Raw genomic sequence first — 230,686 nt, 5'->3', positions numbered from 1 at the left:
GGCACCAGTCGGAGCCGACACAGGTCTTCACTGTGCGCAGGCCCTTGGCATAGGCCTGGCCCGAAACGAAACCGGCCTTGCCGAGATCGGCCCAGACGGCGGGCAGGTCCTCCTTCTCGATGCCGAGCAGATCGATGCGCTGGCCGCCCGTCACCTTGACCAGCGGGATCTCGAACTTGTCGACCACGTCGGCGATAGCGCGCAGTTCGCCCGCATTGGTGACCCCGCCCCACATGCGCGGCACGACGGAATAGGTGCCGTCCTTCTGGATGTTGGCGTGCACGCGCTCGTTGATGAAGCGCGACTGGTAGTCGTCGGCATATTCGTCCGGCCAGTCGCAGACGAGGTAGTAGTTGAGGGCCGGCCGGCATTTGGCGCAGCCGCAGGACGTTTTCCATTCCAGTTCCTGCATGACGGCAGGAATGGTCTTCAGCCCTTTCGCCTTGATCAGGCGGCGCACGTCGTCATGGCCGAGATCGGTGCAGCCGCACATCGGCTGGACGGCCGCAGGGTTGTAGCTTTCCCCAAGCGTCAGCGTCATCAGTTGCTCGACGAGGCCGGTGCAGGAGCCGCAGGAGGCGGATGCCTTGGTGTGGGCGCGCACGTCGTCGAGCGACGTCAGGCCCTTGTCCGTTATGGTCGAGACGATCCTGCCCTTGCAGACGCCGTTGCAGCCGCAGATTTCCGCATCATCCGGCAAGGCTGCAACGGCCGCCATAGGGTCCAGCGGTGCGCCCCCCTGATAGGCCTGGCCGAAGATCAACGTCTCGCGCATCTCTGCGATGTCGACGGCCTTTTTCTTGAGATCGTTGAACCAGGCGCCATCCGAGGTTTCCCCGTAAAGCACCGTGCCGATGATGCGGTTTTCCTTCAGCACCAGCCGCTTGTAGACGCCGGCCGAGGCATCGCGCAGCACGATCTCCTCGCGGTCGTCACCGTCGGCGAAATCCCCGAGCGAGAACAACTCGATGCCGGTGACCTTGAGTTTCGTCGGCGTATCGGAGTGAACAAAGGCTGCACTGCGCTCGCCGGCGAGGTGGGACGCAGCGACACGAGCCATTTCATAGAGCGGCGCAACAAGGCCGTAGACCTGGCCCGCCACTTCGGCACATTCGCCGAGCGCCAGAATGCTGCCGTCGGAGGTCTGCATGCCGTTATCGACGACGATGCCGCGGTTGACGGCGAGGCCCGCTTCCTTGGCGAGCCCGACGCTCGGGCGGATGCCGACGGCCATGACGACGAGCGTCGCGGGGATGATGCGGCCATCGTCCAGTTCGATGCCCTCGACCCTGCCATTGCCGACGATTGCCTTGGTGTTGGCCTTGCAGATGATCTTGATGCCGCGCCCTTCCAGCTCCTTCTGCAGGAGATAACCGGCGGCGGGGTCGAGCTGGCGGTCCATCAGCGTCGGCATGACATGGAGAACTGTCACATCCATGCCGCGACCGGCAAGACCGGCGGCGGCTTCGAGGCCGAGCAGGCCGCCGCCGATGACAACGGCCTTTTCGCGTGACTGGGCGGCTAGCAGCATGGCCTGCACGTCATCAAGGTCGCGATAGGTGATGACGCCGGGCAGCGTGTTGCCGGGCACCGGGATGATGAACGGCACGGATCCGGTGGCGATCACCAGCTTGTCGTAGCTCTCCGTCACGCCGTGATCGGACGTCACGGTCTTGGCATCGCGGTCGATGGCGACGATCCGGTGGCCCTTGTAGAGCGTGATGCCGTGTTTGATGTACCAGCCGTCACCGTGGATGATGATCTGCTCGTAGTCCTTCTCGCCGGAAAGCACCGGCGAAAGCATGATGCGGTCGTAGTTGACGCGCGGCTCGGCGTTGAAGATGGTCACCTGATAGTGCTCGGGCGCCTTCTCCAGCAGATGCTCCAGCATGCGCCCCGGCGCCATGCCATTGCCGATGATGACGAGTTTCTCGGTCATGGTGTTTCCTTCGATTACGCGGCGACGGCAGAGACGGAGGGCGTGCGGCGCTCCATCTGGCGGATCGACAGATGCATCCAGATCAGCGAGACGACGACGACGGCGAAGAGCAGGATGAAACAGCTCGACCAGAGGCCGGTCGCATCCTTCAGAAGGCCGAAGGCGATGGGCAGCACGAAACCGCCAAGCCCGCCGACCATGCCGACGACGCCGCCGACCGCACCGACCCCATCCGGGTAGTAGACCGGGATATGCTTGTAGACGGCGGCCTTGCCGAGGCTCATGACGAAACCCAGCACGAAGACGACGACGATGAAGACTGCGGGAGACACACCCGCCGGGAGCGACAGGATCAGCGTCGCGGCGGCCGAAATGCCGAACATCCAGTACATGACGCTTCGTGCGCCCTTGCGATCCGACAGCATGCCGCCGAAGGCGCGAAAGATGCTGCCGGGGATCGAGTAGGCCGCAGCGATCATGCCGGCGGTGGCGATGTCGAAGCCGTAGACGCCGACGAGATAACGCGGCAGCCAGAGCGACAGGGCGACGAAGCCGCCGAAGGCAAAGAAGTAGTAGAGCGAAAAGCGCCAGACCCGGGTGTCCTTCAGCGGTGCGAACTCCTGGCGGAGGCTGCGCTGCGAGACCTTGCCTTCGCGGCGGCTGCGGAAGGCCGGGTCATCGGTCGTCGTGAACCAGAAGACAAAGGCGGCCATGATCAGCGCAGCCGCCCAGAGCTGCGCGACCATCTGCCAGCCGGCAGCGACCAGCACGAAGGGTGCAACGAACTTGGTGAGGGCCGCGCCGACATTGCCGGCGCCGAAAATACCGAGCACCGTGCCCTGCTTTTCCGGCGGAAAAAACGGCGAGACATAGGCGATGCCGACGGCGAAGGACCCGCCGGCCAGCCCGATTCCGAGGCCGGCAAGCAGCATCTGCGGATAGGTCGTGGCATGGGAGAGCAAGAGGGTGGAGAGTGCTGCCGCCAGCATGGTCAGCGTGTAGACGAGGCGGCCGCCATAGCGGGTCGTCCAGACGCCGAGCACGATGCGCACCAGCGAGCCGGTGAGGATGGGGGTTCCGACGAGGAGGCCGAACTGGGCTTCGCTGAGCCCCAGGTCTTCCTTGATGCGGATGCCGATGATCGCGAAGATCGTCCAGACGGCAAAACAGATGGTGAAGGCGAAGGTGGACATCCACAGGGCGATGGCGGGTTCGCTCGAGGATAGAGGAGGCTGCTTGGTCTCAGACATGGCTTCTCCGTGGCCCGACAAGGTCGTGCCGCTCCAACTTGGGGGTGAAAAACAAAAAGCCGCTGATGAGGATGCGTGCGAAACGGACGGTCCGTGGTCGCAGGATTCCTGATCAGCGGCTTTGCTGGAGGCGCCCGTCGTTGGACGCCGATATCGTGACCCGAAGGCCTATGCCAAGAAAAGCAATCGGCGTGCCAGTTTCAGCAAGCCATTGATTTCATGCGATAGATGAACACCCGCTGTCGGTCGGAGACCAGTGGCAGGATAGAGCAGGTGCAGTGCGATGCCATTTTTTGTGCAGTGCGCATAAATTAGGCGCTTCGCATTTCAGGTCGCTCAACCGATCCTTTGTGCCTGGATATAGGCATCTACGTCGTCCGGATCGAACCGTCCCCCGTCGAAGAAGCCGTCCGGCCCCAGCGTCAACGCGCCGGACGAGCCGACGGGCGTCTCCACGGCCAGCGCGCCCTCGACCTTGGAGCTGGCTGACGGCATGGCAAGCCCAAGCGTCTTCAACGCCGCGCGATACATGTCCGGCCGGTAGGTTTCGGCAGCGACCTGCTGGTGCTCGGCCGTGTGGCTGATCTGCCGCCAGCGAACCATCTGGGTGTAGAACCAGAGCGCATGGCTCTTCCAGGGAAAGGTCGCCGCCTTGGCATTCGGAACGAAGAAGTCGCCGATATTTTGCACAACGCCACCGCCGACCGGCAGGTTGCCGTTCAGAGCTGGCAGCAGAAGCTCGGCATCGCGCCCGACATAGCCGGGCTGCGCCAGGAGATGCGCCAGTTCTTCACGGTTGCCCAACTTTCCGCACCAGACAGATGCCGCATGAAGCGCAACAAGCAGCGCCGCCAGGGCCTTAGGATGGGTTTCGGCCCAGCGGGCATTGACGCCGAGCACCTTTTCCGGGCTCGATCGCCAGATGGCGGCCTTGACGGTGGCCAAATGCCCGCCGCGCTTCAGCACGCCAAACGTATTCCATGGCTCGCCGGCGCAGTAACCGTCGATCAGTCCCTGCGCCAGCGCATCCCCCATATCGGGCGGCGGCAGCACGACGATCTCGATGTCCCGCTCCGGATCGATGCCGCTTGCCGCCAGCCAGTAGCGCAGTTCGTAATTATGCCCCGAATAGGGATGCACGACGCCGAACCGCAACGGCTCGCCCTTGTGGCCCGCGATCACCCTGCGCAAAGCTACGCCGTTCTCGCGCGCATCAAGATCATCCGTCGCCCCCTCACCCGCCATCGCCTGCCAGAGCGCGGTGGACACGGTAACGGCATTGCCGCCGAGGCCCAGCGCCATCGGCACGATCATTTTCGGCGCCGGCGCGGAAAGACCGAGATTGCAGGCGATCGGCATGGGGCCGAGAATATGCGCGACGTCGAAATGACGGACCGCCAGCCGGTCGCGTATGCTGGCCCAGGACCGTTCGCGCACGAGGGTCAGATCGATCGACTGCGCCGCGGCAAAGCCCTTCTCCTTGGCGACGACAAGCAGGGCGCTGTCGAGCAACGGCACAAAACCGGCGGTGATGGCGTGGGACATCGTCATTCCTTCGCTCCCGGATCGAGCAGGCTTGCCGCCGTGACGAGGCTCTGGGCGATCTCGACGATCTTGCGGTTCTGGTTCATCGCCGTGCGGCGCAGAAGCGCGTAGGCTTCCTCTTCCGAAAGACCGCGCGAGCGCATCAGCAGACCTTTGGCCCGGTCGATCACCTTGCGGTTCTCCAGTTCGCTGCGTGTCTCTTCCAGCTCACGGTTAAGCCGGGAAAAGGCGTTGAAGCGGCTGATCGCCATCTTCAGGATCGGCCGGACCCGCTCCTGCTTGAGCCCGTCGACGATATAGGCGGACACGCCAGCCTCCACCGCGGCTTCGATGGACGCCTCGTCCGACTTGTCGACAAACATGGCAATCGGGCGCTGGATGACCCGCGAAAGCTGGAAGATGCTCTCGAGTTCATCGCGGTTCGGATTTTCGAGGTCGATGACGATCACGTCGGGATTGAGCTCGGTGATGCGCCGCGCCAGCCCGTGCATCTGGTCTATGACGGTGACCTGGCCATAGCCAGCGTCACGCAGCCCCTCTTCGATGATGGCGGCGCGGATCCGGTTTTCGTCGATGACCAGTACATTCAACTCGTTCGGCTTCATCCCGCAACCGTACTCTCTTGCTGCCTGGAGCGGCGCGTCTGCATTTTGACATGCGGCATGACCGGGTCGAAATCAAGCGGGGCCAAAGAACATAGCCCCGACCTTTCGAGGCGGCTTTTATGAGAGAACAATAAACAATTGACAGAGGCAGTTTTTCTGATAGCGTTGCTTAAACGTTTAATCAGACTCGTGAGCTTCTCTTGAAACCGCCTCGCCCCAACCTTTCGGAACTGGCGCGCCACCTCGGGGTGTCGATCGCGACGGTGTCGAATGCGCTGTCCGGCAAGGGGCGCCTGTCGCCGGAGCTCGCCAAGCGTATCCGCGATGCGGCAGACCGGATGGGCTACGTGCCGAGCCAGGCCGGCCGGGCGCTGCGCACCGGGCGCAGCGGGGTTCTGGGGCTGGTGCTCCCCGATATCGGCAATCCGCTCTATCCGGAAATCGCCCAGGAGATCGAGCGCGTCGCGACGAATGCCGGTTACGGCGTGCTGATCGCCAATTCGCGCGACGAGATCGCCGCGCAGGACAAGGCGATCTTCCAGCTCATCGAGCGCGGCGTCGACGGCATCGTCATCGTTCCCCGGCGCGGCACCACAGTGCCGGAAACCGCCTGCCCCATTGCCATCATCGACACGCCGACGACACCGAGGAACACGGTCTCGGCCGATCATTTCGAGGGCGGCGCGCAGGTCGCGCGCCACTTGCGGGCGCTTGGCCACGAAAAGATCCTGCTGATCGGCGACGACCCCAGCTCGAACGTCCAGAATGCCCGCGTCAACGGCATGCGGTCGCAACTCGCAGAAGCCCGGGAAGTCGAGACGATCTGGATCGTCGAGATCGAGGCAAAGGGCGGCAAGAGCTGCGCGCTCGGTCTTGCCGCGTGGCGCGCACGCGGGTTTTCCGCCTTTGCCTGTGTGTCCGACCCCCATGCCCTGCGGGCACTCACCGAACTTCAGTCGGCCGGCATCGCCATTCCGGCGAAAGCGACGATCACGGGCTTCGACAACCTGCAATGGTCGTCCTTCATCTCACCGCCGCTCACCACCGTGAAAATGAACATGCCGGAAATCGCCACCCTCGCGCTCGACGCGCTGGTTGAGGCAATCCAGGCCCGCGACGCCTCGGACGATACACCGAGCCCGCCCGTCACCGCTCGCAAGGCCGCCGTGCCGATGGAGCTTGTCATCCGCCGTTCCAGTGGCCCGGCTCCGAAGGAGCAGCCGGCGGCCGGCATTTCTCAGGAGGAGATCAAACATGCATAAGACGCTTCTTGCCGCCAGCGTGTTCTGGCTTGCGGGCAGCACGCTCGCGGCCGCTCAGGAACAGACGCTCACCATCTCTGTCTACGGCTTCGCCCAGGACGAATTCTCCGAAGCGCTCTACAAGCCCTTCGAGGCGGAATGCGGCTGCAAGCTGGTCGTCGAGACCGGCAACAGCATCGAGCGCCTCGCCAAGCTCGACGCCAACAAGGATGCCCCGGTCGTCGACATGGCCGTCTTCTCACTCGCCGACGCGCTGGCCGCATCCCGCAAGGGCCTGACCGAGAAGCTCGATACCGCCAAGCTTTCAAACTACGGCAAGCTCTACGACTTCGCCAAGGACCCGAACGGCGACGGCATGAGCGTCGGCTATACCTTCTACAAGACCGGCATCGCCTATCGCACCGACAAGATGAAGGTCGAATCCTGGGCCGATCTCCTGAAGGACGAGTATGTCGGCCATGTTGCGCTACCGAACATCACCACCAACCAGGGTGGTCCGGTGCTCTCGATGATCGGCAAGGCGCTCGGCAAGGATACGCCTGATCTCAAGGACGCCATGGCCGCCGTCGGCGAGAAGCGCGACGAGTTCGTCACCTTCTATGTGAAAAGCTCGCAGCTCGTGCAGCTGATGCAGCAGGAAGAAATCTGGGCCGCACCCATGGGCCACTTCTCCTGGGCCGGCATTTCCAAGCTCGACCTGCCGGTCGGCTGGGCAACAACGAAGGAAGGCGATGCCGGCGACATGAATGCCATGGTGCTGGTCAAGGGTACGAAGAACCAGGACCTCGCGCTGAAGTTCATGGATTTCTGGCTCTCCGTGCCGATCCAGACCAAGATCGCCGAAATGCTGATCGACAGCCCGGCGAACAAGGAAGTCGTGCTCGCGCCGGAAATCGCCGAAAAGCTCACCTACGGTGCCGACGTTGCCAACAAGCTGACCTTCCTGCCGGCCGCCACCACGCTCGACTACCGCGAGAAGTGGCTTGCCGAATGGAACACCACGATCGCGCAGTAAAAAGCCCGTCTCCTCGATCCACACGCCTGCGGCGGAGGGTGCCTGAACGCGCCCTCGCCACCGGCAAACGCTGCCCTCTTTCGGCAGGAGCACAGCATGTTTCAAAATCGCGCTGAAGCCTTGGCGCTGGCTTTGCCGGCCGCCGTCTTCGCGGCCATCGTCTTCCTGGTGCCGGTCGTCATCGTGCTGGCCGAGGGCTTTCGCAGCCCGACCGGCTGGACCTTCTCGGCCTATATCGATTTCTTCTCGGAGCCGCTCAACCGGCTGGTGCTGGTGCGCACCTTCAAGCTGGGTCTCGCCGTGACGGTCGCCTCGGCGGTGATCGGCTACGCCGCAGCCTTCGCCATCGTCAATCTCAGCGCGTCGGGCAAGGGCCGCATGATCGGCCTCATCTCGCTGCCGTTGATGATTTCGCCGGTCGCGCGCACCTATGCCTGGATCGTCATCCTCGGCCGCACCGGCATCGTCAACCAGGCGCTCCAGGCCGTCGGCCTCAGCGACGAGCCGATCCGCCTGCTCTTCACCGAGACGGCGGTCTTCATCGGCCTGCTGCAACTCTTCCTGCCGCTGATGATCCTCTCGCTGATCAGCGCGCTGGAAAACATGCCGAAGGATGCGATCCTCGCCGCAAGGGTGCTCGGCGCCAACTGGTTCCAGGTGTTCTGGAAGGTCATCCTGCCCCTCACGCGCGAGGGCCTCGTCGTTGGCGGCACGCTGGTCTTCACCGGGTCGCTCACCGCCTATATCACGCCCGCCATCCTCGGCGGCTCGAAGGTCCTGATGCTCGAGACCTTGCTCTTCCAGCGCGTCACCGTCGCCAACGATTTCGTCTCGGCAAGCGTGATCGCCTTCATTCTCATTGCCATGTGTTTTGCCGCGAACCTGCTCCTGAAGCGGCTCGCGACCGCGAGGAACAAGCGATGAACCGCACGCTTTCCACACTCATTCTCGCCGCGCTGCTCATCTTCCTGATCGGCCCCTTCATCATCATCGTGGCAGCCTCTCTTTCGGCCGGCGACACACTTGTCTTCCCGCCGCAGGGCCTGTCCCTGAAATGGGTCGCCAAGGTCTTCACCGTCGAAAGCTTCCGCGACAGCTTCATCATGTCGATGATCCTCGCCGTCGGCGGCACCTTCGTCGCACTGCTGCTCGGCGTGCCGGCCGCCTATGCGCTGTCGCGCTACAAGCTGCCCTTCGGCGAGGTCGTCAACACGATCGTCACGCTGCCGATCATCGTGCCGGGCATCATCGTCGGCCTGGCCCTGCTACGCTATCTCGTTGTGCCGTTCAGTTTCTCGATCGGCGTCGCGCTGTTCCTCGCCCATACCGCACTCGTGCTGCCCTATACGGTGCGCGTCGTCTCCTCCAGCTTCAACAACCTGCGCTCCGACATGGAAGAGGCGGCGGTGCTGCTTGGCGCGACGCGCCTTGGCGCCTTCTTCAAGGTGGTGCTGCCGAACATCCAGAGCGGCATCCTCGCCGCCTTCATCCTCGGCTTCGTGACGAGCTTCAACCAGGTGCCGGTCTCGCTGTTCCTCTCCGGCCCCGGCGTGCGCACGCTGCCCATCGACATGCTCTCCTACATGGAAACCACCTACGATCCCTCCGTTGCTGCGCTGTCGGCCCTGCTCGCCCTGATGTCGATCGGTATCGTCTTCCTCGCAGAACGCTTCCTTGGATTCTCCCGTTATGTCTGATCGCGCCTTTCTCTCCCTCGAAAACCTGACGCTTTCCTATGGCAATTCGATTGCCGTGGACAAATTCAACCTTTCGATCCGCAAGGGTGAACTCGTCGCCTTCCTCGGCCCGTCCGGCTGCGGCAAGACGACGACCATGCGCTCGATTGCCGGCCTGCTTGCGCCCACCTTCGGCCGCATCACGCTCGACGGCACCGACATTACCCGCGTTTCCGCCAACAAGCGCAATGTCGGCCTGGTCTTCCAGTCCTACGCACTCTTCCCGCATCTGACGGTCTTCGAAAACGTCGCCTTCGGTCTCAGGTTGAAGCGCATGGCAGCCGCCGATATCGATGCGCGGGTCACCGCCGGCATCAAGTCGGTCGGCCTTTCCGCGCTTTCCGGCCGCAAACCGACCGAGCTTTCCGGTGGACAGCAGCAGCGCGTGGCGCTTGCCCGCTCCATGGTGATGGAGCCGAAGGTGCTGCTGCTCGACGAGCCACTTTCCAATCTCGATGCACGCCTGCGCGTCGAAATGCGCGCCGAACTGCAGCGCGTGCAGAAGGAAACCGGCGTCACCATGATCTTCGTCACCCACGACCAGGCAGAAGCCCTGTCGCTCGCCGACCGCATCGTCGTGATGCGTGAAGGCCTGATCGAGCAGGTCGGCACGCCTGAGGAGATCTACAACAACCCCGCCTCCGCGTTCGTTGCGGATTTCGTTGGCTTCGAGAATGTTTTCGCCCTTCGCGGCGGCAAGCTGGCAACTCCGGGCGGTGCGATCGCGCTTGCCGAAGCGCTGCCGGGCAATGCTGCCGGCTTCGCCTGGCGTCCCTCCGGCGTGACGCTCGAAGCCGGGCCGTTCAAGGGCACGGTGAAAAGCGTCTCCTTTACCGGGAACCTGCGCGAATACCTGCTCGATACGCCCCTCGGCCCGATTACCGCGGAGGTCAGCGCGGCACTTCCGGTCCACGCGCTTGGCGCGGAACTGGCCTTCGACCTGCCGCTCACGGCAGCCGCCCCCCTCCAGCGTTTCGCGTGAGCGCCATGGGTGTGTGGATCGACACCGACATGGGCTTCGACGACATCGCCGCCATCCTCGTGGTGGCGCGGGGCGCCGAGCCGATCGACGGCATCTCGCTGGTCTTCGGCAATTCCGGCTTCCGCCAAGTGCGGCAGAACGCAGCCTCGGCCGCCGCTGCCTTCGGCTGGACCTTCCCAATCCACGACGGCCGCGCCCTGCCGGTGCTCGGCCGGCTGGAAACCGCGGAAAACATCCTGAGCGAAGCCGGCATGCTGACCGCCGGCCGCAGCCTGCCGCCGGCTCCGCTGCCGCCGGAAAGCGACGCCTTCACCGCCCTCTGCCACTGGCTGGAGGCTGCCACGGAGCCGCGCCGCATCCTCGCTCTCGGCCCGCTGACCAACATTGCGGCCCTGGCGCTCGCCCGGCCGGATCTGACCGAGAAGATCGCCGACCTCACCTGGATGGGCGGCGGCGTCACCGCCGGCAACCACACGGCCTCGGCCGAATTCAACGCCTTTGCCGACCCCGAAGCGCTGGCGATCGTGCTCGCCCATGGCCTGCCGCTGCGGATGGTCGATCTCGACCTCTGCCGCAAGATCATCGCCTTTCCGGACGACACTACGCCCGTTCGCGATGCGGGCGGCAGGAATGCAGCACTTCTCGCCGACCTCTTCGCCGGCTACATTTCCATTGGAGCCAGCCGTGGCCGGGCCGGCATGGCGGTCTACGATCCCTGCGCCGCCGTCGCCTTCGTGTGCTCGCAGGCCGTGACCTTCACCGAGGCCCGCATCGACGTGGAACTGTCCGGCCTGCTGACGCGTGGTCGAACGGTAGTGGATGTGCGTGCGCCGCAGGAGAAACGCAACGCCGTCTTCGCCACAGACATCGATGTCGTGGCCGCCCGCAGCCTCATTCTCGGCGCACTGACCGAGGAGGCGCGACAGTGACCGGCAAGACCGATACTCGCGATCTCGACGACGAAACCCTGCGTGAAGCCGCCGTTGCGGCCGCGCGCGGAGACCGCCCCTTCGACATGCTGATCCGCGGTGGAACGCTGATCGACATGGTGACCGGCGAGCGCCGCGCCGTCGATATCGGCCTCGTCGGCCCACTGATCGCTAGCGTGCACCCGCAGGATGCCCGTCTCGACGCCCACGAGACGATCGACGCCAGCGGCCTGATCCTCTCGCCCGGCCTCATCGACACGCACATGCACGTCGAGAGCTCGATGATCACCCCGGCCGCCTATGCCGCGGCCACCCTGCCGCGCGGCGTGACGACGCTCGTCTGGGACCCGCATGAGCTGGGCAATGTGCATGGCATAACCGGCATCGACTGGGCGGCCGAGGCCGCCCGCGCCCTGCCGCAGCGCCATGTGTTGCTCGCCCCCTCCTGCGTGCCCTCCGCGCCGGGTCTTGAAGTCGCCGGCGCCGATTTTTCCGCCGAGACCATCGCAACGCTGCTCGCCCGGCCGGAAATCGGCGGTATCGCCGAGGTCATGGACATGCGCGCCGTCATTGAAGGCCGCGCGCGGATGAACGCCATTCTTGCCGCCGGCCGCCACGCGGGCAAGCCGATCCACGGCCACGCCCGCAGCATCGCGGGGCCGGAGCTTGAGGCCTTCATTACTGCCGGCATCAGCTCCGACCACGAGATCGTCTCCGGCGAGGACCTGCTCGCAAAACTGCGCGCCGGTCTCACCATCGAGCTGCGCGGCTCGCATGATCACCTGCTGCCCGAATGCGTCGCCGCCCTCAACACGCTGCCGCAGTTGCCCCAGACCCTGACGCTCTGCACCGACGATGTCTTCCCGGACGATCTTTTCGAGGCCGGCGGTCTCGACGACGTGGTGCGCCGCCTCGTCCGCTACGGAATGACGCCCGAACGGGCCTTGCAGGCCGCAACACTCAACGCCGCACGGCGGATCGGGCGCAACGACCTCGGCCTCATCGCCCCCGGCCGTCGCGCCGATATCGTGCTCTTCGAGGACCTGACGGAGTTCCGGGCGAAACTGGTCTTGAGCAGCGGCCGGATCGTTGCGCGGGACGGCGCACTTACCGAACCCGCCCACGAAATCGACGCGGCACCGCTGCAAGGCTCCATGCATCTCGCCCCATTGCGCGAAGAGGATTTCCGCATTCCGTGTGCGGGAACCGAGGCGACTGTCGCTCTTATCGCCGAGCCCCGCTTCACCGAATGGGCCGAGGCGGTCGCGACCGTTTCGGACGGCTTCATCGTGCCGCCCGACGGCACGACGCTGATTGCCGTCGCCCACCGCCATGGGCGGGCGGATGCGCGCCCGCGCGTTGGCCTGCTCTCCGGCTGGGGCACATGGCGCGGAGCGCTTGCGACCACCGTCTCGCACGACAGCCACAACCTCACCGTCTTCGGCGGCAATCCGGGCGACATGGCCGTCGCCGCGAACGCAGTGATCGCGGCAGGTGGCGGCATGGCCGTCGCGCTAGACGGCAAGGTGCTTGCCGTGCTCGAACTGCCGCTTTCAGGCCTTCTCTCCGATGCGCCGCTTGAGGACGTCGCCCGCGCCTTCGCCGCCGTGCGAACCGCGGCGGACAGCATCGTCGACTGGCAACCACCCTACCTGGTGTTCAAGGCCGTCTTCGGCGCGACGCTCGCCTGCAATGCCGGCCCCCACCAGACCGACCGCGGCATTGCCGACGGCACGACCGGCGCCCTGTTGGAAACGCCGATCCTCAGCGTAAGGCATGGGGCGTGAGCGTGTCCGCCGCAGCCGCACCCATGCGCAACGACCTGCTCCTGCCCGCGATCTTCGTGCCGCTCTGGTCGAGCGGCTTCGTTTTGGCGCGGCTTGTTGCGCCGCATGCCGAACCTCTCACTTTCCTTGCCGTGCGCTTTGCGCTGGCGCTGCTGGCGCTTGCCGCCATCGCGCTCTGGAAGGGCGCCGCCTGGCCCGGCACGGCACGGGAATGGGGGCAGGCTTTGCTTGCCGGCGTCCTGATCCACGGCCTCTATCTCGGCTGGGTCTTCTGGTCCGTGGCCAATGGCCTGCCAACGGCAATCTCGGCACTGATGGCCGGCATGCAGCCGCTGCTCGTGACACTCCTTGCCGGCCGAGTGCTCGGAGAGCGCATGTCGCGGCGCGGTGCCATCGGCATTCTCGTCGGGGCCTTCGGCACGCTCGTCACGCTGGCACCGAAGCTCGGCGCAACGGAGGCCGGCGGCATTCCGCTCCTCCCGCTCGCCATCTGCCTTGGCGGCGTTCTGTCCCTCACGCTCGGCTCGATCTTCGTGAAGCGCACGGCGATTGCCGCCGATCCGCTCACCAACACCGCCGCGCAATATGTCGGCGCCCTCGTGCCGACGGCGCTCGTCCTGCCTTTCGTCGGCGGGCCGGCCTTCGACACCACGGCGCTGCCGCTGTGGATTGGCCTCGCCTGGTCGGTCTTCGGCATGTCGCTCGGAGCGGTCCTGCTGCTCCTGCACATGATCCGGAAGGGCGCTCTGTCAAAAGTGTCCTCGCTGTTCTTCCTCGTGCCCGGCGTCTCGGCCCTGATGGCCTGGATCGGCTTTGGCGAAAGCCTCACCGTGATACAGATCGCCGGCCTTTCCATCGCGACGGTCGGCGTCTCGCTCGCCAGCCGCGGCTAACCCAGATAGAGAATGCCCATGACCCTTGCCGAGATGATCGCCGCCAGCAATGCGCCCGCCGTGCTCGTTCGCCGCGACCTGCACCGCTACCCGGAAACCGCTTTCCTGGAATACCGCACCGCCTCGCGCATCGCCGCCTATCTTGATCACCTGGGCTTTGCCGTGCGCACCGGCCGCGAAGTGATGGACGCCGAGATCGTCATCGATCCGCCGTCACGCGAACAGGTTGAAGACGCCAAGCGCCTGGCGCTCGCCGCAGGCGGCGATGCAGCATGGATGGAGCGCATGCCCGACGGCCTGACCGGCATCGTCGCCGACTACCGCTTTGGAGACGGTCCCACTGTCGCCTTCCGCTTCGACATGGACGCCCTGCCGGTCAGCGAAACCGAGGCGGAAGCCCATCAGCCGAATGCCGAGGACTATCGCTCGCGCTTTGCCGGCCGCATGCATGCCTGCGGCCATGACGGCCATGTTGGTATCGGTCTCGCCCTTGCCCGGCGGCTCGCGCAGGAAAAGGGCCTCGACGGAACCCTGCGCCTGATCTTCCAGCCGGCCGAGGAAAGTGCGCGCGGCGCAGCACCCATGGTGGCAGGCGGAGCGGTCGAGGGCGTGGATCATCTGTTCGTCGGCCACCTCGGCTGCCTGCTGCCCTCCGGCAAGATCGCCGCGAGCGCTGTCGGCTTCCTCTTCTCCAGCCGTTTCGCCGTCACCTTCCGCGGTGCCGTCGCGCATGCGGCGATGGGTCCGCAGGAGGGCCGCAACGCGCTCCTCGCCGGTGCATCGGCAGCACTCGGGCTGCACGGCATTTCCCGTTTTTCCGGCGCGGAGACATTCGTCAATGTCGGCGTGCTGCGCGCGGGCACCGCCTTCAACATCATCGCCGATACCTGCGAGATGCTGGTGGAGGTGCGCGCCAACAGTCACGCCGCCCACGACTATATGGTCGAACGGCTTCATGCGGTGATCGAAGGCGCCGCCGCCATGCATCAATGCGCGGTCGACACCGTGCGCAAGAGCCACATGCCTGGCAACGAAAACAGCCCGGAGGCCGTTGCCTTGATTGCCGACGTCGCGACCGGCCTGCCCGGCGTCACCGAGGTCCTGCCGGAATGGTCGATCGGCGGCGGCGACGATGCTTGCCTGATGATCCGCCGCGTGCGCGAAACCGGCGGCACCGCCGCCTACTGTATCATCGGTAGCGACATCCCCGCCGTGCACCATGCCGCCGATTTCGACATCGACGAAAACGCACTCGAAACCGGCGTCGCGCTGTTTGCCGGCGTCGCACAACGGCTCCTTCGGCCCCGCGGGTGAGCCCTTGGCGAACAGATTTTGAACCGCTCTTGCTCTGCCTCTGGATGAGACACGCATAGGCCCCTACCGTCTGGCTGACGCGCTTGCTGAGTCGCATCGGCAAAGCCCTTAGCCAGACAGGAGCCAGGCATGCTTATCGGGATTACAGTTCTTCTCGTCTTTCAGTTGATCGGCGAGGTTACCGCCTATTTTCTGAACGGATATGTGCCGGGACCTGTCATCGGCATGGCAATGGCCGCCGTGGCCCTCACCCTCACCGGTGGCGTCAAAATCCTGCGGCCGGCCCATCAACAGACCATCGACACATCCAAGGTGGTGCTTGCCAATCTCGGCATCCTTTTCGTGCCGGCCGGGGTGGGCATCATCCAGCATCTCGATCTCATCCGTAACAGCGGCTTTGAACTCCTCGCCATCGTCATCCTGTCCACGGTCATCACGCTCACCGTCACGGTCTGGGTTTTCATCCTGGTGAAGCGGCTTTCCGGAGGCTACGCCAATGACTGAAGGGCTCTGGGTCTATCTTGCGACGTCGCCCCTCCTCTGGCTGGTCACGACGCTCGTCGTCTGGCTGGCCGCCACCGCCATCGCCGGCCTCAGCCCCGGCAATCCGCTGCTCAACCCGATCATGCTGTCGATTGCGGTCATCGCCGCCATTCTCTGCATCGCCAGGATTGACTACGACGCCTACTTCAAGGGCGCGCAGTTCATCCATTTCCTGCTCGGGCCGGCCACTGTGGCACTCGGCATCCCGCTTTACGAGAAACTCTCGCTTGTGAAGAGTAACCTCGTTCCCATGCTTTGCTCCCTCGTCGTCGGTAGCCTCACGGCGGTAGGGTCGACGGTGTTCCTGAGCCAGCTGTTCGGCTTCTCGCCCGATGTCGTCGCCTCGCTCGCGCCGAAATCCACGACGGCGGCCGTTGCCATGGCCATCTCCTCCGGGTTGAGCGGCGATCCGGCGCTGACCGCAGCCGTGGTCGTTCTCACCGGCATTTGCGGTGCGATCGTCGTCACGCCGATGATGAACGCCATGCGCATCAAGGACTTCAGCGCCCGCGGTTTTGCGGTCGGTCTCGCTTCGCACGGGATCGGCACGGCACGCGCCTATTCAGTCGATCCGGTCGCGGGGTTGTTTTCGGGGATCGCCATGGGGTTCAATGCCGTCCTGACATCCCTCATCGTCCATATCTTCCTATGACTACCGGCGTCACAAAGGGCGATGATGTCGATTTTTCTGCACGGATGTCGGCGAACGCATCCATCATTCGTCCTTGAAGACGACAGATAGGGAGGATCACATCGTATGAAATTGTATTTCAGCCGCAATCCCAATCCACGCTTGGCCGTCGCCGTTGCGCGGTTTCTCCATGCGGAGGTCGCCTTCGAGTTTGCGACGCCCCGGGCGTCCGGCCAGGCGGCCCGCTACCTGCCACTCAACCCGAACCTGCTGCTGCCGATACTGGAGCTTCCCAATCGTTCGCTTTGGGAAAGCGACGCGATCGCCTGCTGGTTTTCCCGCAATGCCGGCTCCAACTTCTGGCGAACGGACGATGACGAACCGGACATGATCCGCTGGATCAGCTGGAGCAAGGATAACTTCGTCAAGGCTTGCGACATGGTGCATTGGGAGCGTGGCACCAAGCAGCGATATGGTATCTGCCCCTGCGACGACCAGCTGGTCGATGAGGGGCTGCGGGAGTTTCACAAGGCGGCCGCCATCCTTGAGAACGCACTGTCGGATCGCCTCTGGCTGGTCGGAGACACCATCTCCTTTGCCGATTTTCGCATGGGGACATTTTTGCCGTTCAACGATGCCGCGCGGCTGCCGATCGATGATTATCCCGCGATACGACGCTGGTCCGAGCAGCTTGAAAAGCTCGACGCGTGGCGTGAACCGTTCAAGGGCCTCGCCGCCCCCGATCTGCCGCCTCTTCCGGTCGAAAGCGCGGTCGGCGCAAACAGCCCGCAGTAATTGCGTGGCCAAGGCCTGTGATAGGGGTGCGTCTTAGAATCCCGTCGTGCCATGCGCGCTAGCAACGGCCTCGCGAAGGTCGCCGATCGCATCGTTCGACGCGGCGGACAATTCCTTGCCTTCAAGCTCCCTTGGCATCTTCCAGCCGGGCTCGACCCCTTCCATGTTCGGCAGCTCGTGCGCAATGCCCTTGTGGCAGTCGATACAGGTCGCCTTGCCGGGCAAGAGATACTTGGAATGAATGTCGGCGGCGCGCTGGGTTTGTTTGGTGAAGTCCATCGCGACAGCGGAGTGGCAGTTGCGGCATTCCAGACTGTCGTTTGCCTTCAGGCGCGCCCATTCGTGCTTCGCCAGTTCCAGCCGGTGGTTCAGGAATTTTTCGCGCGTGTTGATCGTGCCGAAGATTTTTCCCCAAACCTCCTTCGAAGCCTGCATCTTGCGGGCAATCTTGTCGGTCCATTCGTGCGGCACATGACAATCCGGGCAGGAGGCACGCACGCCGGAGCGGTTGGTGAAGTGCACCGTTCTCGTCAGCTCCTGGTAGACGTTGTCCTTCATCTCATGGCACGAGGTGCAGAACTTTTCGGTGTTGGTCAGTTCCAGCGCGGTGTTGAAGGCGCCCCAGAACATCACCCCGCCGACGAAGCCGCCGAGAGTCAGGAAAGCGAGGCTGAGCGTCGCCGCCGGCGTTGTCGACACGGTCCAGACCCAGAGAAGTATTGCCTTGATGCGCGCCACCATCACTCACTTCCCGCCCCGGTGACACCGAGTTCGCTCATATCCTTGAACGTGTTGCCGACGAGCGGCTTCTTGTCCGCCTGCGGCACATGGCATGCGGTGCAAAAGTAGCGGCGCGGCGAAACGTCGGCGAGCATCTGGCCCTCGCGCGTCATGTAATGGGTGATGCTGATCATCGGCGCGCCGGCATCCTGCGAGAACTCGCGCTTGTGGCAGGAAAGACAGCGATTGGCATTGACCGAAAGCTGGTAGCCGTCGATCGAATGCGGGATGATCGGCGGCTGCTCGGGATAGGCACGCATGCGCCTTATGTCGTCGACGATCCACTTCGGCAGCGGATCGGCCGGCAGCGTCTGCATCGCGTCGCCTTGAGGGCCGGACAGCTGCGGCACCATCTGTGCCATGGCGCTTGTGGCGATGACGGCTGCGCTGAGTGCAGCCAGGACCCATCCTTTGCCGAGGGTCAGACGGCCCGTTCGATCTTGACTGCGCATTTTTTGAAATCCGTCTGTTTCGAGATGGGATCGGTAGCGTCGAGCGTGACCTTGTTGATGAGCTGGCTGGCATCGAACCACGGCACGAAGATCACACCCGGCGGCACGCGGTTGCGGCCGCGCGTCTCGACGCGCGAGCGGATTTCGCCGCGCCGCGAGATGATGCGGATTTCTGCCCCCTGGTTGAGGCCGCGCTTACGGGCGTCGTCGGCATTCATGAAGCAGAGGGCGCCGGGGAATGCCTTGAACAGCTCGGGAACACGCATGGTCATCGAGCCGGAATGCCAGTGCTCCAGCACCCGGCCGGTGACCAGCCAGGTGTCGAACTCGGCGTCCGGTGATTCCGCCGGTGGCTCATAGGGCACGGCGATGATCGCCGCCTTGCCATCCGAGTTGCCGTAGAATTTCACCCCTTCGCCCGGTTTCACATAGGGGTCGTAGCCCTCGCGGTATCGCCAGAGCGTTTCCTTGCCGTCGACGACGGGCCAGCGCAGGCCGCGCACCTCATGATAGGTGTCGTAGGGCGCCAGATCATGGCCGTGGCCGCGGCCGAAGGTGGCATATTCCTCGAACAACCCCTTCTGCAGGTAAAAGCCGAAATGCTGCGCCTCGTTGTTGGCGTGCTCAGGCTTGACCTCGCTGATCGGGAACTTTGCCACGTCGCTTTCGGCAAACAGCACCTGGTAGAGCGTCTTGCCCTTGTAGTCGGGATTGGCGGCAAGCAGCTCCCCCGGCCAGACCTCGTCCGTGGTGAAGCGCTTGGAAAACTCCACCATCTGCCAGAGGTCGGAGCGCGCCTCACCCGGCGCCTGCACGAGCTGGTGCCAGACATGGGTGCGCCGCTCGGCATTGCCGTAGGCCCCCTCCTTCTCCACCCACATGGCGGCCGGCAGGATGAGGTCCGCGCTCATCGCCGTGATCGTCGGATAGGGGTCGGAGACGACGATGAAGTTTTCCGGGTTGCGGTAGCCCTGGTAGGTCTCGTTCGACGTGTTCGGCGCGGCCTGCACGTTGTTGTTGACCTGCACCCAGTAGAAATTGAGTTTGCCGTCCTTCAGCATGCGATCCTGCTGGACCGCGTGGTAACCCGGCTTTTCCGGGATGATGCCGTGCGGAATGCGCCAGATCTCTTCCGCATGCTTGCGGTGTTCGGGATTGGTCACCGTCATGTCGGCCGGCAGACGATGGGCGAAGGTGCCGACCTCGCGCGCCGTGCCGCAGGCGGACGGCTGGCCGGTCAGTGAAAACGGGCTGTTGCCGGGCTCGGAGATTTTTCCGGTCAGGAGATGGAGGTTGTAGACCATCTGGTTTGCCCAGACGCCGCGCACATGCTGGTTGAAGCCCATGGTCCAGAGCGACATGACCTTGCGGTTCGGGTCAGCGTAAAGCTCGGCGAGCTGCTTCAAGAAACCGGCTTCGACGCCGGTCATCTCCACGGCCTTTTCCAATGTGTATTCGGAAACGAAGGCCTTGAACGCCTCGAAGTCGATCGCCTCGGTCTTGCCGGGATCGGCGGAGTTGGCGGCATTGACCTCGACCGGATTGTCGGGCCGCAGCCCATAGCCGATATCCGTGACGCCGCGCACGAACTTCGTGTGGTTGCGTACGAAATCCTCGTTCACCCGGCCGGTCTGGATGATGTGATTGGCGATGTAGTTCAGGATCACCAGGTCCGTGCCCGGCTTGAAGACCATCGGGATGTCGGCGAGGTCCATGCTGCGGTGGGTGAAGGTGGAGAGCACCGCGACCCGCACATGCTCGTTGCCGAGCCGCCGGTCGGCGATGCGCGTCCACAGGATCGGATGCATCTCCGCCATGTTCGAGCCCCACAGCACGAAGGCGTCGGCATGTTCGAAATCGTCGTAGCAACCCATCGGCTCGTCCATGCCGAAGGTTCGCATGAAGGCGTAGGCGGCGGACGCCATACAGTGGCGGGCATTCGGATCAAGATTATTCGAGCGGAAGCCTGCGCGCATCAGCTTGGTCGCGGCATAGCCCTCGAAGATCGTCCATTGGCCGGAACCGAACATGCCCACGGCCGTCGGCCCCTTCTCCTTCAGCACCTTCTTGCACTGCTCGGCCATCACGTCGAAGGCCTCTTCCCAGGTGACGGGCTCGAACTCGCCGTCCTTGGCGTAGACACCGTTTCGCTTGCGCAGCAGCGGCGCCGTCAGGCGGTCCGCGCCATACATGATCTTCGACAGGAAGTAGCCCTTGATACAGTTGAGGCCGCGATTGACCTCCGCCTGCATGTCGCCATGCGTGGCGACGACCTTGCCCTCCTTGACGCCCACCATCACGCCGCAGCCCGTGCCGCAGAACCGGCAGGGCGCCTTGTCCCACTTGATTTCCAGTGCACTCACCCCGCCCGGCACGGGCTGGGCGGCGGCCGGCAGTGCTATGCCGGCCGCCGCCGCAGCGACGCCCGCCGCCTGGGCCTTCAGGATGTCACGCCGCGTCAGTTCGCTGCCCATGCACCTCTTCCTCTTCCATTTCGACATGTTCGAAAACCATGTTTGCCGCGATCACGCCGTCGAGAAGGGAGATGCGCATCAGCGTATCCCCGAGCACGCCGGTCGACGGCCCCTCGATGACGATGACGATCTTGCCCTTGTCAGCGCCGTGCACCTCGACATTGTCGAAATAGACAAGCGCGGCGCGCACGTCGTCGAGGCAACCGGGCTTGGCAAGAATGACCGCGCTGGAAATGTGATGGCGCCGCGTCTCAGGCATAAGTGGCCTCCGTGCTCAACGGCGCGGTTGTCACCGCGCCAACGGGACAGATGGCAATGCAGGCACCGCAGCCGGTACAGGCTTCGGCCAGCAACTCCGGCACGAAAGGCCCACCGCGCACCGGGCGAAAGCGGATCGCCGCGGTGGGACAGGCGTCCCGACAGGCCTGGCAGTCGACACGCTGGAATGGCAGGCATGCGTCCGAGATGGCAACGATGTGATCGAAGCGGCTGGCCGCCTCGACGAAAACCGGCTCGGGACAGCTTGCAGCGCAGGCGCCGCAGAATGTGCATTCACCAACCGTGAAGTCGAGTGCCGGCAGTCCATCCACGAGGCTGATGATCTTTGCAGGACAGTGCTCGACGCAGGCGCCGCAGCCGGTGCAGGCCGCAAGTGTTGCATCTTCAACCCCCGGCGGTCGGATGCGGATGCTGGCGTCCTGCCTGCCACCCCTCAGGAAATCCCGTCTCGACAACGCCCCCTGCCGCTCCATGGCCACGCCCCTAATGGACAGGGGGGCCGGGCGGCCCGTAGATAATTTGAAGCATCCAGACGAAAAAGCCGTATCCGCCGACGACGCCGACGGCGACAATGGGCCAGATACCAAAAGCCAGAACGAGGAAGGTAATCAGCTCGCGTCGCCGGCTGGGTTTCGGCGTCTGGGGCGGCAGATGCTCTGTCAAGGCTTCGGACAAGGCTGGCTTCCTCCGACGACTAGATCGCAGGCCGGATAGTAGCATCGCCACGACAGAAAGAAAGTATAATATACTATACTTTTCCACTCATAATATTATTTGAGAAATATCAATTCTCGTTATATCTAACAAAATATAGCGATTGAAGGAACTCTATTATAAATATTTACTAAAACTGCAAGGAACAACAGTACAGACCAAGCCTGCTTTAGAACCTGCGCATCTTGCAGGTCATGGAAATTCGCCGATGCGCCATCTCAATCCCGTACCCCGTCTGCCAGTGCGGAAAGGCCGGCGATGTCGCAGATCAAAAGCTTCTGTCGTCCGCCCTCGACGAGGCCGCGCGATTCCCAGGCACTCAGGATGCGCGAGACGGTGTGCAATGTCGTACCGGTCATTTCGGCTATGTCCTGGCGCGAGATCGGAAAGTCGATGCGGATGCCACCGCCTTCCTTGCGCCCCGCCTGCTGGGACAGGCGCAGCACGGCATGCGCCACCCGGCGCTCCACTTCCTGCGTGGACATTTCGCGGATCCTCGTATGCGCCTCTTCCAGCCGCTGGCCGATCGTCTGCATGGCGCTGACGGCAAGACGCGGGTTCTGCTCGACGAAGTGCGGCCAGAGATCAGTCGGCCAGCCGAGGATCACGCTTTCCGTCGCCGCGCGCGCGGTGCCGGGATAGTCGGAACGCTGGAGCGCCTTGGCAAAACCGAAGAGGTCACCGGGATGCACGACGCGCACGATGATCTGCTGGCCGTCCTCCGTAACCTGCGTCACTTTCAGCCGGCCGTGCAGCAGGAGAAAGAAACTTGTCGCCTGCTGGCCCTGCTCGAAGACGGCGTCGCCCTGCGCCACGCGCCGCGCTGCCGCGTGGGCAAGCAGTCTGTCGAGGTCCTCGTCGCTCATCTTGTCGAACAGGGCGAGCGAGCGAACGACGGTCCGGTCGATTTTCACAATCAATTTCCTCTCGCGTGAAAGCTACCGGCTTCTATCACGCCACCCCGGCCCCCGAAAGTTTGCGCCGAGCGGTCAGAGTGGAAATCCCCTGTCCCTGAGGGCCACGAGCAAGGGTGCGTACCACCGCGTGTCCTTGATGAGCCGGAAGCCGACATTGTCCGGCGGCACGCCCACCGCACAGCCGCCCCCCTTGGGATTGCGCACGAACGAACTCAGCGCCGCCCGGTGCTTGCCGCTCGCAACATAGATGCCGCAGGACGACACGTCGTTCACCACCCGGCCGCCCTTGTCCAGGTTGACACGGCGGTTGCAGGTCGTGGTCCATTCCCAGATATTGCCGGCGAAATCGGCAAGACCGTGCTCATTCTCCCCGAAGCGACCGAGCGGTTGCGGCACCGGATCGCGCGAGGCCTTGCGCGCCGCCTCGCGGCGATAGTCCGCCAGCCAGCGGTCTGCGGGATTGGTGCTGTCTATATCGACGCCCAGCGCGTCGTCGGGAAAACGCGATCCAGCAGCAAAAGCAAGATCCCGATCGGTCGGCAGCGTCCAGACTTCGCCGGTGCGCGCACTCAGCCATCCGGCATAGGCGATGGTGTCGTCATAACTGACGCCGGTCACCGGCGTATCGGCGGGATCGGCCGGCACGAAGCCGGGCTCGGCGGGTGCACAGGCATCATCGGCAACGCACCGCGCATAGTCGGCGGCGGTGACCTGATATTTCATGATGGTGAGCGGTCGGCGTACCGTCACGGTTTTCACCGGACCATCAACGGCAAAGCCGTTGCGGAAGAATTCGCCACTGTCGCGGTACTGGAAGCTGCGCGGCGCGATCTCCACCGTCCGCGGTTCGGCAAGCATAGGGCCGGTCGGGCTGGGGTCGACGAGATCGACCTTCATCGCCAACGCGCCGGCCAGCGCAGCGAACAGGAGAGCGGGAAGAGCAAGCGACGCCCACGACGGGCCGGGTCTCGATGTTACCGTAGCCATGACGGCCTCCTCGCGCCTTGCCCGGACGATGCGTTGACGGCCGGGCAAGGCGCCGGTTTGAGAGCAGACGCGCCCGCCGCAGGACGGACGCGGCAATATCACGCGAGCGTCAGACGCCGCTCGGAGGCATGACCGAGGTCATCAGGTCGTCGTTCCATTCACCGGTAACCACGAAGTGGCCGGCAGCCCCTAGCTCGAAGGCTTCGATCAGGTTGTGGTTGACATAGGCGTAGATGCCGGGTTGCTCGAAAGTATAGAAGGCAGCGCCTGCCGTACCGCCCGGAATGAACCAGGTTTCCTGGTCGACATCCGGCATATTGTGAAACTTGCCGGTCGCCCAGACATAGTCGCCATGCCCGCCGATGAGGTGCGGACGGGTGTCGCGGTTGGCCTGCGAATGCACAATCAGCACTTTCTCGCCCACCTTGGCCTTCAGTGCATTGTCACCGGTCAGCGCGCCGACGGCGCCGTTGAAGACGATATGGCTCGGGGTCAGCGTGCGCATGACCTCCAGCGTGTCGGTATAGGCCTCGCCGACGCTGGGATATTTCTTGTAGTTTCCCTGTGCGTCACGCGGCACGTAAAAATCCTGCTCCCCGACATAGTAGACGTGGTCATAGGTCAGCTCCTTGCCGTGCCCATCGGTCAGGCCTTCGCGCGGCAGCACCATGATCGCGCCGTTCATGCCCGAGGTGACGTGCCACGGCACCATGCCGGGAGGTGCACAGTGGTAGACGAAGACGCCGGCCTTGGTGGCCTTGAAGCGCAGCACCGTGCGCTCACCGGGATTGACCACGGTCAGCGCACCGCCGCCAAGCGCACCCGTCGCCGAATGGAAATCGATATTGTGCTGCAGCTCATTGGTATCGGGGTTGATCAGCGTCAGTTCGACATAGTCGCCCTGGTGCACGACCATCAGCGGGCCGGGAACCGAACCGTTGAAGGTCATGGCGTGCACTTCCGTACCTTTGTCGTCGAGGATCATCTTCTTCTCCTCGATCGTCATGGTGAATTCGTAGACCTTCGGTCCGCCCTCGGCTTTCTGGCTGTGGGCGTGCACGAAGGGCGGCTTTACCAGTTCGATCTTCACCTTTTCGAGCTTGGCGACGTCGGCTGCGGTCGCGACCGCATTGGTCTCGATCGCGCCGCCTTCCGCTCGCGCCATCGACGCCGCAATGATCGGCGTCAGGACGCCGGCAAAGGCGGCTCCGCCGAGAATGGTGCGGCGTGTCATCTGAAACTGCTCGGTCATTGCTGTTCTCCTTTTTGAAAGAACGGAGCGGTGTTTCGCCCGGTCCTCTCTGTTCTAGGAGCATTCGCGCCGACCTGTTTGTGATGGGACAAACAGGCCTTCCCGGCCGATGCGGCATTTTGGCAGAGGCTGATTTGCTCTTTGCCATCTCGCAAAGAAGGCGCCGCGCATCTGTCCTAGAACAAGCTGACAATTGCAAAGGAACGAGACGATCATGACTGCCAGTCAACCCGCAGCGCGCGTCAGCCGCGCCGTCCCGCGCGGCCTTTCCCGCACCGGCCCGGTTCTGTTTTCCTACGGCTTCCGGCCGTTCTTTCTCGGCGGCGGCGTCTGGGCCATCGTGGCGATGGCGCTCTGGATTACCGCGCTCACCGGCCGCATGGATCTTGCCGGCGAATATGGCGCGCCCAACTGGCACGCACACGAAATGCTTTTCGGCTTCGCCTCCGCAGTGCTCGCCGGCTTTCTGTTGACGGCCGTGCCGAACTGGACGGGACGCCTGCCGGTATCTGGCTGGCCGCTTGGCGGGCTTTTCGCCCTGTGGTGCGCCGGCCGCGCCGCCCTGCTTGCCACCGAGCAGATCGGCGTGGTGCCGGCGGCGGTCATCGACGGCCTCTTCCTGCCCGCACTCCTTGCCATCTGCACGCGCGAGATCGTGGCGGGGCGCAAGTGGAAGGACCTGAAGGTGCTTGCCGGCCTGCTGGCGCTGTCACTCGCAAACGGCCTCTTCCACGTGGCAGCCATCGATGGCGAGCATGACCACCTTGCGATCCGCCTTGCGGTCTCCGCCTATGTCATGCTGGTGATGATCGTTGGTGGCCGCATCCTGCCGAGCTTCACGCGCAACTGGCTGAACAAGTCCGGCCGCACGGATTTTCCCATGCCCTACAATCACTTCGACAGCGTCGCGATCATCGGCGGCATCTGCGCCCTCGCCGCCTGGACGGTCGCACCCGAGCACCCGGCGACGGCGGGGCTCGGCCTTGCAGTCGCCGCCCTGCACTGCATCCGCCTCCACCGCTGGCGCGGCTGGACGACGAGGCCGGAAAAACTGATCGCCGTTCTCCACGTCGCCTATGCCTTCGTGCCGCTCGGCTTCGCGGCCATCGGCGTCAGCGCCCTCGGCTACCTGGAAGAACGATCCGTGCTGCACCTCCTTTCGGTCGGTGCTATCGCCGGCATGATGCTGGCGGTGATGACGCGGGCGAGCCTCGGCCATACCGGTCGTGCGCTGACCGCCTCGCGCCTCACCGTCACCTCCTATGCCGCCCTGATCCTGTGCGCGCTGGTGCGCCCGCTTGGAGAAATCTTGCCTGCTGCCAGCCCGCAGATCTACGCCGCCGCCGGCCTCCTCTGGATCGCGGCCTTCAGCCTGTTCTGCCTGGAATATGCGCCGATCCTCGCCCGCAAGCGCCGTACGCCGCTCTGAATCAAACGGCCCGGAGTTTTCCTCTCCGGGCCGTTCTCTTCAAAATGCTTCCGTCATCATCTCCGGCGTCCAGGGCGGCTCGTAGGTCATGTGCACCTCGGCATATTCGACGCCCGGCACGTACCAGACGCAGTTGCCGACCGCCTCCTTGAGATAATCGCCGGCCGGGCAGCCACGTGTCGTCGTGGTCATGGTGACGCGAGCAATGCCGCCATCCTCCACATCCACCGCATAGATCAGCCCGAGATCGACGATGTTACGGCCGATCTCGGGGTCGATGATCATGCGCAGGGCATCGCGGATATCGTCCGCAAGCCTTGCTTTCTCTCCGTCGCCCATCGCTTCAGCCCTTCCGCACGAGGATGCGGTAGGCCGAGCCCGTTTCGTCGAAATTGCCGGCCCACTGGTGGCCGCGCTTCGTCAGTTCCGGGAAAAGGAACAACGGCTCGCGGGACAGCAGTGCGAAGAGCACCTCTCCCGGCGCCAGCTCTTCCGCGACCGCCAGGATGCGCACCATGGGCTCCGGCGGGTCGAGATCGGTAAGATCGAGGTGCCGGACCGGGTCCGGCCAGGTCTCGGGCCGTTCGGCATCAGCGGAGATTTCGACCGGTGCCGTATCCGTCTGCGGCGTGAACAGCACCTCCCAGTCGCCGTCCTCGACCTCGCGGACCTGATGATCGAAGCCCCGGCTCGCCATGACGCGAAACAGCGGCTGCGGCCGAAACGTGGCGAGGAGTTTCAGGCCCTGCCCGGGACGAAGCTCCTGCACCGCCTCCATGATCGCCTGGAACGGCTCTCCGCCGCTGCGCAGGATCGGCCGCACGTCGAGCACATTCGGCGCGATCTCGGTTGAAATGTCGGGCATGGTCATCTCCTTGAAGCGGATAGGGGCAGAAAGAGGTGTGGCCGTATCATGCCGGGCGGTGCACGGAGCGCCAGCGGAACGACAGAAAGCCGACGGGCGCGGATGAACTCGCGCATCAACGCCAGCGTGGCGGCAAGCTGCAGGCAGACGGCACCGCGAAAAAGAACGGGCGTGTCCGCGAAAAGCGCAAGCGTCGCCGCCGCCACCGCGCTGTAATAGATCCAGAACACAATACGCGCGCGGGTCTCGTCGACGAGGTCCTGCACACGTGGCACCGGCGCCCGGCCGAGCACCGGGCCATAGGCTTCCAGCCAGGTGAAGAAAGCGACGATCTTGTAGAGTTGAGCAAGCCCGAGGCCGGTCAGCCAGCCGAAAACGAAGAGATAGGACAGCGCCATCACCACCTCGCCGGTGCGAATTGCGGGTACGTTGACGAGGGCAATTGCGACGGCAAGCGCGACGAAGGCGGGAAAAGCCGCGCGGATGTTCAGTTCGGCCTGCCTGCGTTTGCGTGCGCGATAGATGCCGAGGACATCCCCGCCGTAGAGCAACGCAGCCACCAATGTCAGCAGCAGCACGGCCGCAAACAGCAGGTTCGCGCCGGAAAGCGCAAACAGCACAAGCGGGACACAGGCGGCGGCGAGCCCGATCGCAACGCTCGCCAGCCACCAGACGGCACGGCTTGTCCGCCGCTCAATCTCGGGCGCCAGCAGGAACATGGCAAGCAGACGATAGCTGACGCCGGCCGCAGTGACGCTGAGCCAGCCCCCAAGACCGAGCACCGCATGCAATTCCACACCGTCGGCGACCAGCCGGGCCAGCAGCGCATTTTCGCTGGAGCCCGACAGCACCAGGGTAAAGCTGGCACCGAGCAGGATTGTGCCGACGAGAGAAACGAGCCCCGTCGCGACGAAGCGGGCCGGCAGCGGCAGGGGACGCGCGGCACAAAGCGTCACGGCAATAATGCCGGCGACAAGCCCAAAACCACCGAAAAGCACACTGCCGCCAAGCGGCAAAAGAAAGAGCGGCAGGGCCAGCGTATCGGAAAGCGCAACAAACCCGCCGACAAGAAACGCAAGGCCACCTACAAGCAGAACCAGCGCCGGCGCGGCAAACCGCCCGCCAACGAGGGGGCGGACGATGAGAACCGGTACGAATTGCAGCAGCGCGCCCGCCATCAACAGGCTCAGCCAACCGATCGCAATGACATGGACGACCACCAGCGTCTCCGGCGCACCGACAGCGGCATCCGGATAGCCGTAGCCGGTAACCATCAGGCCCTGCCCCGCGACCAGCATCAGACAGGCGGCGGCGAAATAGGACATGGTCCAGCGAGAGAGCGTGGCGCCCGGCATGTCGTTTCTCCCTCGCCGCGTCCAGTTCTAATGGTCCGCACCGCAGCAGCAGTCGCAGCCGCCGTCTTCCAACCGATCGATCTCGACGCGCCAGACGACCGGACCCTCTTCCAGATAATCCCAGCCGAACTGTCCGGGAAAATTCGTTTCGAGCTGGTAATGCAGCGGGCGTGGGTCATGGTCGCTGGTGATCAGCATGGATTTGCCGGGCAGCAATGCGCCGAGCATGCCGAAGATGCGCGAATGTCGCTCGCGCGGCGGAACAGTACGGACGTCGATGGCGGGTTTTTCCTGGTGGTCTGACATGGTCTGGTGTTTCCGTCCCGGCCGCTCCGATCCTGTTCCGGAAGGCACGGCCCGACCCGACCGGAACCGCCTGACGCTAACCGCACGACCTTCCCGTCACTTTGATCAACCGCAAACAAAACCGGAAATGCGGACCACAGCACCTGGTGCTTGGCTTTGCGCAAAGAAGCCCCTTCATCCCGGCCCTAGGTTTTCCTCAATCGACCATCCAGACAGAGGAAAGCCCATGCGACAGGATCTGATCGAGAAATACGGCGAAGCGCGGCTGCCGCGCTATACGAGCTATCCGACAGCGCCCGGTTTCTCGCCCACCGTCGGCGCCGGCACCTACGGCGACTGGCTCTCCGCCATCAAGCCGGGCACGAACGCCTCGCTCTACCTTCACATCCCCTTCTGCCGGTCCATGTGCTGGTATTGCGGCTGTCACACCACCATCGCCCAACGAGACGCGCCGATTCTCGACTACATCGACATGCTGCGCAAAGAGATCGGCCTCGTCGCGGAGAGGGTCGGCCATCGCCCGAGAATCCGTCATGTGCATTTTGGCGGTGGCACGCCGACGATCATGCAGCCGGAAGAATTCCGCGACCTGATCGGCCTTCTGCGCGCCCGCTTCACCTTCACCGCCGGCATGGAAATCGCCGTCGAGATCGATCCGCGTACCCTGACGCCCGAGATGGCCGATGCACTTGGCGCGACGGGCGTCACCCGCGCCAGCCTCGGCGTACAGAGTTTCGACCCGGTCGTGCAGAAGGCGATCAATCGCATCCAGAGCGAGGCGCAGACGGCCGAGGCCGTGGCGCGGCTGCACATGGCCGGCATCAAGGGCATCAATTTCGACCTCATCTATGGCCTGCCGCACCAGACGGTGGCCTCCTGCATCGAGACGGCAAAGGCGGCCGTCCTGATGCGGCCGGAACGTTTCGCCGTCTTCGGCTATGCCCATATCCCCTCCTTCAAGAAACACCAGCGACTGATCGACGAACGCGCCCTGCCGGATGCGGCACTGCGCGCGGAGCAGGCCGAGGTGATCGCCGACACGCTCGCCGCAGCCGGCTATGTCCGTATCGGCCTCGATCACTATGCGCTGGAGGATGACAGCCTCGCACTGGCCGCACGACGTGGACGCCTGCATCGCAACTTCCAGGGTTACACCACGGACGCCTGCACCACGCTTATCGGCTTCGGGGCATCGGCCATCGGCCGTACACCGGAGGGCTACATCCAGAACGAGGTGCCGCCCGGCCTCTATGCCCAGCGCATCGCCTCCGGCCGGCTCGCCACCGTCAAGGGTTACCGACTGACGGCGGAAGACCGGCTACGCGCCGAGATCATTGAGCGTCTGATGTGCGATTTCCGTGTCGACGTCACCACGCTTGCCGCCCGGCACGGTTTCGACGGGGCACCACTTCTCGACGGCAATGCCCGGCTGGCCGCGCTCAAGGAGGACGGCGGGATCGACATTCGCGGCGGCACGGTCACCGTGCGGCAGGACCACCGCTTCATCGTCCGCGCCGTTGCTGCGGCCTTCGACGCCTATATCGACCAGTCGGCGCGCACGCACAGCAAAGCCGCCTGAACGGAAAAGGCCCGGCATGGTGCCGCATGCCGGGCCTTTCTCGCGGTATCGTGCGCCTCTATCCCACAAGACCGCGATAGATCGCCGGCAGCGCCGCAGGCAGCCGAGCGATATTGCTGACGATGGCGTAACCATTCCTCCCAAAGATCGCCGGCACATAGGCCTGCGCCTCCCGGTCGACCGTCACGCCGAACACGCTGAGGCCTGAGCGCCGTGTCTCGTTGACGGCGCGACGGCTATCCTCCAGCGCGAAACGTCCCTCATAATGGTCGACATCGTTCGGCTTGCCATCGGTGAGCAGGAGGAGAAGCTTGCGGCGGTTCGGCTGTTCCCGCAGCTTTGCCGCCGCATGGCGGATCGCCGGGCCGATGCGGGTGTAAAAACCCGGCTTCAGCGCTGCGATGCGCGCCTCCACGCCATGCCCCATCGGCTCGCCGAAATCCTTCACCGTCTCGATACGCACCCAGGTGCGGCGGCGCGAGGTGAAGGTCAGGATCGAATGGCTGTCGCCGCAGGCGGCAAGCCCGTGCGCCAGCACGAGCAACGCCTCCTTCTCCACGTCGAGCACCCGGCGGTCGTCGAACCAGGCATCCGTCGAAAGCGACACATCAACGAGAATGGTGACGGCGAGGTCGTGCACCTGCGGCCGGCTCATCAGGTGGATCCGGTCGCTGCCCTGTCCGCCGGCGGCAAGGTCGCTGCGCGCCCTGACCACGGCGTCGAGATCGAGCTCGGCACCGTCGAGCTGCGCGCGCAGCATTTCATGGCGCGGCCGCAGCACCTCGAACTGCCGGCGCACGCGGCCGATCAGGCTTTTGGTATCGGCGTCAGGTTCCGGCACCGCCGCCATATCCGGTGCCGGCGACGCAAGGACGCGGCAATGATCCGGCAAGTAGGCGGCGGTGCGATAGTCCCATTCGGGATAGGTAAATTCGCCAGTGAGGCGCTTGCGGTCGAGCGCCTCGGGCGGCAGGTCGAGATCGAAGCGGAAGCGTGCGGCGGGGCGGCCCTTGCGCTCGCCGAGCGTCATGTCGTCCAGCTCGTCGGCCGCAGACGCGTCGTGGTCGTCGCTATCGTCGCCGGGGCGATCGACATTGACCATTTCCGCCATGGCCAGGATCTTCTCGAAGCGGTTGAGGATGAAGGGGCTGCGCTCGCTCTTGCGGGCCTCCGCCTTTTCGCGCTGCGCAATATGCCGACCGGTCTCCCCCGCCTGCGGCGTGTCGTCGCTTGTCGGCTGGTCCTCTTCTGCCCTCCCCTCCCCATCCGCGCGCAGCAATGCCTCCGGCCAGAGCGGCACCGGCAACATCGGCAGATATCGAGGCGGCGCACGGTGGGGGAGGATGACCGGTGGCGTATCATCGGCAAGCCCCGCACCCGTCCTCAGCAGGCTGAGAATGCGGTTCTCGATATGGCCCTCGACGGAGGGCAGCGGCCGGACTTTGCGCGCCGCGAGCGTCGCGGCACAAAGCCGTTGGTATCGCCGGGCAAGGCCGGGAAAGGCAACAAGCACGGCTTTCGCTGTCGCCTCCGCCCGCTGGAGGATGGCGAGGTCGCGCTGCAGTGGATCATCGTGGGTGACCTGGTCGAGCGGCATCACGGCCATCCCGGCGGCAAGCCAGGTATAGAGGTCGCGGTTGAGGCCGCGCTCGGGGAAGAGGCTGATCTCGCCGGGCAGCATGAGCGTTGCATGGTCACGGCCGGGCTGCACCAGCTTCTCCTCGCCGAGGCCCATGCGCTGGCGAAGCCGCAGGCGGTGCGTCGATGTGCGGCCACGCGCCGGCGCGATCTGCACCGCGCCCTCCCCGCCGAACCCGCGGAAGCAGATGGCGAGCACCGGCCGGATCTCCTCCAGACGGACGGCATGGTCAGGATGGCTCGCCCAGCTGCCGGTCTTGCCGACGAGCCGATGCCAGGCCCGGCCAACGGTTTCCTCAAGTTCCAGAAAATCCAGCATGATGCCCCTCAGCGGATCATCGCATCGGCGATTTCGAGAAGAGCGGCGCGGACGTCCGGCTCGTCGGTGAGCGGCTCGATCATTGCGGCGCGCACGGCCTCGCGTACTGCCACACCGCTGTCGATGAGGCAGGCGCAATAGACGAGAAGGCGCGTGGAGACACCCTCTTCAAGATCATGGCCCTTGAGGGCCCGCAAGCGATGCGCGAGATCGACGAGTGGTGCGACGCGGGCTTCGTCCAGGCCGCTTTCGGTCGCAACGACGGCGATCTCCTCCGCCTTCGGCAAGAAATCAAACGCGATGGCGACGAAACGCTGGCGGGTGGAGGGTTTTAATGCCTTCAGGAGGTTCTGGTAGCCGGGATTGTAGGAGACGACGAGCATGAAGCCGGGCGGCGCTTCCAGCACCTCGCCGGTGCGCTCCAGCGGCAGGATGCGCCGGTCGTCGGTGAGCGGATGCAGCACGACGGCGACGTCCTTGCGGGCTTCCACGATCTCATCGAGATAGCAGACCCCGCCTTCGCGCACCGCCCGCGTCAGCGGCCCGTCGACCCAGACCGTGTCGCCGCCCTTCAGCAGGTAGCGGCCGGTGAGGTCGGCAGCCGAGAGATCGTCGTGGCAGGAGACGGTCGACAGCGGCAGGCCGAGCCTTGCGGCCATATGGCTGACGAAGCGGGTCTTGCCGCAGCCCGTCGGGCCTTTCAACAAGAGCGGCAGCTGGCGCACCCACGCCTTTTCGAAGAGGGCACATTCGTTCCCCGAAGGGCTGTAGGCGGGAATGTCGGCACGCGCCGTCTTGAGCATGACGTTCATTTCGATCTCCGTAATGTCAAAAGGATGTGCCGGCCCCGCGGGATGACGGGGCCGGCCAGCACTCACTCGGCCGGCTGGACCAGCCGGGTGAGGCTGTCGCGACGCTCCCGGCCGGGCACCAACACCGCCCAGATGAACATCAGCGCCGAGACGAGTACGACGACGCCCGAGCCGAGGCGCACCCAGTAGAACAGCGCAAGCTGGTCCTGCACGTCCATGAAGCCTTCGCCGAGCACGCGCTGGAGGTGAACCTGCACGACGCCGGCAAAGGTGAGCGCGAAGGTCATCACCGACATGGCGGTGCACATGAGCCAGAAGCTGGCGATCGAGAGCCACTGGTTGAACGGCGCGCGGCCGCGAATTTCCGGAATGGCATAGGCCATCATGGCGAGGTTCAGCATCACATAGGCGCCGAAGAAGGCGAGATGGCCGTGCGCGGCGGTAACCTGCGTGCCATGGGTATAGTAGTTCACCGACGACAGCGTGTGCAGGAAGCCCCAGACCCCGGCGCCGAAGAAGGCCATGACCGAGCAGCCAATCGACCACAGCAGCGCCGCCTTGTTCGGATGGTTGCGGCCGGCCTTCCAGGTCATCACGAAGGTGAAGATGACCATGGTGAAGAACGGCGCCACTTCCAGTGTCGAAAACAGCGAACCGATCCACTGCCAGTAACCCGGCGCGCCGATCCAGTAATAGTGGTGGCCGGTGCCGAGAATGCCCGAGAAGAGTGCCAAGCCGACGATGACATAGAGCCACTTTTCCACGACCTCGCGGTCGATGCCGTTGAGCTTGATCATCAGAAAGGCCAGCACGGAGGCCATGATCAGCTCCCAGACGCCCTCGACCCAGAGGTGGATGACGTACCACCAATACATCTTGTCGAGCGCCAGGTTGATGGGGTTGTAGAAGGCGAACAGGAAGAAGAGCGCGAGGCCCCAAAGACCGAAGAGCAGGATGTTGATGACCGTGGTCTTGCGGCCCTTCAGCGCCGTCATGGTGATGTTGAACAGGAACATCAGCACCACTACGACGATGCCGACCTTGGCAATGAAGGTCTGTTCGAGGAATTCACGGCCCTCATGGATGCGGAACATGTAGCCGACGACCGTCAGGCCGGCCGCGATGAAGAACATCCAGAACTGCAGGACGGCGAGCTTCGGGCTGTAAAGCTCCGTCTCGGTCTCCTCCGGGATCATGTAGTAGGTCGCGCCCATGAAGCCCATGAGCAGCCAGACGACGAGCGCATTGGTGTGGATCATGCGCACGATGTTGAAGGGCAGAAGCTCGGACAGCACATTCGGCAGCACGTAGATCGTGCCGGCGAGAACCCCGAAAAGCACCTGGGCGAGGAACAGGCCGAGCGCGCCGTAAAAATACAGCATCGCGACCTTTTGCGTTTGATATTTCATGTCTTTCTCCTGGGCGCTTGTCGGTCAGCCGGCATCGTTCGGCGGCCAGTTCTGGGTCAGGATCCGGCTCGTCCATTCGAGGAAATCGGCCAGATCGTTGAGTTCCTGTTCGGTAAGGTTGAACTGCGGCATCTGCCGCCGGCCTTCCGCCCCGCTCGGCTGGGCAGCCATCCAGGCCTTCAAGGCCTCGCGCGCGCCTTCCGGGTCATCGACGCCGCCATAGCGCTTCCACACATTGCCGAGCTCGGGCGCGAAATAGGCCCCTTCGCCAAGCAACGTGTGGCAGTTGATACAGGCGTTCTTTTCCCAGACATGTTTTCCGCGTGCGACGCTGTCGCTCAGCGTGGTCTCGTCGGTGGAGGTGGTGCGTATGTAGTAGTGAGAGTGGGCCGTAAGCCCCACGAAGATCGCGAAGAAGAAGATGGACCCGCCATAGAAGACATTGCGGGCCCCGGTCTTGGTTAGGCGCTCTGCCATCCCCTGATCCTTTCCTTGCCGAGGCCCTGCGAGCCCGGCGCCAAACCCGCCGACTGGCTTGCCGGCGAGCCCCTCGCCGGCAGTGCGGGACGTCTTGGGTTCTAGCGCCAGGAAGAAAGCCTTCTTTGCGCATTGGCAAAGAACGGGACGGTTCGTCAGCCGATGAGCGTGACGACGACCGCGCGTGCGAGAGCAAGCAGCAAACAGCACGCAGCTCCATGAAATCGAGGGTGGCGCTTGCCGAAGATACCCTGCGCGGGACTAGGATCACTGGGGGAAGCTGCGGAGAGGTTCGGCTATCGCCTTGCAAGGGCCTTCAGCCGCAAGTTGGGCTACCCACCGAGCGAATTCGCACGAAACATCGCGGCATAGCCGTTTCGGCTAGAACGTCGGTGGGGTGTTGATCCAGATCAGCACCGTCTCGCCGTCGTGGCGGTTGCGCCAGGCGTGGCGGCGGCAGCTTTCGAAGTACAGGCTGTCACCGGGGCCGAGGTCGTGGAACTCGTGGCCGTCCAGCACCATTTCGATGTGGCCCGAGAGCACGTGTACGAATTCCTCGCCCTCATGCTTGTAGGCCCCGTCGGAGGAGGCGCCGGGGGCGAGCACGAAGCGATGGCAATCCATCATGTTTCGTCCGTCCGCCAAAACCTGTACGGTGACGCCCGGAGAGGTTTCCGGCCAGAACTTCCATTCCCCTGCCCTGACAACCGAACGGTTGTCGTTTTCTTCTTCGCCCGAGAGTTTCGAGACGGTCGTATCGTAATAGGCTGCGAGGTCGTGCAGCACGCGGAAGGTCACGCCCTGCGAGGTGCGTTCGAAGGTGGAAAGCACCGATGTGGCGATACCGATATCGCCGGCGACCTGTTCCAGGGTCTTACCCGTCGCATGGCGCAGGCTTCGCAGCTTTCGCCCGACGCCTTGCGGCGCTTCGCCGTCGGGGGAATGCGCTTCAGCACTGGGCTCTTCGGCTTCCAGCGCCTCGCGAATGGCGGCCGGGTTGAGGCCGCGTTCCGTCCTAAACCAGGCGATGCGCTTCAGCCGCGCGACGTCGTCGCCGCTATATTGGCGGTGGCCGGTCTCCGAGCGGCCCGGCACGACGAGGCCCTGCGTTTCCCAAAGCCTGAGCGTCGACGCCGAAACGCCGGCGAGCCGTGCGGCTTCCGCCACCTTGTAGTGCACCGGCTCCTCGGAACCCATCGCGCCAAATCCCTGATTCTGTAGTAGTGTCTTTTATAGCATTCCCGGCGGACTGCGCTCGATTTCGAGTATGGGTCTGCCGCCGCAAAATCCGTCATAGTGCGGGCTTAAAATGTCCATTGCATTCTTGCAGAAAAAATGTAGGAATTCCACAAGAAGCTTGCAGAAAAAATGTAAGTTATTGAACGAAGCCTCCAGATTCAGGATAGCGCCATGACCGCCACGCCCCTTACAGACCGCAAGAACGCCGCCATTTCGCGTGGCGTCGGCATGACCACGCAGATCTACGCTGACCGTGCGGAGAATGCGGAAATCTGGGACAAGGAAGGCAACCGCTACATCGATTTTGCGGCCGGCATCGCCGTCGTCAACACCGGCCATCGCCATCCGCGCGTCATCGAAGCCGTCAAGAAGCAGCTCGACCGTTTCACGCACACCTGCCACCAGGTCGTGCCCTATGAGAACTATGTCGAGCTTGCCGAGCGCCTGAACACCATCACCCCCGGCAACTTCACCAAGAAGACGATCTTCGTCACCACCGGCGCCGAGGCTGTCGAAAACGCCGTGAAGATCGCCCGCGCAGCCACCGGCCGCCAGGCCGTCATCGCCTTTTCCGGCGGCTTCCACGGCCGCACCTTCATGGGCATGGCGCTGACCGGCAAGGTCGTGCCTTACAAGGTTGGTTTCGGCGCCATGCCGGCCGACGTCTTCCATGCGCCCTTCCCGGTCGAAATGCACGGCACCACCACCGAGCAGTCGCTCGGCGTGCTGAAGAAGCTTTTTGCCGCCGACGTCGATCCGAACCGCGTTGCGACGATCATCATCGAACCGGTACAGGGCGAAGGCGGCTTCTACCCGGTCCCGGTCGCCTTCATGAAGGCGCTGCGCGAAATCTGCGACCAGCACGGCATCCTGCTCATCGCCGACGAAGTGCAGACCGGATTTGCACGCACCGGCAAGCTCTTCGCCATGGAGCACTACGGCATCGCGGCCGACATCACGACCATGGCCAAGGGCCTCGGCGGCGGTTTCCCGATCGCTGCCGTCACCGGCCGCGCTGAAATCATGGATGCGCCCGGCCCGGGCGGCCTCGGCGGCACCTATGCCGGCAGCCCGATCGGCGTTGCGGCGGCCCATGCCGTGCTTGATGTCATCAAGGACGAAGACCTCTGCAACCGCGCCGAAAATCTCGGCGCGCGCCTCAAGCAGCGCCTTGCCTCTCTGCAGGACAAGGTTCCGGAAATCGTCGATATCCGCGGACCGGGCTTCATGAACGCCGTCGAGTTCAACGACGTTTCGACGAAGCTGCCGAGCGCCGACTTCGCCAACAAGGTGCGCCTGAAAGCCCTCGAAAAGGGCCTGATCCTGCTCACCTGCGGCGTGCATGGCAACGTCATCCGCTTCCTGGCGCCGATCACCATCCAGGACGCGGTTTTCGCCGAGGCGCTCGATATCCTCGAAGCCGCGATGATCGAAGCCCGCGCCGCCTGATCGGCAACGCGCAAGACTGAACCACATCCTCCCAAGGCAACACCCGGGGCATACGCTCCGGGTGAACGCCCTTTCTTTTCCGCAAGGAGCGACATCATGGCCTTCTACGATGCTCTCACCAAGCACCTAAAGTCGACCGAATTCCTGCGCGATGCAGGTTACGTCAACGGCAACTGGATCGGCGGCAACGGTGCCGAGACCTTTGACGTCTTCAACCCCGCGACCGGCGAGAAACTCGCGACGCTGCCGGAAATGGGCGCCGACGAAACCGCCGCCGCCATCGACGCTGCCTACAAGGTGCAGCCGGCCTGGGCTGCCCGCCCGGCCAAGGACCGTAGCGTGCTGCTGCGCAAGTGGTTCGATCTCATCGTCGCCAATGCCGATGAACTGGCCGCGATCCTGACAGCCGAAATGGGCAAGCCGCTGGCCGAAGCCAAGGGCGAAATCCTCTACGCAGCGTCCTATGTTGAATGGTATGCGGAAGAAGCCAAGCGCATCAACGGCGAGACGATCCCTGCCCCGTCCGTCGACAAGCGCATGCTCGTCATCAAGCAGCCGGTCGGCGTCGTCGGCACGATCACGCCCTGGAATTTTCCGGCCGCGATGATCGCCCGCAAGGTCGCCCCCGCACTCGCCGTCGGCTGCACGGTGGTGTCGAAGCCCGCCGAGCAGACGCCGCTTTCGGCAATCGCCCTCGCAGTGCTCGCCGAAAAGGCCGGCATCCCGGCCGGCGCCTTCAATGTCATTCTCGGCACCGACGGCCCGGCGATCGGCAAGGAGCTCTGCTTCAATCCGAAGGTCCGGAAAATCTCGTTCACAGGTTCGACCGAGGTCGGCCGCATCCTGATGCGCCAGTGCTCCGACCAAATCAAGAAGGTCAGCCTAGAGCTCGGCGGCAACGCGCCCTTCATCGTCTTCGACGACGCGAATATCGACGCGGCCGTGGAAGGCGCTATGGCCTCCAAGTACCGTAACGCTGGCCAGACCTGCGTCTGCGCCAACCGGCTCTATGTGCAGTCGAACGTCTATGATGCCTTCGCCGAAAAGCTGGCAAAGAAGGTCGCCGAACTGTCCGTCGGCAGCGGTTTCGACAAGGGTACGACGATCGGTCCGCTGATCGAGGAAGCAGCAATCGAAAAGGTCGAGGCGCATATTGCGGACGCCGTTTCGAAGGGCGCTACGGTGGTGGCCGGCGGCAAGCGCGTCGAAGGCAACGGCACCTTCTTCGAGCCGACCGTTCTGAAGGGCGTTGCGCGCGGCATGACGGTTGCGCGGGAAGAAACCTTCGGCCCCGTCGCGCCGCTCTTCCGCTTCGACACGGTCGAGGATGTGATCGAACAGGCGAACGATACAGAGTTCGGCCTTGCCGCGTATTTCTACGCCGGTGACCTGAAGAAGGTCTGGAAGGTCGCGGAAGCGCTGGAATACGGCATGGTCGGCGTGAATACGGGCATCATTTCCTCCGAAGCCGCACCCTTCGGCGGCATCAAGCAGTCCGGCCTCGGCCGTGAAGGCTCCGCCCATGGTGCGGATGACTACCTGGAAATGAAATATGTCTGCATGGGCGAAGTCGCCTGATGTTTTCGGATCGCCCCGCCTCGTGCGGGGCGATTCTTATGCGGCATCGATATCCGTCTGCGAAAAGTCGTCGCCCTTGTAGAGCAACGGCATGCCGAGTTGCCGCGCGCAGGCATAGGCGAAACAGTCGCCGAAATTGAGCGCAGCCGGATGCCGGCCCTTGCCGAAGCGCTGATGAGCGCCAACGGCCATTTCGCCAATCTCCAGATTGACGGGTTCGACTGTGACGAAGAGCAGCTTCATGAAATCCGTGACGAGTTTGAGAGCATCCATAGGCGCAAGCTGGCGCTGGCGCCCGAGTGCCAGTGAGGTCTCCCAAACGGCCATGGGGGACGTATACCGGATCTCGGCTCGCTGCAGGCGCGCCAAAAGCTCCTCCGCCCCTTCCTCATAGGCTAGGATCGCAACGAAGGCCGACGCATCGACGAACATCAGTCGTCCTCATAGAGCCTATCGATGAAGGCCTTGTCGGCGGGCGGGCCTTTTTTGGGGTATTTGGCATCGAGTTCGCGAACAAAAGCCAGAGCCTTTTCCACCAGTGTCGGCTCGCCCTCCACCCGCTCCAATTCATGCGCAAGCGCCTGCCGCACCGCCTCGGTCTTGCTGACCTTGCGTAGCGTGGACAGTCTCTCGGCGAGCCGGTCGACCTCCTGGTCCTTGACATAGAGCGGCATGGTATATCCTTCCCTTGCTGAGGATATATATAACATGCCGCGTCCCGTTCCAAAAGATCAGGCCGGTTTCACCGCCTGCGGATGCGCCGCCAGGAAGGCCGGGAGCGCCAGGCAGGTTTCCGCAATGCGCCGTATTTTGGTGAGGCCGGCAATGTCGACGCCCCAGCGCTCCGCATTGTAGACCTGCGGCACAAGGCAGAAATCGGCCATGGTGGGCGTGTCGCCGTGGCAGAAGGTGCCGGTTGCCGGATTGTCGAGCAACGCTTCGACGGCCACAAGGCCCTCGCCGATGAATTTCTTCATCCAGCCGACGCGAGCCTCTTCCCCTCCCCCGGTGATCTCCAGGACGTGGTTGATGACGCCCGTGTTGCAGACGGCATGGATTTCCATGGCGATGGCGCAGGAGAGTGTACGTACTCGCTGCCGGCCGAGCGGATCGGCCGGCAGGAAACGCGCCTCCGGGCGCGTTTCGCAGAGGTATTCGATGATTGCGAGGGATTGCGTCAACGTCTGCCCATCGATCACCAGGGCCGGAACAAGGCCCTGGGGGTTTCGAGCGCGATGCTCCGGCGCACGCTGCTCTCCCGCGAGCAGATCAACCGAAATCCGCCGATAGGGTAAGCCGAGGCTTTCGAGCGCGATGCGCACACGATAGCTGGCGGAGGAGCGCCAGTAGTCGAAGAGCACGATGTCGTCGTTCACTCTTTAGCCCTTCTCGTATTGCTGTACGGTCTGCTCGATCGCGCCGAAGATCGAATGACCCGTCTTGTCCTTCATCTCGATGCGCACGGTGTCGCCGAATTTCAGGAAAGGCGTTTTCGGAGCGCCGTTGACAATCGTCTCGATAGTGCGGATTTCCGCGATGCAGGAATAGCCAGCACCACCCTCCGAGACCGGCTTGCCGGGCCCGCCGTCGAGCTTGTTGGAAACGGTGCCGGAGCCGATGATCGAACCGGCGACGAGCGGCCGGGTCTTTGCCGCATGGGCGACGAGCTGGCCGAAATCGAAGGTCATGTCGATGCCGGTATTGGCCTTGCCGAAGGCTTGGTCGTTGATCGAGACAAGCAGCGGCAGGTGCAGCTGGCCGCCGTCCCAGGCGTCGCCCAGCTCATCGGGCGTCACGGCGACGGGGGAAAAGGTGGAGGACGGTTTCGACTGGAAGAAGCCGAAGCCCTTGGCGAGTTCAGCCGGGATGAGGCCGCGCAGCGAGACATCGTTGACGAGCATGACCAGCTTGATCGCCGCGCGCGCTTCCTCCACGCTGGCCCCCATCGGCACATCGCCGACGATCACGGCGACTTCGCCTTCCATGTCGATGCCCCAAGCCTCGTCGGCGGCGAGAATGGGGTCACGCGGTCCCAGAAAACTGTCGGAGCCGCCCTGGTACATCAGCGGGTCCGTCCAGAAACTATCCGGCATCTCGGCATTGCGGGCCTTGCGCACCAATTCGACGTGATTGACGTACGCGGAGCCGTCTGCCCACTGGTAGGCGCGCGGCAGGGGAGAAGCGGCGTCGTGCTCATGGAAACGGGCGGTCGGCTGCGAGCCGGTTTCCAGCCCCTCGGCGACACGCCCCAGCCGCGGCGCGACATGGTCCCAGTCGTCCAGCGCATCCTGCAAGGTGCGGGCGATATGGCCCACTTCCGAGCAGCGCGTCAGATCGCGCGAGACGACCACCAACCGGCCATCACGGGTGGAATTCTTCAGCGTCGCAAGTTTCATGCGTGTCTCTCCCGATCTTGTTTGCAGCCGTCAAACTGTGTCATCTTCCGGCGCCTGTCTCCACCCTCGTGCGCCGCTCCCACGGCGCATCGCATTCTCAAGGAATCCCGCTTGAACCGCTCGGTCCGAAATTCCCTGCTGATCGTCCTCGGCTTCACCGCCGCGACGGCCATCATCCTTTATACGATGGGTCAGCAGCTGATCTGCAAGTGCGGATATGTCAAACTCTGGCATGGTGTCGTTTTTTCTTCGGAAAACTCGCAACATCTGTCCGATTGGTACACGCCGAGCCATATCATCCACGGCATTCTGTTCTTCGGCTTCTTCACACTGATCTTGCCCAAGGCGAGCATCAATGTGCGCCTCGTGCTCGCGCTCATCGTGGAATGCGCCTGGGAAATCCTCGAAAACACCGACATGATCATCAACCGTTACCGTGAATCGACGATCTCGCTCGATTATTTCGGCGATAGCGTGATCAATTCGAGCGCGGACATCCTCGCCATGGTCATTGGCTTCTTCCTTGCCGCGCGCCTGCCGGTCTGGGCGAGCGTCGCGCTGATCGTCATCTTCGAGGCGACGACGATCTATCTCATCCGTGACGGACTGGCGCTGAACATCCTGATGCTCGTCTGGCCGATGGAAGCGGTAAAGGCCTGGCAGGGCGGCTAACTTCATTTGATGCCCGGCGTGCCGTCAAATTTGCGCTCCAGGCCATCCCAGCAGTCGAGGTAATTGTCCTGCAACGTCTCCAGTTCGGCTGCGAACTTAGTGAGCTGCTGCGGATAACGGGTCTCGAACATGAAGGCCATCGTGTGGTCGAGCTTGACGGGCTTCAACTCGCTGTTGGAGGCTTTTTCGAAGCCTGTCGTGTCCGGCCCGTGCGGCAGCATCATGTTGTGCAGGCTCATGCCGCCGGGCACGAAACCCTCTTCCTTGGCGTCGTACTGGCCGTGGATCAGCCCCATGAACTCGCTCATGATATTACGGTGATACCACGGCGGGCGGAAGGTGTGCTCGGCCACCAGCCAGCGCGGCGGGAAGATGACGAAGTCGATATTCGCCGTGCCGGCCTCCTCCGTCGGCGCCGTCAGCACGGTGAAAATCGACGGGTCGGGATGGTCGAAGAGGATCGCCCCGACCGGTGAATAGGTGCGCAGGTCATATTTGAACGGCGTGTAGTTGCCGTGCCAGGCAACGACGTCGAGCGGCGAATGGCCAATGTCCGTGACGTAGAACTTCCCGCACCATTTCACATGCACCCGGCACGGCGTTTCCTTGTCCTCGTAGGCGGCGACCGGGGTCTTGAAGTCGCGCGGGTTGGCAAGGCAATTCGCGCCGATCGGCCCGCGGTCCGGCAAGGTGAATTTCGCGCCATAGTTCTCGCAGACGTAACCGCGCCAGGTGTCTCCTTCACCGATGCGGGAGACCTTGAACATCATGCCGCGTGGGATGAGGCAGATTTCCAGCGGTTCGACATCCATGATGCCCATTTCGGTGAAGACGCGGATGGCACCCAACTGGGGCACGACCAGCAATTCGCCGTCGGCATTGAAGAAATAGTCGTCCACCATATCGGCATTGAACGTGTAGGCATGCGCGGCCATGCCGACCTGGGTCAACACGTCGCCGGCGGTCGTCATCGTCCGCATGCCGTCGAGAAAACTCTGCGTCTCCTTCGTCGTCGGCAACGGGTTCCAGCGCAGCTGGCCGAGCGGCAGGGAATGATCGTCGAGGCAGGGCGCCGTTTTCCAATGCGGATAACTCGCGTTCGAAAAACGACGCGTGTGGCGCACGCTCGGGCGGATGCGGTAGAGCCATGAGCGTTCGTTGGTGCCGCGCGGGGCCGTGAAGGGCGAGCCGGAAAGCTGCTCGGCATAAAGCCCGTAATTGCATTTCTGCGGGCTGTTCTGGCCCTGCGGCAGGGCACCGGGCAGGGATTCCGTCTCGAAATCATTGCCGAAGCCCGGCATGTATTTCAGGCTGTTGGACGTCTCCGTCGCATGATCCGGCATGGTTTGCCCTCCTCGCAAAGCGTGCGTATAGTCATATGGTTACAGATGTAACTGTCTATTTTGTAACCATCAAGGCGCGTGTCGTGGACTTCAAGCTCGAGAGTTTCCTGCCCTACAGGCTCAACCAGGCGGCCGAGCGCGTAAGCCAGCGCTTTGCCGCGCAATACCGCTCACGCTACCACATGACCCGGCCGGAATGGCGCGCACTCGCGGCAATCGGGACCTACGGCCGCATGACGGCGACCGAGATCGGGGCCAATTCCAGCATGCACAAGACGAAGGTATCCCGCGCCGTGCGGGCGCTGGAGGAGAAGCGCTGGCTGAAGCGCAGCGAGCATGCCGAAGACCGGCGCGTCGAACATCTGGAGCTGACGCCCGCCGGCAAGCGCATCTACGGAGAGATGATTGAGCTTGCCAAAGCCTATGAGCAGGAGCTGGCGATGCTTCTCGGCGCAAGTGGCATGCAACAACTGGAAGCCGGTCTCGCAGCGATCGAGGTAAAAATGGCCTCCGAAACAGGCCGTCGCGGCCCGAAGGACTGATGCACATGAAACGATCGAAGCGGATCGGTTCGAACCTTTCATGGGACGCGGTCCCGGATTTCGCCACATCGGCGCGAACGTTACTAGATCGCTGACTGGCGACGCCGTTTCGCCCGACCCGTTAACCATTATTGCCTTGCCCTTGAATCGGAATTGATTCTAGATGCGATTCAAACCCTCACATGGGCTGCAAATCGCATTTTGAGGTTATGGACATGAATATGGCCACAACAGTCGGGCAGGCAATTTCCGACATCGACCAGTTGATCATCGGCCAGGCGCACGAACTGTCTGACAAGCTTAAGCAGCATCGTCTGGAGATGTTTCCTCCCGTCGCGCAAAAATCCCTCCGCCAGTTTCAATTGAGCGAAGCCGCCCATTTCCTCGGCGTTACGAGCGGGTATCTGCGCAATCTCTCGCTGGAATCCAAGGGGCCATTGCCACAGGCCACACCGTCCGGCCGCCGGTCCTATTCGGCCGGGCAGTTGCAGGAGATGCGGGAATATTTGGACCAGAACGGTCGTGGCGGACAGCGCTATGTGCCGCGACGGCGGTCGAGCGAGCATCTTCAGGTGATCGCGGTCGTGAACTTCAAGGGCGGCTCTGGCAAGACCACAACGACAGCGCATCTCGCGCAGCATCTGGCCCTGACCGGGCACCGCGTGCTGGCCGTCGATCTCGACCCGCAGGCAAGCCTTTCGGCGCTGCACGGGTTCCAGCCGGAATTCGACGTCGACGAAAACGAGACGTTATACGCAGCGATCCGCTACGACGAGCACAGGCGGCCGCTCAAGGACATCATCAGGAAGACCAATTTTCCCGGCCTCGACATCGTGCCCGGCAATCTCGAACTCATGGAGTTCGAACACGACACGCCACGTATTCTGGCGCAGGGCAACAAGGACGACTACGGCCGGATTTTCTTCGCGCGGCTGGACGAGGCGCTCTCCTCCGTCGCCGACGACTATGATGTGGTGGTGATCGATTGCCCGCCGCAACTCGGTTTTCTGACGATGAGCGCGATCTGCGGGGCGACGGCGGTGCTGATCACCGTGCATCCGCAGATGCTCGACGTCATGTCCATGTGCCAGTTCCTGCAGATGCTGGGCGAGGTCCTGAACACCCTGAAGAGCGCCGGCGGCAACATGAACCTCGACTGGCTCCGCTATCTCGTCACGCGCTACGACCCGGCCGACGGACCGCAGACCCAGATGGTTGCGTTCATGCGCTCCATGTTCAAGCAACATGTCCTGACCAATTCGATGGTCAGAAGTGTCGCCATTGCCGACGCCGCACTCACCAACCAGACCCTGTACGAGGTCGACCGAAGCCAGTTCACCCGTGCAACCTATGACCGCGCCTTTGAATCCATGGAAGCGGTCAATGCGGAGATCGTTGAAATGATTCACAAAGCTTGGGGGCGTTGAGATGGCGCGCAAGAACGTTCTTTCGAACCTGATGGCACCGGCATCGGACAAGGTGACATCGACAAATCCTTCCCATGAAGAGCCCGCGCGTCAGCATGTTAGCTACAAGGGTCTCGGCGCACTGGGTGCCGTAACGCGCAGCATCGACGCACTTGCCGCCAAGGCGGATGCGGCCAAGGAAATGGAAGCCAAGCTGACGGCCGGTGAGATCGTTATCGAACTCGAAGCTGACCAAATCGAAGACTCCTTCATCTCGGACCGGCTGGTGCATTCGGACGAGCTATTCCAGGAACTCGTCGAAGCGATGCGCATCCGCGGACAGGATTCGCCCATCCTCGTGCGCCCGCACCCCGAGAAGAACGGCGTTTACCAGATCGCCTTCGGCCACCGGCGCGCAAAAGCGGCCCGGTTGCTCGGCCGGCCCGTTCGTGCCGTCGTCAAGCTGCTTACCGATCGCGACCACGTCATCGCGCAAGGCCAGGAAAACAGTGCGCGCGCAGACCTTTCCTTCCTTGAACGGGCAACCTTTGCCGGTGAACTCGAGGCACGCGGATTTGATCGCGAAACGATCATGGCCGCACTCAGCGCAGACAAGACGACCGTGTCGAAAATGCTCTCGGTGGTGAACCGCATTCCGAAGTCGGTCAGGGCCGGCATCGGTCCAGCGCTGGCCATTGGCCGCGACCGATGGCACGAATTGGCGACGCGGTTCGACGAGTCGACCAACGAAGACAGGGCAATCGAGTTTCTGGGCCGCGAGCGGGTGCAAGGCCGAACGCCGGAAGACCGGTTCAATCTTGTCAGCAATCACCTGACCCAAAAAGAGGCACCGGAAACGGGCAAACCCGCGGCCAAGGAATGGTCGCGCAAGGATGGCGCCGTTCGCGCCAGCATCAAGACCAATGGCCGCCAATACACGATCGCGCTGAAGGCTGCAGAAGCGGCCGCGTTCGGCCTCTACATCACCCAGAATCTGGACCGTCTTTACGAAGCGTTCCGCACGGAAGCCAAACAAGAATCGGACGATTGATCCGCGGCGAATTCTCACCTGGTTCGATATCGATGCTGATGGCGCTCGGGCGGACGCTGGGGCGCCGCTAAAGCGGGCGGGCCGATATGGAGCACGTTGATACCGCAAATTGCGGCCTAGAAACCGCATGTTAACCATGGGCTTATTAACTATGAGGGAGAAGATAAGGAACTCGATTCTATGCCCTCACCTGCCCCGGTCCAGCCACGCCGCCCTTCGATTGCCGCCGAAACCAGACCGGTCGTTCCATTTCCCGCTGAACGCCGGACGGCTCATGTCCGTCGCTGCGCCGGAGAACTGGGCGAGCTGAACGGAGAGGAAGCACGTCGCTATTGGCAGAAGGTTTGCCGCGAACTTGCGGACGAAATGCGCAAGTTCGGCTCGTGCGAAAACCAGGCACGCGAGGCCGTGTTCGCTTTCCAGGACGAAGTCCAGCAGGAACTCCAGCGCAAGCATGCTGCAGGAGGCGTTTGATTTTTCTGGAGCAGGAAGCACGCGCTTGTTGAGCCGAGCTGATGCGTGGCGCCTGGGCGGACTTTGCCATTCCCGTGCGCCGCACCATCCATGGTGATTGCGGCAGGCTTTGGTTCCATCGATCATAGATCAGCCGCTTGACGCCAATTCGACATCCGTAAAAACACCCAAGGCATCCCTTCCCCATCCCAGAAAAGGATGGTGGGCAAGCCGTCGCGCACAAAGGATGATCTCCGCTCGCCGCCGCCCAACTCTTCCCCTTCTCGAAAAGGGTCGCTAAGGATCAATAGCGATGATCAAAGGGGGACGGCTATGACGGAGACGGTTGCACAGGATATCCAGCGGCTTGAAGAACAGGAGCGGCTTCTCCGCTTCATCCGCTTCAGCCCGAACGACGCATGGGCGCTGGGCAATCAGCTGCGCGAAACGGCCCTGTCTATCGGTGCGGGTGTAGCGATCGACATTTCGCTGCGGGACCGTGTGCTGTTCCATTGCGCACTCCCCGGCACCAACACAGACAATGTTGAATGGATAAGACGCAAGCGGAACACCGTGTTTCGGCTTTGGCATTCATCCTATCTCGTCGGACGGCGTCTGGCGCTTTCCGGGCGCGGACAGGAAGAAGCGCATAACCTTCCGTTGACGGACTTTGCGGTGCATGGCGGCGGCTTCCCGCTTTTTGTCGCGGACCTCGGTTGTGTCGGCGCCGTCACGGTTTCCGGCGTACCGCAACGCGTCGACCATGCGATCGTCACAGATGCGATCGCTGCTTTCCTGAAGGTCGACCTCGGCGACAGCCGGCTGCCAGACTGAGCCCCTCCCCTAGGAAAGAAGCGAGCCGCTCACTAGAATAGGTCACCGGCCTCTGGTCGGTGACGAACGGAAGAGGAGCCGTCTTTCTGTGAAGCTGCGTCATGCTCTGGCCTTCGCGGTCTTGCCGATCGTTATCCTCCTTGCCGTGTTGCAGGGGGGGGCGCTGCTCACGCGCAGCTACATGGATGAAGCGTCGTCACAGGCCGGTTCCGCATTGCGCCTGGCGGTGGCAGCGCTTGCCGGCCATCTCAGCCGATACGAGCCGTTGCCCGCCCTGATCGCCGATCACGACGATATCGAGGCGCTGCTCCAGTCGCCGGAGAGCCCTGCCCTACGGCAAACGGCAAACGAATATCTCAAGGAAATCAATCGACTGCTGGAGTCGTCCGATATCTATGTCATGACGCCGGACGGCAATACCGTCGCTGCCAGCAACTATGGCATGCCCGGAACCTTCGTCGGGCAGAACTTCAACTACCGCCCCTATTTCCAGGATGCGATTGCGGGTCGGCAGGCACGGTTCTACGCGCTCGGCACGACATCCCTGAAGCGGGGTTACTATTTTTCCTCCCCGGTAGAAGTGGCGGGAAAGATCCTTGGCGTCATCGTCTTCAAGGTCGATATCGATTCAATCGAGAGTTCCTGGCGTGGCGGTGAGTACAAGATCTTCGTCGCCGATCCCGAAGGCATCATCTTCATGACCGGCAGTCCGGAATGGCTCTATTCCGGCATCCTGCCTCTGGATGCACCGCGCCTCGCCCGCACGCAGACATCCCGACGTTATGCCGAGGCGGAGTTGAAGCCTTTGCCCGCGACGGAATCCGTTTACTACGGTCAACATTTGATGCAGATCCCCGGAAATGGAACGACCCGGGAATACCTGCGCCTGTCTCACTACATGCCGGAAGCCGACTGGACCGTGAACGTTCTTCTCGACACCGCATCGGTCAGAACGCAGGCGCGCACCGCGTTGATCGCGATCCTCTTGTTCATCTGCCTCGCCGCGCTGGGTGTCGCGGTGCTCTGGCAGCGCCGTTCCCGCGTGGAGGAACGGTTGCGATTGCAAGAAGAGACCCGGAACGAGCTGGAGCGACGAGTCGAGGAACGCACGGCGGACCTCGCGCGGGTCAATGAGCAGATCGAGCTTGAAATCGCCGAACGGCGGCTGACCGAGCAGGAACTGCGCAAGACGCAAGGCGACCTGATCCAGGCCGGCAAACTTGCTGGCCTTGGCCAGATGTCGGCAGCGCTTTCGCATGAATTCAACCAACCGCTTGCTGCCGCCAAAAGCTACGCAGACAGTGCCGCGCTCCTCATCGACCGTGGCCGCGTGCCGGAGGCGCAGGACAATGTGCGCCGCATCTCCAGCCTTATCGACCGCATGGCATCGATAAGCCGCCACTTACGGAACTTCGCGCGCAAACCGAATGAGAAGCTCGGCCCGGTTCCCCTCCCCGACGTGATTGCGGATACGCTGGAGATTGTCGCGCCACGGCTCAAGTCGGCGGATGCCGAACTTGTTGTCGAACTGTCGGGCACGGATCTCACCGTTAAAGCCGGCCCCGTACGGCTCCAGCAGGTCCTGCTGAACATCGTCAGCAATGCTGCGGATGCGGTCGAGGGGTTGGAAAATCGCAAGATTGTTCTCTCGGCATTTCGATCGGAAAACGGTGTTGTCGTCGAAGTGCGCGACCGCGGCGCCGGTGTGCCGGCGGCCATTGCCGAACGCATCTTCGACCCCTTCTTCACGACAAAGGGCGTTGGCAAGGGACTGGGGCTCGGCCTCTCAATTTCGTATAACATTATCAAGGATTTCGGTGGAAACCTGACCGTCCGGAACCACCCGGATGGCGGTGCTGTCTTCTCCATTGTTCTCGAGGCTTCGGCACCATCGCGGGAGGCGGCAGAATGAGTGGTTCGCGTATTCTTCTGATCGATGACGAAGAGGAAATGCGCCGATCCTCGGCCCAGGCATTGGAGCTTTACGGGTTGGAGGTTGATACGTTTTCCAGTGCAGAACGGGTGCTGGAACTGGTCGGTTACGCTTTCGACGGCGTCGTGGTCAGTGATATCCGCATGCCCGGCATGGATGGAATGACATTGCTCCAGCGCATTCGCGAGGTCGATCCAGAGGTGCCGGTCATTCTCGTGACGGGCCATGCCGATGTGCAACTGGCGGTCAGCGCCATGCGGGCAGGCGTCTATGACTTCCTTGAAAAGCCGTTCACCGCACAGCATCTGGCCGGCATCATTCGCCGCGCCATGGACCGCCGGAGCCTTGTGCTGGAAAACCGCCGCCTGCGGGCGGTCGCCGGCAAGCGGGACGATATCGAAGCTCGCCTGCCCGGTCGCACGCAGGTCATGGTCGATTTGCGCTATAGGGTGCGGGCAATCGGCGCGACGGATGCCGATACGCTGATCATCGGGGAGACGGGGGCCGGCAAGGAAGTGGTGGCCCGTGCCCTTCATGATATCAGCGCACGCGCCGACCGCCCGTTCATTGCCATCAATTGCGCAGCCCTTCCCGAAAATCTGATCGAGAGTGAGCTCTTCGGCCATGAAGCTGGGGCCTTTCCGGGCGCCTTGCGCCCGCGTTACGGCAAGTTCGAGCACGGCCGCGGCGGCACGATCCTTCTCGACGAGATCGGCTCCATGCCGTTCGACCTGCAGGCAAAATTCCTGCGTGTCCTGCAGGAGCGGGTCATTACGCGGCTGGGCTCGAACGAGCCCGTGCCGCTTGATGTGCGCTTTATCGCGACAAGCAAGGTGAACCTGGAAGCCGAGGTGGCCGCCGGCCGGTTCCGGGCGGACCTGCTTTATCGTTTGAACGTTGCGACGATGCATGTTCCATCGCTGGCGCAGCGGCGGGACGATATCCCCCTGCTCTTCCTCCAGCTCGTGCGTGAGGCGGCGGCGCGCTATGTGCGAAACGACGTCGATGTGCCGGCCGAACTGATGACCGAAATTGCCGGGCGCAGCTGGCCCGGCAATGTGCGTGAGCTTCGCAATGCCGCTGATCGGCTTGTGCTGGGGCTGGATGCCGGGGTGGAAAATGCGCCTACTGGCATCGGTCCGCAGCGCCTCTCGGACAAAGTGGCAGCCTTTGAACGCGGGCTGATTGCCAGTGCTTTGGCGGCCCATGGTGGCAGTCTGAAGCCGGTTTACGAGCAATTGGGCGTTTCGCGAAAGACGCTTTACGAGAAGATGCAGAAATACGGACTCGACAAGAACATCAACATGGCGGCGTTCCAGGACGATATGTGACGCCCCGATGGGTGGAAATCCACCCAAGCTGAAGCCGCTTTGTTCCCAAACCTACCCACCAAGGCAGTTTACTGCGGTAAATTCGGGCCGGTGAATGCGGCGGTCGCTTGCTCTTGAGGCCGACAAAGCCCCTGTTGAGACATCCAGGACCGGCGCGGGAGGAGCCACGCCGGCTGGCCAATTCATCGGGAGGATTTGATGAAGACCATGAAAACCCTGTTTGGTATTTCCGCTGCGTTTGCCGTATCGCTGCTCGCCACCTCTGCCCTTGCCCAGACCTATCCGGAACGCACCATCACCATGGTGGTCCCCTTCTCTGCCGGCGGCCCGACCGATACCGTGACCCGCCTCGTCGCCGAAGCCATGTCGAAGGATCTTGGCCAGCAGATCGTCGTAGAGAATGTCGGCGGCGCTGGTGGCACGCTGGGTGCCGGTCGTGTGGCGAGCGCCGACGCGGATGGCTACACCCTGCTACTGCACCATATCGGCATGGCGACGAGCGCCACGCTCTATCGCAAGCTTGCCTATGACACGCTGAACGCCTTCGAGTATGTCGGCCTCGTCACCGACGTGCCGATGGCAATCGTCGCCCGCAAGGACCTCGAGCCCACCGATCTCAAGGGCCTGATCGATTACATGAAGGCCAACAAGGACACCGTGACGGTAGCAAATGCCGGCATCGGCGCAGCCTCGCATCTGTGCGGCATGATGCTGATGAGCGCGCTCCAGACACAGTTCGTCACCGTACCTTACAAGGGCACAGGCCCGGCCATGACCGATCTCCTTGGCGGCCAGGTCGATGTCATGTGCGACCAGACGACGAACACGACGAAGCAGATCCAGGGCGGAACCATCAAGGCCTATGCCGTGACCTCCCCCGCGCGTCTCGGCAACCTGCCGGACATTCCGACGGCCGAAGAGGCAGGCCTGCCCGGGTTCCAGGTTGGTATCTGGCACGGCATCTACGCGCCCAAGGGCACGCCGACCGAAGTGACGGAGCGGCTTTCCAAGTCCTTGCAGCTCGCGCTGAAGGACCCGAACGTTGTCGCCCGGTTTGCCGAGCTTGGCACCGTTCCCTCGGCGGAAGCAGACGCAACGCCGGCCGCCCTCAAGGCGAAGCTGGAGGGTGAAATTGCCCGTTGGAAGCCGGTCATCGAGGCGGCCGGGCAGTTCGCCGACTAAGACAATCCCGGGTGAATGCAAGACGACTTTCCGCCCGGAATTTGCGGAGACAAGGCTTGCATGGATCAGACCGTGGCGGTGTTGACCGCCGTCACGGTCTTTGAGGTCTGCGCGGCCCATCCGGTCGCTGGAGGAGGGGATCCCATGAAACAACTAGAGTTCGACAGCACCAACGCGATCTGCGGCCTGACCTTTATCGCGCTTGGCGGCTTCTTCGTTTACCAATGCCTCAACCTGGAGCTTGGCACTGCATTCCGCATGGGGCCTGGCTTCTTCCCGCTGATCCTTGCGGTGATCCTGACCGGTCTCGGCGCGATCGTGCTGGTGCAGGCAACGCGCGTGAAGGGCGAGCCGATCGGGCCGATGGCCTTGCGCGGGATGCTTTTCATTCTGCCCGCACCGATCTTCTTCGGGCTTACGGTGCGCGGTCTCGGCTTCGTCCCGTCACTGTTCTTCACGGCGCTTATTGCAGCCTTCGCTTCGACGCGGATGAAACCGCTCATGGCGCTTCTGCTTGCAATCGGCATCACGGTCTTCTCGGTCGCGGTGTTCAGCTACGGACTCGGCCTGCCGTTCGAGCGGTTCGGCCCGTGGACGCGGCTCTAGGAGGCTCTCATGGATCTCATCAGCAACCTGGCGCTTGGCTTCTCCACCGCCGCCTCACCGGCCAACCTGGCCTTCTGCCTGATCGGCGTTCTGCTCGGCACGCTGATCGGCGTTCTGCCCGGCATCGGCGCAACGGCGACCATCGCCATGCTCCTGCCGATCACCTTCCAGCTGGAGCCGGTCTCCTCGCTGATCATGCTCGCCGGCATCTATTACGGCGCGCAGTACGGTGGCTCCACCACCGCCATCCTGATCAACATGCCGGGCGAATCCTCGTCCGCCGTGACGGCCATCGACGGCTACCAGATGGCGCGCAAGGGCCGGGCAGGGGCCGCACTTTCCATCGCTGCACTCGGCTCCTTCTTCGCCGGCACGGTATCGACCTTCCTTGTCGCTATCTTCGCCATACCGCTGACCGGCATCGCGCTGAAATTCGGCGCGGCCGAATACTTTTCCCTGATGGTCGTCGGCCTCGTGTCGTCGATTGCTCTGGCGCACGGCTCCATCGTCAAGGCGCTTGCCATGGTGGCGCTGGGCCTTTTGCTCGGCCTTGTCGGTACGGACATCTATACGGGCACGCCACGCTTTACCCTGGGCATCCGGGAGTACGCCGACGGGCTTAACTTCGTGGCCGTTGCGGTGGGTGTCTTCGGTATCGCGGAAATCCTGCGCAACCTCGAAGGCGAGAAGACCCGCACGGTCCTGATGGCAAAGGTCAGCGAGCTCTGGCCGACAAAGGATGATTTCAAGCGGATGGTCGGCCCCGTTCTGCGCGGCACGGCGATCGGCTCGGCGCTTGGCATCCTGCCGGGGGGCGGGGCGATCCTCGCGGCATTCGCCTCCTACACGGTCGAGAAGCGCATTTCCGACCGGCCGGAGGAGTTCGGCCAGGGCGCGATCGCCGGCGTTGCCGGGCCGGAATCGGCCAACAATGCCGGTGCACAGACGTCCTTCATCCCCCTGTTGACGCTCGGCATTCCCGCCAACCCGGTCATGGCGCTGATGGTTGGCGCGATGATCATCCAGGGCATCGTTCCCGGCCCGAACGTCGCCGTCGAGCAGCCGACCCTGTTCTGGGGCATCATCGCCTCGATGTGGATCGGCAACCTGATGCTGGTGGTACTGAACCTGCCGCTGATCGGCCTTTGGGTGAAGCTGCTGACGGTGCCCTACTACGTGCTGTTCCCCATCATCATGGCGTTCTGCTCGATCGGCGTCTACAGCGTGAACTCGAACGTCTTCGACCTCTATGCGGTCGCATTCTTCGGGCTCGGCGGCTACCTACTGGTCAAGCTGCGCTGCGAACCGGCGCCGCTGCTGCTTGGCTTCGTGCTCGGCCCGCTGCTGGAAGAGAACCTGCGCCGCGCCATGATCCTGTCGCGTGGCGACCCGACGACCTTCGTGACGCGCCCGATCAGCGCCATCCTGTTGGTGATTGCCCTAGCGGTCCTGGTTGTCGTCTTCCTGCCGTCGGTCAAGGCGAAGCGCGAACAGGTTTTCCAAGAAGAAGACTAAGAAGAAGAACCTGCGGGGAAGGGAAGGGGCGGTGTCAAACCGCCCCTTCTCGCATTTTAGCGATATTGCATTGCCGCGAAATTCCCGCTAGAAAACTTGATAAAATTAGGAAGGAATAGTTCGCCGGATGACGTTCCAGCCGCGCATGCAGAACAGGATCGAAGGCTTTTCCGTGGTCGGCGACCTCAATCGCCGGCACTGGAACGGTATCGTCGCCGATGTCTGGGATGTGGAATGCGCGGACTATGCCGGCGGCTATTATGTCGGCCGGGACCCGCGTCTCTTCATCCTGCTGGACAAACGTGGCCCGGGTGCGTCCCGCATCCGCCTGTCACAGGAGGGGCCGGAAAGCGCCGCGGATTGGCAGCGCTGCCCGATAGCCTATATCCCCGCCGACTTCGAGATGTGGGCGGACCTTACCGATCATCGGTTCCTGCGTCATCTCGACCTGCATTTCGACGTGGAAACGATCAGCAAGCGCCTCGCCGAAGACCTCGATCCGGAGCGTCTGGCGACGCCGCAACTCTTCTTCTCCGACCCTCACCTTCTCTCGCTTGCGCAGTTCATTGCGGCCGAATGCACCAATCCGCAGCCGCTGCATGACCTCTACGGCGACGGCCTGGCGCTTGCGCTGATCATCGATGTCATGAAGCTCGCCAAGGCGCCGGGCCGCAAGCGCAGCCGGCTTGCCGGCTGGCAGCTGCGCCGCGCCACCGATTTCATTGAAGAAAACTGCCTGCGCAACATCAGGCTCGAAGAACTCGCCAACCTAATCGGGCTGTCGCAATCCCATTTCAGCCACGCCTTCAAGGCCTCGACCGGCGTGGCCCCACATCAATGGCAGGTCAATGCCCGGCTGCGCCGTGCCAAGGACTTGCTTTTGCAGGGCGAACAACCACTGACCGCAATCGCCGCCGAATCCGGTTTTGCCGACCAGGCGCATTTCACCCGCGTCTTCCGCAAGAATTTCGGCACGACGCCTGCCCATTGGCAGAAGACGCAGCTTGCCTGAATGAAGGCGGACGGGCGGATGTTCAGCGCCCGGAAAATTGCCCAAGAACGTTCAATTTTCGGCGAATGCGACAATCCCGACAATTAAATTTGAGTTAACCACTCATCTTATCGTTATCGGGGTGCCTGCGACGGGGCAGGCGTGAGTGGGGTATGCGTAAAATGAAGACAAAGCCGAAGAGAGAACGGCAGTTCAGGCTGGCGCTGGCGTGCGGTACGGCCACCATCGCCTTGCTGGCGCCGTTTGCCGCGATCGCCCAGGATGCGAGCAAGCCGACCGTGCTGCAGGAAATCCGCGTCGAAGGGGCTGACTCGAACACCGGCGTCGAACCGGTGCGCGGCGTAGTGGCGAAATCCACGCGGACCGGCAGCAAGACCGCGACGGCTCTCAATGAGATCCCCCAGTCGGTGACGGTTGTCGTTCGCCAGCAGATCGACGATCAGAGCCCACAGAAGATCGACGAGGCCCTGCGTTATGTTGCAGGCGTGAACCCGTCGACCTACGGCACGGATTCCGACACCGATTGGCTCTTCATCCGTGGCTTCCAGGCCGACCAGACCGGTATGTTCCTTGATGGGCTCTCCTTGTTCCAGACAGGCTTCGGCACGTTCCTGGTCGATCCCTTCTTCCTCGAGCGGATCGAGGTCATCAAGGGCCCGAGCTCAGCGCTCTATGGCGGCGCCAGCCCAGGTGGCTTCGTCAATTTTGTCAGCAAGCGGCCGACGGACGAGCCGCTACGCTACGTCGAGACCGGCATCAACAGCTTCGGCAACGGCTATCTTGGGCTGGATTTCGGAGACAAGCTCGGCGACAACGATGCCGTGAACTATCGACTGACCGGAAAGATTTCCGGTGGCGGCTGGGAAACCGACAAGTCGGACGATTTCCGCGGCACGATCGCGCCCAGCATTACATGGAAGCCGGACGAGGACACAAGCCTTACCATTCTCAGCTCGTATCAGAACGTCGACCTGACGCATACCAGCACGGGCTTCCTGCCGTATGAAGGTACGGTCGTAGACAGGGATGGCGTCGGCCGCATCCCACGTGATCTGTTCTATGGTGACGAGAGCCGTGACGTCTACGAGCGTCAACAGGCGATGATCGGCTACGAGTTCGAACATACGTTCGACAACAACTGGACGGTTCGCCAGAACCTGCGTTACGCGAGCGTCTCTCTCAAGGAAGATGCTCTGTACGCTAACGGGTGGTCGTCAACCGACCCGACGAAGCTAGCGCGCTACCGGTTTGCGCATGATACTGACGTCGGCATCTTCACAGTCGACAATCAGCTTGAAGGTGAATTTGCCACCGGGCCTCTTGATCACACTCTGCTGCTTGGATTGGACTATCGCCATTATTCACTCGATCACACACAGGCTGTTGGATTTAGGACGGACGATGGTTTGGACCTAGACCCCCTTAACCCGGTTTACGGAGGGGTTGACATACCGGGGCTCAACAACCCCTACCTTGACCAGGATTTGAAGCGGGATCAGCTTGGGATTTATGCGCAGGATCAGATCAAGTTTGGCGATGGGTGGATTGCCACTCTGAATGCTCGCTATGATTACGTTTCGACGGATCTTGACGATCGCATTCCACCGATTCCACCGATTACAAAGTCAAACTCGGCTGACAGCGAAGAAGGTGAGTTTACGTGGCGAGCGGCGCTTGCATACGAATTTGCAAACGGCCTAACCCCTTACGCCAGCTATTCAACGTCTTACAACCCGACCACGACGACGGACCCGGACGACGGTCTGCTTCCGTCTGAAACCGGAAAGCAATGGGAAATCGGTGTCAAATACGAGCCCGGCTTCATGGATGCCCTTATAACCGCCGCCTATTTTGACATAACGCGAGAAAATGTCGCGAACACCGAGTGGGATGGTAAAGTTACCCAAGCATATGCCGTGGGCGAGGTAACGTCCCGTGGCTTTGAGACTGCGATACAGGCAAATATTGCGAGTGGTTGGAAGGCCATCGGTTCGTTGACTTATCTCGACATGGAGATCACGGACGACCACAATAAAGCTCTCATCGGCAAGACGCCGATTCAGGTGCCGGATCTGACTACATCCCTGTGGTTGAATTATTCATTCCAAGACGGCACCCTGGAAGGTTTGAGCGTGGCTGCCGGTGTCCGTCACGTTGGCAAATCCTGGGCGGACGACGCCAACACCTTCAGAGTGCCTGCCGCGACGCTTGTGGACGCCGCGATCAGCTTCAAGAAGGACAACTGGGCTGTCGCGCTGAACGCGTCGAACCTCTTCGACAAGGACTACGTCGCGAGCTGCAAGGGCGCCAACGCTTGCGCCTATGGCGCAGGACGCACCTTCATGCTCAAGGCAAGTACCTCTTGGTAACATCTTCGACGGCCGAAATGTCGGGCATCACTGAACATTAGACATAAAGAAGCGCCAGGCTCTCTGGCGCGTCTTTTTGTTTTCAAAGAGCCATAGAATAGACGTCTAGCGCCACCCCAGGGCCGGTGCGACATGCTTCAGGATCGCCTCGATCACGTGGGCGTTGTATTCGACGCCCAGCTGGTTCGGTACGGTGAGCAGGAGCGTGTCCGCTTCCTTGATCGCCTCATCCTCGGCAAGCTGCTTGATGAGTTCTTCCGGTTCGCCTGCATAGGCGCGGCCGAAGATCGCCCGGGTCTTATCGTCGATGAAGCCGACCGAATCCTCTTCCTTCCCGCCGCGGCCGAAATAGGCGCGGTCCCGGTCGTCGACGAGCGCGAAAATGCTGCGGCTCACGGAAACACGCGGCGTGCGGCTGTGGCCAGCTTCCTTCCAGGCCTCGCGATAAGCGCGGATCTGCGCCGCCTGCTGGACGTGGAAGGGTTCGCCCGTCTCATCGTTCTTCAAGGTCGAACTTTGCAGGTTCATGCCGTGTTTTGCCGCCCAGACGGCGGTGGCGTTTGAGCTTGCACCCCACCAGATGCGCTCACGCAGGCCTTCCGAATGGGGCTCGAGGCGCAAAAGGCCGGGCGGATTGGGAAACATCGGCCGCGGGTTCGGTTGCGCAAAACCTTCGCCCTTCAGGATATCGAGAAACACTTCGGCGTGGCGGCGGCCCATGTCGGCGTCGCTCATGCCGTCCTGCGGCTCAAAACCGAAATAGCGCCAACCATCGATGACCTGCTCGGGCGAGCCGCGGCTGACGCCAAGCTGTAGACGTCCGCCGGAGATGAGATCGGCGGCACCGGCGTCCTCTGCCATGTAGAGCGGGTTTTCATAGCGCATGTCGATAACGGCCGTGCCGATCTCGATCCTCTTCGTCCTGGCGCCTATGGCTGCCAGCAACGGAAACGGGGAAGCGAGCTGGTGCGCAAAGTGGTGTACCCGGAAGTAGGCCCCGTCAGCGCCAAGCTCTTCCGCCGCGACGGCAAGGTCGATCGACTGCAGCAAGGTGTCACCCGCCGAGCGGGTTTGCGATTGAGGGGAGGGGGTCCAGTGTCCGAAGGACAGGAAGCCGATTTTCTTCATGAATGTCTGCCTCGACGCATGGCGTCCGTAGGAGTGTGATGGCCGGAAGATGGGATATCGAAGCCGGCTTGAAAAGGCGCGCTCCGCGAACGCAGTGTTCACCGATCGATGCTGAACGGGCGATCCGGTGCAAAGCCTTCCCGCGATTGCCGATTTCGATTTGCGCTTCGACCGGCACCGTTGAAGAGCAAAACCGGACGTTCTATCATCATAACCTGGGCGTTTAGGACCGGTCGAGGTGATGGATGAGGCGCGGCGATCGCACGCCATTTCCATCTAGCGGACATTAACTATGATATAGTGTCCGTTTGACAATTCGTTTACCATGAATTCAATGCGTTATGATCTTTCAAAATTGCCGCTGCACAGCCTGTTACCCCGCATCTGCGGCGCGACGGCTGCATTGGCGCGCCTCGACGAGCGCCTCGCCCATTCGCCGGTTGGCGAGGGCTGGATCGAGCGCATGCATTTCACCGATGCCTGTGCCTCGCTATGGATAGACGGTGAACTTGTTCATCTCGAGGATCTTGTGCTGCACGATGACGGCCACGATATCCGCACGCCGACCCACGAACTCACAATCGCCCGCGATGTATTACGCACACGCCGGCGCATTGTCTTGCAGCCGCCGGATTGGGCGCTCGGCATCGAAAGCATACGCAGCCTGCGCGGCTTAGGTGGTGCTGACCCGATAGGGGATAGGCAGAAGGCATCTGCGCCTCTTGCCGGCGATGAACCCGTGGCTCGGGCGAAGGAAGGGGAACCGGACATGTCCGATCCCCTGGCGAGGGAACTCGCGGCGATCGATGCAGTGCTGGCACGATCAGAGGCCGTCTTGTCGGGCGCCAGCGTTCCGCCGCGACGGGGTGGCCGGGAAAAGGACCCTCTCGTCTACGATCTTGATTGGGACGAGGATGCACGGCTGGAGGAATGGCGCGTTGCCGTCGATGAAAGCAGGGAATTGCCCCCGGCCCTGCGCGCCGTATTGCTGCTCGATGCCTGGAATACCCTGCAGGTCCTGCAGCATGCTCCATGGCTGGGGCGCCTTCTCGCGGCAGCCTGCCTGCGCGAAGCGGGGCTCACAACGGGGGCGAATCTTGCAGCCCTCAATCTCGGCCTGAAGACCATCCGGCGCGAACAGCGTGTGCACCGCGACCGGGATACCCGCCTTGCCGCTTATCTCGATGGGGTGACGGCCGCGGTGACTATCGGCATGAAAGAGCATGATCGCCTGATCCTCGCGCGTCAGATGATGGAGCGTCGCCTTGTTGATCGTCGGACATCCTCACGGTTGCCGGACCTGATCGATCTCGTACTTTCCCGCCCGATGGTGTCGACAGGCATGGTCGCGAGGGCGCTCGGCGTGACACCACGGGCAGCGCTGCGGATTGTGGAGGAACTCAAGCTGCGGGAGTTGACGGGCAGAGGGCGTTTTCGCGCGTGGGGCGTCTTGTAAGGGATGAGGTTCCGGCCGTCGGCGGAACGCTCCAGGTGGCAGACGGCAAGTGGTGCGCCCTATGCATAGCTGCATTGCACAATAAATGTTTTCCAAACGGTCAAAAAACGAGCATAGTGCCCTCAGTTGATGCACATGGCGGTCTCCTCCCAGTCCGCTGCATCAGCTGTTCCCCTCTGGAGGTTTAAATATCTCCACACTTCATGGGCCTCGGTTTTCCGGTGGCCCATTTTTTTTGGCCTGAGCAGGACCCGGTTACGCTCCTGTTCGGCAGGCCGCGGCGGCGATCGCGATCGCGATCGCCCGCACGCGCCTCTAGTTCACCATGAAGCGCGAACTGAACGGCAGGCTTGCTGCCCCGATCGCCTTTGGCGCGGCGGATGTCTTGCCGACCACCGCATCGATGGTGGGGATTTCCCGGTGGATGAGATCGCAGAGCGCTTCGCAGGCCGCGACGGGAATGAACGAGGAGAGCACGACGGTCTTCAATTCGATGAAATGCAGAAGCGACCGGACCGATCGGACGAGGCTTTGCGCGCAGGCCTGCTGCCAGGCGTCAAAGGCTGGTCCCATCGGCGGCCAGGCCTGGGATGGCGTCCAAAGCTTTTCCACCGCCGCATCGCCGGCTGGCAGGGTGCGTTCGAGCGCGAGCATGCCGACATCTTCGCTCAGCGGCGAATTGCCGTTGTAGATCTGGTGATTGAGCACGAGGCGGCTGTGCAGGCGGGCGCCGAGATAGAAGAACAGGAAATCCTGCAACTGCCGCGCGGCACCGAACAGGCTTTCGCCGCCGGCTGCGGCGGTGATGTCGTTCTGCACGAAGACCGGAAGGCCAAGCTCGGCCTCCATAAACCGGTGCAGGATAGCGTGGTCCGGGCCGGCCTCGAGCGGTGGTGTCGGCAGCGCCAGCCCGATGCCCGCAATGCGTCCCCGCCGGCTGTCTGAAAGGCTGGCAATGGCATTGCGGATTTCCAGTGCCAGTCCCTCCGACGCGTCGAAGACGCCGGCGGCCCTGTGCGGCATCACATGCTGGTGTTGTACATTGCCGATGAAGTCGACGACGACGATATGGCTGTTGCGATAGCCAACGCTGACGCCGACGGAGTAGGCCCCCTCCGGGTTGAGCATGATGGGCGTCGTCGGCGGCCCGACGCGGCCCTTCTGCGCCTCGCCACGCATGACGAGCCCTTCCTGTTCGAGCGAGCGCACGATCACCGAAATCGTCTGGGCCGAAAGGCCGGTCTTCTCGCCGATTTCAAGTCGCGTCGTCGCCTCGTTCTGCAGAAGCAGCGAGAGCACAAGACGCTCGTTGTAGCTGCGCACGCTCAGCGAATTGAGGCCGCTCGCGCGGTCGGCGATGCGAAGCGGATTGGGGGGCGCAAATCGCATGTCAGGCAAGGGGGCGATCCTTCCCGCAAAGGGCGGCATCGTTCCGGTTGAAGGTGCGCCTATGCATCTGGCCACCCGATTGCCAGCACTTCCTGCGCCAGCGCCTCGCCGAGACGACGGTGCGCCTCCCCGTCGATATGGAAACCATCCGCCGGCGAGCATTGGCAGGCTGTGCCCGCATCGAAGAAATGCACCTCCAACGAATCCGCCATGATTTCGAATTCGAGCGCCAGCTTGCGGGATTTTTCCTGCGCGCCGGAGAAGATCGCCTCCCATTCCCGCAGGTCGTCGAGCATCGGCGGCGGCGCCACGATCATGATCTCGGGATCATGGCCGGCCGGCCCGGGCGAAAGCTCCCGGATATCGTGCACGAGGCAGCCGATCCCCATGGCGACCTCCGAGGGCGGCATGTTGAACCGCCGCTTCAGGTCGTTGGTTCCCAGCATGATGATGATCAGATCGAGCGGCGCATGGCTTTGCAGGCAGGGGCGCAGATAGGTCCGGCCGTTCTTCAGTGCCCCTTCGATCGGGTCGTCATGCACCGTCGTGCGGCCGCTGAGACCCTCTTCGATGATCTGCCAGCCGGCACCGAGCGTGCCTTCCAGCACGCCGGCCCAGCGCTCTTCGCGGCGATAACGCTCAAGCGGCCCGCGACCTGGAATCTGGCCGTAGGTGTTCGAGTCCCCGAAGCATAGAACGGTCCGTCTCACTGTCTCCTCCACCGCGCCGGCTGATCGTATCTGGGCGCAGACTTCGCATCCGGACGGGCGATTTGCAAGGATCGCTAATTATTCATTCAGTCTGAATAACTATTGACAGCACAAAGCGGCGGTGATTTTGTGTCGGTCGGAGGAGAGCTTCAGGTCGTTTCAGGCTGCGAGCGAGTGCGTGACAAAGGTCACGGGCTGCCGATACCGCATGCCTTTTCGCCCGCCTTCCTTTCGTTTGACGCCTGCTTTTGGAGGAAAAGTATGAGCAGCATCATCAGGAAAATCGGTATCACGGCCCTATTGGCCGGCGTGGTCTTTGCCCATGGCAGTCTGGCGCAGGAAGTGCCCCTGCTCGACGGCGTGACGACGCGGGCAGAAAACAACCCAAGCGTCGAAGAGGGCAAATACAAAAAGGATGCCCCCTGGGTCATCGGCATGAGCAGCTTCGGCGTCAATGCAAATACCTGGACGGTGCAGGTGGCGCACGAAGCGCAGGCCGCAGCCGACCGCGACAAGCGTATCACCAAGTTCGTTCTGCTCGATGCCGGCTTCGATCAGAAGAAGCAGGTCGCCGATATCGAGGACCTGATCGCCCAGAAGGTGGATGCGATCATCGTCCAGCCGGTCACCTCAACCTCGGCCAATGCCAGCATCGAGAAGGCCGTAGAGGCGGGCATTCCGGTCGTGCTTCACACCGGCCGCATCGAATCCGACGCCTACACGACGGAAATCCAGGGCGGCGCCGAGCATTTCGGCAAGGTGATGGGTGACTTCCTCGTCAAGGAACTCGGCGGACAGGGGAATATCTGGGTGCTGCGCGGCCTGGCAGGCCACCCGGAAGACACCAACCGCTACAACGGCCTCAAGCAATCGCTCGAAGGCACCGGGATCAAGATCACCGCCGAGGAACATGGCGACTGGCAATACGACAAGGCCAAGAAGGTCTGCGAGACGCTCTATCTCAACGATCCGAATGTCGCCGGCATCTGGTCGTCCGGCGCGGACATGACGCGCGCCTGCGTCGACGTGTTCAAGCAGTTCGGCGCCACGATCCCGCCGATTTCCGGCGAGGGCAACAACGGTTTCTTCGGCCAGTGGATCGCCGACAATTTCAAGTCGATCTCGTCGGAATACAGCCCTGCCCAGGGAGCCGCGGGCATCCGCGCCGCCGTCGCACTGCTGGAAGGCAAGGCCCTCAAGAAGCACTACGACTACAACCCGCCGGGCTGGGACCTCGAAAAGGTCAAGAAATACTACCGCGACGATCTTTCGGCCAATGTCTGGTGGCCGTCGGAACTCTCCGAAGAGCAGCTCAAGCAGTTCTACGCCAAGCAGTAGCGTGGACTGCAGGGAGGCAGGCGGATCGCCTGCCTCCGGTCGCGGTTGGGAGGGGCCAGTGACGCATCTCATTGAAATGTCCGGAATATCCAAGGCGTTCGGCGGAAGTGCTGCGCTCAGGAACGTGTCGCTGGCGCTCGCACCCGGCACGGTGCATGCCCTGATGGGCGAGAACGGCGCCGGGAAATCGACGCTAATGAAAATTCTTGCCGGCGTGCACCAGCCGGACAGTGGCGAAATCCGGCGCGCCGGCCGAACGGTCAGTTTCGCCAATCCGCGCGCAGCCCTAGCCGCCGGCATATCCACGGTGTTTCAGGAACTCTCGCTGCTGCCCAACATGACGATTGCGGAAAACCTGTTTCTCGGCCGCGAGCCCATTGGCCGTTTCGGCGGCATCGACCGGCGGCGGATGCGCGAGGAGACGAAGGGAGCGCTTGCCCGCCTCGGCCTCACCCTCGATCCGGATACATTGGTGTCGGAACTTTCCATCGCCGAACGGCAGTTCGTCGAGATCGCCCACGGCATCGATGCGGACGCCGACATCTTCATCCTCGACGAACCGACCGCCGCGCTCAACGCGGCGGATGTCGAGGTGCTCAACCGCCACATCCGTGCGCTGCGCGACGAAGGCAAGGCCGTGGTCTACATCTCCCACCGCATGGACGAGATTTTTGCGATCTGCGACGTGGTGACGGTGCTGAAGGACGGCCAGCTGGTCGGCACGCGACCGCTCACGGACATCACACCATCCGCCTTGATCGCGATGATGGTCGGGCGTGAACTGGAAGCCCTTTTCCCCGAACGCAGCGATGCGGCCGGAGAACCGGCCCTGTCGATTTCGGGGTTACGGCTGGAGCCGGATGCAAGGCCGTTTTCGCTTGTCGTTCGCAAGGGCGAGATCGTCGGGCTCGCGGGGCTCGAAGGGCAGGGGCAGCAAAAGGCGCTGCGTGCGCTGGTCGGGCAATTCGCGCCGGTCGAAGGGACATTTTCCCGTCGGGGCGAAACCATGCGCCTTCCGGTGCCGAAGGAAAGCGGCGTGCGGCGATGGCAGGCTCGCGGCGGCGCCTTCGTGCCGGAGGATCGCAAGGACGAAGGATTGTTCCTCGGTCATTCGGTCGGCCAGAACATTGCCATGGCGCTCCATGGCGGACGATCCGCAATACGGCCGGCGAAGCGCTATCGTGATGTGATCGTGCAGACGATGCAGCGATTGGGCGTAAAGGCAACGGGTCCGGCCGCGATAGTCGGTGCGCTCTCCGGCGGCAACCAGCAGAAAGTGCTGCTCGGCCGCTATCTTGCGACCGACGCCGATCTCCTCCTCATCGAGGAGCCGACGCGCGGCGTGGATGTTGGCGCCAAGGCGGAAATCTACCGCATCCTGCGGGATTTCGCCAAGGCGGGCGGCGCGGTGCTGGTGCTCTCCCGCGAGACGCTGGAGCTGATCGGCCTTTGCGACCGCCTCTATGTCATCCACGGCAACACCATCGTGTCCGAAATGCAGGCCGGCGAAGCGACCGAGCACGGCATTCTTGACGCAGCTCTCAGCACATGACGGAACGGAATCCCCAATGACACCTTCCCCTTCCGCCACTCTGGGCAAACTTCTCACCGGCCGCGGCAGCCGGCAGGGCCTTTGGCTACTGCCGCTTCTCATCACCGTCGCCATGATCCTCTGGCTGGCGGCAACGACCAGCCAGTTCAGCCAATGGAGCAATCTTGCCAACCTCGTTGCCCAGGGCATGCCGCTCCTCATCACGGCGGTCGGGCAGATGTTCGTCGTGCTGGTTGGCGGGCTGGATCTCTCCATCGGCTCCGTCGTCAGCTTCACGACGGCCATTCTGGCGCTCGACCTGCCGACCGGCATCACCATTCCCGGCGTCTTCATCTTCGCCGCGCTGATCGGCGCCACCAACGGCTACTGCGTCACGCGGCTCAATGTGCATCCGATCGTCGCGACGCTTGCCACGCAATATGTCGTGCTAGGCATCACCCGCGTGCTGCGGCCGGTATCGGGCGGGTCCGTGCCGGAGGTCGTGCGCTGGGCGGTGGACGGCTCGGTGGCTGGCATTCCATTTCCGGTCTTCTGGGGTATTGTGACGATCCTGATCGCCTGGAAGCTGCTCTACGGTTCGCGCTACGGGTTGCATCTCTTTGCCATCGGCGGCGGCGTTGCATCCGGTTCGACCGATGCCGCGCGCAATTTCGGCATCCCCGCCAGCCGCAACATTCTCCTGGCCTATGTGGTCTGCTCGTTGTTTGCCGCGCTGGCCGGCGTCTTCCTGGCCGGGCGCATCGTCTCGGGCGATCCGAATGTCGGCCTGTTCATGGAACTCGATGCGATCACGGCGGTGGCGATCGGCGGCACGCAACTGTCCGGCGGCGTCGGCAGCCTGCATGGCACGATCGTCGGGGTTGCGGTGCTGGCGCTCCTCTCCAACGGCATGAACCTGCTCAACATTACGCCTTTCGTGCAAACGGCAATCAAGGGCATTCTGCTGATGGCCGTCGTGGCGCTTCAGTCGCGCAAGAAGATCGGACTCTGACCCATGTCGGCCCTCGTCAACTCTCCCCTCCTGCGCCGGATTTCCAAGGTCCCGCCATCCTACTACCTGCTCGTCATTCTGCTCGGGATTCTGTTCGTCGCGCGTCCGCAGATGCTCAATGCCAATGTGCTCGGCGTCTTCGTGCGTCAGGTCGTTCCGCTCGGTATCCTCGTGCTCGGCCAGTTGCTGGTCATGCGGGTGAAGTCGATCGATCTGTCCGGCGGCGGCGTCATCCTGCTGATCAACTATTGCATCTCGTCCGGCATTTTCCCGGGCGCCTCGCTCGGCTTCCATGTCGGGCTTGCGCTTGCGATCGGTCTCTCGATCGGCCTCTTCAACGGCGTGATGGTGGCACGACGCCGCGTTTCGGCGGTCATCGTCACGCTTGCGCTGAGCATCGTGCTCGTGGGCTTCGTGCAATATCTTTCGAGCGGCAAGCCGCCGGGCGATGTCCCGACCGTTTTCAACGATCTGTTCAACACACGCTTTCTCGGGTTGCCGAGCCCCGTGATCTTCTGGATCGGCCTCACGGCGCTGATGGCGCTGCTTCTCTCGCAGACGGTCTTCGGACGTTTCGTCACCGCCGTTGGCGAGAGCATGCCGGCCGCCCACTTTTCCGGTGTGCCGGTGGAGCGCACGGTGATCCTCGCCCATACGCTCGCCGGCCTGATGGCGGCCATTGCTGCCCTCGTCCAGACCGCATCCATCGCCGTCGGCAGTGTGCGTGTCGGGCTCGACCTGCCGATCCTCTCGGTCGCCGCCACCATTCTGGGCGGCGTCGTCTTCGGGCGTGGCGAGGGAGGTGTCTGGGGGCCATTTTTCGGCGTGCTGTGCTTCGCCTTCCTCTTCGTCGTCATGACGATGTTCGGCGTCGGCGACGCCGGCAAGCTTGTCGCCCAGGGGCTGATCATCCTGCTTGCAGCGATTTTCTACGGCCTGCGCGCCGAAAAATAACAATCAACCAGCCATTCAAGGAGGTCGTTAATGGCGGAGAAACGTTCAATCCTGTGCTTCGGGGATTCACTGACATGGGGCTGGATCCCGGTGAAAGAATCCGCGCCGACCCTGCGCTATCCCTATGAGCAGCGGTGGACCGGCGCCATGGCAGCACGGCTCGGCACGGACTATCATATCATCGAGGAGGGGCTCAGCGCCCGCACCACCAGTCTCGACGATCCGAATGACGCAAGGCTCAACGGCAGCGCCTATCTGCCGGCGGCACTCGCCAGCCACCTGCCGCTGGATCTTGTCATCCTCATGCTGGGCACCAACGACACGAAATCTTATTTCCACCGTACGCCCTACGAGATCGCCAACGGCATGGGCAAGCTCGTCGGCCAGGCGCTGACTTCTACCGGCGGTGTCGGTACGCCCTATCCCGCGCCGCGCGTGCTCGTCGTTGCCCCGCCGCCGCTGGCGCCGATGCCCGATCCCTGGTTCGAAGGCATGTTCGGTGGCGGATATGAAAAGTCGAAGGAGTTGGCCGGGCTCTACAAGGCGCTCGCCGCTTTCATGAAGGTCGAGTTCCTGGCCGCTGGCGAGCACGTCTCAACCGATGGCGTCGATGGCATCCATTTTTCTGCGGAAACCAACATCCGGCTCGGAAACGCGATCGCGGCGAAGGTCGAGACGCTGTTCTGAGATAAGCCACTCCGGCGCCTCCGTTGTCGGAGTGGCTTTATGCTTTGCCTGCGGCTATGCCAATCAAGGCATCCGGATCACGGCGATCCAGGAAAAGCCGCGATGGAGCCTTTTCGCTTCGCTGCGTCCGGCATGGGCGTCGGCCAGTTCGGCGGCAAAGTCGAACAGGTCGGCGCGCGGCGTCACATGGTGCCAACCGAGCCAGGTGGTCACGGCGCGCTTGAACCAGCCGGGCAAGCCCTGCATGTCGCCGAAATCGGCGATGTGCAGCTCCCCGCCCGGGGCGAGGCGGGCAGTGGCCTCCGTGACGACCTTCTGCCATTGCGGGATCATCGATACGGCGTAGGAAATGAAGATACGATCGTAGCTGCCCTGGCCGAAAGCCACCTGCGGGTCGAAAGCGGCGGCGTCCGCTCTGGCGAGGCGTATCCTGCCGTCGAGGCCAGCGCCCGCGACGGCTTTTTCCGCTGCCGTGAGCATTTCCTGGGAGATGTCGATGCCGTGAAACCGGGCCTCGGGATAAAGCCCAGCGGCTTTCACGAGATTGCGCCCGGTGCCGCAGCCGATCTCCAGCACCGCGCCGCCCGGTGCTGGGCGGAGGCCGGCAAGCAAGGGGTCTCGGCCGAGCAAGTAGTATTTTCGCGTGGCATCATAGATGCCGAACCGCCGCTGCCAGCGGTAGATGCGGTCCATGAGCAGCGCATGGTCGGATAGCGCGTTCATCGACGCTCACCCCTTGAATTCATAGAGGTGGAAACCGCCGTAGATCGACGAGCGATCCTTGTCGTGCAACGCACGCGATTCCGCGGCGTGGTAGGCCCAGCGATCGAGGATGGTATCGGCGACACGGCCGGGCAGCAGGCTTTCGGCGGGCGCCGTGCGGAAAATGACGCGTGCGCCGGGGGCGGCGGTGCGGGTGATCTCGCTCCACAAGGCGTTGAGCTGCACATCCGTCATCCAGTCCTGCGCATCGAGCAGGATGAAGCGATCGACGGATTGGGGAGCTTTTGCCGCGAGGAACTCGGTCAGCGAGGTGTTGGTGATGGAGATGCGGCCGGCGCGGCTGCGGACTGCCTCGAAATTCTGCCGGGAGAGATAGGGCGGCAGTGGTGCAAGATCTCCGCTGCCATACCCGCGGCCGAAGGCCTGCCAGGCAAAATAGTTTTCCGAGAGCGGGAAGCCGCAGGCGAGTTTTTCGACGCGCTGGCGCAGGATCGACGCCATGTCGCTGCCGGCGCCCGAAAGCGCTTCATATTGCTGCGGCGGAATGCCGAGCCCGAAGAGCGAGCTTTTCCGCCCCGTCGCCCAGCGGACCAGGCGCTTTTCGAAGAGCGGTGCCAGCGTTTCGTCGAAGAAGCGCTTCTGGTCCTCGATCGTACGCGCCTTGAGCAGGCCGCGCGGATCGGCGCCGTAGAGCCGAGCCATCGTATGGCCGAGGCCGATGAAGCCGCCGAGCAGGCCGTGGCGATAGAGGTGGCGATGGAAGATAGAGATGCGGCGGCGACCGGTGACCGTCCGGCTTTCCCAGTAATCACGGGTCTCCGCATCGAGATGGGGCCGCAGATAGTGCTGGTAGGCGTCGAGGTTCCGGCGATCATCGCCCTGGCCGTAGAACCGGTAGAAGGTCTCGTAGTCCGGCAGGTGGGCGGCGGCGGTCAGTTTCAGGCGGTTGAAACAGACATGCGCCGGGTTGAGATCCACCGCCTCGATGCGGGCGGGATCGGCGACGAGATAGGAAAGCGCATTGCAGCCGCCGGACGCGATGGTGACGATGCTGTTTCCCGGCGCGATCTTCAGCGCAGCCATGTCGACATCGGGATCTTCCCAGATCTGCGCATAGACGAGATTCCGGAAAAGCCGGGAGAAGACATATTCGGACATTCCGGAGGCGGAGAGCAACGGATTGCGGCGAACGGCGCGGTTGAGGCGCTTGCCGACCCCCTCTTTGCGCGCTGCGGTCGGGGAGGGAGCGGGAGAGATCACCGTTTCGATCATCAGGGTTTCCTACGCTGGAATGTCCGTCCTCACCCATCGACGCGACGGGCTGGACGGCGGCGAACTGCGGATGCCTGTGCGGTGAAGTAATCGATGCGAAGTCGGTCTGGTCGGTTCCCATCTCGATCGTCACGATCACCGAGCGGCATGGGGCAGCGTTTCACCAGATCGCCATGACACCCGCATGACATCCGCCATTCTGTCCACAGGACGGTGCCCGATGCATTCTCTTTGGAACGGTGCGACGGCCCGCGCTATCGCTCAGCGCAGGAAGATCAGGCCCATGCCGATGACGACGAGGGCGGCACCGGCCCAGGCTCCGCCGGCCGGGCGCTCGCCGGTCTTCAGCCACAGCATCGGCAGGATCATGACCGGAGAGGTGGCCGAGAGTGTCGAGATGATGCCGACCTTGCCGCCCGACAATGCAAAGAGCAGCAGCGTCATGCCGATGGCAAGCGCGAGCACACCGGTCAATGCGGTCATCGCCGCGACTTTGAGCGTGAGCGGCCCTTTCGGCTTGACGGAGGGGATGGGCAGTTGGGTCAGGACGCTGAGGCAGAGCGCGGCAATGCCGACGCGCAGCAGCGAGGCGACGAAGGGGTCGATGCCGGTCTCCATGACGGGGCGCACGAGGATGGAGCCGATGGCCTGGCCCGTCGCGGCGCCCAGCCCCAGCAGGACACCGATCGACAGCGGCCCCTTGATCGTCTCCCATTCATGTATCTGCGCCCGCCGCTTGCCGAAGAGAATGGCGAGGAACACCCCTGTGGCCGTCAGCGCGATCCCCGCCATGGCGGGGACCGGCAGGGCTTCGCCCAGCACCAGCCAGCCGAGCAGAGCTGCAATCGGCGCATTCAGCGCGAAGAGGATTCCGGAGCGGCGCGGGCCAAGCCGGTTCAGCGTGGCGAAGAGCAGCGTGTCGCCAACGAAGATGCCGATCAATCCGGACAGCAGCAGCGGGCCGATGCTCGCCGCATCCAGCTCCCGCCATGTGCCGGTCGCCAGCACATAGAGGGCAAGAAGGCCAGTGACGAAGATCTGGCGGACCCGGTTGAAGGCCGGCGCGCCGAGATGGCCGGCAGGCCCTGCCGAGATCAGTCCGGTCAAGGCCCAGCAGGTCGCGGCACCGAGCGCGGCAAGTTCGTGAATTGGCATTGTGTTCCGATCGGTCGATTATATGCTGGTGGACATTGCATGTCCGTGATTCGCGTTAAAGCGCGCACAGACGGCTCGCGTCCAGTGCCATGTCTGTTGAATGAACAGAGTGCTTGGAAGATTTGCTGCCTTCAGTATCCAAGCTTGCATTCACTTTCTGTTTACAGCGAAGGCGGGAACAAATTTCTGCTGCATTCCGTTTAAAAAACAGGACGGCAGACGCGAAAAAAGCTATACTGTTCGATGACCGCAGGAGCGTTCCATGAGAACCACTGGCAGCGATGTTTTCGACCTCTTTTCAAAAACTTATGCGAGCACCGCGCAGGAGGAGCTGAGCCTCCAGGAGTACCTGCTGGCGTGCCGTGACGATAAAAAGATGTATGCCACCGCGCCGGAGCGGATGGTGACGGCCATCGGCGAACCGCAACTCATCGATACCAGTGCCGACGAGCGCCTCGGCCGAATATTCGGCAACCGAACCATCAAGATTTACCCCTCCTTCTCCGATTTCTACGGCATGGAAGACACGATCGAGCGGATCGTCGGCTACTTCCGCTATGCCGCGCAGGGGCTCGAAGAGCGCAAGCAGATTCTCTACCTGCTGGGTCCGGTGGGGGGCGGCAAGTCCTCGCTCGCCGAACGCCTCAAGAAGCTGATGGAAGACCAACCGATCTACACGCTCGCCATCGACGGCAAGATCAGCCCGGTTTTCGAATCACCTCTCGGTCTCTTCAGCCGCGAGCGCATGGGCGATCTGCTGGAGGACAAATACGGCATCGCCAAGCGGCGGCTCACCGGCCTCATCTCGCCCTGGGCGACGAAGCGGCTCGACGAGATCGGCGGCGATATTTCGCGGTTCAGCGTCGTCAAGCTCATGCCCTCCCGGCTGCGCCAGATCGCCATTGCCAAGACCGAACCCGGCGACGAGAACAATCAGGACGTCTCGACCCTGGTCGGCAAGGTGGATATCCGCCAACTCGAAAACTTCAGCCAGGCCGATCCCGACGCCTATTCCTTCAGCGGCGGTCTCAACCGCACGACCCAGGGCCTGCTCGAATTCGTTGAAATGTTCAAGGCACCGATCAAGGTGCTGCATCCGCTGCTCACTGCCACGCAGGAGGGCAGCTACAACGGCACGGAAAACTTCGGCTCTTTCCCCTATCAGGGCATCGTGCTTGCCCATTCCAACGAATCGGAATGGCTACATTTCAAGCACAACAAGAACAACGAGGCCTTCCTCGACCGTATCCTGGTGGTCAAGGTTCCCTATTGCCTGCGCATCACCGAGGAGCGGCAGATCTACGAAAAGCTGCTGCGGGAGAGCGAGCTTTCCGCCAGCCCCTGCGCGCCGGAAGTGCTGGAAAACCTCAGCCGATTCACCGTCGCCACGCGGTTGACCCCGCATGAAAATTCGCCGACCTACACCAAGATGCGCGTCTATGACGGCGAGAACCTCAAGGACACCGATCCCAAGGCAAAATCGCTGCAGGAATACCGGGATGCCGCCGGCGTCGACGAGGGCATGACCGGCATCAGCACGCGGTTCGCCTTCAAGGTGCTGTCCGAGACCTTCAACTACGATACCAAGGAGGTCGCGGCTGACTCGGTCCATCTGATGTACATCCTCGAACAGGCGATCCGCCGCGAGCAGTTCTCCAAAGAGGTCGAGGCGAACTACATCGATTTCATCCGCTCGGAACTGGCGAGCCGCTACGCCGAGTTCATCGGTCACGAGATCCAGAAGGCCTACCTGGAATCCTACAGCGAATATGGCCAGAACCTGTTCGATCGCTACATTTCCTACGCCGATGCCTGGCTGGAAGACCAGGATTTCAAGGATCCCGACACGGGGCAGATCCTCAACCGGGAAATCCTCGACAGCGAGCTGTCGCAGATCGAAAAGCCTGCCGGTATCGCCAACCCCAAGGATTTCCGCAACGAAGTCGTGAAATTCACCCTGCGTGCCCGGGCCCGCAATGGCGGGCGCAATCCGGCCTGGACGAGTTACGAAAAACTGCGCGAGGTCATCGAAAAGCGCATGTTCGGCCAGGTCGAGGACCTGTTGCCGGTCATCAGCTTCGGCTCGAAGAAGGACAGTGCCACGGAAAAGCAGCACGCCGAATTCGTCGACCGCATGACCGAGCGTGGCTATACCGTGCGGCAGGTCCGGCGGCTGGTCGATTGGTACATGCGCGTCAACAAGGCTGGCTGACACCGAAACGGGAGTCGGCCCATGCCGAATTTCATCGATCGCCGGCTGAACCCCAAGGACCGCAGCCTCGGCAACCGGCAACGTTTCCTGAAGCGGGTGCATGACGAGTTGAAGCGCTCGATCCGCGATCAGGTCCGCTCCGACAAGATCGCCGATGTCGATACCGCCCATGGCGTGCCCGTGCCAAAGCGCGGTGCCGACGAACCCAGTTTTCGCAACGCCTCAAACAGCGGCGAACGGCATCACGTCCTGCCCGGCAACGAGAGTTTTTCGGCGGGTGACCGGATCGGCAAACCGGATGCCGGCGGCGGCCAGGGTGGCGGTCGTGGTCCCGGGCGCGGCGAAGGCGACGACGATTTCCTCTTCATCCTGTCGCGCGACGAGGTGCTCGATCTTTTCTTCGAGGACCTGGAGCTTCCCGACATGGTCAAGCTCAACCTCAAGGAAACCGTGACCTACAAGCCGCGCCGCGTCGGCTTCACCACGGCAGGCACGCCCAGCAACATCAATGTCGGGCGCACGATGCGCAACAGTTTTGGCCGGCGCATTGCGCTCCACCGCCCGAGTACAAAGGAATATCAGGCGGTTGCCGACGAGATCGCGGCGCTGGAAAACGAGCCGACCCCTTCCCAGCCGCAGCGCCGGCGGCTTACGGCGCTGCGCGAAGAGCTGGAGGCGCTGGAGCGGCGGCGCAAGCGCATCGCCTATGTCGATCCCGTCGACGTGCGCTTCAACCGCTTCGAACGCCAGCCTCTGCCGAATGCCTGCGCTGTGATGTTCTGCCTGATGGACGTTTCGGCCTCGATGGGCGAACGCGAAAAGGATCTGGCGAAACGCTTCTTCGTTCTCCTGCATCTCTTCCTCAAGCGCCGCTACGAGCGCATCGACATCGTCTTCATCCGCCACACGGACGAGGCGCACGAGGTGGACGAAGAAACCTTTTTCTTCAGCAAGCAGAGCGGCGGTACGGTGGTTTCGACAGCGCTCGAGGAGATGCAGCGGATCATTCTGGATCGCTACCCGTCGAACGTCTGGAACATCTACGCCGCCCAGGCCTCCGACGGCGACAACGCCACGGGCGACTCCGAGCGCTGCGCGGCACTTCTGCGCGACGACCTTATGAAGCTCTGCCAGTACTATGCCTATGTCGAGATCATCGACGAGCGGGAGAGCGAGATTTTCGGCGCGACAGACAACGGCACGTCGCTCTGGCGTGCCTATCGCAAGGTCGACGGCGCGGTGCCGAACTTCCAGATGACCCGCATTGCAAGACCAGCCGACATCTACCCCGTCTTCCGCAAGCTCTTTGCCCGGCACAAAGCCGTGCAACTCAGCTGGTGAGGGGCAGGAACATGGCAAAACGGCCCCCTTCCTCCCTGCTGTTCAGTGGTTCCGAATGGAATTTCGCAACGCTTTCGCGCGCCTACGAGGCTATCGAAGAGATCGCCATCGGCGAGATGGGGCTGGATGTCTATCCCAACCAGATCGAAATCATTTCCTCCGAGCAGATGCTCGACGCCTATTCCTCCATCGGCATGCCGCTGATGTATCAGCACTGGTCCTTCGGCAAGCGTTTCGTGTTCGAAAGCCATTTCTACCGCAAGGGGCGTCGGGGGCTCGCCTACGAACTGGTCATCAATTCCAATCCCTGCATCACATATCTCATGGAAGAAAACACCATGCCGATGCAGGCGCTGGTGACCGCGCATGCCGCCTTCGGCCACAACCATTTCTTCAAGAACAACTATCTCTTCCGCCAGTGGACCGATGCCGGCGCGATCCTCGGCTATATGGATTTCGCCAAGAAATACATCGCCCGGTGCGAGGAGCGGCACGGTATTGCCGCGGTTGAGGAAATCCTCGATTCAGCCCATGCGCTGATGGATCAGGGCGTGTTCCACTATCGCCGCCCGCCCCGGCTTTCGCCGGCAAAGGTGACGGAGCGGACGCGCGAAAGGCTGGAATATGAGGAACAGACCTATAGCGATCTGTGGCGAACGCTGCCGACGACCGCAGGCAGCGTCGGCATAGAGGAAGCGGAAAAGGAGGCGCAGGAGCGCAAGAAGGTCCTGAACCTTCCGGAAGAGAACCTGCTCTATTTTCTGGAAAAACACAGCCTGATTCTGGAACCCTGGCAGCGGGAAATCCTGCGGATCGTTCGCGTCATCGCGCAGTATTTTTATCCGCAGGGCCAAACCAAGGTGATGAACGAGGGCTGCGCGACCTTCGTGCACTACACGATCATCAACCGGCTGTTCGACCAGGGCAGGATGAGCGAAGGCGCCATGCTGGAGTTGCTGGCGAGCCATGCCAATGTGGTGTTCCAGCCGGGTTTCGACGATCCACGGTTTTCCGGCATCAACCCCTATGCGCTGGGTTTTGCAATGATGCAGGATATCGAGCGCATCTGCATGACACCGACCGCGGAGGACAAGGACTGGTTTCCCGACATCGCCGGCAATGGCGACGGGATGGGCACGCTGATCGACGCCTGGGAGAACCACCGCGACGAATCCTTCGTCCTGCAATATCTGAGCCCGGCGCTGATCCGCAAATTCCGCCTGTTCCACCTCTCCGACCTCGCCACCAACCGTTTCTGCGAGGTCGCTTCCATCCATGACGAGCGCGGCTACTCGGCCGTGCGCGCCGCACTCGCGCGCAACTACGATCCGAGTACCCACCGGCCGGACATTCAGGTGGTGGACGTCGATCTCCTGGGCGACCGCCAGCTTCGATTGCGCCACAGGATCCGCAACGGCGTCCTGTTGGACGAGGCCGAGCGCGACAGGACCCTCGCCCACATCCGCCGCCTTTGGGGCTACGGCGTCAGCTTGGCTGGCGTGGATACCGCGACCGACAGGGTTCTCTACGAATGCTCTTCAGCGCAGGCATAAAAAAACGCCTCGCAGACTGCGAAGCGCTTTGGGGATGCCGACCACGGAAACGTGGCCCGCCTATCTTTTTCGGCACGCGCCCGAGCGCATGCCGGGACGGCTTAGCCGAGGACCAGAAGGCCTGCAACGGCAGAGCGAATGTTGGCGCGCGAGATGCCGAGATCCTGCAGGGCGCGGTCGTCGAGGGCGCTGAGTTCGCGGACGGCACGGCGTTCGGCGGCGTTCTTCTTGAGCTTTGCGAAAACGTTCATGATCAACTCCTTTTTGTTGAGCTGTAGATAGGGAATTGTCTGCCCAGAAAAAATGCATATGCATGCAGTGTAGGCATGCGTTTTTTGCATGACGTCGCTGGTGGTCCCGCACGGCGGCCGCTGCACAATTTTTGACCAACAAAAAACGCCCCGCAAATGCGGGGCGTTCTGTAAGCCGGTCAGTGAACGCTGCCGTTTTCCGGCGCGTTCAGGTTTCCATGCGGGAGTTAAGCCGCCTGGCGGTTTTCAACGTCGGTCGGGACCGTGGAGATCGTCTTCAGGATCTGCGAAGCGATCTGGTAGGGGTCGCCCTGCGAGTTCGGACGACGATCTTCCAGGTAGCCGCGGTAATCGTTGTTGACGAAGCTGTGCGGAACGCGGATCGAGGCGCCGCGATCAGCCACGCCGTAGCTGAACTGGTGGATCGAGGCGGTCTCGTGCTTGCCGGTCAGGCGCATGTGGTTGTCGGGGCCATAGACGGCGATGTGATCGGCACGGGCTTCGGCGAAGGCTGCCATGAGGTCTTCGAAATAGGCCTTGCCGCCGACTTCGCGCATATATTCGGTCGAGAAGTTGGCATGCATGCCCGAGCCGTTCCAGTCGGTATCGCCGAGCGGCTTGCAGTGGTATTCGACGTCGATGCCATACTTTTCGGTCAGGCGCTGCAGCAGGTAGCGGGCGAGCCAGATTTCGTCGGCGGCTGTGCGCGAACCCTTGCCGAACACCTGGAATTCCCACTGGCCCTTGGCCACTTCGGCATTGATGCCTTCATGGTTGATACCGGCAGCGAGGCAGATGTCGAGATGCTCTTCGACGATCTTGCGGGCGATGGTACCGACATTGCTGAAGCCGACGCCGCAATAGTACGGACCCTGCGGAGCGGGGAAGCCGGCATCCGGGAAGCCGAGTGGGCGGCCGTTCTGGTAGAAGAAATATTCCTGCTCGAAGCCGAACCAGGCACCATCGTCGTCGAGGATGGAAGCGCGCGTGTTGGACGGATGCGGCGTCTTGGCGTCGGGCATCATGACTTCGCAAAGCACGAGAACGCCGTTCTTGCGTTCCGGGTCGGGATAGGAGGCTACCGGCTTCAGGACGCAGTCGGAGCTCGAGCCTTCGGCCTGCAGGGTCGAGGAGCCGTCGAAGCCCCAGAGCGGAAGCTGGTCGAGCGTCGGGAAAGCTTCGAATTCCTTGATGAGGGTCTTGCCGCGCAGGTTCGGGGTGGGCTTGTAGCCATCGAGCCAGATGTATTCGAGCTTAAACTTAGTCATTTCGTTCTCTCACGTGACGCTGGTTCCTAGGCTGCCAGGCATTTCAAGACCTGACCGACAGCCGCTATCTGGTAAAAAGCATTAATCGTGCCAAGTCGAAATCGGGGTCGAAAATGGTCAGAAAATCGCCGTTCGGCTGCTGGCGGGCACCTGCGTCGCGAGGCGGGCGCGCAAGAATGAAGCGGATTGCATAAAAAATAGGCGAAATGGGGTGGCCTTTGAGGCAATGAGGCAGATCACAAGTAGCGGCCTCGCCCTCCCGGATTCGAAAGCGTTCCATGCCGGACAGATGGGATTATGGTTAACGAAGGATTACAACGACTGGGAGGAGGCCGGCTGGCGCCGCTCGGCGTCTCTCTTCACGGCAGCGCCCCGGCGGGCCGCAATCAGGGAGATGGCAACGCCTGCCAGCATCAGTCCGACCGCGCAGAGCACGACGGAGCGGAAACCCTGGCTGGCGTAAACTTCGCCCAGGCTGATCGTACCGGCGAAGAGCGCGAGATAGGTGACGGCGCTGTTGAGGCCCATGATGGCGCCCCGTTGCTGGGGATCGAGCGAGGTCAGGCGCATGATGAGCACGTTGAGGCCAAGATGGTTGGCCAGCCCCCAGACCGCCATCAGGACGAGAAGGCCGACAAAGCTGCCTGAGAGTGCGAACATCAGGAGAAAGATTGCCGTGACCAGGATCATGAGGATGGAAAGCAGCAGCGGGCGGGCGATATGCGCATCGATGAAGCGATCCAACAGCACGGCGGCGCTGAAACCGATGCCGTAGAGGATCGTCGCCAGGCCGTTTGCGCTGACCGGCATACCGAGATCGACGTGCAGGTGATCGCCCAGATAGGCGTAGACGCCGTAGAAGGACGCCATGAAGCAGGCGCAGATCGCAAGAAGCGGTAGGACACCTTGCACCTTGAGAGCCGAAAGCGGCGTTTGCAGCCCGCCCGCAGCGCCTTTCGTATCCGTGCGCCGGGCGAGTGCACCGGCGGTAAGGAGGGCGGCGCCGGCGAGGATGAAATAGAAGGCACGCCAGCCCAGCGTGTCGGCAATCAGGGCCGAGAGCGGCACGCCGCCCACCATGCTGAGGGTCCAGCCGGTGAGCACGATGCCGAGCGTGCGGCTTTCATGCCCGGGCGGACCGGACACCGCCGCCAGCGTGTAGATCGCCGGCAAGGCCACCCCGGCGGCAATGCCAAGGCCGAATTGCGCAGCGATCAGCATTTCCGGGCCGACGGCTGCTCCCGCGCCGGCAAAGCCGAACACCATCAGCAGCATGGTGATGGCCAGCATACGCTGCGGCCCGATGCGGTCGATCAGTTGACCAAGGGCAAGCGCGCCGCCGGCCGTGCCGAGACCGAAGGCGGCCGAAGCGATCATCACTGTCTGCACGCTGGTGCCGAGAGCATCTGCCATGGCAGGCGCAATGGGACCAAGCGCCAGCGAATTCGACCCGATGAGACCGATACAGCCGGTCAGCGTCCAGACGATGGACGGTATAGCCGATAAGGGCATGTTGGGAATTTGTTGATTAGTGTTCTGCATAAGGCTAGAATAGGCGAACATAATTCGGCAGCAACGAAGGAATTGAGGCCCATGGAAAAAACAGATGACATTCGGCGGAATGCGCGCCCGATGCCGCCATCCGACGCCATGGATCGAAAGCTGTTAGCCGAATTGGTGGAGGACGCGACCCTGAGCTACGCGGAGTTGGGCAAGAAGGTAGGCCTTTCCGCGCCGGCGGCGCATGAACGCGTCAAGCGCTTGCGCCAGCGCGGCGCCATTCGCCGGGTCGCGGCGCTGATCGATCCGCAGGCGACAGACAAGACACTTCTCGCCTTCGTTCACGTCGATACGGCCGGCTGGGGCAAGACGCCTGCGCTGATGGCGATCCAGCGGTTCCCCGAAGTCGAGGAGGTTCACTCGGTAACGGGCGATGCCTGCATGTTGCTAAAGGTTCGCACGGACGGCGCGCAGTCGCTCGAGCGGTTGCTCGGCCATCTCTATGCCACGCCGGGGGTGAAGGCGACGCGCAGCTACGTCGTGTTGTCGACCTATCTCGAAAGGCCGGTCCAGGCTGAAAAGACCGAAGACTGGCCGCCCTTTGATATTCCGGGCTGACAGGTCACTCGCAACGACACTGGAAATACCCGACCGTCAGCCGGCAGGGGCAGGTTTGGCCTCCAGGGCTTTCTGCCGATCGGCATAGACGCGGGCGAGCCAGGCGCAGACCATCAACTGGATCTGGTGGAAGAGCATCAGCGGCAGCACGATTGCGCCGATCGACTGGCCGGCAAAGATGACGCTTGCCATCGGCACGCCGCTGGCGAGGCTCTTCTTCGAGCCGCAGAAGACAGCGGTAATTCGGTCTTCGCGGTTGAAGCCGAGCAGTCTGCCGCCGAGGCTGGTGATGACGAGGACCACCGCAAGCAGCAGGCTGTCGATGACGAGGAGGAGGGCGAGATCTTCCACCGCGAGCCTCTGCCAGATCCCCTCCGTCACCGCCTCGGAGAAGGCGAGATAGACGACCATGAGGATGGAGCCACGGTCGAAGGGCGTCAGCAGCGTCTTTTTCGAGCGCACCCAGTTTCCGATAAAGGGTTGCAGCAGCTGGCCGGCAATGAACGGCAGGAAGAGCTGAAGCATGATCTTCCAGACCATGTCGAAGGACACGCCGACATGGCCGCCCGCGGAAAACAGCAGCGCGACGAGGGCGGGCGTCAGGAAAATCCCGAGAATGTTCGACGTCGAGGCGGCGCAGATCGCGGCCGGCACATTGCCGCCGGCAATCGAGGTGAAGGCGATCGACGATTGCACCGTCGATGGCAGGACGCAGAGGAACAGCAAGCCGAGATAGAGCGGCTGGTCGATAAGCCAGGGCGAGAAGAGGCCAAGGCCGAGGCCGAGCAGCGGGAAGATGGCGAACGTCGTGACGAGAATGAAGAGTTGCAGGCGCCAATGCAGGAAACCGGCAACCACCACGTCGGTGGAGAGGCGCGCGCCGTGCAGGAAGAACAGGAGGGCGATGGCGATGTTGGTGGCGACGCCGAACCACTCCGCCGCCATACCGGAGATCGGCAGCAGGGAGGCGAGGATGACGGCGCTTATGAGGAGCCAGGTGAAGGTATCGGGAAGAAGACGTTTCATCTCTGTGCGCTTCGCTTGAGGTCTCGACAGGCGCGTATTTTTAGCTATCCTATTTTGCGATGCAAACAATAAGACTTATCATGGATCGTGATATGCTTGATCTCGTCCAGTTGCGCAGCTTCGTCATGGTCGCCCAGACGAAAAGCTTTACGCTTGCCGCCGAGCGATTGAAGCTCGGCCAATCGACGGTCAGCCAGCACCTGCAACGGCTGGAGCGCGGGCTGACGCGACGGCTCATCGACCGCGACACCCATGTGGTCCGGCTGACGGCGGATGGGGAGGCGCTGTTGCCACATGCCCGCCAACTTCTCGCGCTCGAGCGGCAGGCGGCCGCACAGTTCGATGCCGATGCACCGCGCGGACCGTTCCGCTTCGGCATCTCCGAGGACCTCGTGAGCGGCCAGTTGCCGGGGCTGTTGGAAGATTTTATCGCCGACTATCCCTCCGTCGATCTCCAGCTTTCCGTCGCGCTCTCCAAGACATTGGCTGAAATGCAGGATCGCGGTGAACTCGACCTCGTCATGGCCAAGCGCCGGATCGGCGAACAGCGCGGCGATGCCATCCTGCGCGAACCGCTCGTCTGGCTCGCCAGCGATCCGGAAGCAGTGCTGGCAAAACCGGTATTGCCGCTCATCGTGTTCCCGCCGCCGAGCCTGACGCGCCTGCTTCTGATGGAAGCGCTGGACCGCAGCGCGACGCCGTGGCGCATCGTCTGCTCGTGCCAGAGCCTCAGCGGCCTGACTGCAGCGGCACGGGCCGGCATGGGGGTGCTCGTCCAGCCGCGCAGCCTGGCGCCCGCCGGCCTTCGCGAGATTGTCCCGCCGGCTTTGCCCCCGTTGGAGGATGTGGAGTTCGTCCTGGTGACATCGCGCTCGGCCGACCACGCCACCGTCACCGCCTTCTCGCGCAAGGTGCGCGACCGGTTCGGCAAGGGTTTTGCCCTGCGACATGAAACATCTTGATACGGCGCCACGACAGGCCTGCTTGAGAACACTGATACAAGGAGGAGACAACAAAATGCGCAATTTCGAAAAGCCGACGCGATCCGTCGCCGTGTCCCGCCAGGCGATGGCAGCAACCTCGCATCCGTCGGCGACGCTTGCGGCGCTCCAGATCATGGACGCCGGCGGCAATGCCATGGATGCCGCCATCGCCGCCTCGGCCGTGCAATGCGCCGTCGAGCCCGGGTCGACCGGCATTGGCGGCGATTGTTTCGTGCTTTTCGCGCCGAACGGTTCCGACCAGGTCATCGCCTATAACGGATCGGGCCGCACGCCGGCAGCGCTGACGCTCGACTGGTTCACCGAGCGCGGTCTTGACGAAGTGCCCCGCCAGTCGCCCGCGTCAGTGACGATTCCAGGTGCCATCGACGCGTGGACGCGACTCCATGCCGATCACGGCCGGATGCCCTTTGCCGACGTGCTCGCACCGGCCATCCGGTTTGCAGAGGACGGTTACGGCATCAGCCCGCGCGTTCACCGCGACTGGTCGCTGGAGGAGACGGTCCTGGCCGCAGACCCGACCGCCGCGCGCATTTTCCTGCCGGGCGGGCGGGCGCCGCGGATTGGCGAAGTGCACCGCCAGCCGGAGCTTGCCGCGACCCTGAAACGCATCGCCGCCGAGGGGCGCGAGGGCTTCTATACCGGTCCTGTCGCCGAGGACATGGTCACCTACCTGCGCTCGCTCGGTGGGCTGCACACGATGGAGGATTTTGCTGGCGCGCAGGGCGAATACGTCACGCCCGTCACCACCGATTTTCGTGGGTATACGGTGCACGAATGCCCGCCGAACGGACAGGGCATCATCGCGCTCCTCATCCTCAACATCCTGAGCCGCTTCGATGCCAAGGGTGATCCGCAGTCGCCTGACCGGCTCCATATCGAAATCGAGGCGACGCGGCTTGCCTATGCTGCGCGCGATGCATGGATCGCCGATCCGGACAAGGCGAACGTGCCGGTAGAGGAGATCCTCTCGGATGACCTGGCCGACCGGCTGGCGGCGATGATCGACCTTCGCCATGCCCTCACCGACCTGCCGCCGTTCGACATGCCGTTGCACCGCGACACGGTGTATATTTCCGTCGTGGATCGCGACCGCAACGCCGTCAGCTTCATCAACTCGGTGTTCTACAGTTTTGGCACCGGCCTCGTCGCGCCGCGCTCGGGGGTGGTGCTGCACAATCGGGGCCAGAGTTTTTCGCTGAAGCCCGGCCACCCCAACGTGGTGGCGGCGCTGAAACGCCCGCTACACACGATCATTCCCGGCATGGTAACGCGCGGTGGAAAGGTGGAGATGCCCTTCGGCGTGATGGGCGGCTACTATCAGGCGATGGGCCACGCCCATCTTCTTTCCAAGGTCTTCGACTACGGCATGGATCTGCAGGAGGCGATCGACTTGCCACGGGTGATGCCCCGCCCGGACGGAACACGCGTGGAGGCCGAATGCACGCTGCCAGCGGCGACGGCGGATGAGCTGACGCGCCGCGGCTTTGACCTTGTTCCAACAGAGGACCCGATCGGCGGCGCTCAGGCGATCCGCATAGATTGGGAAAACGGAACGTTGATCGGCGGCTCGGAGTCGCGCAAGGACGGCATCGCGCTCGGTCTTTGAAGGGACGCCTGTCAGGCGGAGCCGGTGATGCGGGTGAGGACGCGGTCCAGTGCCAGCTTCAAAGCGTCCGTTCCGCCCTTGCGGTCGAAATCCTGGAAAACCTGCTCGTTCAGGCCGCCCTTAGTGGCGAACTCGTGGCTTAGCGCGATGAAGTCTGTCCCTTTGTCGGCGAGAAGCGTCGTCTCTGAGAGGCTGGAAAACAACGGAGCGAGATAGGCCCGGCCCTTTTCCTCCGGCAGGCCGTTTTCCGCCAGCCATTCGGTCGCGCGGTGCATGATGCCGAAATAGGTGGCCATCAGGGCGCTGACCGCGGCGAGCAGATCGTATTCCGCTTTCGTCTCGCATTCGACGGCGTTGCCGAGCACGTTGAAGACCGCGGCCGTATTCGCGTCCGGCGGATAGACGGCAGTAACGCCTTTGCGCCGTGCGACGAAAGGCAGGGGAATCGCCTGGGAGAGGCGCACATCCGCGCCGATCCAGTCGAGCAAAGCGGACCGGCCGGTGGCAGCGACAACGCTGATCACCGTCTGGCCATCGCGAAACCGCAAGGGGCGAATGACCTCTTCGGCAATCTGCGGGCGGATCGCCAGCACGACCGTATCGCAGCCGTCGACGATCGCCTGGTTATCGCCGGCGACGAGCACGGCCGGGAAATCGGCGGCGAGCCTGGCCGAAATGTCGGCGCTACGTTGGGACACCATGACATGCGGCACGGCCGCAGGCTCCGCGAGAAGGCCGCGCACCATGGCGTCGGTGATGGCGCCGGTTCCGATGAATCCGATTTTCTGGGGCAGGGGCATGATCATTCCGCAGCAGCAAGGGGGCCGAAAGAGACTTCGGTGGTGTAGTTTTCGCGCAGGAACGCGATGAAATTGTCCTGGAACTGCCGCGTGTGGGCGTGCGCCAGTTCGTCGGCCAGTTCGACATTCTTGGCGCGGATCGCTTCCAGCATCAGCTCGTGTTCGTCCGTCAGAAGGTAACCGTCGCCGGTGCGCTCCAGATATTCGAAATGCAGATGCAGCATGCGCTGGCCCTGGTTGAGTAGCCGCTCGTAGAAGGAGGCGAGATAGGCGTTCTTGCCGGCATAGGCGACGGCCATGTGGAACTGTTTGTTGGCCTCCGACATTTTCAGGTGCTGACCGGTCTTCACCGCCGCCTCGAACTCCTTCTGCCGCTTGGCGATGATCTTGAGATCCGCATCGGTGCGCAGCGCCGCGGCAAGCCGGGTGTTCATGCGCTGGGCAACGTCGAGTGCCTCGACATATTTCGGAAAGCTCGCCACCTCGATGGGTGCTACGATGGTGCTGCGGTTGGAGAGCGTCACCACCAGGTCTTCGCCCGCCAGCCGGATCAGCGCCTCGCGCACCGGCGAGCGCGACATGTCGAAGCGCTCAGCCAGCGTCGTTTCGTCGAGCAACTGGCCGGGCGGCAGGATCAGCGCAAGGATCTCGTTGCGCAGCGTATCGTAGACGCTTTTCCAGCCGGTGCCGCGCACCCGTTTCATTTCAATTTCGTCAGACACTTACGTCCCTTTCCGCATTTCACGGCCATTGGGCCAGAAAAACCGGCGCGCAGCAATCGTAAAATTTCCGCTTGACTTTGTCGACACGCAGACGACATAAATTATCCAGTCGACACGGAGCCGACATAAAAAGACCAAATGAACGGCCAAAGCCGACGGGTGGAACCGCGCTATTCCAGCGCTCAAAATGGGGAATACACATGCTTTCGAAAGTGATGACGTCCGCTCTGCGGGCGACGGCCGCGCTCGCCCTGGTGGCGGGTCTTTCGACCACGACCGCCTCGGCCCAGACGGCCGAAGGGTACTGGCAGGGTGTCCAGAAGAGCGGCGCGCTGCGCTGCGGCGCCGCCGTCGCCCCGCCCTATGTGATGCGCGATCCGGCAAGCGGCGAGTATTCCGGCTTCTTCGCCGATCTTTGCCGCGAGTTTGCCGACGTGCTGAAGGTTAAGCCGGAATTCGTCGATACGACCTGGGACAACATCGTCGCGGGCCTCCAGGCCGGCAAATGGGACGTGTCGCTGGCGCTGAACCGCACGCCAGCCCGCGCCATGGCGGTGCAGTTCTCCATCCCGGCGATGGAGTACCAGATCTCGCTTGCCTACAACAAGGACAACCCGAAGGTTCCGGCCGGCGCTGCCGCGGTCGCCGACATCGACAAGGCGGATGTCACACTCGCCGTCATGTCCGGAACCGCGCAGGACAAGGCGATCTCCGCTGCCGTCAAGAATGCGACGATCCTGCGCCTGCCCGGCAATGACGAGACACGCCTTGCGGTCGTCTCCCGTCGTGCGGACATCCTGGTCGATGCCTCCGACACCAACCAGCTCTTCACCCAGTCGAACCCGGATTGGGCCGTCGCGCTCAACCCGACCCCGGCGCTTGCCAAGCAGGGCGTCGCCTTCGGCCTGCCACACCAGCTCGTCGCCTCCGATGTTGAGGTGGTCAACATCTTCCTCGAAGAGCGGGTCGCGACCGGCCACGTGGATGCCCTGATCAAGAAGGCCGTCGACGACGTTCTCAAGGCTTCCAAGTGATCGATCGGGAGGCCGGGTTCGCCCGGCTTTCCGCCAACGCTCCGGCTGGAGAATCCGCATGACCGCCGCATCTGCTCCGCTTGTTTCCATACAGTCGCTGCACAAGAGCTACGGCCCGCACATTCAGGTGCTGAAGGGTCTCGATATCGAGATGAAGCCGGGCGAGCGCGTCGTCGTTATCGGTCCTTCGGGCGGCGGCAAGTCGACGCTGCTGCGCGTGATGATGGGCCTTGAAAAGATCGACAGCGGCGCCATCACCTTCGGCGGCAAGCCCTATATTTCTTCATCCGGCCTGGAGACGAAGACGCTCATCGACACCGAGGTGCGCCGCTCCATCGGCATGGTGTTCCAGCACTACACGCTGTTTCCGCATTTGAGCGTCATCCAGAACCTCGTGCTCGCCCCGTGCAAGGTGCGCGGCGAGAAGAGAGCGAGCGCCACGCAGCGGGCGCAGGCTTTGCTTGAACGCTTCGGCCTCGGCGCCAAGGCGAATGCCTTCCCCGCCCAGCTTTCCGGCGGACAGAAGCAGCGTGTCGCCATCGCGCGTGCGCTGATGCTCGATCCGAAGCTGATGCTGTTCGACGAGGTGACCTCGGCGCTCGATCCGGAACTGGTGGCGGAAGTGGAGCAGGTCATCCTGCAGCTTGCGAACCAGAACCTGCCGATGATGATCGTCACCCACGACATGTGGTTCGCCAAGAACATCGCATCGCGCGTCATCTTCTGCGCCGGGGGCGTGGTCGTCGAGGATGGTCCGCCCGAGCAGGTGCTGGGCGCGCCGCGCGAGGAGCGCACGCGTGAGTTCATCGACCGCGTCTTCCACATCAAGCAATAGGGGGTGGCGGTGAACTATACATTTGATTTCAACGCCGTCTCGCTTGGCCCGCTGATCGAGGGGCTTGTCGTCACGCTGGAGCTGACGGTCGCAGCCAATCTCATCGGCGTCATTCTCGGCTTTCCGCTGGCGCTTTTGATCATGAGCCGCATCGCCGTCATCCGCTGGCCGGCGACGCTCTTTGTCGAGTTCTTCCGCTGCACGCCGGCAATAGTGCAGATTGTCTGGTTTTTCTACTGCGTACCCATGCTGTTCAACGTCTTCCTCGGCTCGATGACGATGGGCATCCTGGCGCTCGGCCTGAACCTCATGGCCTTCAACGCGGAGGCCTACCGCGCCGCCATCCAGGCCGTGCCGCGCGAGCAGATCGATGCCGGCATCGCGCTCGGGCTCAATCCGTTCCAGCGTGTGTTCCATATCGTGCTGCCCAATGCGCTGCGCGCCTCCATTCCCGTGCTTTTGACCAATGGCATTGTCATCTTCCAGCAGAGCGCGCTGGTCGCCATCGTCGCGGTGCAGGACCTCATGTACCAGGCGAAAACGCTCGCGACCGAGACCTATCGACCGATCGAGACCTTCACCATTGCGGCGCTGATCTATTTCGCGGTGTCGTTCCCCGTCACGCAGGTGGTCGGCTGGCTCGAACGCCGCCGCCAGATCCTGACGACCTAGGAGGAAAACATGGCGCTCGATTTCTCCGTTCTCCTCCGCTTCCAGGAAGCACTCGCCGTCGGCCTCTGGACGACGATCAAGCTGACGCTGATCTGCGTCGTGCTCGGCTGCTCGCTCGGCTTCCTTGTCGGTCTTGCCCGAACCTCACCGAGCATCATCGTCCGCGGCATCGCCAGTGTCTATGTCGAATTCTTCCGCGGAACGCCGGTGCTGATCCAGCTGTTCTGGATCTTCTTCTGCCTGCCGCTGGTCCTCGGCATCGAACTCTCCAACCTTGCCTCCGGCGTCATCGCGCTGACGCTCTACATGGGCGCCATCACCAGCGAGACGTTTCGGGCGTCGCTGAAATCCGTCGGCCGCGAGCAGTTGGACGCCTGCATTGCGCTCGGCCTGCCGCGCCACGTTCAGGTGGTCAATGTGATCCTGCCGCAGGCGGTGCTGCGTGCCATCCCAACGCTGCTGTCCAACTGCGTCAGCCTGTTCAAGGAAAGCGCGCTCGTCTCGGCCGTCGGCATGGCCGACCTGATGTTCGTCGGCCAGAACATTTCCAACAACACGGCCCGCCCCGTCGAGGTGCTGACCATTGTCGCCCTCATCTACTTCGCCATCGCCTTCCCGCTGACGCGCGCCGTCACGCTCGTCGAAGGCCGCATCCTCAAGAAACTCGCCATCTAGGAGAAAGACCATGAAACTGTCCGGCGTCATGCCCGCCCTCGTCACCCCCTTCGACGCCAACAACCGGGTCGATTTCAAAGCATTCGAGAAGCATCTTATCAGCCTGCGCGCTGCCGGCGTCACCGGCTGGGTGCCGATGGGCTCGACCGGCGAATATTTTTCACTGTCGAATGAAGAGCGCGAGGATGTGCTGACATTCGTCAAGAATTTCGCCATCGAGGGCGAGGCGCTGATCGCCGGCACCAACGCGCCCGCCACCCGCGAGGTCATCGAGAACACGCTGCGCGCCAGGGACATCGGCTACGACACCGTGCTGCTCGCCACGCCCTTCTACACACGCCCGACGCAGGAAGAGCTGCTTGCCCATTATCGCACCGTGCTCGATGCCACCGACATCAACCTCATCATGTACAATTACCCGCCGAAGGACGGCATAGAGATCGGCTTCGATCTGATGGATGCGCTCGCCGACGACCCGCGCGTCATCGGGATCAAGGAAAGCTCGGGCGTGCTGCAGCGCGCCGTCGATATCCACGCCCGCTACAAGGGCCGCATCGACCTCATCTCCGGCTCGGACGATATCGCGCTCGACTTCATGTTCTGGGGCGCCGATTGCTGGATCTGCGGCCCGGCCAACTGCATGGCGGACGCCTGCGTCGAACTCGACAGGACCTTCCGTTCGGGTGACCTTGCGAAGGCACGGGAGAAGATGACGGTGCTCTACCGCGCCATGAACATCCTGGAGAGCGGAAAATTCGTGCAGAAGATCAAGTATGGCTGCGAGCTCCAGGGCACGCCGGTCGGCGCCTGCCGCGCGCCGCTCGGCGAACTGACCGAGCAGGAAAAGTCCGATTTCCGCGCGGCTATCGCACCGATCCTCAACTGACGATACCGAGCCGGCGGCCTTAGCCTCCGGCAGCCTTCGCAGGAGCATGCCCGTGTCATCCATTGCCGTTGTCGGCGCCGGCATCATCGGCACCACCATCGCCTACGCCCTCCAGCGCCGCGGCTTCTCCGTGACGCTGGTCGACCGCAATGCGCCCGGCACGGGCGCCTCCTACGGCAACATGGCGAGCATCGCCGTCACCGAGTTCATGCCCGCCTCGCGTCCCGGTGTCTGGGCGCAGATGCCGAAATGGCTGCTCGATCCCGAGGGGCCAGTGCGCATCCGTCCCGCCTATATGCCGAAACTCGTGCCGTGGTTCCTGCGCTTCCTTTCGGCCAGCCGGCCCTCCAGGCTACGCGAACTGGAGGCAGCCGGGGCCGCGCTGTGCGGTCGCGTCCATGAGGATCTCGATGCCCTGTTGAAGGAGACCGGCCTCACCGGGATGCTGAGTGCTGAAGGTTGCCTCAGCCTCTATGCCGACGAGGCGGAATTCCACGCCGACCGCGAACACATCGAAATCCTCGAACGCTTCGGCTTTCGCCACGACGTCCTCGGCGGCAATGCCATCCGCGATCTCGAACCGGCCTTGACGACGAAGATCGCCAAGGCCGTGCGCTTCCCCGACAATCGCTCCATCGCCGATCCCTATAAACTGGTGATGGCGCTTGCGGCGCAGTTTCAGGCCTTGGGCGGCGTGATTCAAACCGGCGACGTTGCCGGCTTCGAGGAATATGACGGGAGCGTTTCGGCTCTGAGGCTGGCCGATGGCCGCCGTCTTGCTGCCGATCGTGTCGTGCTGACGGCCGGCGCCTTTACCGGGCGCCTGTCGAAACTGCTTGGCGAGCCGATCCCGCTCGAGACCGAGCGCGGCTACCACACGCAGATCATGGCACCCGGCATTTCCATGCGCCATTCGATCATCTGGCCCGCCCGCGCCTTCATGGTGACGCCGACGGCGGGCGGTATCCGCGTCGGCGGCACGGTGGAGATGGCCGGCCTCGATGCGCCGCCGGATTACCGCCGTGCCAAAGTGTTGGTGAAGCGCGCAATAGAAGCGCTGCCGGATCTCAAGCCCGAACAGACCAGCGAATGGATGGGCCACCGCCCGGCGCTGCCCGATACGGTACCGGTCATCGGTCCCTCAGCAAAACGCAGGAACGTCTTGTATGCTACGGGCCATGGCCATCTCGGCCTCACCTATGCCGCCACGACCGGCCGGCTGATCGCCGACCTCGTGACGGGCGCCGCACCGCCCATCGATCTCAAACCCTACCGCGTCGACCGTTTCTGAAAGGACTACCCATGCGAAGCGAACTCTATATCGACGGGACGTGGAAGCCGTCTTCCGACGGCAAGACCCTTGAGGTGATCAACCCGGCGACGGAAGAGGTGATCCACCATATCGCCGCCGCCACGGCCGAGGATGTCGACGCAGCCGTCAAGGCCGCCCGCCGGTCCTTCGACAAGGACGGTTGGCCGCAGACATCAGGTGCCGAGCGTGCAAAATACCTGCGCGCCATCGCCGCCGGCATCCGCGCCCGGCAGGCCGAGATCGCCCGCCTCGAAGTCATCGACAACGGCAAACCTTTTCCGGAAGCCGACTGGGACATCGCCGATGCTGCCGGCTGCTTCGACTTCTATGCCGGCCTCGCCGAGCAGCTCGACACCAATCCGGAAGAGCCCATTGCACTTGCCGACAATCGCTTTACGTCCAAGGCGGTGCGCGAGCCGATAGGTGTCGCCGGCGCCATTATCCCGTGGAACTACCCGCTGCTGATGGCATCCTGGAAGGTCGCTCCGGCACTTGCCGCCGGCTGCACCGTGGTGCTGAAGCCCGCCGAGATCACTTCGCTGACCGCGCTGGAACTCGCGGCCATCGCCGACGAGGCAGGCCTGCCGCCCGGCGTGCTCAACATCGTCACCGGTGCGGGCTCCGTTACCGGACAGGCGATCATCGATCACAGCCAGGTCGACAAACTCGCCTTCACCGGTTCCGGCCCGGTCGGTTCGAAGATCATGGCCGCCGCTGCCCGCGACATCAAGCGCATAAGTCTGGAACTCGGCGGCAAGTCGCCCTTCGTCGTCTTCGATGACAGCGATATCGAAAAGGCCGTGGAATGGATTCTCTTCGGCATCTTTTGGAACCAGGGCCAGGTCTGCTCCGCCACTTCGCGCGTGCTGGTGCAGGAGGGCATCTACGACAGACTGCTGGCGCGGTTGATCGAGGAGACGAGCCGCATCCGCATCGGCAGCGGCCTTGAGGACGGCGTGCTGCTCGGCCCGCTCGTCTCGAAGAAACAGTACGAACAGGTCCTTGCCGCCATCGCGGCAGCGAAGTCGGCGGGTGCAACAATCGCCTGTGGCGGCACCCGGCCGGAAGGCTTCGACAAGGGCTATTACCTGCGCCCGACCATTCTGACCGACGTGCCGCTCGACAGCGCCGCCTGGAGGGAAGAGATTTTTGGCCCCGTCGTCTGCCTGCGCCCCTTCACGTCGGAAGAGGAGGCCATCGCACTCGCTAACGACAGCCGCTTCGGCCTCGCCGCCGCCGTCATGTCGGCGGACGATGCGCGTGCCGAGCGCGTGGCGAAGGCCTTTCGCGCCGGTATCGTCTGGATCAACTGCTCGCAGCCGACCTTCACCGAAGCGCCCTGGGGCGGCTACAAGGAATCCGGCATCGGTCGCGAGCTCGGCCGCTGGGGTCTCGACAACTATCTGGAGACCAAACAGATCACGAAATATGTGAGCGAAGATCCCTGGGGCTGGTACATCAAGTAAGGGCCGGCGCCATGCACTTCGAAAAATCCCTCGACCTGCTGCTCGTCCACTGCCAAGGCGAGCTCGGCGATGTGCTGATGGGCGGCGCACCGGAAATTCCCGGCGCCACGATGCTCGACAAGATGAACCATATCAACACGGTGGACGACAGCCTCCGCCGCTTCGTCACCTTCGAGCCGCGCGCCCATGTTGCCCAGTCGGTGAACCTCATCGTTGCGCCGACGCGGGACGATGCGGATGCCGGCTTCATCGTGCTGCAGGCCGATCGGGCGCATCCGATGTCCGGCAGCAATTGCATCTGCGTCGTCACGGCGCTTCTCGAAAGCGGCCGGATAGCGATGCGCGAGCCGGAGACCATGGTTCGCCTCGATACGCCGGCCGGCCTGATCGTGGCGCGGGCGCGCTGTGACGGCGGACGTTGCCTTTCCGTCAGCCTCGACAACGTGCCGAGTTTTGCCGAGGTTCTGGACCACACCATCGATACACCCTGGGGCCGCATCACCGTCGATATCGCCTTCGGCGGTGTCTATTATGCGCTGGTGGACGTCGGTCAGGTCGGTCTCGCCATCGCGCCGGACAACGCCCGGGCGCTCGCCGAAGCCGGTATCGAACTGAAGCGGGTTCTCGCCGATCAGGTGAAGGTGCGGCACCCGACGCTGACCGGTGTCGATGAGATCGCCTATGTCATGTTCCGCGACCGCGAGCCTGACGGCGCGATCCGCACCTGCACCACGCTCCAGCCAGGCCGTGTCGACCGGTCACCTTGCGGCACGGGAAGCTCCGCCAATCTCGCCGCGCTGTTTGCCCGCGGCGAGGTGTCGGTGGGCGATGCCCGCCTCTCCCGCTCCATCATCGGCGGAGAATTTCTGGCCGAGGCGATCGGCGAGACGGAGATCGGCGGGCGCCGCGCTGTGCTGCCGCGCATCACCGGCCGCGGCTATGTCTATGGCCGCTCGCACCTGCGTCTCGACCCCGACGATCCTTTCGCCGCCGGTTTCGCGCTGTCGGATACGTGGGGGCCGCAGGTCGGTCTGTTGAGGTAGAACCATGGAAAAGCCATTGCAGGGACAGACCGTTCTTGTCACCGGCGCATCGGGCGGCATCGGCGCCGCCATCGTCGAACGGCTGGCAGCGGAGGGCGCCCGGCCGATCATTCACTACGGACGGGATAGGGCGGGTGCCGAGGCGCTCCTTGCCCGCATCAACGGCAACGGCTTGCTGGTGCAGGCCGATCTTTCCGCGGCTGACGGCCCGTTTGCGCTTTTGCGGGAAGCGTTCGCTGCCGCCGGGCGTATTCATGGCCTCGTCAACAATGCCGGTATCCGCACGGAGATTTCCATCGACGCTTCGCCGGAGGACTGGAAAGCCGCGTGGCAAAGGGAGTTCCAGATCAATTTCTTCGCCGCCGCCGATCTCTGCAAGGAAGCCATCCGCCACTTTAAGGCGACGGGCGGCGGGCGCATCGTCAATATGGCGAGCCGTGCCGGACAGCGCGGCTATGCGGCCGACGCCATGCCTTATGGTGCGACCAAGGCGGCCCTGGTGAACCTCACGAAATCCATCGCCCGCAGTTTCGGCGCAGATGGCGTCACAGCCGTCGCCATCGCGCCCGGTTGGGTGCGCACCGACATGGCAGAAGACTTCATCGCCAAACATGGCAAGCAGGCAGCGGTCGCGGACATCCCCGTCGGCGAGATGGCGTCGCCTGCCGATGTGGCCGAACTCGTCGCCTTCGTACTGCGCCCCTCGCAGGCCTCGTTGAACGGCGCGACGCTCGACGTCAACGGCGGCAGCTATATCCGGTAATATCAGGAGGATTTTCCATGAAGCGTTTCGAGAACAAGGTCGCGGTCGTCACGGGTGCCGGCGGCGGCATCGGCTCGGCGATTGCGCGACGGCTGGCCGCCGAGGGCGCGCTGGTGGTGGTGACGGTTGTCAACGGCGAGGCCGCGGCGACTGTGGTGCAGGGCATCGCGGATGACCATGGCCGAGCAGTGGCGATTGCTGCGGATATTGCCAAGAAGGACGCGTGCTTCGGCCTTATCGAAGAGGTTTTTGCGCTCGAAGGCTGGATCGACGTGCTGGTCAACAATGCCGGCATCAACCGGCGCGGCAATCTTCTTTCGCTGTCGGACGAGGACTGGGCGACGAGTTTCACCGTCAACCTGGATTCGATGTTCCACCTCTGCCGCGCCGTGTTGCCGCACATGATCGCTGCCGGCGGCGGCGCGATCGTCAACACCGCGTCGCAATGGGGCCTCTATCCCGCGCCGAACCACATCGCCTACAACACGACCAAGGCGGCGGTCGCAGCCTTCACGCAGAATCTCGCCCGCGACTATGCGCCGGACAAGGTGCGCGTCAACGCCGTCTGCCCCGGCGAGATTCACACGCCGATGCTCGAGGCCGGCGTCAAACGCTCCGGTCGCACCATCGCCGATCTCGACAGGCTCGTTCCGTTCGGCCGCATCGGCAAGCCGGAAGAGGTCGCGGCCCTCGTCGCCTTCCTTGCATCAGAAGAGGCCGCGTTCATGTGTGGCTCATTGGTGGAGATCACCGGGGCGCAGGCCGTCGCTTGAGGGATTGGCGCCATTGCAAGCGAACTAAACCGCAGCGATCGGTTTGGTAGCCGGAAGCGCGGCCATATCGAATATCGCCGCATTGTCCTGGATTTCGCGCAGGCCCCTGTAAGACGCGTGCCGCAGACTGCCGTTCCCGGTCCAGCCGCGAAACGCGATGTCTGCGATCAAAGTGGGCTGTGCAAAAACGAGATTCTCACCCGTGATCGGCACCACCGGTTTCCTCGTCTTGAGCCTGTCGAGCATCTGGCGGAGAGAGGCCGCCTCCTTCGCATCAAAGCCGGCGTCGACAGCACCGACAGGGACCCAGTCAAGGCCCTCTCGCCCGGCAAGAAGGAGGCTGCCGATGCCTGATGGCGCCGATGGCGAATGTTCGTAACCGACGATGATGAAGCTTTCAGTCCGAAGGCATGTGATCTCAAGCCAGTCGCCGGTGCGGCCGGAGCGATAAGGGCGGTCGCGACGCTTGGCGATGATCCCCTCGAACCCCAGTTCGCAGGCCTGCGCCAGCAGCGCGCTGCCGTTGCCAGTGGCCTGTTCTGAAAGGCGAATGGCCGTGGTGCGGTCTGCGGGAACAAGCACCTCCAGAGCGTGCCGGCGGGCGGAGAGTTCCGTCTCCGTCAGATCGTGGCCATCCAGATAGAGAAGATCGACGGCATAGAAGATTGCCTCGCTCGAAGCCCATGTGCCACCGCGCCCGCCGAGCGAGCGTTGCAATGCCTCAAAGTCAGGGCATCCGTCGCCATCCAGCACGACGGCTTCCCCGTCGAGTATGGCGGAAAACGTGCCGAGGTCGCGCGCCGCCGCCACGATGGAAGGGAAGCGATGAGTCCAGTCGTGACCCTCGCTTGTGATCACCCTCACACCGCCGGGATCGATATGCACGGCGATCCGGCAGCCGCCCCATTTGACTTCGTAGACCCAATCCGATCCCTGCGGTGGTGATGGTTTCGAGCGGGCAAGACAGGGCTTGATCCGGTCGGGCATGGCGTCGAAGGGCAAGCTCGGCTGGTCCGGGTCGTGTTTTCGCAAGGGACGAGACTGAAGAGCGTCGCTGGACTCGTTGAGCAACGGGACGGTCTGCCTGCGTTTGGATGTCATTCGTCGCCTCGCTCCCTGCATTCGCCACGAAGATCCTAGGCAGCGCGCTTATAGCCTTCATGACATGGTGCGCGGGAGGACATTCGACAATGTCCCGGGGCGGTTTAAGCTTTCCCGGACCGCGAATTACAGCTTTTTTGGCGGTTCGAAACCAACGCGTGGCGGCGGCCTTCGGATTTGTCGTTGTCACGGGTTTTCCTCGTCGGCCTTGCTGGAAAACGCGCGTCGAACGATGCCGTGGCGTTGGAGTTTGTCATAGAAGGTCTTGCGCGGGATACCCAGCGCCGCGATCGTCTCCTGCACGTCGCCGCCATGGGCGGAGAGCGTATCCCGGATGATCTCCGCCTCCAGCCGTTCCAGCCGCTCCGGGAGCGTACCGGAGGTATCGAGCACCGGTACGGCGGGTGCGAGGGGCGTCGGCACCAGGCCCAGCACGGTGCGCTCGGCGAAATGGGAAAGTTCACGCACGTTTCCCGGCCAGTCGTGATCGGCAAGATGCCGCAGGACGTCGGCGGAAAGGAGTGGCGTTTCGCGCTGAAAACGCCGCGCAGCCCGCTCGGCGAAGTAGCTGAAGAGAAGCGGAATATCCTCCCGGCGTTCGCGCAGCGGCGGGATGGAGAGCGAGATGACGTTCAGACGATAGTAGAGATCCTCGCGAAAAGTCGCGCGTTGTGCCGGGTCGGCAAGGTCGACCTTCGCAGCCGCGACGATGCGGATATCGACGGGTCGCACCTCGTTGGTGCCGAGCGGCGTGACCTCGCGCATTTCGAGCACGCGCAGCAGTTGGACTTGGGTCGAAAGCGGCATGCTTTCCAGTTCGTCGAGAAAGAGCGTGCCGCCGCTCGAATGTTCGATCCGGCCAATGCGCTTCTTCTGGGCGCCGGTGAAGGCGCCCGGTTCATGGCCGAACAGCTCGCTTTCGATCACCTGTTCCGGCAGCGCGCCGCAATTGAGGGCGACGAAATTGCCCTTGGAGCGGCGGCTCCAGCCGTGCAGCAAACGGGCGACCACCTCCTTGCCGCTGCCCGTTTCGCCGGTCACCAGGACGTCGACATCCGTGTCGGCGATCTGGCGCAGCATCTGGCGCAGGCGGTCCATCACCGGCGTTTGGCCGATCAGCGGAAAATCGTCCTCGGCCTGCCGGGCTGCCTCCCTGAGACGGCGGTTTTCCAGGACGAGGCCACGTTTTTCGGCGGCGCGGTGCACACATTGGATCAGCCGCTCGGCAGGGAAGGGTTTGGTGATGAAATCGTAGACGCCATCCTGAATGGCCTTGACGGCCGTCGGAATGTCGCCGTGGCCGGTGACGAGGATAACAGGAACTTCCGGATCAAGCCCGCGGATGCGCTCGAACAGCTGAAGCCCGTCCATGCCGGGCATACGAATATCGGAAACAACGACACCGGCAAAGCTCCGGTCGATGCGTGCGAGCGCGTCGGTGGCCGCGCCGAAGGGCGTGACGTCGAAGCCGGCCAGTTCCAGCGTCTGGGCCGTCGCATGCAAAAGCTGCCGGTCGTCGTCGACGAGGAGGACGGGTATGGTCATGGCTGAACCTTTCGCAGATGGACCCTGAAGCAGGCCCCGCCCGCATCCGTCTCGACCTCAAGCCGTCCGCCATAATCGGAGACGATATCCTTGGCGATGACGAGGCCGAGCCCAAGGCCCTTTTCCTTGGAGGTGTTGAAGGGTTCGAAGAGTGATCCCAGAATGGCCGACGAAATGCCGGGTCCGTTGTCGGCTACCGAAATGGCGACGTCTCCATCGGTGACCGCGATGGAAACGTCCACCCGCCCATCCGCCCTGTCCGCGACGGCTTCCAGCGCGTTCTGGAAGAGATTGATGAACACCTGTTCGAGCCTGAGCCGGTTACCCAGGACGGCGAGATCCTGTGGCATGGGGGCAATGATCAGGCGTTCGAGGCGGCCGGTGAAGCGGCTGCGCAGCAGCATGATGGCGCCGTCGATGACCTCCAGCAGCACGACCGGTTCCTCACCGGACCGCCCTTTGCGGGCAAGCGCCTTCAGGTCCTCGGTGATCGTCGCGATCCGGTCTGTGAGGTCGGCAATGAGACCGAGGTTTTCGAGCACCGGCTCGGGTTTGCTGCGGGCCAGAAAGACCTTGGAATTGTCGGCATAGGCACGGATGGTGGCGAGCGGCTGGTTGATCTCATGCGCGACGCCGGCGGCGACCTGGCCGAGAATGGCCAGCCGGTTGGCCTGCACGAGATCCTGCTGCACGGATTGCAGTTTCGTTTCGGTTTCCCGGTGCTCGGCGATTTCGACTTGCAGGCGGTCGCGGGCAAGGCTGAGGTCCATGGTGCGCTCGACCACGCGGCGCTCCAGTTCGTCGCGGGCCGCCTGGGCTCGAGCAGCGTTGGCAAGCGATGTCTGGCGACGGCGCAGCCAGATCGCAGCCGCGATCGTGATTGCGCCGATGGCAATAAGGGCGAGAAGCTGGGCCTCCCGCATGCCGGCGGCAACCGTGCCGGCGACCGGTACGAGATATTCGAATTGCCAGGGCGTCGAGACGACCGGCGCAGTGATGCGCAAATAGGTTTCCGCGCCGCCGCCCGGCTGTACGGCGCGAAGCAGGCCGTCCGCGGTCCTCTCGAAGGGCAGAGGCGTGAGTGGCGCTTCCCCGAATTGCAGGCTCTCGCGAATGGCGGCAAGGTTTTCCGCCGGCAACGGTTCGGTCGTCATGAAACGCCAGGAGGGGATGCTGGTGATCAGCACCACATGGTCTGCATCGACGATGTAGGACGGGCGCTGCGTCTCGTGCCAGTCGCGCTCGAGCTGATCGAACTCCATCTTGACGACGACGACGCCGAGCGGGGCTGCGGCCGGGCCGATCCGGTGCGATATATAGAGGCCCGGCCGTTTGCTGACCGAGCCGAGCGCAAAATGCTCGGCCGTGCCGTCCTTCATCGCACGCGAGAAATAGGCACGAAACGAATAGTCGTTGCCGACGAAACTCGTCGGTTCGCGCCAGTTGCTCGCTGAAATCGCGACACCCTTCGTGTCGATGACATAGATCACCGCAGCACTGGTGCCCGCCACCAGTTCTTCCAGCTTGCGGTCGAGAAAGGCACGCCGGGCAGGATCGGGCCCGGCCAGCGCCTCGGTGACGTCCCGATCGCGTGACAGCAGGAAGGGGAGCGCACGCGGGCGTTCCAGCACGGCGCGCAGAAGCGCGACCTTGAGACCGGCATCGGCGTGCCCCTGTTCCTCCAGCGCCGAAAGCGCGGCGGACCGGCCATAGATGCCGGCCGCATAGAGCGCTGCAATCGCGATCGAAAGGAGGGCAAGGGCGAAAACGATCCACTGCCGCCGTGCCGTGCGGGAAAGATCTGCCGCTGTGCGGGTCGGTGAGGGCGCCTCCATTTTTGATTTTGAGCATAAAGCCGCACGAGACTCAATGTTCTCTGTGCGGAAATTCGCACAGAGCACGGGGGTGCTTTCGCAGTGCTGAAGAAATAAGTAACTATTTACAATAGCTTATCCTGCGCTTCGCAACTTGGCACGCCCCTTGCTGAACATGTTTCAGTTTCAGCAAGTCACCCCGGGAAGAGCCGGTTTCCGGTTGGGGTGCGAACGGAGGAAGCCATGCACATTTCGTCTGTCGACACGCAACCGCGTGCTCCCCTGCCATTCTACCGCCACCTCTATTTCCAGGTGATCGTCGCCATCGTTGCCGGCATGCTGGTCGGCCATTATTATCCGGAATTCGGTGCCAGCCTGAAACCGTTCGGCGATGCCTTCATCAAGCTCGTCAAGATGATCATCGCGCCAGTGATCTTCCTGACGGTCGCCACCGGCATTGCCGGCATGTCGGACCTGAAGAAGGTCGGCCGCGTCGCCGGCAAGGCGATGATCTACTTCCTCACCTTCTCCACGCTGGCGCTGGCCATCGGCATGCTGGTCGCCAATGTGGTGCAGCCGGGCGCCGGCATGCACATCGACCCCGCCTCGCTCGATGCCAATGCGGTGGCAACCTATACGAGCAAGGCGCATGAATCGACCATCACCGGCTTCCTGATGAACATCATTCCGCAGACCATCGTCGGTGCCTTCGCGGAGGGCGACATCCTGCAGGTGCTGTTCTTCTCGGTGCTGTTCGGCATCGCGCTCGGCATGGTCGGCGAACAGGGCAAGCCGGTCGTCGATTTCCTTCAGGCGCTGACGAGCCCGATCTTCCGGCTGGTCGCCATCCTGATGAAGGCGGCCCCGATCGGCGCCTTCGGCGCCATGGCCTTCACCATCGGCAAATACGGCATCGGCTCGGTCGCCAACCTCGCCTTCCTGATCGCCACCTTCTACATCACCTCGCTCCTCTTCGTCTTCGTGGTGCTGGGCGCCGTCGCCAGATACAACGGTTTCTCGATCCTGGCGCTCATCCGCTACATCAAGGAGGAACTGCTGCTCGTTCTCGGCACCTCGTCGTCCGAAGCGGCACTGCCGGGCCTGATGCAGAAAATGGAAAAGGCCGGCTGCAAGCGCTCGGTGGTCGGCCTCGTCATTCCGACCGGTTACTCGTTCAACCTCGACGGTACCAACATCTACATGACGCTCGCAGCCCTCTTCATCGCACAGGCGGTCGACATTCCTCTGTCGTTCGGTGATCAGCTGCTCCTGCTGCTCGTCGCCATGCTGAGTTCAAAGGGCGCCGCCGGCATCACCGGCGCCGGTTTCATCACGCTTGCCGCCACGCTCTCGGTCGTGCCCTCCGTGCCGGTTGCCGGCATGGCGCTGATCCTCGGCATCGATCGTTTCATGTCGGAATGCCGCGCTCTGACCAACTTTGTCGGCAATGCCGTCGCCACCATCGTCGTCGCCCGCTGGGAAAACGAACTGGATGAGGCGAAGCTGAAGGAAGTGCTGAGCGGCACCGCGCCAGAAACGCTGATCGGGGAAACCGCTCTCCAGCCGGCCGAGTGATCTTCCAAGAGTAACGGCATCAATTCGGAGGCGTCGCTCTTTCAGCGGCGCTTCTTTTTATGTTTGCCCGCCAGCCGCTACGCCCGCCGCTAAGTTCTAGCTCTTTTGCGCGGCGAACATCGGTCCGCCCTTGTGGGCGGGAAAGCCGTAGCCGTTGATCATGACCAGATCGATATCGCCGGGCCGCGCGGCGATACCTTCGGCGAGCAGTGCTCTCCCCTCATCGACCATTGCCGCAAGGAGACGATCGATGATCTCTTCCGATGCAAAAGCCCGCGGAACGATGTTTTTCGCCGCCCGCGCCGCTTCGATCACTGCCGTCACCGCGGGATCGATCGTGCGCTCGCCGCTTGGGTAGGCGTACCAGCCGAGGGCATTCTTGCGGCCGAGGCGACCTGCTTCGCAGAGCCTGTCGGCGATCTCGACATAACGCTCCGCGGGATCGCGGGCCGCGGCCAGCCGCTTTCGGCGTGCCCAGGCGATTTCGAGGCCGGCCATGTCATTGACGGCGAAAATGCCCATCGGAAAGCCATAGGCCTCGAGCGCAGAATCGATCTGGTGCGGCAGGGCGCCGTCCTCGAGCATGAACTCCGCTTCTCGGCGATAGGCGGAGAAGATGCGGTTGCCGATAAAGCCCTCGGTGACGCCGCAGACGATAGCAAGCTTGCCGAGGCGCTTGACGAAGTTGAGTGCGCTCGCCAGCACGTCGGGCGCGGTTTTCGCGCAATCGACGACCTCCACGAGCCGCATGACATTGGCGGGCGAGAAGAAGTGCAGGCCGACCACGCGGGACGGATCGGCCGTTGCGGCCGCAATCGTATCGGGATCGAGATAGCTCGTGTTGGTCGCCAAGATAGCATCGGGCGCGACGATGCTGTCGAGCCTGCGAAACAGATCCGTCTTGACGGAGAGGTCATCGAAGACGGCTTCCACGACGAGATCGGCCGTCGCAAGGTCCTTCGCCTCGGCAGTCGCTTCGAGCCGGGCAAGGCATGCCTCGCGTCCCTCCGCCGTCAGGCGCCTGGATTGCACGGCCTTGGCGAGAATGCCGGCGATACGCTCGCGCCCACTGGCCGCGGCCTCTGGAGTCTGCTCCAGCGCGATGACGTGGTAACCGCTGGTGAGCGCCGAGACCGCAATGCCGGAGCCCATCAGCCCCGTGCCGACCACCCCGACGGTTTCGATCCGCCGCGGCGACACATCAGTGAGCGTTTCGACCTTCCAGGCGGCGCGCTCGGCAAAGAAGACGTGTCGCAGGGCTGCCGATTCCTCGGAATCGCGCAAACGCAGGAATGTGGCGCGCTCCTCCGCCAAGCCCTGTTCAAGGTCGAAGTGGCCTGCCGACTTCACGAGTCGAACAGCTTCGACGGGGGCGTACTGGCCGCGGCTTTTGGCAACGACCTTTGCCTCCGCCATATCGACAGCGGCGGCATCCACCGCGGGAATCGTGATCCTGCCGGTGCGGCGAAGCGGTCGCCCGGCATTTTCACGCGCGGCTGCAATGGCCGCCGTCAGGGGATCGGCAGCGATAGCATCGGCGAGGCCGAGCGCCACGGCTTCCTCGGCCTTTGCCGCCCGTCCCGTACCGATGAGGTCTATGGCCGCAATCGTGCCGATCAGGCGCGGCAGCCTTTGTGTCCCGCCGGCGCCCGGAACGATGCCGAGCTTTACCTCCGGCAGGCCGAACGTGGCGTTCTCGCCGGCAATGCGGCCGTGGCAGGCGAGCGCGACCTCGCAACCGCCGCCAAGGGCTGCACCGGTTACGGCGCAGACGACGGGTTTCTCGAAAGCCTCGATCTGGTCGATCACGTCAGGCAGCGAGGGCGCGACCGGGGGCTTGCCGAACTCCCGGATATCCGCCCCGCCTATGAAGATGCGGCCCGTGCCCGAGATGACAAGCCCGACGATATCGCGAGCACCGGCGGCATAGTCCAGTGCCGCGACCAGACCGGACCGGACATGCGCCGAGAGGGCATTGACGGGCGGGTTGTCGATGGCAACGACAAGAACGTCCCCGTCCAGCCGGGCAGAAACACTCTCGGAAAATCGCATCTCGGCCATTGCGGCAAGCCTCATTCGGGGATGACGGCCGTGGCCTGGATCTCGATCTTGGCGCGGTCCTCGACCAGCGCGACCACCTGCATCGCCGCCATGGCGGGATAGTGCCTGCCGATGGTTTCGCGGTAGGCTTGGCCGATGCCGCGCAGGTTGCCGAGATATTCCTGCTTGTCGGTAAAATACCAGGTCATCGTGGTGATGTGGTGGGGTTCGGCGCCGCCTGCCGCGAGCACGGCGACGACATTCTTCAGCGTCTGGCGCACCTGTTCGACAAAATCGTCGGTCTCGAATTCGGAGTGTTTGTTCCAGCCGATCTGGCCGCCGACGAAAAACGTGCGGCCCGTCGCCGCCACGCCGTTGGAATAGCCGATGGGCTTTGCCCAGCCTTCAGGTTGCAGGATGGTGTGCATGGGGCGTCTCCAGATGAGATGTCAGTGCGGCGCGGATATCGTCCGGCCAGGCGAGCGAGGCATGGGTATCGAGCGAGGTGGCGACGATGCGGTGTTTGGCGGTCCAGAGCACGATGCCCCTTGCCGAGACCGTATGGTCCATGTCGAGTGACGAACGGCCGACGCCATGCACCGCGAGCGCGAAATCCAGCTCGTCGCCCTGAAAGCCCGGGCGACGGAAGGTGAGGTCGAGGCGCACCGTCGGCACACCGATGCGCAACTCGTCATTCATTGCCTTCCAGGGAAAGCCGAGCGAGGCGAAAAAGTCCTCCAGCACACCGACGAGGATGTTGAGGTAGGACGGGAAGTAAGCGATCCCCGATGGGTCGCAATCCCCGAACCGCAATGGTTTTTTGATCGTGAACACGGTTGCCTCCCCTCTATCGCGTCGAGGTCTTCACCAGCTCGCGGCCGATGATGAGCTTTTGAACTTCGGTCGCGCCCTCGTAGATGCGCAGCGCCCGTATCTCCCGGTAGAGCCGTTCGGTGATCTCGCCGGAGCGCACGCCGCGGCCACCGAAAAGCTGGAGCGCCTGGTCGATGACCCATTGCGCATTTTCCGTCGCCGTCATCTTCGCCATCGCGGCTTCGGGCGTCGTCGGTTGCTTCTGCACGTCGCGCTTCCAGGCGGTGCGGCAGGTGAGGAGGGCTGCGGCGTCTATCGCGGTCGCCATCTCGCCGAGTGTGCTTTGCGCGGTCGGCAGATCGGCCAGCGTCGCGCCGAACATCTTTCGATTTTTGGCGTGCGACACCGCTTCGTCGAGCGCCCTTCGTGCGAAACCGGTTGCGGCCGCCGCAACGGACGGGCGAAAAATGTCGAGCGTGCGCATGGCGATCTTGAAGCCTTCGCCCGGGCTGCCGAGAAGCTGCGCAGCTGGAATGCGGCAATTGTCGAAACGGATGCGGGCGAGCGGATGCGGCGCGATCGTCTCGATGCGCTCGGCAATCGTGAAGCCTGGCGTATCCGCGAAGACGACGAAAGCGGAAATGCCGCGGGTGCCGGGCGCCTCGCCGGTGCGCGCGAAGACCGTATAGACGTCGGCGATGCCGCCGTTCGAGATCCAGGTCTTTTCGCCGTCGAGCACGAAATCGTCCCCATCGCGCCGCGCCGCACAGGCCAAAGCGGCGACATCCGATCCGGCATCGGGCTCGGAAAGGGCAAAGGCGGAAATCCATTCGCCGGCTGCGACCTTGGGCAGGACAAGCTCCTTCAGCGCCTGCGAACCGGAAAGGCTGATTGCGCCCGTGCCGAGCCCCTGCATGGCGAAGGCGAAATCGGCAAGGCCGTCGGCATAGGCCAGCGTCTCGCGAACGAGACAAAGCGCCCGGCTGTCGATCTCTTCGCTCGCACCGCCGAAGGCTTTTGGCACGCAGGGACGGAGAAGGCCGGCGGCACCAAGGGCTGTGACCAGTTGCCGGCAGGCGGCATCGACATCGCCGTGATCGACTTCATCGAGGCTGCCGCGGGCAACGAAGCCGTCGAGATCCGCAGCAAGGGCGCGGTGAGTCTCGTCGAAGAACGGCCAGTCGAGATGGTCGCGGGTCAGCGTCTTGCGTTCGGAGTGCATGGTCAGTTCCCCTCGAAGACGGGCTTTGCCTTGGCGGCAAAGGCCTCGAAGGCGCGGCGGAAATCGCCGGTCGCCATGCAGATCGCCTGGGCCTGTGCTTCCGCCTCGATCATCTGGTCGATGCCCATCGCCCATTCCTGGTCGAGCATCTTTTTCGTCATCGCATGGGCGAACCACGGACCATCGGCGACCGTGCGGGCAAATTTTTGCGCTTCGGCGAGCAGCGTGTCGCGCTCGTGCAGGGCATTGTAAAAGCCCCAGGAATGGCCTTCCGCCGCCGTCATGACGCGGCCGGTGAAGAGCAGCTCGGCGGCGCGGCCCTGGCCGATGATGCGGGGTAGAATACCGCAGGCGCCCATATCCGCACCGGCAAGCCCGACGCGGGTGAACAGGAATGCGGTCTTCGCCTCCGGCGTCGCGACACGGAAATCGGCGGCCATCGCCAGAATGGCGCCGGCACCGGCGCAGATGCCATCGACGGCCGCGATGATCGGTTGCGAGCAGGCCCGCATCTGGCGCACCAGTTCGCCGGTCATGCGGGTGAAATCGAGAAGGTCCGGCATGGCCATGCGCGTCAGCGGCTCGATGATCTCGAACACATCCCCGCCGGAGGAGAAATTGGCCCCGGCGCCGGTCAGCACGACCGCGCGGATATCGCTGGCGCGCGAAAGCGAGCGAAAGAGATCGCCAAGCTCTTCATAGCTTTCGAAGGTCAGCGGGTTCTTCTTGTCCGGGCGGTTGAGCGTGATCGTGGCGATGCGGCCGTCGGCATCCGTTTCGAACAGGAAGTGTTTTGCCTCATGACCCTTGAAGGGACGTTTCTTGGCCTGCATGGGGTTCGTCATGTCGTCTATCCTCACAGAACTTCGCCGCCGGCCACCGCGATGGCTTGGCCGGTGATCGCGGTCGCCTTTTCCGAGGCAAGCCAGGAAACGGTGTGGGCCACCTCGGCGGGTGTCACCAGCCGGCCCTGCGGATTGGCGCGGGCGAGGCTGGCGCGGGCGTCCTCGCGCGAGCGGCCGGTCTTCTCGCTGATCGTGTCGAGCGCGCCATCGATCAACGGCGTGTCGGTGAAACCGGGGCAAACAGCGTTGACGGTGACGTCGCTGCGCGCCAGTTCCAGTGCCAGCGCCCGCGTCAGGCCGATGACTCCATGTTTGGAGGCGCAATAGGCCGAGACATAGGCATAGCCTGTCAGGCCCGCGGTGCTGGCGACGTTGACGATCCGGCCGTTTCCGGCCCGGCGCACGGAGGCGAGTGCGGCCTGTGTCACCAGAAAGACGCCGGTCAGGTTGATGGAGAGAACCCGTTGCCAGAGCGCTAGGTCGGTTTTCTCGAACGGCGCGGACGGCGCCTCGCCAGCGCAATTGACGAGCACCGCGATATCGCCGGCTTCAGCGATCGCCGCCGCAATGCCGCGTTCGACGGCAGCGGCGTCGCTGACGTCGAAGCCATCCCGGACAAAGGCCTCCCCGCCTGACGCACGGATCTCATCGCGCACAGCTTCCAGGGGGGCCGCGCGCCGGCCTGCCAGGCTCACGACATGACCATCGGCCGCGAGTGCAAGCGCGATCGCCTTGCCGATGCCGCTGCCGGCGCCTGTGACGAGGGCGTGCCGTCTGCTCATGACTTGCCCGCCGTCGTTGTCGCGCGGGCGAGGTTGCTGACATATTGCCCGCGGGCGGAATGGTACTGCTTTGGCCAGGGCTGGGCGTCATAGCCGATCTTCGCCGCCTCGTGCAGCACGAAGGACGGATCTGCCAGATGCGGACGGGCGATGGCGCAGAGGTCCGCGCGGCCGGCCGCGATGATCGAATTGGCGTGATCGGCCTCGGAAATCGCGCCGACGGCGATGGTCGGGACCTGGATTTCGTTGCGGATCTTGTCGGAGAACGGCGTCTGGAACAGGCGGCCGTAGACCGGCTTTTCCTCCTTCACCACCTGGCCGGAAGAGCAGTCGATCATGTCGGCACCAGCCTCCTTGAACATCCGCGCGAAAATCGCCGCATCCTCCGGTGTGTTGCCGCCTTCAAGCCAGTCATGCGTCGACAGGCGCACGGAGATCGGCTTGTCTTCAGGCCAAACCTTGCGGATGGCGTGGAACACTTCGAGCGGGAAGCGGGCGCGGGCCGCGTGCTCGCCACCATACGCGTCGGTGCGCCGGTTGGTCAGCGGCGAGAGAAAACTCGACAGCAGGTAGCCGTGTGCGGCGTGCAACTCGAGGATGTCGAAGCCGATGTCTCGGGCTCGTTCGGCAGCGCGCACGAAGTCTTGGACGACACGGTCCATGTCCTCACGGGTCATTTCGCGCGGCGTCTCAGAATGCGCGAGATAGGGCACGGCCGAGGCCGAGATCAGCGGCCAGCCACCGTCGATGAGCGGCTGGTCGATGCCCTCCCAGGCCAGTTTCGTGGCACCCTTGCGCCCCGCATGGCCGAGCTGGATGCCGATCTTGGCTGGTGTCTGGAGGTGGACGAAATCGACGATGCGTTTGAAGGCCTGTTGCTGGTCGTCGTTCCACAGGCCGAGGCAGCCGGGCGTGATGCGGGCATCGGCCGTCACGCAGGTCATTTCCGGAAAGATGAGGGCGGCACCGCCCATAGCGCGTGCGCCGAGATGCACCAGGTGAAAATCGCCCGGCACGCCATCCGTTGCCGAGTACATCGCCATCGGCGACACCACGATGCGGTTGCGCAGCGTCAGGCCGCGGAGCTTGAACGGCGTGAACATTGGCGGGGGCACCGTGCCGTTTGCTGCCGGCTCCGCACCCGACCGCTCGGCGAACCAGCGCTCGAACCCTTCGAGCCACACCTTGTCGCGCAGGCGAAGATTTTCGTGGCTGATGCGCTGCGAGCGGGTCAGCATCGAATACATGAACTGCTCGGGCTCCAGCGTATCGGCATAGCGTGTGCCGACGACCTCGAACCATTCCATGGCGTTGCGTGCCGCATTCTGGATGCGGGCGACGTCGACGCGGCGCACCTCTTCATATGCCGCAAGCACGGCGGGGATGTGCGCCTTGTCGTGGCCGAGGATATCGAATTGCCGGGTCAGCTCGATTGCATCGTCGATGGCGAGCTTGGTGCCCGAGCCGATGGCGAAATGGGCGGTATGGGCGCTGTCGCCCATCAGCACGACATGGCTTTTGCCGTTGAAATGGCTCCATTTTTCGCAGATCAATCGGCCAAAATTCAGCCAGGCGGAGCCGCGCTGATGCCGCGCATTGGTCATCAGCTTGTGACCGTCCAGCGTGCCGGAAAAGAGCTTTTCGCAGAATTCGATGGACTGCTGCTGGTCCATCTGGTCGAGACCGTTGGCCTTGTAGACGTCGTCCGTCGTCTCGACGATGAAGGTCGAGGTCGTGTCGTCGAAGCGATAGATATGCGACTGGAACCAGCCGTGTTCGGTGCGCTGGAAATCGAAGGTGAAGGCGTCGAACAGCTTGTTGGTGCCGAGCCAGATGTAGCGGTTCGGCCGCACGACCATATCGGGCTGGAAGACCTCGGCATATTTGTTGCGAAGGCGCGAATTGACGCCATCCGACGCGATGATGAGGTCCGCATCGGCAAATTCCGCGTCGCTCTCCACATCGCGCTCGAACAGCAGTTCGACGCCGAGTTCCAGGCAGCGGTCCTGCAGGATGTTGAGCATCTTCCGGCGGCCAATGCCGACGAAGCCGTGGCCGGTCGTGCGGATCTTGCGGCCCTTGAAGACCAGCTCGATGTCGTCCCAATGGTTGAAGGAGACCTCTATCGCCTCCGCCGTCTCGGGGTCCCACTGGCGCATCGACTGCATGGTCGCATCGGAGAACACCACGCCCCAGCCGAACGTATCGAAGGCGCGGTTGCGCTCGACGACGGTGATATGATGTTCCGGGTGCTGGCGCTTCATCAGCAGCGCAAAATAGAGCCCGGCAGGCCCACCACCGATACAGACGATCCGCATGTCGTTCTCCTCCCGAGGTCCGGCTGCGCGTGTCGCTGTCAAGACGCTGTCGGGGCGCCTCGGACTGCGAGAAGCAAGGTGGACCCGTTCGAAAGAAATTTCAAGCTTAAAATTGTTTTGGGCGAGCACGCACCTTTGACGGACGCGCCGCGTGGGAACGGCTCGCTTCAAAGGGCGTCAGAAAAGACGGAAAGGACGTTTCAGGCGCCCTTGGCAAGCGAAGCCATGATGGAGCGCTTGAGCTTGGCAAGCTCGTCCATCAGCAGGCTGCCATCGTCTGGTGCGAGACCGGCAAAGAGGTCGGAGATCCAGTCGGCATGCCGGGCCGCCATCTTCTCGAATTCACCGCGGCCGAAGGGGGTGAGCGCAATGATCTGCACGCGCCGGTCGGTCGGGAGCGTCGTGCGGCTGAGATGCCCGCTCTCGGTCAGCCGCTCCACCAGAACCGTGATGTTGCCCGGCGAGACCATCATGCGCTTGGAGACTTCACCAAGCACCATGCCATCCGGCGCGCGCTCGAGCTGGGCCATCAGGTCGAAGCGCGGCAGGGTCGAGTCGAATTCTTCCCTGAGCCGCCGCCGCACCTCGCTCTCGACCAGAGTCGAGCAGGTCAAAAGGCGCAGCCAGAGCCGAAGCTCGGCCCGGTGATCGTGCGGAGCCTCAAGGACCTTGGTTTCGCCATCCAGCCAGTCCGGCGCGATGTCGAACTTGTCGTCACCCGTCATTGCAAACGCCCGCTTTCTATACCGTCACCTTGTCTTCTAGAGATGTTTCCATCGCTTGGACAGGCCGGACGTCGCGCCGTCATTTTGACGGCTGCGCCTGCAATGCGGGTAGAGAACCGCTGCCGTCCTCCGATTGCGCATAGACATTGACCGTAAAGCCGATGTGATCGGCCATCAGCGCCCGCGCGTGGTTGATGTTCCGGTCGAGCGCGGCCTCCATGAGTTCGGTGTGGTGCTCGATTGCCATGGCGTCGCGCAGCGCGGAAACCGCTTCCTCATATCCCTCGCTCCTGCCCTCCGCAGCTCGCATTGCCGGGGCAAGGCTGAGGAACCGGTGGTGCCGGCGCAGCTGGTCGGAAATTGTCGCCTGGAAGCGCAGGAGCCAGTTGGACCGCGCGGCGCTGATCAACGCGGCATGGAAGGCAGTGTGCCTCTCGTCCCACTCATCAATCTCGCCTTCGGTAGCGCTTTCGACGACGAGTTTGCAGCGCGACAGCCGGTAATGCGCGGTGACGACCGCCGACTCCCATTCACTGCCGCCATTCTCGATTGCTTCCAGGAGAAGCGGGACCTCGACGACCAGACGGGCGCGGGTGAGATCCTCCAATTCCTCGCGCGAGACCGGCGCCACAGCAAAACCACGATTGCTGATCGCCGTGACGAGCCCTTCGGCCTCCAGCCGCGACAGCGCCTCCCGGAGCGGCGTCCAGCCGATCTCATAGCGATCGCGCAGCGCGCTCAGCTTCATCGGCGCACCAGGCCTCAGCCGCGTCGCGAGTATGTCGCGCCGCAGAAGCCGGTAGGCGGATTCGGTTTTGGTCGATTGCTCCTGATCTTGCATCAAGTTCCCTTAACGCCTGCACCCAATGGACACAAATATATATAATCACGCGTTTATTTCAAAACTATATATATTTGTTTGACAAGAAAGCGTCCCGCCGCCATGATCCCTGCAAGCCGCTGAGGAACGGCGGCCGCTTGTCGTATCTGGGAGGATTTCATGAGCAGCCTGAAAAAGAATTGGATTTCCGGATTTCTGGTCGCCGGCGCTCTCGCATGGGGCGCAGGAGTGGCGGCCGCCGAGCCGATCCGCATCGGCATCGCCAATTTCGGTGAGCACCCGCAGCTCGCCGCATCGATCGCCGGCTTCAAGAAGGCTCTGGCGGAAAACGGCTTCGTCGAGGGAACCGACGTCGTCTACAGCGAGAGTCACACCAATTTCGACGCATCGCTGGTGCCACAGATGATCGCCAAGCTCCAGGCCGAACAGCCGAAGCTGATCTACACGATCACCACCCCCGTCTCGCAGATCGCCAAGAAGGCACTCGCCGGCTCCGGCATTCCGGTGGTCTTTTCCGCCGTCACCGATCCGGTGGCCGCCAAGCTGGTGCCCTCCTGGGAGGCAGGCGACGAGGGCATGACGGGCGCAACCGACCTTCAGGACGTCGCCGCTGTGATGGAATTCACCCACAAGCTTCTGCCGAACGCCAAGCGCTTCGGCGTGCCCTACAATCCGGGCGAGGCGAACGACGCGGCGCTGCTTGAAAAGATCAAGGAAGCGGCACCGGCGGCCGGTTTCGAGGTGGTGGATGTCGGCGTCGACAACGTCAACGACATCCAGCAGCGCATCGCTTCCTTCGCCGGCAAGGCCGACGTGATCTATACGCCGGCCTCCAACCTGCTCCAGCCGGCGATCGCCGCCGTTTCGGCCGCCGCACGCCAGGCGCAGATACCGATCGTCAACTCCGATGACGGTGCGGTGCGCGACGGCGTCGTTCCGGCGAGTTTTGCCGTGAACTATGAGCAGGTCGGCCTTGCCGCCGGCCGGATCGCCGCGGAAATCCTCAAGGGCAAGGACCCGAAGTCCATCGCCCCGTGGCGCCCGGCCTATGAGGACCACAAGCCGCTGATCTCGAAGAAGACGCTCGCCGCCTTCGGTCTCGAAGTGCCGGCCTCGCTCGCCGATTGTGGTTGCCTGATCGACTGATCTGCGAACCGGTGGCGGCGCGACAAGCGCCGTCACCCAACAATAAAGGGGGGAAGCCAATGCTGGAAATCCGGTCGGCCCGCAAGGTATTCTACAAGGGACAGGCAGATGAGAAGACCGCGCTGAACGATCTCTCTCTGCGCCTCGAAACGGGTGAATTCGGCGTCGTCATCGGCTCGAATGGTGCCGGCAAGAGCAGCATGCTCAATGCCATTTCCGGAGCACTCGTTCTCGATACCGGCAAGGTTCTCATCAACGGCGACGACGTGACGGCCATGCCCGTGCACAAACGCGCCATCAGGCTCGCACGCGTGTTCCAGGATCCGATGAAGGGCACCGCGGCCTCGATGACGGTGGCGGAAAACATGCTGCTGGCCGATCTCCGGAGCAACAAGCGCACACTCCGCCGCGGCCTCAATCCCGCGCGGCTGGCGTCCTACAAGGAGCGCCTGTCGCTGCTCGGCCTCGGGCTTGAAAACCGTCTCGATACGCGGGTGGAACTGCTTTCGGGCGGGCAGCGGCAATCACTTTCGCTGATCATGGCGGTCGGCGGTTCGCCGGAACTGCTGCTGCTCGACGAACACACCGCGGCGCTCGATCCGCGCACCGCCGACATCGTCATGCAGGCCACCATCCGCGCCGTCGAGGCCCTGAAGCTGACCACGCTGATGGTGACGCACAACATGCAGCACGCCGTGGATTTCGGCCACCGGGTCATCATGCTCGATGCCGGCCGCGTGCGCCTCGAAATCGCCGGCGGGGAGAAAACCGCGATCACGGTCCCGGACCTGATCGGCCATTTCTCCGTCAAAACCGACCGCATGTTTCTGGCGAGCTGACGACCATGGATTTTCTTCAAAACACCGTCGCGAGCTTCATCGCACTCGTTCCCGTCACACTGGCGCAGAGCCTCATCCTCGCCTTCGTCGTGCTCGGCATCATGATCCCCTTCCGCATGCTGAGCTTTCCGGACCTGACCAGCGAAGGCGCATTCCCGCTCGGCGGCTGCGTCTGCGGCGTGCTCATGGCGGCCGGCATGTCACCGCTCCCGGCGATCCTGATTGCGCTCATTGCCGGCTTCGTCGCCGGCTGCTGCACGGCCTTCATCCACCTGCGTTTCCGGATCCACACGCTGCTCGCCGGCATCCTGATGATGACGATGCTCTACTCCATCAACCTGCGCATCATGGGCCGCTCGAACCTCTCGGTCTTCGGCTCGACGACGGTGTTTGACTGGGTGCCATTCCTTCAGCCCGGCTTTCCGGCGAGCAAGATCGTCATGGCCGGGGCCATCGGCCTCCTCGTCTTCATCCTGCTCCTCTATTTCTTTCGCACCGAAAAGGGCACGGCCGTGCGCGCCGTCGGCGCCAATCCCGACATGGCCGAGGCGCAGGGCATCAATGTCTGGCTCGCGACCATCGGCGGCGTCGGGCTTGCCGGGGCCTTTTCCGCAACCGGCGGCGCGCTGATGGTGCAGTCGCAGGGCTTTGCCGACGTCAATATGGGCCTCGGCATCCTGATCAACGGGCTTGCGGCGCTGATGATCGGCGAGGCGATAGTCGGCAAGAGTAGCGTGCCGCGCCAGCTCGCCGCCCCCTTCGTCGGCGCTATCGTCTACTATCAGCTCGTCTCCTTCTGCCTTGCCGCCGGCATGCCGCCGCCGGACCTGAAGCTGGCGACGGGCCTATTCGTTCTGGCCATGCTGGCCCTGCCGAGCCTCAAGCGCAGCCGCGGGGCAGCACCCGCCCGCGAAACCGTTCGCGAATAATCCAAGGACCATCCGATGACTGCACTTCCTGATTTCACCCAGATCGAGGCCATGGATGCCGCTGATGGGCTGCGCACCATGCGTGAACGCTTCATCCTGCCGCCGGGCCTCGTCTATCTCGACGGAAATTCGCTGGGCGTCGCCTCGCATGCCGCCTTCGCCGAGCTGCAGAAGGCGGCGACGGAAGAATGGGGGCACGACCTCATTCGCAGCTGGAACACCGCCGGCTGGTTCGACATGCCGCTGGCGCTTGGCGATCGGGTCGGGCGCCTGATTGGCGCCGCTGCCGGCCAGACGGTCGTTTGTGATACGACCTCGATCAACATCTACAAAACCTTGCACGCCGCGATGGCGCTTCGGCCGGACCGCTCGGTCATCGTCAGCGAAGGCGGCAGTTTTCCGACGGATATCTACATGGCCGAGGGCGTGGTTTCGACGCGTCCCGGTGCATCGCTCCGCCTCGAAGGCGTGGATGCACCTGATATCGAGGATCTGATCGACGGCAACGTCGCCGTGGTTCTCGTCAACCACGTCAACTACAAGTCCGGCGAGTTGCGCGACATGGCGGCGCTGACGCAGAAGGCCCACGAGAACGGCGCGCTCGTCATCTGGGACCTTTGCCACACGGCGGGCGCCCTGCCGGTCGATCTCGACGGTGCGAATGTCGATTTCGCCGTCGGATGCACCTACAAGTACCTGAACGGCGGCCCCGGCGCGCCGGCCTTCATCTACGCCGCCGAACGGCACCACGGGAACATCCGCCAGCCGCTCAGCGGCTGGTGGGGCCACGCGCGCCCCTTCGCCTTCGAAACACATTATGCGGCTGGCGATGGCATCCGCCGCTTCCTGTGCGGCACGCAGCCGATCCTGTCGCTTCGCGCATTAAAGGGCGCACTCGACATCTGGGACGAAGTCGACATGGCCGCCCTGCGCGAAAAGAGCCTCGGCCTTACCGATCTCTTCATTGCGCTCGTCGAAGAAAAATGCGCCGGCCATGGCCTCGAACTGGAAAGCCCGCGCGACCGCGCAAAACGCGGCAGCCAGGTGTCCTTCAGCCATCCGAACGCCTATGAGATCATGCAGGCACTGATTGCCCGTGGCGTGATCGGCGATTTTCGTGCCCCTTCGACCCTGCGCTTCGGCTTCACGCCGCTCTATGTCCGCTATGCGGACGTGTGGCAGGCCGTCGTGATCCTCGACGATATTTTGCGCACCGGCGCATGGCAGGATGCACGCTTTGCCGTCCGGGCCGCCGTGACCTGATTTTGCGATCGCGGGCGCTCTCCGCCCGCAGTTTCTCAACAGAGGATATCGGGAGGCCTTTCGTCATGACCAAACCACACCGCCCGACCCTCGACGAGATCGCCGAGGCGCGTTTGCGCATCGCGCCGCACCTGGCCCGCACGCCGCTCGTCAAGCTCGACCTCGGCTTCCCGGACCGAACAATCTTCCTGAAGCTGGAAACCTTGTCGCCGATCGGCGCCTTCAAGCTCCGGCCGGCTTTGAATGCGGTGTTGTCGCGTGATCGCTCGGCGCTCAGCAAAGGCGTCGCGGTCACCAGTTCCGGCAATATGGCTTATGGCATGGCCTGGGCCGCGCGCCGCGCCGGCGTGCCGATGGTGGCCTACATGTATCGCGGGGCGCCGCAGACCAAGATCGATGGTGTCCGGAGCCTCGTCGGCGAGGTACGCTTCGTCAGCGCACAAACCTGGTGGGACTACATTTTCGGCGCGGACCGGCCGGATGCGCCGGAATTGCTGATCAACCCGGTGACCGACCAGGCGGTGCTCAACGGCAACGGCTCCATCGGCATGGAAATCGTCGAGGACCTGCCCGATGTCGACGTGGTGCTGACGCCCTATGGCGGTGGCAGCATGACCACCGGGGTCGCCAGCGCGGTCAAGGCCGTCTCCGCGCGGGCGCGCGTCTTCGCGGTCGAGGACGACAGCGCTGCGCCGGTCACCGCAGCCCTTGCAGCGGGAAAAATCGTGACGATCGAAACCCGGCCGTCCTTCATCAAGAGCATCGGCGGCCCCTCGCTGGTGCCGCAACTCTGGCCGATCGCCCGGGACCTGATCGACGGCGCCATTGCCGTCAGCCCTGGCAAAGTGACGGAGGCGATGCGGCTGCTGTTCAGGAAGGCCAAGATTGTCACCGAAGGTGCGGGCGCGGCCTCGCTCGCCGCCGCGATCGCACGGCCCGATCTGACGGGCAACATCGTCTGCGTCATCTCCGGCGGCAATATCGATGCGGAGGCCTATTCCGTGGTGCTCGGCGGCGGTATTCCGGCCGCCTGAGCAAGCGTCACACGCCGAGATAGCGGTCCTGAAGCTCCGGCGTCAGCGCCGTCGGCGCGCCCTCGAAGACAGTTGCACCCTTTTCCAGCACGAAGCACCGATCCGCCACCGGGAGCAGCTCCGAAAGGGTCTTGTCGACGACGAGGATTGATTGGCCAGCCGCCTTCAGCTTGCGGATCGCCGACCAGATGTCCTGCCGGATGACGGGAGCAAGGCCCTCGGTCGCCTCGTCGAGGATGAGGAGGCGCGGATTGGTCATCAGGGCACGGCCGACGGCAAGCATCTGCTGCTCACCGCCGGAAAGCGTGCGGGCATGTTGGTCGCGCCGCTCGCCAAGGCGCGGGAAGAGATCGACAACCTTCGCAAAAGTCCACTCGTTGCCACGGGCCGTGGCGACGAGATTTTCCATCACCGTCAGATTGGGAAAGCAGCGTCGTCCTTCCGGCACAAGGCCGAGGCCGAGCCTGGCGATACGGTGCGGCCGCATGCCGAAGATGGCTTTGCCACCAAAGCTGATCGCGCCAGCGCGCGGACGCACGAGGCCGATGATCGAGTTGATCGTCGTCGTCTTGCCCATGCCGTTGCGCCCCATAAGCGCGACGACTTCGCCTTCCCTGATATCGAGATCGACGCCAAAGAGTGCCTGAGAGGCGCCATAGAAGGTTTCGAGGCCTTTGAGGTCGAGGAGGGTCACGCAGCTTCTCCCAGATAGGCGCGGCGCACTTCAGGGTCCCGGCGGATTTCATCGACCGTGCCCGTCGCGATGATGCGACCGTAGACCAGCACCGAAATCCGGTCTGCCAGCGCGAAAACCGCATCCATGTCGTGCTCCACCAGCAGCATCGGCGCTTCGTGGCGCAGGCCGTCGAGGAACGTCGTCAGCTGCTTGGAGCCTTCCGGCCCCATGCCGGCCATGGGTTCGTCGAAGAGGAAGGCTCTTGGCGAAAGGGCGAGCGCGATGGCGATTTCGAGCTGCCGGCGCTCGCCGTGGGAAAGTTCCGCCGCCGGCACATGGGCGCGGGCGGCAAGGCCGACACGCTCCAGCATGGCCATTGCGGGGTCGATCAGGCTCCGGTCGCGCGCCACCTGGCGGAAGAACCGGAAGCTGCTGCCCTCCTTCGCCTGCACCGCCAGCATGACGTTACGAAGCGCGGAGAACTCCTGCGCGAGCGAGGAGATCTGGAAGCTGCGGGCAAGGCCGAGCCTTGCCCGCGCCGCCATGTCGAGCCCGCCGATGTCTTGGCCGAGAAAGCGGATCGTGCCGCTGTCGGCTTTCAGGGAGCCGGCGATCTGGTGGATGAGCGTGCTCTTGCCCGCACCGTTCGGGCCGATCAGCGCGTGGATCTGGCCGGGGTAAAGGTCGAGGCTGACGCCATCGGTGGCCTTCAGCGCGTTGAAGGATTTGCGCAGGTCGCGGATTTCGAGAATGGGCTCAGACATGGCGCGGCTTTCCCGAGACGAGGCCCAAAAAACCACCGCGCGCAAAAAGCACGATGCCGAGCAGGATGAGGCCAAGGAAGAACTGCCAGCGCTCGGTGATGCCGCCGAGCACATATTCTAGGCAGACGAAGATCATCGCGCCGGCGACGGGTCCGAACAGCCGTCCCTTGCCGCCAAGAATGATGAGCACCATGAGTTCACCCGACATGTGCCAGGAGAGCATCGACGGGCCGACAAAGCGGTTGAGATCGGCATAGAGCGCACCGGCAAGGCCAGTGATCATCGCCGAGAGCGTGAAGGCGACGAGCCGAATCTGGAAGGGCTGAATGCCGACCGCGGCAAGGCGCACGCCGTTCTGCCGGGCCGCTTGCAGGGCGCTGCCGAAGCGCGAGCCTTCGACGAGGCGAAACAGCAGGAGCGTCGCCATGAGCACCGCAAAGCAGATCAGGAAATAGGGTAGCGGCTGCGCGGTGTTGATGCCGGGGAAGGCGTTGCGCACATAGATCGACAGGCCATCCTCGCCGCCATAGGCCGGCCAGGAGATGGCGAAATAGTAGATCATCTGCGCGAAGGCGAGGGTGATCATGATGAAATAGACACCGGTCGTGCGCAGGCTGATCACGCCGATCGGCAGGGCGACGAGCCCGGCAACTAGAACGGCCACCAGCCAGATCAGCGGCATGGAGGTCGTACCGGGAATGCCGGCAAAGAGTGGTTCGGCGTTGAACGCGTGGGTTGCCAGGATGCCGGCGACATAACCGCCAAGGCCGAAGAAGGCGGCGTGTCCGAAGGACAGCAGCCCGCCGACCCCAAGCGCCAGGTTGAGCCCGACAGCGGCGAGCGCCAGCACGACGACGCGGGTGGCAAGCGTCACATAGAAGGGTTCGCCCATGCTGGCCGCGATAAGCGGCAGGCCGAGAAGAAGGAAGGCAATGAAGAGGTTGACGGTGGTCTCGCGGGTCATCGGGGCCTCACGACTGGGCCGCGAACAGGCCGCTCGGCCTGAACGCGAGGATGAGAGCCATGACGACATAGATCAGCATCGAGGCCACTGCTGCGCCGATCGTGGTGGCCTGTGCGGCCGGCATGGTCAGCGCAAGCAGCGACGGCAGCAGGAAGCGGCCCATCGTATCGACGACGCCGACGATGACCGCGCCGACCAGCGCGCCCTTGATAGAGCCGATGCCGCCGATGACGATGACGACGAAGGCCAGGATGAGCACCGGCTCGCCCATGCCGACCTGAACCGACTGGAGTGCCCCGACGAGTGCACCGGCAAGGCCGGCCAGTGCGGCACCGAGCGCAAAGACCACCGTATAGAGCGTGCTGATATCGACGCCGAGCGCCGCGATCATCTCGCGGTCGGATTCACCGGCGCGGATCCGCATGCCAAGGCGTGTCTTGGAGATCAGCAGGTAGAGGCCCACAGCCACCGCAATGCCGACGGCGATGATAGCAAGCCGATAGAGCTGGTACTGGCCGCCGCCGGGAAGCGGCACCGCGCCCTGAAGTTGCTTGGGAATATCGAGATAGAGCGGGAACGAGCCAAAAAGCCAGCGCGCGCCTTCGGATAGAATGAGGATCAGCGCGAAGGTGGCGAGCACCTGGTCGAGATGGTCGCGATCATAGAGCCTGCGGATCACGGCGACCTCGATCAGGGCGCCGACACCGGCGGCGGCGACAAGGCTGGCGATGAGGCCCAGCCAGAAGGAGCCGGTGGCGGCCGCGACCGTCGCGCAGGCGAAGGCACCGATCATGTAGAGCGAGCCGTGCGCCAGGTTGATCAGGCCCATGACGCCGAAGATCAGCGTCAGGCCGGCGGCCATCAGAAACAGCATCACGCCGAGCTGAAGCCCGTTGAGCAGTTGTTCGATAAGGAGTGCGGTGAACACGGCGTCGGTCCAAGCTTCGGGTCAGGATCGCGTGGGGCATCGTCCGGGCACCGGCTAAAGCCGGGCGCCCGGGCAATCAGACGTCAAAGGGCGTTACAGGCCGCACTGGTCGGCGTAGGCGTCCTTGTGATTTTCGAAGGCGGTCGCGACGATCTTGTTGGTCAGCACGTCGCCATCCTTCACCACCTCGCGCACATAGATGTTCTGGATCGGGTGCTGGTTCTTGTTGAAGGTGAACGTGCCGCGCACGGACTTGAAGTCGGCTGCCTTCAGCGCTGCGCGGAAGGCGTCCTTGTCCTTGACGCTCGCCTTGGAAAGCGCCGAGAGGATCAGGTTCGCCGTATCCCAGCTCTGCGCCGCATAGACCGAAGGCAGGCGGTTGTATTCGGCCTTGAAACTTTCGACGAACGCCTTGCTGGTCTCGTTGTCGAGGTCCGGCGACCAGCTGGCGGAATTCTTCACGCCGAGCGCTGCATCACCGACGGCCGGCAACACGTCCTGGTCAAAGGAAAAGCCCGGCCCCATGACCGGAATGCCGACGCCCGACTGGGCATATTGCTTCATGAAGGCGATGCCCATGCCGCCGGGCAGGAAGAAGTAGACGGAATCGGCACCGGACGCGCGGATCTGCGCAATCTCGGCCGCATAGTCCGTCTGGCCGACCTGGGTATAGACCTCGCCGGCAAGGCTGCCTTTGTAGAAGCGCTTGAAGCCGGTCAGCGCATCCTTGCCCGCCGGATAGTTGGGCGCGAGGATGAAGGAGTTCTTGTAGTCCTTGTTGGCATATTCGCCCATGCCTTCGTGGAAATTGTCGTTCTGATAGGCGACGTTGAAGTAGTTCGCATTGCAGTTCGCCCCGGCCAGCGCCGAGGGGCCCGCGTTCGGCGAAAGGTAGATGACGTCCTGCGCCACCGTGTTCGGCACGACGGCCATGGCGAGGTTCGACCAGATGATGCCGGTCATCAGGTCGACCTTGTCGCCCTGGATCATCTTTTCCGCGATCTGCACAGCGAGTTCCGGCTTCTGGGCGTCATCCTCGATCACGAGTTCCACGTCCTTGTTGCCCGATTGCTTGATGGCGAGCGTGAAGGCGTCACGCATGTCGATGCCAAGGCCAGCACCGCCGCCCGAAAGCGTGGTGATGACGCCGATCTTCACCGGCTCGGCATAGGCGAGGCTGGATGTCGCGAGCGAAAGGCCGAAGAGGCTTGCTGCCAGAATGCGGTTCATGCTGTTCTCCTCATAGAGTTCGGTTTTTATTGTGTTCTATCAAAGGTCTGTACGAACATGCCATAGCTCGGGGAAGAGTTCCACTTCCAGCATTTTCTTGAGATAGGAGGCGCCGGATGTTCCGCCCGTACCGCGCTTGAAGCCGATGATGCGTTCGACGGTGGTGACGTGGTTGAAACGCCAGCGCCGGAAATAATCCTCGAAATCAACCAGCTTTTCCGCAAGTTCGTAGAGCATCCAGTAGCGTTGTGGATCGCGGTAAACCGTCTGCCAGGCCGCAAAGACCTTGTCGTTCTCGACGCGTGTCTCGCGCCAGTCGCTGCGCGCCGCCTCGTCACCGATATCGAAGCCGTTGCGGCCGAGAAGCCGGATCGCCTCGTCGTAGAGCGAGGGGGCGGCAAGGATCGCCTCCAGCTTTTCCACGATATCAGGGCGATGCGCATGCGGGCGCAGCATGGCGGGATTGCGGTTGCCGGCCAGGAACTCGATTGCCCGGTATTGCCAGGACTGGAACCCCGAGGATTGCCCGAGCGAATCCCGGAACTCGGTATATTCGCTCGGCGTCATCGTGCGCAGCACGTCCCAGGCGCTGTTCAGCTGCTCGAAGATGCGGGCGACACGCGACAGCATCTTGAAGGCGGGCTCCAGCCGGTCCGCCCGCAGCGACCGGATCGCCGAGCTGATCTCATGCAGGGCAAGCTTCATCCACAGTTCGGAGGTCTGGTGCTGGATGATGAACAGCATTTCGTCATGCGCGTCCGATAGCGGCGCCTGCGCCGTCAGCACCTTCTCCAGCTTGAGATAGTCGCTGTAGGACATGCGTTCCTTGAACGACATCTGCGCGCCTTCCGTGGAAGGGTCATACGGCTTGCTCATCTCAATGCTCCGTGCGCAGGCGAAAACGCTGGATCTTGCCGGTCGGCGTCTTCGGCAAGGCATCCAGGAACTTCACCGAGCGTGGGTATTTATAGGGGGCGATCATCGCCTTCACATGATCCTGCAGGCGCTTGATCGTCACCTCGTCGGCCGAAACGCCGGCCACCAGCACGACATGGGCCTCGACGATCTGGCCGCGTTCACCATCGGTCGCGCCGATCACGGCGCATTCCGCCACGTCCGCATGGGCGATCAGCGCCGCCTCTACTTCAGGGCCGGCGATGTTGTAGCCGGCGCTGATGATCATGTCGTCGGAGCGGGCGGCGAAGTGGAAAAACCCGTCCTCGTCCTGCAGAAAGGCGTCGCCCGTGAGGTTCCAGCCGTCGCGCACATAGTCGCGCTGGCGGGCATCGGCCATGTAGCGGCAGCCGGTCGGGCCGCGCACAGCAAGCTTGCCGACCGTACCACGCGGCAGTTCCTGCATCTCCTCGTCGACGATCCGCGCCTCGTAACCGCCCACGGGTTTGCCGGTGGAGGCCGCCTTGCGGTCTTCGAAACGGTTGGAAATGAAGATGTGCAGCATTTCGGTGGCGCCGATGCCGTCGAGGATCGGCTTGCCGGTCTTTTGCGTCCATTCTTCGAAGACAGGCCCGGGCAGCGTCTCGCCGGCGGAGATGGCAACGCGCAGCGACGAAAGGTCCGCGCCGGCATCCATCGCCTTCAGCATGGCGCGATAGGCGGTGGGGGCGGTAAACGAGATCGTCGCCTTGTAGGTCTCGATGATCTCCACCATCAGCGCAGGCGTCGCCTGTTCGAGCAGCGTCGCGGCCGCGCCGAAACGCAGCGGGAAGATCGCAAGGCCGCCGAGGCCGAAGGTGAAGGCGAGCGGCGGCGAGCCGACGAAGATATCCTCGGGCGTCACCGCGAGAACTTCCTTGGCGTAGCCGTCGGCGATTACCATGAGGTCGCGATGAAAGTGCATAGTCACCTTCGGCACGCCCGTGGTGCCGGATGTGAAGCCGAGCAGCGCCACGTCGTCGCGTCCCGTCCGCACGGCGTTAAAAGTGACCGGTTTGTCGAGCGCGACGCGGTCGAGTTCGGCGTCATGGTTTGCGGTTCCGTCGAAGCCGATGACCTGTTTGAGATAGCCGCTGTCCTTGGCGCAGGCGATCATCTCGTCCATCAGGCGCGTGTCGCAGAGCGCCAGGCTGATTTCGGCCTTGTCGACGATCTTGGTGAGTTCACCGGCGCGCAGCATCGGCATCGTATTGACGACGACGGCGCCTGCCTTGGTGGCGGCAAGCCAGCACGCGACCATGGCCGGATTGTTGGCCGAGCGGATGAGAACGCGGTTGCCGGGCTTCACACCGTAGTTTTCGACGAGCGCATGGGCCAGCCGGTTGGTCCAGTCGGAGAGTTCCTTGTAGGTGCGCCGCCGCCCGTTGCCGATCAGCGCCGTGCGGTCACCGACGCCTTTGGCGACCATCGCATCGGTCAGCTCCACGGCGGCGTTGAGATGATCCGGATAGTCGAAGCCGTCGAGCAGGAAATCCGGCCACTCCCCCGGCGGCGGCAGGTTGTCGCGGGTGAATGTGTCGACATGTGCGGTCGGTCCAAGCATGTGGCGGCTACTCCCCTGTTGCTGTCTCGCCCTGCTCCCGGGCACGGTCAAAGCCGACGAGATGGTTTTTGGCCGCGCAGCGACACTCGACCGGGCATGGCTCCGCCGGATCGCGCCGTCGCGCAGGAAATGCATCGTTGGTGATGGGCACAGCGAAGACCTCCACTTCTGCGCTGAACATGGAGCAGCATCGCATCTGTCAAAAATTATTTCAAGCATAAAGTTTCTCGCCCGATGGCATTGCCTTTGCCGACGGTCCGGGCGATTGCTATGCCGCTGGCCGCATCAACGGGAGGAGTGCAGCGATGCTGGAATACCGCATTTCGGATTGGGACGACGCCTATGCCAATGGTGTGAACATCGCGCGCAGCGATCGGTGGCCGGAGGCCTGGACCAAGCCCGCCGCAGCCTTCCGGGACACGTTGCTTTCCGCCGGGCGCGCAAAACTCGACCTTGCCTATGGCGAGCGGCCGCGCAACCGCCTGGACCTCTTTCTCCCGGAAGGCCCGGCCAAGGGTCTGGTCGTCTTCGTGCATGGCGGCTTCTGGCTGCAAACCGACAAGAGCGTCTGGTCGCATCTCGCCGCCGGCGCTGTCGCGAGCGGCTACGCCGTCGCCATGCCATCCTATACGCTGTGCCCGGAAGTTCGCATCGGGCACATCGTGACGGAAGTCGCAGCCGCCATCGGGGACGCCGCAAGGCGCGTCGAGGGCCCTCTGATGCTGACCGGGCATTCCGCCGGCGGTCATCTCGCCAGCCGGATGGTCACGGCGACGTCGCCTCTTGCACCGCTCGTTCAGCAGCGCATCCGCAACGTCGTCTCCATCTCCGGCCTGCATGACCTGCGCCCGCTTCTATCCACCACCATGAATGAAAAGCTCGCCCTCGACGAGACGGAGGCACTTGCGGAAAGCCCCGCACTGCTGCGGCCCATGGAAAATGCCCGCATCACCTGCTGGGTTGGCGCCAGCGAACGCGCCGAATTCCTGCGCCAGAATACCTTGCTCGCCAACATCTGGACGGGGCTGGGCGCGACCACCGCAACGGTCGCCGAGCCGAACAAGCACCACTTCGACATTCTCGACGGTCTGACCGACGCAGCGCATCCACTGACGAGGGCCCTACTGTCGGAGTGACCGCATTGTTGCGAAAATGAAGACAAGGCCGCTCCAACGAGCGCCGTTCAGGGCGGCGCACATCGTCTTTGACCGGGTCAACTCCGTGCAGAACGACCGTGCCGTGCGCGAACAACCTCACGTCGGCTACTCTGCCGTTTTTCCATCACAACTACAGTCCATGCAGGCGGCATGAATCGCTCCGTCAAAACGACCCTGATCGTCTTTTCGCTCGCCGTTGCAGGCCTTGTCACGGCATTCGCCGATCGGCAGGGACTGGCCGAGGATGCCGCGCAACCTGTTGCCGCGAAGGTCGTCGAGGTTGCGGCCTCGGAGGTCATCAGGCTTGAACGCAAGGCTTACGCCGAGACCCTGCCGATCAACGGCTTTCTGCAACCCGCCCGCCGGGTGACACTTACCGCCAAGCTCTCCGGTGTTCTGAAAGACGTTCATGTCGATGTGGGCGACAGTGTGCGCAAAGGCGATGTTGTCGCGTCGTTCGATGACGAAGCGTTAAAGCTTTCCCTTGAAAGCCGGGCCGCACGCATGGAAGCCAAGGCCGCAGCCCTCACGCGCGCCGAAACTGAACTGGAGCGCGCGCGCGGCCTGGCGCAGACAGGCGGCATCACCAAGGCGCGGGTGATCGAGGTCGAGACCGACATGATGGTGCAGAAGGCCGAATTGCGCGCCTTGCAGGCAGAGGCCGCGGAGACACAGCGCCTCCTCAACGATGCCGTCGTGACCGCACCGTTCGACGGCGTCATCAGCATCCGGCGAATCAATCCCGGTCAGGCCATCTCCGCCAATACCGAGCTCATGGAAATCGTCGATACCGCGGAAATGGATATGGTCGCCAAGCTCCCCCCCGCCGAGGGCACGCGACTTCACGCCGGCCAGACCGCTCAAATTCGCATCGAAGGCCTGCCGGACCAGACCCTTTCTGCCCGTCTCGCGCGGATCAGCCCGGCAACCGTCGATGGCTCGCGATCGCTGCTGATCTATCTGAGGCTCGAAAAGACGGGTGCTGCCCTTCGCGGCGGCATGTTCACGGAGGGCGAATTGCAGCTTGCCCGGATGGACGATGTGCTCGCGGTGCCGAGCGCCGCCATACTTTACACGGACAAACTGCCCTTCGTACTCAAGATCGCAGATGGCAAGGCGCAGCGCCAACAGGTCACGCTGGGCAAGGCCCTGCGCCGCGATGGCCTCGTTGAAATTCGTGAGGGCCTAAAGGAAGGGGACATGGTGGTCACCGTTCCGCTTGCCGACGTCAAGAATGATACGCCGATGACGATCGCGCAGCGCTGACGGAGGCCGGACATGTTTCTTGCCCGCATCTCCATCGGCCAGCCCGTCTTCGCGACCATGGTCATGCTCGGTATCATGGTGCTCGGCCTCGTCTCCTGGCTGCGCCTGCCCATCGATCTTCTTCCAGCGGTCGACCTGCCGATGGTGGTCGTTTCCACCAGTTTCGAGGGGGCTTCCGCGCTGACCATCGAGCAGCAGGTGACGCGGCCGATCGAGGACAATGTCGGCACACTCACCGGTGTCAAGCGCGTGACCTCCCACTCGTCGCCCGGCACGTCGCTCGTCATCATAGAATTCACGCTTGAAACCCCCTCACGCGCTGCCGCCGACGACGTGCGCGAACGTGTCTCCCGCCTGCAATCCGCATTGCCAGACGGCGCGGACCAGCCGATCGTCACACGATTCAATCCGCAGGATGCGCCGATCCTCTCGCTGGCCGTCAACTCCCCGACGCTCTCCCTCACCGACATGACGGGCATTGCCGAGCGGATCATCGTGCCTCGCCTCCGGCGGGTGCCGGGGGTCGGGCAGATCAGCCTTGTCGGCGGCAGCGCCGAGCAGATCCGCATCGAGCCGCACATCGCCAAGCTTGCTGCCTACGGGATTCCGGTGACCGGGGTGATCGATGCGGTTCGCAAGGCGACGCGCGACGATGCCATCGGCTCGATCATTTCGAACACGAACGACCACAGCGTGACACTGAGCGTAGTGCCCCAGAACGTCGAGGCCTTCGGTGACATCGTGGTGACACGCGACGAGACCGGCCGCGCCATCCGCCTTTCGGAGCTTGCCAGCATTGCGGAAACCGGCGCCGACCCGAAGGGCCGCGCCTGGTTCAACGGCGCGCGCACGATCGCCCTCGATATCGTCAAGATCGACGGCGCCAATACGGTGGAAGTATCGGAAGGCGTTCAACGCGAGGTCGCCAAGCTCAAGAGCGACTCCGGCCTGCGCGGTCTCGACATCGCCGTGTCGCAGGATAGCGCGCGCACCATTTCCGCGCAGATCGGTGACGTGCAGCGCACGATCATCGAGGGCGCCGCACTCACCATCGTGATCGTGCTGCTCTTCCTCAATTCCTGGCGCTCGACGGTCATTACCGCGCTGACTTTGCCTGTCTCGGTGGTTGGCACATTCGCAGCCATGGCGTTGCTTGGCTTCAGCCTCAACCTGATGACGATGCTCGCACTGTCGATCTCGATCGGCATCCTGATCGACGACGCCATCGTCGTGCGTGAAAACATCAGCCGCCATGCGGCGATGGGCAAGGACAGGAAACAGGCCGCCCTCGACGGCACCTCGGAGATTGGCCTTGCGGTGTTGGCGACGACACTCTCCATCGTCGCCGTCTTTCTGCCGGTCGGCTTCATGGGGGGCGCGCTCGGCCGCTTCTTCTACCAGTTCGGCGTTACCGTCTCGGTCGCGGTGCTGATTTCCCTTCTCGTCTCTTTTACGTTGGATCCGATGTTGTCGAGCGTCTGGTCCGATCCGCCGGCTTCGGAAAAAAAGGGCCGCCTTCGCAACCTGCTCGAAGGTTTCGAGCGCGGTTTCGAACGGATCGCTCATGGATACGGCCGCGTGATTGGTTGGTGCCTCGATCATCGCCTCGCCGTTTCCGGGCTTGTTGTGGCGACCTTTGTCGGTAGTCTCCTGCTTGTCCCGAAGATCGGGGCGGAGTTTGTGCCGCCGACGGACCAGGGCATCGTCAGCGTCTCGCTGACCCTACCGGAGGGGGCGTCGGCTGACTACACCGCGATCAAGGTCGGGCAGGCGGAGCGCATACTGCGCGGTTTCTCCGAGGTGTCGACGGTCTACTCCACAGTCAACAGCCGGGACGGTGCGGAAACCAACAAGGCGCGTCTCATCGTCTCGATGGTTCCCGCCGACGAACGGACGGAGACGTCGCTCACACTTGCCCCGCGCCTGCGCGAAGCGCTTGCGGTGATCGCCGGCGTGAAGGTTGAAGTCGGGCAACCCGAAGAAAGTGGCGGCGCCGAGGCGAAGGCCATCCAGATTTCGATCCTCGGCGACGACCTGTCCGTGCTTGCCCGCCTTTCTCGCGAAGCAAGCGCCAAGCTGCGCGACATCAATGGTCTCGTCGACCTCGAATCTTCCGCCGACAAGACGCGGCCGGCCTTCACCGTTCGCCTCCGTCCGGATGCGGCAGCCGACCTCGGCATCCAGTCGGACATGCTGGTGCGTAACCTGCGCCCGCTGGTCGCTGGTGAAAGCGTCGCCAGTTGGGCGGAAAGCGGCGACGGCTCGCGGTTCGTCGTGGTCCGCCTGCCTAAGGAGGGGCGCCGGTCGATCGAGGATCTGAAGGATCTGCCGATCCCCATCGAGCAGGCCGGGGTGGCGGGCAGCGTGCCCCTTTCGCAGATTGCCGAGGTGACCGAAGAACAGGCGGCGCAGACGGTCTTTCGCCGCGACGGCGATCGCGAGGTGCGGCTGTCCGCCAACATCTCCCAGCGTGCGCTGGGCGATGTCGTCACCGACATCACGGCGGCGACCGACGCTATCGCGCTGCCGCCAGGATACTACATCGTCATCGGCGGCCAGACCGAGGACATGGTGGAGAGCTTTGGTTATGCGGTGGAGGCTCTGGTTCTCGCGGTCGTCTTCATCTACCTCATCCTCGCCTCGCAGTTCGGGTCCTTCGTCCAGCCGCTTGCCATCATGACGAGCCTGCCTCTGTCGCTGATCGGCGTGCTCCTCGGCCTGTTGCTGACGGGGTCGACCATCAACATCTTCTCGGTGATCGGCTTCATCATGCTGATGGGCCTCGTGACGAAGAATGCCATCCTGCTTGTTGACCATGCCAATCAGCGGCAGCGGGAAGGTGTTTCGGTGCGCCAGAGCCTGATCGATGCCGGCACGATCCGTCTGCGGCCGATCATCATGACCACCTTCGCGATGATCGTCGGCATGGTTCCGCTCGCCCTTGGTTTGGGCGAAGGCGGCAAGGAGCGGGCCTCGATGGCCCATGCGGTCATCGGCGGTCTGGTATCCTCGACCGCGCTTACCCTGCTGTTCGTGCCGGTCGCGCTGTCGCTCATCGGATCGGTAAAGCGCCGGCTCGCGTGAAGCACGTTCGTAGCGGCACCGTCTCTTCGGCTCGATCCGAGCGATAGACTACGGAGTCGATTCTACTGCGCGGTCGACCTGTCATCCGGGCACCAAACCGGAGTCTTTCGCATGGACGTTGGACCTGCGACCACTCTGGGGATTTCCCTAATTGCTGAGGACTTCCCGGTTTGGAAATTGCGAGGCCTCTTTCGAGCGCAAGACGAAAATCGAGCATCAGGTCATCGGCATGTTGCGGATCGGGGAGGCAAAATGCTGACACCATCGTCAGCGGAGCCCATCTCGGCATAGGGGAGTTCCTACGCCAGGAACGTCTGTACGGATTCTGTCTGCTAGCGTTTGGTCGCCATCCACAGGATGTGGCGGGCACCGCCGCGCTTGCCATTGGCGCGCACGTTCACCTCGTCGGTAGCGAAGCCAACGTCACGCAACCGGCGTGTAAAAGCACTATCCGGCGCGGATGACCAGACGCCCAGCACCCCGCCTGCCCGTAGAGCAACCTTGGCGGCACGAAGGCCATTGTGGTTATAGAGGCTGTCGTTGGAGGCGCGCGTCAGGCCATCGGGACCGTTGTCGACATCAAGCAGGATGGCATCGAAGGCGGCCTTCGTCGACCGGATCAGCGCGCCGACATCACCAACATGGATCTTGACGCGTGGATCATCGAGTGTGCCGTTGTGGAGATCTGCCATGGGTCCGCGCGCCCATTCGACGATCGCCGGAACGAGCTCCGCGACAACGACATGGGCGTCGTCTACCAGGACATCAAGAGCCGCCCGCAACGTGAACCCCATGCCGAGGCCACCGATCAATACGCTGGCGTTTTTCCGACCGGCAATCCGCTCGCAGCCAAGCGTCGCCAGCGCCTCTTCCGAACCGCTCAGCCTGCTGTTCATCAGCTCCGTCGCACCAAGCATGATGGAAAATTCGCTACCCCGCTGCTTCAGGCGCAGCTCACCGCCATCACCGGGAATGGGTGCACGATCCAGCTGAATCCAAGGAAGCATCGGCGTATCTCATTGTGTTGTTCAGAGGGCCTCGTAACATGAGTGCAGTGCCAAACACATCACCTTATCGATGAACCGAAGAGAATTGAATGCAACCCGGACCTGCTCTCGACTTCGGCTTTTGTTTCGCTCAGCTTTGCAAGATGGAGAGTTTGTCGGCTCCTAAACATTGATTTACAGCGGCTATGGCGAAGGGGAACGCCTGGTCGAGCAGCCAGCCGTTGAACATGACGTTCATCGCCCGGCCCGGACTTCCTAAGCTGAAGGATCTTAAGGGCCCCGGAGCCCACTACAAAACGCCCCGCGTCCTGGATGAGCTGGCCATTCGACTCCAGAAGCCAACCACGTCCTCACGGAAAGCCGCATGACATGTGGCCAAGCGAGAAGGACCACATGAGCTTCCGTGATCAGATCAACTAGGACGCCGAAGCGAGTGGTTCTGCACCCGGATACCTGGCTCCCCTTCAACCTGAATCAACACGACAAAATTCGATCTACGTCCAAACGGCCGTTCGATCGAATTTCGCCCACTGCTGGCCCTACGCGTTATCTTGAAGAGATAACGATCACGAGCCTACGAAGGTATCGATTTCGCGCTGTGCGGCCTCCTGTTTTGTCCGTAAAACACGATTACAAAGGAGTATTTTCTGATATGTTTATATTTGTACAAACCATTTAGGAAACACGAAAGCCTTGGCAAAACCTGCAAACCTCGATCCATCTCCCCCGACACAACGGTTGGTCGGGTACGCGCGTGTTTCAGCGGACGATCCGTTCAACGATACGCAAGTCGACGAATTGCGGGCGGCTGGCTGCCACCGTATCCTGCAGGAGCACGAAACCGGCGCATCCAGCGCAAGACCGGTGCTGACTAAGCTTCTCAAAGACCTTACCCTCGGCGACACTCTCGTCGTCGTACGTCTCGACCGGCTGGCACGATCGGTCAGCCATTTGCTTGAAGTCATCGAAAATTTGGAAAAGCGCGGCGTTCATTTCCGCTCCTTGCACGATCCGATCGATACCTCGACGCCACAAGGCATGGTTTCCTTGCAGGTGCTCAGCGCAGTCGTCCAACTCGAGCGCGCCGTGATTGTCGAGCGAACCAAGTCCGGCATGAAGGCGGCCAAGGCGCGCGGCAAGCTTGCGGGCAATCCCGGACTTCGGGAAAGACGCCCGGAAGCGATCCGTGCCGTTTCCCTGGCGCGTGAGCGGGTCTATCTCGATGGCCTGATGGCGTCAGTAGAGACGTGGCTGCCGACAGTGCGTCAATTGCGGCCGCAGCATAGCTGGGACGATGTCGTTCTGATCCTCAACCGGCGGGGACACGACTGGACCGTCGAGCGCTTACGTCGAGCGATCCACCGAATGGTGCGGGAAAACCTTGTAGAACCGGAACTGCTCCTCCGATCGCCGCGACGGCCACCGGAGCATCGCCTGATGCAGGTCGTTGCCAGGATCGCCATTGCAGACCCGGATCTGTCGCTGCGCCGCATTGCGGCCCAACTGGATCAAATGCACGAGCGACCGCCACGGGGCGGCCGGAAGTGGCAGCCATCATCTGTCAGGGTATTGCTGGATGATGCGCGTCGCCTGGGCTTCATGCGTTCTTGAGAGTTTGGTGCATGCAGCGCCAATCAGGGCATGTCGCACATGCAACCCGAAACCGTAATCAAGAGAGCCTGACGCAGTAGGTCGAGTGCCACGATCAACCAGAAAACCATTGGCAATGGACTAGCTAAACTCGGCATTGATCTGCTGTGCAGTGCAACAATCCGAACGCCCACACACCTGGCATTGAACAACGGCAGACAAAACCTAAGCCCGGCGGCCACGGCAAGTTAGCTTCTTCAGGAAGCCATCGCCAAGCGTCGTCTACAATGACGATCTCAATCAGCATACCTCGTCTCATCAACGACTTTGCCACCGCCCCAACCGGAAACTCTGCTTAACCAACTCGCTCGGTCAAGCCCTCTGGTCGGCGTGCAGGCAGCGCTTTCGCGCGCCCAGCCCTAAAACCCCCTTCAAAGGAATTCTAAACCCACGTCTCCGATGATTTAGAAACCGATGTTCATGAGATTGTCGCCGGTCCTTCGTGGGTGAGTACCGTCGAAGAACCGAGCAAGGAAGGAACTGCGTTCGGATCGTCGGGCATAGAAAATGGCAATGCTCCAAGAGAAAACCGCCTTATAGCTTACTGAATGAAGCGGGACCGCAGACATCGCATGTTACGGCTGTGCGTCCCAATGAAGGGAGGCGGAATTGGGCGACCGGCGCGAGAGCATGCCGTGTTTCGAACTTCAGCGACTTCGCCCCGGGGGCAACCGAATTCTGCGAGGTGCTCACGTTGACGTAGGTTCAGAACCTCAGCGCAGAGGCTCCACACTTCCGGGCATTGGGTGGGGGCCTCACCGACTGCGGGCGCGCTATTTGAGAATGGTCCGGTCTGCTGCTCTCCACGGAGGGAGAGGATTGATCCAACCCAGGCTTTAAACCGTTATTGGCTTTTAACGGTGTTCACGGCTTCAGCCGCAGTTGGTAGGTAAGGGGTGCCAATCACTCCTCCAATCTTGTGGCAAGCATGCTCCCAACACCACCGATCAGCAAGGTGGGTTCACAACAACCCGCAACTCTGCTCGGGTTTTCGCATGTGTTTGCAGCGGAATATCAACTGAACTAGCTGATATTATTGATAAAAAAGCCTATTTGTACGGCTGACAAATCACCTTCTCTCCTTGAGAAGGTTTTTTACGGCGGTTCCTTGCCGCAGGCCATCATCGATAAGGGACCCGGCGTGATAGAAGCGGGACCTATATCTGTAGACGGGTAGGTTTCGCGTCTGCGTCAGTCTGCAAGACAACTGCCCAGCTGGCAGAGCATAGTAGGTTGCAAATATCTCTTACCCCACTTGTCGAGCGCCATCACTCTGCGATCGCAAAAGAGCCATCAACATCGGCCCGACTGAAAACTCCCCGCGTCGCGCTTTTTCGATCAAATCACGCAGATAGGCGCCGGCTGAGTTGATATGCTCGGCGCGCTCCAGAATGCACGCCACCAGAACCGCGGCATTCTCGTCCCCCACGGTCTCACAGGCCTGCTGGTAGACGGAGGACCCTATCCCGAGGGCCGAGCGGGCAATGACGACCGCTGTCATCAGATCACGCCACCCGGCAACTGTGCCGCCTTGTGCGTACAGGACGATTTCGGGGCAGGCACGCAAGACCATTGCCAGTGGGAAGGATGGAGCCTGAATCGGACGTCGTTTGATATTTGCGTCTACCGAGCCATCCCGCTCTTTTCGAGAGCCCGGTTCAGATTCAATGATAGATTCAGTATTTGAATTCTGTTTGTGCTGACGGATATCGTTGTCATTGGTGACGGATTTTGCCGGAATAATTTGATTTTCCAGCATGTTGATGACTTCGCTGCGGATGAGGAGCAGGTCATCAAGGCATTCTGCGAGTGTTTCTAGGGTTTTTGCCGATCGCAGGCCGCCTACCGCGGTGACATAGTAGCTCTCGACCATCTCCCAATTGCCCGGCGCAGCTTCCTCGATCGCTGCCGATATCAGCTTTCGGATGTCCCTGCGGGTGATTGTGATGCGTTCCTTGATGAGCTTCAGGCGCCTGTTCTCTTCGGCTACCTGCTGTGCCAGCTGTGCCAATTCGCCAGATCGGGCAAGGAGTGGAGCCAAGCTGAACCCGTAAGCGGTCTCGATCGACCCGTCTCTTGCTTTCCGTGCGTAGCGTTTGCCATTCGGGCTGTCGTTGCGGTGGATAAGACCGGCCTGCGTGAGGAGTGCGAGGTTTTCGCGCAGGGTCGTTCCCGCAATGCCGTTTGCACGCGCCGTGAGTTGGGCGTTGGATGGAAACACGATGAGATTGGCTTTATCCCGCAGATCGGTTTCGGGATAAAACGACAGCAGCGCATGGAGCACGGCAAGGGCGCGATCTTTGAGACCGAGCAGCGACCGCGCCTCACAGGTGTCGCGATAGACCTTCCACTTGTCGATGGACTTACCGTGCGTGATATCGGCCGTATTGAACTGGCTTTTCACCAGGGCAAGTGTCATCGACCGCCGCCCAAAGGGCGTCGTTACACTTCCACTTTGCATGTCTTTCACCTTTCAAAAGGCAAAAGAAATCCGCTCACCAAAATTGGCGTCAAAGACTCTTGACTAGGATTCGTGGAAATGCGATTCTCTGAGTGTCTAGTTCGGAGAGAGGCTTCCACGGGTAACCGTTTGGGGGCCTTTTTCTTTTGCGATCTACCTTTCTTCAGCTTTTGTTGACGTCAGAAACTCTGTGTGCAGGCGCTCAAGGTTGTCCGCGATGAAGCGGCCAAAGCGGCCGGCATCGTGGGACTTGAGCGCAATCGAATAACTTTTTCCGGCGCCCTGGAACTCCGCGCGCACGCTGGCGTCTGCGGCTTGCCACTCGCCACCGGCTTTTTGACGCTTTGGCAGACGGCCGGCCTTCTTAATTCCATTGGCCACGAATTCGAACCGAGCGTCGGATTGCAGCGGTGCGAAAGTCTTGCTTGCAACAAGCTCTTCGGCCAATGCAGCAGCCGACGGTTTTTCGATCTGCTGGGCGAGGTCGATCCAGCGGTCGCGACCAATGCCTTTTGCTGCTCCGATCGCCTCTACAATCGCCTTTGGAACCCGGGTGCTTACGGACAGCATGCGCGTCAGCATCGGCGCGTCCACGGATAGAGCTGCCTGTATGGTCGGCTTGTCGTGTCCGAGGGACAGAAGTTTGTGCGCGAAAATTGCGCGTTCGATAAAGGAAAGGTTCTCCCGGGCGGAGTTTTCCTGACCCTGGGCGATGACGTGATCGCCATCCGATACTTCTCGAACGATGGCGCGGACAGGCCTTCCGAGCGCTTTTGCTGCGCGGGCGCGACGATGACCAAAGACGATTTGGTACTGGCCATCGCTTGTTGGATGAGGGCGCACCAGAATAGGCGTATCCTGGCCGCGCTCCTTGATAGCTTCAAGAAGTTCGGCAAAGGCAGCGTCATCGTCGCCGAGGCGATCGGAGACGAACGAGTTTTCGACCAAAGCGGTGTCGAGTTCGACGATTGCGTCCGCAGACTGGCTCTGGTCGGCGAGGGCGGCTTTTTCGGCAAGCTCGTGCAAGGAACTGATCATCGAGCGCGAGGCGCCGCGCGTTGCATAGCCTGGGGTGGCGCGCCGCTCCGTGCTCGATTCTTGTGGGGCCGTGATGTTTGCAAAGACGTCCTTACGAGCCATCTCAGAGTTCCTTGAGCGTGTTCAACGCACGGGTATCGTTGTGAAAATTCAGGGTGTGTACGGCTGGCAAGCGACTACGCATTGCGCCGCCCCCACGCCTTGTTCAACAGTTCGCTGACCTCTGCGTTGACCGCGTCCATCGACTCGCGGGCGCGATCGTAAGTGGCTGCTGTAAACTGGGCTCTCTCGACTTCGTAGAGGCTCTGCTTCGTGAGGCCTGCGTCCGAAACCGCGGTCGATTTCACCATGTGATGCTTCATCATCTGCTGGGCAAACATTGATTGCATAAACCCGACCATCTGCTGCTGCGGGATGTCGGTGGGCTCGAAGCGGGTGATCAAGTAGCGGAACCAGTCGAGCGAAACATTCACCCCGACATCTTCGACGCTCTTCAGGATGTCACCGAGCATCAGAAGGAACTGTGACATCGACATGATGTCCAGCATCTGCGGGTGCACCGTGATGAGGACGGAGGTCGCAGCCGTCAGGGCCGTCAGTGTGAGATAACCAAGCTGGGGAGGGCAATCCACGACGACGACGTCGTACCGATCATCGATCTCGCTCAGGGCGTCGCCGATGCGTGTGTAAAACAGCTTGCCAGCGTTGGAATCCTTGCGCTGCATGGCGATCGGCGTGTCGTATTCATATTCCTGCAGCTCGAGATTCGCCGGCACCACGTCCAGATTGGGGAAGTTGGTGGGCTGTATGATGTCGACAACCGACTTGCGCTGATCGTCGTATCGAAGGGCTTCGTAGAAGGAGGCGTTCTGGTCGAGTTCCGGCTGTATGCCGTAAAGCGCCGTCAACGATGCCTGCGGGTCGAGATCGACCGCCAATACCCGGTAGCCGCGCAGAGCGAGATATTGGGCGAGATGGGCAGCGGTGGTCGTCTTCCCGGAGCCGCCTTTGAAGTTGACCACGGCGAGAACCTGAAGCTTTTCGGTGCCCTTGCGATGGGGCGAGCGGTCGAGCAACGTCCGCAACTCGTTCATCTGGTTTGCGGTATAGTACCTGCGGCCGGTCGACGTGGTGCTGGGCTCGACGCCCTTGCCCTGCAGATGCAGCTTCTTGAGGTAGCTTTGTGATACGCCTACGAATTCGGCGACCTCTGAAAGGGAGAACTGGCGAAGGGTCTTCTGCGCGTTCGGCGGAAATTTCTCCTGCCTCAACAGGTCGAGCTTCGAGGAGATATTGCTGCCTTGTTCGAGAATCGTATCCGCGAAACTCGTCACTTTTTCGGAAGTGGCCATTTTCACGTTCATTTAGGGATCTGCCTCTAATCACGATATTATCGCGGTTTCATACGAAATATCGTGACAGTTACCCGATTCCCCGATTCTGGCAAGGGAAATAGGGTTGCCAGGACCCTAACATCCTCAGACCATTATGACAGTCAGCGCTTTGTGTATGGGCGTTGATGGCCGGCGCGGCCTCGAAAACGCGCAGCCCCCATCTTGTGGGAAGATCAGTCCCGTAATCGTCACCCTGCCTTTCCGAGCCCGAAGGTCTCCGTGGCAAGGCTACGAATGTGCTCGGCAATCGGCATTGCCGATGTCGCCGCAGGTGATGGTGCGTTGCAGATGTGGATGGTGCGCGCGGAGCTGCGGATCAGGAAATCATGCACCAATGTGCCGTCGCGCAGCACCGCCTGGGCTCGGATGCCTGGTGGATGGGGCAAGAGATCCTCGATTTCGAGCGAGGGGCAGTAACGCTGGCAGGCTTTCAGGTAGTGGCGACGGAAGGCTGAATTCGCGGCCTCCGTGAGGCCGGAGGAGAGGTTCGCCCGCAATGTGCGCCAAAACCCGGGAAAGCGCACCATGGCGCCGAGATCGCCGAAATCGACGGCGAGTTTGCCGTAGCCTTCACGCGAAAGCGACAGCACAGCGTTCGGCCCGACGGTGACGTAGCCGCCGATCATGCGCGTGAGATGGATGCCGAGGAAGGGCAGGGCCGGATCCGGCACCGGATAGATGAGATGACGAACGACCTGGTCGTGGCGCGGCGCCAGGCGGAAATACTCGCCCTTGAAGGGCACGATGGCAAAGTCGCCGCCAAGTCCGCACAGGGTGGCGAGCCGGTCCGCCATGACGCCAGCGCAGACGACGAGATGGCGCGTTGTGCGGGTACTGCCGTCGGCAAGGGTGAGGCGCACGTCGTTTACCCGCTCCTCGATGTGTTTTACCTCGGCCCCGCGGGTCACCTGGCCGCCGAGATCGCTAACGAGCGCGGCCATGCGGCGCACGATGCCACCATAATCCGCAATACCCGTCGTAGGGCTGAGCAGCGCACCAAGCCCCTCGATATTGGGCTCGATCTCCCGCAGTTCCGCTGTGCTCACGCGCCGGACATCGAGGCCGTTTGCCGTCGCCCGCGTTTCGAGGGCGGTAAGGCGCTCCATCTCGATCGAGGACGTGGCGACGAGCAATTTTCCCGGCTGCTCGTGGGCGATGCCGTGCTCGGCGGAAAAGCGCAACGTGGCGGCAAGCCCCCGGCGGCAGAATTCCGCCTTCAGGCTGCCCGGCGCATAATAGATGCCGGCATGGATGACGCCGCTGTTGCGGCCGGTCTGGTGCAGCGCAAGGTCTGCTTCCTTTTCGAGCACTTCCAGCGAAAGTCCGGGAAAGTGGCGCAGCAGTTCATAGGCTGTGGCAATGCCAACGATGCCGCCGCCGATGATGGTGATGTCGGTCACATATGTCTCCTGTGTCGGGCGGCGGTGCCGCCGCCCGGATGTCCATCTTTCAGGCGATCGGCCGGATCTTCTGCTCGCCGTGACGGCGCTCCCATTCTGCCCACTCGTCGTGCGGATTGGAATCGCGCAGAATCGAGGGTTCGGTCAAGGTGAAGTCCGCGATGGCGTCCTTGCGCAGGCATACGACGCCCTTGTGCTTCAGGGCATAGTCGAGGAAACGGTCGAGCGAGCGGACACGGAAGGGCCGGCCCTGCACCCGGTCGTGGGTGGAGATCGACATCATGCGCCGGCGGGTCGCGGCCTCCTCGTAGAGCACGTCGAATTCATCTTTTAGTTGTCGCTCATATTCCGTGTTGGTGAATTTGTAGCCCTCGAACTGCACGATGTCGTTGAGGGTGAGGGAGTAGGGCACGACGGCAAAATCCCTGCCGCGCACCGGGATGAGGAAAGGTTCATCGCGGCTGACATCGTCGATGTGGTAGCGAAAACCTTCATCCTGCAGGATTTTCAGCGTGTTGACGGTGCCGCGCATGGCCGCGCCATTGTAGCCGACGGGAGCGACGCCGGTGGCGCGCTTGATCGAAACCACATTGTCACGGATGAATTTTCGCTCGTCCGGTTCCTGCAGATCGACCTGAAGGATCCAGTCGCGCCCGTGCGCGGCGGCTTCATGGCCGCGTTCGACGATCTCGCGGGCGACGGCCGGACTGCGGTCCACGGCGGAACCGACCATATGGGACGTCACCTTGATGCCGTGTTTGTCCCAGAGGTCCAGCATGCGCTGGATGCCCTCGACATAGCCGTAGCGGTACCAGCTCTTCGTCGGGAAGTCGGGGTAGGAAGGGTCCATGTCGATGAAACCCGAGAAAGGGCCACCGGGCCCATAGGGCGCCTCGCCGCCGGCCTCGAACTGCATGGAAATGGAAATCACCAGCCGGATGTCGTCCGGCCAAAAGGGGTTGCTCATCTTGGTCTCCATTAGGGAAGGAGGCGGACGCGGCTAGCCGAAACGCCCGCCGGAAAGCTTCAGTTGACGCCCCAGATCTTTTTGTAGGCGTCGCGGTAGCCGTTGTTCGGGTCGAAGGCGAAGCGTTCGCCGCCGTCTTCCTTGACGTTTTGCGGCAGGAAGAGGTGCACCGGCACGACGTAGCCGGAATCCTTTTCCCCGGCGAAGGCGCGGTTCAACTCATCGACGGCCTGCCAGCCGTGCAGTGACAGCGGTTCGGCCACGGTGCCGGTCTGGTAGTAGTTCTGCTGGATGCGCTGGAAGGCGGCCTCCGAGCCGTCGCCAGCCGAGACATTGCGCGGAAAACCATCCGTCGCCTTGCCGGCGGACTGGAGTGCCGAGGCCATGAAGTCGATTGGCAGGTCGTTGATCGTCAACGAATAGGTCCATTCGTCGCCAAAACGCTGAAGCAGAGCATTGGTGAGCGGCGGCATGCGCGTCGAGGCCTCGGCGAGCGGCGTGTCCTCGATCGTCAACAGCTTGCACGTCGTGCAGGCGCGGATCACGGCGGCCATGGCGTCGGACTTGGCGATGGCGATGTCGTAGACGCTGTCGGTGAAGATCACGACATTGGCCTTGCCGTCGCTGTCGGCAACGACGAAGGAGGCCGCCGCCCTGGAAATCTCCAGCGGGTCGGTGGTGATGTTGGTGACGATCGCATGTTTGTCGGAGGGGCCGGTGGTTGCCGTGGCGTGCCAGCCGACAAGCTTGATACCGGCACCGGCCGCCTGCTTGATCGCCTCCGCCTGCTCGTTGGCATCGACGGAGCCGAGCACGATACCGTCAGGCGATAGCGCGATGGCCTGTTGCAGGGCGGCGGAGCGGCCGGAAACCGTACCCTGTCCGTCGATCACCCGAACGGTCCAGCCGATGGCGGCCGCGGCTTCCTCGATGCCCTTGGAGACGCCGAGCACGCCACCGTTGCGCATATCGGCCGCCACATAGACGATCGACTTGCCCTTCTGCGCGACCGGTCCCGTCGTCGGACCCGTCCAGGCGGGGTTGGGCTTGGTAATTTCGGCGATATAGGCCTTGGCGTCGGCCACGGCATCGGCGCGGGCTGTCGTGGCGCTAAGGGCCACCAGCAGCGTCAGTGCTGTCGTTTGAAGCAGTCTCTTCATGTCTTCTCTCCTCCTTGAAGACAGTTTCAGGATTTTACGGTGGGGCGGCGGGCGTGGCGCACGGAACCGCGCCGGCGCTGGGCGTAGCCGGCGATGCCGATCGCCACGAGCAGCGTCGCGCCGTTGAACAGCGGCTCGACATAGAAAGCGCCGCCCATTTGCTGGATGCCCGATATGCCGACGGCCAGAATGATGACGCCGATGATCGTGCCCCAGACATTGACGCGGCCCGGCTTGATGGTGGTCGAGCCCAAAAATGCGCCGACAAGGGCCGGCAGCAAGAACTCGAGGCCGACGCTCGCCTGGCCGATGCGCAGCTTTGCGGCAAGCACGACGCCGGCTAAGGCACCGATGAGGCCGGAGGCGACGAAGGCGCCGATGACGAAACGGCGGGTGCGAATGCCGTTCAGCTCCGCCGCGCGGGAATTGGCGCCGATGGCATAGAGATAGCGACCGATCGGCAGGTAGTCGGAAACGAGCCACAGCGCCACCGCGATGGCCAGTACGTAGAAGGCAGCGATCGGCAGGCCGAAAAGCTGGGTCGTGTAGAGCGCGGTGAAGGCAGGCGGCAGCAGGCCAATGACCTGGCGCCCTTCGGTATGCCAAAGGGCTGCGGCATAGATGAGCGTGCCGGTGCCGAGCGTGGCGATGAAGCTGTCGATCTGCGCCACTTCGACGAGCAGCCCGTTGATGAGGCCGAGCAGGCAGCCGCCGGCAAGCACGATCAGCACGGCAACCGACCAGTGCAGGCCATAGACTGTCTGCAGGCTGATGGCGAGCACATGCCAGATGACGATGCCGTAGCCGACGGTGAGATCGATGCGGCCGGTCATCATGGGGATCATCGCGGCGAGCGAGAGCAGGGCAATCACCGCCTTTTCGCCGAGCACGGCCCGCAAGTTCAGCAGGGTCGGAAAGGTATCCGGCAGGATCAGCGAAAAGAACAGGATGAGGGCGAGCGTCAGGAGCGGCAGTCCGTAGACCGGCAGAAGCCGCAGGAGACGGGCGGTACCGGCAAGGCCGGCAAGCTCCGAGCGTGTCGGTTCGAGCGCGTTTGAACGTAGGGATTCCATCAGGCCTCCTCCTGCCTTGACAGCGGTTCCAGGGATGCGGTGTTGAGCAGGCTCTCGACCGAGAGGTCGCTGCCCGAAAGTTCGGCGGTGACCCGCCCATCGCGGAAGACCAGCGCCCGGTGGCTGATGCCGGCTACTTCCTCGAAATCCGTCGAGATCAGCAGCACGGCGAGGCCCTTGGCGAGCGCCTGGGCCAGCAGCGCATAGATATCGGCCTTTGAGCCGACATCGACGCCGGCGGTCGGGTCTTCGAGGATCAGCACGTCCGCGCCGATCTGCATCCAGCGTGCCATGACGACCTTCTGCTGGTTGCCGCCCGACAGCGTCTCGATTGCGGCTGCGGGATCGTTGGGCCGGATGTCAAAGGTCTGGCCGATCGCGGCGGTCGCCTTCGCTTCCGTATCCGGATAGGCAAAATCGGAGAGCCGCCGCCCGGTGAGCGCCGGATTGAGAAAGAGGTTTTCCTGCACCGAAAGACCGCGGGCAACGGATTCTGCATTGCGGTCGCCCGCCACCATGGCGATGCCGGCACGGATGGCATCCTGCGGGTGCCGGCTTGCGAGCACATGGCCGTCGCCAAGGACGGCGCGGCCCGAATAGATAGGACAACGGCCGAACAGCGCCTGGCCGACGGCATCCTGGCCGGCACCGCGCAGGCCGACAAGACCAAGCACTTCGCCGCGCCTGAGCGTAAGGGAGACCGGACCGACATCGGCGGCGACAAGGTTTTCCAATGTCAGGGCCACCGGCGCGTCGGCCGGCACCGGCGGGCGGACGAACACGTCCTTCATTCTGCCGCCGATGATCAATTCGATCAGGCGGGTGCCGTCGAGCCGACCGATCGGTTCGTTGGCGACGCGAAAGCCATCACGCAGCACGACGACGCGGTCTGCGATCGCAAACACCTCGTCCAGCCGGTGCGAGACATAGATGATGGCCACGCCGCTGCCACGCAGCCGCATCAGCACCCCATGCAGCATCTCCACATCGGATTGGGGGAGGCTCGCCGTCGGCTCGTCGAGCACCAGCAATTGCGCGTCCCGTGCCAGCGCCCGGGCAATCGCAACGAGGGATTTTTCCGTGCGCGTCAGATCCTGCACGCGGGCGTCCGGATCGATCGCGTCGGATACCAGAGCCAAGGCGTCGGCGGCGCGGCACCGAGCAGCGCGCCAGTCGATGAAGCCCAGCCGGCGCGGATAACGGCCGTGCATCAGACACATGTTCTCCGCCACGGTCATCCATTCGATGAGGCCGAGATCCTGGTGTATGAAGGCGATGCCGGGATGGCCGTCGCGCGGATCGAAGCGCGTGCCGCGGAAGAGGAACTCGCCCGCATCGGCACCGTAGACGCCGGCAAGCATCTTGATCAGCGTCGACTTGCCAGCACCGTTCTCGCCGAGCAAAGCCAGGATCTCGCCGGTCCGCACGGCAAACCCGACATTGCTGACCGCCTGCGTGCCGCCAAAGCGCTTGCTCAGCCCTTCAAGCGACAACACAGCATCCTCCGCCGCCCATGCGTCGATCAGTGTCATCGTGGTGATCCTTCCCAGGACATCGTTGCGGCGTTTGTCCGCTTTTCGACGTTGTGATGATAAAGTGCCAAAATCGGACTTGTCCTGCATTCGATAATCGGCCATTTTTCTCCTGAAATCGGCCAATCGGATGTGGAGGCGCAGGATGGCGGACAAGACCGGTGCAGAACGGTATTTCGACGTGACCGCCGAGATGGTCAGCCATGCGCGCCTCTTCGGCACGGGTCGCTTCGATTTTGCCAGCGAAGGCGAGGGCGGCGGCCAACTCGTGCGCTGCACGGCCGGCGAGCTGGAGCTGTTCGGCCATGCCGGCGAATGGGTCATTCCGGCCGATCACATGGTCTATATTCCACCCGCCCGCCCGTTCCGCCTGCGGGCGCGGATTCCGTCGGCTGGGATCGTCGCGAAATTCTGCGCAGGAGAAGTGGCCTGGCAACACAATGGCTGCTGGGTCGGCGCGGTGAGCGATTTCGCCGGAAGCATGACCGACTACGCCTCGCGCTGGAGCGCCGAGGCGGCGGAGCGGGACAGGAAGGCGCGCTGCTTCTTCGTGACGTTGGGCGAGATGCTGCCGGAATGGTTCCGGCACGACCGCATCCTGTGGACGCCCTATGCCGAAAACTCCTCGATCCAGAAGGTGATCGACTTCGCCAGCCGGCGCGGGCCGGGGGTCACCCTGCCGGAGGTCGCCGACTATGCCGGCATGTCGGAACGCACCCTGCGGCGCCATCTGCAGGCAGAGCTCGGCCAGAGCTGGCGGGAGTTCATCCGCGAGATGCGCATGAACCGCGCAATGGAACTCCTGCGCAAGGAGGGACGCTCGATCACCGAGACCGCCTTCGAAGTCGGCTTCTCCTCCAGTTCCGCCTTTTCAAGCGCCTTTTTCGGCTATGTCGGCAAGACGCCTTCCGTCTATGCGAAGGCTTACAGCCGCCACCAGCGCACCAGGCCCGCCTGACGGCAGGGCAAGGGCCTAAAGCCGCCCGTTGCCGACAGGCATGATCGGTGGCAGAACATTTGCGTGGAACAAGCGAGGCCGCGTGCATTGCCGCCGGCCCGCAACGGGAGGGAAGCATGACCGACGCAAAGATGATGTCGCAGATGACCGGCGGGGAGGGTTTCATCGCCGCCCTCGATCAGAGCGGAGGCTCCACCCCGGGAGCCCTGCGGCTCTACGGCATCGCCGATTCCGATTATAGTGGCGACGAGGCGATGTTTCGTCTGATGCACGAGATGCGCGTGCGCATCATGACGGCATCTGCCTTTTCCGGCGACAAGGTGATCGGCGCCATCCTGTTCGAGAAAACCATGGACGGCGAGGCGAAGGGCAAGCCGGTTCCCAATTATCTATGGGAAGACCGGGGCGTCGTACCCTTCCTCAAGATCGACAAGGGCCTGGCCACCGAGGAGAATGGCGTACAGGTGATGAAGCCTATGCCCGATCTCGATGTCCTGCTGGCGCGCGCGGCGAAAAAGGGCATTTTCGGCACCAAGATGCGCTCGGTGATCGGCCATGCTGACAAGACCGGCATCGCCGCGGTGGTGAAACAGCAGTTCGAGGTGGGCCGGCAGATCCTCGGCCACGGTCTTATTCCGATCATCGAGCCGGAAGTCTCGATCAAGAGCCCGACCAAGGCGGAAGCGGAAGCCATTTTGCGCGACGAAATTGTGCGCGAACTCGACGCCCTTCCGGCGGGCCAGAAGGTGATGCTCAAGCTCACCATCCCGACGGTTGCGGATTTCTACAAGCCGCTCATCGCGCATAAGGCGGTCATCCGCGTCGTGGCCCTGTCGGGCGGCTACAGCCGCGCTGACGCCTGCGAAAAACTCAGCCACAACCACGGCATGATCGCCAGTTTCTCGCGCGCCCTGACGGAGGATCTGCGCGTGACGATGAGTGGTGGCGACTTCGACGCCAGCCTCGCCAATACGATCGACCAAATCTACACGGCGAGCGTTGTGAAGGCCTGATGGCTTCGATTTGAAGCCCGACGCTGTTCTCTGGAACAGCGTCGGGCGTATATCGTTTCGAACGCCTGAATCGGCGTTAAGGACCGATTACCAGGACGGGATCAGGGCGCCCTTGAACTCTTCGTTGATAAAGGCCTTGATGCTGTCGTCATGGTAGGCTTCGACAAGCGTCTTGGCCCATGGGGCATCCTTGTCGGCGCTGCGCACAACGATCACGTTGGCATAAGGCGATTCCTGGCCTTCGATCGCGATGGCGTCGGTCTTCGGATGCAGGCCGGCTTCCAGCGCGTAGTTCGTGTTGATGACGGCCGCATCGACGTCGTTGAGCGAGCGGGGAAGCTGTGCGGCATCCAGTTCGGCGAACTGGATGTTCTTCGGGTTCTCGGTGATGTCAGCGGGGCCGGCCTTCAGGCCGACATCCGGGTTGACCTTGATCAGGCCTTCCTTGGCGAGGACGAGAAGCGCGCGGCCGCCATTGGTCGGGTCGTTCGGAATGGCGACGGTCGCGCCGTCGGCCAGCTCGCCGAGGGTTTTCACCTTCTTGGAATAGACGCCCATCGGCGTGGTGATGGTCTTGCCGACGCTGACGAGATCAAAGCCGCGATCGGCGATCTGGTTGTCGAGATAGGGCTGGTGCTGGAAGGAGTTGGCGTTGAGGTCGCCATCGGCGAGCGCCTGATTCGGCACGACGTAGTCGGAGAATTCCAGGATTTCGATGTTGAGGCCCTTCTTGGCCGCGACTTCCTTGACCTTTTCCATGATCTGCGCGTGCTCGCCGGGCGTTACGCCGACCTTGATGTCTTCGGCGAGCGCCGGGATGCTGATGAGGGCCGCAACGGCCACGGTGGCGAGGAACTTGAACATGTGTATCTCCTTGATGATGACACGGCTTGGGAGGATGGAAAGTCAGGTCTTGCGGTTGCGCTTGTCGAAGCGCCGGGCGAGCGCGTCGCCCGCGCTCTGGACGAGCTGAACCAGGACGATCAGCACGATCACCACGGCCAGCATCACTTCCGGCATGAAGCGCTGGTAGCCGTAGCGAATGCCGAGATCGCCGAGACCGCCGCCGCCGACCGCACCGACCATTGCCGAATAGCCGATGAGGCTGACGATGGTCATGGTGAAGGCAAGCAGGATCGACGGCCGGGCTTCGGCCAGCAGCACCTTGAAGACGATCTGCATCGGCGTTGCGCCCATGGCGCGCGCCGCCTCGATCAGCCCCTTGTCGACCTCGCGAATGGCGGCCTCGACGAGGCGCGCAAAGAACGGAACGGTGGCGATCGTCAGGGGCACGATGGCCGCTGTGGTACCGATCGAGGTGCCCGTCAGCAGGCGCGTGAACGGGATGATCGCCACGACCAGGATGATGAAGGGCGTGGAACGGGCCGCGTTGACGACGAGCCCGATCGCCTGGTTGAGCGCTGGCGCCGGAAAAAGTTCGTTCCTGCCGCTGGTGGCCAGGAAGATGCCGATCGGCAGACCGATCAACGAGCCGACCAGCCCGGAGACGGCCACCATATGCAGCGTCTGCAGCAGGGATTTCCAGAGAAGGTCGAACAGCATCTCAGGCGACATAGCCGAGCACCTCCGTGGAAAGGCCGGTTGCGGCATAGAAGCGATCGGCGCGCGTAAGCACCTCGGGAGTCGCCGGATAGGCAACGACCAATGTGCCGAAAGGCTCGCCGGCGATCTCCTCGATCGCACCGGCGAGAATGTTGACGTTGCCGCCGATTTCGGTGACGAGCTGCGCCGTCAGCGGCTGGAAGGCCGTCGCCCCGAAGAAGGTGAGCCGAACGAGAATGCGATCACCCGGTGCGGGCGCGGCCTTCAGGCCGGTGCGCAGCCATTCCGGAAGATTGGTGCCCACCGTGGACGACAGCAGGATCCGCGTCGTTTCGTGTTTGGGCGCCGTGAAAATCTCAAACGTCGGTCCCTGTTCGACGATGCGGCCCTTGTCGATGACGGCGACATGCGAGGCGATCGTCTTGACCACCTCCATCTCGTGCGTGATGAGCAGCACCGTCAGGCCGAGCTCGGCGTTGATCTGCTTCAGAAGCGCCAGGATCGACTGCGTGGTCTCCGGGTCGAGTGCGGACGTCGCCTCGTCGGACAACAGCAGCTTCGGCGATGTGGCGAGCGCCCGGGCGATGCCGACACGCTGTTTCTGCCCGCCGGAAAGTTCGGACGGATAACTCGCCGCCTTGTCGCCAAGGCCGACGAGATCGAGAAGCGGGGCGACCTTCGCCTTGATCGCAGCGGCATCGAACCCGGCGATCTCGAGCGGCAGCGCGATATTGTCGAAGGCGGTGCGCGAGGACAACAGATTGAAATGCTGGAAGATCATGCCCACTTCGCGTCGCAGGCCGCGCAAGCCCGTCTCGCTGAGCTGCCCGACTTCCGTACCATCGACCACCACGCGCCCGCCGCTCGCCTTTTCAAGGCCGTTGACAAGCCGGATGAGCGTGGACTTTCCGGCACCGGACCGGCCGATGATGCCGGTGATCGCCCCGCGGCCAACCGTCATGTCAACGCCGTCAAGCGCAACGAAGGCATTGGCGTCGTCGCCGTAGCGTTTGGTCACGCTCTCGAACGTGACCATGGGCGTGGACTGCGCCTGCTCCCGCAGGGTGGCGGCGTCCACGGCGGTTGGAAGTGTCATTGTCTACTCACACTCTACGTCCGGTCATGGCGGCGAGATAGCACTGCGGCGCGGCTCTGCGAAGATGCAGTGCGCGATTTTAAAGCGACCCACTGTCACAGCCTATCGGCCTGCGCTCGGACATATCATAGTCCGATACCGTGTTTGCGGGATTTGATCGTGTTCATCACAAAACTTGTTTCAATCGTGTCGACGCAATTCAGCTTGGCAATCTTGTCTTTTATGAAACGCTCATAGGATTCGAGCCCCGCGCTCATGACGGTCAGCACATAGTCGCGCGAGCCTGTCACCAGCTGGCATTCGATCACTTCGTCCCAGCTGCGCACCGCATCCTCGAACATGCGGATTTCGTCATCATGCTGGCGGCTGAGACGGATAGAGGCGATGGCTGTCATCGTCCAGCCTTCGAGAGCCGGATCGACAAGGACGGAATAGCCCCGGATGATGCCGGTTTCCTCAAGCCGCCGCAACCGGCGCAGGCACGCCGATGCGGAAAGGCCGACGCGCTCCGCCAGTTCGTTGTTGGTGAGGCGTGCATTGGCGGAAAGTTCTTTCAAAATCCTTCGGTCAACGCCATCCGCAATTTTTTGCGCCACTTTTGAGAAAACTCCGCAAGAACTTGCGCCCAGCATCATGAGATCGCGCCAAATAGCAAGAACGCACCACTGAATCTGGTATAATTTGCGGTTGAGCCTCTAACACTCCAGGAGACGTTCCATGACCGCGCCGCATCCGTCGAGAACCCATATCGGCAACCATGCCCTGCATCCCGAAACGCAGATGCTGAACTATGGTTATGACCCGGAACTCTCCGAGGGCGCCGTCAAGCCGCCGGTCTTTTTGACCTCGACCTTCGTCTTCAAGTCGGCCGAGGATGGCCGCGACTTCTTCGACTATGTTTCGGGCCGCAAGGAGCCGCCGGAGGGCAGGGGCGCCGGCCTCGTCTATTCGCGCTTCAACCATCCCAACAGCGAGATCGTCGAGGACCGCCTGGCCGTCTACGAGCGGACGGAAAGCTGCGCGCTGTTTTCGTCGGGCATGTCGGCGATCGCCACGACGCTGCTGGCTTTCGTGCGGCCGGGCGATGCCGTGCTGCATTCGCAGCCGCTTTACGGTGGCAGCGAAACCCTGCTGGCGAAGACCTTTCTCAATCTCGGCGTTTCCGCCGTGGGTTTTGCCGATGGTGTCAACGAGGGGTCGGTGACGGCTGCGGCCGAAGCGGCCATGCAGAAGGGCCGTGTCTCGGTCATTCTCATCGAAACGCCGGCAAACCCCACCAACAGCCTCGTCGATGTTGCCATGGTCCGCCGCGTCGCCGACAGGATTGGTGAAAAGCAGGGCCATGTGCCGATCGTCGCCTGCGACAACACGCTGCTCGGGCCGGTCTTCCAGCGGCCGATCGAACTCGGAGCGGATATCTCGCTCTATTCGCTGACGAAATATGTCGGCGGGCATTCCGACCTCATCGCCGGAGCGGCTCTTGGCCCCAAGTCGGTCATGAAGCAGGTGAAGGCGCTGCGCGGGGCGATCGGCACGCAGCTCGATCCCCACTCCTGCTGGATGCTCGGGCGCTCGCTGGAGACGCTGCAGATCCGAATGGAGCGCGCAAACAGCAACGCCAAGACGGTCGCGGAGTTTCTGCGGGACCACCCCAAGGTCGATCAGATCCACTATCTTCCCTTCAACGATCCGGCTTCGGCCGTCGGCCGCACCTTTGCCGCCCAGTGCAGCGGCGCGGGCTCCACCTTCTCCTTCGACATCAAGGGCGGGCAGCCAGCCTCGTTCAGGTTCCTGAATGCGCTGAAGATCTTCAAGCTCGCCGTCAGCCTCGGGGGCACGGAATCGCTCGCGTCCCACCCCGCCACGATGACGCATTCAGGAATTCCCGTGGAGGTTCGCCAGCGCATTGGCGTGCTCGAATCGACGGTGCGTCTGTCGATCGGCATCGAGCATCCCGATGATCTGGTTGCTGATTTGGCCCTGGCGCTCGACGGCGCCTAGGCGCGCCGTCCCTTCAGTTCGGAAGGCGCAGGGAATCGTAATCGACACCATCGATTAATCGTGCGCCTTTCGTGATCTTGCGGAAAGGCATCGCCCCTAAATACTCTGTTGGCCACTGATATTTAGGGGCGCCCAACATGGCCAATACCGCCGAAGCCGTAATCGACAGGACTGCCGACCGTATCGACTGTCTCGTCGCCGCACATCGGCCCGGCCATGGCCTAGCCCGCGCGTTCTACCATGACCCGGAAATCTACCGGCGCGACATGGAGCGGGTCTTCCGGCGCCACTGGCATTGCATCGCCCATGAAAGCGTGATCCCGAACGCCAACGACTTCGAGGTTTTCCGCATCGACACCGAACAAGTGATCGTCACCCGGGCGGCGGATGGATCGGTCAACGCCATTCTCAATGTCTGTCGCCATCGCGGGGCGGAAGTCTGCACCAAGCAGAAGGGCAATGCGCGCGTCTTCGTCTGTCCCTATCATGCCTGGACCTACGGCAATGACGGGAGCCTGCGCGCCGCACGCCTGATGCCGAAGGATTTCAAGCGCGAGGACCATGGGCTGAAAAAACTCCACGTCCGCGTCGTCGAAGGCCTGATCTTCATCTGCTTTGCCGATGAACCGCTCGATTTCTCCGAGGTGGAAAACCTGCTGCGCGCCACCTGCGGGCAATATGGCTGGTCGAGCGCAAAGGTCGCCTATCGCGAAACCTATCCGGTCGATGCCAACTGGAAACTCGCCGTCGAAAACTATGTCGAGTGCTACCATTGCGGCCCGGCACATCCGGAGTATTCGCAGACCCATGCGCTTGAACAGCCGCTGCACATGATCGAGGCGTTGAACGAAGCGATGGAGGCGCGCACCTGCGCACTCGGCATCGAGGTCGGCTCGGGCAACCACTGGCAGACGTCGCGCGAAGGCCGCGAGGCAATCCATGCCTTCCGCTATGCGCTCTACGACGGCGTGCAGAGCGGTAGCGAGGATGGCAAGGCCGTTGCGCCGCTGATGGGCCGCTTTTCCGATTTCGATGGCGGCGTCACCTCCATCCATCTCGGCGGCACGACCTTCCTTGTCTGTTATCCCGACCACGGCATGATCTACCGCTTCATCCCGAAGACGGCGGAGACGTGCGAGATGGAACTGATCTGGCTCGTCGACGGCAAGGCGGAGGAGGGCAGGGACTACGATCTCGAAAAGCTCACCTGGCTGTGGAAGGTCACGACGGCGGAAGACAAGACGATCATCGAGCACACGGCGCGCGGTGTGCAGTCGCACTATTTCGTGCCCGGGCCGATCGCGCCGATGGAACAGAACGAACTTCGCTATATCGACTGGTATCTCGACGAGATCAGCCGCCCGGACGGCGTGGGCGCATAAGAAAAAGATATAAAGATATCTTTATATCATTGACGAATGGCTCCGGACAGGCGATGATTCGAACATCGAGGTTCTTCGGGTTCCGACCCGAAGCTAAGAGGGAATCCGGTGCGACCTTCGCGTCCATGCCGGGGCTGCCCCCGCAACTGTAAGCGGCGAGTTTCGTCCACCATGTCACTGAGGAAGACGCCTCGGGAAGACGGACGCAAGCGCTGACCCGCAAGCCAGGAGACCTGCCCCGATAGATAACGTCCACGGGCGGGGTGTCCCGGTGTGCCGCTTTTGCGACCGGCCACCTGTGCGCCGCCGTCGTCGATGCGTCATTCCTCCCTGCCCATAACCTACGGGGTAGGAAAATGACCATCAGAACTGCAAATCTCGGTTTTCCCAGGATTGGAAGACATCGCGAGCTGAAATTCGCGCTCGAAGCCTATTGGTCCGGCAAGGCGGACCGCGCGTCGCTGCTCGACGTCGGAAAGACGCTGAGGGCGGAAAACTGGAAGCTCCAGCAGGAGAAGGGGATCGATGCGATCCCGTCCAACGATTTCTCCTTCTATGACCACGTCCTCGATACCGCCGTCATGGTGGGTGCCATTCCGCCGGCCTATGGTTGGACCGGTGGGCCGGTCGACCTCGACATCTATTTCGCCATGGCGCGCGGTGCGACCGGCGGCGAGCATGCCGCCTGCGGCCACGCCCATCACGGGCAGGGTGTGCCGGCGCTCGAAATGACGAAATGGTTCGACACGAACTACCACTACATGGTGCCGGAATTTTCCGCCGATCTAGCCTTCACGCTGACGCAGAACCGGCCGCTGCAAAGTTTCCTGGAGGCGAAGGCGCTCGGTATCCACACCCGTCCCGTCCTTCTTGGCCCGGTCACTTTCCTGAAGCTCGGCAAGACGCGGGATGGGTCGAATGCCCTCGACCTGCTCGACCGTCTTCTGCCGGTCTATGGCCGTATTCTTGCGGAACTCGCCGAGGCGGGGGTGGACTGGGTGCAAATCGACGAGCCGTGCCTAGTGCTCGACCTTTCCGACAAGGAGCGCGATGGCCTGAAGCGAACCTACACAGCCGTGTCGAAGGCCGCGCCCGGTCTCCGCATCCTGCTTGCCGGTTACTTCGGGCGTCTTGGCGAAAACCTTGGCACAGCGGTCAGCCTTCCCGTCGCCGGCCTGCATGTCGATCTGGTGCGCGCACCGCAGGAGCTGGAAACGATCGCCGAAACGGCACCGGGGACGCTGCATCTCTCGCTCGGTGTCATCGATGGCCGAAATGTCTGGCGGGCGGATCTGGCGTCGCTGGCGCAGCGACTCGTGCCGGTCATTGCACGCCGCGGGGTGGGCAACATCGAGATCGCGCCGTCCTGCTCGCTGCTGCATGTGCCGATCGATACCGCGCTTGAAACGGCACTCGACGACGAACTTCGTTCCTGGCTCGCCTTCGCCACGCAGAAGCTCGAGGAAATCGCGTTGCTCGGCCGTCATGCCGAAGCCGGTGCCGTCGAGCAAGGCGGTGCCGTCGCTACCCGCCTGACCTCGGTGCGCGTGCACGACCCGCTCGTCCAGGGCCGATTGAAGGCGCTGGAGGGTACGGCGCAGACGCGCAACCTGCCGTTTGGCGGGCGCCAGGCGATCCAGCGCCGGCGTTTCGGCCTGCCGCTTTTCCCCACCACCACCATCGGCTCCTTCCCGCAGACGGCCGAGGTGCGCAAGGCGCGCGCACGCCATGACAAGGGCGAACTGAGCTATGTCGACTACAAGGCCTTCCTCGAGCAGGAGACGGCCGCAGCCATCCGCTGGCAGGAGGAGGTTGGCCTCGACGTGCTGGTGCACGGCGAATTCGAGCGCAACGACATGGTGCAGTATTTCGGCGAGCAGCTTTCCGGTTTTGCCTTCACCCGGCACGCCTGGGTGCAGAGCTACGGGTCGCGTTACGTGCGTCCGCCGATCATCTTCGGCGATGTGTCGCGCCCGAACCCGATGACCGTCGGCTGGTGGAAATATGCGCAGTCCCGCACCGAAAAGCCGCTGAAGGGCATGCTGACCGGGCCGGTCACCATCCTCAACTGGTCCTTCGTGCGCGACGACCTGCCGCGCGAAACCGTGTGCCGGCAGATCGCGCTGGCCATTCGCGACGAGGTGCACGACCTCGAGGAGGCCGGTGCCGCGATGATCCAGATCGACGAGGCTGCCCTTCGCGAAGGCCTGCCGCTGCGCCATTCGGATTGGCAGGCCTATCTCGACTGGGCTGTGGAATGCTTCCGCATCTGCGCCAGCGGCGTTGCCGACGAAACGCAGATCCACACCCATATGTGCTATTCGGAGTTCAACGACATCATGGCGGCGATCGCGGCCATGGATGCGGATGTTATCTCGATCGAGACTTCGCGCTCGAAGATGGAGCTGCTCGATGCCTTCACCGGCCGCGGCTATCCGAACGAGATCGGCCCCGGTGTTTATGACATCCACTCGCCGCGTGTGCCCGATGTCGGCGAGATGGAAACGTTGCTTCGCCTTGCCCGCGAGCGCCTCGCCGAAGGCCAGATCTGGATCAACCCGGATTGTGGCCTGAAGACGCGCAAGTGGGAGGAGGTGCGGCCTGCCCTCGTCAACATGGTCGAGGCCGCTCGACGGCTTCGGACGGCTGCAAGCACGCCCGCGGTGGCGTAACACAGGGGAAGCGCCGGTTTTCCGGCGCTTCCCGTCCATGCCCGACCGATGCCGTCAGGCGTGCCAGCTCTTCGAGAGGGGCGGCCGAGACAGCGCAAGCAGGTCGATCGCGCGGGTGGCGAGATGGTCTACGATCTCCGCGACGGATTGCGGAAGATGATAGAAGGCCGGTACGGGTGGCATGACGATCGCACCCATTTCGGTGACGGCACACATATTGCGCAGATGCCCCAGATGGAGCGGCGTCTCGCGGGTCATGAGCACCAGCCGGCGGCGCTCCTTCAACTGCACGTCTGCTGCGCGCGCCAGAAGCGTGTCCGTGCGGCCTGTCGCAATCACAGACAGCGTCTGCATGGAACAGGGCGCGACGATCATGCCATGAACCGGAAACGAGCCGCTGGCAATCGACGTCCCGATGTCGTCGTTCGGATGATGGCGATGGACGAGGGACTGAAGTCGTTCCAACGCGGTCGGGTCGCATTCCAGGTCGAGTGTGCGTCGCGCGGCATCGGAGACGACAAGATGCGTCTCAGTATCCGGGAGTGTAGCGAGCAATTCGACGATGCGCATGCCGAGTGCGGCGCCGGACGCGCCGGAGATGCCGACGATGACGCGCGCAATGTTCATGGTCATGGCGCGATGCCTTCAAGGCCGAGGGAGGCCCAGAGACCGTCGATACGGGCGGTAACGTCCGGCGCCATCGCCAGGACCCGGCCCCATTCGCGGTCCGTCTCGGTGCCGATCTTTGTGGTGGCGTCGAGACCGAGCTTGCCGCCGAGGCCAGACTTTGGAGAGGCGAAATCGAGATAGTCGATCGGGGTGTTTTCGACACACATCAGGTCGCGGCTGGCGTCAAAGCGGGTGGAGAGCGCCCAGATCACGTCTTCCCAGCGTCTGACGTCGATATCGTCGTCCACCGCGATGATCAGCTTGGTATAGCTGAACTGCGGCAGCATGGACCAGAGGCCCATCATCACCCTCCGCGCCTGGCCAGGATACCGCTTGTTCATCGAAACGACCATGGCGCGGTAGGAGCAGGCTTCGGGCGGCAGCCAGAGGTCATGGATTTCTTGGAATTGCCGTTTCACCAGCGGCACGAAGAGTTCGTTCATGGCCTCGCCGAGCCGCGACGGCTCGTCCGGCGGCCGGCCGGTATAGGTGGAGAGATAGAGCGGGTTTTTGCGCATGGTGATCGCCGAAAGCGTCATCACCGGGAAGCGTTCGACGGCATTGTAGTAGCCGGTATGGTCACCGTAGGGGCCTTCTTCGGCCTCGTCTGTGGCCGAAACCATGCCCTCGAGCACGATTTCCGCACTGGCAGGCACCGGCACGGGAACGCTCACGCCCAGTGCAATTTCCTGCCGCCGCCCGCCCAGCACGCCAGCAAAACTCAGTTCGCTCAAACCGTCCGGTAACGGCATCACGGCAGAGAGGATCGTTGCCGGATCGGCACCGATGGCCACCGCAACTGGCATGTCGCGTCCAAGCGCCTGCCAGAGGCGGTGGTGGCGGGCGCCGCCGCGGTGCGCCAGCCAGCGCATGATCAGCCGGTTCCGGCCGAGTTTTTGCATACGGTAAATGCCGACATTGACGTCGCTCGGATCCTCCGGTGCACGCGTGATGACAAGCGGCCATGTGACGAGTGGCGCCGGTTCGCCCGGCCAGCAGGTCTGGATGGGCAGGCGGTCGAGATCGACTTGATCATCCCGCCAGATGATTTGCTGGCAGGGTGGGCGCCGTGTCTCGCGTGGGTTCATTGAGAGCGCGGCCTTGAGATGCGGCAGTTTGTGCCACGCATCGCACAGCGAGCGTGGCGGCCGCGGATCGCGCAGATCGGCGAGGAAGTTCGCAAGACGCGGCAGGCCACCGACTTCGAGCCCGAAACCCCATTCGATGCGCTCGCGGGTTCCAAACAGGTTTGCGAGAAGAGGGATCGGCTGGACGCGCCCTTCCGCATCGACCGGGCGCTCGAAGAGAAGCGCTGGCCCTTCATCGGCCAGCACGCGGCGGTGGATTTCCGTCACCTCGTGGACGAGAGAGACAGGCTCTGCAATGCGCTTCAGCCGTGCGCGTCGCTCCAGAAGCGCCACGAAATCCTGCAGGCTGTCGTAACGGCGGGGAATGGCGGCATCGGCTTTCATGCCGCTCCTTTGCCGGGGAAAAATGTCGTGGTCTTTGAGCTGGAGCAAACTCCGCAAGCGCAAGGCTCCCTAGGTTCCGGTCATTCGTTTCTCGCCCGGGGTCCTGTTCATGTCGCTTCTTCCTCCCTTTTTCGCAAAACCGGCCGATATAGCTCCGATCTGGCTGGTCGAGCGGATGGCGCGCCTCGTCTTTTCCGGGGTGCTCAAGGCTCATCCCGGCCTTTTCGAACGGCTCGGTCCGTACCAGCAGGTCCGCTATGGTTTTTCGCCGACCGACCTGCCGCTGCATTTCATCGTGGTCCCGGAAAAATGTTCGCTCAGCGTGTCGCGAGGCCAGGCGCCATCGGCGGATGCCCGCATCGGCGGACCGCTCGTGTTGCTGCTTGGGCTTCTCGAAGGGCGGTGTGATGCGGACGCGCTGTTCTTCTCACGCGACCTTTCGGTGACGGGCGACATGGAGGCCATGCTGGCGCTGCGCAATGCTCTCGATGACAGCGCCATCGACCTGCCAAGCGAACTCGGCGCGCTGGCCGGGCCGTTTTCGCCGCTGGTTTCGGGTGTCGCGCGATATGTGCGCGCCAAGACCCTCGAAGCGAGGGTCCCCGCATGGAACTGATCTGTCCGGCCGGCACGCCTTCCGCCTTCCGCGAAGCGGTGGAGGCCGGAGCCGATGCGGTTTATTGCGGCTTTCGCGATGAGACCAATGCCCGCAATTTTCCTGGCCTCAATTTCAGCCGTGAGGAACTGCGCCAGTCCATAGGACTTGCCCATAGCAGGCGGGTGCAGACCTTCGTCGCGCTCAACACCTTCATGCGGGCGGGCGATGAGGCGCTTTGGTATCGGGCGGCAGACGATGCGGTGGCGATCGGCGCCGATGCGCTGATCCTCGCCGATTTCGGCCTGATGGCCTATGTGGCGGAGAAGTATCCGGAACAGCGGTTGCATGTGTCCGTCCAAGCTTCGGCCTCCAATGCGGATGCGATCCGCTTCCTCATCGAGGCTTTTGGCGCCAGGCGCGTCGTGCTGCCACGCGTGTTGACCGTGCAGGATATTGCCCGGTTGACGCGGCAGATCGCCTGCGAGGTGGAGGTCTTCGCCTTCGGCGGGCTCTGCGTCATGGCGGAGGGGCGCTGTTCGCTCTCCTCCTATGCCACCGGCAAATCGCCCAACATGAATGGCGTCTGCTCGCCGGCAAGCCATGTGCGCTACCGGCAGGACGGCGCGGACCTCGTCTCGGAACTCGGCGCCTACACGATCAACCGTTTCGGCCCCGGTGAAGCCTCCGGCTACCCGACGCTGTGCAAGGGGCGTTTCGAAATCGGCGACGTGGAAGGCTATGCCTTCGAGGATCCGGTCTCGCTCGATGTCATCGATGAGATCGATGCGCTCCGGGCAGCCGGCGTCTGCGCGCTCAAGATCGAGGGGCGACAGCGCGGCAAGGCCTATGTCGCCGAGGTCGTGTCTTCGCTGAAGAGGGCGCTCACCGCGGGTCCGGCCGAGCGGGCCGCGCTGGTGGCCCGGCTGCGCGCAATGAGCGAAGGCCAGCGCACCACGACGGGCGCCTATGACAAGCGCTGGCGATAGGAGACGACATGTCGAAGATCAACAAACGGGCTCTCAGCCTCGGACCGGTCTACTTCCTGTGGGACGGGCCGAAATGGCGCGACTTCTACTTCCGCATCGCCGATGAGGCGGACGTTACCAATGTGACGCTGGGTGAGACCGTCTGCTCCAAGCGCCAGCATTTCAGCGAGCCGCATGTCGCCGAGGTCGTCGATCGGTTGGAAGCGGCTGGCAAACGCGTGACGTTCTCCACGCTCGCCATGGTGACGCTGGAGCGGGAAAGCCGCCATGTTCGCGATCTCATCCGCGACAGCACCCACCCGGTCGAGGCAAACGATCTTTCTGCGCTTGGCCTCGTCAAGGACCGCCCGCACGCGATCGGCCCGCTGGTCAATGTCTACAATGCTGCAACGGCGCGTCTGCTTGCGGCGCGTGGCGCAGACAACATCTGCCTGCCGCCGGAGCTGCCGGCGGGTTCCATCCTGCAGATTCTGGCCGCGATGCCCGGCTTCTCCTTCGAGATCTTTGCGTTCGGCCGCATACCGCTCGCCATTTCCGCCCGCTGCGCCCATGCCCGCTCAAAGGGACTGACAAAAGACAATTGCCAGTTCATCTGCGGCGAGGAGCCGGACGGCCTGCCGCTGCGCACCCTCGATCGCCAATCCTTCCTCGTGTTGAACGGTGTGCAGACCATGTCGAATAGCTGTGCCGTGCTTCTCGATGATCTAGCGCCGCTGGTGGAGGCGGGACTTTCGCGTGTCCGGCTCTCCCCGCAGGATTGCGACATGGTTGCGGTGGCCGGTATTTACCGTGCGGTCCTCGATGGCAGGATGGACGGCGCGGAGGCGATTGCGGACCTGTCGGGCGTCTATCCGGGCGTGCGCTTCTCGAACGGTTTCCTGCACCAGCAGGAAGGAGCTGCCTGGGTTTCGCGCGGGCGCAACACGGCAATCGGGCACGGTTGAACGACCGGTTCAGGCGAAAATGGTACGCTCGTCGGCCCTGGCGGAGAGCAGCGCCTCCATCATCATCTGTTCAGCGAAGACGTGGCGGCGAAGCGCTTCCTGAAAGCCGCTGACCATGCGCGCAACCGTCTCAGTCGAGAGGGCGCATCGATCGTTCGCGACGGCCTTCAGCGTCAGGGACAGCTCTTCGGCAGCAAGCCGATCGCAGCGATGTTCCGCCTTCAGGCGTCCAATGGCCATGGCGGCGAAGCAGGAGCCGGCGTGGCGGTCGAAATCGGGAAAGAGCACGCGTTCCTCAAGGTCGTGGGCCGTTTGGAGAAGCGATGGCATCGTCTCTGCAAGCTCGCGCATGTCGCCGGCGACACCCGGTTCGCCCGCAGCGTCTTCGAGACGAAGGCACAGGTCGAGCAGGCGGTAGTGAAGCGCTTCCAGCCGGCCGATATCGGCGGCATCGAGGCTCGGTTCGCTCATGAGATCTATTGGCCGAAGAACAGCACGGCAGCGATGACGATCGACGCGCCGACGGCGGAAAGCGTACCCGCGCCCTGCAGGACACCCATGCGATAGAGCATCAAGGCAAAGCCGGCGATGACCGGGGCTGCGACGACGAGGCTGAACTGTGCATCCGTCATGGAAGGATCCTTTCGTTTCACCACCATTCTGCCGCGCCGGCCGCCGCTACTCTTTGTGCCGGCGCAAAGAAGCCTGCGGCTCCCGACGCTACGAAAGGCCATGGCGAAGATAGACGGTGCGGACATTGGAGGCGGAAGGCCGTTCGCCCGGATGGTGCGCAGTTGCGCCACGAAGTGATCCGCCGCTGGGCAAGGAAAGTTCGGGCCGGACTTCGCTCGCCGATTACGTGACGAGCAGGCGTATCGCGACGACATCTGGCAGTTGGACGAAGTCGTGGCTGCCATCGCTGCCGAGGCCAACCAACGGAGTGCGCACCCGTTTGAAGCCGACGTCGACCGGCAGTCTTCAAAAAAAGGCGCCGGACCTGCCGGCGCCTTGTGTATTCGGTCCGTTCGTAGGGCGCTACTGCGCCCTAGACGATGAAGAAGTCCGCGTTACTGATGCCGAGGCCAGCAGAAAGGGTAGCGAACAACACTGATCCACCCCCCGCACTGCCGTTGGAATCGTAGTACAGTTCCCCAGTATCAGTTTCATAGATGATGCGGTCGTTCAGATCGCCGGCCGCGCCGCTGGCATTGGCGACAAATTGCGCGGCGCTGAGCACACCGACACCGACGATTGCGTTGAAGATGGCATTGTCCAACCGGATCGTGTCGTTGACGAAGCTGAAGTCGGTGATCGTGTCGACGTTTGTTGCTCCGAGCGCTGTGTTGAACAGGAACGTATCGTTTCCGCCGCCCCCTGTCAGCGTGTCATTGCCGGCCCTGCCGTTCAGCGTATCGTTGCCATTGCCGCCGATCAGGATGTTGTTACCGCTGTTGCCAGTCAGCGCATCGTTGAAAGCGGAACCTGTCAGGTTTTCGATCGACGAATAGGTGTCGCCCGCTGCGTCGCCGGTATTGCTGGCCGGAGTTGTCAGGCTTGCGACCACCCCGGCCGTCGCCGTCTGGTAAGAGGCCCTGTCCGATCCAGTGCCACCGGAGAGGTTGTCTGCACCGGCGCCGCCGATCAGGTTGTCGTTTCCATCCTGTCCGAACAAGTTGTCATTGCCGTTGAGCCCGGAAATGGTGTCATTGCCAGCACCGCCGATTATGCTGTTGGTGCCGTTGTTGCCCGTCAGCGAATCGCCGAAGGCCGAGCCGGTTAGATTTTCGACTGAATTGTAGGTGTCGCCGGCTGCATCACCCGTATTGCCGGCGGGGCTGGACAGGTTGGCAATCACGCCAGCCGCTGCAGCCTCGTAGGAAGCACGGTCGCTTCCGGCGCCACCGGAAAGGTCATCCGCCCCCGCGCCGCCGAGCAGGATATCGTTGCCGTCGTTCCCGAACAGGTTGTCGTTTCCATTCAGACCGGTGAGTCTGTCGTCACCATTGCCCCCGAGAATGCTGTTGGTGCCGTTGGTGCCCGTCAACGTATCATTGAAAGCCGAACCGGTGAGGTTCTCGACCGAGTTGTAGGTGTCGCCAGCGGCTTCACCCGTATTGCCCGCAGGACTGGACAGGTTGGCAATCACGCCAGCTATCGCGTTGGCATATGTGACCCGGTCGGAGCCGCTTCCGCCAGACAGATAATCGCCGCCGAGGCCTCCGTCCAACAGGTCGTTGCCGCCTGTGCCAAACAACTCGTCTCGTACCGATGTGCCACGCATCGTTTCATTGTCATTGTCACCGAGAATGATCAGTCGGTCCGCTTCGCCGGCACCCGGAAAGAAGTCGAGTACCTGGAATTGCGACAGGTCGACGGAGGTCGCGTTGAGCATTTCGACGCGGAAACGGTCAGGCGTGCCAACCGCTGCAAAATCGAGAACGAGATTGGCCGCAAGGCCAACGCCGATCTGATCGGCGCGGACGATGACAAGCTTTTCGGGCGCTGCGGCCTCGAATTCGATTTCCTCTATAGAGATGACTGTCGTGTCGACGAGGCTGATGTCACCAGTCGCGAGGATGCGGTCGGCATCGGCGCCGCCGTCGATGGTATCATTGGTGAAAGCATCGAGGCCGCCACCCCGGAACGTATCATTGCCGGCATTGCCGGACGCGATGTCTCGCAGAGAATCGATCTGGATCGTGTCGCTCGCACCGTCGCTGATGCTGGTGCGGGTAACCTGGTTGACCTCGCCGGTTATCCGGCCACCACTACCGTCGGTGTCGCCGGCATCCTGCCATACGGTGATGAATTTGCCGTTTTTCAGCATGCCGAGGGCGGAAAAAACGTCGCGGTCCGCGCCTTCCGCTGCGATCGCAAATTCGCTCGCCAGGTTGGCCGGCAGCGCATTGCCGTTCTGATCGAAAATGCGGGCAAAGATGTCGTCGGTGGTTGCGTTGAAAGGTTTCGTCCAACTGACGACGATAAAGCCGTTCGAGAGGACCGAAACGTCGGGCTCGACTTCATCGACGGTGCTCGTGGTATTGACCTTGATGAAGCCGGTCTGGGAGACGCCATTGGCGTTGAAAATCTCCAGTGTGATGCCGTTGCCCAGCGTGCCGCCTTCGGCCCAGCCGGAATCCGTATAGACCACGGCCCAATTGCCGTTCGGCAACGCGGTCAGTGCCGACTGCGTGTTGTCACCGAAGCTGTCGATCAGGAAGTCGGCCGTGCGTACCGTGCCATCGGCATTGTAGATCACCGCCCTGAGTGGCTGGTTGGCAGGATTGGTGTCGGTATAAGTCACAACGAAGCCGCCATCGGCCAGCCCGACGATTGAAGCATCATTTTGGGTGCCGGCCGTTGCCACGGTGTTGACCTGGGTGAAGCCGCCCAGCTGGCCGCCGAACGCGTTGTAGCGGCCGATGAAGATGTTGCCGCCAAAGGTGAAGCTGATGGCAAAGCCGCCACCGGTGAGCGCGCTGGTGACCGGATCTTCGAAAGAGATCGATGACCCACTCAATGTCAGTTCGCCGCCAACCGCGTTGCCGTCCTGGTCGAAGATGCGGCCCAGCATGGCGGTTTCGGCGGGATTGTTGTCGTCCCAGACGACCAATACGTTGCCATTCGCGAGCTTGGTTAGCGAGGGCTTCCCTGGGGGCTCGGTGTTGGCATCGTCATAGGGGATGCGGAAGCCACCGACCTGATTGGAATTGGCATCATAGAAATTTAAAAGGATGAAGTTTCCGCTTGTGGTGTTGTAGGCGGCAACGAAACCGCCGTTATCGAGGCCCAGCACATCCGGCAAAATCTGTGTACCTGGCGTGAAAGTATTGACCCCGAATTGGAAGGTCGTGGTGGTGTTGTTGAAGGTGGTAGTGACGGTCATTTGTAACACTCCTGAACTGATATGGTCGATCGGAATTCAGCGTGATTTCGGCAAAAACTGCAGGTTAATGCGAACGCATTCCAAGGTGCGTATCAGGCCATTGGACAGGGCGAATGGCCCGAGTAAAAAGCGACATTTGAGGCATACGTAGTCGGAAACACGGGTGTCGCTACCCCATGCCACACAGAGAAACCGAATGCCTTGGTCGCCCGGTTCTGAGAAAAAAATCAAAGAGAGCTTCTCACCCGACGCGATGACGATTTCGCCTCCGGGTGTTTCTTTCAGTTTCCTGATCGCCTCTTTCTCAAAAGGCGCTTACCAATAAAGGACGTGTGTGGTTTCAGGTTTATTTTCGAATAATTTATTTTTCTTATATGCGATACCGCCCCACCACCTGGCGAGGCTAGAAGATTTGCATGTTCAACCTTAAGTTGAGGCTGAGCTATTATTCCTTCTTGGTGAATACAGAAATGCCGCGAGGAGCAGGCCTTGGGGCGTTGCTGGGCATCATCGTTTCAAAGTTACGTAACCGTGCTCGGATCATGAAGGCAGCTCGGAAGGGTGGCATGGCTTTGTGTCCGACGTGACCTGGGCCAAGCCTAAGCGCCGCCCTGCGTCGACCGGCCAGGAAGGAAACTCCTGATACATTGCGAAAAGGCATTTGAAATGCCCTTCATCACAAGGTGATGTGGTCTGGTGAGATCAGCCAATTTTGGCTGCCTAGAGCTCTCCACTGAGTCATGCACGGATACGGCGAATGTGGGTGGCGAGAGCTCTCAGCATGCCTTTCACCCGCTTCGCGACGTTCTGATGAGTCTCGTCGTGCATCCCTCAGCAAAGCAGGGGGCAAACACCTGACGGGGGCGTCTGCTCGCCGTTTGAAGCCGATCTCACGTAGGTTTCGATCAAGTTGACGACATGCTGCCTCCGTTCGACAACGATCCGTTGCGGGGAGAGGTCGATGCCGCATGCGACCGACAAAGTGTAGCGGCTGGATATGTGGATGAAGCTCAAAGTGACAATCGAGACGTAAAGTTGCATAGCGGCGGTGCCCGGGCGGACAAGGCCGGCAGCTTCGCCTCGATCGAGCGTGTCTGGACGAAATCGATGAGCGGGCGGGATGAGCGCGGTATGCTATCTATAGTGCGGATGAACTCCTAATACTGTTGGTTCTCTGCCAATATCATTTTGATGAAGGCAGGCGCCGCCGCATGTAGTCGTAGGTGAAAATGGTCAGCACTTTGATCCCGTTGATCGGGTCGTGGTCCTATCTATTGAGACCGGCCTCTTGTTTGCACAGGTCATCATAGACGTCTTCCAATGCCGCTTTTGTAGGGCAGCTCCCCGCTCTGGAAATAGTGGTAGAGCATCCTGGCCTGCCCCCATTGGTTGATGATCCGGTTTGAATGTTAGTGCATGCTCGGCCTGCTGGCCACCGCTAGCGTTGAAACCGGCAGTTTCTGGTGAGGCCAGACGGCTGCTTCTGGTGCCGGTGGCTTGTAACCCTGCGATGAGTGCGACCGCACAGTGTTGTGGTGATGTCGCCAGTTTTTGAAGGCGATCTTTGCCTCTTTGAGTGTGTAGGAGATTTCGCCGTTGAGCAGTTCGTCGCGGAGCTTCGAGTTGAAGCTCTCGCGCCGTTTTCCCAAGGGCTGCCCGGCATGATATAAGTGGTTTTGGCGCCCAACGCCGCGATCCAGTCCCGCAACGCCTTGGCGATGAATTCCGGACTGCTGCCGGAACGAATATGCGCCGGGATTGTCCTCAGGATGAAGAGATCGGAAAGCACGTCGATTACACCGACGGTCTCCAGCGTCCTCTCGACCTTGATGGCGATGCATTCCCGTGTGAACGCGTCGATCACGTTAAGCACACGGATTTTCCTGCCGTTATGGGTGCGATCCTCAACGGAGTCGTAAGACCAGACATGGTTGGGGTATTCCGGCCGAACCCGGAGGTATGAACTGCCGCTCAGTCACAGCCGCCCCCGCTTTGGTTGCTTGTGGGACACTTTCAGCCCCTCCCGCCGCTACCGTCGAGGGTGTTGGACGCAGAGTTTCCCCGAAGAGTGTCGGCATACTGCGAACCAACCACGCCTTCGATTGAAACAAAGGAGTTCCCTTCCGCTTCCCCTGTGTTGATCCCGGGATTCGCCAAGCTCACGGTAACCCCGCCAGCAGCGTCGGCGTAGGATGCTATGTCGACGCCACCGCCGCCGTTGAGTATGTCGTTCCCATCTTGGCCATAGAGCGCGTCGTTCCCTGCGCGACCATATATCCGGTCGTTTCCGGCAAGTCCCTGCGCAGTATCGTTACCATTCATAGCATCGATAACGTCGCTTGCCGTGGTGCCGATGATCGCGTTGTCACCGTTGTCGCCAACCATCGTGATCGGAGCACCGTCCGCGAGTTCAGCAAGTCCTGGGGTCGCCAATAGATGAAGATCGGCAATCGACGTTTCATTGGCGGAAGGCTGTTACCAGGGTTCTTTCAGTCGTTAACGAGGCAGCTGCAAAAATTGACGATGTCGATGACGATGCCTTCGTCGTTGCTTCTGGCTGGCTTGAGCGCGTCTCGCCCGTAGCCAAAGCAGCCCTTGACTTAATGCTCACGCGCGGGTGCTTTGATGAAAAAGTGGAAGAGAATGAACCGAGCAACAGAACTTTCGAAGCCGCCTTACGCCATAAGGTAGCTTTAGGGTCGAAACCCAATCAAATTATTGATTGCCCATTTTCTTTGTGATTCACTTCCCCGCTGGGAGGAAATTCATGAGCAATCTCTTTTGGTTGAATGATCGCCAATAGGCTGTGATAGAGCCCTTGCTGCCCAAGAACCGTCCCGGCGCTCGCCGGGTCGATGACCGTCAGGTTCTCAGCGGGATTGTCCATGTGTTGCGTGTGGGCTGCCGGTGGCAAGATTGCCCTGCCAGCTACAGCCCGCCAACGACCATTTACAATCGCTTTCATCGCCGGGCAGGACGCAGCCTCTGGCAGAAACTGTTCGATGCACTGGTTGAAGCCAGCCCCGCCGACATGCAGATGATCGATTCCACCACAGCCATGGCGCACCGTTCGGCGGCAGGCGGAAAAGGGGGGCGCAAATACAAGCGATCGGCCGTTCGCGCGGCGGCAGGACCACGAAAATCCACGTCCTCGTAGATGGTTGTGGCCGCCCGCTCAATCTTCTCGTCTCTCCTGGCCAGATGGGAGATGCAAAGGCGGCCGTTCTTCTGTTGGACGGTGTGGATGCCGCATACTTCCTGATCGCCGATACCGCTCACGATAGCGATCGCCTGCGCCAATACCTGCTGAAGCGGAAAACTGTCCCCGTCATACCGAACAATCCGACCCGCAAGCGAAGACACCCCTTCGATGAAAGGCCATATCGTCGACGCAACATGATCGAGCGCACCTTTTGCAGACTGAAAGACTGGAGACGCATCGCAACCCGATACGACAAGCTCGCCACAAACTTCAAAGCCGCAATCCTCATCGCTGCCATCGTCATCTGGTGGGCTAATTGAGTCTCGTGCCTAGCACTACTTTGGCAGAACTGATTCTGCGGTTCTAATTTGCCCTTTGCAGTGGGGACACCGGATTGTCGTCATGGGTCTGGCGAGTGCGCTGATGACGGCTCGACGGATAGCAGGCAAGGTGGGCTCAGGCGGCCCCTTGCGTACTTGTCGCTTCTTTTTTTTCCCGCTTTGCAGTCTGCAGTCTCTGGTGCTGGAGGAAAGCATAGGCGATCATCGTCATCAGAGCGTGCCGATGTAGTCCTTGCCATGATCGGCCTTCGAAGTGGTCGAGGCCGAGTTCCTCTTTCATCTGCTGATGCGCTTGCTCACAAACCCATCTCGCCTTGATGGCGGCCGCCAGCGCTTTCAACGTGGCGTTAGCCGGCAAGTTGGACAGGTAGTATTTGCGCTCATCGTTTGATCGCCACTCGCCAACCAGCCAGGCTTCCTCGCCCGGCATGTGTTGCTGTCCCTTGTCGAGAATGCGCTGGGGCGTGCCGTCGGCGATCCGGATGCGCAATGCGGCAAAGCGTGCCGCGAGGCGGCCTTTCGTGCCACGGCGCCAACTGACCTTTTTCCAATTTGCAGGTGCTAACACCGTTTCGGCCGCAACCGACAGAATGTCGGGGATCGGATGCTTGCGTGGGCGACCATGACCGGAGATGGGAAAGATCAATTCGACATCATGGGGATAGACCTTTTGATGCTTGGGGATGCCGACCGCCCAGGTGAGGCCACGTCCACTTAGCCCCTGGCGGAAGGTCGCCGACAGGCCGTAGCCTGCGTCAGCCAGCACTGTGCCAAACCGGACACCAGCCGCGATCAACCGATCGATCTCGTTAAGAGCGATCTCCGGCTTCGTGCGAGATGTCCGCATGGCATCGGGAACCCCGGCCTTGGCCATCCGCTCCGTGTCGCTGGTCCAGCTCTCGGGCAAAAACAGACGCAAGCCAACCGGAACGGGAACCTCGTCTCGCGCAAGCGTCACCGACACCAGCGTCTGGCAATTTGCCCTCTTGCCCAGCATCGAAGCGTATTGCGGCGCGACCCCGACCGATTGGTCGCCTTTCTTGGGAAGGCCGGTATCATCGATCACCAGAAACGCATCTAACGCGCCAACGATCCTGTCCGCCTGCAGCGCAAGCTCGGTCTCAAGAGGAACAGCATTCCAAAGGCCATCGGAAATGAAATGGTGCAGGCGGTCGTACTGGCCTGGAGCAAACCGTTCCGCCATCGGCTCGATACTCTTGCGGTCACCGGGACCAATGAGCCCGGAGACGTAAAGAGGGCACATCTGTCGCCGCTTCTTGTGTCCGAGCTTGTCCAGAAATGGCTGCAAAAAGGTCGAAAGCTCCGTATCCCAATCTGCCATATCGCGCCCCCAACGAAGAGAGCACAAATCATCTCAAACCAGCCTTGCCCGAATCTGCCAAAGTAGTGCTAGTAGTCCTTCCGGCTTCTCTTTTCCCAAGCCGTGACAAGGATTTGCGGGACGGGTTACGCGTGGGGTTTTACAATCATTCTTGCCCACGCCGGCGTATGCGTCCGCTACATTGCCGACTGCAGGCCTCGTGGCGAGGTCTCATCCAAAGGCCTGTAGAGCTGTAATGGGACAACATTAGGGGACTTCTAGTAACTGGGTCGTAGATTCTGATCCGTTCAAGAGCTACATGACTGGATCAAGCCACACCTTATCGGCCAACGGGTGCGTCAACTCGAAAGCAGGAAGTCTGCGCAGCGTTCCGCTATCATGATGCAGGGCGCATTGGTGTTGCCGCTCACCAGCGTTGGCATGATGGAGGCATCGGCTACCCGGAGGCGTGGCACACCGTGAATACGGAGATGATCGTCGACGACGGCCAACGGATCTCTTCCCATCTTACAGGTGCCGGCCGGGTGATAAACGGTTTTGGCATTCGCCCGCGCATGCGCCTCGAAGTCCGCGTCGGAAGACTTTTCATCGCCTGGTGCCAACTCCCGAAAGCCGAGCGCTTTCATCGCAGGAGCGGCGAGGATTTTGCGCGAGAGCTTGATGCCGCGCACCAGGGTGTCGACATCCTCCTGGGCGACCAGGTTGTTGCCGACGAAATGGACCGCATCCTCTACGCGGTCGCTGCGCAGGGAGACCTTGCCCCTTGAGGCGGGGCGTAGAATGCAGGGATTTATCGAGACGCCGTGGCCGTCCATCTGTCCGCGCGTCGCGTCGCCGACAAGGGTCGGGGTGACGTGGATCTGCACGTCGGGACGCCCGCAGCCGCTCGTATCGATAAAGCCGCCGCTTTCTACGACGTTTGAGGATAACAGACCGGATCTCCCGAACAGATACTGCAAAGCGTTGGTGACGGCCTTCAGGCCCTTGTCCTGATCCTTCAGGGAAATGGGCCCGTCGGTGACGCCGTAGACGGAAACAGCGATGTGGTCCTGAAAATTTTCGCCGACGCCGGGCAGGTCGCGGATGACCAGGATGCCATGCCGCGAGAGCATGTCGCCAGGGCCGATGCCCGACAACATCAGGATCTTCGGTGTGGCGAGTGCTCCGGCGCACAGGATGACCTCTTCTCTGGCCCGGGCCTCGACCATGATGCCGTCCCGTTGCCGGTAGGCAAGGCCAATGGCGGCTCCGTTCTCCAGGATGATCTTGGTTGCGATACTCTCGGTGCTCACATCCAGCAGGGGAGAGCGGCGCACGGCCTTGAGATAGGTGGTGGCCGTCGAGCCGCGCCGGGCATTTGTCGTCGTCGTCTGGTAGAAGCCGACGCCGTCCTGCCGAGCGCCGTTGAAATCGTGCGAATAGGCAAGGCCTACCTGCTGCGCGGCCTTGACGAATGCCGTGCTGATCGGATGGCGGAAACGTGGTTCCGAAACCTTCAGCAGCCCCCCGGTACCATGATAGTCGTCGGCGAGCACCTCGTTGTCCTCCGAACGGCGGAAGACGGGCAGCACGTCTTCGTAGCCCCACCCTTCGCAGCCGAGGTCGCGCCAGGTATCGTAGTCCTCGGCCTGTCCGCGGATATAGATCATGGCGTTGACGGATGAGCCGCCGCCCAGCGTCCGACCCTGTGGAACCACGAGCACGCGGTTGTTGGCGCCCGGCTCCGGCTCGGTGGCATACATGAAGGTCCGCTTCGTGCCGAGCACCTTCACGAAGGTGGCGGGGATGTGGATGTAGGGCGTGTTGTCGGCTGGTCCCGCTTCGAGAAGCAGGACGCTTTTGCCCGCCGTCACAAGCCGGTTTGCCAGAACACAGCCCGAAGAACCGCCGCCGGCAATGATGTAGTCGTAGCTTTTCATGGCCTGTTACTCTGGTGCCGCCGTGGTTCAGACGCCGATGTGGCTGACGAACTTTGTCGTGAGATAGGAATCCAGCGTCTCGCTGCCGCCCTCGCTGCCGTAGCCGCTTTCCTTGATGCCGCCGAACGGCGTCTCTGCTGCCGCGAGGCCGAAATGGTTGATCGAGATCATGCCGGCTTCGAGTTCGGTGGAGAACCGGTCGGCCGTGGCGAGCGACCGTGTGAAGCCGAAGGCTGCGAGGCCGAAGGGCAGGCGGTTGGACCGCCGGATTGCCTCGTCGATGCTGGAAACGGGCACGAGTGCTGCGAGCGGCCCGAAGGGCTCGTCGTTCATGATGGCGGCTTCCTCCGGCACGTCGGACAGCACCGTCGGCTCAAAGAAATAGCCGCTGTTGCCGATGCGCTTGCCGCCGCATTCGAGCCGTGCGCCCTGTGAGACGGCATCATCGACGAAGCGCGCCATCGCATCGAGCCGCCGGGCATGGGTCAGCGGTCCCATCTGCACGCCGTCCGACAGACCGTCACCGACCTTGATCGCCTTGGCGCCGGCAACGAAGCCGGCGCGGAAGGCATCATAGACCTCCTGCTCGATGTAGAAGCGCGTGGGTGCGGCGCAGACCTGGCCGGCATTGCGGTATTTCAGCATCAGCCCGAGTTTGACCGCCGCCTCGACATCGGCGTCCTTCGCGACGATGTAGGGCGCGTGGCCGCCGAGCTCCATCGTCGCGCGCTTGACGCCGGCCGCCGCCATTGCCGCGAGCTTCTTGCCGACTGGAACCGAGCCGGTGAACGAGATCTTGCGGGTGACCGGCGAGGTGATGAGATGCTCGGAGACTTCGGCCGCCGGGCCGAAGACGATGCCGAGAACGCCGGATGGCAGTCCGGCATCCTGGAAGGCGCGGGCAAGTTCGATACAGGCGGACGGTGCCTCTTCCGGCGGCTTGGCGATGATCGAGCAGCCGCTGGCAAGCGCTGCGGACACCTTGCGCACGAGCTGGTTGATCGGGAAATTCCAGGGCGTGAACGCCGCGACGGGACCGACCGGTTCGCGCAGCACGACCTGCCGTGCCCCGGGCACGCGGGCGGGAATGACACGGCCATAGGCGCGCCGGCCTTCCTCGGCATGCCATTCGATGTGCTCGGCGGCGGCATTAGCCTCGCCGCGCGCTTCGGCGATCGGCTTCCCTTGTTCGCGGGACATGAGCTGCGCCATGGTTTCCGCGCGCTCGCGGACCAGGGCCGCCGCCTTGTGCATGATCTTCGCACGCTCGAGGACGGTCGTCCTGCGCCAGGTTTCGAAACCCTGCTGCGCCGCTTCGAGCGCCGCATCGAGATCGGCGGTCTCGCAGAGGGCTAATGTCGCAACCACCTCGCCGTTTGCCGGATTGCGGACCTCCACCGAGCGATTGCCGGCAGGCGCGCGCCATTCGCCGTTGATGAGAAGCGGTTTATCCAGCATGGCTCAGTCCTTCAAAAGAGAGTGTCTTGGGGCGGGGCAGGGCGGCCACGGCCGCTGTATAGTCCCGCGCAATGGAGGCGACGATATCCGCTGCCGGAGAAATGTCGTTGACGAGACCTGCGCTCTGGCCAGCTTCGATTTTGCCGCCCTCGATGTCACCGTCGAAGGCTGCTGCCTTAAGCGAAGCGGCGGCGAAGATCGCCTTGCGCTCCTCAGACGGTCGTCCTTCCGACTCCGCGATGCTCATCCGCTCGGCAAAGCCGTTGCACAGCACGCGGATCATGCCAAGCCCGTGGCCGACGACCATCGTGTCGGCGACGGAAGCGGAAAGCAGCTGCTGGCTATAGGCGGCGTGCAGGCGCGCTTCGCGCGACAGCATGAAGCGGGTGCCGAACTGCGCCGCACCGGCACCCAATGCCAGCGCGGCCGCTAGGCCCTGTCCATCGGCAAAGCCTCCGCTCAGGATAAGCGGCATGACTGGTACCGCCTTGGCGATCGCACGACCGAGAACAAGGGTGGAGACGAGGTCCGGCGGAGGATGCCCGCCGGCCTCCCCGCCGACTGCGATCAGGCCATCGACGCCGGCCGATGCTGCCTTGATAGCGTGTTCTTCGCCGGCGACGACATGCAGGCAGACCGTGCCGATGGCCTTGAACCGTTCGAGATAACGCTTCGGCCCACCCTGCGAGGCGATGAGGACCGGCACACGCTTTTCGACGAGCAGGTCCATGATTTCGTCGGCGCCCTTGCGGTAGAGCGGCAGGTTGACGGCGAAGGGCCGATCCGTGCCGGCCCGCACCGCGTCGATTGCCGCCGCAAGGTCATGCGCATACATGGGACCGGCGGCGATCACGCCGAGGCCCCCTGCCGCCGAGACGGCGAGCGGCAGCGCGGAATTCGACGATGCCCAGGACATGCCGGCCTGGATGATCGGAAGGTCGATGCCGAGAAGGCGGGTCACGTTGGTTTCGATCCGCATGTCCGTCATGCTCCGATCAGCTTGCGTGCATGCTCGGCGAGTTGCTTCTTCTGGATCTTCGCACTTGCCGTCATGCCGATTGCTTCGAAGCTTTCGACGATCCAGACATGGCGCGGCACCTTGAACCCGGCCATATGGGATTTCGCCCAGTCCATGATGTCCGCCGGCTCCGCATGGGCGCCCTGCTTGAGAATGACGAAGGCGCCGGTGACCTCGACAAGCCGCTGGTCCGGCACGCCGACCACAGCCGCCTGGCGAATGGCTGCATGGCGGTGCAGGACGTTTTCCACGTCGGCCGGCGAAACGTTTTCCCCGCCGACGCGCACGATCTCCTTGGCCCGGCCGAGGAAGGTGAGCCTGCCATTTTCGTCCAGAGCGCCCATGTCGCCGGTGGAAAGCCAACCGTCCGCAGAAAGCGCCGCACTCGTCTCGGCGGGCTTGTCGAAATATTCCTGCATGACGCTCCAGCCGCGCACGTGGATTTCCCCGGGTTCGCCGTAGCCGGCCTCTCCGCCGTCTTCCTTCAGAACGCGAACCTCGACACCCGGCTGCGGTCGCATGGCGGCGGAGATGCGGATCGCCTCCGGCTCCCACCAGCAGGATTGCGCGACGTTGGGAGAAGCCTCCGACAGTCCGTAACCGACGACGCATTCGCGAGCGCCGAGTTCATCGATGACACGGGCGACGATGGTGGGCGACGCGGCAAGCCAGGCGCCGCGCAGGGCGAGGCGTCGTTCTGCGCGGTCCGGATGGTCGAGCAGCATTAGCGCCATGGTGTCGTTGCCGGAGAAATGCGTGCAGTGCTCTTCCTCCATGAGGCGTAGCGCTTCGCCCGGCTCGAAGCGGTCCATGGAGACGAGTGTCGCCATGTGCTGGAGGCAGGAGAGGATCGACAGCGTCGTGCCTGCGACATGGAAGAACGGCCGGGCGCTGTGGTAACGGTCGCCGACGCGAAGCCCCATGCGGTGACCGGACACGAAAGCATTGCCCAGCATGCTGCGCTGGGTCAGCAGTACGCCTTTCGGGAAGGATGTGGTGCCGGATGTATACTGGATGAGAAGGGGCGCGCCCGGGCTGCAAGCCGCCAAAGCCGTTCCGGTGCCGCTTGCCAGCAGGACCTCCCAGGAGAGGGCCGCAGGGGGCACGTCCTTGCCGATGACGATCAGTTGGCGCAGGTCGGGAAGAGCGGGGGCGGGAAGGTGCTCCACGATGGTGGGATCGATCTGCCGCAGGATGCCGATAAAATCGATCTTCAGGAACCGGTCGCACAGGATGAGGCGCGAAACCTTCGACTGGCGAAGCGCATATGCCATCTCGTTGGCGACGAAGCGCGTGTTGATCGGCACGGTGACGGCGCCGAGCGAACCGATTGCCAGGAAGATGGAGACCCATAGCGTGGAATTGCCGAGGCAGAGGCCGACATGATCGCCCTTCGTCACGCCCTGTGCTGCGAGCCCATTGCGGATACGCGCGACCTCGCCGGCCAAGGCGGCATAGGTAAGCCGCCCGTCGCTCGCCACGACGGCTTCGACGTCGCCGGCAAGGGCTGCGGCCCGTTCCAGCGCGGCGGTAATCGTTGTCGGGCAGAGGGCGTCGATGTCGAACGCGGTGTGGCGGTCGGCGATCATGGTTCCTTGCCTCCAATATTTTTAGTGAAGCGGTCCAGGCCATCCCGCCATCCGCCGTCCGCCAGACACCGTTCGATCGCGGCCATTTCCACGCGAATGCCGTTGTTAAGGTCGGTTTCGCTACCGAGATCCACCGCCTGCTTGGTCAGTGCCATGGCGAGCGGCGGCGCGGCGGCAATTGCGCTGACGATCCCGGCAACAGTTTCGGCAAGAGCGTCTGACGGGATGATACGGGCGACGAGGCCGAACTGGTAGGCTTCCTCAACCGGCATGGTGCGGCCGGTGAACAGCAGTTCCTTGGCTCGCATCTTGCCGATCGTGCGTTGCAGGCGCTGCGTCGCGCCGACGGTGCCCCATTGCGGCTCGGGGAAACGGAAGGTCGTCTTGTCGGATGCGATGACGAAATCGCAGCTCATCAGGATTTCACCGCCGGAGCCGACCACCGGTCCCTGGGTGACAGCAACCACCGGCTTGCGGCAACGGGCGATGGCATCATAGGCGGCGAACGAAGCCCTACGCCGTGCGATCACCCAGGTCTCATCGCGGCCGTTGCGCTCTTTCAGGTCCGCGCCCGCGCAAAAGACGGGGCCGTTTGCGGAAAGGACGACGGCGCGGATATCCGCATCCGCATCGAGCGCCTCGAACATCTCCTTCAGCGCAAGGCACATCGGCAGGTTGAGCGCATTGCGTGTTTCCGCACGGTCGAGCACGACATGGGCGACACCATCCGCCTTGCGCAGGAGAATCGGGGATTTGGGGCCGCTCATCAGATCACTCCCTCATTGCGCAGTCGCTCGATGGTTTCGGCCGGAATGTCCAGTTCTCCCGCGAGCACGGCCGCGGTATCGCCTCCGAGGGGTGGCGGGCAGCCGATAGCCGGATCGTCGTAGCCGGCAAAGCGCAGCGGCGTGCGCAGGGCGCGGACGGTGCCTTCGGCGGGGTGGTCGAACGTGCCGACTAAGCCGCGGGCGACGCTGTGCGGATCGTTCAGGGTCTCGCGCACCGTATTGACCTCGCCGGCCGGCACGGCGCGGCTTCGCAGCGCCTCGGCGAGGGGCGCACGGTCGCGGCTCGCGATCGCCTGGCGCATGCGTGCCATGACCCGGTCCCGCGCTGCGACGCGGGCGGCATTCTTCTGCAAGGCTTCATCGACGAGAAGATCGTCGAGACCCAGCACCGTGCAGATGTCATGCCAATGCTGGTCGCTGCCGCTGATATGCAGCCATGATCCGTCGGCGCACTGGAATGCGGCGGAGGGAACGCGCCCGGGATGTTCCGTTCCCGAACGCTCGACATCTTCGTCGAGCGCAAAAAGCCGCGCTGCTGCGAGCGCCAGAAGGCTCGTCTGCACGTCCATCATGGAAAGATCGACGTGGCATCCTTTGCCCGTGCGGGCGCGGCCCACCAACCCCGTCAGGATGGCAATTGCCATCCACAGGCCCGACGTTATGTCGGAGACCGGAATGCCGCTCTTGGCAGGCGGCGCGTCGGGATGCCCGGTGAGGTGCATGATGCCGGAGAGCGCCTGGAAGATCGTGTCGTAGCCGTTGCGCAGGCGATAGGGCCCGGTCTGGCCGAAGCCGGTATTGGAGACATAGATCAGGCCTGGATTGCGGCCGGACAAAGTCTCATAGCCGAGATTGAACCGATCCATCTCGCCGGGCAGGAAATTCTCGACGACGACATCGTGTCCTTCCGTAAGCCGTGCTGCAATCTCCTGGCCTTCCTCTGACTTGAGGTTCAGCGTCATGGAGCGCTTGGCGCGGTTGAAGGCGAAGAAATATGCGCTCTCGCCGCCCGGCAGCCGGGGTTCGAAGAGGCGGGATTCGTCGCCCGTCCCCGGTCGCTCGATCTTGGTGACCTCCGCGCCGAGCTCGGCCAGGATCTGCGTCGCCATGGGGCCGGCAAGCACCCGGGAAAAATCGAGGATGCGGATGCCCTCCAGCGGCTTCATTGGCTCTCCTCCCGGAAGCTGCGCATCTGCGCGTTCACGGTGCGGCCAGCCGCCATCGCCGCGTCATAGGGAAGGTCCGCCACGCGATAATAGAGCGACTTGACTGCCGCCATGGCCTTCGGGTGCGCCGCCGCCCACTGGCTGGCGATCTCAAGGGCCGCTTCGACAATGTCTTCAGGCGCCACGATCCGGTTGACGAGGCCGAGGGCGCGCGCCTCCTCCGCGCCGATGAGGCGGCCGAGACTGACCAGCTCGAAGGCGGCCTTTCGTCCGAGCGAGCGTTGCAGGCCGGTCATCACCAGCGCCGGCACGATCGAGTGCCTGAGCTCGGGATAGCCGAACTTCAGGTCGTTACCCGCGACCATCATGTCGCAGCCGATGGCCAGGCCTGCGCCCCCGCCGACGGCCGCGCCGCGCACCGCCGACACGACGGGCTTGGAGAGGCTCTGCATCATCGCCTGCGTGCGGCATGTGAGGCCCGCTCGTTTCTCCACTAGTTCCTGGTTGGCCGGTGTCAGCGTGGAAAATTCCGCAAGGTCGGCGCCGGCGCAAAAGGCGCGACCGCTTCCCGTCAGCACGATCGCCCGCACGGATTCTTCGGCATCGGCGGCCAGCAGCGCGTCGTGCAGCGCCTGCGTCAGGGCTGTGTCGAGGGCGTTCAGCTTGTCGGGCCGGTTGAGCGAGAGGATGCGGACCGGACCGCGGTCTTCAATGATGAGGATCGGTGAAGCGTTATTCTGTGTCATGAACAAATCCTATGCTGCCAGATGGCCGAAACCGGTTCGCGCCACCTTGCTCTGCAATTCCCGGCCAAGAGCCCGTTCGCATTGCAGCGAAGCGGCCTGGAGCCTGTCGATGTCGATGCCAGTGGCAATGCCTTCGGCCTCGAAGAGATTGACGAGATCTTCCGTCGCCACATTGCCAGTATAGCCGCCGCCGTAGCGGATCTGGGTGGGATGCCCGCCGACGCCGCCGATGGCGCTGTCGAACCAGCGGCACCCAACCTCGTAGGCGGCCATGCAATTGGCGATGCCCGTGCCGCGCGTGTCGTGGAAATGGGCGACGGGTGTGACGTCCGGTACTTCCGCCATGGCGCGTGTGAAGAGGCGGCGTACGCTGCCGGGCGTTCCATGGCCGGTCGTGTCGCAGATCGAGACGTGACGCACACCGAGGTCGGCAAAGACCTTCAGGTCGTCGATGACCGAAGCAGGGTCGACCTTGCCCTCGAAGGGGCAGCCGAGCGCCATCGAAATCACGCCGATCAGGCGGAACCGGCCGTCGGCCAGCGCGACCATCTCGGCAACATTGCGCCATTGCTGTTCGCGTGTCGTGCGCAGGTTCTTCTCGGTGTGCGATTGTGTTGCCGACACGAGAAGGCTGATTTCCTCCGGCCCGTGTCCCGCCGCGTGATCGTCAAGCGCCCGCTTGACGGCGTGCAGGTTCGGGCAGGTGGCCTTGTAGGCGGCACCAGGGCGACGGTGGATGCCGGACAGCACGAGGCTGGCATCGGCGAAGGCCGGCACATGGCGGGGGCTGCTGTAGCTGGTTGCCTCCACACGCGCGAAGCCGGCCTCGGAAATGGCGTCGATCAGGGCGATCTTGGTTTGCGTGGCGAGATCTGTCGTCTCGTGCTGCAAGCCGTCCCTTGCGAAGCACTCGCAGATCGTCAGCTGTCCCGACATCTCGATCCTCCCGGTTTTCATGGGGATAGTGATGCGAAATTTAGTTCATATTGTCAACTATAATTCTGACGATGCGACCTAATCCTCGTCGAGTTCGCGCAGGTCTTCCTGCGATGCATTGGTTTTCAGGTCGTGGAAGTAGTGTGCGCTGTTGCGTCCCACACGCTGCAGAAGCTCGATCAGGATCTGCCGCTCGGCATGGCTGAGGGTTGAAAGCATGTGTTCGTTTCGCTCGAAGGAGTCCGCGAGGATCGCCTGCGACAATTCCAGGCCTTCCGGGCTGAGTTTGAGTAGGATGCTGCGGCCATCCTCCGGATTGGCCGTTTTCAGGATGTAGCCGCGGTCGATCATCGCCGAAACCGTCCGACTCATCTGGCTTTTCAGCAGTCCGCTGTGCTTTGCCAGCTCCTGTAGCGGCACTTCGCCGAGATATTTAAGGACGGCGAGTGCGCGCCATTCGCGGGCGGTGATGCCGTATTTCGGGCGGATCGACAGGGCGGCAATGCGGGTGGATAGGCCCGCAAGCCGCTGCAGTTCGAAGGAAAACAGGTCCCGGATGTCGGGCTCGGTCTTTTGGGGTGATGTGTGGCCGCGAAAGAAATGGCCGTCATTGCGACTGGAGCGATCCGTCAGGTTTTCGTTTTGCTTATTCAAGTGGTTGCTCCTCACGGTTCCGGCGGGCCGATATTATGCGGATAAATTTGGTTGACAACGTGAACAATATAGTTCATCTCATTAACTAGATTGGCACGCAGGGAATGGAATGTCGATCCTGTATTCGGACCGTGGAGGATGACTCCGGCCGATCATCACCAGAGGAGGAGTTTGGTAATGGCATCGTGTAATCGCGCATTCTTAACCGTCGCCACGGCAGCCGGTGTACTGGCCTTCGCCGGCGCCGCAGTGGCGCAGGAAGCACTCATCGTCGCCGGCTTCGGCGGCAATCTCCAGGCCGACTTGCGCAAGACGATCTGGCAGCCGGCGGCGGATGCCGCAGGCATTGAATTGCGTGAGGAGACCCATGATGGCCTCGCCGCCGTGCGTGTGCAGGTGCAGTCCGGTTCCCCGACCTGGGATGTCGTGCATCTCGGCGCAGACGAATGCGCGGTCGGCGGCAAAGAGGGGCTTTTCGAGCCGCTGGACTACAACACGATCAGCACCAAGGGTTTCGATACGCGCGGCTACGGTGAGCACTGGATTGCGACGAACACCTATTCGGTGGTTCTCGCCTGGCGCACGGATGTCTATAAGGACAAGGCGCCGGCAAGCTGGCAGGACTTCTGGAACGTCGAGGCGTTTCCTGGCCGCCGCGCACTCAGCGCCTATCCGCAGGAGATGATGGAGATCGCGCTCATCGCGGATGGGGTGAACAAGGACGGCCTCTATCCGCTGGACACCAAACGCGCGCTGGCTTCGCTCGAGAAGATCAAGGGGAATGTCGGCGTCTGGTGGTCGTCCGGCGCACAATCCGCGCAGCTGCTGAAGGACGGTGAGGTCGATATGATGGCGATTTGGGGCAGCCGCGTTGCCTCGGTGATAACAGACGGCGCGCCTGTAAAATTCACCTATCAGGATGCGATCCTCGGCTATGGCTGCCTCGCGATCCTCAAGGGTGCACCGCATGCCGCCAGTGCGCAGAAGTTCATCGCCGGCGTGGTATCCCCCGAAGTGCAGGCCCGCATTCCGGAAATGATGCCCTACTATGGTCCGACCAACAGTCTCGCCTTCGAGGTGAAGGCATTTTCGCCGGAGGTGTTGGCGCAGTCCAACATGTCGCCGGAGAACGTCAAGAAGCAGACCTTCCTCGATGCGAACTGGTGGCGCGACAACAACGAGCTGGTTCGCGAGGACTATAGCCTGTTGATGTCGAACTGATCGAACGAACCGGGAGGACAGGATGCGCTCGGGCAGAGTAAACCTTCGCGAGGTCCACAAGGCCTATGGCAGTTTCAGGGCGCTCGACGGCGTTTCCCTGGATATCAAGGCGGGGGAGTTCCTGACGCTTCTTGGTCCTTCCGGCTCGGGAAAGACCACGCTTCTCAACGTCATCGCCGGCTTCGAACGGCCCGACCAGGGCAGCCTGCTGGTCGATGACGTGGAGTTTATCACGCGGCCGCCGCACAAGCGCGACCTCGGCATGGTGTTCCAGAACTATGCGCTGTTTCCACATATGGATGTCTTTTCGAACGTCGCCTATCCGTTGAGGCTGCGCAAGGTGGACAGCGCGTCTATCCGCAAGCGCGTGATGGGCGCCCTGGAAATCGTCCACATGCAGCACCTCGCCGATCGCCGGATCACGGCACTGTCGGGCGGCCAGCGCCAGCGCGTGGCGCTCGCCCGGGCCTTCGTCTTCGAGCCGCGGCTGTTGCTGATGGACGAACCGCTCTCAGCTCTCGACAAGAACCTGCGCGAGCACATGCAGATCGAGTTGAAACGGCTGCACAAGCAGCTCGGCATGACGACGATCTATGTGACGCACGACCAGCAGGAAGCGTTGACCATGTCGGACCGCATCGCCGTGCTCGACAAGGGCAGGATCGTCCAGCTCGACGTGCCGGCAACGGTCTATGATCGGCCGAACTGCAAGTTCGTCGCTGGCTTCATGGGCGAGACCCGCTTCCTGCCCGTCGAATGCCGCGATCATTCCTATCTCCTGAATGGGCGGCCTCTCCAGCTTGCCGATACGCGGGCTGTATCCTCCCGTGGCGAAAACTGGCTCATGGTTCGCCCGGAGCGGCTGCGCTGGGAAGGCGAGACCGGACGCGACAATTGCATCGAGGGTAGGGTACTCGATGTCGTCTACCGCGGCGATTGCAATCAGGTCTCGGTGGAGCTTTCGGGCGGGCATGAAATTGCCATCCGACATTCGGGCAGCGAGCGCAAAGCGTTGCCGCAGCCGGGTGATAGCATTGCCCTGTGGCTGCCGGCGCAATCAAGCTTGGTCATGGGGAGTGCCGCGCCATGACGCTGGCTATCGACCGAGCGTACGAGATGCCGCTCAACGGCACCATGCTGAGGAGCGCCGGAAACCGTGAGCAGAGGATGTTCCAGGGGCTCACCCTGCCGGCACTGATCCTCGTCACCTGCATTCTCCTCATACCCTTCGCCTGGCTTGCATGGCTGTCGCTGTTCGATGCTGCCGGGAACCTTTCGATCCAGAACTATGCACGGCTGCTGCGGCCTGCCTATGTTGGAAGCTTCCTCACGACCTTCAAGGTCGCGGGACTGGTGACGGCGCTGTGCGTTGTCCTGGGATACCCGGTCGCCTATCTGCTTTCGCAGCTTTCGCCTCGCGCGGCGCAAATCCTCATGGTCTTCGTGATCCTGCCGTTCTGGACCTCGGTGCTGGTGCGCACCTATGCCTGGCTGGTTCTGCTGCAGCGCAAGGGCGTCATCAATGACTGGCTGCTGTCCATTGGTGTGATCGACCAGCCGCTCGCCCTGGTGCACAACCTGACGGGGACGATCATCGGCATGGTGCATGTCATGCTGCCCTTCCTGATCCTGCCGCTCTATGCGTCGATGAAGGCGATCGATCCGGTGCTGTTGCGGGCGGCCGCCAATTGCGGCGCTTCCCCGAGCCAGGCGTTCCGCCAGGTCTTCCTGCCCCTCTCGATGCCTGGCCTTGCCGCGGGGATCGCGCTGACCTTAGTTCTTTGCCTCGGCTTCTACCTGACGCCGGCGCTCCTCGGGGGCGGGCGTGTTGCGATGTGGTCCACGCAGATCGCCGATACCGTTTCGAAATTCTCCAACTGGGGGGCGGCAAGTGCGCTGAGCGTGGCCCTGCTGGTGGTGACGGCCGTCATTCTCTGGGGCGTTCGCAAATTGACCGACGCCTTGAGCTTTTCTGCGGGAAGACCGTGATGCTGAACACGCCTGCCACATCCACCCAGATCACGCATGGCCAGCGCCTCTGGCTCTATGTGACCGTCGCCCTGGTCATGGCCTTCCTGATCATCCCCTGCATCCTCGTCATCCCGATGTCATTCTCGGACTCGCAATATCTCGAGTTTCCGCCGCGCAATCTCAGCCTTCGCTGGTATGAAGCCTTTTTCACTTCGCCGGAATGGATCCAGTCCGCGGTCGTGTCGCTGAAGGTGGCGGGCCTGACGACGGTACTGGCCACCGTGCTCGGAACCCTGGCCTCCTACGGTCTCTACAAGACCACCAGTCTCCTGGCGCCGGCGACCCGTGGTCTCCTGATGCTGCCGATGATGATCCCACTGATCTTCGTCGCCATCGGTGTCTTCTTCGTCTATGCGCGCTTCGGCCTCAACAACACGATCACCGGCCTCGTGCTGGCGCATACGACGCTTGCTATCCCCTTCGTCATGATCGCCGTTGGCAACGGGCTGAAGGGTTTCGATCCCAATCTCGAACGGGCGGCCCGCAGCCTGGGAGCGTCGCCGGTGGCCGCCTTCCTCACCGTCACGCTGCCGCAGATCCGTATCTCGGTGCTTTCGGGCATGTTGTTTGCCTTTGTTACGTCCTTCGACGAGGTCGTCGTCTCGCTGTTCGTTTCCAGCGGCTCCAATTCCACGCTGACCAAGCGCATGTTCGCCAATATCCGCGATCAGGTCGATCCGACCGTTGCCGCCATCTCGTCCATGCTGGTGGCGCTTTCGATCGTCGTACTCATCGCTGCCCAGTTCGTAAAGCGCAAGGACGCGTAGTACGCGCCGTGCGCCACTTGTAGTTCCAGGAGGAAAACCATGTACAACTCGCTTCGCATGCGCGATATCGCGTCCCAAATCCACCCGCAAACCAATCTGGCCACCCATGAAGCCGTCGGACCGACAATCATGGCGCGGGGCGAAGGCGCCTATGTCTATGACGACGACGGCAAGCAATATATCGAGGGCATGTCCGGCCTCTGGTGCGCGGCACTCGGCATGAGCGAGAAGCGGCTGGTCGATGCCGCCACCCGTCAGCTCAACACCTTGCCCTACTACCAGAACTTCGCCCATCGCGCGACGGAGCCGGCGATCGAGCTGTCGGAACGTCTCCTGAAGATCGCGCCCGTGCCGATGTCGAAGGTGCTGTTCCAAAGCTCGGGCTCGGAAGCGAATGACACGGCCGTCAAGCTCGCCTGGTACTATTTCCACGCCCAGGGCAAGCCGGAGAAGAAGAAGATCATCGCCCGCAACCGTGGTTACCACGGCACCTCCATCGCCTCGGCCAGCATCACCGGCCTGCCGCACCTGCACCGTGAATTCAATCTGCCGCTTCCCGGCTTCCTGCATGTGACATGCCCCCATTTCTATCGCGAGGGCCTGCCGGGCGAGACGGAGGAGGGCTTTGCCACGCGCCTGGCCGACGAGCTGGATGCGCTGATCGTGGCCGAAGGACCGGACACGGTGGCCGCATTCTTTGCCGAGCCCGCCATGGGCACCGGCGGTGTGGTCATCCCGCCGAAAACCTACTTCGAGAAGATCCAGAAGGTCCTGAAGCAGCACGACGTGCTTCTGGTGGCCGACGAGGTTATTACCGGTTTCGGGCGCACCGGCGCCTGGTGGGGTAGCCAGACATTCGGGCTGGAGCCGGACATGATCACCTGTGCCAAGGCTCTGACGGCCGCCTACATGCCGCTCTCGGCGGTGCTTCTGTCCGAGCGCCTCTATTCCGGCATGCGGGCGCAGAGCGAGAAGATCGGCGTCTTTGGGCACGGCTATACCTATGGCGCTCATCCGGTGGCCTGTGCGGTGGGCGTCGAGGCGCTGCGGATCTACGAGGAGGACGGGATCATCGATGGCGTCGCCGCACTTGAAGAGCGCATGGCCGAGGGAATGCGACCGCTCATCGACCACCCGCTCGTCGGCGAGGTGCGCGGCGTCGGCCTGATGTGGGGCGTCGAGATTGTCCGAGACAAGGAAACACGCGAAGCCTTCCCGGCCGACATGCAGTTCGGTGTCGGTATCCAGAACCGCGCCTTCGAGAATGGGCTGGTTTGCCGGTCGCTCGGCACGGCGATCGCCTTTGCCCCGCCGCTGATCAGCACACCGGAGCAGATCGATGCGATCGTTTCGCGGTTCCGCGATGCGTTGGACCGATCCCTGGACGCTTACCTGGCGGGCGGCGGGCGACTCGGCAAGCAGTGAGGAGGCCGCGGTGCTGGCGATCTATGACGAGCGGCAGTCGCTGCACCGGCCCTTGACGCGGATTGCAGGCGGCGTGCTACAGCCCAATCTCGAGGTTCCCGAGCGCATCGAGAAGCTTCGTGAAGGGCTGGCGCTGGCCGGTGTCAGTATCGTCGCCCCTGCTGGTGACGATACGGCCCTGATCCATGGCCTGCACGATGGCGGCTATCTTGATTTTCTGGAGAACGGTTTTGCCGCCTGGCGCGCGATCCCCGGCAATGGTCCGGAGTTGCGCTCCAGCATTCACCCGAATATCTACATGAACCGGCGCCCTGACGATCTTCTCGGTCGTGCCGGCTTCTACCAGGCGGATGCAGGCTGCGTCCTTGTTGAAGGAACGTGGGAAGCTGCAAAAGCGAGCGCTTTGACCGCACTCGATGCTTCCCGGCGCGTGCTTGACGGCGAGGACATGGTCTATGCCCTGTGTCGTCCGCCTGGCCATCATGCCTATCGCGACAAGGCCGGCGGCTTCTGCTATCTCAACAATTCCGCCCTTGCCGCCGAACAGGCGGTCGTGGCGGGGCGGCGTGTCGCAATCCTCGACATCGATGTGCACCATGGCAACGGCACGCAGACGATGTTCTATGATCGCGGTGACGTGCTGACGCTGTCAGTGCACGGCGACCCCGCGTATCTCTACCCCTACTATGCTGGTTATGCCGATGAGGCGGGGGGCGGCGCGGGGGCGGGAAAGAACCGCAATTTCCCCCTTCCACTCGGCAGCGACGGCGCGGCGTATCTGGTGGCGGTGCGGACGGCATGTGAAGACGTCCGACGGTTTGGCGCCGACTTCCTTGTCCTGGCTCTCGGCCTTGACGCATCCGTGAACGATCCCTTTGCTTGCATGAGAGTGGACGACGGGCATTTCAACCGCATCGGGCAGCACATCGCGAAGCTACGAATCCCGACCGTCATAGTTCAGGAGGGAGGCTATGTTTCACCCTTCCTTGCCGCAACTTTGGCAGCTTTCATCTCTGGCATTTCGCAGTAGCAGGCAGACGCGTATGCGTAACACAAGGGAAACGGTCAGTGCTCCAGCCAGATCTGCGACGGCAGAGGTCGAACCTCATCAACGCCAAAAGCGTTTTTTAAATCGGCCTGGGCGACGTTGCGGGTCTGTGCCGCGAACTTGATATCTCTTTGGCTTTGGGCAACATGGCACACCGAATTCGGTGCGCGCGGCGATGAAGCCCGCCAAGGGGAAAACTCGTGAGTGCTACAAGGCCCTCGGTGGCAAGGCCATCTGCTTCCAAACAGACAGCCGGCCGCATGACACGTGAGGCCTGGATCGTGGCAGGAATCGAGGCACTCATTGGAGAAGGCATCGCCAATGTGAAGATCCAGGTTATGGCCAAGACGCTCGCCGTCTCGCGGTCGAGCTTCTACTGGTTCTTCGCCGACCTGCAGGAACTGCACCGCGAACTCATCGAATACTGGCTGCGAAAGAACACCAGTCCTATCATTGAGCGGGCGCTTCGGCCGGCGCCGACCGTCACCAAAGCCGTATGCCACATTTTCGAATGCTGGGTTGACCCTGATCTCTTCAGCCCGCGCCTCGATGCCGCCGTCCGTTCCTGGGGGCAGGTGGATGCATCGGTGCGCGGCATTGTCGATCAGGCGGATGATCAGCGTGTCGATGCGGTGACGCGCATGTTCCTGCGTTACGATTATCCGCAGGACGAAGCCTTCATCCGGGCCCGGGTCCTCTACTTCACGCAGATCGGTCATTTCACGCTCGGCATGCGCGATGACCGGGAGATGCGGTTGCGTCTCCTGCGCCCTTATCTCCTCAGCTTCACTGGTCGCGAGGCATCCGATGCCGAAGTTGAGGCTTTCGAAACATTGATGCGGCGTGTTCAGCCCGACGGCTGAGCAATAGGCATTGCTGTACGTCTGCGGATTGCTGGAATTAGGCATGCTAAGCGACGGATGGTCGTCACCACGCACATCTTCTTGCAATCTTCTGGACATTTGTGTCTAGTGGAAATATGCATATCGCGGATCAAGCGGAGGGGCTTGATCGACCGGTTCCTTATCCATGAGACAGCGCATGAAGCCGCACTCAGCCTTGCCATTTCATCGCTGCGCCGAGGCGCGTGCGGGTGCTTTCCGATGACACGACACTACTCTGCACTTTCGCTGTTCAAGGAAGGCCTTCGGGGGCAGAAGGGCTGGCAGCAAGCCTGGCGCTCGCCGGAGCCGAAGCCGCGCTACGACATCCTGATCATCGGTGGTGGCGGGCATGGTCTGGCGACGGCCTATTACCTCGCCAAAGTGCACGGCATCAGAAATATTGCGGTCATCGAAAAGGGTTGGCTCGGTGGCGGCAATACGGGCCGCAACACGACCGTCGTGCGCTCCAACTACTTCTTCCCAGAGAGTACGGCGCTCTATGACATGGCGTTGCGCCTCTACGAAACGCTCGGCCGGGATCTCAACTACAACATTATGCTGTCGCAGCGCGGCATCATCACGCTCGCCCACTCGGAGGCCGAGATGGAGATGGCGGCGCGGACGGTCAATGCCATGCAGATCAACGGTACGGATGCGGAATTGTTCGGCGTCGAGGATGTGCGCCGCGTCCTGCCGCTCGCAGATTTCTCTCCGGAAGCACGCTATCCCGTGTTCGGCGGCGTCTGGCAGGGCAGGGCCGGTACGGCGCGGCACGATGCCGTCGCCTGGGGCTATGCGCGCGCCGCCGACTGGCTGGGCGTCGATATCATCCAGTCCTGTGAGGTGGAGGAATTCCTGATCGAGGGCGGACGGTGCCGGGGCGTGAAGACCAGCCGTGGCGAGATCCGTGCGGAGCGCACGGGCATGGTCGTTGCAGGCCACTCATCGCATCTCGCGGCCAAGGCCGGCTTCCGCCTGCCGATCACCTCCTATGCCCTTCAGGCCTGTGTTTCCGAGCCGATCAAGCCGGTGCTCGATACGGTCGTGCTCTCGCCCGGGACAGGTACCTATGCCAGCCAGTCGGACAAGGGGGAGCTCGTTCTCGGCGGGGCTCTCGACCGGGTTCCCTCCTATGGCCAGCGCGGTAACCTGCCGGTTCTGGAGGAGGTCGTCTCGGGGTTGCTTGAAATGTTCCCGTCGTTCCGCCAGCTCCGGCTGATGCGGCAATGGGCCGGTATCGTCGATGTGACGCCGGACTCTTCGCCGATCGTCGGGGAGAGCCCGCTGCCGGGGCTCTTCCTCAATTGCGGCTGGGGTACGGGAGGCTTCAAGGCCATTCCCGCCGGCGGCACGCTACTCGCCCATCTGCTGGCGACGGGCAAACACCACGATGTCAGCCGCCCCTTCGATCTCGACCGCTTTTCACGTGGGCGACTGATCGACGAGGCTGCCGGCTCCGGCATCGCGCATTAGGAGGTTTTCATGCAGCTTTTCCCATGCCCCTTCTGCGGACCAAGAAGCGAGAGCGAATTCCACTTCGGCGGCGACGCCGGCAACCATCGCCCGGAAGGGTTTCGCGAGGTGACGGATGGTGAATGGGCCGCCTATCTCTACCAGCGCAACAACCCGCGCGGCGCGGCAAACGAAATCTGGATGCACATGAGCTGCGGCGAGATTTTCCGCATGGAGCGGGATACGGTGAACCACCGTGTGGCGCAGTCCGTCGTGCTTGGCGAAGGAGGCGACAATGACGCCTTGGCGCACTGAGGGCGGCACGGCCGTCGATCGGTCACGACCGCTCACCTTCACCTTTGACGGCGTGACGGTCGAAGGCTTTGCCGGGGACACGGTCGCGTCGGCGCTGCTTGCCGGCGGAATTTCCGTGCTTGGCCGGAGCTTCAAGTATCACCGTCCGCGCGGCCTCTGGGGCGCGGGTGTCGAGGAGCCAAACGCCCTCGTGGATATTGCGGGCGGCATGCCGAACACACGCGCCACGCAGGTGCTCGCCGCTGACGGCCTTGCGGTGCGCAGCGTCAATGCGGAGCCGAGCGCGGAAAAGGATCGCCACGCCTTCCTCGATGCCTTTTCCCGCTTCATCCCGGCCGCCTTCTACTACAAGACCTTCATGTTCCCGAACTGGCATCTCTTCGAGTCGCGCATTCGGCAGATGGCCGGTCTCGGGCGGCTGGACAAAACTACCAAAAGGCCTGCCTTCGCCGAGCAGGTGAACCACCATTGCGACGTGCTGGTGATTGGCGCGGGGCCTGCGGGTCTGCTTGCCGCGCGTGATGCAGTGCGGGCGGGTAAGCGCGTTGTACTGTGCGACGATGGTTTGCAGGCGGGTGGCAGCCTGCTTTACCGCGCGGCGACCATCGAGGGGAAATCCGGTGCCGAATGGGCGTCGCACGTTACCGCTGAACTGCAGCAGGCCGGAGCTTTGCCGCTGACCGGCACGACTGCCTTCGGCATCTACGATCACCATCTCATCGGGCTCAACCAGAAGGGCGAAAGCGGCGGCCCCGACCGGCTTTGGCGTGTTCGCGCCGGGTCGATCATATTGGCCACCGGTGCGATCGAACGGCCACTGCCCTTTGGTAACAACGATCTGCCCGGTGTCATGTCGGCAGAGGCCGCGCTGGTCTACCTCCGTCGCTTCGGTGTCGCCGTCGGCCGAAAAGTGGTCATCGCGACGAACAACGGGTTTGCCTACGAGACGGCCGAAGCGCTGGCGGCGACGGGGGCCGATGCTACGGTCGTCGACTATCGTTGCGATGCCGCATCGGTTGCTGGCGTGCGCGTGCTGAAAGGTGTCACGGTTGTCGCGGCGGCCGGCCGCAACGCCGTCAACGCGGTGAGGCTGTCCGATGGAAGCGTGCTGGAAGCGGACGCGGTGCTTGTCTCGGGCGGCTTCACGCCGACCGTGCATCTCTATTGCCAGGCGCAAGGTAAACTCGACTGGCGCGACGATATCCTCGCTTTCGTTCCTGGCCGGCTGGTCGAGGGCGTTGAGGTGGTCGGTGCCGCCGCAGGGCATTTCGGCCTTCCGAGAGCACTTGCGGACGGCGCGAACCGCGATTTCGGCATCGTCGCAGCCTGGCCGAAACCGGGCGCGAAAGAGCGGGTCTGGATCGACCTCCAGAACGATGTCACTGCCAAGGACGTCGAACTGGCAGTGCGGGAGAACTTCGTCTCCGTCGAGCACCTGAAACGCTACACAACACTCGGCATGGCGACGGACCAGGGCAAGACCTCAAACGTCAACGGTCTTGCCTTGATGGCCGAAATCACGGGCCGCCGTATTCCCGAGGTCGGCACGACAACCTATCGTCCACCCTTCACGCCGGTGCCGCTGGCCTCCTTCACAGGCGTCCGCTCCGGCACACGCATGAACCCGCTGCGCCGTCTGCCGCTTGAAAAGGCGCATCGGGCCGATAGTGCCGTCTTCCGTGAATATGGCGGTTGGCTTCGGCCCGCCTTCTACGGTGCCGGTGCGCCGGAAGAGCGTATCCAGACGGAAGCGAAGGCTGTCCGGGAGGGCGTGGCGCTGTTCGATGGCTCGCCACTCGGCAAGATCGAGGTCATTGGCCCGGATGCCGCATCTTTCCTCGACTTCGTCTATTACAACACCATGTCGACGCTGGCGCCTGGTCGCTGCCGCTACGGGTTCATCCTGACGGAGGGCGGCAACATTTACGACGATGGCGTGCTGGTTCGGCTTGATGAAAATCGCTTCGTCGTGTCCTGCTCGTCCTCGCATGTGGCAGGTGTGCACGCCCTTCTGGAGGAATGGCGGCAGGATCGCTTCGACAAGCGGCGCGTCTTCATCCACAACGCCACGGCCGAGATGGCGACGTTGACGGTCGCCGGCCCACGGGCGAGGGCACTTGTGGAAAGCATTGGCTTCGGCGTCGCGCTTGACGATGTGACCCTGCCGCACATGGCCGTCGTCGCCGGCAGCGTGGATGGCGTTGCGGTGCGGATTGCCCGCATCAGCTTCACCGGCGAACGCTCCTACGAAATATCCGTGCCGGCTGACCGCGCCGCAACGCTCTGGGCGCGGCTGCGACAGGCCGGCGAGGCCTTCGGTGCGACGCTGCTTGGCCTTGAGGCCCTGATGATCCTGCGTGCGGAGAAAGGCTATATCGTCATCGGAAAGGATACCGATGGCACGAGCCGCCCGATGGATTTCGGCCTCACCGCGCCGCTGGAACGCAAGAAGGCGGAGTTCATCGGCCGCCGCTCGCTGATCACCGAGGATGCGGCTCGGCCCGATCGGCGGCAGTTCGTCGGCCTTGAGGCAGCAGACGGCAAGGGTGTGCTGCCGACCGGCGCGCATGGCATCGAACGGCAAGCGGGAAAACCTCGCAGCACTGGCTATGTCACGTCGAGCTATTTCAGCCCGGCCCTGCAGAGGCCGATCGCGCTCGGGCTGATCGAACGCGGCCTGTCGCGCATGGGTGACGTTATCGAGCTGCAGCATCTCGGGGATATCAGGCGCGCGCGCATCGTCTCCTCCTGTGCCTTCGATGGGGAAGGGAGCCGCCTTCATGCTTGATATTGCCCGCAAATGGCAGCCCGAACCGGATTGGGTGCAGGCACGGCTGACAGGCCGAGCCGTCGATATCCGTGCCCTCGCGGGCGTGACGCAGCGCCTCGTCAGCGGTGATATCGACCGCTTCCGCGCTCGCTATGATCTCGGCAAGGATATCGGCGCGCTCGGCCTTGCCTTTGGCGATCGCTATGCGGTGCGCGTTGCCCGAGATCGCTTGCTGGTCATCGGGCTTTCATCTGTCGAAATGGCAGACGGTTGGCACGATGAGGGTTATGCGGTCTCCACCGTCAGTTCCGCCCTGCGCCTCTTCGAGGCGACGGGCGAGGGCGTCCGCGATCTTCTCGCGCGGGCGACGACGGTCGATCCTGATCATCCCGGGCCCTGCGCTGCCATGCCGTTCGGCGGCGTGATGGGCACCGTCTACCAGCATATCAATGCCGAAACCTTGCGCATTCATATCGACAGGGGGCTTGCTGCCTATCTCTGGGAGTGGTTCGAATGCCAACTGCTCGTTTTGCAAGCATAGACTTTCATGTCTGGAAGGAGACCCGCGCTGGTGCGGGCGAAAAAAGGGAGTTGAGATGATGAAAAGAATTCTGATCCTCGGTACGGCGCTCGGCCTGCTCATGGGCACCGCGGCGCGAGCAGAGGACCTGACCTTCGCCGTCGCCGGCCCGCTCACCGGTCCGCTCGCGACGATCGGCGACCAGTTCAAGCAGGGCGCGCAGGCTGCGGCTGACGCCATCAATGCCAAGGGTGGTGTGATGGGCCGCCAGATCAAGCTGCAGTTCGAAGATGATCAGTGCGATCCAAAGCAGGCCGTCTCGGTTGCCAACCGCATTGCCGCCGCCGGCATCCAGTTCGTCGACGGCCATGCCTGCTCGGGTTCGAGCATTCCGGCCTCGGCCGTCTACGCCGAAAACGATACGCTGATGATGAGCCCGGCCTCGTCCAATCCGGTCATGACGGACGATGCGGCCAACAAGGGGTGGACAAACATCATGCGTCTCTACACCCGTGACGATGCTCAGGGCGCCTTCATCGGCCCGTGGATCGCCAAGGAGTATGCGGGCAAGAATGTCGCCGTGCTGCACGACAAGACGGCCTATGGTCAGGGCGTTGCGGATGCGGTGCGGGCCACGATGAACGCAAACGGTCTCAAGGAAGTTCTTGCTGAAGGCATCAACGCCGGCGAGAAGGACTACAATGCTCTCGTCACCAAGTTGAAGGAGGCCAAGGTCGATGTCGTCTATTTTGGCGGCTATCACCCGGAAGCAGGCCTCATCCTGCGTCAGGCTGCCGAGCAGGCTTACAAGTTCCAGCTGATCATGCCCGATTCCATCGCCTCGCCGGAATTCTGGCAGGTCGCCGGTCCGGCCGGTGAAGGTACGATGTTCGTCTTCCCGTCTGATCCGCAAGCAAAGCCGGAGGCGAAGGAAGCCGTGGAAAAGATCAAGGCCGGCGGCTTCAAGCCGGAAGGCTTCACGCTGTTTTCCTATGCTGTGATCCAGGCCTTCGCCCAAGGTATCGAACGCGCCGGTTCGGATGATCCGACAGAAGTCGCGAAGGCACTGAAGAACGGCCAACCGATCGACACCGTGGTCGGCACCGTCACCTTCGACGAGAAGGGCGACCTGAAGGACGCGAGCTACGACATCAACCGCTGGAGCAATGGCAACTACGCGCCGATTGCCAAGTAACGCTTACATCGTTGCCGGAGTTCAACGGCCCGGCCAAATGCCGGGCCGCCTTTCTATTTGCCTGCCGCCCCTCTCAATACCTTGGGATCGTCGGGCGTGTTGCTACACATGGAGAAGCTGTCCCATGGAAATTCCCGAGACAGCGTGATTGTCAGGGTAGGAAGCCAAGCTCCTTGATGCAGTCAGGAGCTCTCTGGCCGTGGCCGCATATTGTCTCCAGAACGCGACCCCGCAGAATGGTAGTGAAGTGCCAAGCGACACATGGCATGCGTGCCTCGTACCATCGATGGCCTTTTTTGCCTGGTGTCGTTGGCGACGTCAGGGATGTCGTATTCCCGAAGGCTAGTTCCTCTTACGCATGGTTTTCTGACGGCATTCAAGGTGCCGCCCGGACGTCGTCAAGGTGGATAATTGGGAAGCCGGTCTGAGGCCGGCGCTGCCCCCGCAACGGTAGCGGAACGAAAACCTCGACGATTGCCACTGGCTACGGCCGGGAAGGTGTCGAGGGCGTCCTGAAGGACGGTTCCGAAGCCCGGAAACCAGCCTTAAATCCAAGACTCGGCCGATTGCGGTGGGCGATCGAGAGGCGAACAGCGTTGCCTCTGGGCCGCTTTGTTCCTTCTTCTTTCCATCCTTCGTCGAGAGACGTTTTGCGGGCCGCTTGGCGGCTTTCGCATGCGTTCCGACCATGATTCGGCCCGCGGAGGAGCGGGCCGGATAGGCTTCAACCCAGGAGGAGACAAGACTATGAGCAGAAACAGAGGCGTCGTCTATATGCGGCCTGGCAAGGTCGAGGTTCGCGATATCGATGACCCGAAGCTGGAAGCACCGGACGGCCGCCGCATTGAGCACGGCGTCATCCTCAAGGTGATTTCTACCAACATCTGCGGTTCCGACCAGCATATGGTGCGCGGCCGCACCACGGCGATGCCCGGTCTCGTTCTTGGCCACGAGATCACCGGCGAAGTCATCGAGAAGGGCATTGACGTCGAGATGCTCCAAGTCGGCGATATCGTCTCGGTGCCGTTCAACGTCGCTTGCGGGCGCTGCCGCTGCTGCAAGTCGCAGGATACCGGCGTCTGCCTCACCGTAAACCCGTCGCGCGCCGGAGGCGCCTACGGTTATGTTGACATGGGCGGCTGGATCGGCGGCCAGGCGCGCTACGTCACCATCCCCTATGCCGACTTCAACCTCTTGAAATTCCCCGATCGCGACAAGGCGATGGCCAAGATCCGCGATCTGACCATGCTTTCCGACATCCTGCCAACGGGCTTCCACGGCGCCGTGCGTGCCGGTGTCGGCGTCGGTTCCACGGTCTATGTGGCGGGTGCGGGTCCGGTGGGTCTTGCCGCTGCCGCTTCTGCCCGCATCCTCGGTGCGGCTGTCGTGATGATCGGCGACTTCAACAAGGATCGCCTCGCCCATGCGGCGCGGGTCGGTTTTGAGCCCATAGATCTCTCCAAGAGCGACAGGCTGGGCGACATGATCGCCGAGGTCGTCGGTACAAACGAGGTCGACAGCGCTATCGATGCCGTCGGCTTTGAAGCGCGTGGCCATGCGGGCGGTGAGCAGCCGGCCATCGTGCTCAACCAGATGATGGAGATCACCCGTGCCGCCGGCTCGATCGGCATTCCGGGCCTCTACGTCACGGAAGATCCTGGCGCAGCGGACGTGGCGGCCAAACAGGGTAGCCTGTCGCTGCGTTTCGGTCTTGGCTGGGCGAAGGCGCAGTCGTTCCATACCGGCCAGACCCCTGTGCTCAAGTACAACCGCCAGCTCATGCAGGCGATCCTGCACGACCGCCTGCCCATCGCCGACATTGTCAACGCAAAGATCATCGCGCTCGACGATGCCGTCCAGGGCTATGAGAGCTTCGACCAGGGTGCCGCGACCAAGTTCGTGCTCGACCCGCATGGGATCTGCTGAAGGCAGCATAACGAGAAAACGACGTGCGCCGGCCGTTTCCGACGGCCGGCGCGGCGCATCAGGAAGTCGCGGTGTCGGTGCCTGGCACTGGCCGAAGCGGTCCATTCATCTGGCTCACGCCGCAATTTAGATAAGGTGAATAAAACCTTTCGCACACCCGTTTCGCGTCTGGATGCAAGCCTTTGATGGGTCGGGGAGGGACACATGAGAGTGATGTCGGTGCGGCGAATCCTGGTTTTCATAATCCTGCTGTTGCCCGTCGAGGCGGCGGCGTCCGTGCGGCACGCGCTTCTCATCGGCAACAGCCGCTACGAGGTGGCGACGCCCCTGCGCAATCCGGAAAACGATATCGAGATCGTCGGCGCTGCGCTGGAAAAGAGCGGCTTTGCCGTCACTAAGGTCGCGAATGCCAAGGCGGCGGATACATTGGCGGCGGTCGATGCCTTCGTGGCGCGCCTGGCCACCGTTGAAAATCCTGTTGTCATGGTCTACTTCGCCGGCCACGGCGTCCAGATCTCCGGGCAGAACTACCTGTTACCCGTCGATGTCAAGCTGGGTACCGAAGAGGAGCTGCGCTCGGTCGCGCTCTCGCTTAGCGAACTCACGCGCCGGCTCGACGCGGTGAGAACTAGCCTTCAGATCGTCGTACTCGATTCTTGCCGCGACAACCCGTTTGAGCAGACGCGTGGCCTCAGGCGCGGCCTTGCGACAGCGCCGGAACGGCTCGGCCGCATCGTCGCCTTCTCGACCTCTCCTGGCAATCTTGCGGCTGACGGAAACACCGGTGCTAGTCCCTATGCGGCGGCGCTCGCCGAATCCGTCACGATTCCCGGCCTTTCCATCGAGGGTGTTTTCAAGCGCGTACGCGCCACCGTGCAAGAGCGCACCGGCGGCAAGCAGGAGCCCTGGGAAAACAGCGCGGTCTACGGCGACTTCCAGTTCGTCGCAGGAAAACCGGCCGAGGCGGGCGGTGACGAGGTCGCCTTCTTCGAATTTGCCGCGCTCGCCGACAGTCAGGAGGCTTACCGCAAATATCTGTCCCGCTATCCACAGGGAATGTTCGCAAACCTTGCGAAACAGAAGATCGAGTTCATGGACAAGGATTTCAGCTTCCGCCGGCAGAACGAGGTGTTTCGTGACTTCACGTTCAGCACACCGCCGAACGATCCTTGCGGAAGGGGAAGCTTTGCTGCCGGAGAGAGGGCGGGTGAGGACATAGCCGACGACGAGATCATCCTACTCGACCTGTTCTTCAACTACCCGGATGAGCCGTGCAAGAACACGGTGTTCGTCGATTCCTTGATCGATATAGACGGAGGCGGGGTCAGCAAAAACAGAATTATCTTCGACTACTTTGGCGACAAATTCTACCGGAGCGGATCCCATATCCCTTTCGATCCGGCTCCCTACGTCCATTTCCTGGAGAAGTTCGATCAGCTCTTCTTTACCTATCGCAACATGCACAAAGAAGGCGATATTCTGCTCGAAATGTCGGAGCCGGCGAAGGCGGCCATGGACTACATCGACATCGAGTCCTGCGAAGGCACCTGCTTTGGTGTCACAGCCCTCGTGAAGGCGCGTGCCATCCCCGAAGAAGAACTTATGGTCTATCGGTTTGAGGTGGTGAACGCCGCTGAACTCGGCCTGACCTGGAAGTACCAGAACACGATCGCCAAGATCAAGAATGAGCGGGCTAAAGCTCTCAAGGAGACCGCACTCAAACGAGAAGACGCGGTGCTGACATCGCCCTTTCTCAAGGTTCATTCGGTGGCTGGATGGGAGGTTCTGGCCAATCTCGATCAGGCAAATTACCTTCAAAACTGCCAGGCGACGCGTCGCCATGATGCGGGTCGGTCGAGCATCATCCGCTTGGATGCCTCTGGTGGCATCGATATCGGCTTCCGTGACAGAGACCGGGATTTCATGGACGTGTCGGGCCGGCCGTTCACTTTCTTTGTTGACGAGAAGGAGATGCAGTACATCACACGCATCAGGTCCCAGGATGAAATCCTCTACAAGATTGCCTCCACGCCGCAAGTCCTCGCGCTCCTGAAGGGCGGGCGCGAAGTGCGCCTGCACGACGGTGCTGCAAGTCTGGACGGTTCGCGTGCGATGCTTTCCATGTTGGAAGCATGTCTGGCGGCACTCGGCGGTTAGAGGGTAATCAACACGCAATGACCGGCGTGGCTCCCGTGTGAACCGGCTGGGAGCGAGAACTAGCGTCGACGAGCGTGTTGGACCTCAAACCATCGAAGCCATGGGAAATTGCGTTTATCTTCTTGGAAGGGTGGACGGATCGCCGCACGTCCTAGAGATCAACAGCAGCGAAACTCCTCTATCCGTCCGCTCGACGTCCCTGGACCATCCGATCGAGCACGATAGCGCACAGGAGAATTGCCAGGCCGGCGAGCAGGCCTTGGCCTTGCGCCGCATACTGCAGGGCGTGCAGCACGTCTTCTCCTAGGCCCTTTGCGCCGATCAGCGCTGCTATGACGACCATCGACAGGCACATCAGGATGGTCTGGCTGATGCCGGCCATGATCGACGGTGCGGCTGTCGGGAGATCGACCTTGAAGAGGATGAAGCTGCGGGACGCACCGAAGGCAATCGCGGCTTCACGCACTGAAGGCGGTACTGAAGCGATGCCGAGCGCCGTGAGCCTAACGACGGGCGGGATGCCGAAGATGACGGTTGCGATGATGCCGGAGGACTTGCCTATCCCGAAGAGGGCGATAACCGGTATCAGATAGACGAAGGCCGGCATTGTCTGCATGAAATCGAGCAACGGACGCACAATTGCGGCGACGCGCCGGTTGTAGCCGCAGAGAACGCCGAGCGGGATACCGATGGCAATCGAGATCAGCACCGCGGTGCCGAGAAGCGCCACGGTCTGCATGCTTTTTTCCCAGTAGCCGAGGATTGCCAGATAACTGATCGCGACTAAGGTCAGAAGAAAGACGCGGAATCCAGCGAGCTGCCAGGCTATGGCGAGGATAATCGCCATGACGACGGGCCATGGCGTCTCGGTAAGAGCCGCCTCCAGCAGTCCCAGCATCCCATTGATCGCGCTGGTCAACGCTCCGGCGGCCGGCGCGAGGGTGGCACTGATCGAGCTGATGACGTGGTCCAGCCAAGCCGCTGCCGCGGAGTTCCAGGCCGGGTCGCTTGGGAAGGCGTCCAGTAGTGTCCGATCGCTAAAATGAAGCGCGATGATCGGAATGAGGATGGCGAGTAGGGCTGCGGCGCCAGCGGAATGCAGCGGGCTGAAGCCGGATTTGGCGGTGTCGCTTTCCAGCCGCCATTCGCGAAAGCGGCATTCCACCAGATGGTTGGCGATGGCTCCCAGACCAAGACGGGTAGCGGCAAGGAGTCCGCCTCCGAGTGCCAGGATCAGGGAGGCGCCGGCCTTGGCGTCGGCGGCTGTCTGCCGCGCTTCGCGGGCTGCCTGCTCTAGTGCGGTGGCGGAGCGGGTAAGTGACTTTGCGATCGTGGATGTTGAATCCCTGTCGTTCGCGGCTTTCGCCTCGGACAGACGGGTGGCGGCGAGCCGCTCAAGGCGCTCGGCGCGTGCACCCTGTTCGGTACTCGCTCCCCCGGAAAGTGCGAATGCGATCACCACGACGGCGAGAAGATCAGCAATCAGGAAGGGCCAGAAGGCAGACCAGAGCCGGCGCCCCCCAAGCCAGATCGGGCCAAGCAGGACGGCGGCGGCGTTGACGGAGGGCGTATAGCCGCGCCGATCGCCGATGCGCTGAAACGCTTGCCGGTAGTAGGCGCCGTTGCTGCCGGCAAAGCGGGCGATGGCTTCGTCGCGTGCGGTTTGCTCGGTCATGCGATGGCTCTTGCTTTGGCAGGTGGGAGCTCGTCTCGTTCAGGCAAACGGGCATTGCGGACGAAGCGTCGGACATGGTCGTCAGCAGGCCGGTTGACGAGGGTCTCGGCCGTTCCGGTCTGGACGATACGGCCCGCCCGCATCAGCACGACACGATCGGCGATGCGGAAGGCCTCGTCGACATCGTGCGTCACGAACACGGTCGTCTTCCCCAATTCACGCGACAACGCCATGAACTGGGTCTGGAGATCATAGCGGATCAACGGGTCGAGCGCGCTGAAAGGCTCATCCATGAGAAGAATATCCGGATCGGCGGCGAGCGCCCGGGCTAGGCCAACGCGCTGCTGCATACCGCCGGAGAGTGCCCCGACACGTCGGTCTCCCAGCCCCTCGAGCCCGACGCGGGCAAGCAATTCGTCAGCCCGGTCCTCGCGCTTCGTGCGGGCGATGCCGCGGATTTCGAGAGGCAGGCCGACATTGTCGCGTACCGAGAGATGCGCGAGCAGTGCGTGGGACTGAAACACCATGCCGATACGGTGCGAGCGCAACTCGCGCAGCGCCTTGGGGCCGAGAGACAGGATATCGCTGCCATCGATGCGCACATTTCCGGCACTCGGCTCGAGCAGGCGATTGATGAGGCGCACGAGCGTCGACTTGCCGCTGCCCGAGAGTCCCATCAGGCAGATCAGCTCTCCTTGTTTGACGGAGAGGTTGGCGGCGCGCACACCGACAACCGCGCGAAGGCGCTTGAGGACGGCTTCGTCAGGTTCGGCCCGACGTGCCTCGGTGAGAACCGCTGCTTCGTCGTTGCCGAAAACCTTCCAGACGTCCTCAAGCTCGATCATATGGTCAGTTCCCGACCCAACCGGCGACGACGTCGGGATTGGCTGCGATCCAGTCCCTGGCAGCATCATCGGGGTTCCGGCCTTCGACGGCAATGGCGAAGGCGAGCTTGCTGACGGCGTCTGTCGTGAAGGTCACCCTTTCGAGGATTGCCGCCACCTCAGGTGCGTTTTCGGCAAGCGACTTCGAGTAGGCGATATGGATCGCCGCATCCTTGTAGGCCGACTTGATCGACGACTTTTCCAGCCAGTTTGGATCTGACGGCTCGACGAAGTTCCAGGCGGCGTCGTCGTGCTTGGGTTCTTCCAGCACTTCGAGCTCGTAGCGGGCGAAATTCTGGTGTGGGCCGTAGCAGTAGCCGATCCAGCCAGTACCAGCCTTCACAGCGGCGTCGAGATCGGCCGTGGCGACGGCTTCGTCAGTCGTCTGCAGGTCGAAGAAATCGGCAAAGCCGTAGTCGCGGGCGCGCACCGTTTCGATGTTGGTGGAAAGCCAGCCGGCAGCGCCGAGCCAGATCTTGCCCTTACCCTTGCCGTCTGCCGAGAAGACGGCTGCCTTGGCCGGATCGGCCAAGTCGAAGACGGAATGGATGCCATGTTTGTCCGCCGTCACCTTTGTCGTGCAATAGCCCTGCGTACCGGCATAGGAATTGGCGGCGAGCTTTACCTTGCCGTTTTCGCCGGCATATTGATCGACAAGGGCCTGCTGGTTCGGCAACCAGACGTCGGTCCAGATATCGATTTCGCCGCCATTGCGGTTCAGCGCTTCCCAGATGACCGGAACGGAGCCGGCCTTGATGGCCTCGACTTCCTTGCCGAGCTGTTCTTCGAGGAGGATTTTCACGACATAGGCTGTGCCCTGCGCGGTAGCGTAGCCGGGATCGGCCACGGTAATGGGGGCCGCCTGCGCTGCGGCCGGGATCAAGACGGCAAGGGCTGTGGAGGTTGCAAAAAGGATTTTGAGAGCGGTGTGCATAGAGTTTTCCATTCCGGTTGGGTTTTCAAGGTCAGGCGTGGTTCCGGGTGTTGCCAGCCTCGGAGCGCGCAAGGTGGGGCAGACCGAGCCGTTCGCGTAGCGAGCCATCGGTCGGGCCCGGTGTGAGAAGCCCTCGTTCGCGCAGCAGCGGCACGACGCCTGCGATGAAATCGTCCTGTCCCGCGGGGAAGGTCGGTGGCAGCAGCATGAAGCCGTCGGCCGCGCCGCCGGCTACCCAGTCCTCGATCTCACCGGCGATAGCTTCGGCCGTGCCGATGACCTGCCAATGGCCGCGTGCGCCGGCAATCCGGCGGGCAAGTGCGCCGACGGAAAGGCCTTCCTTGCGGGCAAGCTCCGTCAAAAGCGTCTGTCGGCTGCGGATGGAGTTGGAGACCGGCAGGTCGGGCAGCGGGCCGTCGATATCGACGCCGGAAAGGTCGACGTCACCGAGATAGGTCTCAAGCAGTGAAAGAGCGACGTCTGGCTGGATCAGATCCTGCAGGGCGGCGTATTTTTCTTCCGCCTCCGTCTTGGTCTTCCCTATGACGGGGAAGATGCCGGGCAAAACGAGAACGTCATCAACATGCCGGCCGGAGGCAACGGCGCGCTTCTTGACATCCTGATAGAAACCGCGCGCGGAGACGATATCGCTGTGTGCGGTAAACACGACATCGGCCGTCCGGGCGGCGAGTGTCTTGCCCGCATCGGAAGAACCGGCCTGCACGAGAAGCGGGCGGCCTTGCCGGGAAGGAATGACGTTGAGCGGGCCTTTGCTGCGGAAATACGTGCCCGAATGATTCACGCTCTCCACGGCATCCGGCTCGAAGAAAACACCGCTCTGCTTGTCACGGACAAAACCGTCCGGGTTCCAGCTCTGCCAGAGCCTCTGCACGGCCTCGACGAATTCACCGGCGCGGTCGTAGCGCGCCGCGTGGTCGAAGTCGGGACCGACGTTGAAGTTGTCGCTCTCCTGCTGGAGGGAGGAGGTAACGATGTTCCAGCCGATGCGGCCATTGCTGATGAGATCCAGCGAGGCAAGCTGGCGTGCGAGATTGTAGGGTTCGTTGAAGGTCGTCGACGCCGTTGCAACGATGCCGATCGTCTCGGTCGCCGTCGCCACCGCCGACGCAAGCGTCAGCGCCTCAAAGCCGTGCGACCATTCATCCACGCGGCGCAGCGCCTCGGCACGGCCCTTCGGGACACCGAGACGGTCCGAAATGAAGGCGATTTCGAAGCCGGCGGCTTCAGCCGCACGTGCAGCGGCGATGTAGTGGCTGACGGAGATATTGGTGGCGACCTGCGTCGACGGATGCCGCCAAGCAGCAACATGGTGGCCGCTGGGGTAGAGGATAGTGCCGAGAACGATTTTGCGGGTGGGCATGATTGATGTGTCTCAAAGGGAAAATTTCCGCTTGAAAATACCGTACTCCATACCGTCAGCGAGGAATTCCCATTTAATTTATCTATTATGTAGGAAAAGAAAATCCGGCCCGTGTCCGCGAGCAGGCGCGCTGGCGGTGATGTCTCCTTGCATGACTTGAGCGTCACGCAAGATCATTCGTGACTGTCACGATAGCTGCAGCCAGCCTTCGGCGTCCCAATCCACGCTAACTATAAGCCGTGATGTTTCCGGGCTTCGGTGACGCTTCACATCGTTTGCCGAAGTGTCTTTGGGCGGGAAGGCTTTCCACAAAATATGCGCAGTTTGGAATACGCGCCTTTGATAATCTATCAAAACGATAGAAAATATAAACAATAGAAGATGGGGGACGACATGAAGATCCTTGGCATTTCGGGTAGCGTCAAGCGGCCATCGCGAACGGCGCATCTTGTCGAGCAAATTGTTGCGGCCATCGCCCGCACAGCAGATGTGAAAACCGGCCATCTCGATCTCGCTGAATCGGCGCCGGTGCTTTTCCGGGCGCTGCGCGCCGACCAACTCGACGATGCTGGGCGCGCGATTGTAGATTCAGTCGAGGCCGCCGACGTGCTTGTGGTTGGTTCCCCAGTCTATCGAGCATCCTATACCGGCGCCCTCAAGCATCTCTTCGATCTTGTCGATTTCCGAGCCCTCCAGGGTCGGCGTGTGATTTTGGCGGCAACGGGCGGAACACCACTGCATGGCCTCATGCTCGAGCATCAGTTCCGGCCGCTTTTTGGTTTCTTCGGCGCAGTCACGGTCCCCACGACTGTCTATGCGGTCGAGGCGGATTTCACCGAATACACGCTGACCAACACGATCGTCGAAGCGCGTATCGAGCGCGCCGTCAGCGAGCTGTTTGATCTTCTGCCCGGCGCGGCCCCGGCCGCAGGCGATCTAACCAATCCGGGCTTGCGCCTCGTCGCCGGCGACGCGGCAACCAACTGATACAAGGAAGAGAGGAGTTTCGCATGACAGAACATAGCAGGGATCCCGTCAAATTCGCCTACTGGGTGCCGAACGTTTCCGGCGGCTTGGTCATCTCCAACATCGAGCAGCGCACGAGCTGGACGATCGACTATAACCGCAAGCTCGCGCAGATCGCCGAGGCAAGCGGCTTCGACTATGCGCTGAGCCAGATCCGTTTCACGGCAGGCTATGGTGCGGAGTTCCAGCATGAGTCCGTATCGTTCAGCCATTCGCTGCTGGAAGCTACGACGACCCTGAAGGTCATCGCGGCGATCCTGCCGGGGCCGTGGAACCCGGCGCTTGCGGCCAAGCAGATCGCAACAATCAACCACCTCACGAACGGCCGCGTCGCGGTTAACGTGGTCAGCGGCTGGTTCCGTGGCGAGTTCCATGCGATCGGTGAACCATGGCTCGACCATGATGAACGCTACCGCCGTTCCGAAGAATTCATCCGTGCTTTGCGCGGCATCTGGACCGAAGAGAGCTTCACCTTCCGCGGTGACTTCTATCGCTTCAACAATTATTCGCTGAAGCCAAAACCGATCGATCCGCAGCCGGAAATCTTCCAGGGTGGCTCGTCGCGTGCGGCACGCGATATGGCCTCGCGGGTCTCCGACTGGTACTTCACCAATGGCAACACGCCGGAGGAAATCGCCAAGCAGGTCAACGACATCCGCGGCAAGGCGAAGGAAAACGATCATTCGGTCAAGGTCGGCGTCAACGCCTTTGCCATCGTGCGCGAGACCGAGGAAGAGGCGAAGGCCGTCCTTGCCGAAATCATCGAGAAGGCCAATCCGGAAGCGGTCAACGCCTTTGGCCACGAGGTGAAGAATGCCGGAAAGGCCTCGCCGGAAGGCGAGGGCAACTGGGCGAAATCGAGCTTCGAGGATCTCGTCCAATACAATGACGGTTTCCGCTCCAACCTGATCGGCACGCCAAAGCAGGTGGCAGAACGCATCGTGCGCCTGAAGCGCGCCGGTGCCGACCTCATCCTGCTCGGCTTCCTGCATTTCCAGGAAGAGGTCGAGTACTTCGGCAAACACGTCATCCCGCTCGTACGCGCGCTGGAAGAGGCAGAGGAGAGCGCGGCCATCGCCGCCGAATAAACGAGAGACGGCCAGACGGGGCGGCGATTGCCGCCGCTCCGCACAACGCGAGCACCACGGTGTCCGCGATCGGGAAACTGCGCCGGTTTGAAACCGGAAGACGGGACGAGACATGTCGGCATCGAATTTTCTGCTCGCGGGCCTCGGCAGCGAGGTAGCGATACCGCCGGATATCCGGGAGCACCTTGAGCTTCGCGGCGTGCGTGCGGCGTCGGACCGTCCCGTGCCGCGCTCGGACGAGGCGCTCGTACTGGAATTGCACGGTATCGACCTGTCCTTCGGCGGCGTTGTCGCGCTCAAGGGCGTGGACCTTGCCGTGCGGCATGGCGAAATCCGCGCGATCATCGGCCCGAATGGTGCCGGCAAGAGTTCGCTGATCAATGTCATTTCCGGGGTCTATCGTCCGGATCGCGGCCACGTGGCGATCGACGGTGCCGTCTACAGTCCCGTGCCGACGCAGAAGCTTGCGCGCCTTGGCATTGCCCGCACCTTCCAGAACCTCGCTTTGTTCAAGGGCCTCAGCGTCCTCGACAATATCGCGGCCGGCCGCGCCTTCGTGGGGCGGTCGAGCTTCCTGAGCCAGATCGTCGGCTTTCCGGCCGCGCGCCGCGAACAGGCCGATGCCCGCGAACGGGCAAGCCGCGTGATCGATTTCCTGCATCTCGCACCCTATGCCGACAGGCTTGCCGGCACATTGCCCTACGGCCTGCAGAAGCGTGTCGAGCTCGCCCGTGCACTTGCCGCCGAACCGCGGATCCTCCTGCTCGACGAGCCGATGGCCGGGATGACGGCGACGGAGAAGAATGAACTGGCCGACTACGTTCGGTTGGCGCGTGACGAGTACCAGATCACCGTCGTGCTGATCGAGCACGACATCGGCGTCGTCATGGGGCTTTCCGACCGGATCGCGGTTCTCGACTACGGCCGCAAGATCGCCGACGGCACGCCGCAGGAGATCGCACGCGACCAGCGCGTCATCGACGCCTATCTCGGCGTGGCGCCGGAAAACGAAGACGGAGAGGGCATCTGATGGCCGGGTTCGACTGGCTTTTCTTCACCGAGGTGCTGATCGGCGGGCTCCTGTCCGGTGTCATGTATTCGCTCGTCGCGATCGGTTTCGTGCTGATCTACAAGACATCCGGTGTCCTGAATTTTTCGCAGGGCGCGCTTCTGCTCTTCGCTGCGCTGACCTTCGTCAGCCTCGTCGAAAAGGGCGTGCCCTTTGCCGCCGCCTTTGCCATTACCTTCGCGGCGATGGTGGCCATCGGCATCGCGATTGAGCGCACGGTGCTGAGACCGCTTACCAACAAGCCGCCGATCACGCTTTTCATGGCGACGCTCGGCCTCTCCTATATCATCGAAGGTGCGGCCCAGTTGATCTGGGGCACACAGGTTCATGGCCTCGATCTCGGCATTGAGGACATTCCCTTCGATGTCGGCGGCGTGTTCATCAGCCAATTTGATATCTTTGCCGCTGTCGTCGCGGCCGGCATGGTGGCGCTGCTCTCCGCCTTCTTCCGCTACACCCGCATCGGTCTCGGCTTCCGCGCCGTTGCGGACGATCAGTTCGCCGCCCTTGCCATCGGTCTCAAGCTCCCTTGGATCTGGGCGAGCGTCTGGGCTGCCGCGGGCCTCGTGGCTTTGGTCGCGGGCCTTCTCTGGGGCGCACGCCTCGGCGTACAGTTCTCGCTCTCCCTCGTCGTCCTGAAGGCGTTGCCGGTTCTTGTTCTCGGCGGCTTCGATTCCATCCTTGGGGCCATCATCGGTGGCCTGCTTGTCGGCGCCTCGGAGAAGCTCGCGGAGGTCTATATCGGCGAATATTTCGGCGGCGGCATCGAGGGCTGGTTCGCCTATGTCGTGGCGCTCGCCTTCCTGCTTATCCGCCCCTCCGGCCTGTTCGGCCAGAAGCTCGTGGAAAGGGTCTGACGTCATGTCCGCCATCGCAACAGATCTTTCGCCCTCCGTTTCCCTGCGCTATGCCGGGCCGATCTCCGTGCTGGCGATCGCCTATCTCGTCATCCCCTTCGTTGGGACCAGCTATCTCTTCGAGGCGATCCTGCTGCCGTTCCTTGCCCTGAGTCTCGCCGGTGTCGGGCTCAACATCCTGACGGGATATGCGGGACAGGTCTCGCTCGGCTCTGCCGCTTTCATGGCCGTCGGCGCCTTTGCGGCCTACAACTTCAACCTCCGGATCGACGGGCTGCCGCTCGTCGTCTCCATCGTGCTCGCCGGCCTTTCTGCCGCTGCCGTCGGCATCGTCTTCGGCCTTCCGAGCCTTCGCCTGCGAGGCTTCTATCTCGCGGTCTCGACGCTTGCGGCGCAGTTCTTCGTGCAATGGGCGCTGACGAAATTCAGCTGGTTCTCCAACAATTCGGCCTCCGGCGTTATCGATGCACCGCCGCTCTCACTCGCTGGCCTGCCCTTCGAAGGGGCAATCGGGCGTTATCTCTTTGCGCTGACGGTGGTGGCCGTCTTCACCTTCCTCGCCTATCGCCTGGTGTCGTCGCAGACCGGCCGGAACTTCATCGCCGTGCGTGACAACGAGACCGCCGCCCGCATCATCGGTGTTCCGGTGCTGCGAACCAAGCTGCTCGCCTTTGCCATCTCCTCCTTCATCATCGGCGTTGCGGGCGTGCTCTGGGCCTTCGCCTACCTGCGCACGGTCGAGCCGGCCGGGTTCAACCTCGATCGCTCGTTCCAAATTCTTTTCATTATCATCATCGGCGGCCTTGCCTCGATCCGCGGCGCCTTCTTCGGTGCGGCACTCATCGTCGTCTTCCCGCTGGTGCTCTCAAGACTGGGCGCGTTCCTGCTCGGCGATGTCTTTGATTCCGGTGTGCTCGACATGACGCAGCGTATCGTCATCGGCGCCTTCATCATCCTCTTCCTGATCCTCGAGCCGGACGGTCTGGTCGCGCTGTGGGATCGGTTGAAGTCACGTTTTGCGGCCGCCCTCCGGCGGACGTGAGACCCACGAAGCCTTTTCGGCTTCCAACAACAAAAGCCCTTGAACCCTGAAACGAAACCGGACGGCGCAAGGCCATCCGACAGACGGAGTGTGTCCACAAATGACCCTTTCTACCAAGATCAGAGCGGCCGCCTTCGCTGCCGGCATTGGCCTTGCGGCCATCGCGTTCCCGGCGCAGGCTGACGAGCAGCACTTTCCCCTCCAGAGCTATCGTGTCGGACCCTATGCGGCCGGCGGCACTGGCTTCTTCGGCGGTTTCATCGACTATCTGAACCTCATTAACACCCGCGATGGCGGCGTTAACGGCGTGAAGCTGACGTGGTCGGAGGCCGAAACCCAGTATGAGGTCGAGCGCGGCGTCGAAGCCTATGAGCGCCTGAAGAGCAATCCGGGTATCGCCGCCTGGAACCCGCTCTCGGTCGGCATCGCCTATGCAATGATCGACCGCATTGCGCAGGACAAAGTGCCGCTGATCACGATCAACCACGGCCGCACCGACTCGACGGACGGCCGCGTCTTTCCCTACGTCTTCCCGCTGCTGCTCAACCCCTACAGCGAGACATCCGGCATCGTGAACTACATCGCCTCGAAGGAGGGCGGCGTCGAAAGCCTGAAGGGGAAAAAGATCACCGTGCTCTACCACGGCTCGCCCTACGGCAAGGAAACGATCCCGATCTATGAACTGCTTGCCGAGAAATACGGCTTCGAACTGCAGCAGATCGAGGTTCCGCATCCGGGCAACGAGCAGCAGTCGCAATGGCTGACGATCCGCCGCGCCAAGCCGGATTATGTCGTGCTGCGTGGCTGGGGCGTCATGAACCCGGTCGCCTTGAAGACGGCTGCCAAGACCGGCTTCCCGGTCGATCACATCATCGGCAATGTCTGGTCGAACTCTGAAGAGGACGTCATTCCGGCGGGTGATGCGGCCAAGGGCTATACGGCGATCACCACGCAGGCTTCGGGCGCCGAATACCCTGTCGTCAAGGAAATCGTGAAGACGCTGTATGACGCCGGCAAGGGTAACCTTGAGGACAAGGGCCGCATCGGCTCCGTCTACCACAATCTCGGCATCGTCAATGGCATCCTGAACGTCGAAGCGGTCCGCATCGCACAGGAGAAGTTCGGCAAGCGCACGCTGACCGGCGACGAAGTGCGCTGGGGCTTCGAGCATCTGCAGCTCGACCAGGCCCGCGTCGAGGCGCTCGGTGCGAAGGACCTGTTCCACTCGATCAACGTCACATGGGACAACCACGAGGGCAACGGCTACGTGACCTTCCAGCAATGGGACGGCAATAAGTGGAACGTCGTTTCCGACTGGATCGCGCCGGACTGGGCGCTGCTGCGGCCGATCATCGAAAAATCGTCCGAGGCCTATGCGGCCGAGAAAGGCATCACGCTTCGTACCGCCGATGATGCGGGTGCGGTGACGAACTGATGCCGACGGCCGCGCGCCCTACCGCGCGGCCCTGCGGCCGGCTGCCACGCGACTTCTTCCTCGCTTGGTGCCCGGCCGCGGATTTTCGCTGCGAGCCCGACGATATCCGCCAGAGGAGTTTGAAATGACCGAGGAAAACCGGATACTGACCGTGGAGGGCCTTCGTGCGACCTACAACCACTCCATCACCGCGCTGCATGGTGTCGACCTTTCGATCGCGCGCGGCGAAATCCTCGCCGTTCTCGGCGCGAACGGTGCGGGCAAGACGACGACCCTGAAGGCCGTCTCGAACCTCCTCCCGGCCGAGCGCGGTCAGGTGAATGCCGGCCGCATCCTGTTCGAAGCCCGTGACGTGTCGCGCGAGACGCCGGCAAGTCTCGTGCGTGTGGGGCTGGTGCAGGTGCTGGAAGGCCGGCATTGTTTCAAGACGCTGACGGTCGAGGAGAACCTCGTCTCCGGCGGCCTCGGCCGCGGTGCGTCACGCGCGGAAATCGCGATCGATCTCGAAAAGGTCTACGCGCATTTCCCAAGATTGCACGAGAAACGCCGGGTGCTTTCCGGCCTCACCTCCGGTGGCGAACAGCAGATGACGGCGATCGGCCGTGCACTGATGTCGCGCCCGCGTCTCCTTGTGCTCGACGAGCCCTCCATGGGGCTCGCGCCCCTCGTCGTGCAGGATATTTTCCGCACCCTCAAGCGCCTTAACCGCGAGGAGGGGCTGTCGATCCTTGTCGCCGAACAGAACACAGCCGTCGCGCTCACCTTTGCCGACAGGGCGGTCATTCTGGAAAACGGCGTCAGCGTGCTCACCGGCGATGCCGCAGATCTCAAGTCGCGCGACGACGTGAAGGCCTTCTATCTCGGCGAAAGACCCACCGCGGCCGCACTCGTCCATTGAATTCAACCCGAAGAGGAGCCAGACAATGACCATTTCCAACGTCAACACGAAGGATGCCGTCGAGGGCGTTCCGGCGGTGCCGCGCCCGAGCGAGCCGGCGCACATCATCAAGAGCGACGCCGAGGCAATCGCGGTCGCGAAGACGCTCGCGGCGGAGATCGCGCCGGGTTCGGCGATCCGCGACCGTGACCGGATCTGGCCGGTGAAGGAGCTTGATTCGTTCTCGCAGAGCGGCCTCTGGTCTATCAACGTGCCGAAGGTATTCGGCGGTCCCGAAGTCTCCTACGCCACGCTCGCCAAGGTGATCGAGATCGTCTCGGCGGCCGATTCCTCGATCGGTCAGATCGCCCAGAACCATCTCGGCGTCGTGGCGGCGATCCGTACCGTGTCCGATGAGGCGCAGCAGAAGTTGCTCTTTGCCGAGGTGTTGCGCGGCACGCGCTTCGGCAATGCCTTCTCCGAATTCGGTTCCAAACGCGCCGCCGATTTCGAGACGAAGTTTGTCGATGCCGGCGACCATGTCGTCGTCAACGGCCAGAAATTCTATTCCTCCGGCGCGCTCCTCGCCCATCTCGTACCGGTCGTCGCACTCGATGAGGAGGGGCGTGCCTGGTACGCCATTGCCGAGCGCGATGCGCCAGGCCTGACCGTCATCGATGACTGGTCTTCCTTTGGCCAGCGCACGACGCTCTCAGGCACGGTGATCCTCAACAATGTGAAGGTTCCGAAGACCCATCTGGTGCCTGGCTACAAGGGGTATGAGGTGCCGACGGCCGACGGCGCGATCTTCCAGATCATCCAGGTCGCCGTCGATACGGGGATTGCGCAGGCCGCCATCGACGAAACGGTCTCCTTCGTGCGGACGAAGAGCCGTGCCTGGATCGACAGTGGCCTCGACCATGCCTGGGACGATCCCTACACGATCCAGGCCGTCGGCGACCTGATGCTTCGCCTGCACGCCGCCCAGGCGTTGCTCGAAAAGGCCGGCCACGCCATCGACCGTGCGGTCGCGAACCCGAATGCGGAAACGGTTGCAGAGGCCCAGATCGTCACTGCCGAGGCAAAAATCCTCTCGACCGAAATCGCGATCACCGCGACCAACAAGTTGTTCGAGCTTGCCGGCACGCGTTCTACGCTCGCTGAGCATCACCTAGACCGGCATTGGCGCAATGCCCGCACCCATACACTTCACGATCCTGTGCGCTGGAAATACGCCATCCTCGGAAAATACTTCCTCAACGGCGAAAAGCCGCCGCTTCATGCCTGGAGCTGATTTCATAGAGATCACCGGTGCGTTCTTCAGGCGCATCGGTCCGCTGAGGGAATCTGTATAGGCAGACGCACGGCCTGCCGGTTGAAGGATATCATCTTGCTGTCCGGGGAGGTCAATAAATCTGGAATTTCAAACTCCAGATTTATTGACCTCCCCGGGTTTCGCGCCTATTGGAGGCGAAGTTTGGGCTTGGCCCTGTCTCAATCCTCCAGTCGCCGTCAGAATCGCCTCGTGAAAGACAAGTTCATTTTTCGGACTTTTGTGGATAGCTACAACGAGCTCGTACGGCATCTGACGGTCAAGCTGCGCAGTCGGTCCGATGCGAATGACGTGGCGCAGGAAACCTTTCTCAAGATCAGTCGGATGGGTGGCGATACGGTCGTCGACAATCCCCGTTCCTATCTCTTCCGCATGGCTGACAACGCGGCGATCGACCATCTGCGTCGGCAGAAGGTGCGCACGCGCCTCGCTTCGGATGAGCCGGCAATCGAGCAGCCGGCAGATACACCATCGCCGGAAGAACAGGTGGACTACCGCCAGCGCCTCGTGCTTCTCACCCGCATCGTCGACGACCTGCCGCCGCGCCAGAAGCAGGCCTTCGTCCTGCACAAGTTCGACGGTCTCGGCCATCAAGAGATCGCCGCAAAGCTCGGCATATCGAGAAGTGCCGTCGAAAAACTCCTGATGAAGGCGCTCGCGACCTGCCGCGACCGGTTTGGAGAGCATCTCGAATGAGGGGAAACATCAGGACGGGGCTGAGGTGTCGTTGCGTGAGAAACGTCTTTGCTCCAGATGAGTGTCGAGATAATCGACCGGGCATGCGGGTTGGATGAGCGCCATGGCGAACAAAGAGACGGATCTGCGATCGGTTGCGCTGGAATGGTTCGTCCGGATGCAATCCGGCGAGACGACGCAGGCCGAGCGCCTTGCCCATGCCCGCTGGCTGGCGGAGGCCGACGAACATCGTCTGGAGTACCGCAAGCTCGAAGGCCTGTGGGCGGATTTCGATGCCATTCCGCGCCCGGTGATCGATCCTGTCGACCGGGGCCGGCGACGCTTTCTCGTGGGGACCGGCGCCGGGCTTGCCGCGGGCCTTGCCGGCGTCGCCGCCTGGCAGGGCGGCTATCTCGGCAGCTTCAGCGATTTTTCGACCGGTACCGGCGAGCAGCGCACCATCAGGCTCGCCGATGGCAGCCAGGTGACGCTTGATGCCGACAGCGCGATCAACGTCGGCTTCGATGAGCGTGCCCGGCGCATCCATCTCTTGCAGGGCCGTGCCTTCTTCGATGTTGCGGCAGACAAGGCGCGACCCTTCTCGGTCGAGGCGTCGAAAGGTGTCGCCACGGCACTCGGCACACGGTTCTCCGTCCACCGGCGCGAGACATCCGTGACGGTCGACGTGGAGGAAAGCACCGTTTCCGTGGTGGCGCCGGATGCATCGACCGTCGTGCTCAATGCGCCGGAAACCCTGTCCTACGGCCAGCATGGCGTGGCGCGCGTCGGCACCATCGATACCGAGGTCGCTGCCGCGTGGCGCCATGGCAAGCTGATCTTCGAGGATCAGCCGCTGGGCCAGGTGATCGAGGACGTGAACCGTTACAGACGCGGCTCGATCCGAATCTATGGCGAGGGCCTGCAGGCCTTGCGGGTGAGCGGCATCTTCGACATGGCCAATCCGGATGGTGTGCTGGACACGATCACCCGCACGCTTCCCATCTCCGCCTACAGGCTCACCGACTACTTCGTCGTGCTGCGGCCGGCGTGAGCGCTGCGAAGCTCTTTTAAAATTTGATAAAAAAATTCCACTTTCGGGGTGAGGACGTGCACGCCGGCATGCGTCATGCGGGATAGATGGGGCAGAACGCCTCGAGAATGACGGTAAAGGTTGAGGCGCATGAGCATGATTTCGAAGACCGGCAGGGGCCTGCGCAGCGGCGTCGCCTGCATGGCGATTGTCCTGGCGACGGCAGCGGCAACGACGCCGGGTTATGGCCAGGAAGCAAAGCAGGCTCGCGCTCAGGCCGTCAGCTACACCATTCCGGCCGGCCCGCTCGGCCAGGTGATCTCCCGCTTCGCCAATCGCGCCAACCTGCAGATCCTTTACCCCGCCGGCCTCGTGCGCGGAAAGACGAGCGGCGGCCTGTCCGGTTCGCATTCCGTGGAGAGCGGCCTTGCGGCGATCCTTTCGGGATCCGGGCTAAGCTACAGGCTTACCGGCGGCAATACGGTGACGATCGTCGATCCTTCGGCGTCGTCCGCTTCACAGGTCCAGCCGTTGGCGGATGGCTCGACCGTGCTGCAGACGATCAATGTCGAGGGGGATGGTTCCACGACCGAGGGAACGAACTCCTACACGACACGCGAAATGACGACGGCGACCGGCCTGCCGCTCTCGATTGCCGAGACGCCGCAATCGGTGACGGTCGTCACGCGCAAGCGAATGGAGGACCAGGCGAGCACGTCGCTGCGCGATGCGCTTGAATCGGCAAGCGGCATGACCACGCAGCAATATGACAGCGACCGCACCGAATATACCGCGCGTGGTTTCGCAATCACCGAGTTCCAGTATGACGGCGTGGCCGTCGAGACGGATGGCGTCTACGATTTCGGCCTGAGCAATGCCGACATGACCATCTATGACCATATCGAGGTGGTGAAGGGTGCCAACGGCCTCCTGATGGGGGCCGGCAATCCCGGTGCGGCGGTCAATCTCGTGCGCAAGCGCCCGACAGACACCTTCCAAGGTTCGGTGACCGGCACGCTCGGCGCGTGGAACACTTATCGCAGCGAACTGGATGTCTCCGGGCCGCTCAATGACGACGGTTCGGTGCGTGGACGTTTTTCCGGATCCTTCGAAGATGGGGAATCCTATCTCGACCACTACGAGAAGAAGTCCTTCACGCTCTATGGCGTGCTGGAAGCCGATATCGGCGACAGCACGACGTTGTCGCTTGGCGCCGACTACCAGCAGAACCGCCCGCGCGGCTCGAGCTGGACGGGCCTGCCGATGTTCTTCTCCGATGGAACCCGTACTGATTGGGATGTTTCCTCCAACCCGGCCACGACCTGGAGCCGTCGCGATACGTTCACCAACAATTTCTTCGTCTCGCTCGACCATGAATTCGACAATGGCTGGAAGGCGGAACTCACCTACAACCATCGCCGCAACGGGCATGACAGTGTTCTTGGCTCCGCAGGCGGCGGTTTCCCCGATCCCGTCACGGGCGCCGGTGTCTCGCAGTTTGTCGGCAAATATTCGGGCCGGATCGTGCAGGACACCATCGATGCCAAGGCGTCAGGCCCGTTCGAGCTGCTCGGCCGCGAACACGACCTGATGTTCGGGGCGACCGCCTCCCGGCGAACGGACAGCGGACCCTGGTATGGCTATGGTGGCGTCGACTACGATCCGTCCGTTCCGAATTTCTTCGAGTGGGACGGCAACACGAAGGAGCCGGATTTCGCGCTCGCAGGGCACTATGAGGATTCGCTGACCCAGTATGGCGTCTATGCGGCCACGCGGCTGAAGCCGACGGATGACCTGTCCTTCATTCTCGGCAGTCGCATCAGCTGGTGGGATTTCAACGACCGCGGAACCTATGACATCGCCACGGATGTATGGAACGCGCCGGGCGCCTATTCCGCCAAGGGCAAGCTCACGCCCTATGCCGGTATCGTCTACAATCTCAACGATTCCTATTCCGTTTATGCGAGCTACACGGACATCTTCAGGCCGCAGGGCAATCAGGACGTTGACGGCGCCTACCTCGCGCCGGAGGAGGGCAAAAGCTACGAGGCCGGCGTCAAGGGCAGCTTCTTCGACGGCGCGCTGAATGCCAGTGCCGCGGTGTTCATGACCAAGCAGGACAATCTCGCGGAAGTTGCCGGATATGATCCGATCCGCGGGGGGAACTACTACCGGGCGGTGCAGGGCGTGACGACGAAGGGCTTCGAACTTGAGGCCTCAGGCGAGATCCTGCCGGACTGGAACGTCTATGCGAGCTACACTCATGCCCGCGCGCGCAAGGCGAATGGCGATCTCGTCTATTCCTTCATCCAGACGAGCGCGCCAGACAATGTCGTGAAGTTCTACACGAGCTATACGCTGCCTGGCGAGTGGGAAAACCTGACGATCGGTGGGGGCCTGCGCTGGCAGGACGAGATCCACGGCTTTGTCTGGAGCCCGGCGAATGTCTATCAGAATGTTACGCAGAAGAACGTGCTTCTGGTCGACGCGATGGCGAAATACCGGTTCGGCGAGAAGATCGACGTGACCTTCAACGTCAAGAACCTCTTCAACGAGAAGTACTTTGCCGGCCTCGGCAACTTCGATACCGGCTTCTATGGTGAGCCGCGCAGCTTCAGCATCTCGACGAAGTTCAAGTTCTGATGCTTTTATCCTCGTCCCGCAGTCTGGGGACGACACGTCGCGGCTTCCTTGCGGGAGCCGGGGCGCTGTTGCTTGTACCGCAACGGGTGTCTGGCGCGACGGCGACGTTTCCTGCGACGGTCGAGCACGCGCTCGGCCGCACGGTGATCGCGTCACCGCCCAAGCGTGTCGTTACCGTCGGCTATGGCGACGAATGCGCGCTGCTCGCGCTCGGGGTGAAGCCGCTCGGCATCGTACGGTCCGGCATGTTCGAAAGCGGTATCACACCCTGGTGCGCGCAGCGTTTCGGCGCTGACATTCCCTTGCTGCTCGAAGGAGGCATGACGGACTACGAAATGGTCGCTGATCTGGCGCCCGATCTCGTGCTCGGCGTGTTCTCCGGCCTCGACAGCGTCTCCTACGGCCGGCTTTCACGCATCGCGCCGACGGTCGCCTACCGATCGGGACCCTGGCAGGCGAGTTGGCACGAGCAGACGCGGATCGCGGGCGCAGCACTTGGACGGGCGGAAGAGGCGGAACAGCTCGTCGTGCAAACGGAAGGGCTGTTGAAAGGCTACGGCGACCGCTGGCCGGCCCTGCGCGGCCGGAGCTTCACCTTCGCGACCTTCTTTCCGGGCCGCGGCGATATCGTCGTCTATCTTCCGGGCGAAACGCGGGTGGACTGGCTTATCCAGCTTGGCATGGTTCCCTCCGAAGGTGTACGTCAGCTCGCATCCCGCAATCCGGGCCGTGTCTCTGTCGATGTCAGCCTCGAAGTGATCGACAGCGTCGGGGCAGATCTTCTCGTCATGTGGCTGGAGAAAAGCGCGCGGGCGGCACTCGAGGCGCAGAGCCTGTTTCGACTGTTCGAGCCCGTACGGCGCGGCCGCTGCTTCACCTTCGACGACCCGGCATCGATCTGGGCGGCCTCGTGGCCGAATGTCCTTTCCATCCCCTATGCCTTCTCCGCCTTCCTCCCGCGGATGGAAGCGGCGTTGAAGACCTGAACGGAAGGCGCCGGCATGTCCCACCAGCACGAGCACGAACCCTATGTGGAGGACTATTTCCTCGCAACGACCGAGGCCGTCATCCACCTGACGCCATCGATGATCCGTGTGGTTCTCAAGGTGCAGGACGGCGAGCGGCTGGTCGCGACCGATCACCCCGACGAATGGGTGCGCCTGGCGCTTTGCCCCAATCCCGAGACGCCGGTGACACTGCCGATATTGATGGAGAATGGCCGGTGGGGCCGGCCCGACAGCTCTCTGGCCTGCCCCAACAGGCCCTATACGGTGCGCGCCTGGAACCCGGAAACCTGCGAGATGGTCATCGATCTTGTCGCCCATGAGGGCGGCGTGGCTGCCGGCTGGGCCATGTCTGCGAAACCGGGCGACGTGGTCGGCATCTGCAATCCGGAGGGCCGCTTCGAGCCGCCGCCGGGTGCCGAGTGGGTGCTGTTGTTGGTAGACATCACCGGTCTGCCGGCCGTTGGCCGCATTCTGGAGGAACTGCCGGCGGAGATGCGTGCCATCGTGCATGTCGAAATCCCGTCCGCTGCCGACCGGCAGAGGCTCGGAAGCCGGGCCGATGTCGAGTTGGTCTGGCATGAGACGCATGGCCACCGGGATGGGAGCGAAGCGCCTACCCGTCTTCCGGAAATCGCCGCAGGATTCACCACACTGCCGGACGGCCCCGGTTACATCTACATCGCAGGGGAAGCTCGCGCCGCGTCCGCTTGCCGCAAGCACTTTCGCGACCGGCTCGGCTTCGACAAACAGGCAATCGATGCTGTCGGCTACTGGATCGAAGGGCAGGCCCGGGTATGAAGGCTGTGGCCGGGGTGGCGAGTGGCGCGGGTATCGCCGCGGTGCGCACGCATTTTCGCCTAGCGATGTTCGCGGGCATCCTGCTTCTCGGCCTGCTCACGGGCGCGAGCCTCTTCGTCGGCGTGCGGCCGGTGTCGCCTACCACTGTCCTGCGCGCATTCCTCGCGTTCGATGCAGCGTCCTTCGACGCGGTCGTCATCCGCGATTATCGCTTGCCGCGGACCCTCCTCGGCCTTCTGGCCGGTGCCGCCTTCGGTGTTTCCGGTGCGCTCATCCAGGCCATGACACGCAACCCGCTCGCCGATCCGGGTATCCTCGGCGTCAATGCGGGTGCCGCCTTCGGCATGATACTCGCCGTCTGGCTCCTCGATCTGCAATCCGCATGGAGTTCTCTCGGCTTCGCCTTTCTCGGCGCGCTCGTGATCACCGCGGCTGTCTATGCCATCGGCGCGTCCGGCCGGTCCGGGGCCTCTCCGCTCCGCCTCGTGCTCGCCGGCGTTGCGCTCTCCGCCGTGCTCGGTGGAGTCGGCTCAGCAATCGCGCTGCTCGATCCGGATGTTTTCGAAGGCATGCGGCATTGGTCCATCGGCGCACTGGCCGGCCGTGATATGGGAATCGTCGCGATGGTCACGCCGTTCATCCTGGCAGGGTTGACGATCGGGCTCGCGGTGGCGCCGCCGCTGAATGCCATCGGGCTCGGCGACGATCTCGCCCGCGCCTTCGGCGTCGGCATCGGACGCCTGCGCCTCCTCGTTATTCTCGCCGTCACGCTTCTTGCGGGTGCTGCGACAGCGGCGGTGGGGCCGATCGGCTTTGTGGGACTGATGGTGCCGCATGCCGTGCGCTGGTTCACCGGACCGGACCAGCGCCGCATCATCCCCGCCACGATGCTCTTCGCGCCAATCCTGCTACTGGCCGCCGATATCGCCGGACGCCTGGTTCTCTTCCCGGACGAACTCGAGGCCGGCATCGTCACCGCCGCACTGGGCGCCCCCGTGCTCATCCTGCTAGCGCGGCGCACGGGAGCGCATGGCCTATGAGCAGTCCGCCTATCTGGCCGGATTTCAGGCGCCGCATGCTTCCCATCCGTATCCTCGGCGACCGCCTGTCGCGGCGGCTCGACGGACGCGCGCTGCTGGCCGGCAGCCTCATTCTCTTTTTCGCCATCGGCCTGGCTGGAGTGTCGCTGGCGACCGGCTATTATCCTGTAACACCAGCACAGGTGGCCACTGCCTTCCTCCAACCTGACACGGACGTCATCCGCATGATCGTCGTGGAATGGCGCCTCCCGCGTGTTGGGCTGGCCTTTTTGCTCGGCGGCGCGCTGGGCTTGAGCGGCGCGATCTTCCAGTCACTGACGCGCAATCCGTTAGGCTCACCGGATATCATCGGCTTTTCGGCGGGCTCCTATACGGGCGCGCTCGCCGCGATCCTCCTCCTATCAGGCGGGTACTACGAGACGGCGGCAGGTGCGCTCGTCGGTGGCATCGTCACGGCACTCGCCGTCTACCTCTTCGCCTATCGCCGCGGCGTGCAGGGGTTCCGGCTCATCATCGTCGGCATCGGCGTTTCGGCAATGCTCGGCGCGCTCAACGCCTGGATGATCCGCGAAGCAGATCTGCAGGTAGCGATGAGTGCGGCGATCTGGGGTGCAGGGTCGCTAAACGGCCTTGGCATCGATCAGCTCCTCCCCGTCCTCCTCGTTCTCGCCCTGCTCGTGCCGCCGATGCTGGTACTTGCCCGGCCGATGCGGCAACTGGAGATGGGCGACGATGCGGCGCGCGCCTCCGGCGTGAACGCCGGTCGTGTACGGCTGTCTCTCATGGTGCTCGGCGTCGCGCTGACGGCGACCGTCACCGCCGCCGCGGGTCCCATCGCCTTCATCGCGCTCGCCGCCCCGCAGATTGCACGGCGGCTCATCCGCTCGCCCGGCGTAACACTCCTACCGTCGGCCCTGGTGGGCGCGCTGCTGCTTACGGCGGCCGACTGGGCCGCGCAACATGCCTTCTCCAATCAGCTGCCCGTCGGCATGATGACTGTCAGTATCGGCGGTTTCTATTTTCTCTGGCTGCTCGTCCGGGAGGGCCGCACATGACCCGATCTCCCCATCCGTCCCATCCGCGCCTCCATGCCGATGGCGTGACGCTCGGCTATGACGAACGCATCATCGCGACGGACCTGTCCGTCTCGATTCCCGACGGGTCCTTTACTGCCATCGTAGGGCCGAATGCCTGCGGCAAGTCCACGCTTTTGCGCGCCCTGTCGCGCCTGCTCGTGCCGTCTAAGGGTCGTATCGTTTTGGATGGAGGGTCGATCTTGAGGGCCTGACGGTGGGCGGCGGCGTGCGCTATATCGGCACCAGCCAGGGCGATCCCACCAATACGTTCAAGGTCGGCGCCGTGACCCTGTTCGACGCCATGGCCTCCTACGACTTCGGCGCAAAGAGCCCGGACTTGCAGGGGCTTTCCCTCCAACTCAACGTAAAGAATATCGGGGACGAGCGCTACGTCGCATCGTGCGCCAGTGCCTATGCCTGCTTCTATGGTGAAGGTCGCAGCATCGTCGCGACGTTGAAAAAACAATGGTAGTGCGCAAAACGATAGTGCTCGGCGTTCTCTCGGTGATCCTGTCGATAACAAACGTGCTTGCGGCGGAAACATTGCAGGCCTTGCCCCTTCCCGCCGGCGAGCTAACAGCGGGGAAGGGCGGAACCGCTGGCACAAGGCAGGTGTTCGATCCGGGTGCCGAGACGGGTGACTATATCAAGGGGCAGTTGCAGGTCGGGACCGGCGCGTTTGATCTCGACCTTGTCGACGGCGCGGGGAAACATCTGCGGCAGCTTGCCGACGGCGCAGGGGGCGTCGTCGAGTTTCAGTTCGTCGCTGAGGGCGCGGAGGAACGATTGATCGTCACGACGAAGCACGAAGGGCACTACGCGCTCGGCATCGACCGGAAAGTTGGCGTCGCGGATCAAGTCCCGGCCTCGCCTGTCTATCTGAGCCCCGCTATCGCGACGATCGCCACGAAGATTGCAGCCGGCGAGACAACAAGCGGCTTCTGGGCGATGGTCGAAACGCACGGTACGCCGCTCGTCGAAGACGGGCAGGAGGGGCGCAAGATTGTTACCTTCCTCGGCCGCGGCGCGCGGCGGAACATCCGCCTGTTCGGTGCGCCGAGCGGCGACCATGAGGACTTGCAGAGGCTTGCCGGGTCGGACATCTGGTTCAAGAGCTTCGAGGTGCCTAACGACACACGCCTGTCCTATCAGCTCGCCTTCGATGTGCCGGACGTACCTGGCACTGCGCGTGATCGGCGTATCGCCATCCTGTCGACCGCCAAGGCCGATCCGCTGAACCGTCATCCTTGGCCAGCCAAGACGAGCGACGTCTATAATCAGGAGTCCGTGCTGGAGCTTGCCGGCGCCCCGCCACAGCCCTGGCTTGAAGATAAGGGCGCTCCGTTCGGCACGCTGGCGCGGCTGTCGATCAAAAGCCGCCTGCTTGGCAATCGCCGAGACATCACGCTCTACCGCCCGGCGGGTTTCGACCCGGCACGCAAGGACACGATCCTGCTCTTCGTCTTCGATGCGGACCAGTATCTTGAGCGCGTGCCCGTGCCGCGCATCCTCGACAACATGATCGCTGGCGGCGCCGTGCCGCCAGTGATTGCCGTGTTCATCGCCAATCCCGACCGGGAAGCGCGAGCGCGGGAGTTGCCGGCCAATCCGGCTTTTGCTGACTTCATGGCCACCGAACTTTATCCTCTTGTCGAGAAGGAAACGGGACTGAAAGCCCCGGCGGAACGCACAGCGCTTGCCGGTTCCAGCTACGGCGGGCTGGCGGCAGCAACGATCGCCATGCGGCGTCCGGATGTTTTCGGCAATGTCCTATCGATGTCCGGCTCCTTCTGGTGGAGCCCACCCGGCACACCGGCGGATCAGAGGGAACACGTGGCGGGGCTGATCGCCCTAGGTCCGAAGCTGCCATTGCGCTTCTTCCTCTCCGCCGGGCTCTTTGAAGCCGGCGCGCATGGCACGGCCGGCATTCTCGATACAAGCCGGCATTTGCGGGATGTGCTGCGAGCAAAGGATATTCCCGTCATCTATCGGGACTACGCGGGCGGCCATGATTATCTGGTCTGGCAAGGCGTCGTTTCGGACGGGTTGATCGCGCTCTTCGGCAGGGACATGCCTTGAGCGGCTTTTCTTGGCGAAAAAACTTGATTATTAAAGTTATGTTTTAGCCGCACGCTTGAACGTTCTTTCGCGGGCCACGAATGAAAAGGAAAAGGGCTATGATCGAATCCACAGCCTATCTGAAAACGGAATACGCTCCGAAATATCTTGTTCAATTGTGCAAGGGTTACCGGAACGCACGACAAGATGGGAGTTGAAAAGCGATGGTAAGGTCGCCCTGGAAACTTCTCACTGGATTGTTGTCTCGGAGAAAGGCTGCGGATCAGCATGACGTTGGCGAAGCCAGCTTCACCGAGATTCCCATCGAGTTCGAGGGAGCCAACTCCACCGCTGCTGAAGCATCGATAGGGGGCGAGTCCGCACCTGAACCGAAACCATCGGCCGCGTTGCAAGCTGGCAAAGGCGAAGCCGGCGATCGTCAGGAGCCTCTGCCGTCAAAGGCGGCAGAGGCTCCTGACCCGATGCCGGCCGACGAAGCCACCGCCTTGGGCTCGGATCGCACTGTGGTCAGTGTAGGCGCGAAACGTCGAACCTTGCGGGATAAGGCCTCGCCGACGACCCGAAGTAAGGCAAAGGCGGAAGCGCCAGTTCGCGTCAGGTACGCCGAACCGGCCATCACCTTGGAGAAACAAGCGGCAACAAGTACAACCGATCCTGTTCGGGCGCTGGACCGCGAGATCCGTGATTTGCGGTCCCAGCTGGCGGGGAAGCTGCAGCTTCAAAATGATCAACTGAGACAAATGCTCAGGCGATTTGAACCGAAGTGATTCGTCTGTCGATCAGAATGATTGCGTTGCCGAGCTTTGACTAAATCAGAGCTTTTCCCAGCGACAGCTCGATCTCTGGTTCCAGTTTCACAACCTGGTTCAACAAATGTCCCAAGCGATGATAATCAGCTTCTGGGACGCCGGCTCACTCAACTCCTCCTCGACGTCACCGGTTCGATTCCCATCAAGAGCTTGAAGGATGGTTGCTTGGCGCTAGAGATTCTCACGCGTATGAACGTCAAATGGGACGATCCTCGTATGGCTGGCATTTTCGCCGTTTGACGTCATCGCCCTTATCATGCCGGTGATCGTTTCGTTTGCCAGGCTGGCGAGGGGATGGGCGATGGAGAGGGTTATCGTTCCATCGAGCAGGGCGGCCCTGACGTTGTCCATCAGCTCGTAGCCGACGACCACTAACTTGCCAGCGCGGTCGCTGGCGCGCAATGCGGCGAGGGCGCCGCTGATCCCACCGCCGGCGACGTAGAGGCCCGCGAGATCTGCATGATCGTTCAGTAGCCGCTCCGTCATTTCCTGGGCGACGGCTGAGGATTCGAATGTCGAGAGAGGTTCGAGCAGCACGAAGTCCCGCGCGTGTTCGCGAAAGTACGAGCGAAAGCCGGTCTCGTTCATTTCCTGGTTACGATAGCGCGGATTGCCCATAAGGATGCCGATCTTGCCGGGCACCTTGCAGATGTGATCGAAGGCCCAGGCCGCGGTTCTGCCGACCTTCCAGTTGTCGAGCCCGATATAGTGGATCTGCCCCGTTGCGGCGAGCTGTGAGATCAGCGCGAAGACCGGGATGCCCTTTGCCTGGATGTCAGCGAGCGCCTGGGTGACGACAGGGTGCACGGCCGTGGTGATGCAGATGGCGTCGCATTCTTCGGCCAGCGCCCGCGCCCGTTCGGCTGTATTCTGCGGCGAGAGGTCCTCCAGATGCTCGATCTTGAGATCGACGTCGGCCGAGGTGGCTTGTGCGGCCGCGTCCACGAGGGCGCGCGCGACCAGCCTGTAGAACGGGCGGTGCGGCTGGAGGAGAAGTATGCCGAATCGGTATTTGGGGCGCGCCGCAGCATTGCGCGCCTGTATTGCCCCCAGTCCGTAGAAGCCGATCGTCGCCGCCGCCGCCTGGACCTTCTCCCGCGTGCTGCCGCTCACATTTTCCGCACCGGACAAAACCCGGTTGGCCGTGGCGATGGAAACGCCGGCCGCCTCGGCGAGATCGCGGATGGTCGGTCTTCGCACGGAATCCTCATGAGATGAAATATATCATTTAATCGGCTTTATGAGACGAATGATACGTTCGTACCCTGAAAGAGAAATGCGCCTTGATTTAATAGACGTCAAGTTGGCATTGTCTGTTCAGAGGACGGCGGGTGGCGCGAAACGCGACGCACACGCCTGGAGGAACTGCCTTCGACATCGTTGGAACTGCACGCTTTGGGCTTTCGCCCGGGGACCGTCGTGCTGTGACCGCGACAGAGCGCCGGCACGTTTCTCCTCCCCTTTTGACGACAAGGCGCGCCGCGCCCGGAGGCATGATGATGGACGATCACAACTTTGGAACGCGCAACAAGCGCGGTGACTGGGCACCGAACGGACATATCGAGGTTGCGCCGTTCTGGGCCTGGCCGCCCAAGCTGATGGCCGTGCTGAAGTGGCTGCCGGAATATGTCTGGCCGTGGAATGCCTTCCATATGGCGACGGCCCTGCTTTACTGGCTCTACGTCGTGCCCGACGTCGAGGTGATGAAGACGCTGAGTTGGGGCTGGCCGCTCTGGCTCTACGCCGTGAATGCGGGTGCGATTTTTGTCTTCTACGGCTCGGTCGAACTGCTCTTCTACGTCAAGCGCAGGCAGGGCAACCGCTTCAAGTACAATGCCAAATTCCCGGGCGAGCAGCCGTCCGATGTCTTCTGGTTCAAAAGCCAGAACATCGACAACTTCCTGCGCTCGTTCTTCATTTCGATCCCGCTGTGGACGCTGGTCGAAGTCTTGTTCCTCTGGGTATTCGCCAATGGCTGGGTGCCGTGGCTGAGCTGGGCGGACAATCCGTATTATCTCGCCTTCCTTGTCGCCGTGGCACCGATGATCCACGAGGTGCACTTCTTCTTCATCCATCGGCTGATCCACTGGGGTCCGCTCTATCGCTGGATCCACTCGGTGCACCACAATTCAGTCAACCCGTCGCCGTGGTCGTCGCTCTCCATGCATCCGGTCGAGGGTTTTCTCTACCATGCCGTCGCCTTCTGGCACCTCGTCATCCCGTCGAACCCGATCGTGGCGATGTTCCAGCTTCACATTGCCGGCTTCGGCGCGGTCAATGGCCACATCGGCTTCGACAAGCTGGAGGTCACCGAGGAAACGCCGATCGATACCCATGCCTATGCCCACTACCTTCACCACAAATATTTCGAGGTGAACTACGGCGGCGATGGCCTGATCCCGCTCGATAAGTGGTTCGGCACCTGGCACGACGGCACGAAAGACGGGGACGTGCAGATGCAGGCCCGCTTCCAGAAGAAGAAGGAGCGCCTAAACGCCAAGACGGCGCGCGCAAACTCCTGATCTCAGATGGTGCTCAGCACCCGCGAGGAGGCGGGTGCTTTTCAAAAAGGGTCGCTTCGACCCATCCAGTCAACATTGCAACCCGCCACTTGGCGGACACAGGGGAGGAAACCCGATGACCAAACTGATCACCATGACGAAAGCGCTCACAACCACGGTTGCCATCTGTCTTACCGCAAGCGTCGCCATCGCTGCCGACATCGCGGTCGTCGGCGGCAAGACCGACGATGCCTTCTGGACCAAGATCAAGAAGGGTGTCGATGACAGCCGGTTTGTCGTCGAGGCGAACGGCGGCAAGGTCACCTACCTGCAACTTCAGACCTATGACAATCTCGGCCCGGACGCGGCCGGTCTCGTGCGCACCGCCATCAGCCAGGGGGTCAGCGGCATCGTCATTCCCAACTGGGTTCCCGAAGCCGAAGACGAAGCGATCAAGGCGGCGGTCGACAGTGGCATCAAGGTCATCCTGATGAACGCCGGTTCTCTCGAAAAGGCCAAGGAACTCGGCGCAATCAACTATGTCGGATCCGATGAGTATATCGCCGGTGTCGCTGGCGGAGACTATTTTGGCAAAAACGGTCAGAAGAATGTGCTCTGCGTCAACACGCTGCCGGGCAGCGCCAACCAAGAAGCACGCTGCAAGGGCGTGATTGATGGTGTCACCAAGGCGGGCGGTGCGGGCAAACAGCTGCCGCTGCCGGCGACAAGCTTCGGGGATCCGACCGCGATTGCGGAAGCCGTCAAGGCGACGCTTTCCCAAGATGGCACTATCGACAGCGTGATCACGATCGCTGCCGGCGACGCCGATGCCGCCGCAAGCGGGATTCAGCAGGCCGGCAAGGTCGAGGTCGTCAAGCTTGGCTCGTTCGACTTCAACGAAGCCAGCCTCGATCGCATCAAAAACGGTGCGCAGCTCTTTGCGATCGATCAGCAGCCCTATCTCCAGTCCCTTCTCGCAGTGTCGCTGCTTGCCTCCCACATCGATTTCGGAACGGATCTGCCGGTGAGGCCGGTTCTGACCGGACCGGGCATCGTCGATGCGTCGAACATCGAATCGACGCTTGCAGGCGTGTCGAAGGGCGCGCGCTGACCGGCGCGCTTCAGGGCCGCTCCCTGTGACCTCCCCAGGGAGCGGCCACCGCCACAACACGGCAAAGCCGGGTAGGGAACCATCATGAACTCGAAAACCGCAAGCCAGCCGATCGTCGTTGCCAAAGCACCGGCCCCATCATCGGCAACAAGCTTTTCCATCGGCGGCCTTTTCCGACGGCCTGAAGCAGGCGCCTTTCTTGGCCTTTTCGGTGTCTTCGCCTTTTTCATAGCGTTCGGAAGCATCGACTTCCTGAAGCCCGCCGGTGCCGCAAGCTGGCTGAACGTTGCCGCCAACCTCGGAATCGTCGCTTTTCCCATCGGTTTGCTGATGATCGCCGGGGAACTGGACATCTCGATCGGCTCGATGATCCCGGCAGGCTCCATGACGGTCGCGATCATCTCTGGCTATTACGGCCTTCCGATCTGGCTAGGTATCGCTGCGACCCTTGGGCTGGGTGTCGTCGTCGGGCTGGTGAACGGATTCCTCGTGGTGCGCACCAACGTGCCGTCCCTCATCGTCACGCTCGGCACACTGTTTGCTGTCGCAGGCCTCGTGCTCGGCCTGTCTGTATTGCTCACAGGCACCACGAGCGTTGCCCTCAAGGCGCCGGAACTGGCAAAATTTCTCTTCGGCCAGTTCGTGGCCAACACGTTCCAGGTCATCATCTTCTGGTGGTTGGCGCTGACGGCGATCTACATCTACGTGATCCACTATTCGCCCTATGGCAACTGGATCTTCGCCATGGGCGGTGACAAGGTCAGCGCGCGCAATGCCGGCATTCCGACGGCCCGCCTGACCATCGCCCTCTTCGTCCTCTCCTCAACGAGTGCGGCCTTCGTCGGCATGTGCCAGGCGATCCTGTTCAACTCCGCGCAGGTTTCCGCCGGCATGTCCTTCATCTTCAACTCGATCATCTCGGTGGTCGTGGGCGGCGTGCTGCTCACAGGTGGCTTCGGCTCGATCGTCGGCATCTTTTTCGGCACCATCACCTTCGCCGTGGTCAACCAGGGTATCTATTTCACGACCTTCGACCGTAACTGGTCGAGCCTGATCATCGGGGTGATGCTGCTTCTGGCGGTGCTCATGAACAACACTTTTCGAAGCATGGCGCTCTCCTATTCGCCGAAGAAGAAGTGAGGTCGATCATGTCTACGCCGATTCTGAAACTCACCAATATCTGCAAGTCCTTTGGCCCGATCGACGTCCTCAACGACATCTCGCTGGATATCTGTCCTGGTGAAGTTCTCTGCCTGCTCGGCGACAATGGTGCCGGCAAGTCGACGCTCATCAAGACGCTTTCCGGCGTGTATCGCCCGAATTCCGGCACGATCGAGATGGACGGCAAGCCCATCGAATTCGCCGGCCCCCGTGATGCCAGCAACCGCGGCATCGCAACGGTTCACCAGTTCGGTGGCACGTTCCCGCTGATGAGCATCGGCCGATCGTTCTTCATTGGCGTCGAGCCGACCAAGGGCTGGGGACCGTTCAAGATCTTCGACCCGAAAAAGGCGAACGAGATCGCCGTCAAGGCGGTTCGCGACTTCGGCATAACGCGGATCGAGGATGGCGACCGCCTGGTCGGCGGGCTTTCGGGCGGCGAGCGGCAATCCCTCGCCATTGCCCGCGCCGTACATTTCGGCGCGAAGGTCCTGATCCTGGACGAGCCGACGGCGGCGCTGGGTGTGAAGCAGGCCACCCATGTCCTGCGGATCGTCAACGAGGCGAAGCGGCGGGGTCTCGCGGTGGTCTTCATCACCCACCAGGTCATGCATGCCATGGCGGTCGGCGATCACTTCGCGGTGTTGATCCGTGGTGCAGTCGCCGCCGATTTCCGCAAGGGGGAGAAGTCGCGCGAAGAGATCACCGACCTGATGGCCGGTGGCGAGACCATGGCGGAACTCGAAGCCCAGATCGACGGCTACATGGAGACGCATGACGGTCATGTGCCTCAGCATGCGGGTGCGTCGGCCTGACGCTACCGCTTCAACAGACCCTGAACTGCCAAAGGATAAAGACATGGGGACCTGGACCCGCGCTTGCGCAACCGAGGACGTCGAACTCGAAGAGCAGATTCGTTTCGATCACAGCGGACGCACCTTTCTGGTGATCCGCAGTCCGGACGACGAATTCTTCTGCATCGACGGCATCTGCACACATGAACACGTGCACCTCGCTGATGGCCTGGTGATGGACGGTATCATCGAGTGTCCGAAGCATAGTGCGCACTTCGACTACAAGACCGGTGAGGCGATGCGTGCGCCTGCCTGCATCAACCTTCGCACCTGGCCGGTCAAGGTCGAGGATGGCGACGTTTTCATAGAGATTTGAGACAATGACACAGTTTGCACTGGCGGCCTGCGCCGAAATGATCTGGCGGGACCGCCCCATCGAATGGCGGGCCTCCCGTCTCAAGGATATGGGCTTTGGTGTTGGTTTGTGGAACTGGCCGGAGCACGATCTGGCGAAGCTAAAAGCCACCGGCGCCACCTTCACCATCATGAATGGCTATCTTACCGGCCGGCTTACCGACGACGAGGGCGCTGCCGAGCTTCTGCGCACCGCGCGCGAAACGGCGCAGATCGGCAGGCGTCTCGGTGTGCAGCGGCTGAACCTGCACGGCACGGGGCTGGGCGAGGGGGGACTTCCCGTCCAACCCATCGAGGTCGTGACCGGCGCGATGTGGTTGAAGGCGCGCGACACGCTGTGCCGTGTGGCCGACATGGCCGAAGCTGAAGGCGTCATCTTTACGCTGGAAAACCTCAACCTGCCCGTCGACCATCCGGGCGTGCCGTTCGGACGGGCTGAGGACACGCTGGCGCTCGTTTCGAGCATCAATCATCCACGCTTGCGGCTCAATCTTGACCTCTACCATGCGCAGATCGGCGAGGGGAACCTGATTGCGCTGTGCCGAAAATGCCTGCCATGGATCGGCGAAATCCAGGTGGCCGACGTTCCCGGTCGCTGCGAACCCGGCACCGGTGAGGTGAACTGGCACGGCATCGCCAAAGGGCTCCAGGCAATGGGATATACCGGCCCGGTCGGCATGGAAGCCTTCGCTTCGGGAGATCCTGAGGCGGCCCTCGAAGCCTTCCGCAACGCATTCGCGGTGTAATCCCATGGTTCACAAGAACACGCGCCCGACCGTTGCCGACATCCGCGCCATGAAAGCGCGGGGTGAGAAAATCTCGATGCTCTATGTCACCACCGTTGACGAGGCCGCTGCTGCGGACGCCGCGGGCATCCATATGCTCTCGATCGAGGGGCGCTTCTTCTCGCCCGAAATGCGCGAAGCGGCTGGCCGTTGCTTCGTGCAGGTCGGGCTTCCGTTTGGCGGATGGGGCACGTTCGAGGGCCGTCCACTGGCAACCGCTGAGGATTATCTGCGGGCCGCCTTCCATTTCTCCGCCATGGGCGGCGACTGTTTTTACTGCGCCGCCTCACTCGATATCCAGAAGGTACTCTGCGACAATCACGTCCCGGTCGTTGCTCATGTCGGCCTCATTCCCTCCTATATCACCTGGACCGGGTTTCGCGCGGTGGGCAAGACTGCCGAGGAGGCAACCAAGGTTTTCCGCCATGTCAAACAACTCGAAGCGATCGGCTGCTTCGGCGCGGAGCTGGAGGTCGTGCCGGACCGGGTGGGTAAACTGATTTCCAGCAACACGTCGATGATCATGCTCGGCATGGGGGCCGGCCCGGGCGCCGATGCGCAATATCTCTTCGCGGAAGATGTGCTCGGTCACACCGATGGACATCGACCGCGCCACGCCAAGACGTATCGTAACTTCGCCGCCGAATTCGCCAAGCTTCAGAAAGAACGCATCGCGGCCTTCCGCGAATTCATCGCGGACGTGAACACGGGCGCCTATCCGCAGCCCCAGCACAATGTCGCGATCGGCGACACGGAATTCAACGCATTCAAGGCCGAACTCGGTCTCTGATCAGAAGAGGAAAACCCATGCTTAAAGTTGGCCTTCTTGGCGCCGGCCGCATTGCCGGCGTGCATGCCACGGCGATTTCCAGCCATCCCGGCAGCACGCTCGTCGCCGTGTCCGATATCAACACGGCTGCCGCCGAAAAGATTGCAGCCCAATATGGCGCGGAGGCACGCGACACATCCGCCATTCTGGAGGACGGCACGATCGATGCCGTGCTGATCGCCACCTCGACGGACACCCATTCCGACCTGATCGAAAGGGCAACGGCTGCCGGCAAGGCGGTGCTGTGCGAAAAGCCGGTCGATCTCAGCCTGGCGCGGGCGCGAGCCTGCCAGAAGGCGGTCTCCTCCAACGGACGTCCGGTGATGATCGGCTTCAATCGCCGTTTCGATCCGAACTTCTCCGCCCTCAAGAAGGCGGTCGATGCCGGCGAGATCGGCAAGCCCGAACTTCTTTCCATCACGTCCTTCGATCCAGCACCCCCCCCGGTTTCCTATATCAAGGTGTCGGGTGGCCTTTTCCGGGACATGATGATTCATGACTTCGACATGGCGAACTTCATCATGGGCGCGCCGCCTGTCACGGTGACGGCAGTCGGCTCGTCCATCGTCGATGCGGAAATCGGGGCGGCGGGTGATGTCGACACGGCCGTGGTGACGCTTACCTATGCGAATGGCCGCATCGCCGTCATCAAGAACAGCCGCCGGGCCGTCTACGGTTACGACCAGCGCGTGGAACTGCTCGGTTCCGAAGGTCTGCTCCAGGCGCAGAACATGCTCGAAAACACCGTGGTGAAATCGACGACGCAGGGCGTGACGGGGGCAAAGCCCACCTACTTCTTCCTCGAGCGCTACATGCCGGCCTATGCCGCGGAATGGGCGGCCTTCGTGGAGGCGGTGAACGGTGGAACGCCGCTGCCGGTGACGCTGGAAGACGGCGTTGCCGCACTTGCCATGGCGGAAGCGGCGACCCTCTCCATCCAAACCGGTGACCCTGTCTCGCTTGCAAGCCTCGTTGGCTGAGTTTGGCGAAGGACCTTCCCGGCGCACCACCGTCGGGAACGTCCTCAAGGCCTTGTTGAAGGAGGCGCCGAGCCTCCGGCAGCAGAAAGCCCGATCCAAACGGTCGCGTTATCCCGCCCGAAAGTCCTTCCTGCGCATTTCGAGGAGATTGGAATGTTGGCATCCGCAAGCGTGAAGGCTCCTCCGAGCATTCGAGATCTCAAGCAGTTGATTGCCGAACGCCGTATCGAATTTCCGACCCTTCTGGAACAAGCGATGCGGCTGCTTCTCTGCAAGCCGGAGATCATCGCGTTCGGCTCCCTGCAGTCGGTGGCGCGAACCTGCGGCGTCTCGGGGACCACCATCATCCGCCTCGCGTCCCGGAGCGGGTATGCGAGCTTCAAAGAGATGAAAGCCGCCTTTCGCCAATACCTGATCGCCGGCGCCCGGACGAACCAGTAACCGGCCCAGACAACAGCAAAGGCTCGTTTAATGACTTCTTTCGTTATCATTGGCGCAGGCGAGTGCGGTGCTCGTGCTGCCCTGACCTTACGCGAGCGTGGTTTTGCGGGTGATGTGACACTCGTTGGTAGCGAGACCCTGTTGCCCTACGAACGGCCGCCCCTGTCCAAGGAGGGCCTTCAGCAGGGTGCCGAGCCCAAATGGATTGCCTATGCCGGTCGCTACGAAGACCTCGATATTGCAGTGCGGACCGGGGTGACCGCAACCGATATCGACCGTCAGCAAAAGACCGTTAGGTTCTCGGATGGCACCACGCTCGGATACGACAGGTTGCTTCTGGCGACGGGCGCGCGACCGCGAGAGCTCGCCAATGTTGCCTCTCCGCTTGGGCGCATCCGCTCGCTGCGGACACATGCGGACACCTTGGCGCTCCAGCCATTCCTGCAAGCTGGCCGGTGCATTGTCATCCTCGGCGGCGGATTTATTGGCCTCGAACTTGCAGCCAGTGCAAGAAGGCTGGGTGCGTCGGTGATCCTGCTCGAAGGGCTACCGCGTATCCTTTCGCGCGGCGTACCCGCGGAGATCGCGGCGCTGATCGCTGATCGCCACGCGGCCGAGGGTGTCGATATCCGCTGCGGGGTGAAAATCCGGTCCGTCACGGAGACGGACGCTGACGTCTCGATTGACCTTGAGCACGCGGACCGCGTTGTCGCAGACGCTCTGGTTGTCGGGATCGGCTCCGTTCCGAATACGGAGCTTGCTGCGAGGGCAGGCCTCGCCATCGAGAACGGCATCTCGGTCGACAGCAGCCTGCGCACCAGCGATCCAGACATCTTTGCCGCCGGTGACTGCTGTTCTTTTCCCTCGGTCCACTTCGGTGACCGACGCCTGCGCCTGGAATCCTGGCGAAGCGCGCAGGAGCAGGGTATTCGCGCCGCGGCGAACATGACGGGCGCGGCCGATATCCGGACATCCGTGCCGTGGTTCTGGTCGGACCAATACGAGCTGACGCTCCAGGTCGCAGGGCTTGCCGATGGGGCGACGACGATCATCCGGCGCAATCTCTCCCCTGATGCCTTTGTCCTGTTCCATCTCGATGGAGAAGGTCGGCTGCTTGCCGCAAGCGGTATCGGACCGGGCAATGCGGTCGCCCGCGACATTCGCCTCGCCGAAATGCTGATTGCGGCCGGCAGACGGCCCGATCCCGCAGCGCTTGCAAACCCAGATATCAAACTGAAGCAGCTGCTCGCCGCCTAGCGGCTCATTCCAGACTTCAAGCAGAAAACAAGAGAAAAGATGACCTCCCACGTCCTGACAGTATCGTGCCAATCGACCCGCGGCATCGTCGCCGCGATCACCGGCTACCTCGCCGAAAAGGGGTGTTACATCTCGGATTCGTCGCAGTTCGACGACATCGAAACCGGCCTGTTCTTCATGCGCCTCACCTTTCTGTCCCAGGAAGGCGTATCGGAGGAGGACATCAAGGCCGGCTTCGCGCCGGTCGCCAAGACGTTCGCCATGACCTGGCGCTTCAACGACAGCGACGAGCGCATGAAGGTACTGCTCATGGTGTCGCGCTTCGGTCATTGCCTCAACGACCTGCTCTACCGCTGGAAGATCGGCGCGTTGCCGATCGACATCGTCGGCGTCGTTTCCAACCACTTCGATTACCAGAAGGTCATCGTCAACCACGACATCCCGTTCTACCAAATCAAGGTGACGAAGGAGAACAAGCCGCAGGCCGAAGCACGGCTGATGGAAGTGGTGGAACAGTCCGGTGCGGAACTCATCGTGCTCGCCCGCTACATGCAGGTCCTGTCGGATGCGGTGTGCAAGAAGATGTCGGGCCGCATCATCAACATCCACCACTCGTTCCTGCCATCGTTCAAGGGAGCGAACCCGTACAAGCAGGCGTTCGAACGCGGTGTAAAACTGATCGGTGCGACGGCGCACTATGTCACCGAAGACCTCGACGAGGGTCCGATCATCGAGCAGGACGTGGCGCGCATCACGCATGCGCAGTCGGCGGAAGATTATGTGTCGATCGGCCGGGACGTGGAGAGCCAGGTTCTGGCGCGTGCCGTGCATGCGCACATTCACCACCGCACCTTCATGAACGGCAACAAGACCATCGTCTTCCCGCCGAGCCCGGGAAGCTACGCCTCCGAGCGCATGGGGTGAACCATGGGGATTGCGACGCGCATTGACGGGAAGAAAGTCGCGGCGTCGGTGATCGAGGCTGTGAAGGCCGCGACCTCGGCGCTCGAAGACGAGGCAGGGGTGAAGACCGGGCTTGCGGTCGTTATCGTCGGGGATGATCCGGCAAGCCACACCTATGTCGGCGCCAAGGGGCGCCTGGCCAAGGAATGCGGCTTCAACTCCACCCAGTACACGCTGCCGGAGGAGACCACGCAAGAGAATCTCGCAAGCCTGGTGGCTTCGCTGAACGCGGATGCCGCCGTGCACGGAGTTCTGGTGCAACTTCCCCTGCCGAAGCACCTCGACGCAGATGCGATCATCCAATCGATCCAGCCGGAGAAGGACGTCGACGGCCTGCATGTCGTCAATGCCGGCAAGCTTGCGACCGGCGATCTGGCTACCGGCCTGATTTCCTGCACACCGGCAGGCGCCATGCGCCTTGTCCGCTCCGTTCATGGCGAGGACCTGACGGGTCTGGCGGCCGTCGTCATCGGCCGCTCCAACCTGTTCGGCAAGCCGATGGGGCAATTGCTGCTCCATGCCAATGCGACGGTGACGATCGGGCATTCGGGCACGAAGGACCTCGCCGGTGTTTGCCGTAGCGCGGATATCCTCGTCGCTGCCGTC

General features: G+C 62.7%; 206 protein-coding genes, 3 pseudogenes and 2 riboswitches (2 of these 211 only partly in view). Of the genes and pseudogenes, 115 read left to right on the top strand and 94 right to left on the bottom strand.

Annotated features, from left to right (window positions below; genetic code table 11):
- The 4 genes from nirB to BSY16_RS23285 all read right to left on the bottom strand — a co-directional run.
- Positions 1 to 1,939 carry the 5' portion of a nitrite reductase large subunit NirB gene (gene nirB / locus BSY16_RS23300; protein ID WP_069062233.1) on the bottom strand. The gene continues 512 nt to the left of window position 1, outside the view, so the window shows 1,939 of its 2,451 coding nt (coding positions 1-1,939); the start codon lies at positions 1,937 to 1,939; its stop codon lies beyond the left edge, outside the window.
- A gap of 14 nt (positions 1,940 to 1,953) precedes the next feature.
- Positions 1,954 to 3,189, bottom strand: a complete 1,236-nt coding sequence (locus BSY16_RS23295) for an MFS transporter (protein WP_069062232.1) — start codon at positions 3,187 to 3,189, stop codon at positions 1,954 to 1,956.
- Positions 3,190 to 3,525: 336 nt separating this feature from the next.
- Positions 3,526 to 4,740, bottom strand: a complete 1,215-nt coding sequence (locus BSY16_RS23290) for a CmpA/NrtA family ABC transporter substrate-binding protein (RefSeq protein ID WP_069062231.1) — start codon at positions 4,738 to 4,740, stop codon at positions 3,526 to 3,528.
- On the bottom strand, positions 4,737 to 5,339 hold the full coding sequence (locus BSY16_RS23285) for an ANTAR domain-containing response regulator (protein ID WP_069062230.1): 603 nt from the start codon (positions 5,337 to 5,339) through the stop codon (positions 4,737 to 4,739). The genes BSY16_RS23290 and BSY16_RS23285 overlap by 4 nt, the downstream gene beginning before the upstream one ends.
- A 200-nt stretch (positions 5,340 to 5,539) precedes the next feature.
- On the opposite strand from BSY16_RS23285, the gene BSY16_RS23280 reads away from it, so the two are divergent.
- From BSY16_RS23280 to BSY16_RS23225, 12 genes are all read left to right on the top strand, one after another.
- On the top strand, positions 5,540 to 6,601 hold the full coding sequence (locus BSY16_RS23280) for a LacI family DNA-binding transcriptional regulator (protein ID WP_069062229.1): 1,062 nt from the start codon (positions 5,540 to 5,542) through the stop codon (positions 6,599 to 6,601).
- Positions 6,594 to 7,616 (top strand): ABC transporter substrate-binding protein, encoded by a 1,023-nt coding sequence (locus tag BSY16_RS23275; RefSeq protein ID WP_069062228.1) that lies wholly within the window; start codon positions 6,594 to 6,596, stop codon positions 7,614 to 7,616. The genes BSY16_RS23280 and BSY16_RS23275 overlap by 8 nt, the downstream gene beginning before the upstream one ends.
- Before the next feature lie 96 nt (positions 7,617 to 7,712).
- Positions 7,713 to 8,540, top strand: a complete 828-nt coding sequence (locus BSY16_RS23270) for an ABC transporter permease (RefSeq protein WP_069062227.1) — start codon at positions 7,713 to 7,715, stop codon at positions 8,538 to 8,540.
- Positions 8,537 to 9,313 carry an ABC transporter permease gene (locus tag BSY16_RS23265; protein ID WP_069062226.1) on the top strand — a complete coding sequence of 259 codons (777 nt, stop codon included), beginning with the start codon at positions 8,537 to 8,539 and terminating at the stop codon, positions 9,311 to 9,313. Before BSY16_RS23270 ends, BSY16_RS23265 begins: the two co-directional genes overlap by 4 nt.
- A complete protein-coding gene (locus tag BSY16_RS23260) occupies positions 9,306 to 10,334 on the top strand; it encodes an ABC transporter ATP-binding protein (RefSeq protein ID WP_069062225.1) in 1,029 nt (342 codons plus the stop codon). Before BSY16_RS23265 ends, BSY16_RS23260 begins: the two co-directional genes overlap by 8 nt.
- A 5-nt stretch (positions 10,335 to 10,339) precedes the next feature.
- Positions 10,340 to 11,263 carry a nucleoside hydrolase gene (locus BSY16_RS23255; RefSeq protein WP_069062224.1) on the top strand — a complete coding sequence of 308 codons (924 nt, stop codon included), beginning with the start codon at positions 10,340 to 10,342 and terminating at the stop codon, positions 11,261 to 11,263.
- Positions 11,260 to 13,050 carry an adenine deaminase gene (locus BSY16_RS23250; protein ID WP_069062223.1) on the top strand — a complete coding sequence of 597 codons (1,791 nt, stop codon included), beginning with the start codon at positions 11,260 to 11,262 and terminating at the stop codon, positions 13,048 to 13,050. The genes BSY16_RS23255 and BSY16_RS23250 overlap by 4 nt, the downstream gene beginning before the upstream one ends.
- Entirely contained in the window at positions 13,047 to 13,943 is an 897-nt protein-coding gene (locus BSY16_RS23245; RefSeq protein WP_286157330.1) for a DMT family transporter, read from the top strand. The genes BSY16_RS23250 and BSY16_RS23245 overlap by 4 nt, the downstream gene beginning before the upstream one ends.
- An 18-nt stretch (positions 13,944 to 13,961) precedes the next feature.
- The gene (locus BSY16_RS23240) at positions 13,962 to 15,257 is read left to right on the top strand and encodes an amidohydrolase (RefSeq protein ID WP_286157329.1); all 1,296 of its coding nucleotides are present in this window, start codon (positions 13,962 to 13,964) and stop codon (positions 15,255 to 15,257) included.
- A 129-nt stretch (positions 15,258 to 15,386) separates the two neighbouring features.
- Positions 15,387 to 15,761 carry a CidA/LrgA family protein gene (locus tag BSY16_RS23235; protein WP_069062222.1) on the top strand — a complete coding sequence of 125 codons (375 nt, stop codon included), beginning with the start codon at positions 15,387 to 15,389 and terminating at the stop codon, positions 15,759 to 15,761.
- The gene (locus tag BSY16_RS23230; protein ID WP_069062221.1) at positions 15,754 to 16,452 is read left to right on the top strand and encodes an LrgB family protein; all 699 of its coding nucleotides are present in this window, start codon (positions 15,754 to 15,756) and stop codon (positions 16,450 to 16,452) included. Before BSY16_RS23235 ends, BSY16_RS23230 begins: the two co-directional genes overlap by 8 nt.
- Positions 16,453 to 16,557: 105 nt before the next feature.
- Complete coding sequence (locus tag BSY16_RS23225) at positions 16,558 to 17,226, top strand: glutathione S-transferase family protein (RefSeq protein WP_069062220.1); 669 nt, start codon at positions 16,558 to 16,560, stop codon at positions 17,224 to 17,226.
- 33 nt (positions 17,227 to 17,259) lie between these two features.
- Here BSY16_RS23225 and BSY16_RS23220 read toward each other — a convergent pair whose 3' ends face one another.
- From BSY16_RS23220 to nirK, 9 genes are all read right to left on the bottom strand, one after another.
- Positions 17,260 to 17,964, bottom strand: a complete 705-nt coding sequence (locus BSY16_RS23220) for a NapC/NirT family cytochrome c (RefSeq protein WP_150130212.1) — start codon at positions 17,962 to 17,964, stop codon at positions 17,260 to 17,262.
- A 2-nt stretch (positions 17,965 to 17,966) separates the two neighbouring features.
- Positions 17,967 to 18,458 (bottom strand): nitrate reductase cytochrome c-type subunit, encoded by a 492-nt coding sequence (locus tag BSY16_RS23215; RefSeq protein WP_069062218.1) that lies wholly within the window; start codon positions 18,456 to 18,458, stop codon positions 17,967 to 17,969.
- Positions 18,428 to 20,932 carry a periplasmic nitrate reductase subunit alpha gene (napA, locus tag BSY16_RS23210; protein ID WP_069062217.1) on the bottom strand — a complete coding sequence of 835 codons (2,505 nt, stop codon included), beginning with the start codon at positions 20,930 to 20,932 and terminating at the stop codon, positions 18,428 to 18,430. Before napA ends, BSY16_RS23215 begins: the two co-directional genes overlap by 31 nt.
- Entirely contained in the window at positions 20,907 to 21,191 is a 285-nt protein-coding gene (locus tag BSY16_RS23205) for a chaperone NapD (RefSeq protein ID WP_069062216.1), read from the bottom strand. Before BSY16_RS23205 ends, napA begins: the two co-directional genes overlap by 26 nt.
- Positions 21,184 to 21,684 (bottom strand): ferredoxin-type protein NapF, encoded by a 501-nt coding sequence (gene napF / locus BSY16_RS23200; protein WP_069062215.1) that lies wholly within the window; start codon positions 21,682 to 21,684, stop codon positions 21,184 to 21,186. The genes BSY16_RS23205 and napF overlap by 8 nt, the downstream gene beginning before the upstream one ends.
- A 10-nt stretch (positions 21,685 to 21,694) precedes the next feature.
- A complete protein-coding gene (napE, locus tag BSY16_RS23195) occupies positions 21,695 to 21,874 on the bottom strand; it encodes a periplasmic nitrate reductase, NapE protein (protein ID WP_069063659.1) in 180 nt (59 codons plus the stop codon).
- Positions 21,875 to 22,143: 269 nt separating this feature from the next.
- Positions 22,144 to 22,839, bottom strand: coding sequence for a Crp/Fnr family transcriptional regulator (locus BSY16_RS23190; RefSeq protein ID WP_069062214.1), 696 nt, complete (start codon positions 22,837 to 22,839; stop codon positions 22,144 to 22,146).
- A 75-nt stretch (positions 22,840 to 22,914) separates the two neighbouring features.
- Positions 22,915 to 23,829, bottom strand: coding sequence for an SUMF1/EgtB/PvdO family nonheme iron enzyme (locus BSY16_RS23185; RefSeq protein WP_069062213.1), 915 nt, complete (start codon positions 23,827 to 23,829; stop codon positions 22,915 to 22,917).
- A gap of 109 nt (positions 23,830 to 23,938) precedes the next feature.
- Positions 23,939 to 25,081 carry a copper-containing nitrite reductase gene (gene nirK, locus BSY16_RS23180; protein WP_069062212.1) on the bottom strand — a complete coding sequence of 381 codons (1,143 nt, stop codon included), beginning with the start codon at positions 25,079 to 25,081 and terminating at the stop codon, positions 23,939 to 23,941.
- 214 nt (positions 25,082 to 25,295) lie between these two features.
- Between nirK and BSY16_RS23175 the strand changes: the two genes are divergently transcribed.
- Entirely contained in the window at positions 25,296 to 26,510 is a 1,215-nt protein-coding gene (locus BSY16_RS23175; RefSeq protein ID WP_069062211.1) for an NnrS family protein, read from the top strand.
- A gap of 39 nt (positions 26,511 to 26,549) precedes the next feature.
- Here the strand turns inward: BSY16_RS23175 and BSY16_RS23170 are convergent, their stop codons facing one another.
- The 4 genes from BSY16_RS23170 to BSY16_RS23155 are packed head-to-tail and all read right to left on the bottom strand — an operon-like array spanning position 26,550 to position 29,036.
- Positions 26,550 to 26,849, bottom strand: coding sequence for a metal-sulfur cluster assembly factor (locus BSY16_RS23170; RefSeq protein ID WP_069062210.1), 300 nt, complete (start codon positions 26,847 to 26,849; stop codon positions 26,550 to 26,552).
- A gap of 4 nt (positions 26,850 to 26,853) precedes the next feature.
- On the bottom strand, positions 26,854 to 27,375 hold the full coding sequence (locus BSY16_RS23165; protein WP_150130110.1) for a DUF2249 domain-containing protein: 522 nt from the start codon (positions 27,373 to 27,375) through the stop codon (positions 26,854 to 26,856).
- A gap of 2 nt (positions 27,376 to 27,377) precedes the next feature.
- The gene (locus BSY16_RS23160) at positions 27,378 to 28,730 is read right to left on the bottom strand and encodes a hypothetical protein (RefSeq protein WP_069062208.1); all 1,353 of its coding nucleotides are present in this window, start codon (positions 28,728 to 28,730) and stop codon (positions 27,378 to 27,380) included.
- 27 nt (positions 28,731 to 28,757) lie between these two features.
- Complete coding sequence (locus BSY16_RS23155) at positions 28,758 to 29,036, bottom strand: DUF2249 domain-containing protein (RefSeq protein WP_069062207.1); 279 nt, start codon at positions 29,034 to 29,036, stop codon at positions 28,758 to 28,760.
- 226 nt (positions 29,037 to 29,262) lie between these two features.
- On the opposite strand from BSY16_RS23155, the gene hemN reads away from it, so the two are divergent.
- Positions 29,263 to 30,615, top strand: coding sequence for an oxygen-independent coproporphyrinogen III oxidase (gene hemN, locus BSY16_RS23150; protein ID WP_069062206.1), 1,353 nt, complete (start codon positions 29,263 to 29,265; stop codon positions 30,613 to 30,615).
- A 58-nt stretch (positions 30,616 to 30,673) separates the two neighbouring features.
- Here the strand turns inward: hemN and BSY16_RS23145 are convergent, their stop codons facing one another.
- The 5 genes from BSY16_RS23145 to BSY16_RS23125 form a co-directional block, all read right to left on the bottom strand.
- On the bottom strand, positions 30,674 to 32,572 hold the full coding sequence (locus BSY16_RS23145) for a nitric oxide reductase activation protein NorD (RefSeq protein ID WP_069062205.1): 1,899 nt from the start codon (positions 32,570 to 32,572) through the stop codon (positions 30,674 to 30,676).
- A gap of 8 nt (positions 32,573 to 32,580) precedes the next feature.
- Entirely contained in the window at positions 32,581 to 33,384 is an 804-nt protein-coding gene (locus tag BSY16_RS23140) for a CbbQ/NirQ/NorQ/GpvN family protein (RefSeq protein WP_069062204.1), read from the bottom strand.
- 62 nt (positions 33,385 to 33,446) lie between these two features.
- Positions 33,447 to 34,793 carry a nitric-oxide reductase large subunit gene (locus BSY16_RS23135; protein WP_069062203.1) on the bottom strand — a complete coding sequence of 449 codons (1,347 nt, stop codon included), beginning with the start codon at positions 34,791 to 34,793 and terminating at the stop codon, positions 33,447 to 33,449.
- 24 nt (positions 34,794 to 34,817) lie between these two features.
- On the bottom strand, positions 34,818 to 35,270 hold the full coding sequence (locus BSY16_RS23130) for a c-type cytochrome (protein WP_069062202.1): 453 nt from the start codon (positions 35,268 to 35,270) through the stop codon (positions 34,818 to 34,820).
- A gap of 381 nt (positions 35,271 to 35,651) precedes the next feature.
- Positions 35,652 to 36,467, bottom strand: a complete 816-nt coding sequence (locus tag BSY16_RS23125) for a MerR family transcriptional regulator (protein ID WP_069062201.1) — start codon at positions 36,465 to 36,467, stop codon at positions 35,652 to 35,654.
- A gap of 213 nt (positions 36,468 to 36,680) precedes the next feature.
- Between BSY16_RS23125 and BSY16_RS23120 the strand changes: the two genes are divergently transcribed.
- Together BSY16_RS23120 and BSY16_RS23115 are read left to right on the top strand one after the other, a co-directional pair.
- Positions 36,681 to 37,958 carry a 4-aminobutyrate--2-oxoglutarate transaminase gene (locus BSY16_RS23120; RefSeq protein ID WP_069062200.1) on the top strand — a complete coding sequence of 426 codons (1,278 nt, stop codon included), beginning with the start codon at positions 36,681 to 36,683 and terminating at the stop codon, positions 37,956 to 37,958.
- A gap of 96 nt (positions 37,959 to 38,054) precedes the next feature.
- Positions 38,055 to 39,536: an NAD-dependent succinate-semialdehyde dehydrogenase gene (locus BSY16_RS23115; protein ID WP_069062199.1), complete on the top strand. Its 1,482-nt coding sequence runs from the start codon at positions 38,055 to 38,057 to the stop codon at positions 39,534 to 39,536.
- 36 nt (positions 39,537 to 39,572) lie between these two features.
- On the opposite strand, the gene BSY16_RS23110 is transcribed toward BSY16_RS23115, so the two are convergent.
- Genes BSY16_RS23110 through BSY16_RS23095 form a run of 4 tightly spaced genes read right to left on the bottom strand, consistent with a single transcriptional unit; the run spans position 39,573 to position 41,932 of the window.
- Positions 39,573 to 39,968: a type II toxin-antitoxin system VapC family toxin gene (locus BSY16_RS23110; protein ID WP_069062198.1), complete on the bottom strand. Its 396-nt coding sequence runs from the start codon at positions 39,966 to 39,968 to the stop codon at positions 39,573 to 39,575.
- On the bottom strand, positions 39,968 to 40,210 hold the full coding sequence (locus BSY16_RS23105; protein WP_069062197.1) for a type II toxin-antitoxin system VapB family antitoxin: 243 nt from the start codon (positions 40,208 to 40,210) through the stop codon (positions 39,968 to 39,970). The genes BSY16_RS23110 and BSY16_RS23105 overlap by 1 nt, the downstream gene beginning before the upstream one ends.
- Before the next feature lie 57 nt (positions 40,211 to 40,267).
- Positions 40,268 to 40,912 (bottom strand): maleylacetoacetate isomerase, encoded by a 645-nt coding sequence (maiA, locus tag BSY16_RS23100; RefSeq protein WP_069062196.1) that lies wholly within the window; start codon positions 40,910 to 40,912, stop codon positions 40,268 to 40,270.
- Between the two features lie 3 nt (positions 40,913 to 40,915).
- Positions 40,916 to 41,932, bottom strand: coding sequence for a fumarylacetoacetate hydrolase family protein (locus tag BSY16_RS23095; RefSeq protein WP_069062195.1), 1,017 nt, complete (start codon positions 41,930 to 41,932; stop codon positions 40,916 to 40,918).
- 111 nt (positions 41,933 to 42,043) lie between these two features.
- Between BSY16_RS23095 and BSY16_RS23090 the strand changes: the two genes are divergently transcribed.
- A complete protein-coding gene (locus tag BSY16_RS23090) occupies positions 42,044 to 42,604 on the top strand; it encodes a DUF2585 domain-containing protein (RefSeq protein WP_286157327.1) in 561 nt (186 codons plus the stop codon).
- Positions 42,605 to 42,606: 2 nt separating this feature from the next.
- On the opposite strand, the gene hmgA is transcribed toward BSY16_RS23090, so the two are convergent.
- Complete coding sequence (gene hmgA / locus BSY16_RS23085; protein WP_069062194.1) at positions 42,607 to 43,947, bottom strand: homogentisate 1,2-dioxygenase; 1,341 nt, start codon at positions 43,945 to 43,947, stop codon at positions 42,607 to 42,609.
- Positions 43,948 to 43,982: 35 nt separating this feature from the next.
- On the opposite strand from hmgA, the gene BSY16_RS23080 reads away from it, so the two are divergent.
- From BSY16_RS23080 to BSY16_RS23025, 12 genes are all read left to right on the top strand, one after another.
- Positions 43,983 to 44,489: a MarR family winged helix-turn-helix transcriptional regulator gene (locus tag BSY16_RS23080; RefSeq protein WP_069062193.1), complete on the top strand. Its 507-nt coding sequence runs from the start codon at positions 43,983 to 43,985 to the stop codon at positions 44,487 to 44,489.
- A 215-nt stretch (positions 44,490 to 44,704) separates the two neighbouring features.
- Entirely contained in the window at positions 44,705 to 45,916 is a 1,212-nt protein-coding gene (gene repA / locus BSY16_RS23075; protein WP_069063657.1) for a plasmid partitioning protein RepA, read from the top strand.
- Position 45,917: 1 nt separating this feature from the next.
- On the top strand, positions 45,918 to 46,946 hold the full coding sequence (repB, locus tag BSY16_RS23070) for a plasmid partitioning protein RepB (protein WP_069062192.1): 1,029 nt from the start codon (positions 45,918 to 45,920) through the stop codon (positions 46,944 to 46,946).
- Between the two features lie 180 nt (positions 46,947 to 47,126).
- The gene (locus BSY16_RS33155) at positions 47,127 to 47,420 is read left to right on the top strand and encodes a DUF6074 family protein (protein ID WP_353652396.1); all 294 of its coding nucleotides are present in this window, start codon (positions 47,127 to 47,129) and stop codon (positions 47,418 to 47,420) included.
- A 201-nt stretch (positions 47,421 to 47,621) separates the two neighbouring features.
- Positions 47,622 to 48,233, top strand: a complete 612-nt coding sequence (locus tag BSY16_RS23060) for a heme-degrading domain-containing protein (protein WP_286157326.1) — start codon at positions 47,622 to 47,624, stop codon at positions 48,231 to 48,233.
- Between the two features lie 88 nt (positions 48,234 to 48,321).
- Entirely contained in the window at positions 48,322 to 50,145 is a 1,824-nt protein-coding gene (locus BSY16_RS23055) for a sensor histidine kinase (protein WP_069062189.1), read from the top strand.
- Positions 50,142 to 51,497, top strand: coding sequence for a sigma-54-dependent transcriptional regulator (locus BSY16_RS23050; protein WP_069062188.1), 1,356 nt, complete (start codon positions 50,142 to 50,144; stop codon positions 51,495 to 51,497). Before BSY16_RS23055 ends, BSY16_RS23050 begins: the two co-directional genes overlap by 4 nt.
- 207 nt (positions 51,498 to 51,704) lie before the next feature.
- Positions 51,705 to 52,679 carry a tripartite tricarboxylate transporter substrate-binding protein gene (locus tag BSY16_RS23045; protein ID WP_493103505.1) on the top strand — a complete coding sequence of 325 codons (975 nt, stop codon included), beginning with the start codon at positions 51,705 to 51,707 and terminating at the stop codon, positions 52,677 to 52,679.
- Positions 52,680 to 52,823: 144 nt separating this feature from the next.
- A complete protein-coding gene (locus BSY16_RS23040; protein WP_069063656.1) occupies positions 52,824 to 53,285 on the top strand; it encodes a tripartite tricarboxylate transporter TctB family protein in 462 nt (153 codons plus the stop codon).
- Between the two features lie 9 nt (positions 53,286 to 53,294).
- Positions 53,295 to 54,800, top strand: a complete 1,506-nt coding sequence (locus tag BSY16_RS23035; RefSeq protein ID WP_069062186.1) for a tripartite tricarboxylate transporter permease — start codon at positions 53,295 to 53,297, stop codon at positions 54,798 to 54,800.
- A gap of 127 nt (positions 54,801 to 54,927) precedes the next feature.
- A complete protein-coding gene (locus tag BSY16_RS23030; RefSeq protein ID WP_069062185.1) occupies positions 54,928 to 55,812 on the top strand; it encodes a helix-turn-helix domain-containing protein in 885 nt (294 codons plus the stop codon).
- A gap of 152 nt (positions 55,813 to 55,964) precedes the next feature.
- Positions 55,965 to 58,181, top strand: coding sequence for a TonB-dependent siderophore receptor (locus BSY16_RS23025; protein ID WP_069062184.1), 2,217 nt, complete (start codon positions 55,965 to 55,967; stop codon positions 58,179 to 58,181).
- Positions 58,182 to 58,286: 105 nt separating this feature from the next.
- Here BSY16_RS23025 and BSY16_RS23020 read toward each other — a convergent pair whose 3' ends face one another.
- On the bottom strand, positions 58,287 to 59,309 hold the full coding sequence (locus tag BSY16_RS23020; protein ID WP_069062183.1) for an LLM class flavin-dependent oxidoreductase: 1,023 nt from the start codon (positions 59,307 to 59,309) through the stop codon (positions 58,287 to 58,289).
- Between the two features lie 325 nt (positions 59,310 to 59,634).
- Here BSY16_RS23020 and BSY16_RS23015 point away from each other — a divergent pair, with 325 nt between their 5' ends.
- On the top strand, positions 59,635 to 60,765 hold the full coding sequence (locus BSY16_RS23015) for an RHE_PE00001 family protein (RefSeq protein ID WP_069062182.1): 1,131 nt from the start codon (positions 59,635 to 59,637) through the stop codon (positions 60,763 to 60,765).
- Between the two features lie 315 nt (positions 60,766 to 61,080).
- On the opposite strand, the gene BSY16_RS23010 is transcribed toward BSY16_RS23015, so the two are convergent.
- Positions 61,081 to 62,154 carry an ROK family transcriptional regulator gene (locus BSY16_RS23010; protein WP_069062181.1) on the bottom strand — a complete coding sequence of 358 codons (1,074 nt, stop codon included), beginning with the start codon at positions 62,152 to 62,154 and terminating at the stop codon, positions 61,081 to 61,083.
- A 59-nt stretch (positions 62,155 to 62,213) separates the two neighbouring features.
- A complete protein-coding gene (locus BSY16_RS23005; protein WP_069062180.1) occupies positions 62,214 to 62,864 on the bottom strand; it encodes an SGNH/GDSL hydrolase family protein in 651 nt (216 codons plus the stop codon).
- A 261-nt stretch (positions 62,865 to 63,125) separates the two neighbouring features.
- Here BSY16_RS23005 and BSY16_RS23000 point away from each other — a divergent pair, with 261 nt between their 5' ends.
- From BSY16_RS23000 to BSY16_RS22980, 5 genes are read left to right on the top strand one after another with little or no spacing between them, the layout of a single operon-like run.
- On the top strand, positions 63,126 to 64,202 hold the full coding sequence (locus BSY16_RS23000; RefSeq protein WP_069062179.1) for an ABC transporter substrate-binding protein: 1,077 nt from the start codon (positions 63,126 to 63,128) through the stop codon (positions 64,200 to 64,202).
- A 58-nt stretch (positions 64,203 to 64,260) separates the two neighbouring features.
- A complete protein-coding gene (locus BSY16_RS22995; RefSeq protein WP_069062178.1) occupies positions 64,261 to 65,754 on the top strand; it encodes a sugar ABC transporter ATP-binding protein in 1,494 nt (497 codons plus the stop codon).
- 16 nt (positions 65,755 to 65,770) lie between these two features.
- On the top strand, positions 65,771 to 66,745 hold the full coding sequence (locus BSY16_RS22990; protein ID WP_069062177.1) for an ABC transporter permease: 975 nt from the start codon (positions 65,771 to 65,773) through the stop codon (positions 66,743 to 66,745).
- Between the two features lie 3 nt (positions 66,746 to 66,748).
- Positions 66,749 to 67,699: an ABC transporter permease gene (locus BSY16_RS22985; protein WP_069062176.1), complete on the top strand. Its 951-nt coding sequence runs from the start codon at positions 66,749 to 66,751 to the stop codon at positions 67,697 to 67,699.
- Positions 67,700 to 67,729: 30 nt separating this feature from the next.
- On the top strand, positions 67,730 to 68,386 hold the full coding sequence (locus BSY16_RS22980; RefSeq protein WP_069062175.1) for an SGNH/GDSL hydrolase family protein: 657 nt from the start codon (positions 67,730 to 67,732) through the stop codon (positions 68,384 to 68,386).
- A 63-nt stretch (positions 68,387 to 68,449) separates the two neighbouring features.
- Here the strand turns inward: BSY16_RS22980 and BSY16_RS22975 are convergent, their stop codons facing one another.
- From BSY16_RS22975 to BSY16_RS22965, 3 genes are all read right to left on the bottom strand, one after another.
- Entirely contained in the window at positions 68,450 to 69,079 is a 630-nt protein-coding gene (locus BSY16_RS22975) for a class I SAM-dependent methyltransferase (protein ID WP_286157325.1), read from the bottom strand.
- Between the two features lie 36 nt (positions 69,080 to 69,115).
- The gene (locus BSY16_RS22970; RefSeq protein ID WP_083243077.1) at positions 69,116 to 70,381 is read right to left on the bottom strand and encodes a BtaA family protein; all 1,266 of its coding nucleotides are present in this window, start codon (positions 70,379 to 70,381) and stop codon (positions 69,116 to 69,118) included.
- 261 nt (positions 70,382 to 70,642) lie between these two features.
- Positions 70,643 to 71,536 (bottom strand): DMT family transporter, encoded by an 894-nt coding sequence (locus BSY16_RS22965; RefSeq protein WP_069062173.1) that lies wholly within the window; start codon positions 71,534 to 71,536, stop codon positions 70,643 to 70,645.
- Positions 71,537 to 71,798: 262 nt separating this feature from the next.
- Here BSY16_RS22965 and BSY16_RS22960 point away from each other — a divergent pair, with 262 nt between their 5' ends.
- Genes BSY16_RS22960 through BSY16_RS22950 form a run of 3 tightly spaced genes read left to right on the top strand, consistent with a single transcriptional unit; the run spans position 71,799 to position 76,642 of the window.
- The gene (locus tag BSY16_RS22960; RefSeq protein ID WP_069062172.1) at positions 71,799 to 73,748 is read left to right on the top strand and encodes a PrkA family serine protein kinase; all 1,950 of its coding nucleotides are present in this window, start codon (positions 71,799 to 71,801) and stop codon (positions 73,746 to 73,748) included.
- 21 nt (positions 73,749 to 73,769) lie between these two features.
- On the top strand, positions 73,770 to 75,089 hold the full coding sequence (locus tag BSY16_RS22955) for a YeaH/YhbH family protein (protein WP_069062171.1): 1,320 nt from the start codon (positions 73,770 to 73,772) through the stop codon (positions 75,087 to 75,089).
- Between the two features lie 11 nt (positions 75,090 to 75,100).
- Positions 75,101 to 76,642, top strand: coding sequence for a SpoVR family protein (locus BSY16_RS22950; protein WP_069062170.1), 1,542 nt, complete (start codon positions 75,101 to 75,103; stop codon positions 76,640 to 76,642).
- 101 nt (positions 76,643 to 76,743) lie between these two features.
- Here BSY16_RS22950 and BSY16_RS31605 read toward each other — a convergent pair whose 3' ends face one another.
- The 3 genes from BSY16_RS31605 to BSY16_RS22935 all read right to left on the bottom strand — a co-directional run bounded on the left by BSY16_RS31605 (position 76,744) and on the right by BSY16_RS22935 (position 79,673).
- Entirely contained in the window at positions 76,744 to 76,893 is a 150-nt protein-coding gene (locus BSY16_RS31605; protein WP_083243217.1) for a DUF1127 domain-containing protein, read from the bottom strand.
- 227 nt (positions 76,894 to 77,120) lie between these two features.
- Positions 77,121 to 78,161, bottom strand: a complete 1,041-nt coding sequence (locus BSY16_RS22940) for a glutamine synthetase beta-grasp domain-containing protein (protein ID WP_069062168.1) — start codon at positions 78,159 to 78,161, stop codon at positions 77,121 to 77,123.
- 312 nt (positions 78,162 to 78,473) lie between these two features.
- Positions 78,474 to 79,673 carry an MFS transporter gene (locus BSY16_RS22935; protein ID WP_286157324.1) on the bottom strand — a complete coding sequence of 400 codons (1,200 nt, stop codon included), beginning with the start codon at positions 79,671 to 79,673 and terminating at the stop codon, positions 78,474 to 78,476.
- 81 nt (positions 79,674 to 79,754) lie between these two features.
- Between BSY16_RS22935 and BSY16_RS22930 the strand changes: the two genes are divergently transcribed.
- Positions 79,755 to 80,279 carry an Lrp/AsnC family transcriptional regulator gene (locus BSY16_RS22930; RefSeq protein ID WP_069062166.1) on the top strand — a complete coding sequence of 175 codons (525 nt, stop codon included), beginning with the start codon at positions 79,755 to 79,757 and terminating at the stop codon, positions 80,277 to 80,279.
- Between the two features lie 36 nt (positions 80,280 to 80,315).
- Here the strand turns inward: BSY16_RS22930 and BSY16_RS22925 are convergent, their stop codons facing one another.
- Positions 80,316 to 81,305: a bile acid:sodium symporter family protein gene (locus BSY16_RS22925; RefSeq protein ID WP_069062165.1), complete on the bottom strand. Its 990-nt coding sequence runs from the start codon at positions 81,303 to 81,305 to the stop codon at positions 80,316 to 80,318.
- Positions 81,306 to 81,397: 92 nt separating this feature from the next.
- Between BSY16_RS22925 and BSY16_RS22920 the strand changes: the two genes are divergently transcribed.
- Positions 81,398 to 82,267, top strand: coding sequence for a LysR family transcriptional regulator (locus tag BSY16_RS22920; protein WP_069063654.1), 870 nt, complete (start codon positions 81,398 to 81,400; stop codon positions 82,265 to 82,267).
- Between the two features lie 55 nt (positions 82,268 to 82,322).
- Positions 82,323 to 83,915, top strand: coding sequence for a gamma-glutamyltransferase (ggt, locus tag BSY16_RS22915; RefSeq protein WP_069062164.1), 1,593 nt, complete (start codon positions 82,323 to 82,325; stop codon positions 83,913 to 83,915).
- A gap of 11 nt (positions 83,916 to 83,926) precedes the next feature.
- Here the strand turns inward: ggt and BSY16_RS22910 are convergent, their stop codons facing one another.
- Together BSY16_RS22910 and BSY16_RS22905 are read right to left on the bottom strand one after the other, a co-directional pair.
- Positions 83,927 to 84,715, bottom strand: coding sequence for a pyrroline-5-carboxylate reductase (locus tag BSY16_RS22910; RefSeq protein WP_069063653.1), 789 nt, complete (start codon positions 84,713 to 84,715; stop codon positions 83,927 to 83,929).
- 2 nt (positions 84,716 to 84,717) lie between these two features.
- Positions 84,718 to 85,437 (bottom strand): GntR family transcriptional regulator, encoded by a 720-nt coding sequence (locus tag BSY16_RS22905; RefSeq protein WP_069062163.1) that lies wholly within the window; start codon positions 85,435 to 85,437, stop codon positions 84,718 to 84,720.
- A 200-nt stretch (positions 85,438 to 85,637) separates the two neighbouring features.
- On the opposite strand from BSY16_RS22905, the gene BSY16_RS22900 reads away from it, so the two are divergent.
- From BSY16_RS22900 to BSY16_RS22855, 10 genes are read left to right on the top strand one after another with little or no spacing between them, the layout of a single operon-like run.
- The gene (locus tag BSY16_RS22900; RefSeq protein WP_069062162.1) at positions 85,638 to 86,471 is read left to right on the top strand and encodes a substrate-binding periplasmic protein; all 834 of its coding nucleotides are present in this window, start codon (positions 85,638 to 85,640) and stop codon (positions 86,469 to 86,471) included.
- 58 nt (positions 86,472 to 86,529) lie between these two features.
- Positions 86,530 to 87,306: an amino acid ABC transporter ATP-binding protein gene (locus BSY16_RS22895; RefSeq protein WP_069062161.1), complete on the top strand. Its 777-nt coding sequence runs from the start codon at positions 86,530 to 86,532 to the stop codon at positions 87,304 to 87,306.
- Positions 87,307 to 87,315: 9 nt separating this feature from the next.
- Entirely contained in the window at positions 87,316 to 87,978 is a 663-nt protein-coding gene (locus BSY16_RS22890; protein ID WP_069063652.1) for an amino acid ABC transporter permease, read from the top strand.
- A gap of 9 nt (positions 87,979 to 87,987) precedes the next feature.
- Complete coding sequence (locus tag BSY16_RS22885) at positions 87,988 to 88,653, top strand: amino acid ABC transporter permease (protein ID WP_069062160.1); 666 nt, start codon at positions 87,988 to 87,990, stop codon at positions 88,651 to 88,653.
- A gap of 10 nt (positions 88,654 to 88,663) precedes the next feature.
- On the top strand, positions 88,664 to 89,539 hold the full coding sequence (locus tag BSY16_RS22880; RefSeq protein WP_069062159.1) for a dihydrodipicolinate synthase family protein: 876 nt from the start codon (positions 88,664 to 88,666) through the stop codon (positions 89,537 to 89,539).
- Positions 89,540 to 89,591: 52 nt separating this feature from the next.
- On the top strand, positions 89,592 to 90,830 hold the full coding sequence (locus BSY16_RS22875) for an NAD(P)/FAD-dependent oxidoreductase (RefSeq protein ID WP_069063651.1): 1,239 nt from the start codon (positions 89,592 to 89,594) through the stop codon (positions 90,828 to 90,830).
- An 11-nt stretch (positions 90,831 to 90,841) separates the two neighbouring features.
- Entirely contained in the window at positions 90,842 to 92,317 is a 1,476-nt protein-coding gene (locus tag BSY16_RS22870) for an aldehyde dehydrogenase family protein (RefSeq protein ID WP_069062158.1), read from the top strand.
- A gap of 11 nt (positions 92,318 to 92,328) precedes the next feature.
- Entirely contained in the window at positions 92,329 to 93,360 is a 1,032-nt protein-coding gene (locus BSY16_RS22865; protein ID WP_069062157.1) for a proline racemase family protein, read from the top strand.
- A gap of 4 nt (positions 93,361 to 93,364) precedes the next feature.
- A complete protein-coding gene (locus tag BSY16_RS22860) occupies positions 93,365 to 94,123 on the top strand; it encodes an SDR family NAD(P)-dependent oxidoreductase (RefSeq protein WP_069062156.1) in 759 nt (252 codons plus the stop codon).
- A 17-nt stretch (positions 94,124 to 94,140) separates the two neighbouring features.
- Positions 94,141 to 94,896, top strand: a complete 756-nt coding sequence (locus BSY16_RS22855) for an SDR family NAD(P)-dependent oxidoreductase (protein WP_069062155.1) — start codon at positions 94,141 to 94,143, stop codon at positions 94,894 to 94,896.
- A 24-nt stretch (positions 94,897 to 94,920) separates the two neighbouring features.
- On the opposite strand, the gene ligD is transcribed toward BSY16_RS22855, so the two are convergent.
- The 3 genes from ligD to BSY16_RS22840 form a co-directional block, all read right to left on the bottom strand.
- A complete protein-coding gene (ligD, locus tag BSY16_RS22850; protein ID WP_069062154.1) occupies positions 94,921 to 95,997 on the bottom strand; it encodes a non-homologous end-joining DNA ligase in 1,077 nt (358 codons plus the stop codon).
- Between the two features lie 186 nt (positions 95,998 to 96,183).
- Complete coding sequence (locus BSY16_RS22845) at positions 96,184 to 97,542, bottom strand: sigma-54-dependent transcriptional regulator (protein WP_069062153.1); 1,359 nt, start codon at positions 97,540 to 97,542, stop codon at positions 96,184 to 96,186.
- Positions 97,539 to 99,377, bottom strand: coding sequence for a sensor histidine kinase (locus BSY16_RS22840; protein WP_069062152.1), 1,839 nt, complete (start codon positions 99,375 to 99,377; stop codon positions 97,539 to 97,541). The genes BSY16_RS22845 and BSY16_RS22840 overlap by 4 nt, the downstream gene beginning before the upstream one ends.
- Positions 99,378 to 99,599: 222 nt before the next feature.
- Between BSY16_RS22840 and BSY16_RS22835 the strand changes: the two genes are divergently transcribed.
- A complete protein-coding gene (locus BSY16_RS22835) occupies positions 99,600 to 100,931 on the top strand; it encodes a dicarboxylate/amino acid:cation symporter (protein WP_069062151.1) in 1,332 nt (443 codons plus the stop codon).
- Positions 100,932 to 101,027: 96 nt separating this feature from the next.
- On the opposite strand, the gene BSY16_RS22830 is transcribed toward BSY16_RS22835, so the two are convergent.
- From BSY16_RS22830 to BSY16_RS22790, 9 genes are all read right to left on the bottom strand, one after another.
- Positions 101,028 to 102,992: a 3-hydroxyacyl-CoA dehydrogenase NAD-binding domain-containing protein gene (locus BSY16_RS22830; protein ID WP_069062150.1), complete on the bottom strand. Its 1,965-nt coding sequence runs from the start codon at positions 102,990 to 102,992 to the stop codon at positions 101,028 to 101,030.
- Positions 102,993 to 103,003: 11 nt separating this feature from the next.
- Complete coding sequence (locus BSY16_RS22825) at positions 103,004 to 103,399, bottom strand: RidA family protein (protein ID WP_069062149.1); 396 nt, start codon at positions 103,397 to 103,399, stop codon at positions 103,004 to 103,006.
- Complete coding sequence (locus BSY16_RS22820; protein ID WP_069062148.1) at positions 103,377 to 103,805, bottom strand: acyl-CoA thioesterase; 429 nt, start codon at positions 103,803 to 103,805, stop codon at positions 103,377 to 103,379. The genes BSY16_RS22825 and BSY16_RS22820 overlap by 23 nt, the downstream gene beginning before the upstream one ends.
- 13 nt (positions 103,806 to 103,818) lie before the next feature.
- Complete coding sequence (locus tag BSY16_RS22815; protein ID WP_069062147.1) at positions 103,819 to 105,006, bottom strand: acyl-CoA dehydrogenase family protein; 1,188 nt, start codon at positions 105,004 to 105,006, stop codon at positions 103,819 to 103,821.
- A 2-nt stretch (positions 105,007 to 105,008) separates the two neighbouring features.
- Positions 105,009 to 105,851, bottom strand: coding sequence for an enoyl-CoA hydratase family protein (locus tag BSY16_RS22810; RefSeq protein ID WP_069062146.1), 843 nt, complete (start codon positions 105,849 to 105,851; stop codon positions 105,009 to 105,011).
- Positions 105,852 to 105,862: 11 nt separating this feature from the next.
- On the bottom strand, positions 105,863 to 106,633 hold the full coding sequence (locus tag BSY16_RS22805; protein ID WP_069062145.1) for an SDR family NAD(P)-dependent oxidoreductase: 771 nt from the start codon (positions 106,631 to 106,633) through the stop codon (positions 105,863 to 105,865).
- The gene (locus tag BSY16_RS22800) at positions 106,630 to 108,951 is read right to left on the bottom strand and encodes a bifunctional salicylyl-CoA 5-hydroxylase/oxidoreductase (RefSeq protein WP_069062144.1); all 2,322 of its coding nucleotides are present in this window, start codon (positions 108,949 to 108,951) and stop codon (positions 106,630 to 106,632) included. The genes BSY16_RS22805 and BSY16_RS22800 overlap by 4 nt, the downstream gene beginning before the upstream one ends.
- A gap of 200 nt (positions 108,952 to 109,151) precedes the next feature.
- On the bottom strand, positions 109,152 to 109,676 hold the full coding sequence (locus BSY16_RS22795) for a MarR family winged helix-turn-helix transcriptional regulator (protein ID WP_069062143.1): 525 nt from the start codon (positions 109,674 to 109,676) through the stop codon (positions 109,152 to 109,154).
- A 79-nt stretch (positions 109,677 to 109,755) separates the two neighbouring features.
- The gene (locus BSY16_RS22790; RefSeq protein WP_069062142.1) at positions 109,756 to 110,517 is read right to left on the bottom strand and encodes a GntR family transcriptional regulator; all 762 of its coding nucleotides are present in this window, start codon (positions 110,515 to 110,517) and stop codon (positions 109,756 to 109,758) included.
- Positions 110,518 to 110,676: 159 nt separating this feature from the next.
- Between BSY16_RS22790 and BSY16_RS22785 the strand changes: the two genes are divergently transcribed.
- The 5 genes from BSY16_RS22785 (at position 110,677) to BSY16_RS22765 (ending at position 115,728) form a co-directional block, all read left to right on the top strand.
- Complete coding sequence (locus tag BSY16_RS22785; protein ID WP_069062141.1) at positions 110,677 to 111,663, top strand: ABC transporter substrate-binding protein; 987 nt, start codon at positions 110,677 to 110,679, stop codon at positions 111,661 to 111,663.
- 59 nt (positions 111,664 to 111,722) lie between these two features.
- Positions 111,723 to 112,502: an ABC transporter ATP-binding protein gene (locus tag BSY16_RS22780; RefSeq protein WP_069062140.1), complete on the top strand. Its 780-nt coding sequence runs from the start codon at positions 111,723 to 111,725 to the stop codon at positions 112,500 to 112,502.
- Between the two features lie 5 nt (positions 112,503 to 112,507).
- Complete coding sequence (locus tag BSY16_RS22775; protein ID WP_069062139.1) at positions 112,508 to 113,431, top strand: ABC transporter permease; 924 nt, start codon at positions 112,508 to 112,510, stop codon at positions 113,429 to 113,431.
- Between the two features lie 15 nt (positions 113,432 to 113,446).
- Positions 113,447 to 114,694 (top strand): kynureninase, encoded by a 1,248-nt coding sequence (gene kynU / locus BSY16_RS22770; RefSeq protein ID WP_069062138.1) that lies wholly within the window; start codon positions 113,447 to 113,449, stop codon positions 114,692 to 114,694.
- A gap of 65 nt (positions 114,695 to 114,759) precedes the next feature.
- On the top strand, positions 114,760 to 115,728 hold the full coding sequence (locus BSY16_RS22765) for a threonine ammonia-lyase (RefSeq protein WP_069062137.1): 969 nt from the start codon (positions 114,760 to 114,762) through the stop codon (positions 115,726 to 115,728).
- Positions 115,729 to 115,735: 7 nt separating this feature from the next.
- Here the strand turns inward: BSY16_RS22765 and BSY16_RS22760 are convergent, their stop codons facing one another.
- From BSY16_RS22760 to BSY16_RS22730, 7 genes are all read right to left on the bottom strand, one after another.
- Complete coding sequence (locus BSY16_RS22760; protein WP_069062136.1) at positions 115,736 to 116,422, bottom strand: ABC transporter ATP-binding protein; 687 nt, start codon at positions 116,420 to 116,422, stop codon at positions 115,736 to 115,738.
- Complete coding sequence (locus BSY16_RS22755) at positions 116,419 to 117,168, bottom strand: ABC transporter ATP-binding protein (RefSeq protein WP_069062135.1); 750 nt, start codon at positions 117,166 to 117,168, stop codon at positions 116,419 to 116,421. The genes BSY16_RS22760 and BSY16_RS22755 overlap by 4 nt, the downstream gene beginning before the upstream one ends.
- Positions 117,161 to 118,132 carry a branched-chain amino acid ABC transporter permease gene (locus BSY16_RS22750; RefSeq protein ID WP_069062134.1) on the bottom strand — a complete coding sequence of 324 codons (972 nt, stop codon included), beginning with the start codon at positions 118,130 to 118,132 and terminating at the stop codon, positions 117,161 to 117,163. Before BSY16_RS22750 ends, BSY16_RS22755 begins: the two co-directional genes overlap by 8 nt.
- Before the next feature lie 7 nt (positions 118,133 to 118,139).
- Positions 118,140 to 119,060, bottom strand: coding sequence for a branched-chain amino acid ABC transporter permease (locus BSY16_RS22745; RefSeq protein WP_069062133.1), 921 nt, complete (start codon positions 119,058 to 119,060; stop codon positions 118,140 to 118,142).
- 93 nt (positions 119,061 to 119,153) lie between these two features.
- Positions 119,154 to 120,290, bottom strand: a complete 1,137-nt coding sequence (locus tag BSY16_RS22740; RefSeq protein ID WP_069062132.1) for an ABC transporter substrate-binding protein — start codon at positions 120,288 to 120,290, stop codon at positions 119,154 to 119,156.
- A 39-nt stretch (positions 120,291 to 120,329) separates the two neighbouring features.
- Positions 120,330 to 121,166 carry a tryptophan 2,3-dioxygenase gene (gene kynA, locus BSY16_RS22735; protein ID WP_069062131.1) on the bottom strand — a complete coding sequence of 279 codons (837 nt, stop codon included), beginning with the start codon at positions 121,164 to 121,166 and terminating at the stop codon, positions 120,330 to 120,332.
- A 1-nt stretch (position 121,167) separates the two neighbouring features.
- Positions 121,168 to 122,787 carry an AMP-binding protein gene (locus BSY16_RS22730; protein ID WP_069062130.1) on the bottom strand — a complete coding sequence of 540 codons (1,620 nt, stop codon included), beginning with the start codon at positions 122,785 to 122,787 and terminating at the stop codon, positions 121,168 to 121,170.
- Between the two features lie 305 nt (positions 122,788 to 123,092).
- On the opposite strand from BSY16_RS22730, the gene BSY16_RS22725 reads away from it, so the two are divergent.
- The 3 genes from BSY16_RS22725 to BSY16_RS22715 all read left to right on the top strand — a co-directional run bounded on the left by BSY16_RS22725 (position 123,093) and on the right by BSY16_RS22715 (position 128,294).
- Positions 123,093 to 123,923, top strand: coding sequence for a hormone-sensitive lipase (locus BSY16_RS22725; protein WP_069062129.1), 831 nt, complete (start codon positions 123,093 to 123,095; stop codon positions 123,921 to 123,923).
- A 171-nt stretch (positions 123,924 to 124,094) separates the two neighbouring features.
- Positions 124,095 to 125,210 carry an efflux RND transporter periplasmic adaptor subunit gene (locus BSY16_RS22720; RefSeq protein ID WP_069062128.1) on the top strand — a complete coding sequence of 372 codons (1,116 nt, stop codon included), beginning with the start codon at positions 124,095 to 124,097 and terminating at the stop codon, positions 125,208 to 125,210.
- A gap of 12 nt (positions 125,211 to 125,222) precedes the next feature.
- On the top strand, positions 125,223 to 128,294 hold the full coding sequence (locus BSY16_RS22715) for an efflux RND transporter permease subunit (RefSeq protein ID WP_069062127.1): 3,072 nt from the start codon (positions 125,223 to 125,225) through the stop codon (positions 128,292 to 128,294).
- Between the two features lie 332 nt (positions 128,295 to 128,626).
- Here BSY16_RS22715 and BSY16_RS22710 read toward each other — a convergent pair whose 3' ends face one another.
- Positions 128,627 to 129,301, bottom strand: coding sequence for a spermidine synthase (locus tag BSY16_RS22710; RefSeq protein WP_069062126.1), 675 nt, complete (start codon positions 129,299 to 129,301; stop codon positions 128,627 to 128,629).
- Between the two features lie 693 nt (positions 129,302 to 129,994).
- Here BSY16_RS22710 and BSY16_RS22700 point away from each other — a divergent pair.
- On the top strand, positions 129,995 to 130,912 hold the full coding sequence (locus BSY16_RS22700) for a recombinase family protein (RefSeq protein WP_069062124.1): 918 nt from the start codon (positions 129,995 to 129,997) through the stop codon (positions 130,910 to 130,912).
- A 1,285-nt stretch (positions 130,913 to 132,197) separates the two neighbouring features.
- On the opposite strand, the gene repC is transcribed toward BSY16_RS22700, so the two are convergent.
- The 8 genes from repC to BSY16_RS22660 all read right to left on the bottom strand — a co-directional run bounded on the left by repC (position 132,198) and on the right by BSY16_RS22660 (position 141,976).
- Entirely contained in the window at positions 132,198 to 133,412 is a 1,215-nt protein-coding gene (gene repC / locus BSY16_RS22695) for a plasmid replication protein RepC (RefSeq protein ID WP_069062123.1), read from the bottom strand.
- A gap of 153 nt (positions 133,413 to 133,565) precedes the next feature.
- Entirely contained in the window at positions 133,566 to 134,552 is a 987-nt protein-coding gene (gene repB, locus BSY16_RS22690; RefSeq protein ID WP_069062122.1) for a plasmid partitioning protein RepB, read from the bottom strand.
- A gap of 74 nt (positions 134,553 to 134,626) precedes the next feature.
- Positions 134,627 to 135,814 carry a plasmid partitioning protein RepA gene (gene repA / locus BSY16_RS22685; protein WP_069062121.1) on the bottom strand — a complete coding sequence of 396 codons (1,188 nt, stop codon included), beginning with the start codon at positions 135,812 to 135,814 and terminating at the stop codon, positions 134,627 to 134,629.
- Positions 135,815 to 136,032: 218 nt separating this feature from the next.
- Complete coding sequence (gene lhgD / locus BSY16_RS22680; RefSeq protein WP_069062120.1) at positions 136,033 to 137,244, bottom strand: L-2-hydroxyglutarate dehydrogenase; 1,212 nt, start codon at positions 137,242 to 137,244, stop codon at positions 136,033 to 136,035.
- Positions 137,245 to 137,293: 49 nt separating this feature from the next.
- A complete protein-coding gene (locus BSY16_RS22675; protein ID WP_069062119.1) occupies positions 137,294 to 138,211 on the bottom strand; it encodes a polysaccharide deacetylase family protein in 918 nt (305 codons plus the stop codon).
- Positions 138,212 to 138,270: 59 nt separating this feature from the next.
- Positions 138,271 to 139,371 (bottom strand): substrate-binding domain-containing protein, encoded by a 1,101-nt coding sequence (locus tag BSY16_RS22670; RefSeq protein WP_069062118.1) that lies wholly within the window; start codon positions 139,369 to 139,371, stop codon positions 138,271 to 138,273.
- 26 nt (positions 139,372 to 139,397) lie between these two features.
- Positions 139,398 to 140,444 carry an ABC transporter permease gene (locus tag BSY16_RS22665; protein ID WP_069062117.1) on the bottom strand — a complete coding sequence of 349 codons (1,047 nt, stop codon included), beginning with the start codon at positions 140,442 to 140,444 and terminating at the stop codon, positions 139,398 to 139,400.
- On the bottom strand, positions 140,444 to 141,976 hold the full coding sequence (locus BSY16_RS22660; protein WP_069062116.1) for a sugar ABC transporter ATP-binding protein: 1,533 nt from the start codon (positions 141,974 to 141,976) through the stop codon (positions 140,444 to 140,446). The genes BSY16_RS22665 and BSY16_RS22660 overlap by 1 nt, the downstream gene beginning before the upstream one ends.
- 145 nt (positions 141,977 to 142,121) lie before the next feature.
- On the opposite strand from BSY16_RS22660, the gene BSY16_RS22655 reads away from it, so the two are divergent.
- Both BSY16_RS22655 and BSY16_RS22650 read left to right on the top strand, forming a co-directional pair.
- Positions 142,122 to 142,934 carry a helix-turn-helix transcriptional regulator gene (locus BSY16_RS22655; RefSeq protein WP_069062115.1) on the top strand — a complete coding sequence of 271 codons (813 nt, stop codon included), beginning with the start codon at positions 142,122 to 142,124 and terminating at the stop codon, positions 142,932 to 142,934.
- A gap of 116 nt (positions 142,935 to 143,050) precedes the next feature.
- On the top strand, positions 143,051 to 143,947 hold the full coding sequence (locus BSY16_RS22650) for a fructose bisphosphate aldolase (RefSeq protein WP_069062114.1): 897 nt from the start codon (positions 143,051 to 143,053) through the stop codon (positions 143,945 to 143,947).
- A gap of 87 nt (positions 143,948 to 144,034) precedes the next feature.
- On the opposite strand, the gene BSY16_RS22645 is transcribed toward BSY16_RS22650, so the two are convergent.
- From BSY16_RS22645 to BSY16_RS22630, 4 genes are all read right to left on the bottom strand, one after another.
- A complete protein-coding gene (locus BSY16_RS22645) occupies positions 144,035 to 144,811 on the bottom strand; it encodes a MetQ/NlpA family ABC transporter substrate-binding protein (RefSeq protein WP_069062113.1) in 777 nt (258 codons plus the stop codon).
- Between the two features lie 42 nt (positions 144,812 to 144,853).
- A complete protein-coding gene (locus BSY16_RS22640; protein WP_069062112.1) occupies positions 144,854 to 145,522 on the bottom strand; it encodes a methionine ABC transporter permease in 669 nt (222 codons plus the stop codon).
- Positions 145,512 to 146,606: a methionine ABC transporter ATP-binding protein gene (locus BSY16_RS22635; RefSeq protein WP_502696025.1), complete on the bottom strand. Its 1,095-nt coding sequence runs from the start codon at positions 146,604 to 146,606 to the stop codon at positions 145,512 to 145,514. Before BSY16_RS22635 ends, BSY16_RS22640 begins: the two co-directional genes overlap by 11 nt.
- A gap of 125 nt (positions 146,607 to 146,731) precedes the next feature.
- The gene (locus BSY16_RS22630) at positions 146,732 to 147,202 is read right to left on the bottom strand and encodes an Lrp/AsnC family transcriptional regulator (protein WP_069062111.1); all 471 of its coding nucleotides are present in this window, start codon (positions 147,200 to 147,202) and stop codon (positions 146,732 to 146,734) included.
- Between the two features lie 121 nt (positions 147,203 to 147,323).
- On the opposite strand from BSY16_RS22630, the gene BSY16_RS22625 reads away from it, so the two are divergent.
- The 3 genes from BSY16_RS22625 to metE all read left to right on the top strand — a co-directional run bounded on the left by BSY16_RS22625 (position 147,324) and on the right by metE (position 152,661).
- On the top strand, positions 147,324 to 148,607 hold the full coding sequence (locus BSY16_RS22625; protein ID WP_069062110.1) for a cystathionine gamma-synthase family protein: 1,284 nt from the start codon (positions 147,324 to 147,326) through the stop codon (positions 148,605 to 148,607).
- A 137-nt stretch (positions 148,608 to 148,744) separates the two neighbouring features.
- Positions 148,745 to 149,989 (top strand): aromatic ring-hydroxylating oxygenase subunit alpha, encoded by a 1,245-nt coding sequence (locus BSY16_RS22620; RefSeq protein ID WP_069062109.1) that lies wholly within the window; start codon positions 148,745 to 148,747, stop codon positions 149,987 to 149,989.
- 51 nt (positions 149,990 to 150,040) lie between these two features.
- Positions 150,041 to 150,244: riboswitch (cobalamin riboswitch) on the top strand.
- A gap of 101 nt (positions 150,245 to 150,345) precedes the next feature.
- Complete coding sequence (gene metE / locus BSY16_RS22615) at positions 150,346 to 152,661, top strand: 5-methyltetrahydropteroyltriglutamate--homocysteine S-methyltransferase (RefSeq protein WP_069062108.1); 2,316 nt, start codon at positions 150,346 to 150,348, stop codon at positions 152,659 to 152,661.
- Between the two features lie 54 nt (positions 152,662 to 152,715).
- Here the strand turns inward: metE and BSY16_RS22610 are convergent, their stop codons facing one another.
- Both BSY16_RS22610 and BSY16_RS22605 read right to left on the bottom strand, forming a co-directional pair.
- Positions 152,716 to 153,288, bottom strand: coding sequence for a UbiX family flavin prenyltransferase (locus BSY16_RS22610; protein ID WP_069063649.1), 573 nt, complete (start codon positions 153,286 to 153,288; stop codon positions 152,716 to 152,718).
- Positions 153,289 to 153,290: 2 nt separating this feature from the next.
- On the bottom strand, positions 153,291 to 154,802 hold the full coding sequence (locus BSY16_RS22605; protein WP_069062107.1) for a UbiD family decarboxylase: 1,512 nt from the start codon (positions 154,800 to 154,802) through the stop codon (positions 153,291 to 153,293).
- A gap of 109 nt (positions 154,803 to 154,911) precedes the next feature.
- Between BSY16_RS22605 and ubiT the strand changes: the two genes are divergently transcribed.
- The 3 genes from ubiT to ubiV are packed head-to-tail and all read left to right on the top strand — an operon-like array spanning position 154,912 to position 157,330.
- Positions 154,912 to 155,418 carry a ubiquinone anaerobic biosynthesis accessory factor UbiT gene (gene ubiT, locus BSY16_RS22600; protein ID WP_069062106.1) on the top strand — a complete coding sequence of 169 codons (507 nt, stop codon included), beginning with the start codon at positions 154,912 to 154,914 and terminating at the stop codon, positions 155,416 to 155,418.
- Positions 155,409 to 156,386 carry a ubiquinone anaerobic biosynthesis protein UbiU gene (gene ubiU / locus BSY16_RS22595; protein WP_069062105.1) on the top strand — a complete coding sequence of 326 codons (978 nt, stop codon included), beginning with the start codon at positions 155,409 to 155,411 and terminating at the stop codon, positions 156,384 to 156,386. The genes ubiT and ubiU overlap by 10 nt, the downstream gene beginning before the upstream one ends.
- A gap of 8 nt (positions 156,387 to 156,394) precedes the next feature.
- Positions 156,395 to 157,330, top strand: coding sequence for a ubiquinone anaerobic biosynthesis protein UbiV (gene ubiV, locus BSY16_RS22590; RefSeq protein WP_069062104.1), 936 nt, complete (start codon positions 156,395 to 156,397; stop codon positions 157,328 to 157,330).
- A gap of 9 nt (positions 157,331 to 157,339) precedes the next feature.
- Here ubiV and BSY16_RS22585 read toward each other — a convergent pair whose 3' ends face one another.
- The 6 genes and pseudogenes from BSY16_RS22585 to BSY16_RS22565 form a co-directional block, all read right to left on the bottom strand.
- Positions 157,340 to 157,801 carry a hemerythrin domain-containing protein gene (locus BSY16_RS22585; RefSeq protein ID WP_286157323.1) on the bottom strand — a complete coding sequence of 154 codons (462 nt, stop codon included), beginning with the start codon at positions 157,799 to 157,801 and terminating at the stop codon, positions 157,340 to 157,342.
- A gap of 5 nt (positions 157,802 to 157,806) precedes the next feature.
- Positions 157,807 to 157,962, bottom strand: a complete 156-nt coding sequence (locus tag BSY16_RS32540) for a hypothetical protein (protein ID WP_171902476.1) — start codon at positions 157,960 to 157,962, stop codon at positions 157,807 to 157,809.
- A gap of 413 nt (positions 157,963 to 158,375) precedes the next feature.
- On the bottom strand, positions 158,376 to 161,216 hold the full coding sequence (locus BSY16_RS22580; protein ID WP_069062102.1) for a beta strand repeat-containing protein: 2,841 nt from the start codon (positions 161,214 to 161,216) through the stop codon (positions 158,376 to 158,378).
- 831 nt (positions 161,217 to 162,047) lie between these two features.
- Positions 162,048 to 162,257: a hypothetical protein gene (locus BSY16_RS33150; RefSeq protein WP_353652395.1), complete on the bottom strand. Its 210-nt coding sequence runs from the start codon at positions 162,255 to 162,257 to the stop codon at positions 162,048 to 162,050.
- Positions 162,258 to 162,625: 368 nt separating this feature from the next.
- Positions 162,626 to 163,245 (bottom strand): annotated as a pseudogene (locus tag BSY16_RS31600) (integrase core domain-containing protein); the annotation flags it as partial.
- The gene (locus BSY16_RS22565) at positions 163,230 to 163,601 is read right to left on the bottom strand and encodes a calcium-binding protein (protein ID WP_150130106.1); all 372 of its coding nucleotides are present in this window, start codon (positions 163,599 to 163,601) and stop codon (positions 163,230 to 163,232) included. The pseudogene BSY16_RS31600 and the gene BSY16_RS22565, both read right to left, overlap by 16 nt.
- A 421-nt stretch (positions 163,602 to 164,022) precedes the next feature.
- Here BSY16_RS22565 and BSY16_RS31595 point away from each other — a divergent pair.
- A protein-coding gene (locus tag BSY16_RS31595; RefSeq protein ID WP_286157322.1) for an IS5 family transposase occupies positions 164,023 to 164,738 on the top strand; the annotation gives its coding sequence in 2 pieces (ribosomal slippage) (positions 164,023 to 164,316 and positions 164,319 to 164,738; 714 coding nt in all).
- Between the two features lie 43 nt (positions 164,739 to 164,781).
- Here the strand turns inward: BSY16_RS31595 and BSY16_RS22555 are convergent.
- The 10 genes and pseudogenes from BSY16_RS22555 to BSY16_RS22510 all read right to left on the bottom strand — a co-directional run bounded on the left by BSY16_RS22555 (position 164,782) and on the right by BSY16_RS22510 (position 176,375).
- Positions 164,782 to 166,101: pseudogene (locus BSY16_RS22555) on the bottom strand (IS701 family transposase).
- 338 nt (positions 166,102 to 166,439) lie between these two features.
- On the bottom strand, positions 166,440 to 168,020 hold the full coding sequence (locus tag BSY16_RS22550; protein WP_069062098.1) for a GMC family oxidoreductase: 1,581 nt from the start codon (positions 168,018 to 168,020) through the stop codon (positions 166,440 to 166,442).
- 27 nt (positions 168,021 to 168,047) lie between these two features.
- Positions 168,048 to 169,478, bottom strand: coding sequence for an NAD-dependent succinate-semialdehyde dehydrogenase (locus tag BSY16_RS22545; protein ID WP_069062097.1), 1,431 nt, complete (start codon positions 169,476 to 169,478; stop codon positions 168,048 to 168,050).
- Positions 169,468 to 170,457, bottom strand: a complete 990-nt coding sequence (locus tag BSY16_RS22540; RefSeq protein WP_069063647.1) for an NAD(P)H-dependent flavin oxidoreductase — start codon at positions 170,455 to 170,457, stop codon at positions 169,468 to 169,470. The genes BSY16_RS22545 and BSY16_RS22540 overlap by 11 nt, the downstream gene beginning before the upstream one ends.
- Positions 170,458 to 170,462: 5 nt before the next feature.
- On the bottom strand, positions 170,463 to 172,085 hold the full coding sequence (locus tag BSY16_RS22535; protein ID WP_069062096.1) for an AMP-binding protein: 1,623 nt from the start codon (positions 172,083 to 172,085) through the stop codon (positions 170,463 to 170,465).
- On the bottom strand, positions 172,082 to 172,852 hold the full coding sequence (locus BSY16_RS22530) for an enoyl-CoA hydratase/isomerase family protein (RefSeq protein ID WP_069062095.1): 771 nt from the start codon (positions 172,850 to 172,852) through the stop codon (positions 172,082 to 172,084). The genes BSY16_RS22535 and BSY16_RS22530 overlap by 4 nt, the downstream gene beginning before the upstream one ends.
- Positions 172,852 to 174,039 carry a CaiB/BaiF CoA transferase family protein gene (locus BSY16_RS22525; protein ID WP_069062094.1) on the bottom strand — a complete coding sequence of 396 codons (1,188 nt, stop codon included), beginning with the start codon at positions 174,037 to 174,039 and terminating at the stop codon, positions 172,852 to 172,854. The genes BSY16_RS22530 and BSY16_RS22525 overlap by 1 nt, the downstream gene beginning before the upstream one ends.
- Positions 174,036 to 174,785 carry an enoyl-CoA hydratase/isomerase family protein gene (locus tag BSY16_RS22520; protein WP_069063646.1) on the bottom strand — a complete coding sequence of 250 codons (750 nt, stop codon included), beginning with the start codon at positions 174,783 to 174,785 and terminating at the stop codon, positions 174,036 to 174,038. Before BSY16_RS22520 ends, BSY16_RS22525 begins: the two co-directional genes overlap by 4 nt.
- Before the next feature lie 9 nt (positions 174,786 to 174,794).
- Entirely contained in the window at positions 174,795 to 175,721 is a 927-nt protein-coding gene (locus BSY16_RS22515) for a hydroxymethylglutaryl-CoA lyase (protein ID WP_069062093.1), read from the bottom strand.
- Between the two features lie 78 nt (positions 175,722 to 175,799).
- Positions 175,800 to 176,375, bottom strand: a complete 576-nt coding sequence (locus BSY16_RS22510; RefSeq protein WP_069062092.1) for a MarR family winged helix-turn-helix transcriptional regulator — start codon at positions 176,373 to 176,375, stop codon at positions 175,800 to 175,802.
- Between the two features lie 177 nt (positions 176,376 to 176,552).
- Here BSY16_RS22510 and BSY16_RS22505 point away from each other — a divergent pair, with 177 nt between their 5' ends.
- The 14 genes from BSY16_RS22505 (at position 176,553) to BSY16_RS22440 (ending at position 194,086) form a co-directional block, all read left to right on the top strand.
- Positions 176,553 to 177,596, top strand: a complete 1,044-nt coding sequence (locus tag BSY16_RS22505; protein WP_069062091.1) for an ABC transporter substrate-binding protein — start codon at positions 176,553 to 176,555, stop codon at positions 177,594 to 177,596.
- Between the two features lie 22 nt (positions 177,597 to 177,618).
- Positions 177,619 to 178,686: an ABC transporter ATP-binding protein gene (locus tag BSY16_RS22500; protein WP_069062090.1), complete on the top strand. Its 1,068-nt coding sequence runs from the start codon at positions 177,619 to 177,621 to the stop codon at positions 178,684 to 178,686.
- Complete coding sequence (locus BSY16_RS22495) at positions 178,683 to 179,585, top strand: ABC transporter permease (RefSeq protein ID WP_069062089.1); 903 nt, start codon at positions 178,683 to 178,685, stop codon at positions 179,583 to 179,585. Before BSY16_RS22500 ends, BSY16_RS22495 begins: the two co-directional genes overlap by 4 nt.
- Positions 179,585 to 180,394: an ABC transporter permease gene (locus BSY16_RS22490; protein ID WP_069062088.1), complete on the top strand. Its 810-nt coding sequence runs from the start codon at positions 179,585 to 179,587 to the stop codon at positions 180,392 to 180,394. The genes BSY16_RS22495 and BSY16_RS22490 overlap by 1 nt, the downstream gene beginning before the upstream one ends.
- A gap of 39 nt (positions 180,395 to 180,433) precedes the next feature.
- Entirely contained in the window at positions 180,434 to 181,819 is a 1,386-nt protein-coding gene (locus BSY16_RS22485; RefSeq protein WP_069062087.1) for an aminotransferase, read from the top strand.
- Positions 181,734 to 182,849, top strand: coding sequence for a histone deacetylase family protein (locus BSY16_RS22480; RefSeq protein ID WP_286157321.1), 1,116 nt, complete (start codon positions 181,734 to 181,736; stop codon positions 182,847 to 182,849). The genes BSY16_RS22485 and BSY16_RS22480 overlap by 86 nt, the downstream gene beginning before the upstream one ends.
- 278 nt (positions 182,850 to 183,127) lie before the next feature.
- Positions 183,128 to 183,730, top strand: coding sequence for a TetR/AcrR family transcriptional regulator (locus BSY16_RS22475; RefSeq protein ID WP_083243073.1), 603 nt, complete (start codon positions 183,128 to 183,130; stop codon positions 183,728 to 183,730).
- Positions 183,731 to 183,970: 240 nt separating this feature from the next.
- Positions 183,971 to 185,224 (top strand): sarcosine oxidase subunit beta family protein, encoded by a 1,254-nt coding sequence (locus tag BSY16_RS22470; protein WP_069063644.1) that lies wholly within the window; start codon positions 183,971 to 183,973, stop codon positions 185,222 to 185,224.
- Positions 185,225 to 185,233: 9 nt separating this feature from the next.
- Entirely contained in the window at positions 185,234 to 185,518 is a 285-nt protein-coding gene (locus tag BSY16_RS22465; RefSeq protein WP_069062085.1) for a sarcosine oxidase subunit delta, read from the top strand.
- On the top strand, positions 185,499 to 188,306 hold the full coding sequence (locus tag BSY16_RS22460) for a 2Fe-2S iron-sulfur cluster-binding protein (RefSeq protein WP_069062084.1): 2,808 nt from the start codon (positions 185,499 to 185,501) through the stop codon (positions 188,304 to 188,306). The genes BSY16_RS22465 and BSY16_RS22460 overlap by 20 nt, the downstream gene beginning before the upstream one ends.
- Entirely contained in the window at positions 188,299 to 188,829 is a 531-nt protein-coding gene (locus tag BSY16_RS22455; protein ID WP_069062083.1) for a sarcosine oxidase subunit gamma family protein, read from the top strand. The genes BSY16_RS22460 and BSY16_RS22455 overlap by 8 nt, the downstream gene beginning before the upstream one ends.
- Positions 188,830 to 188,887: 58 nt before the next feature.
- Complete coding sequence (locus BSY16_RS22450; RefSeq protein WP_069063643.1) at positions 188,888 to 190,003, top strand: ABC transporter substrate-binding protein; 1,116 nt, start codon at positions 188,888 to 188,890, stop codon at positions 190,001 to 190,003.
- A 362-nt stretch (positions 190,004 to 190,365) separates the two neighbouring features.
- Positions 190,366 to 190,565: riboswitch (cobalamin riboswitch) on the top strand.
- 185 nt (positions 190,566 to 190,750) lie between these two features.
- Entirely contained in the window at positions 190,751 to 191,929 is a 1,179-nt protein-coding gene (gene fdhA, locus BSY16_RS22445; RefSeq protein WP_069062082.1) for a formaldehyde dehydrogenase, glutathione-independent, read from the top strand.
- A gap of 204 nt (positions 191,930 to 192,133) precedes the next feature.
- Positions 192,134 to 194,086, top strand: coding sequence for a caspase family protein (locus BSY16_RS22440; RefSeq protein ID WP_083243072.1), 1,953 nt, complete (start codon positions 192,134 to 192,136; stop codon positions 194,084 to 194,086).
- A 178-nt stretch (positions 194,087 to 194,264) separates the two neighbouring features.
- On the opposite strand, the gene BSY16_RS22435 is transcribed toward BSY16_RS22440, so the two are convergent.
- Genes BSY16_RS22435 through BSY16_RS22420 form a run of 4 tightly spaced genes read right to left on the bottom strand, consistent with a single transcriptional unit; the run spans position 194,265 to position 198,960 of the window.
- Positions 194,265 to 195,761, bottom strand: a complete 1,497-nt coding sequence (locus BSY16_RS22435; protein WP_069062080.1) for an ABC transporter permease — start codon at positions 195,759 to 195,761, stop codon at positions 194,265 to 194,267.
- A complete protein-coding gene (locus BSY16_RS22430; RefSeq protein WP_069062079.1) occupies positions 195,758 to 196,606 on the bottom strand; it encodes an ATP-binding cassette domain-containing protein in 849 nt (282 codons plus the stop codon). Before BSY16_RS22430 ends, BSY16_RS22435 begins: the two co-directional genes overlap by 4 nt.
- A gap of 4 nt (positions 196,607 to 196,610) precedes the next feature.
- Complete coding sequence (locus BSY16_RS22425) at positions 196,611 to 197,579, bottom strand: ABC transporter substrate-binding protein (RefSeq protein ID WP_069062078.1); 969 nt, start codon at positions 197,577 to 197,579, stop codon at positions 196,611 to 196,613.
- A gap of 31 nt (positions 197,580 to 197,610) precedes the next feature.
- The gene (locus tag BSY16_RS22420) at positions 197,611 to 198,960 is read right to left on the bottom strand and encodes an LLM class flavin-dependent oxidoreductase (protein WP_069062077.1); all 1,350 of its coding nucleotides are present in this window, start codon (positions 198,958 to 198,960) and stop codon (positions 197,611 to 197,613) included.
- Between the two features lie 393 nt (positions 198,961 to 199,353).
- Between BSY16_RS22420 and msuE the strand changes: the two genes are divergently transcribed.
- The 19 genes and pseudogenes from msuE (at position 199,354) to BSY16_RS22325 (ending at position 218,802) form a co-directional block, all read left to right on the top strand.
- Positions 199,354 to 199,947 (top strand): FMN reductase, encoded by a 594-nt coding sequence (msuE, locus tag BSY16_RS22415; RefSeq protein WP_069063642.1) that lies wholly within the window; start codon positions 199,354 to 199,356, stop codon positions 199,945 to 199,947.
- A gap of 23 nt (positions 199,948 to 199,970) precedes the next feature.
- Positions 199,971 to 201,074, top strand: a complete 1,104-nt coding sequence (gene sfnG, locus BSY16_RS22410) for a dimethylsulfone monooxygenase SfnG (protein ID WP_069062076.1) — start codon at positions 199,971 to 199,973, stop codon at positions 201,072 to 201,074.
- Positions 201,075 to 201,186: 112 nt separating this feature from the next.
- A complete protein-coding gene (locus tag BSY16_RS22405) occupies positions 201,187 to 202,104 on the top strand; it encodes an ABC transporter ATP-binding protein (protein ID WP_083243069.1) in 918 nt (305 codons plus the stop codon).
- Positions 202,104 to 203,000: a branched-chain amino acid ABC transporter permease gene (locus BSY16_RS22400; RefSeq protein WP_069062075.1), complete on the top strand. Its 897-nt coding sequence runs from the start codon at positions 202,104 to 202,106 to the stop codon at positions 202,998 to 203,000. Before BSY16_RS22405 ends, BSY16_RS22400 begins: the two co-directional genes overlap by 1 nt.
- A gap of 4 nt (positions 203,001 to 203,004) precedes the next feature.
- Positions 203,005 to 204,042: a branched-chain amino acid ABC transporter permease gene (locus BSY16_RS22395; RefSeq protein WP_069062074.1), complete on the top strand. Its 1,038-nt coding sequence runs from the start codon at positions 203,005 to 203,007 to the stop codon at positions 204,040 to 204,042.
- A gap of 100 nt (positions 204,043 to 204,142) precedes the next feature.
- A complete protein-coding gene (locus BSY16_RS22390; protein ID WP_069062073.1) occupies positions 204,143 to 205,477 on the top strand; it encodes an ABC transporter substrate-binding protein in 1,335 nt (444 codons plus the stop codon).
- Between the two features lie 124 nt (positions 205,478 to 205,601).
- On the top strand, positions 205,602 to 206,375 hold the full coding sequence (locus tag BSY16_RS22385) for an ABC transporter ATP-binding protein (RefSeq protein ID WP_069062072.1): 774 nt from the start codon (positions 205,602 to 205,604) through the stop codon (positions 206,373 to 206,375).
- A 25-nt stretch (positions 206,376 to 206,400) separates the two neighbouring features.
- Positions 206,401 to 207,648: an SfnB family sulfur acquisition oxidoreductase gene (locus tag BSY16_RS22380; RefSeq protein ID WP_069062071.1), complete on the top strand. Its 1,248-nt coding sequence runs from the start codon at positions 206,401 to 206,403 to the stop codon at positions 207,646 to 207,648.
- A 261-nt stretch (positions 207,649 to 207,909) separates the two neighbouring features.
- Positions 207,910 to 208,383, top strand: coding sequence for an RNA polymerase sigma factor (locus tag BSY16_RS22375; RefSeq protein WP_286157320.1), 474 nt, complete (start codon positions 207,910 to 207,912; stop codon positions 208,381 to 208,383).
- 103 nt (positions 208,384 to 208,486) lie between these two features.
- Positions 208,487 to 209,413: a FecR family protein gene (locus BSY16_RS22370; RefSeq protein WP_286157319.1), complete on the top strand. Its 927-nt coding sequence runs from the start codon at positions 208,487 to 208,489 to the stop codon at positions 209,411 to 209,413.
- A gap of 129 nt (positions 209,414 to 209,542) precedes the next feature.
- Complete coding sequence (locus BSY16_RS22365; protein ID WP_069062068.1) at positions 209,543 to 212,035, top strand: TonB-dependent siderophore receptor; 2,493 nt, start codon at positions 209,543 to 209,545, stop codon at positions 212,033 to 212,035.
- A gap of 68 nt (positions 212,036 to 212,103) precedes the next feature.
- Positions 212,104 to 213,021 carry an ABC transporter substrate-binding protein gene (locus tag BSY16_RS22360; protein ID WP_171902475.1) on the top strand — a complete coding sequence of 306 codons (918 nt, stop codon included), beginning with the start codon at positions 212,104 to 212,106 and terminating at the stop codon, positions 213,019 to 213,021.
- A gap of 15 nt (positions 213,022 to 213,036) precedes the next feature.
- Positions 213,037 to 213,840: a siderophore-interacting protein gene (locus BSY16_RS22355; RefSeq protein WP_069062067.1), complete on the top strand. Its 804-nt coding sequence runs from the start codon at positions 213,037 to 213,039 to the stop codon at positions 213,838 to 213,840.
- On the top strand, positions 213,837 to 214,880 hold the full coding sequence (locus BSY16_RS22350) for a FecCD family ABC transporter permease (protein WP_069062066.1): 1,044 nt from the start codon (positions 213,837 to 213,839) through the stop codon (positions 214,878 to 214,880). Before BSY16_RS22355 ends, BSY16_RS22350 begins: the two co-directional genes overlap by 4 nt.
- Positions 214,877 to 215,935: a FecCD family ABC transporter permease gene (locus BSY16_RS22345; protein WP_083243067.1), complete on the top strand. Its 1,059-nt coding sequence runs from the start codon at positions 214,877 to 214,879 to the stop codon at positions 215,933 to 215,935. The genes BSY16_RS22350 and BSY16_RS22345 overlap by 4 nt, the downstream gene beginning before the upstream one ends.
- Positions 215,932 to 216,156 (top strand): annotated as a pseudogene (locus tag BSY16_RS22340) (ATP-binding cassette domain-containing protein); the annotation flags it as partial. The gene BSY16_RS22345 and the pseudogene BSY16_RS22340, both read left to right, overlap by 4 nt.
- A gap of 26 nt (positions 216,157 to 216,182) precedes the next feature.
- Positions 216,183 to 216,428: a TonB-dependent receptor domain-containing protein gene (locus BSY16_RS22335; RefSeq protein WP_286157318.1), complete on the top strand. Its 246-nt coding sequence runs from the start codon at positions 216,183 to 216,185 to the stop codon at positions 216,426 to 216,428.
- A complete protein-coding gene (locus BSY16_RS22330; protein ID WP_069062063.1) occupies positions 216,422 to 218,035 on the top strand; it encodes an alpha/beta hydrolase-fold protein in 1,614 nt (537 codons plus the stop codon). The genes BSY16_RS22335 and BSY16_RS22330 overlap by 7 nt, the downstream gene beginning before the upstream one ends.
- A 203-nt stretch (positions 218,036 to 218,238) precedes the next feature.
- Positions 218,239 to 218,802, top strand: coding sequence for a hypothetical protein (locus BSY16_RS22325; RefSeq protein ID WP_069062062.1), 564 nt, complete (start codon positions 218,239 to 218,241; stop codon positions 218,800 to 218,802).
- A gap of 213 nt (positions 218,803 to 219,015) precedes the next feature.
- Here the strand turns inward: BSY16_RS22325 and BSY16_RS22320 are convergent, their stop codons facing one another.
- Positions 219,016 to 220,044, bottom strand: a complete 1,029-nt coding sequence (locus BSY16_RS22320) for a LacI family DNA-binding transcriptional regulator (RefSeq protein WP_069062061.1) — start codon at positions 220,042 to 220,044, stop codon at positions 219,016 to 219,018.
- A 299-nt stretch (positions 220,045 to 220,343) separates the two neighbouring features.
- Between BSY16_RS22320 and BSY16_RS22315 the strand changes: the two genes are divergently transcribed.
- From BSY16_RS22315 to folD, 12 genes are all read left to right on the top strand, one after another.
- Entirely contained in the window at positions 220,344 to 221,366 is a 1,023-nt protein-coding gene (locus tag BSY16_RS22315; protein WP_069063638.1) for a sterol desaturase family protein, read from the top strand.
- Between the two features lie 115 nt (positions 221,367 to 221,481).
- Positions 221,482 to 222,456 (top strand): substrate-binding domain-containing protein, encoded by a 975-nt coding sequence (locus BSY16_RS22310; protein WP_069062060.1) that lies wholly within the window; start codon positions 221,482 to 221,484, stop codon positions 222,454 to 222,456.
- A gap of 159 nt (positions 222,457 to 222,615) precedes the next feature.
- Positions 222,616 to 223,596 carry an ABC transporter permease gene (locus tag BSY16_RS22305; protein WP_069063637.1) on the top strand — a complete coding sequence of 327 codons (981 nt, stop codon included), beginning with the start codon at positions 222,616 to 222,618 and terminating at the stop codon, positions 223,594 to 223,596.
- Positions 223,597 to 223,604: 8 nt separating this feature from the next.
- Positions 223,605 to 224,432 (top strand): ATP-binding cassette domain-containing protein, encoded by an 828-nt coding sequence (locus BSY16_RS22300; protein ID WP_069062059.1) that lies wholly within the window; start codon positions 223,605 to 223,607, stop codon positions 224,430 to 224,432.
- 43 nt (positions 224,433 to 224,475) lie between these two features.
- The gene (locus tag BSY16_RS22295; protein ID WP_069062058.1) at positions 224,476 to 224,787 is read left to right on the top strand and encodes a MocE family 2Fe-2S type ferredoxin; all 312 of its coding nucleotides are present in this window, start codon (positions 224,476 to 224,478) and stop codon (positions 224,785 to 224,787) included.
- Positions 224,788 to 224,791: 4 nt separating this feature from the next.
- Positions 224,792 to 225,571 (top strand): TIM barrel protein, encoded by a 780-nt coding sequence (locus BSY16_RS22290; protein ID WP_069062057.1) that lies wholly within the window; start codon positions 224,792 to 224,794, stop codon positions 225,569 to 225,571.
- A 4-nt stretch (positions 225,572 to 225,575) separates the two neighbouring features.
- A complete protein-coding gene (locus tag BSY16_RS22285) occupies positions 225,576 to 226,400 on the top strand; it encodes a 3-methyl-2-oxobutanoate hydroxymethyltransferase (protein ID WP_069062056.1) in 825 nt (274 codons plus the stop codon).
- Positions 226,401 to 226,417: 17 nt separating this feature from the next.
- On the top strand, positions 226,418 to 227,419 hold the full coding sequence (iolG, locus tag BSY16_RS22280; protein ID WP_069062055.1) for an inositol 2-dehydrogenase: 1,002 nt from the start codon (positions 226,418 to 226,420) through the stop codon (positions 227,417 to 227,419).
- A 153-nt stretch (positions 227,420 to 227,572) separates the two neighbouring features.
- Positions 227,573 to 227,860: a MurR/RpiR family transcriptional regulator gene (locus BSY16_RS22275; protein WP_069062054.1), complete on the top strand. Its 288-nt coding sequence runs from the start codon at positions 227,573 to 227,575 to the stop codon at positions 227,858 to 227,860.
- 30 nt (positions 227,861 to 227,890) lie between these two features.
- A complete protein-coding gene (locus tag BSY16_RS22270) occupies positions 227,891 to 229,117 on the top strand; it encodes an NAD(P)/FAD-dependent oxidoreductase (RefSeq protein WP_069062053.1) in 1,227 nt (408 codons plus the stop codon).
- A 39-nt stretch (positions 229,118 to 229,156) separates the two neighbouring features.
- Positions 229,157 to 230,041, top strand: a complete 885-nt coding sequence (purU, locus tag BSY16_RS22265; protein ID WP_069062052.1) for a formyltetrahydrofolate deformylase — start codon at positions 229,157 to 229,159, stop codon at positions 230,039 to 230,041.
- A 9-nt stretch (positions 230,042 to 230,050) separates the two neighbouring features.
- Positions 230,051 to 230,686, top strand: partial view of a bifunctional methylenetetrahydrofolate dehydrogenase/methenyltetrahydrofolate cyclohydrolase FolD gene (gene folD / locus BSY16_RS22260; protein ID WP_069063636.1) — the 5' portion only. The gene runs 264 nt beyond the window's last position; only the first 636 of its 900 coding nucleotides appear in the window; its start codon is at positions 230,051 to 230,053; its stop codon lies beyond the right edge, outside the window.

Origin of the sequence: Sinorhizobium sp. RAC02, assembly GCF_001713395.1 — a bacterium.
Taxonomy (GTDB): domain Bacteria; phylum Pseudomonadota; class Alphaproteobacteria; order Rhizobiales; family Rhizobiaceae; genus Shinella.
Note: the sequence above shows the minus strand (reverse complement) of the source record. Positions and strands in the feature narration are given on the sequence as shown.

Coding starts and splice junctions, on each gene's coding strand:
- BSY16_RS22655 (WP_069062115.1), top strand. CDS start 142,122: ATGGCGGACAAGACCGGTGCAGAACGGTATTTCGACGTGACCGCCGAG.
- BSY16_RS22430 (WP_069062079.1), bottom strand. CDS start 196,606: ATGATCGAGCTTGAGGACGTCTGGAAGGTTTTCGGCAACGACGAAGCA.
- BSY16_RS22925 (WP_069062165.1), bottom strand. CDS start 81,305: ATGAAACGTCTTCTTCCCGATACCTTCACCTGGCTCCTCATAAGCGCC.
- BSY16_RS22815 (WP_069062147.1), bottom strand. CDS start 105,006: ATGCACTCCGAACGCAAGACGCTGACCCGCGACCATCTCGACTGGCCG.
- BSY16_RS22455 (WP_069062083.1), top strand. CDS start 188,299: ATGCTTGATATTGCCCGCAAATGGCAGCCCGAACCGGATTGGGTGCAG.
- BSY16_RS22865 (WP_069062157.1), top strand. CDS start 92,329: ATGCACTTCGAAAAATCCCTCGACCTGCTGCTCGTCCACTGCCAAGGC.
- sfnG (WP_069062076.1), top strand. CDS start 199,971: ATGACAGAACATAGCAGGGATCCCGTCAAATTCGCCTACTGGGTGCCG.
- BSY16_RS23095 (WP_069062195.1), bottom strand. CDS start 41,932: ATGAAACTTGCGACGCTGAAGAATTCCACCCGTGATGGCCGGTTGGTG.
- BSY16_RS22380 (WP_069062071.1), top strand. CDS start 206,401: ATGACCATTTCCAACGTCAACACGAAGGATGCCGTCGAGGGCGTTCCG.
- BSY16_RS22675 (WP_069062119.1), bottom strand. CDS start 138,211: ATGAGCAACCCCTTTTGGCCGGACGACATCCGGCTGGTGATTTCCATT.
- repB (WP_069062122.1), bottom strand. CDS start 134,552: ATGGCTCGTAAGGACGTCTTTGCAAACATCACGGCCCCACAAGAATCG.
- BSY16_RS22620 (WP_069062109.1), top strand. CDS start 148,745: ATGGCCAATACCGCCGAAGCCGTAATCGACAGGACTGCCGACCGTATC.
- kynU (WP_069062138.1), top strand. CDS start 113,447: ATGACTGCACTTCCTGATTTCACCCAGATCGAGGCCATGGATGCCGCT.
- BSY16_RS22900 (WP_069062162.1), top strand. CDS start 85,638: ATGCTTTCGAAAGTGATGACGTCCGCTCTGCGGGCGACGGCCGCGCTC.
- BSY16_RS22535 (WP_069062096.1), bottom strand. CDS start 172,085: ATGATCGCCGACCGCCACACCGCGTTCGACATCGACGCCCTCTGCCCG.
- BSY16_RS22640 (WP_069062112.1), bottom strand. CDS start 145,522: ATGTCGCCTGAGATGCTGTTCGACCTTCTCTGGAAATCCCTGCTGCAG.
- BSY16_RS23115 (WP_069062199.1), top strand. CDS start 38,055: ATGGCCTTCTACGATGCTCTCACCAAGCACCTAAAGTCGACCGAATTC.
- BSY16_RS22650 (WP_069062114.1), top strand. CDS start 143,051: ATGACCGACGCAAAGATGATGTCGCAGATGACCGGCGGGGAGGGTTTC.
- BSY16_RS22780 (WP_069062140.1), top strand. CDS start 111,723: ATGCTGGAAATCCGGTCGGCCCGCAAGGTATTCTACAAGGGACAGGCA.
- BSY16_RS22585 (WP_286157323.1), bottom strand. CDS start 157,801: ATGAGCGAACCGAGCCTCGATGCCGCCGATATCGGCCGGCTGGAAGCG.
- BSY16_RS22765 (WP_069062137.1), top strand. CDS start 114,760: ATGACCAAACCACACCGCCCGACCCTCGACGAGATCGCCGAGGCGCGT.
- BSY16_RS22460 (WP_069062084.1), top strand. CDS start 185,499: ATGACGCCTTGGCGCACTGAGGGCGGCACGGCCGTCGATCGGTCACGA.
- purU (WP_069062052.1), top strand. CDS start 229,157: ATGACCTCCCACGTCCTGACAGTATCGTGCCAATCGACCCGCGGCATC.
- BSY16_RS23215 (WP_069062218.1), bottom strand. CDS start 18,458: ATGCGCAGTCAAGATCGAACGGGCCGTCTGACCCTCGGCAAAGGATGG.
- BSY16_RS22840 (WP_069062152.1), bottom strand. CDS start 99,377: ATGGAGGCGCCCTCACCGACCCGCACAGCGGCAGATCTTTCCCGCACG.
- BSY16_RS22580 (WP_069062102.1), bottom strand. CDS start 161,216: ATGACCGTCACTACCACCTTCAACAACACCACCACGACCTTCCAATTC.
- BSY16_RS22275 (WP_069062054.1), top strand. CDS start 227,573: ATGTTGGCATCCGCAAGCGTGAAGGCTCCTCCGAGCATTCGAGATCTC.
- BSY16_RS22785 (WP_069062141.1), top strand. CDS start 110,677: ATGAGCAGCCTGAAAAAGAATTGGATTTCCGGATTTCTGGTCGCCGGC.
- BSY16_RS22730 (WP_069062130.1), bottom strand. CDS start 122,787: ATGCTTGGACCGACCGCACATGTCGACACATTCACCCGCGACAACCTG.
- BSY16_RS22435 (WP_069062080.1), bottom strand. CDS start 195,761: ATGACCGAGCAAACCGCACGCGACGAAGCCATCGCCCGCTTTGCCGGC.
- BSY16_RS23270 (WP_069062227.1), top strand. CDS start 7,713: ATGTTTCAAAATCGCGCTGAAGCCTTGGCGCTGGCTTTGCCGGCCGCC.
- BSY16_RS23035 (WP_069062186.1), top strand. CDS start 53,295: ATGGATCTCATCAGCAACCTGGCGCTTGGCTTCTCCACCGCCGCCTCA.
- BSY16_RS22450 (WP_069063643.1), top strand. CDS start 188,888: ATGAAAAGAATTCTGATCCTCGGTACGGCGCTCGGCCTGCTCATGGGC.
- BSY16_RS22405 (WP_083243069.1), top strand. CDS start 201,187: ATGTCGGCATCGAATTTTCTGCTCGCGGGCCTCGGCAGCGAGGTAGCG.
- BSY16_RS23240 (WP_286157329.1), top strand. CDS start 13,962: ATGACCCTTGCCGAGATGATCGCCGCCAGCAATGCGCCCGCCGTGCTC.
- BSY16_RS22750 (WP_069062134.1), bottom strand. CDS start 118,132: ATGACCCGCGAGACCACCGTCAACCTCTTCATTGCCTTCCTTCTTCTC.
- metE (WP_069062108.1), top strand. CDS start 150,346: ATGACCATCAGAACTGCAAATCTCGGTTTTCCCAGGATTGGAAGACAT.
- BSY16_RS22825 (WP_069062149.1), bottom strand. CDS start 103,399: ATGCACACCATCCTGCAACCTGAAGGCTGGGCAAAGCCCATCGGCTAT.
- BSY16_RS23260 (WP_069062225.1), top strand. CDS start 9,306: ATGTCTGATCGCGCCTTTCTCTCCCTCGAAAACCTGACGCTTTCCTAT.
- BSY16_RS23230 (WP_069062221.1), top strand. CDS start 15,754: ATGACTGAAGGGCTCTGGGTCTATCTTGCGACGTCGCCCCTCCTCTGG.
- BSY16_RS23105 (WP_069062197.1), bottom strand. CDS start 40,210: ATGCCGCTCTATGTCAAGGACCAGGAGGTCGACCGGCTCGCCGAGAGA.
- BSY16_RS23160 (WP_069062208.1), bottom strand. CDS start 28,730: ATGCCGGGCGCCACGCTCTCTCGCTGGACCATGTCCTATTTCGCCGCC.
- BSY16_RS22715 (WP_069062127.1), top strand. CDS start 125,223: ATGTTTCTTGCCCGCATCTCCATCGGCCAGCCCGTCTTCGCGACCATG.
- BSY16_RS23050 (WP_069062188.1), top strand. CDS start 50,142: ATGAGTGGTTCGCGTATTCTTCTGATCGATGACGAAGAGGAAATGCGC.
- BSY16_RS22605 (WP_069062107.1), bottom strand. CDS start 154,802: ATGAAAGCCGATGCCGCCATTCCCCGCCGTTACGACAGCCTGCAGGAT.
- BSY16_RS22965 (WP_069062173.1), bottom strand. CDS start 71,536: ATGCCAATTCACGAACTTGCCGCGCTCGGTGCCGCGACCTGCTGGGCC.
- BSY16_RS22725 (WP_069062129.1), top strand. CDS start 123,093: ATGCTGGAATACCGCATTTCGGATTGGGACGACGCCTATGCCAATGGT.
- BSY16_RS22775 (WP_069062139.1), top strand. CDS start 112,508: ATGGATTTTCTTCAAAACACCGTCGCGAGCTTCATCGCACTCGTTCCC.
- BSY16_RS22545 (WP_069062097.1), bottom strand. CDS start 169,478: ATGCTGGATAAACCGCTTCTCATCAACGGCGAATGGCGCGCGCCTGCC.
- BSY16_RS22790 (WP_069062142.1), bottom strand. CDS start 110,517: ATGCAAGATCAGGAGCAATCGACCAAAACCGAATCCGCCTACCGGCTT.
- BSY16_RS22295 (WP_069062058.1), top strand. CDS start 224,476: ATGGGGACCTGGACCCGCGCTTGCGCAACCGAGGACGTCGAACTCGAA.
- BSY16_RS23175 (WP_069062211.1), top strand. CDS start 25,296: ATGACTGCCAGTCAACCCGCAGCGCGCGTCAGCCGCGCCGTCCCGCGC.
- BSY16_RS23125 (WP_069062201.1), bottom strand. CDS start 36,467: ATGGGTTCCGAGGAGCCGGTGCACTACAAGGTGGCGGAAGCCGCACGG.
- BSY16_RS23025 (WP_069062184.1), top strand. CDS start 55,965: ATGCGTAAAATGAAGACAAAGCCGAAGAGAGAACGGCAGTTCAGGCTG.
- BSY16_RS22810 (WP_069062146.1), bottom strand. CDS start 105,851: ATGACGAACCCCATGCAGGCCAAGAAACGTCCCTTCAAGGGTCATGAG.
- BSY16_RS22625 (WP_069062110.1), top strand. CDS start 147,324: ATGACCGCGCCGCATCCGTCGAGAACCCATATCGGCAACCATGCCCTG.
- BSY16_RS22845 (WP_069062153.1), bottom strand. CDS start 97,542: ATGACCATACCCGTCCTCCTCGTCGACGACGACCGGCAGCTTTTGCAT.
- BSY16_RS32540 (WP_171902476.1), bottom strand. CDS start 157,962: ATGACGGATGCACAGTTCAGCCTCGTCGTCGCAGCCCCGGTCATCGCC.
- BSY16_RS23295 (WP_069062232.1), bottom strand. CDS start 3,189: ATGTCTGAGACCAAGCAGCCTCCTCTATCCTCGAGCGAACCCGCCATC.
- BSY16_RS22710 (WP_069062126.1), bottom strand. CDS start 129,301: ATGCTTCCTTGGATTCAGCTGGATCGTGCACCCATTCCCGGTGATGGC.
- BSY16_RS22805 (WP_069062145.1), bottom strand. CDS start 106,633: ATGAGCAGACGGCACGCCCTCGTCACAGGCGCCGGCAGCGGCATCGGC.
- BSY16_RS22635 (WP_502696025.1), bottom strand. CDS start 146,606: ATGACACTTCCAACCGCCGTGGACGCCGCCACCCTGCGGGAGCAGGCG.
- BSY16_RS22470 (WP_069063644.1), top strand. CDS start 183,971: ATGACACGACACTACTCTGCACTTTCGCTGTTCAAGGAAGGCCTTCGG.
- BSY16_RS23000 (WP_069062179.1), top strand. CDS start 63,126: ATGAGCAGCATCATCAGGAAAATCGGTATCACGGCCCTATTGGCCGGC.
- BSY16_RS23080 (WP_069062193.1), top strand. CDS start 43,983: ATGGTTACAGATGTAACTGTCTATTTTGTAACCATCAAGGCGCGTGTC.
- BSY16_RS23040 (WP_069063656.1), top strand. CDS start 52,824: ATGAAACAACTAGAGTTCGACAGCACCAACGCGATCTGCGGCCTGACC.
- BSY16_RS22860 (WP_069062156.1), top strand. CDS start 93,365: ATGGAAAAGCCATTGCAGGGACAGACCGTTCTTGTCACCGGCGCATCG.
- BSY16_RS22390 (WP_069062073.1), top strand. CDS start 204,143: ATGACCCTTTCTACCAAGATCAGAGCGGCCGCCTTCGCTGCCGGCATT.
- BSY16_RS22525 (WP_069062094.1), bottom strand. CDS start 174,039: ATGAAGCCGCTGGAGGGCATCCGCATCCTCGATTTTTCCCGGGTGCTT.
- BSY16_RS22495 (WP_069062089.1), top strand. CDS start 178,683: ATGACGCTGGCTATCGACCGAGCGTACGAGATGCCGCTCAACGGCACC.
- ubiV (WP_069062104.1), top strand. CDS start 156,395: ATGTCGAAGATCAACAAACGGGCTCTCAGCCTCGGACCGGTCTACTTC.
- BSY16_RS31605 (WP_083243217.1), bottom strand. CDS start 76,893: ATGAACGTTTTCGCAAAGCTCAAGAAGAACGCCGCCGAACGCCGTGCC.
- BSY16_RS22440 (WP_083243072.1), top strand. CDS start 192,134: ATGAGAGTGATGTCGGTGCGGCGAATCCTGGTTTTCATAATCCTGCTG.
- BSY16_RS23170 (WP_069062210.1), bottom strand. CDS start 26,849: ATGGGCGACGGAGAGAAAGCAAGGCTTGCGGACGATATCCGCGATGCC.
- BSY16_RS22300 (WP_069062059.1), top strand. CDS start 223,605: ATGTCTACGCCGATTCTGAAACTCACCAATATCTGCAAGTCCTTTGGC.
- BSY16_RS22420 (WP_069062077.1), bottom strand. CDS start 198,960: ATGCCCACCCGCAAAATCGTTCTCGGCACTATCCTCTACCCCAGCGGC.
- BSY16_RS23185 (WP_069062213.1), bottom strand. CDS start 23,829: ATGGCTACGGTAACATCGAGACCCGGCCCGTCGTGGGCGTCGCTTGCT.
- BSY16_RS22920 (WP_069063654.1), top strand. CDS start 81,398: ATGCTTGATCTCGTCCAGTTGCGCAGCTTCGTCATGGTCGCCCAGACG.
- BSY16_RS22285 (WP_069062056.1), top strand. CDS start 225,576: ATGGTTCACAAGAACACGCGCCCGACCGTTGCCGACATCCGCGCCATG.
- BSY16_RS23285 (WP_069062230.1), bottom strand. CDS start 5,339: ATGAAGCCGAACGAGTTGAATGTACTGGTCATCGACGAAAACCGGATC.
- BSY16_RS22970 (WP_083243077.1), bottom strand. CDS start 70,381: ATGATCGAAACGGTGATCTCTCCCGCTCCCTCCCCGACCGCAGCGCGC.
- BSY16_RS22990 (WP_069062177.1), top strand. CDS start 65,771: ATGACACCTTCCCCTTCCGCCACTCTGGGCAAACTTCTCACCGGCCGC.
- BSY16_RS22950 (WP_069062170.1), top strand. CDS start 75,101: ATGGCAAAACGGCCCCCTTCCTCCCTGCTGTTCAGTGGTTCCGAATGG.
- BSY16_RS22330 (WP_069062063.1), top strand. CDS start 216,422: ATGGTAGTGCGCAAAACGATAGTGCTCGGCGTTCTCTCGGTGATCCTG.
- BSY16_RS22270 (WP_069062053.1), top strand. CDS start 227,891: ATGACTTCTTTCGTTATCATTGGCGCAGGCGAGTGCGGTGCTCGTGCT.
- BSY16_RS22290 (WP_069062057.1), top strand. CDS start 224,792: ATGACACAGTTTGCACTGGCGGCCTGCGCCGAAATGATCTGGCGGGAC.
- kynA (WP_069062131.1), bottom strand. CDS start 121,166: ATGAGCAAGCCGTATGACCCTTCCACGGAAGGCGCGCAGATGTCGTTC.
- repA (WP_069063657.1), top strand. CDS start 44,705: ATGAATATGGCCACAACAGTCGGGCAGGCAATTTCCGACATCGACCAG.
- BSY16_RS22490 (WP_069062088.1), top strand. CDS start 179,585: ATGCTGAACACGCCTGCCACATCCACCCAGATCACGCATGGCCAGCGC.
- BSY16_RS22400 (WP_069062075.1), top strand. CDS start 202,104: ATGGCCGGGTTCGACTGGCTTTTCTTCACCGAGGTGCTGATCGGCGGG.
- BSY16_RS33155 (WP_353652396.1), top strand. CDS start 47,127: ATGCCCTCACCTGCCCCGGTCCAGCCACGCCGCCCTTCGATTGCCGCC.
- BSY16_RS23010 (WP_069062181.1), bottom strand. CDS start 62,154: ATGCGATTTGCGCCCCCCAATCCGCTTCGCATCGCCGACCGCGCGAGC.
- BSY16_RS33150 (WP_353652395.1), bottom strand. CDS start 162,257: ATGCAACTTTACGTCTCGATTGTCACTTTGAGCTTCATCCACATATCC.
- BSY16_RS23165 (WP_150130110.1), bottom strand. CDS start 27,375: ATGCCCGACATTTCAACCGAGATCGCGCCGAATGTGCTCGACGTGCGG.
- BSY16_RS22910 (WP_069063653.1), bottom strand. CDS start 84,715: ATGCCCCTGCCCCAGAAAATCGGATTCATCGGAACCGGCGCCATCACC.
- BSY16_RS23265 (WP_069062226.1), top strand. CDS start 8,537: ATGAACCGCACGCTTTCCACACTCATTCTCGCCGCGCTGCTCATCTTC.
- BSY16_RS22610 (WP_069063649.1), bottom strand. CDS start 153,288: ATGAACATTGCGCGCGTCATCGTCGGCATCTCCGGCGCGTCCGGCGCC.
- BSY16_RS22550 (WP_069062098.1), bottom strand. CDS start 168,020: ATGAAAAGCTACGACTACATCATTGCCGGCGGCGGTTCTTCGGGCTGT.
- BSY16_RS22500 (WP_069062090.1), top strand. CDS start 177,619: ATGCGCTCGGGCAGAGTAAACCTTCGCGAGGTCCACAAGGCCTATGGC.
- BSY16_RS22980 (WP_069062175.1), top strand. CDS start 67,730: ATGGCGGAGAAACGTTCAATCCTGTGCTTCGGGGATTCACTGACATGG.
- BSY16_RS23255 (WP_069062224.1), top strand. CDS start 10,340: ATGGGTGTGTGGATCGACACCGACATGGGCTTCGACGACATCGCCGCC.
- BSY16_RS22385 (WP_069062072.1), top strand. CDS start 205,602: ATGACCGAGGAAAACCGGATACTGACCGTGGAGGGCCTTCGTGCGACC.
- BSY16_RS23015 (WP_069062182.1), top strand. CDS start 59,635: ATGAATTCAATGCGTTATGATCTTTCAAAATTGCCGCTGCACAGCCTG.
- repA (WP_069062121.1), bottom strand. CDS start 135,814: ATGAACGTGAAAATGGCCACTTCCGAAAAAGTGACGAGTTTCGCGGAT.
- BSY16_RS23155 (WP_069062207.1), bottom strand. CDS start 29,036: ATGTCAGACCACCAGGAAAAACCCGCCATCGACGTCCGTACTGTTCCG.
- BSY16_RS22975 (WP_286157325.1), bottom strand. CDS start 69,079: ATGGACCGCATCTACCGCTGGCAGCGGCGGTTCGGCATCTATGATGCC.
- BSY16_RS22835 (WP_069062151.1), top strand. CDS start 99,600: ATGCACATTTCGTCTGTCGACACGCAACCGCGTGCTCCCCTGCCATTC.
- BSY16_RS22880 (WP_069062159.1), top strand. CDS start 88,664: ATGAAACTGTCCGGCGTCATGCCCGCCCTCGTCACCCCCTTCGACGCC.
- ubiU (WP_069062105.1), top strand. CDS start 155,409: ATGGAACTGATCTGTCCGGCCGGCACGCCTTCCGCCTTCCGCGAAGCG.
- BSY16_RS22515 (WP_069062093.1), bottom strand. CDS start 175,721: ATGTCGGGACAGCTGACGATCTGCGAGTGCTTCGCAAGGGACGGCTTG.
- BSY16_RS22370 (WP_286157319.1), top strand. CDS start 208,487: ATGGCGAACAAAGAGACGGATCTGCGATCGGTTGCGCTGGAATGGTTC.
- BSY16_RS22795 (WP_069062143.1), bottom strand. CDS start 109,676: ATGACGGGTGACGACAAGTTCGACATCGCGCCGGACTGGCTGGATGGC.
- BSY16_RS22940 (WP_069062168.1), bottom strand. CDS start 78,161: ATGACTAAGTTTAAGCTCGAATACATCTGGCTCGATGGCTACAAGCCC.
- BSY16_RS22425 (WP_069062078.1), bottom strand. CDS start 197,579: ATGCACACCGCTCTCAAAATCCTTTTTGCAACCTCCACAGCCCTTGCC.
- BSY16_RS23030 (WP_069062185.1), top strand. CDS start 54,928: ATGACGTTCCAGCCGCGCATGCAGAACAGGATCGAAGGCTTTTCCGTG.
- BSY16_RS22565 (WP_150130106.1), bottom strand. CDS start 163,601: ATGGTTGGCGACAACGGTGACAACGCGATCATCGGCACCACGGCAAGC.
- BSY16_RS23135 (WP_069062203.1), bottom strand. CDS start 34,793: ATGAAATATCAAACGCAAAAGGTCGCGATGCTGTATTTTTACGGCGCG.
- BSY16_RS22530 (WP_069062095.1), bottom strand. CDS start 172,852: ATGAGCGGCCCCAAATCCCCGATTCTCCTGCGCAAGGCGGATGGTGTC.
- BSY16_RS22895 (WP_069062161.1), top strand. CDS start 86,530: ATGACCGCCGCATCTGCTCCGCTTGTTTCCATACAGTCGCTGCACAAG.
- BSY16_RS22830 (WP_069062150.1), bottom strand. CDS start 102,992: ATGGCCGAGATGCGATTTTCCGAGAGTGTTTCTGCCCGGCTGGACGGG.
- BSY16_RS23020 (WP_069062183.1), bottom strand. CDS start 59,309: ATGAAGAAAATCGGCTTCCTGTCCTTCGGACACTGGACCCCCTCCCCT.
- BSY16_RS22540 (WP_069063647.1), bottom strand. CDS start 170,457: ATGCGGATCGAAACCAACGTGACCCGCCTTCTCGGCATCGACCTTCCG.
- repB (WP_069062192.1), top strand. CDS start 45,918: ATGGCGCGCAAGAACGTTCTTTCGAACCTGATGGCACCGGCATCGGAC.
- msuE (WP_069063642.1), top strand. CDS start 199,354: ATGAAGATCCTTGGCATTTCGGGTAGCGTCAAGCGGCCATCGCGAACG.
- BSY16_RS22480 (WP_286157321.1), top strand. CDS start 181,734: ATGCGATCGTTTCGCGGTTCCGCGATGCGTTGGACCGATCCCTGGACG.
- BSY16_RS22520 (WP_069063646.1), bottom strand. CDS start 174,785: ATGACACAGAATAACGCTTCACCGATCCTCATCATTGAAGACCGCGGT.
- hemN (WP_069062206.1), top strand. CDS start 29,263: ATGCGACAGGATCTGATCGAGAAATACGGCGAAGCGCGGCTGCCGCGC.
- BSY16_RS22930 (WP_069062166.1), top strand. CDS start 79,755: ATGGAAAAAACAGATGACATTCGGCGGAATGCGCGCCCGATGCCGCCA.
- BSY16_RS23145 (WP_069062205.1), bottom strand. CDS start 32,572: ATGCTGGATTTTCTGGAACTTGAGGAAACCGTTGGCCGGGCCTGGCAT.
- iolG (WP_069062055.1), top strand. CDS start 226,418: ATGCTTAAAGTTGGCCTTCTTGGCGCCGGCCGCATTGCCGGCGTGCAT.
- BSY16_RS22660 (WP_069062116.1), bottom strand. CDS start 141,976: ATGACACTGATCGACGCATGGGCGGCGGAGGATGCTGTGTTGTCGCTT.
- BSY16_RS23045 (WP_493103505.1), top strand. CDS start 51,705: ATGAAAACCCTGTTTGGTATTTCCGCTGCGTTTGCCGTATCGCTGCTC.
- BSY16_RS22935 (WP_286157324.1), bottom strand. CDS start 79,673: ATGCCCTTATCGGCTATACCGTCCATCGTCTGGACGCTGACCGGCTGT.
- BSY16_RS22955 (WP_069062171.1), top strand. CDS start 73,770: ATGCCGAATTTCATCGATCGCCGGCTGAACCCCAAGGACCGCAGCCTC.
- BSY16_RS22365 (WP_069062068.1), top strand. CDS start 209,543: ATGAGCATGATTTCGAAGACCGGCAGGGGCCTGCGCAGCGGCGTCGCC.
- ubiT (WP_069062106.1), top strand. CDS start 154,912: ATGTCGCTTCTTCCTCCCTTTTTCGCAAAACCGGCCGATATAGCTCCG.
- BSY16_RS22740 (WP_069062132.1), bottom strand. CDS start 120,290: ATGAACCGCATTCTGGCAGCAAGCCTCTTCGGCCTTTCGCTCGCGACA.
- BSY16_RS23205 (WP_069062216.1), bottom strand. CDS start 21,191: ATGCCTGAGACGCGGCGCCATCACATTTCCAGCGCGGTCATTCTTGCC.
- ggt (WP_069062164.1), top strand. CDS start 82,323: ATGCGCAATTTCGAAAAGCCGACGCGATCCGTCGCCGTGTCCCGCCAG.
- BSY16_RS22475 (WP_083243073.1), top strand. CDS start 183,128: ATGACACGTGAGGCCTGGATCGTGGCAGGAATCGAGGCACTCATTGGA.
- BSY16_RS22465 (WP_069062085.1), top strand. CDS start 185,234: ATGCAGCTTTTCCCATGCCCCTTCTGCGGACCAAGAAGCGAGAGCGAA.
- BSY16_RS22645 (WP_069062113.1), bottom strand. CDS start 144,811: ATGTTCAAGTTCCTCGCCACCGTGGCCGTTGCGGCCCTCATCAGCATC.
- ligD (WP_069062154.1), bottom strand. CDS start 95,997: ATGACATCCAAACGCAGGCAGACCGTCCCGTTGCTCAACGAGTCCAGC.
- napF (WP_069062215.1), bottom strand. CDS start 21,684: ATGGAGCGGCAGGGGGCGTTGTCGAGACGGGATTTCCTGAGGGGTGGC.
- BSY16_RS22395 (WP_069062074.1), top strand. CDS start 203,005: ATGTCCGCCATCGCAACAGATCTTTCGCCCTCCGTTTCCCTGCGCTAT.
- BSY16_RS22315 (WP_069063638.1), top strand. CDS start 220,344: ATGGACGATCACAACTTTGGAACGCGCAACAAGCGCGGTGACTGGGCA.
- repC (WP_069062123.1), bottom strand. CDS start 133,412: ATGCAAAGTGGAAGTGTAACGACGCCCTTTGGGCGGCGGTCGATGACA.
- BSY16_RS22720 (WP_069062128.1), top strand. CDS start 124,095: ATGAATCGCTCCGTCAAAACGACCCTGATCGTCTTTTCGCTCGCCGTT.
- nirK (WP_069062212.1), bottom strand. CDS start 25,081: ATGACCGAGCAGTTTCAGATGACACGCCGCACCATTCTCGGCGGAGCC.
- BSY16_RS23235 (WP_069062222.1), top strand. CDS start 15,387: ATGCTTATCGGGATTACAGTTCTTCTCGTCTTTCAGTTGATCGGCGAG.
- fdhA (WP_069062082.1), top strand. CDS start 190,751: ATGAGCAGAAACAGAGGCGTCGTCTATATGCGGCCTGGCAAGGTCGAG.
- BSY16_RS23140 (WP_069062204.1), bottom strand. CDS start 33,384: ATGAACGTCATGCTCAAGACGGCGCGTGCCGACATTCCCGCCTACAGC.
- BSY16_RS22350 (WP_069062066.1), top strand. CDS start 213,837: ATGAAGGCTGTGGCCGGGGTGGCGAGTGGCGCGGGTATCGCCGCGGTG.
- BSY16_RS23120 (WP_069062200.1), top strand. CDS start 36,681: ATGACCGCCACGCCCCTTACAGACCGCAAGAACGCCGCCATTTCGCGT.
- BSY16_RS23275 (WP_069062228.1), top strand. CDS start 6,594: ATGCATAAGACGCTTCTTGCCGCCAGCGTGTTCTGGCTTGCGGGCAGC.
- BSY16_RS23225 (WP_069062220.1), top strand. CDS start 16,558: ATGAAATTGTATTTCAGCCGCAATCCCAATCCACGCTTGGCCGTCGCC.
- BSY16_RS22345 (WP_083243067.1), top strand. CDS start 214,877: ATGAGCAGTCCGCCTATCTGGCCGGATTTCAGGCGCCGCATGCTTCCC.
- BSY16_RS22885 (WP_069062160.1), top strand. CDS start 87,988: ATGGCGCTCGATTTCTCCGTTCTCCTCCGCTTCCAGGAAGCACTCGCC.
- BSY16_RS22755 (WP_069062135.1), bottom strand. CDS start 117,168: ATGTCTGAGCCCATTCTCGAAATCCGCGACCTGCGCAAATCCTTCAAC.
- BSY16_RS22855 (WP_069062155.1), top strand. CDS start 94,141: ATGAAGCGTTTCGAGAACAAGGTCGCGGTCGTCACGGGTGCCGGCGGC.
- BSY16_RS22310 (WP_069062060.1), top strand. CDS start 221,482: ATGACCAAACTGATCACCATGACGAAAGCGCTCACAACCACGGTTGCC.
- BSY16_RS23130 (WP_069062202.1), bottom strand. CDS start 35,270: ATGGCAGAGCGCCTAACCAAGACCGGGGCCCGCAATGTCTTCTATGGC.
- napA (WP_069062217.1), bottom strand. CDS start 20,932: ATGGGCAGCGAACTGACGCGGCGTGACATCCTGAAGGCCCAGGCGGCG.
- BSY16_RS22505 (WP_069062091.1), top strand. CDS start 176,553: ATGGCATCGTGTAATCGCGCATTCTTAACCGTCGCCACGGCAGCCGGT.
- BSY16_RS22665 (WP_069062117.1), bottom strand. CDS start 140,444: ATGGAATCCCTACGTTCAAACGCGCTCGAACCGACACGCTCGGAGCTT.
- BSY16_RS22985 (WP_069062176.1), top strand. CDS start 66,749: ATGTCGGCCCTCGTCAACTCTCCCCTCCTGCGCCGGATTTCCAAGGTC.
- BSY16_RS22485 (WP_069062087.1), top strand. CDS start 180,434: ATGTACAACTCGCTTCGCATGCGCGATATCGCGTCCCAAATCCACCCG.
- BSY16_RS22325 (WP_069062062.1), top strand. CDS start 218,239: ATGGTAAGGTCGCCCTGGAAACTTCTCACTGGATTGTTGTCTCGGAGA.
- BSY16_RS22870 (WP_069062158.1), top strand. CDS start 90,842: ATGCGAAGCGAACTCTATATCGACGGGACGTGGAAGCCGTCTTCCGAC.
- BSY16_RS22670 (WP_069062118.1), bottom strand. CDS start 139,371: ATGAAGAGACTGCTTCAAACGACAGCACTGACGCTGCTGGTGGCCCTT.
- BSY16_RS22960 (WP_069062172.1), top strand. CDS start 71,799: ATGAGAACCACTGGCAGCGATGTTTTCGACCTCTTTTCAAAAACTTAT.
- BSY16_RS22355 (WP_069062067.1), top strand. CDS start 213,037: ATGTCCCACCAGCACGAGCACGAACCCTATGTGGAGGACTATTTCCTC.
- BSY16_RS22800 (WP_069062144.1), bottom strand. CDS start 108,951: ATGCGGATCGTCTGTATCGGTGGTGGGCCTGCCGGGCTCTATTTTGCG.
- hmgA (WP_069062194.1), bottom strand. CDS start 43,947: ATGCCGGATCATGCGACGGAGACGTCCAACAGCCTGAAATACATGCCG.
- BSY16_RS23110 (WP_069062198.1), bottom strand. CDS start 39,968: ATGTTCGTCGATGCGTCGGCCTTCGTTGCGATCCTAGCCTATGAGGAA.
- BSY16_RS23290 (WP_069062231.1), bottom strand. CDS start 4,740: ATGACGATGTCCCACGCCATCACCGCCGGTTTTGTGCCGTTGCTCGAC.